Annotated in this window: 183 protein-coding genes and 5 pseudogenes; 104 read left to right on the plus strand and 84 right to left on the minus strand. The window is 71.2% G+C overall.

The genetic code is table 11. The annotated features are described in order from the left end of the window. The coding region (locus tag AB0E24_RS34450; protein ID WP_359383028.1) for an aminotransferase class I/II-fold pyridoxal phosphate-dependent enzyme at positions 1-330 on the plus strand (330 nt) is incomplete at its 5' end. A gap of 57 nt (positions 331-387) precedes the next feature. Here the strand turns inward: AB0E24_RS34450 and AB0E24_RS34455 are convergent. Both AB0E24_RS34455 and AB0E24_RS34460 read right to left on the minus strand, forming a co-directional pair. Next, the gene (locus AB0E24_RS34455) at positions 388-618 is read right to left on the minus strand and encodes a hypothetical protein (RefSeq protein WP_093699768.1); all 231 of its coding nucleotides are present in this window, start codon (positions 616-618) and stop codon (positions 388-390) included. A 128-nt stretch (positions 619-746) separates the two neighbouring features. Beyond that, on the minus strand, positions 747-1,508 hold the full coding sequence (locus AB0E24_RS34460; protein ID WP_359383032.1) for a hypothetical protein: 762 nt from the start codon (positions 1,506-1,508) through the stop codon (positions 747-749). A gap of 327 nt (positions 1,509-1,835) precedes the next feature. Between AB0E24_RS34460 and tatA the strand changes: the two genes are divergently transcribed. Continuing rightward, complete coding sequence (tatA, locus tag AB0E24_RS34465) at positions 1,836-2,129, plus strand: Sec-independent protein translocase subunit TatA (protein WP_359383338.1); 294 nt, start codon at positions 1,836-1,838, stop codon at positions 2,127-2,129. A gap of 145 nt (positions 2,130-2,274) precedes the next feature. Beyond that, complete coding sequence (locus tag AB0E24_RS34470) at positions 2,275-3,804, plus strand: LCP family protein (protein ID WP_359383035.1); 1,530 nt, start codon at positions 2,275-2,277, stop codon at positions 3,802-3,804. Between the two features lie 96 nt (positions 3,805-3,900). On the opposite strand, the gene AB0E24_RS34475 is transcribed toward AB0E24_RS34470, so the two are convergent. The 5 genes from AB0E24_RS34475 to AB0E24_RS34495 all read right to left on the minus strand — a co-directional run bounded on the left by AB0E24_RS34475 (position 3,901) and on the right by AB0E24_RS34495 (position 10,248). Next, positions 3,901-4,560 carry a lytic transglycosylase domain-containing protein gene (locus AB0E24_RS34475; RefSeq protein ID WP_359383037.1) on the minus strand — a complete coding sequence of 220 codons (660 nt, stop codon included), beginning with the start codon at positions 4,558-4,560 and terminating at the stop codon, positions 3,901-3,903. Positions 4,561-4,593: 33 nt separating this feature from the next. Next, entirely contained in the window at positions 4,594-7,239 is a 2,646-nt protein-coding gene (gene mgtA / locus AB0E24_RS34480; protein ID WP_435865356.1) for a magnesium-translocating P-type ATPase, read from the minus strand. Beyond that, positions 7,232-7,600: an ArsR/SmtB family transcription factor gene (locus tag AB0E24_RS34485; protein ID WP_069861474.1), complete on the minus strand. Its 369-nt coding sequence runs from the start codon at positions 7,598-7,600 to the stop codon at positions 7,232-7,234. Before AB0E24_RS34485 ends, mgtA begins: the two co-directional genes overlap by 8 nt. 184 nt (positions 7,601-7,784) lie before the next feature. Next, positions 7,785-9,317, minus strand: a complete 1,533-nt coding sequence (locus tag AB0E24_RS34490) for an alpha/beta hydrolase (RefSeq protein ID WP_359383044.1) — start codon at positions 9,315-9,317, stop codon at positions 7,785-7,787. 133 nt (positions 9,318-9,450) lie between these two features. Next, on the minus strand, positions 9,451-10,248 hold the full coding sequence (locus AB0E24_RS34495; RefSeq protein WP_174882321.1) for a MerR family transcriptional regulator: 798 nt from the start codon (positions 10,246-10,248) through the stop codon (positions 9,451-9,453). A 48-nt stretch (positions 10,249-10,296) separates the two neighbouring features. Here AB0E24_RS34495 and AB0E24_RS34500 point away from each other — a divergent pair. Further along, positions 10,297-10,437 (plus strand): annotated as a pseudogene (locus AB0E24_RS34500) ((2Fe-2S)-binding protein); the annotation flags it as partial. A gap of 93 nt (positions 10,438-10,530) precedes the next feature. Here the strand turns inward: AB0E24_RS34500 and AB0E24_RS34505 are convergent. Continuing rightward, positions 10,531-12,075 (minus strand): FMN-binding glutamate synthase family protein, encoded by a 1,545-nt coding sequence (locus AB0E24_RS34505; RefSeq protein ID WP_359383048.1) that lies wholly within the window; start codon positions 12,073-12,075, stop codon positions 10,531-10,533. A 242-nt stretch (positions 12,076-12,317) separates the two neighbouring features. Beyond that, on the minus strand, positions 12,318-13,160 hold the full coding sequence (locus tag AB0E24_RS34510) for a helix-turn-helix transcriptional regulator (protein WP_200764455.1): 843 nt from the start codon (positions 13,158-13,160) through the stop codon (positions 12,318-12,320). 278 nt (positions 13,161-13,438) lie between these two features. Between AB0E24_RS34510 and AB0E24_RS34515 the strand changes: the two genes are divergently transcribed. The 4 genes from AB0E24_RS34515 (at position 13,439) to AB0E24_RS34530 (ending at position 17,412) form a co-directional block, all read left to right on the plus strand. Beyond that, a complete protein-coding gene (locus tag AB0E24_RS34515; RefSeq protein WP_359383051.1) occupies positions 13,439-14,383 on the plus strand; it encodes an SDR family oxidoreductase in 945 nt (314 codons plus the stop codon). A 119-nt stretch (positions 14,384-14,502) separates the two neighbouring features. Further along, positions 14,503-15,537, plus strand: a complete 1,035-nt coding sequence (locus AB0E24_RS34520; protein WP_100807848.1) for an ABC transporter substrate-binding protein — start codon at positions 14,503-14,505, stop codon at positions 15,535-15,537. A 56-nt stretch (positions 15,538-15,593) separates the two neighbouring features. Continuing rightward, complete coding sequence (locus AB0E24_RS34525; RefSeq protein ID WP_069861484.1) at positions 15,594-16,559, plus strand: FecCD family ABC transporter permease; 966 nt, start codon at positions 15,594-15,596, stop codon at positions 16,557-16,559. Between the two features lie 4 nt (positions 16,560-16,563). After that, entirely contained in the window at positions 16,564-17,412 is an 849-nt protein-coding gene (locus AB0E24_RS34530) for an ABC transporter ATP-binding protein (protein WP_069861487.1), read from the plus strand. A gap of 9 nt (positions 17,413-17,421) precedes the next feature. On the opposite strand, the gene AB0E24_RS34535 is transcribed toward AB0E24_RS34530, so the two are convergent. After that, the gene (locus tag AB0E24_RS34535; RefSeq protein WP_283887370.1) at positions 17,422-18,558 is read right to left on the minus strand and encodes a PQQ-dependent sugar dehydrogenase; all 1,137 of its coding nucleotides are present in this window, start codon (positions 18,556-18,558) and stop codon (positions 17,422-17,424) included. Positions 18,559-18,955: 397 nt separating this feature from the next. On the opposite strand from AB0E24_RS34535, the pseudogene AB0E24_RS46070 reads away from it, so the two are divergent. Beyond that, a pseudogene (locus AB0E24_RS46070) lies at positions 18,956-19,126 on the plus strand (DUF1062 domain-containing protein); the annotation flags it as partial. A gap of 219 nt (positions 19,127-19,345) precedes the next feature. Here AB0E24_RS46070 and AB0E24_RS34540 read toward each other — a convergent pair. Next, on the minus strand, positions 19,346-20,296 hold the full coding sequence (locus AB0E24_RS34540; protein ID WP_359383058.1) for an alpha/beta fold hydrolase: 951 nt from the start codon (positions 20,294-20,296) through the stop codon (positions 19,346-19,348). A gap of 399 nt (positions 20,297-20,695) precedes the next feature. On the opposite strand from AB0E24_RS34540, the gene AB0E24_RS34545 reads away from it, so the two are divergent. From AB0E24_RS34545 to AB0E24_RS34580, 8 genes are all read left to right on the plus strand, one after another. Further along, positions 20,696-21,457: an IclR family transcriptional regulator gene (locus AB0E24_RS34545; protein ID WP_359383061.1), complete on the plus strand. Its 762-nt coding sequence runs from the start codon at positions 20,696-20,698 to the stop codon at positions 21,455-21,457. Positions 21,458-21,595: 138 nt separating this feature from the next. After that, on the plus strand, positions 21,596-21,814 hold the full coding sequence (locus AB0E24_RS34550) for an EF-hand domain-containing protein (protein ID WP_069861491.1): 219 nt from the start codon (positions 21,596-21,598) through the stop codon (positions 21,812-21,814). A 373-nt stretch (positions 21,815-22,187) separates the two neighbouring features. Continuing rightward, positions 22,188-24,065 (plus strand): propionyl-CoA synthetase, encoded by a 1,878-nt coding sequence (locus AB0E24_RS34555; RefSeq protein ID WP_359383065.1) that lies wholly within the window; start codon positions 22,188-22,190, stop codon positions 24,063-24,065. A 100-nt stretch (positions 24,066-24,165) separates the two neighbouring features. Continuing rightward, a complete protein-coding gene (locus tag AB0E24_RS34560) occupies positions 24,166-24,936 on the plus strand; it encodes a YqjF family protein (RefSeq protein WP_359383068.1) in 771 nt (256 codons plus the stop codon). Positions 24,937-25,083: 147 nt separating this feature from the next. Beyond that, complete coding sequence (locus AB0E24_RS34565; RefSeq protein ID WP_359383071.1) at positions 25,084-27,753, plus strand: FHA domain-containing protein; 2,670 nt, start codon at positions 25,084-25,086, stop codon at positions 27,751-27,753. 203 nt (positions 27,754-27,956) lie between these two features. Next, positions 27,957-30,293, plus strand: coding sequence for an MMPL family transporter (locus AB0E24_RS34570; protein ID WP_359383074.1), 2,337 nt, complete (start codon positions 27,957-27,959; stop codon positions 30,291-30,293). Positions 30,294-30,300: 7 nt separating this feature from the next. Then, a complete protein-coding gene (locus AB0E24_RS34575; protein ID WP_359383077.1) occupies positions 30,301-31,662 on the plus strand; it encodes a sensor histidine kinase in 1,362 nt (453 codons plus the stop codon). Continuing rightward, on the plus strand, positions 31,659-32,354 hold the full coding sequence (locus AB0E24_RS34580; protein ID WP_251770255.1) for a response regulator transcription factor: 696 nt from the start codon (positions 31,659-31,661) through the stop codon (positions 32,352-32,354). The genes AB0E24_RS34575 and AB0E24_RS34580 overlap by 4 nt, the downstream gene beginning before the upstream one ends. A 99-nt stretch (positions 32,355-32,453) precedes the next feature. On the opposite strand, the gene AB0E24_RS34585 is transcribed toward AB0E24_RS34580, so the two are convergent. The 4 genes from AB0E24_RS34585 to AB0E24_RS34600 form a co-directional block, all read right to left on the minus strand. After that, positions 32,454-33,677 carry an FAD-dependent monooxygenase gene (locus AB0E24_RS34585; RefSeq protein ID WP_359383081.1) on the minus strand — a complete coding sequence of 408 codons (1,224 nt, stop codon included), beginning with the start codon at positions 33,675-33,677 and terminating at the stop codon, positions 32,454-32,456. Then, entirely contained in the window at positions 33,674-35,068 is a 1,395-nt protein-coding gene (locus AB0E24_RS34590; RefSeq protein WP_359383084.1) for an MFS transporter, read from the minus strand. Before AB0E24_RS34590 ends, AB0E24_RS34585 begins: the two co-directional genes overlap by 4 nt. 176 nt (positions 35,069-35,244) lie before the next feature. Then, entirely contained in the window at positions 35,245-36,087 is an 843-nt protein-coding gene (locus tag AB0E24_RS34595) for an NAD(P)H-binding protein (RefSeq protein ID WP_359383087.1), read from the minus strand. After that, positions 36,087-36,494, minus strand: coding sequence for a nuclear transport factor 2 family protein (locus AB0E24_RS34600; RefSeq protein WP_359383090.1), 408 nt, complete (start codon positions 36,492-36,494; stop codon positions 36,087-36,089). Before AB0E24_RS34600 ends, AB0E24_RS34595 begins: the two co-directional genes overlap by 1 nt. A gap of 225 nt (positions 36,495-36,719) precedes the next feature. Between AB0E24_RS34600 and AB0E24_RS46170 the strand changes: the two are divergent. Both AB0E24_RS46170 and AB0E24_RS34605 read left to right on the plus strand, forming a co-directional pair. Beyond that, positions 36,720-36,863, plus strand: a pseudogene (locus tag AB0E24_RS46170) (helix-turn-helix domain-containing protein); the annotation flags it as partial. 3 nt (positions 36,864-36,866) lie between these two features. Next, entirely contained in the window at positions 36,867-37,484 is a 618-nt protein-coding gene (locus AB0E24_RS34605) for an MmyB family transcriptional regulator (RefSeq protein WP_459117470.1), read from the plus strand. 25 nt (positions 37,485-37,509) lie between these two features. On the opposite strand, the gene AB0E24_RS34610 is transcribed toward AB0E24_RS34605, so the two are convergent. Beyond that, positions 37,510-38,352 carry a helix-turn-helix transcriptional regulator gene (locus AB0E24_RS34610; RefSeq protein WP_232638072.1) on the minus strand — a complete coding sequence of 281 codons (843 nt, stop codon included), beginning with the start codon at positions 38,350-38,352 and terminating at the stop codon, positions 37,510-37,512. A gap of 125 nt (positions 38,353-38,477) precedes the next feature. On the opposite strand from AB0E24_RS34610, the gene AB0E24_RS34615 reads away from it, so the two are divergent. Further along, positions 38,478-39,218 (plus strand): SDR family oxidoreductase, encoded by a 741-nt coding sequence (locus AB0E24_RS34615; RefSeq protein WP_351384713.1) that lies wholly within the window; start codon positions 38,478-38,480, stop codon positions 39,216-39,218. Here the strand turns inward: AB0E24_RS34615 and AB0E24_RS34620 are convergent. Then, on the minus strand, positions 39,190-39,411 hold the full coding sequence (locus tag AB0E24_RS34620) for a hypothetical protein (protein ID WP_159398978.1): 222 nt from the start codon (positions 39,409-39,411) through the stop codon (positions 39,190-39,192). The two genes, AB0E24_RS34615 and AB0E24_RS34620, sit on opposite strands and share 29 nt — an antisense overlap. A gap of 152 nt (positions 39,412-39,563) precedes the next feature. On the opposite strand from AB0E24_RS34620, the gene AB0E24_RS34625 reads away from it, so the two are divergent. The 10 genes from AB0E24_RS34625 to AB0E24_RS34670 all read left to right on the plus strand — a co-directional run bounded on the left by AB0E24_RS34625 (position 39,564) and on the right by AB0E24_RS34670 (position 54,427). Further along, positions 39,564-40,190, plus strand: coding sequence for a cysteine hydrolase family protein (locus AB0E24_RS34625; protein ID WP_147965123.1), 627 nt, complete (start codon positions 39,564-39,566; stop codon positions 40,188-40,190). A 96-nt stretch (positions 40,191-40,286) separates the two neighbouring features. Continuing rightward, positions 40,287-41,093 carry an alpha/beta fold hydrolase gene (locus tag AB0E24_RS34630; protein WP_359383099.1) on the plus strand — a complete coding sequence of 269 codons (807 nt, stop codon included), beginning with the start codon at positions 40,287-40,289 and terminating at the stop codon, positions 41,091-41,093. Further along, positions 41,090-42,730: an FAD-dependent monooxygenase gene (locus tag AB0E24_RS34635; protein ID WP_359383102.1), complete on the plus strand. Its 1,641-nt coding sequence runs from the start codon at positions 41,090-41,092 to the stop codon at positions 42,728-42,730. Before AB0E24_RS34630 ends, AB0E24_RS34635 begins: the two co-directional genes overlap by 4 nt. Before the next feature lie 20 nt (positions 42,731-42,750). After that, a complete protein-coding gene (locus tag AB0E24_RS34640) occupies positions 42,751-44,853 on the plus strand; it encodes a hydantoinase/oxoprolinase family protein (RefSeq protein ID WP_359383105.1) in 2,103 nt (700 codons plus the stop codon). A gap of 11 nt (positions 44,854-44,864) precedes the next feature. Then, positions 44,865-47,189, plus strand: a complete 2,325-nt coding sequence (locus AB0E24_RS34645) for a hydantoinase B/oxoprolinase family protein (RefSeq protein WP_359383108.1) — start codon at positions 44,865-44,867, stop codon at positions 47,187-47,189. A gap of 82 nt (positions 47,190-47,271) precedes the next feature. Further along, on the plus strand, positions 47,272-47,916 hold the full coding sequence (locus AB0E24_RS34650) for a TetR/AcrR family transcriptional regulator (protein WP_079256861.1): 645 nt from the start codon (positions 47,272-47,274) through the stop codon (positions 47,914-47,916). Positions 47,917-48,113: 197 nt separating this feature from the next. Then, positions 48,114-48,929 carry an alpha/beta fold hydrolase gene (locus AB0E24_RS34655; RefSeq protein ID WP_359383111.1) on the plus strand — a complete coding sequence of 272 codons (816 nt, stop codon included), beginning with the start codon at positions 48,114-48,116 and terminating at the stop codon, positions 48,927-48,929. 7 nt (positions 48,930-48,936) lie between these two features. Further along, complete coding sequence (locus tag AB0E24_RS34660) at positions 48,937-49,806, plus strand: VOC family protein (RefSeq protein ID WP_174882300.1); 870 nt, start codon at positions 48,937-48,939, stop codon at positions 49,804-49,806. A gap of 241 nt (positions 49,807-50,047) precedes the next feature. Further along, positions 50,048-51,016 (plus strand): acetylxylan esterase, encoded by a 969-nt coding sequence (locus tag AB0E24_RS34665; protein ID WP_093700452.1) that lies wholly within the window; start codon positions 50,048-50,050, stop codon positions 51,014-51,016. Between the two features lie 288 nt (positions 51,017-51,304). Beyond that, on the plus strand, positions 51,305-54,427 hold the full coding sequence (locus AB0E24_RS34670) for a discoidin domain-containing protein (RefSeq protein WP_359383114.1): 3,123 nt from the start codon (positions 51,305-51,307) through the stop codon (positions 54,425-54,427). Positions 54,428-54,580: 153 nt separating this feature from the next. Here AB0E24_RS34670 and AB0E24_RS34675 read toward each other — a convergent pair whose 3' ends face one another. After that, entirely contained in the window at positions 54,581-55,501 is a 921-nt protein-coding gene (locus tag AB0E24_RS34675) for an SDR family oxidoreductase (RefSeq protein ID WP_079260355.1), read from the minus strand. A gap of 55 nt (positions 55,502-55,556) precedes the next feature. Here AB0E24_RS34675 and AB0E24_RS34680 point away from each other — a divergent pair, with 55 nt between their 5' ends. Continuing rightward, on the plus strand, positions 55,557-56,207 hold the full coding sequence (locus AB0E24_RS34680) for a TetR/AcrR family transcriptional regulator (RefSeq protein WP_197710449.1): 651 nt from the start codon (positions 55,557-55,559) through the stop codon (positions 56,205-56,207). Positions 56,208-56,219: 12 nt separating this feature from the next. Here the strand turns inward: AB0E24_RS34680 and AB0E24_RS34685 are convergent, their stop codons facing one another. Then, the gene (locus tag AB0E24_RS34685) at positions 56,220-56,807 is read right to left on the minus strand and encodes a TetR/AcrR family transcriptional regulator (protein WP_069861536.1); all 588 of its coding nucleotides are present in this window, start codon (positions 56,805-56,807) and stop codon (positions 56,220-56,222) included. Between the two features lie 96 nt (positions 56,808-56,903). Here AB0E24_RS34685 and AB0E24_RS34690 point away from each other — a divergent pair, with 96 nt between their 5' ends. Beyond that, positions 56,904-57,947 (plus strand): NAD(P)-dependent alcohol dehydrogenase, encoded by a 1,044-nt coding sequence (locus AB0E24_RS34690; protein WP_283887390.1) that lies wholly within the window; start codon positions 56,904-56,906, stop codon positions 57,945-57,947. A 180-nt stretch (positions 57,948-58,127) separates the two neighbouring features. On the opposite strand, the gene AB0E24_RS34695 is transcribed toward AB0E24_RS34690, so the two are convergent. The 4 genes from AB0E24_RS34695 to AB0E24_RS34710 form a co-directional block, all read right to left on the minus strand. Beyond that, positions 58,128-59,063, minus strand: coding sequence for an NADP-dependent oxidoreductase (locus AB0E24_RS34695; protein ID WP_232638064.1), 936 nt, complete (start codon positions 59,061-59,063; stop codon positions 58,128-58,130). Between the two features lie 310 nt (positions 59,064-59,373). Next, on the minus strand, positions 59,374-60,576 hold the full coding sequence (locus AB0E24_RS34700; RefSeq protein ID WP_359383122.1) for an acyl-CoA dehydrogenase family protein: 1,203 nt from the start codon (positions 60,574-60,576) through the stop codon (positions 59,374-59,376). Positions 60,577-60,638: 62 nt separating this feature from the next. Further along, on the minus strand, positions 60,639-61,133 hold the full coding sequence (locus tag AB0E24_RS34705) for a flavin reductase family protein (protein ID WP_079256854.1): 495 nt from the start codon (positions 61,131-61,133) through the stop codon (positions 60,639-60,641). Positions 61,134-61,382: 249 nt separating this feature from the next. Beyond that, on the minus strand, positions 61,383-62,729 hold the full coding sequence (locus tag AB0E24_RS34710; protein WP_359383126.1) for a PucR family transcriptional regulator: 1,347 nt from the start codon (positions 62,727-62,729) through the stop codon (positions 61,383-61,385). 287 nt (positions 62,730-63,016) lie between these two features. Between AB0E24_RS34710 and AB0E24_RS34715 the strand changes: the two genes are divergently transcribed. From AB0E24_RS34715 to AB0E24_RS34745, 7 genes are all read left to right on the plus strand, one after another. Beyond that, positions 63,017-63,805 carry a FadR/GntR family transcriptional regulator gene (locus AB0E24_RS34715; protein ID WP_359383128.1) on the plus strand — a complete coding sequence of 263 codons (789 nt, stop codon included), beginning with the start codon at positions 63,017-63,019 and terminating at the stop codon, positions 63,803-63,805. 234 nt (positions 63,806-64,039) lie between these two features. Continuing rightward, complete coding sequence (locus AB0E24_RS34720) at positions 64,040-65,347, plus strand: ABC transporter substrate-binding protein (RefSeq protein WP_069861551.1); 1,308 nt, start codon at positions 64,040-64,042, stop codon at positions 65,345-65,347. Beyond that, positions 65,347-66,306, plus strand: a complete 960-nt coding sequence (locus AB0E24_RS34725) for a carbohydrate ABC transporter permease (protein ID WP_069861553.1) — start codon at positions 65,347-65,349, stop codon at positions 66,304-66,306. Before AB0E24_RS34720 ends, AB0E24_RS34725 begins: the two co-directional genes overlap by 1 nt. Continuing rightward, the gene (locus AB0E24_RS34730) at positions 66,303-67,157 is read left to right on the plus strand and encodes a carbohydrate ABC transporter permease (RefSeq protein WP_359383135.1); all 855 of its coding nucleotides are present in this window, start codon (positions 66,303-66,305) and stop codon (positions 67,155-67,157) included. The genes AB0E24_RS34725 and AB0E24_RS34730 overlap by 4 nt, the downstream gene beginning before the upstream one ends. A 63-nt stretch (positions 67,158-67,220) precedes the next feature. Continuing rightward, positions 67,221-68,435, plus strand: a complete 1,215-nt coding sequence (gene manD, locus AB0E24_RS34735; RefSeq protein ID WP_359383137.1) for a D-mannonate dehydratase ManD — start codon at positions 67,221-67,223, stop codon at positions 68,433-68,435. 145 nt (positions 68,436-68,580) lie between these two features. After that, the gene (locus tag AB0E24_RS34740; RefSeq protein ID WP_174882292.1) at positions 68,581-69,366 is read left to right on the plus strand and encodes an ABC transporter permease; all 786 of its coding nucleotides are present in this window, start codon (positions 68,581-68,583) and stop codon (positions 69,364-69,366) included. A 91-nt stretch (positions 69,367-69,457) separates the two neighbouring features. Next, positions 69,458-69,832 (plus strand): BlaI/MecI/CopY family transcriptional regulator, encoded by a 375-nt coding sequence (locus AB0E24_RS34745; protein WP_093701766.1) that lies wholly within the window; start codon positions 69,458-69,460, stop codon positions 69,830-69,832. Between the two features lie 155 nt (positions 69,833-69,987). Here AB0E24_RS34745 and AB0E24_RS34750 read toward each other — a convergent pair whose 3' ends face one another. Further along, positions 69,988-71,439, minus strand: coding sequence for a sensor histidine kinase (locus tag AB0E24_RS34750; RefSeq protein WP_359383141.1), 1,452 nt, complete (start codon positions 71,437-71,439; stop codon positions 69,988-69,990). Beyond that, the gene (locus AB0E24_RS34755; RefSeq protein WP_093705390.1) at positions 71,440-72,117 is read right to left on the minus strand and encodes a response regulator transcription factor; all 678 of its coding nucleotides are present in this window, start codon (positions 72,115-72,117) and stop codon (positions 71,440-71,442) included. A gap of 243 nt (positions 72,118-72,360) precedes the next feature. On the opposite strand from AB0E24_RS34755, the gene AB0E24_RS34760 reads away from it, so the two are divergent. The 4 genes from AB0E24_RS34760 to AB0E24_RS34775 all read left to right on the plus strand — a co-directional run bounded on the left by AB0E24_RS34760 (position 72,361) and on the right by AB0E24_RS34775 (position 76,527). Beyond that, a complete protein-coding gene (locus AB0E24_RS34760) occupies positions 72,361-73,671 on the plus strand; it encodes an AbrB family protein (RefSeq protein ID WP_359383144.1) in 1,311 nt (436 codons plus the stop codon). Positions 73,672-73,759: 88 nt separating this feature from the next. After that, positions 73,760-74,428, plus strand: a complete 669-nt coding sequence (locus tag AB0E24_RS34765) for a DedA family protein (RefSeq protein WP_093705394.1) — start codon at positions 73,760-73,762, stop codon at positions 74,426-74,428. A 48-nt stretch (positions 74,429-74,476) separates the two neighbouring features. Further along, complete coding sequence (locus tag AB0E24_RS34770; RefSeq protein ID WP_102933970.1) at positions 74,477-75,139, plus strand: response regulator transcription factor; 663 nt, start codon at positions 74,477-74,479, stop codon at positions 75,137-75,139. Further along, on the plus strand, positions 75,136-76,527 hold the full coding sequence (locus tag AB0E24_RS34775; RefSeq protein WP_359383149.1) for a sensor histidine kinase: 1,392 nt from the start codon (positions 75,136-75,138) through the stop codon (positions 76,525-76,527). The genes AB0E24_RS34770 and AB0E24_RS34775 overlap by 4 nt, the downstream gene beginning before the upstream one ends. On the opposite strand, the gene AB0E24_RS34780 is transcribed toward AB0E24_RS34775, so the two are convergent. The 3 genes from AB0E24_RS34780 to AB0E24_RS34790 form a co-directional block, all read right to left on the minus strand. Continuing rightward, positions 76,508-77,398, minus strand: coding sequence for a COG4705 family protein (locus tag AB0E24_RS34780; protein WP_069861568.1), 891 nt, complete (start codon positions 77,396-77,398; stop codon positions 76,508-76,510). The two genes, AB0E24_RS34775 and AB0E24_RS34780, sit on opposite strands and share 20 nt — an antisense overlap. A 144-nt stretch (positions 77,399-77,542) precedes the next feature. After that, positions 77,543-78,382 (minus strand): COG4705 family protein, encoded by an 840-nt coding sequence (locus AB0E24_RS34785; RefSeq protein WP_232638054.1) that lies wholly within the window; start codon positions 78,380-78,382, stop codon positions 77,543-77,545. Positions 78,383-78,608: 226 nt separating this feature from the next. Next, a complete protein-coding gene (locus AB0E24_RS34790; protein WP_231981546.1) occupies positions 78,609-79,745 on the minus strand; it encodes an NHL repeat-containing protein in 1,137 nt (378 codons plus the stop codon). A gap of 283 nt (positions 79,746-80,028) precedes the next feature. Here AB0E24_RS34790 and AB0E24_RS34795 point away from each other — a divergent pair, with 283 nt between their 5' ends. The 3 genes from AB0E24_RS34795 to AB0E24_RS34805 are packed head-to-tail and all read left to right on the plus strand — an operon-like array spanning position 80,029 to position 82,583. After that, positions 80,029-81,405 carry an MBL fold metallo-hydrolase gene (locus AB0E24_RS34795; RefSeq protein WP_283887404.1) on the plus strand — a complete coding sequence of 459 codons (1,377 nt, stop codon included), beginning with the start codon at positions 80,029-80,031 and terminating at the stop codon, positions 81,403-81,405. A gap of 48 nt (positions 81,406-81,453) precedes the next feature. Further along, entirely contained in the window at positions 81,454-81,807 is a 354-nt protein-coding gene (locus AB0E24_RS34800; protein ID WP_359383155.1) for a rhodanese-like domain-containing protein, read from the plus strand. After that, on the plus strand, positions 81,804-82,583 hold the full coding sequence (locus AB0E24_RS34805; protein WP_359383157.1) for a sulfite exporter TauE/SafE family protein: 780 nt from the start codon (positions 81,804-81,806) through the stop codon (positions 82,581-82,583). The genes AB0E24_RS34800 and AB0E24_RS34805 overlap by 4 nt, the downstream gene beginning before the upstream one ends. A 30-nt stretch (positions 82,584-82,613) precedes the next feature. On the opposite strand, the gene AB0E24_RS34810 is transcribed toward AB0E24_RS34805, so the two are convergent. Further along, positions 82,614-82,895, minus strand: a complete 282-nt coding sequence (locus AB0E24_RS34810; protein ID WP_069861573.1) for a metal-sensitive transcriptional regulator — start codon at positions 82,893-82,895, stop codon at positions 82,614-82,616. A gap of 79 nt (positions 82,896-82,974) precedes the next feature. Between AB0E24_RS34810 and AB0E24_RS34815 the strand changes: the two genes are divergently transcribed. Beyond that, positions 82,975-83,550, plus strand: coding sequence for a rhodanese-like domain-containing protein (locus tag AB0E24_RS34815; RefSeq protein ID WP_069861574.1), 576 nt, complete (start codon positions 82,975-82,977; stop codon positions 83,548-83,550). 231 nt (positions 83,551-83,781) lie between these two features. Here AB0E24_RS34815 and AB0E24_RS34820 read toward each other — a convergent pair. The 9 genes and pseudogenes from AB0E24_RS34820 to AB0E24_RS34860 all read right to left on the minus strand — a co-directional run. Next, positions 83,782-84,009, minus strand: a pseudogene (locus tag AB0E24_RS34820) (HAD-IIIC family phosphatase); the annotation flags it as partial. Between the two features lie 132 nt (positions 84,010-84,141). Further along, entirely contained in the window at positions 84,142-84,432 is a 291-nt protein-coding gene (locus AB0E24_RS34825) for an acyl carrier protein (protein WP_069861576.1), read from the minus strand. Beyond that, positions 84,429-84,770 carry a 3-hydroxyacyl-CoA dehydrogenase NAD-binding domain-containing protein gene (locus AB0E24_RS34830; RefSeq protein ID WP_093703806.1) on the minus strand — a complete coding sequence of 114 codons (342 nt, stop codon included), beginning with the start codon at positions 84,768-84,770 and terminating at the stop codon, positions 84,429-84,431. Before AB0E24_RS34830 ends, AB0E24_RS34825 begins: the two co-directional genes overlap by 4 nt. 118 nt (positions 84,771-84,888) lie before the next feature. Next, on the minus strand, positions 84,889-85,998 hold the full coding sequence (locus AB0E24_RS34835; protein ID WP_099012984.1) for a Rieske 2Fe-2S domain-containing protein: 1,110 nt from the start codon (positions 85,996-85,998) through the stop codon (positions 84,889-84,891). A gap of 10 nt (positions 85,999-86,008) precedes the next feature. Beyond that, complete coding sequence (locus AB0E24_RS34840; protein WP_079256834.1) at positions 86,009-87,463, minus strand: cytochrome P450; 1,455 nt, start codon at positions 87,461-87,463, stop codon at positions 86,009-86,011. Continuing rightward, entirely contained in the window at positions 87,460-88,488 is a 1,029-nt protein-coding gene (locus AB0E24_RS34845) for a 3-oxoacyl-[acyl-carrier-protein] synthase III C-terminal domain-containing protein (protein WP_099012982.1), read from the minus strand. Before AB0E24_RS34845 ends, AB0E24_RS34840 begins: the two co-directional genes overlap by 4 nt. Before the next feature lie 17 nt (positions 88,489-88,505). Beyond that, positions 88,506-94,718, minus strand: coding sequence for an SDR family oxidoreductase (locus AB0E24_RS34850; RefSeq protein ID WP_359383166.1), 6,213 nt, complete (start codon positions 94,716-94,718; stop codon positions 88,506-88,508). Continuing rightward, the gene (locus tag AB0E24_RS34855; RefSeq protein ID WP_359383168.1) at positions 94,715-96,262 is read right to left on the minus strand and encodes an acyltransferase domain-containing protein; all 1,548 of its coding nucleotides are present in this window, start codon (positions 96,260-96,262) and stop codon (positions 94,715-94,717) included. The genes AB0E24_RS34850 and AB0E24_RS34855 overlap by 4 nt, the downstream gene beginning before the upstream one ends. Positions 96,263-96,917: 655 nt before the next feature. Further along, positions 96,918-98,207 carry an amidohydrolase family protein gene (locus AB0E24_RS34860; protein WP_359383171.1) on the minus strand — a complete coding sequence of 430 codons (1,290 nt, stop codon included), beginning with the start codon at positions 98,205-98,207 and terminating at the stop codon, positions 96,918-96,920. A 179-nt stretch (positions 98,208-98,386) separates the two neighbouring features. Between AB0E24_RS34860 and AB0E24_RS34865 the strand changes: the two genes are divergently transcribed. Next, positions 98,387-99,346, plus strand: a complete 960-nt coding sequence (locus AB0E24_RS34865; RefSeq protein ID WP_359383174.1) for an Lrp/AsnC family transcriptional regulator — start codon at positions 98,387-98,389, stop codon at positions 99,344-99,346. Positions 99,347-99,370: 24 nt separating this feature from the next. Here the strand turns inward: AB0E24_RS34865 and AB0E24_RS34870 are convergent, their stop codons facing one another. The 4 genes from AB0E24_RS34870 to AB0E24_RS34885 form a co-directional block, all read right to left on the minus strand. Continuing rightward, positions 99,371-100,267 carry a geranyl diphosphate 2-C-methyltransferase gene (locus AB0E24_RS34870; RefSeq protein WP_359383177.1) on the minus strand — a complete coding sequence of 299 codons (897 nt, stop codon included), beginning with the start codon at positions 100,265-100,267 and terminating at the stop codon, positions 99,371-99,373. Positions 100,268-100,284: 17 nt separating this feature from the next. Continuing rightward, positions 100,285-101,595, minus strand: coding sequence for a family 2 encapsulin nanocompartment cargo protein terpene cyclase (locus AB0E24_RS34875; protein WP_359383180.1), 1,311 nt, complete (start codon positions 101,593-101,595; stop codon positions 100,285-100,287). Positions 101,596-101,789: 194 nt separating this feature from the next. Beyond that, positions 101,790-102,638 carry an SDR family oxidoreductase gene (locus AB0E24_RS34880; protein ID WP_069861595.1) on the minus strand — a complete coding sequence of 283 codons (849 nt, stop codon included), beginning with the start codon at positions 102,636-102,638 and terminating at the stop codon, positions 101,790-101,792. A 193-nt stretch (positions 102,639-102,831) separates the two neighbouring features. Then, a complete protein-coding gene (locus tag AB0E24_RS34885; protein WP_359383184.1) occupies positions 102,832-103,713 on the minus strand; it encodes an SDR family oxidoreductase in 882 nt (293 codons plus the stop codon). Between the two features lie 85 nt (positions 103,714-103,798). Here AB0E24_RS34885 and AB0E24_RS34890 point away from each other — a divergent pair, with 85 nt between their 5' ends. Beyond that, positions 103,799-104,377, plus strand: a complete 579-nt coding sequence (locus AB0E24_RS34890) for a TetR/AcrR family transcriptional regulator (protein ID WP_069861599.1) — start codon at positions 103,799-103,801, stop codon at positions 104,375-104,377. A 20-nt stretch (positions 104,378-104,397) separates the two neighbouring features. On the opposite strand, the gene AB0E24_RS34895 is transcribed toward AB0E24_RS34890, so the two are convergent. Next, on the minus strand, positions 104,398-105,249 hold the full coding sequence (locus AB0E24_RS34895; RefSeq protein ID WP_359383188.1) for a LysR family transcriptional regulator: 852 nt from the start codon (positions 105,247-105,249) through the stop codon (positions 104,398-104,400). A 93-nt stretch (positions 105,250-105,342) separates the two neighbouring features. Here AB0E24_RS34895 and AB0E24_RS34900 point away from each other — a divergent pair, with 93 nt between their 5' ends. Continuing rightward, positions 105,343-106,080, plus strand: coding sequence for an SDR family oxidoreductase (locus AB0E24_RS34900; protein WP_359383341.1), 738 nt, complete (start codon positions 105,343-105,345; stop codon positions 106,078-106,080). Between the two features lie 28 nt (positions 106,081-106,108). Here AB0E24_RS34900 and AB0E24_RS34905 read toward each other — a convergent pair whose 3' ends face one another. The 3 genes from AB0E24_RS34905 to AB0E24_RS34915 form a co-directional block, all read right to left on the minus strand. Next, on the minus strand, positions 106,109-106,264 hold the full coding sequence (locus AB0E24_RS34905; protein WP_167459895.1) for a DUF6126 family protein: 156 nt from the start codon (positions 106,262-106,264) through the stop codon (positions 106,109-106,111). Positions 106,265-106,414: 150 nt separating this feature from the next. Next, entirely contained in the window at positions 106,415-106,753 is a 339-nt protein-coding gene (locus AB0E24_RS34910; RefSeq protein WP_069862136.1) for an ArsR/SmtB family transcription factor, read from the minus strand. A 5-nt stretch (positions 106,754-106,758) separates the two neighbouring features. Continuing rightward, on the minus strand, positions 106,759-106,953 hold the full coding sequence (locus tag AB0E24_RS34915) for a hypothetical protein (protein WP_069861607.1): 195 nt from the start codon (positions 106,951-106,953) through the stop codon (positions 106,759-106,761). Between the two features lie 239 nt (positions 106,954-107,192). On the opposite strand from AB0E24_RS34915, the gene AB0E24_RS34920 reads away from it, so the two are divergent. The 5 genes from AB0E24_RS34920 (at position 107,193) to AB0E24_RS34940 (ending at position 110,633) form a co-directional block, all read left to right on the plus strand. Further along, a complete protein-coding gene (locus AB0E24_RS34920) occupies positions 107,193-107,333 on the plus strand; it encodes a hypothetical protein (protein ID WP_435865357.1) in 141 nt (46 codons plus the stop codon). After that, positions 107,330-109,084, plus strand: a complete 1,755-nt coding sequence (locus tag AB0E24_RS34925; protein WP_359383194.1) for a SulP family inorganic anion transporter — start codon at positions 107,330-107,332, stop codon at positions 109,082-109,084. Before AB0E24_RS34920 ends, AB0E24_RS34925 begins: the two co-directional genes overlap by 4 nt. Positions 109,085-109,240: 156 nt before the next feature. Beyond that, the gene (locus AB0E24_RS34930; protein WP_102933954.1) at positions 109,241-109,636 is read left to right on the plus strand and encodes an STAS domain-containing protein; all 396 of its coding nucleotides are present in this window, start codon (positions 109,241-109,243) and stop codon (positions 109,634-109,636) included. A 49-nt stretch (positions 109,637-109,685) separates the two neighbouring features. Next, complete coding sequence (locus AB0E24_RS34935) at positions 109,686-110,036, plus strand: zinc ribbon domain-containing protein YjdM (protein ID WP_069861613.1); 351 nt, start codon at positions 109,686-109,688, stop codon at positions 110,034-110,036. Between the two features lie 246 nt (positions 110,037-110,282). Further along, positions 110,283-110,633, plus strand: coding sequence for an ArsR/SmtB family transcription factor (locus AB0E24_RS34940; RefSeq protein WP_359383199.1), 351 nt, complete (start codon positions 110,283-110,285; stop codon positions 110,631-110,633). Between the two features lie 208 nt (positions 110,634-110,841). Here the strand turns inward: AB0E24_RS34940 and AB0E24_RS34945 are convergent, their stop codons facing one another. Next, complete coding sequence (locus tag AB0E24_RS34945) at positions 110,842-111,279, minus strand: DUF6069 family protein (RefSeq protein WP_069861617.1); 438 nt, start codon at positions 111,277-111,279, stop codon at positions 110,842-110,844. A gap of 434 nt (positions 111,280-111,713) precedes the next feature. On the opposite strand from AB0E24_RS34945, the gene AB0E24_RS34950 reads away from it, so the two are divergent. Next, complete coding sequence (locus AB0E24_RS34950) at positions 111,714-115,127, plus strand: CARDB domain-containing protein (RefSeq protein WP_359383203.1); 3,414 nt, start codon at positions 111,714-111,716, stop codon at positions 115,125-115,127. A gap of 182 nt (positions 115,128-115,309) precedes the next feature. Further along, entirely contained in the window at positions 115,310-116,245 is a 936-nt protein-coding gene (locus AB0E24_RS34955; protein WP_093704245.1) for a LysR family transcriptional regulator, read from the plus strand. On the opposite strand, the gene AB0E24_RS34960 is transcribed toward AB0E24_RS34955, so the two are convergent. The 3 genes from AB0E24_RS34960 to AB0E24_RS34970 form a co-directional block, all read right to left on the minus strand. Further along, positions 116,194-116,937 carry an SDR family oxidoreductase gene (locus tag AB0E24_RS34960; protein ID WP_147967549.1) on the minus strand — a complete coding sequence of 248 codons (744 nt, stop codon included), beginning with the start codon at positions 116,935-116,937 and terminating at the stop codon, positions 116,194-116,196. The genes AB0E24_RS34955 and AB0E24_RS34960 overlap by 52 nt on opposite strands. Positions 116,938-116,976: 39 nt before the next feature. Then, on the minus strand, positions 116,977-117,753 hold the full coding sequence (locus AB0E24_RS34965) for an SDR family oxidoreductase (RefSeq protein ID WP_359383208.1): 777 nt from the start codon (positions 117,751-117,753) through the stop codon (positions 116,977-116,979). A gap of 173 nt (positions 117,754-117,926) precedes the next feature. Continuing rightward, entirely contained in the window at positions 117,927-118,103 is a 177-nt protein-coding gene (locus AB0E24_RS34970; RefSeq protein WP_174882271.1) for a hypothetical protein, read from the minus strand. A gap of 273 nt (positions 118,104-118,376) precedes the next feature. Here AB0E24_RS34970 and AB0E24_RS34975 point away from each other — a divergent pair, with 273 nt between their 5' ends. Continuing rightward, a complete protein-coding gene (locus AB0E24_RS34975; protein WP_359383212.1) occupies positions 118,377-118,736 on the plus strand; it encodes a hypothetical protein in 360 nt (119 codons plus the stop codon). Between the two features lie 23 nt (positions 118,737-118,759). Here AB0E24_RS34975 and AB0E24_RS34980 read toward each other — a convergent pair whose 3' ends face one another. Then, complete coding sequence (locus tag AB0E24_RS34980) at positions 118,760-119,812, minus strand: NADP-dependent oxidoreductase (RefSeq protein ID WP_435865358.1); 1,053 nt, start codon at positions 119,810-119,812, stop codon at positions 118,760-118,762. 69 nt (positions 119,813-119,881) lie between these two features. Here AB0E24_RS34980 and AB0E24_RS34985 point away from each other — a divergent pair, with 69 nt between their 5' ends. From AB0E24_RS34985 to AB0E24_RS34995, 3 genes are all read left to right on the plus strand, one after another. After that, on the plus strand, positions 119,882-121,018 hold the full coding sequence (locus tag AB0E24_RS34985) for a GlxA family transcriptional regulator (protein ID WP_435865359.1): 1,137 nt from the start codon (positions 119,882-119,884) through the stop codon (positions 121,016-121,018). A gap of 153 nt (positions 121,019-121,171) precedes the next feature. Beyond that, positions 121,172-121,552, plus strand: coding sequence for a hypothetical protein (locus AB0E24_RS34990; RefSeq protein ID WP_370685075.1), 381 nt, complete (start codon positions 121,172-121,174; stop codon positions 121,550-121,552). A gap of 310 nt (positions 121,553-121,862) precedes the next feature. Then, positions 121,863-122,057 carry a hypothetical protein gene (locus AB0E24_RS34995; protein WP_359383216.1) on the plus strand — a complete coding sequence of 65 codons (195 nt, stop codon included), beginning with the start codon at positions 121,863-121,865 and terminating at the stop codon, positions 122,055-122,057. Between the two features lie 11 nt (positions 122,058-122,068). Here AB0E24_RS34995 and AB0E24_RS35000 read toward each other — a convergent pair whose 3' ends face one another. Beyond that, complete coding sequence (locus AB0E24_RS35000) at positions 122,069-122,791, minus strand: response regulator (RefSeq protein WP_079256816.1); 723 nt, start codon at positions 122,789-122,791, stop codon at positions 122,069-122,071. Beyond that, complete coding sequence (locus tag AB0E24_RS35005; protein WP_359383220.1) at positions 122,788-123,948, minus strand: sensor histidine kinase; 1,161 nt, start codon at positions 123,946-123,948, stop codon at positions 122,788-122,790. Before AB0E24_RS35005 ends, AB0E24_RS35000 begins: the two co-directional genes overlap by 4 nt. 279 nt (positions 123,949-124,227) lie before the next feature. Between AB0E24_RS35005 and AB0E24_RS35010 the strand changes: the two genes are divergently transcribed. From AB0E24_RS35010 to AB0E24_RS35025, 4 genes are all read left to right on the plus strand, one after another. Beyond that, the gene (locus AB0E24_RS35010; RefSeq protein WP_359383223.1) at positions 124,228-126,054 is read left to right on the plus strand and encodes a DUF8832 domain-containing protein; all 1,827 of its coding nucleotides are present in this window, start codon (positions 124,228-124,230) and stop codon (positions 126,052-126,054) included. Beyond that, positions 126,051-126,497: a FixH family protein gene (locus AB0E24_RS35015; protein WP_232636900.1), complete on the plus strand. Its 447-nt coding sequence runs from the start codon at positions 126,051-126,053 to the stop codon at positions 126,495-126,497. The genes AB0E24_RS35010 and AB0E24_RS35015 overlap by 4 nt, the downstream gene beginning before the upstream one ends. A gap of 133 nt (positions 126,498-126,630) precedes the next feature. Next, positions 126,631-127,788 (plus strand): hypothetical protein, encoded by a 1,158-nt coding sequence (locus AB0E24_RS35020; protein WP_359383226.1) that lies wholly within the window; start codon positions 126,631-126,633, stop codon positions 127,786-127,788. 36 nt (positions 127,789-127,824) lie between these two features. Continuing rightward, on the plus strand, positions 127,825-128,397 hold the full coding sequence (locus AB0E24_RS35025; protein ID WP_217489149.1) for a hypothetical protein: 573 nt from the start codon (positions 127,825-127,827) through the stop codon (positions 128,395-128,397). A 99-nt stretch (positions 128,398-128,496) separates the two neighbouring features. Here the strand turns inward: AB0E24_RS35025 and AB0E24_RS35030 are convergent, their stop codons facing one another. Beyond that, positions 128,497-129,075, minus strand: a complete 579-nt coding sequence (locus AB0E24_RS35030; RefSeq protein ID WP_251770205.1) for a TetR/AcrR family transcriptional regulator — start codon at positions 129,073-129,075, stop codon at positions 128,497-128,499. A 79-nt stretch (positions 129,076-129,154) separates the two neighbouring features. Between AB0E24_RS35030 and AB0E24_RS35035 the strand changes: the two genes are divergently transcribed. After that, positions 129,155-129,928: an oxidoreductase gene (locus AB0E24_RS35035; protein WP_093703089.1), complete on the plus strand. Its 774-nt coding sequence runs from the start codon at positions 129,155-129,157 to the stop codon at positions 129,926-129,928. A 36-nt stretch (positions 129,929-129,964) separates the two neighbouring features. Further along, positions 129,965-130,333 carry a VOC family protein gene (locus tag AB0E24_RS35040; RefSeq protein WP_359383231.1) on the plus strand — a complete coding sequence of 123 codons (369 nt, stop codon included), beginning with the start codon at positions 129,965-129,967 and terminating at the stop codon, positions 130,331-130,333. A gap of 22 nt (positions 130,334-130,355) precedes the next feature. Here AB0E24_RS35040 and AB0E24_RS35045 read toward each other — a convergent pair whose 3' ends face one another. The 3 genes from AB0E24_RS35045 to AB0E24_RS35055 form a co-directional block, all read right to left on the minus strand. Next, positions 130,356-130,793 carry an SRPBCC family protein gene (locus AB0E24_RS35045; RefSeq protein ID WP_359383234.1) on the minus strand — a complete coding sequence of 146 codons (438 nt, stop codon included), beginning with the start codon at positions 130,791-130,793 and terminating at the stop codon, positions 130,356-130,358. A 341-nt stretch (positions 130,794-131,134) separates the two neighbouring features. After that, positions 131,135-131,596 (minus strand): DoxX family protein, encoded by a 462-nt coding sequence (locus AB0E24_RS35050; protein ID WP_359383237.1) that lies wholly within the window; start codon positions 131,594-131,596, stop codon positions 131,135-131,137. 129 nt (positions 131,597-131,725) lie between these two features. Next, complete coding sequence (locus AB0E24_RS35055; RefSeq protein ID WP_069861652.1) at positions 131,726-132,241, minus strand: EF-hand domain-containing protein; 516 nt, start codon at positions 132,239-132,241, stop codon at positions 131,726-131,728. A 278-nt stretch (positions 132,242-132,519) separates the two neighbouring features. Between AB0E24_RS35055 and AB0E24_RS35060 the strand changes: the two genes are divergently transcribed. The 6 genes from AB0E24_RS35060 (at position 132,520) to AB0E24_RS35085 (ending at position 140,590) form a co-directional block, all read left to right on the plus strand. Beyond that, positions 132,520-133,626 carry a LacI family DNA-binding transcriptional regulator gene (locus AB0E24_RS35060; protein WP_232564362.1) on the plus strand — a complete coding sequence of 369 codons (1,107 nt, stop codon included), beginning with the start codon at positions 132,520-132,522 and terminating at the stop codon, positions 133,624-133,626. Positions 133,627-133,853: 227 nt separating this feature from the next. Then, positions 133,854-135,452: an FAD-dependent oxidoreductase gene (locus tag AB0E24_RS35065; RefSeq protein ID WP_069861653.1), complete on the plus strand. Its 1,599-nt coding sequence runs from the start codon at positions 133,854-133,856 to the stop codon at positions 135,450-135,452. Positions 135,453-135,574: 122 nt separating this feature from the next. Beyond that, on the plus strand, positions 135,575-137,707 hold the full coding sequence (locus AB0E24_RS35070) for a hydantoinase/oxoprolinase family protein (protein ID WP_359383242.1): 2,133 nt from the start codon (positions 135,575-135,577) through the stop codon (positions 137,705-137,707). Next, positions 137,704-138,270 (plus strand): hypothetical protein, encoded by a 567-nt coding sequence (locus AB0E24_RS35075; RefSeq protein WP_359383245.1) that lies wholly within the window; start codon positions 137,704-137,706, stop codon positions 138,268-138,270. The genes AB0E24_RS35070 and AB0E24_RS35075 overlap by 4 nt, the downstream gene beginning before the upstream one ends. A 3-nt stretch (positions 138,271-138,273) precedes the next feature. Further along, entirely contained in the window at positions 138,274-139,560 is a 1,287-nt protein-coding gene (locus AB0E24_RS35080; RefSeq protein WP_093703095.1) for a TRAP transporter large permease, read from the plus strand. 25 nt (positions 139,561-139,585) lie between these two features. Next, the gene (locus AB0E24_RS35085) at positions 139,586-140,590 is read left to right on the plus strand and encodes a glycoside hydrolase family protein (RefSeq protein WP_069861656.1); all 1,005 of its coding nucleotides are present in this window, start codon (positions 139,586-139,588) and stop codon (positions 140,588-140,590) included. 41 nt (positions 140,591-140,631) lie between these two features. Here the strand turns inward: AB0E24_RS35085 and AB0E24_RS35090 are convergent, their stop codons facing one another. Then, positions 140,632-141,519 (minus strand): alpha/beta hydrolase, encoded by an 888-nt coding sequence (locus AB0E24_RS35090; RefSeq protein WP_359383250.1) that lies wholly within the window; start codon positions 141,517-141,519, stop codon positions 140,632-140,634. A gap of 239 nt (positions 141,520-141,758) precedes the next feature. Here AB0E24_RS35090 and AB0E24_RS35095 point away from each other — a divergent pair, with 239 nt between their 5' ends. From AB0E24_RS35095 to AB0E24_RS35125, 7 genes are all read left to right on the plus strand, one after another. Then, positions 141,759-143,054 (plus strand): HAD family hydrolase, encoded by a 1,296-nt coding sequence (locus AB0E24_RS35095; RefSeq protein ID WP_359383252.1) that lies wholly within the window; start codon positions 141,759-141,761, stop codon positions 143,052-143,054. Positions 143,055-143,264: 210 nt separating this feature from the next. After that, positions 143,265-144,548 carry a flavin-containing monooxygenase gene (locus AB0E24_RS35100; protein ID WP_079152861.1) on the plus strand — a complete coding sequence of 428 codons (1,284 nt, stop codon included), beginning with the start codon at positions 143,265-143,267 and terminating at the stop codon, positions 144,546-144,548. A 10-nt stretch (positions 144,549-144,558) separates the two neighbouring features. Next, a complete protein-coding gene (locus tag AB0E24_RS35105) occupies positions 144,559-145,029 on the plus strand; it encodes a RidA family protein (RefSeq protein WP_176743134.1) in 471 nt (156 codons plus the stop codon). Next, complete coding sequence (locus tag AB0E24_RS35110) at positions 145,026-145,700, plus strand: DUF1028 domain-containing protein (RefSeq protein WP_093703099.1); 675 nt, start codon at positions 145,026-145,028, stop codon at positions 145,698-145,700. The genes AB0E24_RS35105 and AB0E24_RS35110 overlap by 4 nt, the downstream gene beginning before the upstream one ends. Beyond that, positions 145,700-146,827: a M20 family metallopeptidase gene (locus tag AB0E24_RS35115; RefSeq protein WP_359383256.1), complete on the plus strand. Its 1,128-nt coding sequence runs from the start codon at positions 145,700-145,702 to the stop codon at positions 146,825-146,827. Before AB0E24_RS35110 ends, AB0E24_RS35115 begins: the two co-directional genes overlap by 1 nt. Before the next feature lie 149 nt (positions 146,828-146,976). Then, entirely contained in the window at positions 146,977-148,344 is a 1,368-nt protein-coding gene (locus AB0E24_RS35120) for an MFS transporter (RefSeq protein ID WP_079152862.1), read from the plus strand. Positions 148,345-148,390: 46 nt separating this feature from the next. Then, the gene (locus AB0E24_RS35125; RefSeq protein ID WP_069861669.1) at positions 148,391-149,317 is read left to right on the plus strand and encodes a LysR family transcriptional regulator; all 927 of its coding nucleotides are present in this window, start codon (positions 148,391-148,393) and stop codon (positions 149,315-149,317) included. A 25-nt stretch (positions 149,318-149,342) separates the two neighbouring features. On the opposite strand, the gene AB0E24_RS35130 is transcribed toward AB0E24_RS35125, so the two are convergent. The 3 genes from AB0E24_RS35130 to AB0E24_RS35145 all read right to left on the minus strand — a co-directional run bounded on the left by AB0E24_RS35130 (position 149,343) and on the right by AB0E24_RS35145 (position 151,567). Beyond that, positions 149,343-150,218, minus strand: coding sequence for a universal stress protein (locus AB0E24_RS35130; RefSeq protein ID WP_079256805.1), 876 nt, complete (start codon positions 150,216-150,218; stop codon positions 149,343-149,345). Between the two features lie 288 nt (positions 150,219-150,506). After that, positions 150,507-151,253 (minus strand): SDR family NAD(P)-dependent oxidoreductase, encoded by a 747-nt coding sequence (locus tag AB0E24_RS35140; RefSeq protein ID WP_359383261.1) that lies wholly within the window; start codon positions 151,251-151,253, stop codon positions 150,507-150,509. After that, on the minus strand, positions 151,250-151,567 hold the full coding sequence (locus AB0E24_RS35145) for a hypothetical protein (protein WP_079256803.1): 318 nt from the start codon (positions 151,565-151,567) through the stop codon (positions 151,250-151,252). Before AB0E24_RS35145 ends, AB0E24_RS35140 begins: the two co-directional genes overlap by 4 nt. A 70-nt stretch (positions 151,568-151,637) precedes the next feature. Between AB0E24_RS35145 and AB0E24_RS35150 the strand changes: the two genes are divergently transcribed. Beyond that, positions 151,638-152,483 carry a LysR family transcriptional regulator gene (locus AB0E24_RS35150; RefSeq protein WP_359383265.1) on the plus strand — a complete coding sequence of 282 codons (846 nt, stop codon included), beginning with the start codon at positions 151,638-151,640 and terminating at the stop codon, positions 152,481-152,483. Between the two features lie 17 nt (positions 152,484-152,500). On the opposite strand, the gene AB0E24_RS35155 is transcribed toward AB0E24_RS35150, so the two are convergent. Beyond that, the gene (locus tag AB0E24_RS35155; protein WP_359383268.1) at positions 152,501-153,472 is read right to left on the minus strand and encodes an AraC family transcriptional regulator; all 972 of its coding nucleotides are present in this window, start codon (positions 153,470-153,472) and stop codon (positions 152,501-152,503) included. Positions 153,473-153,572: 100 nt separating this feature from the next. Between AB0E24_RS35155 and AB0E24_RS35160 the strand changes: the two genes are divergently transcribed. Then, a complete protein-coding gene (locus AB0E24_RS35160; protein ID WP_359383270.1) occupies positions 153,573-154,502 on the plus strand; it encodes an MBL fold metallo-hydrolase in 930 nt (309 codons plus the stop codon). A 75-nt stretch (positions 154,503-154,577) separates the two neighbouring features. Here the strand turns inward: AB0E24_RS35160 and AB0E24_RS35165 are convergent, their stop codons facing one another. From AB0E24_RS35165 to AB0E24_RS35175, 3 genes are all read right to left on the minus strand, one after another. Continuing rightward, positions 154,578-156,197, minus strand: coding sequence for an alpha/beta hydrolase (locus AB0E24_RS35165; protein WP_359383273.1), 1,620 nt, complete (start codon positions 156,195-156,197; stop codon positions 154,578-154,580). 212 nt (positions 156,198-156,409) lie between these two features. After that, on the minus strand, positions 156,410-157,345 hold the full coding sequence (locus tag AB0E24_RS35170; RefSeq protein WP_102933934.1) for a M56 family metallopeptidase: 936 nt from the start codon (positions 157,343-157,345) through the stop codon (positions 156,410-156,412). A gap of 17 nt (positions 157,346-157,362) precedes the next feature. Next, on the minus strand, positions 157,363-157,740 hold the full coding sequence (locus AB0E24_RS35175) for a BlaI/MecI/CopY family transcriptional regulator (RefSeq protein ID WP_069861683.1): 378 nt from the start codon (positions 157,738-157,740) through the stop codon (positions 157,363-157,365). Positions 157,741-157,996: 256 nt separating this feature from the next. Between AB0E24_RS35175 and AB0E24_RS35180 the strand changes: the two genes are divergently transcribed. The 6 genes from AB0E24_RS35180 to AB0E24_RS35205 all read left to right on the plus strand — a co-directional run bounded on the left by AB0E24_RS35180 (position 157,997) and on the right by AB0E24_RS35205 (position 164,143). Next, positions 157,997-159,214 carry a glycosyltransferase family 4 protein gene (locus AB0E24_RS35180; protein ID WP_359383276.1) on the plus strand — a complete coding sequence of 406 codons (1,218 nt, stop codon included), beginning with the start codon at positions 157,997-157,999 and terminating at the stop codon, positions 159,212-159,214. A 190-nt stretch (positions 159,215-159,404) separates the two neighbouring features. Next, positions 159,405-160,241 carry an undecaprenyl-diphosphate phosphatase gene (locus tag AB0E24_RS35185; protein ID WP_283887445.1) on the plus strand — a complete coding sequence of 279 codons (837 nt, stop codon included), beginning with the start codon at positions 159,405-159,407 and terminating at the stop codon, positions 160,239-160,241. Continuing rightward, a complete protein-coding gene (locus tag AB0E24_RS35190; protein ID WP_359383279.1) occupies positions 160,238-161,719 on the plus strand; it encodes a glycosyltransferase family 39 protein in 1,482 nt (493 codons plus the stop codon). Before AB0E24_RS35185 ends, AB0E24_RS35190 begins: the two co-directional genes overlap by 4 nt. A 59-nt stretch (positions 161,720-161,778) precedes the next feature. Then, on the plus strand, positions 161,779-162,303 hold the full coding sequence (locus AB0E24_RS35195; RefSeq protein WP_269788046.1) for a Chromate resistance protein ChrB: 525 nt from the start codon (positions 161,779-161,781) through the stop codon (positions 162,301-162,303). 38 nt (positions 162,304-162,341) lie between these two features. Further along, positions 162,342-163,496, plus strand: coding sequence for an MFS transporter (locus AB0E24_RS35200; RefSeq protein ID WP_359383349.1), 1,155 nt, complete (start codon positions 162,342-162,344; stop codon positions 163,494-163,496). 17 nt (positions 163,497-163,513) lie between these two features. Then, positions 163,514-164,143 carry a DedA family protein gene (locus AB0E24_RS35205; RefSeq protein WP_359383281.1) on the plus strand — a complete coding sequence of 210 codons (630 nt, stop codon included), beginning with the start codon at positions 163,514-163,516 and terminating at the stop codon, positions 164,141-164,143. A gap of 103 nt (positions 164,144-164,246) precedes the next feature. On the opposite strand, the gene AB0E24_RS35210 is transcribed toward AB0E24_RS35205, so the two are convergent. Continuing rightward, complete coding sequence (locus AB0E24_RS35210) at positions 164,247-165,698, minus strand: amidase (protein ID WP_147967728.1); 1,452 nt, start codon at positions 165,696-165,698, stop codon at positions 164,247-164,249. Between the two features lie 146 nt (positions 165,699-165,844). On the opposite strand from AB0E24_RS35210, the gene AB0E24_RS35215 reads away from it, so the two are divergent. The 9 genes from AB0E24_RS35215 to AB0E24_RS35255 all read left to right on the plus strand — a co-directional run bounded on the left by AB0E24_RS35215 (position 165,845) and on the right by AB0E24_RS35255 (position 178,502). Then, on the plus strand, positions 165,845-166,501 hold the full coding sequence (locus AB0E24_RS35215; protein WP_283887450.1) for a TetR/AcrR family transcriptional regulator: 657 nt from the start codon (positions 165,845-165,847) through the stop codon (positions 166,499-166,501). Positions 166,502-166,654: 153 nt separating this feature from the next. Continuing rightward, positions 166,655-167,368: a GntR family transcriptional regulator gene (locus tag AB0E24_RS35220; RefSeq protein WP_359383284.1), complete on the plus strand. Its 714-nt coding sequence runs from the start codon at positions 166,655-166,657 to the stop codon at positions 167,366-167,368. 153 nt (positions 167,369-167,521) lie between these two features. Then, positions 167,522-167,650, plus strand: coding sequence for a hypothetical protein (locus AB0E24_RS35225; RefSeq protein ID WP_359383287.1), 129 nt, complete (start codon positions 167,522-167,524; stop codon positions 167,648-167,650). A gap of 10 nt (positions 167,651-167,660) precedes the next feature. Then, on the plus strand, positions 167,661-168,809 hold the full coding sequence (locus AB0E24_RS35230) for a pyridoxal phosphate-dependent aminotransferase (RefSeq protein ID WP_359383289.1): 1,149 nt from the start codon (positions 167,661-167,663) through the stop codon (positions 168,807-168,809). Positions 168,810-168,969: 160 nt separating this feature from the next. After that, the gene (locus AB0E24_RS35235) at positions 168,970-171,084 is read left to right on the plus strand and encodes a hydantoinase/oxoprolinase family protein (protein WP_231981553.1); all 2,115 of its coding nucleotides are present in this window, start codon (positions 168,970-168,972) and stop codon (positions 171,082-171,084) included. Then, positions 171,081-172,814: a hydantoinase B/oxoprolinase family protein gene (locus AB0E24_RS35240; protein ID WP_359383292.1), complete on the plus strand. Its 1,734-nt coding sequence runs from the start codon at positions 171,081-171,083 to the stop codon at positions 172,812-172,814. The genes AB0E24_RS35235 and AB0E24_RS35240 overlap by 4 nt, the downstream gene beginning before the upstream one ends. Before the next feature lie 149 nt (positions 172,815-172,963). Continuing rightward, a complete protein-coding gene (locus AB0E24_RS35245; protein WP_283887456.1) occupies positions 172,964-174,289 on the plus strand; it encodes an MFS transporter in 1,326 nt (441 codons plus the stop codon). After that, positions 174,286-174,855, plus strand: coding sequence for a cysteine hydrolase family protein (locus tag AB0E24_RS35250; protein WP_237287494.1), 570 nt, complete (start codon positions 174,286-174,288; stop codon positions 174,853-174,855). Before AB0E24_RS35245 ends, AB0E24_RS35250 begins: the two co-directional genes overlap by 4 nt. A gap of 113 nt (positions 174,856-174,968) precedes the next feature. Continuing rightward, complete coding sequence (locus AB0E24_RS35255; RefSeq protein ID WP_359383297.1) at positions 174,969-178,502, plus strand: indolepyruvate ferredoxin oxidoreductase family protein; 3,534 nt, start codon at positions 174,969-174,971, stop codon at positions 178,500-178,502. Between the two features lie 50 nt (positions 178,503-178,552). On the opposite strand, the gene AB0E24_RS35260 is transcribed toward AB0E24_RS35255, so the two are convergent. Beyond that, positions 178,553-179,074, minus strand: coding sequence for a PaaI family thioesterase (locus tag AB0E24_RS35260; protein ID WP_069861712.1), 522 nt, complete (start codon positions 179,072-179,074; stop codon positions 178,553-178,555). An 87-nt stretch (positions 179,075-179,161) separates the two neighbouring features. Here AB0E24_RS35260 and AB0E24_RS35265 point away from each other — a divergent pair, with 87 nt between their 5' ends. After that, positions 179,162-179,629, plus strand: coding sequence for a winged helix-turn-helix transcriptional regulator (locus AB0E24_RS35265; RefSeq protein ID WP_069861714.1), 468 nt, complete (start codon positions 179,162-179,164; stop codon positions 179,627-179,629). Positions 179,630-179,684: 55 nt separating this feature from the next. Here AB0E24_RS35265 and AB0E24_RS35270 read toward each other — a convergent pair whose 3' ends face one another. Beyond that, on the minus strand, positions 179,685-180,803 hold the full coding sequence (locus tag AB0E24_RS35270; RefSeq protein ID WP_359383302.1) for a YeiH family protein: 1,119 nt from the start codon (positions 180,801-180,803) through the stop codon (positions 179,685-179,687). Between the two features lie 118 nt (positions 180,804-180,921). Here AB0E24_RS35270 and AB0E24_RS35275 point away from each other — a divergent pair, with 118 nt between their 5' ends. Beyond that, positions 180,922-181,830 carry a LysR family transcriptional regulator gene (locus AB0E24_RS35275; protein ID WP_069861718.1) on the plus strand — a complete coding sequence of 303 codons (909 nt, stop codon included), beginning with the start codon at positions 180,922-180,924 and terminating at the stop codon, positions 181,828-181,830. Between the two features lie 86 nt (positions 181,831-181,916). Here the strand turns inward: AB0E24_RS35275 and AB0E24_RS35280 are convergent, their stop codons facing one another. From AB0E24_RS35280 to AB0E24_RS35300, 5 genes are all read right to left on the minus strand, one after another. Further along, positions 181,917-183,329, minus strand: coding sequence for a hypothetical protein (locus AB0E24_RS35280; protein WP_147968200.1), 1,413 nt, complete (start codon positions 183,327-183,329; stop codon positions 181,917-181,919). A 184-nt stretch (positions 183,330-183,513) separates the two neighbouring features. Continuing rightward, positions 183,514-184,089: a TetR/AcrR family transcriptional regulator gene (locus tag AB0E24_RS35285; protein WP_347234569.1), complete on the minus strand. Its 576-nt coding sequence runs from the start codon at positions 184,087-184,089 to the stop codon at positions 183,514-183,516. Positions 184,090-184,091: 2 nt separating this feature from the next. Beyond that, positions 184,092-185,072 (minus strand): oxidoreductase, encoded by a 981-nt coding sequence (locus AB0E24_RS35290; RefSeq protein WP_359383307.1) that lies wholly within the window; start codon positions 185,070-185,072, stop codon positions 184,092-184,094. 5 nt (positions 185,073-185,077) lie between these two features. Beyond that, on the minus strand, positions 185,078-185,884 hold the full coding sequence (locus tag AB0E24_RS35295; protein WP_359383310.1) for an SGNH/GDSL hydrolase family protein: 807 nt from the start codon (positions 185,882-185,884) through the stop codon (positions 185,078-185,080). Next, positions 185,874-186,440 (minus strand): PadR family transcriptional regulator, encoded by a 567-nt coding sequence (locus AB0E24_RS35300; RefSeq protein ID WP_079256783.1) that lies wholly within the window; start codon positions 186,438-186,440, stop codon positions 185,874-185,876. Before AB0E24_RS35300 ends, AB0E24_RS35295 begins: the two co-directional genes overlap by 11 nt. A gap of 96 nt (positions 186,441-186,536) precedes the next feature. On the opposite strand from AB0E24_RS35300, the gene AB0E24_RS35305 reads away from it, so the two are divergent. Beyond that, positions 186,537-187,001 carry a nuclear transport factor 2 family protein gene (locus AB0E24_RS35305; protein WP_069861728.1) on the plus strand — a complete coding sequence of 155 codons (465 nt, stop codon included), beginning with the start codon at positions 186,537-186,539 and terminating at the stop codon, positions 186,999-187,001. Here AB0E24_RS35305 and AB0E24_RS35310 read toward each other — a convergent pair. From AB0E24_RS35310 to AB0E24_RS35320, 3 genes are all read right to left on the minus strand, one after another. Beyond that, on the minus strand, positions 186,979-188,598 hold the full coding sequence (locus AB0E24_RS35310) for an amidohydrolase (RefSeq protein ID WP_359383314.1): 1,620 nt from the start codon (positions 188,596-188,598) through the stop codon (positions 186,979-186,981). The genes AB0E24_RS35305 and AB0E24_RS35310 overlap by 23 nt on opposite strands. Positions 188,599-188,824: 226 nt before the next feature. Beyond that, the gene (locus tag AB0E24_RS35315; RefSeq protein WP_069861732.1) at positions 188,825-189,802 is read right to left on the minus strand and encodes an alpha/beta hydrolase; all 978 of its coding nucleotides are present in this window, start codon (positions 189,800-189,802) and stop codon (positions 188,825-188,827) included. Between the two features lie 62 nt (positions 189,803-189,864). Then, complete coding sequence (locus tag AB0E24_RS35320) at positions 189,865-190,182, minus strand: putative quinol monooxygenase (RefSeq protein WP_069861734.1); 318 nt, start codon at positions 190,180-190,182, stop codon at positions 189,865-189,867. A gap of 145 nt (positions 190,183-190,327) precedes the next feature. On the opposite strand from AB0E24_RS35320, the gene AB0E24_RS35325 reads away from it, so the two are divergent. Together AB0E24_RS35325 and AB0E24_RS35330 are read left to right on the plus strand one after the other, a co-directional pair. Then, positions 190,328-191,236 carry an AraC family transcriptional regulator gene (locus AB0E24_RS35325; protein ID WP_359383317.1) on the plus strand — a complete coding sequence of 303 codons (909 nt, stop codon included), beginning with the start codon at positions 190,328-190,330 and terminating at the stop codon, positions 191,234-191,236. 201 nt (positions 191,237-191,437) lie between these two features. Beyond that, entirely contained in the window at positions 191,438-192,187 is a 750-nt protein-coding gene (locus tag AB0E24_RS35330) for an SDR family oxidoreductase (protein ID WP_359383319.1), read from the plus strand. Between the two features lie 138 nt (positions 192,188-192,325). Here the strand turns inward: AB0E24_RS35330 and AB0E24_RS35335 are convergent, their stop codons facing one another. Further along, positions 192,326-192,919, minus strand: a complete 594-nt coding sequence (locus tag AB0E24_RS35335; protein ID WP_359383322.1) for a CGNR zinc finger domain-containing protein — start codon at positions 192,917-192,919, stop codon at positions 192,326-192,328. An 86-nt stretch (positions 192,920-193,005) separates the two neighbouring features. Between AB0E24_RS35335 and AB0E24_RS35340 the strand changes: the two genes are divergently transcribed. Next, positions 193,006-193,809, plus strand: a complete 804-nt coding sequence (locus tag AB0E24_RS35340) for an MBL fold metallo-hydrolase (protein WP_359383324.1) — start codon at positions 193,006-193,008, stop codon at positions 193,807-193,809. Positions 193,810-193,911: 102 nt separating this feature from the next. On the opposite strand, the gene AB0E24_RS35345 is transcribed toward AB0E24_RS35340, so the two are convergent. The 6 genes and pseudogenes from AB0E24_RS35345 to AB0E24_RS35370 all read right to left on the minus strand — a co-directional run bounded on the left by AB0E24_RS35345 (position 193,912) and on the right by AB0E24_RS35370 (position 200,026). Beyond that, on the minus strand, positions 193,912-195,087 hold the full coding sequence (locus AB0E24_RS35345) for an RNA polymerase sigma factor (RefSeq protein WP_359383354.1): 1,176 nt from the start codon (positions 195,085-195,087) through the stop codon (positions 193,912-193,914). Then, complete coding sequence (locus tag AB0E24_RS35350; protein WP_069861746.1) at positions 195,084-195,503, minus strand: YciI family protein; 420 nt, start codon at positions 195,501-195,503, stop codon at positions 195,084-195,086. Before AB0E24_RS35350 ends, AB0E24_RS35345 begins: the two co-directional genes overlap by 4 nt. A 148-nt stretch (positions 195,504-195,651) precedes the next feature. After that, positions 195,652-196,240: pseudogene (locus tag AB0E24_RS35355) on the minus strand (NAD(P)-dependent oxidoreductase). 54 nt (positions 196,241-196,294) lie between these two features. Beyond that, positions 196,295-196,909, minus strand: coding sequence for a histidine phosphatase family protein (locus AB0E24_RS35360; protein WP_359383329.1), 615 nt, complete (start codon positions 196,907-196,909; stop codon positions 196,295-196,297). Next, positions 196,906-198,393 (minus strand): FGGY-family carbohydrate kinase, encoded by a 1,488-nt coding sequence (locus tag AB0E24_RS35365; protein WP_359383332.1) that lies wholly within the window; start codon positions 198,391-198,393, stop codon positions 196,906-196,908. The genes AB0E24_RS35360 and AB0E24_RS35365 overlap by 4 nt, the downstream gene beginning before the upstream one ends. Beyond that, on the minus strand, positions 198,386-200,026 hold the full coding sequence (locus AB0E24_RS35370) for an FGGY-family carbohydrate kinase (protein ID WP_359383335.1): 1,641 nt from the start codon (positions 200,024-200,026) through the stop codon (positions 198,386-198,388). Before AB0E24_RS35370 ends, AB0E24_RS35365 begins: the two co-directional genes overlap by 8 nt. 327 nt (positions 200,027-200,353) lie before the next feature. Here AB0E24_RS35370 and AB0E24_RS35375 point away from each other — a divergent pair, with 327 nt between their 5' ends. Beyond that, positions 200,354-201,130, plus strand: coding sequence for a DeoR/GlpR family DNA-binding transcription regulator (locus AB0E24_RS35375; protein ID WP_079256772.1), 777 nt, complete (start codon positions 200,354-200,356; stop codon positions 201,128-201,130). A 167-nt stretch (positions 201,131-201,297) separates the two neighbouring features. Here the strand turns inward: AB0E24_RS35375 and AB0E24_RS35380 are convergent, their stop codons facing one another. After that, positions 201,298-202,272: a glycoside hydrolase family 64 protein gene (locus AB0E24_RS35380; protein WP_069861754.1), complete on the minus strand. Its 975-nt coding sequence runs from the start codon at positions 202,270-202,272 to the stop codon at positions 201,298-201,300. Positions 202,273-202,580: the final 308 nt, after the last annotated feature.

Raw genomic sequence — 202,580 nt, forward strand, 5'->3', positions numbered from 1 at the left:
CAGCTGTGGTCCAACGCGCAGCTGATGCACCGGCTGCTGAACGAGCGTGGCATTCCCTTCATCTCGGACCAGACACACATCGTCTCCGTCCTGGTGCGGGACGAGGCCGTGTGCAAGCGGATGTCCACGCTGCTGCTCGACCAGCACGGAATCTACGTACAAGCGATCAACGCGCCGAGCGTGCGGATCGGGGAGGAGATCCTGCGGGTCGCCCCCGGAGCCGTACACACCGCCGACGACGTACACGGATTCGTCGACGCCCTGGACCAAGTCTGGAAGGAAACGGGCCACCCCCGGATGCCGGCGACCCAGGCCGCTCCAGCCCACTGATCTCGGTCACCGAACTCCTCGTTGTGATGCCGATGCGCGGCCGCAAGGCCGCGTCCATCAGGGGCTCGCCGCGTCGAAGCCGTACCGCAGCGGTTCGTGTTCCACACGGAGGTCCCGGCGGTAGATGTACAACGCCTCCGCGCGCACGCCGCCGAGCGAGGCATCCGCCTCGCAGGGGTAAGTGACCTGAATCGCCCGCGGTCGGCCGGTGACCCGGATGCGCAGTCCGTCTGCGGGGCCGTCATCGAGTACCGCGGTTTCCTGTCCCGTCGCGTCGCTGGTTTCCATTCAAGACAGTTTAGTGGTTGCGCAACTATGGAATTGTTGTGTTCTGGGTCACACGCGCCGTTCGGCGCTTCGGGTGGCGTCCGGGCCGATCGGCGTGGCACGGTGTTCGGCCTCCGGGGCGCCGGGTGTCACTCCTTGCCGGGGGCTTCCGGACCGGTGAAGTCGGGGCCGGCGAAGTCCGGGCTGCTGAATCCCAGCCGCGGCCGGCGGCCGTCCGATGTGTCGCCGGGGGAGGGGCCGGAGGCCGGTTCATGGCCCAGCTGTTCGCGGAGGAACGGCAGCATTCCCCGCTGGAGCAGGGCTCGCCGCCAGACATCCCTTGCCCGGGCCACTGCCGGTGCCTCTTGGGGGTTCGACCCCGCGGGCGGTGAGCCCTCCGGAGGGGAGGAGCGGTGGCGCGCCGCGATGGTCAGCACGCCGATCAGGCCCGCCAGCCCGGCCGCCGTGGCGCAGGCGGCCGCTATCCAGCCCGCGCTGACGAGGGTGTCGGCGAGTTCGCGCTGGGAGCCCGAGAGCCTCAGGCAGTAGCCGAGCAGGAGGAAGACGACGCTCGCCCCCGCGGTCACCAGCGGTACGAGGACGGTCACCGCGGCCAGCGGCCCGTGTTTCGCGCCGGGCGCCGATGGCGGCGTCGGCGTCCGAGGCGGGCCCGCTGCCGGGCCGCCGCTTTCGCGCAGCCGCCGGTAGGCGGCGTACTCATCGGCCGCCGCTGCCGTGATCTCGGCGCTCCGCTCGTGCGCGCGGTCGCGCAGCCGTCTGACGAGGTCCTGCGCGCCCCCGGTGCCTCCGGAGCCCAGAGCGGCCACGATCTCGGGGGTTTCCAGGGCCTTCCGCAGAGCCTGTTCGAAGTCCGGTCTGTCGTCGGGGTGCAGGGGAGGAGGGCTGGTCATGGATGCCTTCTGAGCGTGGTGTGGCGCCGTTGACGGGTCTGGTGCCCCCGGCCTCACCGAGGGGCGCCCGGGGCGCGGGGCTGGTGGCGTCAGGCGTTCGGCGACACATTGCCGCCCTTGGGCAGGGAAACTCCCACGTTCTCCTCCGGAGTTGAACCGCTGGGTCGAGCGAAAATCTACAGCAGTGTAGAAGTTGTCCGCGCGGTTCTCGCGCACGGATGACCCGAGTGGGGGTCGGGGGTGCGGTCGGGTTGTACAGTTGCGCAATGCCGCAAGCATCACAAGGGGCGGCGCCGGTGGCCGACGAAGAGGAACGAGGTGAGTGTGGTGCTTCGCAATGGACTGGAACCCTGGCACCTGCTGATCGTGGCGATTGTGTTCATCCTGCTCTTCGGGGCGAAGAGGCTGCCCGACACCGCTCGGTCCCTGGGCAAGTCCCTGCGCATCCTCAAGAGTGAGACCAAAGCCATGACGGAGGAGGACGGGCGGGCGGCCGAAGCCTCGTCGGGGTCCGCTGCCGCCGACGAGGCCGAGCGGCCCTCAAGTCGCGTTATTCAGACGGCCTCCGGCGAGACCTCCTCGGCGCGCGCGGTCCCAGAAGATCGCACCACGGGGCGATGAGTCCTGTGCGGTGCTCGTCGCCTCCTTCTCGCCTCCACCCTCGATTTCGTCGTACCTCCGCGTACCTCCGCCCGGGGCGTGGCCCGGCAGACAGGTCGGGGCCGGCTGTCCCCTGCGTAGGGCCGGACGCACGAGGGGTGTACGGATGACCAACAGCCGCAAGAACACGGCGTCCAGGCGCCGCGCCCCGGCGCGGCCGGCCGACCGGGGCCGGGACGCCTCCCGCGCCCGGCGGCGCAAACGGAGCCGTACGCGGATCGCGCTGACCATAGCGCTGTCGCTGCTGGTGCTCATGGCGGCGGGTACGGGCTGGCTGTACCTGAAGTTGAACGGCAACATCAGCACCTTCGACGCGGACGGCATCTCCGGGGACCGGCCGGACGACTCCTCCAAGGGCCAGAACATCCTCGTCATCGGCTCGGACGCGCGTACCGGAGGCAACAGCGAACTGGGCGGCGGCGACAAGGGCGACATCGGGCGCTCCGACACCGCGCTGCTGCTGCATGTGTACGCCGACCGCAAGCACGCCGTGGCCGTGTCCGTCCCCCGCGACACCCTCGTGGACATCCCGCCCTGCAAGCTGCCCGACGGGAGCTGGACCAAGACGCGGCACGACGTGATGTTCAACGCCGCGTACTCCGTCGGACAGACCGCCAAGGGCAATCCGGCCTGCACGCAGAACACCGTGGAGCACCTCACCGGCCTGCGCGTCCATCACACGATGGTGGTCGACTTCAAGGGCTTCGCGACCCTCACCGACGTGGTGGGCGGCGTCGAGGTGTGCGTGCCGCAGGACGTCTACCAGAAGGACCTCAACCCCAACCGAGCGGACCGCGGCGAGCGCATCTTCGCCAAGGGCGAGCAGAACGTCGCGGGACAGCGGGCCCTGGACTACGTCCGCATCCGGCACGGCATCGGCGACGGCTCCGACATAGGCCGCATCAAACGCCAGCAAGCCTTCATCGCCGGCCTCATCAAGAAGATCAAGAGCGACGGGCTCACCCCCACCAGGCTGCTGCCCCTCGCGAACGCCGCCACCAAGTCCATGACGGTCGACCCCGGCCTGGGATCCGCCAACAAGCTGGTCTCCTTCGCGATGTCGATGAAGGAGATAGACCTGCACAACACCAAGTTCATCACCATCCCCTGGCGGTACCAGGGGGAGCGGGTCGCCATCGTCGAGCCGGAGGCCGACGCCCTGTGGGCCGCCCTGAAGGCCGACCGCACCCTCGACGGCGAGGACGCCGGCGGCAAGAACGGCGACAAGAAGCCCGAGCCGGCACAGAGCGCCGGGCCGGTCTCCGGCGACGGCATCGCGGTGACCGTCCACAACGGCACCACCACCGGCGGCCTCGCTTCACGCGCCGCCAAGGCGCTGACCGACCACGGCTTCACGGTCACCGGCACCGGCAACGCCCCGAGCCAGGACCACTCCACGACCACGATCGGCTACGGACCCGGCCAGAAGGCCCGGGCCGAAACGGTTGCCCGGCTCTTCGCCGGGGCCGCGCTCGAACCGGTGTCCGCCGACGGCATCACCGTCACTCTCGGCGAGTCGTACGTGGACAGCCCCTCGGCCGCACCGTCGCCCGGACCGGCCACCGTCCCCTCCAAGGTGGCCGACGGCGCCCGCTCCGCCGACGACGACGCCTGCTCCAACCTCTCCTACGGATGACCCCGGAACGGGAACCCCGAGGAACCCCACCGAAGTTGTGGGGCCGCCCGGCACACCGGGCCGCACACACAGCGCGCCCGCTAGGGGGAAGCGGGATCAGCGTGCGACCGCTGACCCTGCCTTGTCCCAGTTGTTCCGCAGCCGGTCGAGGTAGGACTGAGCCTGGTTGCCGGGCGTCACCCCGCGGGCGAAGGCGAGCATGTTGCTCGCGCCGGTGTTGTAGCCGAGGGCCAGCAGCTCGTCCCTCGTGCACGCGCCGGACCGCCGCGCGGGGAGCTGGGCCGCGAGGTCGTGCAGATGCCAGGCGGCGGCCTCGATGGCGAGGCCGCGGTCGTCGGGCAGCTCTTCCCATCGGCGGTGCGCGAAGTCCCGGCCCCGTTTGGTGGCGTCGAACGCGGCCCGGTGCATGTTGGCGATGCCGAAGGCCGCTTCGGGCTTGTAGCGCTGCCAGGCCCGCTCCAGTTTCGGATCGTGCGGTTTGTAGGACTCGTTGTAGAGGATGGCCATCAGCAGCCGGGCGCTGACGCCGGCCTCGGCGGCGTACGCGCGCACCGGCCGCGCGTAGTCGGCGGGGTCGTACGAGGCACGGGGCCGCGCGGACGGCGCCGGAGCGGTGCGGGAGGCGCCGGGCTCGCTCGCGCCCGGGGAGGCGGAGGGCGCGTCGGACGACGACGGGGCCTCACGCGTCATGAACCACAGGGCCAGGGCGATGAGCGGCACGGCCGGCCACCACCGGCGCTTCGCCTGGTCAGCCATGGTTCGCTCCAGGCGCTGATCGGCCGGATTCCATCACGCCTCCCGTTCCGCGTGCCGTCGTTCGAGGCGCCGCATGGCCATCGCCAACGCGGCCGCGTACAGCGTCAGGACGGCGGCGAGCTGCGCGTAGTACGAGAGCGGCAGTGCCGTCATGCCGAGCGGTGGCCCGAGCGGGGACAGGGGCAGCAGGACGCCGAAGGCGGCGAGGACGGCGGCCGCCCGGCCCACCGGGCTCAGTCCGCCCCCGGCGCCGCGGCGGCCCGTGTGCAGCAGGACCATGACCAGCGCCTGGGTGAGCAGGTTCTCGGTGAACCAGCCGGAGTGGAAGACCGCCTCGTCGTCGCTGCCGGGGCCGTACATGGCGAGGGCGAGCAGGGCGAAAGTGGCCAGGTCGGCCAGGGCGTTGAGGGCGCCGAAGCCGGTGATGAAGCGCAGCAGGCCACGCGGGCGCAGCACGGCGGGACGGCGCAGCGCGGCCGGGTGGGGGCGGTCGTAGGCGAAGGCGAGCTGGGCGGCGTCGAAGCACAGGTTCTGCACCAGGACCTGGGCGGGCAGCATCGGCAGGAAGGGCAGCAGCACGCCCGCGGCGAGCATCGCGATGACGTTGCCGAGGTTGGAGGAGAGGGCGATGCGCAGGTACGCCGTGATGTTGCCGCTGGCGTGCCGTCCCGCCGTGACGGCGCGGCCGATGGCCGTGAGGTCCTTACCCCCGTTGTCCTGTTTCCGCTGTCCGGCGAGGACCACATCGGCGCCGTCCCGGGCCACGGCCACCGCGTCGCGCGGGCAGATGCCGATGTCGGCGGCGCGCAGGGCGGGCAGGTCGTTGGCGCCGTCGCCGAGGAAGCCGACCGTGTGCCCATCGGCGCGCAGGGCGGTGACGACGCGGGCCTTGTGGTCGGGCGAGCAGCGGGCGAAGACGGTGGTACGGCGTGCGGCGGCGGCCAGTTCGGCGTCGGTGAGCGAGTCGAGGCGGTCGGCGGTCAGGACACCGTCGACCGCGAGGCCGAGATCGTGGCAGGCGCGGGTGGCGGTTCCCGGGTGGTCGCCGGTGAGGATCTTCACGCTCACCCCGCGGTCGGCGAGGTCGCGCAGGGCGGTGGCCGCGGTGTCGGTGACCTCGTCCCGCAGCGTCACGAATCCCCGGAAGGCGAGACCGCGCTCATCGGCGTGGGTGTAGGCGCGGTGGTGTGCGGCGCGCTCGGCGGTGGCGACCGCCAGCAGGCGCAAACCGTCGGCGGCCCGGCGGTCGGCGAGCGAGTGCAGCCTCGCCCGCTCCTCTTCGCCGAGCGCACACCGTTCCAGGACGGCCTCGACGGCACCCTTGACGACGAGGGTGTGGGTGCCGAGGCGGCCCGGGGTGCTGACGACGGCGGTGGCCAGGCGGCGTACCGGATCGAACGGCAGCGCCGCCACCGGCTCGTGGGCCATGGCCTCCGTCTCGTCGACGGCATCGAGCAGCGCCTCGTCCAGCATGTCGGGCACGGGCAGGTCGGCGAGTTGCAGAGTCCACCAGGCGTTGACGGCGGCCCAGCGCAGCACCTCGGCGTCGTCCTGGCCGTCCGCGTCCAGGGCCCGGTGCACCACGGGCCGGTCCTCGGTGAGGGTGCCGGTCTTGTCCAGACACAGCACGTCCATGGCGCCCAGGTCGTGCAGCGCGGGCAGGCGTTTGACGATCACCCCGTGGGCGCGGGCGAGGAGCGCGGCGCCGCGGGCGAGACAGGTCGTGACGACGACCGGCAGCATCTCGGGAGTCAGCGCGACCGCCACCGCCACCGCGAACGGCAGGGTCTCCAGGCCGCGTCCGTCAACGGCGGCGTTGGCCATGAGGACCAGCGGCGGGGTCAGCAGCATGAAGCGGACCAGAATCCACGAGACGCCGTGCACCGAACGGTCGAAGGCGCTGGGGCCGCGCCGCCGGACCCCCGTGTGCGTGCTCGCGAACTCCGTACGCGCCCCGGTCGCCTCCACAACGGCCGTGCCACTGCCCGACGCCACGCTGCTGCCCTGGAAACACAGGTGCGGCTGCCCGAACACGCCCCGGCCGTACCGGGCGTCGGGCACGTCGACCGCGTACTTGTCGACGGGCTGCGACTCCCCGGTGAGCGCCGCCTGGTGCACCCGTAGGCCACTGGCGCGCAGCAGACGTACGTCCGCGGGCACCAGATCCCCGGGACCGAGACTGATCACATCGCCCGGCACCAGCTGGTCGACCGGGATCTCGCGCACCACCGGAGCGGCGTCCCGCGAGTCGGCCCGGCGCAGCACGCTCGCCGTGGTGGCGACCAGCTCGCGCAGATGGGCCATGGACCGGTCGGCCCGCAGCTCGCCGGATATACGCAGCCCGCAGCTGACCACCACGAGGAAGGTGATCACGGCCGCGGTCGCCCAGGACGCCACCGCCGCCGACACCAGACCGAGCACCAGCAGCACCGCGGTGAACGGATCGCGCAGGCCCAGCAGCAGCCGCCGGGGCCAGGGAGTGACGCGCTGAGTGGGCAGGACGTTTTCGCCGAAGCGGGCCAGACGGTCCTCCGCTACCCCCTCGGTCAGCCCGCGCGGCCCGCTGTCGAGGGCGCGCAGCACTTGCAGCGCGGTCGGCGCCGCACTCGCGCCGCTTCCCGGGGACGGTGCCGCGGCGGTCGAGGGGCCGCCCCCCGCGGCCACGGCCCGCTCAGGCACCGGTTTCGTGCACCAGACGCACCGGCGCCGTGGCCTCGTGCCGTGCGCGGTCGGCGAGCTGGCCGACCATGAGACGCACCACGGTGACGACGTCGGGGTCATCGACGAAGTACACCTGGCGGCGGCCTTCCCGCCGCGAGCGGACGAGTCCCGCCAGCTTGAGCTTGGTCAGATGCTGACTGATCGCGGGCAGCGCCCCGCCCACCCGGTCGGCGAGGTGCGTCACATCGCTTTCCCCCTGGGCGAGAGCCCACATGATGTGCAGCCGCGCCGCCGATGCCAGCAGTCCGAAGGCCGCCGCCGCCTCGGCGAGGACATCGGCGGAAGGATCTTCAAACTCGTGCACATCGCCCTTCGCCATCGCCGACCTCCGTCGCCCGGAACCACCCGTTCACAAGGCTCCCCAGTCTAGGCGCCGCGGTCTAGGCGCCGCGGTCTCCACCGCCGGGGCGGCCGCTTGGAAACCGCCGCCGGTGACCTTCGGCCGAACCGCGCCTCGCCGCCGCCGGGCAAGGCCCGCGGCGGCCGATCTTCGCGGCCGAGGTTCAGCCCGACGCCCGGCATGTGACGTCCTTCTCCGGCATCACTCCGTCGGCCAGCCATGCCGTGCCCACGTTCAGCGCACACGCGTTGCCGCCGTAGACGTAGACACCGTGACCGCTTCCGTCCGCGGTCACCAGACGTGAGCGATCGGTGAACTTCTTCCGGAACAGCTGTCCACCGAGCAGCGGCGTGACCGGGTCGTGCCGGTTCTGCATGATCAGGATGTTCCTCGGCCCATCATCGTTGATCTTGACCTGCGGCTCGGACGGCCCGTGCGGCCAGAACGCACACGGCAGGATGTTGGCCGCCCCCGCACCGAACAGCGGATACTTCTCGCGGTCCGCGGCGACGCTGTGCTGGTACGCCCGGACATCGCTGGGCCACTCCACGTCGTTGCAGGTCACCGTGAGGAAGACGGACCACGAGTTGGAGTACGAGGCCCCCTCGGCGGCCGCCGCCGGTGCGCCGGGGGTCTCTGCCATCAGCCTTTTGGCCCTTTTGACCGCGGTCTCGTCGGCGTCCTTGATCGCTTCCCAGAGCTGCGCCGTCCGGCCGTACGTCCGCTTGGCGTAGAGACCACCGAAGGTGGTGAACCGGAACTGACGGCCATCGATACCGAAGACCGGTTTCTCGTCGAGCCGTTCGGCAAGCGAGAAGTACGTCTCGCGCACTTCTTCCGGAGTCCGTCCGAGCCCGTACGCGGAATTCCGTGCCGCCGTCCACTTCGCGAAGTCGGGAAACGTCTCCTCCATGCCCAGCGCGTACCGACGGAGGCCGGCGCGGTCCAGGGCCGTGTCACCGAGGTTGCTGTCGATGAGCACCCGGTCGGTGGTGTCCGGGAACATCGACGCGTACGCGGCGCCCAGCGCCGACCCGTACGAAAGGCCGAAGTAGCTTGCCTTCTTCTCGCCGAGGGCGGCCCGGATCCGGTCCAGGTCCCGCGCCGTGTTGGCGGTCGTGATGTGGGCCATGCGGCCGTCGGTGTCGTTGGCCGCGCACTGCTCGGCGACGCCCTTGGCGATCTCGGCCTGCTCGACCACCGCCGCGTTGTCCACGGCGTACGGCGGGACATTGCCGATGTAGTCCTGGCCGACGGTGAACCCGCAGTCGATGGGCGCCGAGTGTCCGAAGCCGCGGGTGTCCATGCCGATCAGGTCATAGGTGTCGAGGACCTTTGACGGGATGCCCAGGTCGGCCAGCTCGGCCGGCATCGTCAGCGCGGACCCGCCCGGCCCGCCCGGGTTCAGCAGCAGCACACCGCGCCGCTTGTGCGGGTTCTCACTCGCCAGTCGCGACACCATGAGGTCGATCTGTGTGCCGTCCGGGTCGTCGTAGTCCAGCGGCACCGTCACGGTCCCGCACCGCACATTCAGGTCCGGCGCCTTGGCCGTGACGTCGTCCGGACAGGCACCCCACTCCACTTGACCTACGTCGTCCCGATCGGCGGCGGCGGGCGGGGCCGACGCCAGCGACCCGGCGAGGCCGATCGCGACTGTCAGGGCCAGACCACGGCCCACCCTGTGCCTACGATCCATGTACGTTCCTCCGAATGTGATCGGCGATGTGCTTCCTGGCGTCATCCAGGGCACCCCCTGCCCTTGGGGCCAGGTCAAGCCGGACGAGCGTAGAGATCACATTCGGTGTGGTCGTTCTGCCGGAACATCAGCCTCAGCGGTGCTCGGTGGCGTCTTCGAGGGGGCGTCCGACATCACGGATCGGCCTGCCCAGCGCCGACGCGGTGCCTGCCGCGGACCTGAACTCCTGGTTGAGTGCGTGGGCCCGGGCGAGGGCCTTGAGCTGGGCCCGGTTGAAGAGTTCGGCGAAGGCGGGGCCCATCACGGCCTCGGCGAACCGCTTGCCTCGTGGTGCGGCACTGCACGGGTCGCTCAGCCACGGGAATCGGTCCTGATGGGCGCGGATCGCCACGGCCAGACGCCCGGCCAGTTCGTCGATCGTCGCGTCGTCCGCGTCCTCGGGGAGGGCTTCGAAGTCGTCCTCGTAGTCGTCGCGTTCCGAGATCAGCTCGCGCAGATCATCGAGGGCGTCTTCGTCGAACACCTGCGAGAGGACGGTGACCAGGGCGTGGCCTCGCTCGCCCAGCTCATCGGCGACGGGACCGAACGGCGGTGGAGTGTCGAGCGGCGCCCGGTGCTCGAGGATGACGGCCAGCTCAGCGCGTATCCGTCGCAGGCGGTCGATGGTGTCCGCCAGTTCGGCGTCCAGGATACGGATGGCCTCGTCGGGTTTTGCCCCCGCTCGTCCCATCGCGCCGATCTGCGCGAGGGAAACACCGAGGTTGCTCATCCGCTTGATCTGAAGCAAGCGGACGAGATGAGCCGGCTTGTACTGCTTGTAGCCGTTCGAGGTGCGTGCGGGTTCGTCGAGCAGGCCGATCCGGTGGTAGTAACGCACCGTTTTGACGGTGGTATCGGCGAGATCGGCGAGTTGCCGCGTGCTCCACGCCATGACGTTCGGCCTTTCCGGTCTCTCGGTCTCGGTGCTGCCCCCGGTGGGGCGGTCGCGTTGGTCCACCGGGCCGCCGAGGAAGGCCGCGAGATCACGGACTCCGACCTCGACGGCATCCGCAATATCTGCCGCTGCGGCACGTACTTCCGGATCCGCGCGGCGATCGAGGCCGGAGCCGAGAAGATGTGAGGCACAACCTCCGCGAACACCGCATGCGTACGGGTGCTGCGAAGGCGGTGCCCAACAGGCGGGCTTCGTACGGCTCCGGCAACTCGTCGGGCGTCAGCCGGCCGGCTTCTGGACAGGGGCCGGCTTGGCGGTGAGCAGTGCGGTGATCTCCTGGGCGAGCTCCGGGCCGAGTTCGCCCCAGCCGTCCTTGTAGCCATAGACGCTGGCCAAGGTGCGGGCGTCGTAGTCGCCGTTCATGATCTCGATGTCGTTGGTGGTGATGAGCGCCGGATGGGCGACGCCGACGGCTCCCGAGACCTTCAGCAGCTCCTTACGCAGGGTGCGCAGATAGACAGCGGCCCGGGTGGCCTTCGAGGGTGCGTCGATACCGCGCCCCAGCCACGGGTCCTGGGTGGCGATGCCGGTGGGGCACTTGTCGGTGTGGCATTTCTGCGCCTGGATGCAGCCGATGGACAGCATCGCCTCGCGGGCGACGTTGATCATGTCGACGCCCAGGGCGAAGGCGGTGGCGGCGTTCTCGGGCAGGCCCAGCTTGCCCGAGCCGATGAAGGTGAGGTCGTCGGTCAGACCCCGCTCGGCGAATGTGCCGTAGACGCGGGAGAAGCCCATCCGGAACGGCAGCGACACCGAGTCGGTGAAGATCAGGGGAGCCGCCCCGGTGCCGCCCTCGCCCCCGTCGATGGTCACGAAGTCGACCCCGCGATCACCACGCGCCATCAGCGTGGCCAGCTCCTGCCAGAAGCTCATCTCCCCCACGGCGCTCTTGATCCCGACCGGCAGACCGGTCTCGGTGGCGAGCAGCTCCACGAAGTCGAGCATCGAGTCGACGTCGTGGAACGCGGTGTGCCGGGAGGGGGAGGCACAGTCCTTGCCGACCGGGATGGAGCGGATCTCCGCGATCTCGGGGGTCACCTTCGCGCCCGGCAGCATCCCGCCGAGCCCCGGTTTGGCGCCCTGCGAGAGCTTGATCTCTATGGCCTTGACCGGGGCGCCGGCGACCACGTCCTTGAGCTTGTCGAGGTTGAAGGCGCCGTCCTCGTCGCGGCAGCCGAAGTACGACGTCCCGATCTGGAGGACGAGGTCACCGCCGTTGCGGTGGTACGGCGAGAGGCCGCCCTCGCCCGTGTTCTGCATCGCGCCGGCCAGCGCCGCGCCCTTGTTGAGCGCCGTGACGGCCGCGCCGGACAGCGAGCCGAAGCTCATCGCCGAGATGTTCACGACGCTCGCCGGCCGGAACGCCTTGGCGCGCCCGCGCGGGCCGCCCAGCACCTTGGCCGAGGGCAGCGGGGCCTGCGGGTCGTGCAGATCGGGCAGCGTGCCGGCGAACGTGCGCTGCTTCACATACGCGTGCCCTTGCACATGCTCGACATCCACGTCGGTTCCGAACCCGAAGTAGTTGTTCTCTTCCTTCGCCGACGCATAGATCCAGGTGCGCTGGTCACGGCTGAACGGGCGCTCTTCCTCGTTGGAGGTCACGACGTACTGCCGCAGCTCCGGCCCGATCGTCTCCAGCAGGTACCGGGCGTGCCCGATCACGGGGAAGTTTCTGAGCAGCGCGTGCTTCTTCTGGACGAGATCGCGGGCAGCCACCAGCGCCAATGCTGTCGCCGCCGCCGCGCCGATGCTCCGAGCGCGCATGAACGTTCCTCTCCTCGACTGCTCGATACCCGACTCCATCGCTGTGCGGCGGACGTCGCGGGCGTTGGGCGGCGGACACGACCAGGCAGGCATCGGCCTCCGACGCCGAGACGCCACACGCGATGGTAGAGGTCGCGCGGGTGGGCGGACGGGGCAGGGTGTGTGAGTCCCGGTGACGGCCGACAACGCGGCGAGCGTGCGTGCCCCGCCCCGCGAGCCCAGATCACAACCCCGGACAGGCCCTAGCGCAACACCTGCGCTCCTATGACGGACAGCAACCGCAACTTCTCGTAGCTCTCACTGCCGGGAATGGCGGTGTAGACGATCAGGAGCTGCGACTGGTCCGGATCGAGCAGCGTCTGGCAGGTCAGCTCCAAAGCGCCGACCTCGGGGTGGACGAAATGTTTCACCTCGTTCGGCCGGATGCCGACCTCATGGTCGTTCCACACCCGACGGAACTCCTCGCTCTGAGCGAGCAGCAGCTCGGCGTAGTGGGCCGCGCGGGAACCCGGACCCCGCAGGGTGGCCACCCCGCGCAGGCCCGAGACGAACATGCGGGTGAGGAACGGATGGTCGTCGGGGGCGTAGAGCCGTCGCGCGGCGGGGTCGGTGAACCAGCGGTAGCCGAGGCTGCGGGACGGGCCGCTGTAGACGGTCAGATCGCCGGTGAGCGCGATGCCGAGCGGGGTCTGCCGCAGCGTCTCGCCAAGCTCGGTGACGATCTCCGCGGGTGTGTCGTGCAGGCGGTCGAGGATGCGCAGCAGGCCGGGACCGATGTGCTCGCTGTCCGCGCCCCGCGGGGGCGGGGTCTGTCCGGCGAGCCGGAACAGGTGGTCGCGCTCATCGAGGGAGAGGTGGAGTCCTTGCGCGATGGAGGCGATCATCTGCTCGGACGGCTGGGGTCCGCGCTCCCGCTCGAGCCGCGCGTAGTAGTCGGTCGACATATGGCACAGCGCGGCCACCTCCTCCCGCCGCAGCCCGCTCGTCCTGCGGCGTGGTCCGCGCGGGAGGCCGACGTCCTCGGGTTGCAGCGACTCCCTGCGGCGCCGGAGGAATTCCGCCAGTCCGGTCCGATCGATCACCATGCGGCCTCCGTCACCGTGGGTGCCTCCTCAGGCGCTCATTTCTACCGCCCGCGCGTCTCGACATCCACGGATCGTCAATCCCCCCTTCACCAGTTGCCGCCGCCACGGCGCCACCCGAACCTCGGTGACGTGCCCACGCGCGAAAGAAGCGGGGGCATGACTGATCCCACCGGGACCCGCCGGAGCCCGGACTTCCTGATCAGTGGATCGAGCGGCCCTGAACAGCGCCGCCGTCTTCCACGACGGTGGGGGCAACGACACAACCCAGGAGTGAGCACATGCCACGCAACCCCATCGACATCACCGTCCCCGACCTGTCCGGCAGGCTCGCCGTCGTCACCGGAGCGAGCGACGGCATCGGGCTCGGCCTCGCCACGAGGCTCGCCGCGGCCGGGGCCGAAGTGCTCCTGCCCGTTCGCAACCCGAGCAAGGGCGAGGCCGCGCTCACCACGATCCGCCGGACGGCCCCCCATGCGAACGTGTCGCTCCGGGAGCTCGACCTGTCCTCCCTCGCCTCCGTCGCGGCCCTCGGCAAGACCCTGCGGGAGGAGGGCCGGCCGATCCACATCCTCATCAACAACGCCGGTGTCATGACCCCGCCCGACCGACAGACGACCGCCGACGGGTTCGAGCTTCAATTCGGCACCAACCACCTCGGCCATTTCGCCCTGGTGGCCCATCTGCTGCCGCTGCTGCGGGCCGGCCACGCCCGTGTGACCTCACAGATCAGCGTCGCGGCGAATCAGGGCGCCATCAACTGGGACGACCTGAACTGGGAACGCTCCTACGACGGCATGAAAGCCTATAGCCAGTCGAAGATCGCGTTCGGGCTCTTCGGCCTCGAACTCGACCGGCGCGGTCGGGCGAATGGCTGGGGCATCACGAGCAACCTCTCCCATCCCGGGGTCGCCCCGACGAACCTGCTCGCCGCCCGCCCCGAGGTCGGACGCGACCGGGACACCCGGAGCGTGCGCATGATCCGGACCCTGTCCGCCCGCGGCATCCTCGTCGGGACGGTCCACACCGCGCAGCTTCCCGCCCTGTACGCCGCCACCGCGCCCGACGGCGAGCGTGGCGGGTTCTATGGGCCGCGCGGACTCGGGCATGTGGGCGGCCCTCCCGGAGCGCAGAAGCTCTACTCGCGCCTTCGCGGCACCGAGGAGGCCCAGCGCGTCTGGCAGGTCTCCGAAGCGCTCATGGAGGTTTCCTTCCCCGACAGCTGAGCCGCCGCTGCTCCCGCCGCCGTGGCCGGGAATTCCCTGGAACTCGGGACCCCTTCGGCCCGACTACCTGAAAGACACCTTTCAGCCCGAGGAATACCTTCCGCACGCAGGGAGCCCGCATGCCAATGAACCGGCCGGCCACCACCGCTCTGGCCGCAGCCCTCTGTCTGCTCACGGCGGCATGCGGCGGTTCCTCCGACGACGGCAGGGCGAGCACACGGGCGACCGGGGCCTCGAAGGCCGGATATCCGGTGACCCTGGACAACTGCGGCCGGAGCGAGACCTTCAAGAAGGACCCCGGCCGGGTCGTCGTCATGAACGGCGCCTCGGTCGCCGAGGTCTCCACCCTCCTCGCCCTCGGCCTCCAGGACAAGATCGTCGCCAATCAGCAGACCTACGGCATGTCCGAGGTCGCCGGCCGGGCCGCCGCCATCAAGGCCCTGCCCACCGGCGACGTCGAGCTCAACGAGGGCTACGACATCCCCCGCGAGGCCATGTTCGGTCTGCGTCCCGACCTCGTCCTGTCCGTCACCACATACGGCTTCGACCAGAAGAACGGGTTCGCCACCCGCGATCAGCTGAAGCAGGTGGGAGCCAACAGCTACGTATCCCCGCAGGGCTGCGACGACGACCCCTCCAAGATGACCGTCGCCGACAGCTACCGGCTGCTGCGCGATATGGGAAAGATCTTCAACGTCGGTGACAAGGCCGAGAAGCTGATCGCCGAATCGGAGAAGAACATCGCGGCGGTCTCCGAGAAGGTCAAGGGGAAGAAGCGCCCGAAGGTCATGGTGCTCTTCTCCAACATGTCCATGGGCAGCAACGACTTCAGCTCGGTCTTCAGCAACGGCATCGCCAACGACATCCTCGCCAAAGCCGGCGGCGCCAACGCCTTCGCGAACGCCTCCAAGACCCTCTTCGCCGATCTGAGCAAGGAGAAGGTGGCCGCCACCGATGTCGACGCCCTCGTCGTCATCAGCTACAACGACCCCAATCCGGCGGCGTACGCCAAGAAGCTGCTCAAGGAGTTCCCCCAGTGGTCAGCCGCCAAGAACAACAAGTACGTCGTCCTGTCGGACTCGATGTACCTCGGCCCGAGCAACGACCTGGCCGTGGAGAAGGTCGCCAAGCTGCTGCACCCCGAGGCGTTCTGACCCGGCTCAGGGCTCCGCTGGCGTTCACGCTCCTGCCCGTCGCGCTGGTCGTCACCATGATCGTGGGGATCAGTATCGGCGCGGTCAACGTGCCGCTCGGCGATGTGTGGAGGATCGTCCTCCACCACATCACCGGCGCGGGGTCGGCGCACTCCGACCCCGCGCTGGACCAGATCGTCTGGAACTTCCGCACCCCGCGGGTGGTCCTGGCGGCCGTGGTCGGCGCGGGCCTCGGAGTGTCCGGCGCCGTGCTGCAAACCGTGGTGTCCAACCCGCTGGCCGACCCCATCGTGCTGGGTTTCTCCTACGGCGCCACGCTCGGCGCGGTGCTGGTCATCACCCTGGGCGGCGGCGCCGCGCTGGCCGGGCTCGGGGTGTCGGCGGCCGCCTTCCTCGGCGCCATCGCCGCCGGTGTGCTGGTCTTCGCCCTCGGACAACGGCGGGGACGCCTGGCGCCGACCCGGCTGGTGCTGGCCGGAGTCGCCGTCGGCTATGTCTTCCTCTCGGCCACGAGCTATGTGCAACTCCAGGCGACACCGGCGGAGTTGCGGACGGTCATGTTCTGGATGCTGGGCAGCGTCACCGGCGCCCAGTGGAGCCAACTCCCCACCGTCACCGCGGTGGTGCTCGTCACCACCACGCTGCTCACCCTCTTCGGCCGGCGGCTCAACGCCCTGCTGGCCGGTGACGAGTCCGCCACCGCGCTCGGCGTCGACGTCAACCGGCTGCGGGCGGTACTCCTGGTGCTCACCGCACTGCTGACGGGAACCGTCATCGCCGTCGCCGGCAGCATCGGCTTCGTCGGCCTGATGATCCCGCATCTGGTGCGCCTGACCACCGGCGCCGACCACCGCCGGCTGCTCCCGCTGACCGCCCTGCTGGGCGCCGTCTACCTGGTCCTCGTCGACCTGCTCTCCCGCACCCTCAACCGCCCCAACGAAATCCCCCTGGGCATCCTCACCGCTCTGCTCGGAGCTCCCTTCTTCCTGTGGCTGCTGCGCCGCAACAAGGGCTTGGACTAGACGCATGAAACTCACCGTCGACCGGCTGCACGTCACGCTCGACCGCAACCCGATCCTCCGCGATGTCAGCCTTCAGGCCCGCAAGGGCGACATCGTCGGTCTCGTCGGCCCCAACGGCAGCGGCAAGTCCACCCTGCTGCGCACCGTCTACCGCTCACTGCGGCCGGCGGACGGTGTGGTCAGGGTGGGGGAGGACGACGTATGGGCCCTGTCCCCGCGCACCGCGGCCCGTCGCACCGCCGCCGTCCTCCAGGACGGCGGCGGCAACACCACCGGACTGACCGTCACCGAGATCGTCGCCCTCGGACGCGCCCCCCACCACGGTCTGCTGGGACGCGACGGAGCCGAGGACCACCGGGCCGTGGCCGACGCCGTCGACCGCTGCGGTGTACGAGCGCTCGCGGACCGGGACTACGCCTCCCTGTCCGGGGGAGAACGCCAACGCGTCCTGCTGGCCCGCGCATTGGCCCAGAGCCCCCAGCTCCTCGTGCTGGACGAACTCACCAACCACCTCGACATCCGCGCCCGCTTCGAACTGCTGGACCTCATCCGCACCACCGGCATCACCACGCTGGCGGTCCTGCACGACCTCGACCTGGCCGCGCGGCTCTGCGACCACCTGGTCGTCCTGCACGAGGGAACCGTGGTGGCGGCGGGACCGGTCCTGGACGTACTGATCCCGCGGATACTCGGTGACGTCTTCGGTGTCCGCGCACGCACGGAACGGCACGCCGACGGCGTCATCCGCATCACATACGCGGCCGATGCCCTCGCCGATGCCCCAGCCGACGGAGAGACTGCGGCGGACGGCCCCCCGGAGCACCGAGACGGCCGTCCGCCGGTTGGGAGATGAGAGCAGTCGTCAAGCCGGATCGATGCGGGAGACGGTGCCACCGATGGCGAGCGCGTACAGCTCGCCATCGCCGCCCTGCACGAATGAGATGACCTCGCCGCCGTTGACTCCGAGGTCGTTCGCGCCGGTCACCTTGCCGTTCTCGATCTGGAGCGAGCGGATGGTGCCGTCGCAGTAGTCGCTGAACACGTACTGGCCCTTGAGGTCCGGGATCGCGTCGCCTCGGTAGACATAGCCGCCGGTCACCGAGCAGCCCAGATTGGCGCGGTCGTACTCATGGATCGGCGGCACATGGTTCGCGGGTTCCGTGCCGCCGCGGAAGGGATGGGTGCCCTCCATCTGGGACCAGCCGTAGTTCTCGCCGCCCTTGCTGTTGGCCGGGGCCCAGTCGATCTCCTCCCAGTCGTTCTGGCCCACGTCACCGATCAGCAGGTCGCCGGTGTCCGCGTCGAAGGAGAACCGCCACGGGTTGCGCAGCCCGTACGCCCAGATCTCGTCCTTCGCGTTCGGGTCGTCCACGAACGGGTTGTCCGGCGGGATCGCGTACGGCTCGCCGCCGCTCGGGTCGATCCGCAGGAGCTTGCCGAGCAGTGTGTCGAGGTTCTGCCCGTTGCCGTGCGGATCGCCGCCCGAGCCCCCGTCGCCCAGGGCGATGTAGAGGTAGCCGTCGGGGCCGAACTTGATGTCGCCGCCGTTGTGGTTCGAATAGGGCTGCGACTGGGTGAGGACGGTGCGCCGGGTGTCCGGCTGGAGCTTGCCGTCCCGCACGGCGAACTCGTCCACGGTGCTGGTGCCTTCGAGGTCCGTGAACGAGATGTAGAAGTGCGCGAAGTCCTTGTCGAACGCGATGCCCAGCAGACCGCGTTCGCCGTCGGTGGTGGTCTCGTCGGAGATGTCGAGGACGGGGTCGCCGAGCCCCTGATCGTCCAAGGTCCTTACGGTGCCCGCGCGCTCGGCGATCCAGACCGTGCCTCCGGGGCCGGCGGCGCCGGCGGTCGGATTCTGAGCCTTGGCCACATTCTTGAGCGCGATCTTCGCTGCCTGCTGTGGTGCGGCGGGCTCGTCGGCGGACGCCGTGGTCAGGGCGAGCGAAGCGACGAGGCAGATGGTGCCGATGATGGCCGAGCTTCTGGTGCGAACTTTCACCGTGATCCTCCTGGAGGCGGTGAATCGGGAGGTCACCCGGCTGCTTGGGCAGGTTCAGGGGGGTGTCGCCCGCGCCAGCACGCAACCTGGGTGGGGGGATGGTGTGCTACTGGCTGTGGATGAGGATACTGGGACGGACGTGGCCTGGTATAGACCAGGACCCCATCCATCTGCCTCGGTTCTGCCTTCCGCCGCGCGGGAACCCGAGCCACCCGCCCGAAAATCGGTGGAGCCACACTCGCGTGTGCCGCTACCGTGCTCCCGCCCCCGGTCACTCTGCCAAGGACATGCCGTTGTACACCATGTGAGACCTCCTGAGCGCTGATCCATCGCGCGTCGCACATGTGCGCCGTGCTCTTTTCCGCTGCGGTCCTCTCACGGGAATCGGTGTAACTCTGTGTCCAAAACCTGGGCGGTCGTGCCCGCCTGTCTGTCCATCGTGCTCCGCCGTTGCGACGGATGCGCCTCCGGGCCCTTCCGGGCGAACGGCGAATTCCGCGTCAACGCGGACCACAAGCTCCTCAACACCCGGCTCTTCGCGCCGTGCACCCGGTGCGGGGGCACGGCCGACGAGCGGCCGGCCTGGCAGTCGCCGTACGGCCCGTCGCCGCACCGGGCACACCGCGGCCGGTGGGCGCCAGTGCCGGGGGTGGCCTGGTCCCGGTCCGCTGTGCGGCGTGGACACCTGTGCGGTCGGTGCGACTGAGCACCGAAGGCTTTCGAGCACGGCGTCCACGGCGCGTTCGACGGCCGGCCGACGCCCGGCCGGAGGGCCGATCTCGAAGCGTCAACTGACCGGCAGCGTAGCCGCCCAGTCAGTGAGGAGCTTCGCGTACCGCGGCGGGTCGAACTCGTGCATCATGTGCAGCGCGTCCGGCGCTGAGTGGTAGCCGACCTTCACCCCGGCCGACTCCATCAGCTTGACAGCGTGTGCGGCCTGCTCGTCGGACAGCGCTCCAAGCGGCTCTCCCGTGTCCGGGTCGATGGACCGGGTGTGATGGGTGACCAGCACGGGCGTCTTGACCTGCCTGAGCATCCGGTCGTGCGGACAGTTGAGGGCGACGGTCCCCTCGTGGAACGCCCGTGCCCACTCGGGGTCGTACTCCTTGAGGTTCTGCGGCGGCTCTTCCTGCCCCCCATAAAGCTGCGAGGCGAAGTTCCGGATCATCTTGGACGGGGACTTCTGGGCGGCCTCGATGTAGCCGGGCCAGTCGTTGACGCGCCATTGGTCGCCGAGGTAAGTGCTGTACAACTGGAACAGAGGCCCAGCGCCCTGCCGGATCGAGTGCCCGACGGCCGGGACCAGTTCGGAGGAGAACAACGGCGCATCCTCCAAGAGCGCGCCCCGGATCTGGCCGGGCATGGCGTACGCCGACAGCCATGCGGCCAGGACGCCGCCCGAGGAGTTGCCCGCGACGATGACCGGGCGCTTGACGACCAAGGCGATGAACCGGACCAGGTCGTTGCCGAAGTTGTCGAGGCTGTACCGCTTGGGCGTCCACGTGCTGCGCCCCTGGCCGCGCAGGTCGACGGCGTATACGTGGAAGTCCGGGGACAGGAGGCGCATCGCCTCCTCGTACCCCCACCACGACCCGGTCTGCTCGGGGACCAGGAGCAGCGCCGGCTTGTCCGGCGACCCGGCCTCGGCGTAGTTCATGGTCACCTCGCCGAGGTCGACCTGCTGCTCGGGGTACGCGTGCGGGACGAAGACGTCACGGGACGCGGGGTTGCTCGCCATTGCTCCTCTTTCGTTCATGCGGGTGGATTCCGCGGAATCCGTGGCCCAGCGCTGGGCCGGTGTCTCGTAGTAGGTGATCAGGTCGGGTCGGTCTGCTCGGCGATCACCGCACCGCCGGAAGGGTTCGATCGTCCGGGCGCTCGTGGTCTTCGCCCGTGTCCGCGGGTGCCAGACCTCGGCGCGCGGCTCGACCACGATCGACGCGATGCCGTGGTGGGCGAGCTCCGGGCGGCCAGGCCGGCCCGGCTCCCGCGACCATCACCGGTATGTGGACGTGCTCATGTTCGGATGTCACGGCGCTAGGATTCATCCCGTGACCGCCGCCGAGCACTGCCCGTTTCGATGAGCGGTACGGCGGATCACGCGCGGCGCTCGGGACGCCCCGCGCAGGGGGAGCCGATGCTCGAGCGTGCGTTCAAGGTCCTCGGCGCGTTCGCGCACGCGGGGGAGAGCCTGCCGCTCAAGACGCTCGCGTCCCGCGCCGGCCTCCCCAAGAGCACCACCTCGAGGATCGCCGCGCAGTTGGTCGCTGTGGGGGCTCTCGAGCGTCTGGAGAACGGTGAGTTCGTCGTGGGACTGTATATGCTGGAGATCGCGACGCTCGCTCCCCGCGGCCATGGCCTGCGCGCCGCCGCGCTGCCGTTCATGGAGGATCTGCACCGCGTGACGCGTCAGCACATCCTCCTCGCCGTTCGTGACAGCCATGAGGCGGTGCTCGTGGAGCGCCTGTCGGCTCACGAAGCGGTCACCGTGAAGTACCGCGTGGGTGGACGGCTTCCGCTGGACACCACGGGAATTGGCATCGCCCTGCTGGCCTACGCGACCGACCAGGTGCGCGAGGACGTGCTCGCCAAGGCCGCGTCCCCGGCCCGCGTACGCCAGTTGATCGCCATGACCCGGTCCGAGGGGGTGTGCGCGGCGGCCGTGCCCAACCCAGTGGACGACGGTCCGGCCACGATGTCGACGGTCGCCGCGCCCATACTCGGTCGCGGCGGCGCGGCGCTGGGTGCGATCTCGCTGGTCGCGCCGGACGAGGCGGGCACCCAGGCCGCCTCTCGAATCGCGCTGCGTACGGCAAGTCTGGCGATCTCGCGAGCGCTGGAGACCACAGCCGCATGTGGTACTCGTCGAGCAGTCCGCCAAGTGCCCGCCGGCGCCTGACCGTATGGCCGAGATGATCATCCAGGAGTCCGGACGGTCGGCCGGCCGGCAGGCCAGGCGGTTCGGGCGGCGCCCGGGTCGCTCCGGGCGGACGGATAGCCTGGGCCCGTCAGCGAAGATCGCAGAAGGGCGGAGCACATGGCGGACATCATGGAGACGGCGGCGCGGAAGGTCTTCGACCGCTACGACCTCGACGGGGACGGCCTGGTCACTGCGGACGAATACCGGAAAGTCGTGGCGGAGTTGGAGGGCTCGGAGATCACCCGGGCGCAGGCCCAGGAGCTCATCGACTCGCTCGACACCAACGGCGACCGCCAGATGTCCTTCGAGGAGTTCTGGGCGGCCATGAATGCCTGACACCGCCGGGTCCGGCAGGTGAACCTGCGGCCGGCGGTGCGGCCCCTTCCCGCCATCGCGCGGAGCGTGGCCGGAGCGGAGCCGTGGCCGCCCGGCAGCGGCGGAGGGTGGCCGAGCCGCCCGAACACACCGGTACGCGGAGACCCCGGGCCGTCATGCGCTCGGGGTCTCCCGCGTGTACGGGACAACGGACGGAGCCGCGCGGGCCGCGTGGACCGTGCGCGGCTGTCGACGGCCCCGCACACAAGGGCAGGTGGTCCGCGTGGAAGCCGAGTGCCGCGTCGGCGCGGGGGAGGGCGAAGGCTGGCCGCCGCCCGGTCCATGGGCCACACTGCTCACAACTCTCAAGGCCGGGCGACGTGAAAGGGCTCTGATGGGCGCGTACGACGAGACTCACCACCGTAGCCTCGAGGATGCCGAAGGGTTCTGGCTGGACGCCGCGTCGGCGATCGACTGGACCCGGCCGCCGACCCAGGCCCTGGACGACTCCCGCGCCCCGCTGATGCGGTGGTTCCCCGACGGTGAGCTCAACACCTCGTACAACGCGCTGGACCGCCATGTCGAGGCCGGTCGCGGCGACCGGACCGCCCTGATCCACGACTCCCCGGTGACCGGCACGGTCCGGCGGTTCAGCTACGCCGAACTCCGTGACGAGGTCGCGCGCTTCGCCGGAGGGCTGCGCTCGCTGGGTGTCGGCAAGGGCGACCGGGTGATCGTCTATATGCCGATGGTGCCCGAGGCCGTCATCGCCATGCTGGCCTGCGCCAGGCTCGGCGCCGTGCACTCGGTGGTCTTCGGCGGCTTCGCGCCCAGGGAACTGGCCGCCCGTGTCGATGACGCCGAGCCCGTCGCGATCGTCACCGCGTCCTGCGGGATCGAGCCGGCACGGGTGGTGGAGTACCGGCCCATCATCGAGGAGGCGCTCGCCCTCGCCACCCACCAGCCGGACAAGGTGGTCGTCCACCAGCGCGACACCGCGCGGGCGGAGCTCGGCGGACGCTACCTGGACTGGGCGGAGCTCATCGCCGGTGCGGAGCCCGTCGGCCCGGTGCCGGTGGCGGCCACCGATCCGCTGTATGTGCTCTACACCTCCGGGACCACCGGCAAGCCGAAGGGCGTCGTGCGCGACAACGGCGGCCATGCGGTCGCGCTGTCATGGTCGATGGCCGCGGTCTACGACATCGGGCCGGGCGACGTCTGGTGGACCGCCTCCGACGTCGGCTGGGTGGTCGGCCACTCCTACATCGTCTACGCACCGCTGCTGATCGGCGCGACCACCGTGCTGTACGAGGGCAAGCCCGTCGGCACCCCGGATGCCGGTGCGTTCTGGCGCGTCATCGGCGAACACGGTGTGAAGGCGCTGTTCACCGCTCCCACGGCACTGCGGGCGATCAAGCGGGTCGACCCGGAGGCCGCCGAGCTGAAGAAGTACGACCTGTCGTCGTTCCGCACCCTCTTCATGGCGGGGGAGCGGCTCGACCCCGAGACCTACCACTGGGCACACGGACACCTCGGCACCCCGGTGGTCGACCACTGGTGGCAGACCGAGACCGGCTGGCCGATCGCGGCGAACCTCCAGGGGCTGGAGCCGATGCCGGCCAAGCCCGGGTCGGCCACGGTTCCGGTCCCCGGCTGGGACGTGCGCATCCTCGACCCGGGCGGTGCCGAACTGCCCGCGGGGCAGGAGGGCGTGATCGCGATCCGGCTCCCGCTGCCTCCCGGCGCGCTTCCCACCCTGTGGGGCGATGACGAGCGGTTCGTCGAGGCATATCTGTCGCGGTACGACGGCTACTACCTGACCGGTGACTCCGGGTACCGCGACGCGGACGGCTATCTGTTCGTCATGGGCCGCACGGACGACGTGATCAACGTCGCCGGGCACCGACTGTCGACCGGTGCGATGGAAGCGGTGCTCGCGGCGCACCCGGCCGTCGCCGAGTGTGCGGTGATCGGGGTGCGTGACGAGCTCAAGGGCCAGCTGCCGCGGGGCTTCGTGGTGCTCAAGGCGGGCGTCGACATCGGCGCGGAAGACCTCCGCCAGGAGCTGGTCGCGGCGGTGCGCCGGGAGATCGGCCCGGTCGCCGCGTTCCGCTCCGTCTCGGTGGTGGACGCGCTGCCCAAGACCCGGTCGGGAAAGATCCTGCGCAAGACGATGCGCGGGATCGCCGACGGGCGCGACGAACCGGTACCGTCGACGATCGAGGACCCGGCGGTGCTGGACGTGCTGCGGCCCGTGCTGCGCCCCGAGTGAGCGATCGCCCCCGGGGTGCGTGAAGCTGGACGAGGCCCGGCGGCCGGAACCCCGGGTACCGGCCGCCGGGCCCGTGCGGGGCTGCTGCGACACTGCCCCCGTGACGCTCACCCCTCGTGCACCGGAAGCCATCACCCCGGACCCGCCGGGCGACACCCCCCGCCCCTTTCTCACCCAGTCCTGGCTCGATCTCGCGTTCCTCCACTGGGAGGCCGATCCGGACGAGGTGGCGGCGGTCCTTCCGGCCGGGACGGTTCCCGACACGCTGAAGGGGACCACCTATGTCGGGCTCGTCGCCTTCCGTATGCACCGGGTGGGCTGGTTCCGGCTGCCCGGCATCCCCTATCTGGGCACCTTTCCCGAGACCAATGTCCGTCTGTACTCGGTCGACGAACACGGCCGCCGCGGTGTGGTCTTCCGCTCGCTCGACGCCTCCCGGCTGATCCCGGTGGCGGTGGCCCGCGCGGCCTTCCGGCTGCCCTATCTGTGGTCCCGTATGAGCGTCGAGCGGGACGGCGACACCCTCACGTACACCAGCACCCGCCGCTGGCCGGGGCCCCGCGGGGCGCGCAGCCGGATCGCCATACGGGTAGGGGAACGGGTGGCGGAACCGAGCGAGCTGGAGAACTTCCTGACGGCCCGCTGGGGCATGCACAACGCGTTCTTCCAGCGGTCGGTGTACTTGCCGAACACCCACTCGCGCTGGCCGCTGTGGAGCGCCGAACTCCTGGGCTGTGACGAGGACTTGATACGGGCGGCGGGCCTGTCCGCGCCCGCCGGACCGCCGGTGAGCGTGCTGTACTCCCCGGGTGTGCCCGTGCGCTTCGGCCGCCAAGTACGGCCCGGCCCGATCCCCGGCTCCGTGCCATGACGCGCAACCTCCGCAGGTCCCGCGCCCTCTTCCCTGTCGACCATGACCGTACGCGCCGACGTGTCCCGGTCCTGGCCGCACACCGGCCGAGCCGTCGTCCGTCCTCGTGCGGACGGCCTCGGTGCACACGATCGACTTGGGGCGGATGTGCCGGAACTTGTACTGCATGCCAATGGACGCACCTGGGCCCTGGACCCGTCCCGGAGCTACACCATCGGGCGCGACCAGCAGGCCGACATCTCGTGCATCGACCGCCGGGTCTCCCGGCGGCACCTCGTGATCCGCCGCGACGGCGGGACATGGGTCATCGAAGATCTCGGCAGCGCCAATGGCACGTTCGCCGACGGGCGTCGTATCCAGCGGATGGAGATCGGCCACGGTTCGATCATCCGGCTGGGAAACGTCTCCACCGGTATGCGGCTGGACTTCACCGGCGTCCTCACCGGAGCCCCGGCGGCGGTGGGTGGCGATCAGGCGCGTGCCGACGTTCCGATACCCGCGGGGCCGCCCCGGGGCGAGACCCGTCCCAGGGCCCGGGGTGCCACGGGCGGGGGCACTCCGGAGGCGGCCGCCACACCCCCGGTGGTGCCCGGTCCCCGGGCGGGGGAGGCTCCGGGAGCCCCCACGGGGGCGGCGGCCCATGACGACGAGCTGTTCCGGCCCCTGCCCCACCACGCCGCGTCCGACTCCGCCCCGGCGGTTCCACGGACTCCCGGCGACGCGGGCGACGCCCCGGACCCCCACCGATGCGAAGGCCCCGCGGCCGGTCCCCGCGGAGCCGCCGCGGCCCTGTCCATCGATCGGGACCCCTCCGGCGTCCACCCGATCATCCTGGGACAACGGCTGCGTATCGGTCGCGCGCAGGACAACGAACTCGTGGTGGAGGGCCCGTATGTCTCCCGCCACCACGCGGAGTTCCGGCCCCTGCCCGGCGGCCGTTTCGAAATCGTCGACCTCGGAAGTCACAACGGCACCTATGTCAACGGGCAGCCCGTGGACCGCCGGATCATCGGCCCGTACGACATCGTCGGAGTCGGCCACTCCACCTTCCGGCTCGCCGGAGATCGGCTGGAGGAGTTCGTCGACACCGGCGAGGTCTTCTTCGCCGCCCGCAATCTGACGGTGACCGTCGGGCGCGGCAAGACCATCCTGGACGACGTCTCCCTCGGTGTCCCCGAGAAGTCGCTGGTCGCGGTGATCGGGCCGTCGGGCTCCGGGAAGTCCACCCTGCTGCGCGCGCTCACCGGCTACCGGCCCGCCGACCGTGGTCAGGTGCTCTACGACCACCGCGATCTCTACGCCCAGTTCGCCGAGTTGCGCCGCCGTATCGGTCTCGTCCCGCAGGATGACATCCTGCACAAGGAGCTGACCGTCGACACCGCCCTGAAATACGCCGCCAGGCTCCGCTTTCCCGGTGACACCAAGGCGGCCGAGCGCAAGGCCCGTATCGACGAGGTGCTCCAGGGGCTCAGACTCGACGTCCACCGGGACAAGAAGGTCGCCTCGCTCTCCGGCGGTCAGCGCAAGCGGGTCTCCGTTGCCCTGGAACTGCTGACCAAGCCCTCCCTGCTCTTCCTCGACGAGCCCACCTCCGGACTGGATCCGGGCCTGGACCGTGATGTGATGAAGCTGCTGCGGGAGCTCGCCGACGACGGCCGTACCGTGCTGGTGGTGACCCACTCGGTCGCCGAACTGTCCCTGTGCGACCGGGTGTTGGTCATGGCGCCCGGCGGCTCCGTGGCGTACTTCGGTCCCCCGGACGAGGCCCTGGAGTTCTTCGGCCACGACAGCTGGCCCGATGTCTTCTCCGCCTTCGAGAACCACCGCGACGACGACTGGGCCGGGCGCTGGCGGGCTTCCCCGCAGTACGCCCGGTGCGCCGCGGAGATCGACTCGGCCGTACCGCCGCCGCAGCCCGGCGCCCCCGCGGCGCAGCCGCCCGCACGGGCTCTGCGGCCCAAACCACAGGGCTGGCTCGGCCAGTTGTGGACGCTGATGCGCCGCTATGCGTCGGTCATCGCCTCCGACAAGGGCTTCATGGCGCTGATGCTGCTGCTCCCGGCCGTGCTGGGCGGAGTGAGCTGTCTGATTCCGGCGACCTTCGGACTCGCCCCGCCACCGCCCGGCAGCCGCTTCCGCTACAACCAGGAGTCCGGAACCATTCTGCTGGTGCTGGTCGTCGGCATGTGCTTCTCCGGCGCGGCCAACTCCGTACGTGAATTGATCAAGGAACGGGTGATCTACGAACGGGAGAGGGCCACGGGTCTGTCCCGATCCGCGTATCTGATGTCGAAGGTGATCGTCCTCGGTCTGATCACCGCGATGCAGGGTGTCGTCATCTGCGCGATCGGCTTCTCCGTCCGTCAACTGCCCGCACAGGGGCTGCTCATGCCCACGGCCGTCGAGGTCTGCGTGGTCGTCAGCGCGCTGGGCTTCACCGCCATGATGTTCGGCCTGGTCATCTCCGCGCTGGTGAGGACCCCGGAGAAGACCATGCCGCTGCTGGTGATGTTCGCCGTCGTCCAGGTCGTCTTCACCGGGGTCCTCTTCAAGCTGTTCGACTCCCCGGGCATCGAACAGATCGGCTGGCTGATGCCCGCCCGCTGGGCCGTCGCGGGCGCCGGGACCACACTCGACCTCGCGCACACCATGCCGCCCTGGAACCTCGACAAGCCGGACGATGTCGACCCGCTGTGGGCCCACACCGTCACCCAGTGGGGCATCGACCTCGGTGCGCTGCTGGCGATCGGGCTGGTCTGCGGCTTCGCGGTGGCCCGCCTGCTGCGCCGGCACGAACCCGAGGTGATGCGGGACTGAGCGCTCCGCCGGAAGCGCCCCGACCTCCCGCGATCAATACACCTAGTGCGTAGGCACCAGGACAGATGCGTGGCTGGTCCGGGTGCACCAGGGGAAGACGGCGGCGGGGGACGATGCCCGGCGGGGCGCCGGAAGGAAGGGTTGGAGGCGCGCGGAATCCCGCGCGATTCCCCTTGCCCGACGGTGTCTGGAGTGATCGACAGGTGGCGACTTTTCTTTACCGGATCGGACGGTGGGCCTTCCGGCGCCGCCGACTCGTGGGTGGTCTGTGGCTGGGCGTCCTGGTGGTGGCCATCGCCGCCGCCGGCCTGGCGCCGGAGGGCAAGGAAGAGGACCTCTCCATGCCCGGCACCGAGTCGCAGAAGGCGTTCGACCTGCTGGACGAGCGCTTTCCCCAGAGCAACGCCCAAGGCGCCGAGGCCCGCCTGGTGTTCCGGGCCCCGGACGGGCAGCGGGTGACGGCCAGGGAGAACAAGGCGGCCGTCGAGGACACGCTCGGCTCGCTGGACGGGGGCGATCAGGTCGCGTCGGCCACCGACCCCTATGAGGCCGGTGCCGTCAGCGAGGACGGCACCATCGCCTACTCCACGATCACCTACACCGTGGGCGCCGTCGACCTGACCGAGCAGACGAAGAGCGCCCTGGCGGATGCCGCGAGCCGGGCCCGGGACGCCGGGCTGACCGTGGAGATCGGCGGCTCGGCCCTGGATTCGGAAGAGGAACCTGGCGGTACGACGGAGATCATCGGCGTGGCGGTGGCCGCGGTGGTGCTGGTCCTCGCCCTCGGATCGCTGGCCGCGGCCGGATTGTCGCTGCTGACCGCCTTCGTGGGGGTGGCCATCGCCTTCGGTCTGGTCTCCGCGCTGGCCGTTCCGCTGGGCCTGACGTCCACCGTCGCCATCCTGGCGCTGATGCTGGGGCTCGCGGTCGGCATCGACTACGCGCTCTTCATCACCTCCCGCTTCCGCGATGAGCGCGCCCAGGGCCGCGAGCCGGAGGAGGCCGCCGGCCGGGCGGCGGGCACGGCCGGATCCGCCGTCGTCTTCGCCGGTGCGACCGTCTTCATCGCCCTGATCGGGCTGGGGGTCGTCGGCATCCCCGAACTCACCAAGATGGGCATGGGCGGCGCGGGCGCCGTGGCGCTTGCCGTACTCGTCGCACTGACCCTGGTCCCCGCGCTGTTCGGCTTCTTCGGCAATGGGGTATCCCCTGCTCGAGCGAAGCCGAGAGCTTGGGGAAGGATCCTGGCGCGTGCCGTGCGCAAGGCCGAGGGAGCGCCCCGAAGGGGCGCGGGGAACTGCGCCATCAGCCACGATGAGCCCGCAGGCGATCGACGACCCCTCGCGGCAGATCCAGCGAAGCGCATGGGCACCCGCTGGGCGCGGTTCGTGCTGCGCCGGCCGGCGGCCGTGCTGCTGGTCGCCGGACTCGGCCTCGGCGCCGTGGCCCTACCGGCGCTGAGCCTCGAACTCGGGCTGCCCGGAGACGAGTCCAAGTCGGTGGAGACCACCCAGCGCCGCGCCTACGACCTGCTGTCGGAAGGCTTCGGCCCCGGTTTCAACGGCCCGTTGACCGTGGTCGTGGACATGTCGGCGTCGTCGGGGTCCGGCGACAGCCGGGCCACCACCGACCTGGTCGCCAGGACCGTACGGGGAGTGGACGGGGTCGTGTCGGTCGGCGATCCGGTTCTCAGCCGGACCAAGGACACGGCCGTCCTCACCGCCGTCCCGCGGACCGCGCCGAACAGCGGCGAGACCAAGGACCTGGTGCACGCGATCCGTGGCGCGGTCTCCGGTGTCGAGGCCGACACGGGCGCCGGCATCCTGGTGACCGGCACCACCGCGATGAACATCGACATCTCCGAAGCCATGTCCGACGCCCTTATCCCCTATCTGACGGTGGTCATCGGCCTGGCGGTGCTGCTGCTGATGGTGGTCTTCCGCTCGCTCCTGGTCCCGGTCAAGGCCGCGCTCGGCTTCCTGCTCTCGGTGGGTGCCGCCTTCGGCGTCCTGGTCGCCGTCTTCCAGTGGGGCTGGGCGGCGGACCTGCTCGGCATCGAGCAGACCGGACCGGTCATGTCGCTGATGCCGATTCTCATCATCGGCATAGTGTTCGGCCTCGCCATGGACTACGAGGTCTTCCTCCTCACCCGGATGCGGGAGACCTACGTCCATGGCGTGTCCCCCGGCGAGGCCATCGTCAACGGTTTCCGGCACAGCGGACGTGTGGTGGCCGCGGCGGCGATCATCATGATCAGCGTGTTCGCCGGATTCATCGGGATGAGCAGCCCGACCATCCAGACGATGGGCGTCGGCCTGGCCGCCGCCGTCGCCTTCGACGCCTTCGTGGTCCGGATGGCGATCGTGCCCGCGGTCCTGGCACTGCTCGGCCACCGGGCCTGGTGGCTGCCCCCTATCCTGAACCGTGTGCTGCCGAACGTGGATATCGAGGGCGAGAAACTGAGCACGCGGGTCCCGGCCGCCGCGACCGTGCCGGACGCGGCACCGCCGCGGCTCCCCGTCGGCCGCCACCGGCAGTGAGCCGGCCATGACGCATACAGGTGGCGGCGGCCCGCGACCACGCGGCACATGGTGGCGCGAGGGAGCGATCACGGCGACGGCGTTCGTGCTCTGTCTGCTCGGCGGCGTGGTGCAGGAGGACGGCAGCACGCTGTCACCGCCGCCTGCCGCCGCCTACCTCATTGCCGTGGTGTCCTGTGCCGTGCTGCCGCTGCGGCACCGGGCACCCCTGGCCGCCATGGCGGTCACGACCGCGAGCGGCATGCTGGTGCCGCCCCTGGGCGTTCTGCTGAGCCCGCTCATCGTGGCCCCCGCCGTGATCACCGCCTACTCGCTCACCGTGCGCACCCGACGGCACGCGGCGAGCGCGGTGGCGCTCACCTCCGCGGCGCTGCTGGTCGCCGCCACCCCCCTGTTCGGGGCCCTCTCGTGGAAGGACGCGAGCAGGGTGGGGGCGGTGGCGGCGTTCCCGCTGGTGGCCGCCGTACTCGGGCATTCGGTGCAGAACCGGCGGGCCTATCTGGCGGCCGTGGAGGAGCGGGCCCAGCGGGCCGAGAAGAGCCGGGAGAGCGAGGCGCGCCGCAGAGTGGCCGAGGAACGGGTGCGCATAGCCCGGGAACTGCACGACCTCGTGGCCCATCAGATCACCCTGGCCAATGCGCAGGCCACGGTCGCCGCCCACCTCTTCGACGCCCGCCCGGAGCAGACCCGCAAGAGCCTGACAGAGCTCGTCGAGACCACCGGCCACGCGCTCGACGAGCTGCGGGCCACGGTCGGTCTGCTGCGTCAGTCCGGGGACACGGCCGGGCCCGCCGAACCGGCGCCCGGCCTCTCCCGGCTTCCCACGCTCCTCGAGTCCTTCCGCCGCGCGGGTCTGGAGGTGTCGGTGCACCACGAGGGCACGGCCAGGCCGCTGCCGCCGGGAGTGGACCTCACCGCGTACCGCATCGTCCAGGAGGCCCTGACCAACGTGACCAAACACGCCGGTACCGGCAGCGCCCGGGTGCGCCTCGCCTGGAGCCGCGATCGCGTGACCATCACCGTCGCCGACGACGGAGGGGGCGCCCGTACGGCGCCGACCGCATCCAGGGGACCGGGTGTGCCCACGGGACCGAGTACGTCCAAGGGACCGAGCGCGCCCACGGTGCAGGAACGCCCGCCCGGTTACGGTCTGATCGGGATGCGTGAACGTGCCACCGCGGTCGGCGGACACCTCTCCGCGGGCAGCCGCCCGGAGGGCGGCTTCCTCGTCTCCACCCAACTGCCCCTCCCGCCCGCCAAGGACACGACGCCGAGCACCGACGGAGCGACAACGCCCGAGGTGCGGCCGGCCGACGCGGCGACAGGCGGCGGACGGCCGGGCGACGGAGCGGCCGGGGGTGCGCCATGACGCTCCGGGTGCTGCTCGCCGACGACCAGGCACTGCTGCGCGGTGCCTTCCGGATGCTTCTCGACAGCGCCGACGACATCACCGTGGTCGGCGAGGCCGCCGACGGCAGGGAGGCGGTGGGACTCACCCGGGAGCTGCGCCCGGACGTGGTGATCATGGACATCCGGATGCCCGAGCTGGACGGTCTCGCCGCCACGTCGGAGATCTGTGCGGACCCGGAGCTGCGTGCCAGCCGCATCCTGATCCTCACCACCTACGAGACCGACGAGTACGTCGCCCAGGCGCTGCGCGCGGGGGCCGGTGGTTTCATCGGCAAGGGCATCGGGGCCGAGGAGCTGCTGGACGCCGTGCGTACGATCGCCGACGGCGACACCCTTCTGTCCCCCGCCGCGACCCGCTCCCTGGTCGCCCGTTTCCTGGCCACACCGGACCACGCCCCGCGGCACCACCCCGAACGGCTCGCCGTGCTCACCCCGCGCGAACGCGAGATGGTGGCCCTGGTCGCGACCGGCCTGTCCAACCAGGAGATCGCCGAGCGGATGTTCCTCAGCCCCTTCACCGTCCGCGCCCATGTGCAGCGCGCCATGACGAAGCTGGACGCCCGCGACCGGGCGCAACTCGTCGTCATCGCCTACCAGTCGGGCCTGGTCCACGCCGCCGTCCCCGACCCGGGCCCCGACCGCCCGGCGTAGTCCGGTACGGGCCCCTCCGGCGGCTCCACGCGGCCGGTCGCCAGGCGCGAAGAACCCCGCCCGGCGACCGGCCATGACGTCGAGGTCACGGCACCGGGGTCACGGCGTCGGGGCGAACTCGGGCAGCGCAAGGGCCGAGTGGGCCGGTCGTACCGGCGCGGCCGGCATGGTGACGAGGGCGCGCAGCATGGTGTTGCGCTGCTCCAGGGCCTGCTCCGTGGTCGGGAAGAGCCTGGCCGCGCCGTTGTCGACCAGTGCCTGATTCATGGCCACGAACTCACGGGTGTCGCGTTCATAGGCGGCGAAGGCCGCGGTGTGGTCCCGGTGCGTGGCCAGGGCGTTGGCGAGCATATAGGCACCGACCAGCGCGAGGCTCGAGCCCTGTCCGGTGAGGAACGAGGGTGCGTACGCGGCGTCGCCGACGAGCGCGACGCGGCTACTGGACCAGTGGGCCATACGGATCTGACCGGCCGTGTCGAAGAACAGGTCATCCGCGTCGCGCATGGCGTTGACCATGCCGGGGACCTCCCATCCCGCGTCCGCGAAGACCGTGGCGACCAGGTCGCGCTGGGCGTCGGGGTTCCGGAGGGCATCGAACGGCGGTCGCGGTCGGTGGAAGTTCAGGAAGGCGTGCAACTCGTCGTTGTCCCCGACGGCGTAGAGGGCCGCGGCCTTCCCCGGGGCGTTCCACAACATGAGCTCGCGGGAGAGCCCGAAGGTGTTCGGCATGGTGAAGATGGCGAAGCAGTAGCCGAGGTAGCGGTGGAACCGTTCCTCGGGGCCGAACAGCGACTCCCGGGTGGCCGAGTGCATACCGTCGGCGCCGATCACCAGGTCGAAGGTGCGCCGTCGCCCGCTGTGGAATGTCACATCGACGGCTGGTCCGGACTGGTCGAGGGTGTCGATGGAGTCGCCGAACAGGAACTCCACGTCGTCGCGGACTTTTCCGTAGAGGGCCGTGGCCAGATCGCCACGACGTACCTCCAGGTCCTGTCCCTCGACACTCCCGGCGACGATGTGCGGCCTGACCGAGGCCAGTTCACTGCCATCGGCGTTGAGGAAGGTGCAGCGACGCGAGTCGATATGCGCGTCCCGCAGCCGTGGCAGTATCCCCATCCGCCGGACCACCTCGATCGCGGTACCGCGGATGTCGATCGGGTAACCACCGTCGCGCAGTGTGCGCGCCTTCTCCACCACGGTGACCGCACATCCGGACCGGCTCAGCCAGTACGCGAGGGCGGGTCCGGAGATGCTGGCCCCGGAGATCAGAACCTTGCGCTTCGCGGTGGTACGCACGTCCATCGACAGACCGGTGGGCCTCATGCCTGGACTCCCTTCTTCGTCGTACGGACAACGAGCAGTGACAACGCGGCGACGAGGCCGGCCATGGCGAAACCCGTGACGAAGGCCGATTCGGTGGGCAGGCCCGTCGCCGAGTCGGCCCCGGCGTCGAGGATCGCGGCGGCGACCTGGGAGCCCACGGCGACGCCGATCACACGTGTCACCACGAGCAGGCTGGTGGCGATGCCGGTGTCCCTGGTCTCGACGGCGGTGGCGGTCCGGGTGAGCAGCGCCGTGCTACCGACGCCCGCACCGATGGCGATCAGCACCTTCGCGACGACGAGTTGCCACTCCGCGGTGTGCAGCGACACCAGGGCGATCACCGTGGCCACCGTGACGACGGCGCCCCCGATGAGCACGGCACGCAGACCGAAACGCCGCGCCGCGACCCCGCCGAGCGAATCGCTCACCGCCCCGGCGATGGCGCCGGGCAGCAGGAACAGCCCGATGTCGGTGGTGTTGAGCCCGAAGCCGTACCCATCGGCCGGTAGCGCGAACAGCTGCGGGAGCAGAAAGGCCACCATCCCGAAACTGGTGGTGATGACGAGGGTGAGCACGCACGAATGCCATATCGCGGGCTTCGCCAGCATGCGCAGATCGACCATCGGCGAGGCCGCCCGGCGCTCGACGGCGACCCATCCGGTCGCGAGGGCGGCCACGACCACCGCGATGGCACCGACCGCGAGTGGCGGCAGCCCGTCGCCCGTCACCTTCACGAGGCCCAGCATGAACGCGAGCAGCGTGCCGCTCAGCAGTGCCATGCCGGGCCAGTCGATCCTGTTGTCCGCTTGGACCGGCGGATCATGCGGCATCAGCCGGGTGATGACCAGCGTCATCGCGATGATGGCGATCGTCGGCAGCGCGAACATCCAATGCCAGGACAGCCCTTCGGCGATCGGCCCGGCAAACAGCGTTCCCACCATGCCGCCGCCCGTGAACAGCGCCATGACCACCCCGATGGCCAGTTGCGACTCTCCTGTCGGGAGGTGTTTGCGCACCAGGATGAAGGAGAGGGGCAGCGCGCCCACCATGACGCCCTGTAATACCTGACCGAGCAGCAACACCGGCAGGTTCGGCGCCAGGCCGGCCAGCAGACCACCGGCCGAGACTACGGCCATCAGCCGGACCAGTACCGACTTCCCGCCGTAGCGGTCGCCGAGTTTGCCCGCGACGGGTGCGACGACCGCGCCGGTGACGAGCAATGTGTTGCCGACCAACGCCCCTTCGGAAGGGCTGACCCCCAGCTCGCGCTGGAGCAGCGGGAGCGCGGGTTCCACCACAGACTGGAGGGTGCCGAGGGCGAGTGCCAAGATGCCGAGGGCACCGATCGACAGCCTCCCGATGCGGACCGGAGAAAGCACAGCTTCGGACATAGACGTCCTTTTCGTTGGGGGAATCGCGCGGGAATCACGCGCCTCCAACACTTCCTCCCGGTGCCCCCGCCGGGCATCGTCCCCCGCCGCCGTCTTCCCCTGGTGCGCCCGGACCAGCCACTGATGTGTCCTGGTGCCTGCGCACTACAGTCGGCGAGCCCACCGCCGTTCAGCCACTACCGCGTCCACTCGTCGGCGTGCTCGGAGACGAAATCGGCGAAGGCGCGCGGCGGTCGGCCGGTCAGTTCGAGCACCGCGGTGCTGACCTGGTCTTCGCGCCCCTCCTTGATGCCGCGCTCGACGGCGGCGAGGGCGGCGGCGAACTCGGCCGGCATCCCGGAGGCACGGTAGGCGGCGGCCTGCTCCTGCTCCGTCATACGCTCCACCCGAACCCGCCGGCCGGTCCGCGCGGTGATGATCCGCGCGGCCTGTGGATAGCTCATCCCATGCGGCCCGGTGACCAGGTAGTCGCTTCGGGCGTCCGCCCCCGGGTCGGCCAGGAGCGCGGCGGCACTGGCCGCGATGTCCCGTGCGTCGACCCACCCCACCTCGCCGTCACCGGCCGCGGTGCGGATCACACCGTGTCGGTGGATGTGCTCGGCCAGGGGGTGCGGGCGCAGGAAGTTTTGCATGAAGCCGGACGCGCGCAGTACGACACCTCCGGGCCGAGCCCGGACCCGGGCAGCCATCTCCACCGCGCTGGGCGCGTTCGGCAGCACGATGGCGGAGCCGAGCATCACCAGGCGCCGGACACCGGCCCGCCGCGCCTGCCGCAGGAACGGCTCGACCAGCGGCAGCGGGTCCACACTCTCCACCGGCGGAAGCAGGAAGACCCGGTCCATCCCGTCGAGCGCGGGTCCGAATGTGGTCGGGTCGCTCCAGTCGAAGCGGATCGCGTCGGGATCGGCCGCGGCCGGGTTCCGGCTGGCCGCCCGAGCCCGCACACCCGCGTCGCGGAGCTCTCGTACCAGCGTCTTCCCGGTCTTGCCGGTGCCTCCGGTCACGAGCACTCCGGACATCAGGCGTCCTTCCCCTCAACCGAGTCGAGCAGCCCGGCGAGAGTCCCGGCAGCGGCGGCCGTCGACAGCGGGCTCCAGTAATCCCGGAACAGGGTGATCAGCCCGTCGCGGACCGTGAGAACCACGATGTAGTCCAGGCGGTAGGGCTCGGCGGTGGCCACGGTGCGGCCGGTGGCCGTCCACTCGACCACGACGGTGTCCGTCCGATCCGTGGGCCGCACGGTGAGCGCGGCCACCTCCCGCATGTCCATCAGCTCCGGATAGTGAGCGAGATAGGCACGTACTTCCGCACGTCCACGGAGAACGTGAGGGGAATTCCCGGCCGCGAAAGGGAATTCCGCGATTCCATCAGGCGCCCACAGATCCGCCACGGCATTCATGTCCTTGGCCAGCATCAGATCGATCATGCGCCGAAAAGTTTCCTCAGGGGTCCTGGACACCATTTCTCCTCGTGGTCAGCAAACCGACCGGGCCACCATGCACAGCGGATTCACCGGCACGGAACGGACAGCTGATCCCCGGACCAGCAGTGCGAGGCTCGGCCGTCCCTCCTGTGACAGCATGAAACGGTGAGCAGCCAGGAACTCGCAGACTTTCTCCGCCGCCGCCGCGAGGCACTGCGACCAGAAGATGTGCCGGCCGAAGCAACGCTTCCATCGGCCCGGCGCGCCCGTCGCACACCCGGACTGCGCCGTGAAGAGGTAGCCGCCCTGGCACAGGTCTCGGTCAGCTACTACGAGCGGCTGGAACGGGCCCGGGCACCCCGGCCCTCACCGCAGGTGCTGTCCGCACTGGCGACGGCCCTCCAGCTCACCGAAGCGGAGCGTGACCATCTGGCCCGCCTGGCCGGACAAGTGCTGCCGGCGGAGAACGACGGCGCGCCGGAGCAGGTGCCCGAGGACGCTCAGCGGCTGCTCGACGGACTTGACGGCATCCCCGCCTACATCGTCAACGACCGGCAGGACATCGTCGCCTGGAACGCGGCGGCGGTGGCTCTGATGACGGACTTCTCCCGGCTCACACCTGACGAGCGCAACCTCACGCGCCTTTCGCTGAGATTCCGTGACACCCTCTGCACCGGCGCGCCCGGTTCGGAGTCCGATTTCGCTCGGCAGACAGCCGCTCAACTGCGTGCGGCCGGCGTTCGGCATCCCACGGACAACGTGCTCGCGGAGCTGATCAACGAATTCGCGGCCCAGGATCCGGTTTTCGCGAGCAGCTGGCGTCATCACGCTGTGCGCCCCGTGCCCCATGTGCGGAAAATCCTGCGCCACCCCGCGCTGGGCGAATTGGAAATCGACCGGCACACCCTCGGCCTGCCCGGCTCGGGTTTCTCCTTGGTGATGTACACGGCGGAGGCCGGCAGCCCCGGCGCCGCCGCGCTGAAGAGCCTCTGACCGCGGCACTGCGGAACGAGCGCCCTTACGGAGCGAAGTTCTGGGTGCCGAGAACGGCGAGCATCTCGAGTTTGGCGACCGAGTCGGTGCCGACGGCGGGGGTGAACCACAGCAGCCGTTGCCGCCCGTCCTCGCTGTACAGGTTCAGGCAGTTGACTTCGAGAAGACCGAGCTCGGGGTGGATCAGCCGCTTGCGGTCGCTCCGCCGGAATTCGACATCGTGCCGGGCCCACTCGTCGGCGAACTCCGGGCTGAGGGCGGAGAGTTCCGCGATCAGCGCGGTCGCCTCGGGGTCGTGGCCGCCGCGTCGGGCTGTGGCCGCGCGCAGGTCGGCGACGAAGGAATGGGTGTGGTGGTCATGGTCTTCGGGTGGATAGATGGCCCGTACCGCGGGGTCGGTGAACCAGCGGTAGAGGAAGCTCGCGGTCCAGCCGGTGGTGGCGGGTGGTGGGCCGAGGAGGGCGTTGGCCAGCCGGTTCTGGACCAGTGTGATGCGCAGGTCGGTGACGACCTGGGCCGGTGTGCTGTCCATGCGGTGCAGGAGGTCCAGCATGCCCGGGTGGACGTGGTCGGCCGGGCTGTCGGACGGGGGCAGCGGGCGGCCCGCCAGTGCGAAGAGGTGGTCGCGCTCGTCCCGGCTGAGGCGTAGTGCCCGGGCCAGGGCGGCCAGCATCTGTTCGGACGGCTGGGCGCCGCCCCCGCGCTCGAGCTCGATGTAGTAGTCGACCGAGGCCCCGGTCAGCTGGGCGACCTCCTCGCGGCGCAGACCCGGCACACGGCGGCGGGGGCCGGCCGGCAGGCCGACATCCGCGGGCCGGATCCGGTCCCGGCGCGACTTGAGGAAGGCACCCAGTTCGGAAAGGTTCACACCCCCAGTGTGATCCGCCCGTCCGCCGCGTGTCAGGGGATGTCAACCCCTGGCTCATCAGCCACTGGATGCCTCCCAGCTGCGGACTCATCGTGGATGGCGCACCGAGCAAAGGAGCAGAATCCATGAGTGGGAGCAACCCCCGCGTCGCCATCGTGACCGGCGGCTCGCGCGGAATCGGCCGTGAAGTGGTGGCCCGTCTGGCCGCGGACGGCCTGGCCGTGGTCGTCGGCTACGCCGGGAACAAGGACAAGGCCGAAGAGGCCGCCGACGCCGTGACGCAGGCGGGCGGCCGGGCCGTCGCCGTGCGGGCCGATGTGGCCGACGAGAACGCCGTGGCCGCCCTGTTCGAGACGGCCGAGCGGGAGTTCGGCGGCGTCGACGTGGTCGCGCATGTGGCCGGCAAGATGGTGCTCAAGCCACTCGTCGACTTCGACCTGGACGTGCTGGACGACATGCACCGCACCAACATCCGCGGCACCCTCGTCGTCGCCCAGCAGGCGGCACGCAGGCTGCGCCCCGGCGGTGCGCTGATCACGTTCTCCTCGTCCATCGTCGCGCAGGCCACGCCGACCTACGGCCCCTATGCGGCCAGCAAGGGCGCGGTCGATGCACTGACCATGATCCTGGCCCGCGAGCTGCGCGGCCGGGACATCACGGTCAACGCCGTGGCCCCCGGCCCCACCGTCACCGACCTGTTCCTGGAAGGCCGGGACCAGGCCACGATCGACCGGCTGAGCAACATCGCCCCGCTGGAGCGCCTGGGCACGCCCGCCGATATGGCGGCGGTGGTCTCGTTCCTGGCCGGTACGGCAGGCCGCTGGGTCAACGGCCAGATCATCCGGGCCAACGGGGGAGCCATCTGACGATCATCGTGATCACCGGGGCGTCGAGCGGCTTCGGCAGGCTCACCGCCGATGCGCTCGCCTCGGCGCTGACGGCGCGCCGCTCTACATCGCCCACCGACCGCCCAGTGAGCTCAGGGCTCGGCGGACCGGGGCTCTGGTCCGGCGCGGCGGTGAGCAGCGATCCGAGGGCGGACCAGGTCGGAGCGGTCACGGGTCTAGTCAGGGCAGGCTCGGTTTTGTAGAGTGAGCGTTCCATACAAGGCGGCGGGCCCGCCGACCGCGCCCGAAGTCGCCGGGGGATGGCGACACGGGCATGGGTTGTCAGGACCACAGATCCGGTCATTCGGGACCCAGGAGGTGCATATGAGCAGGTCCTCGATCGATGTGGGCCGCACAGCGGTGCTCGTCATCGACATGCAGAACGACTTCGTGGCGGAGGGCGCGCCGTTGGAATTCCCGGAAGGGCGGCGCGTGCTCCCGGCCATCCGGAAGACCCTCGACGCGGCACGCGCACGCGATATGGCCGTCGTCTACACCGCGCACGTCCACCGCCCCGGTGGGGCCGACATGGGGATCCATCGCGATCTGTATCCGCCGGTCGCGGCGGGGGAGGCGCTGGTCGACGGCGAGCGCGGTGCGCGGATCTGTCCCGAGCTCGCGCCACGGCCGGGTGAGCCCGTGATCAAAAAGCACCGCTACAACTCCTTCTACGCCACCGATCTGGAGATCGTCCTGCGCGGGCTTGGTGTCGAGACGGTGGTCCTCACCGGGATGACGACCGAGTGCTGTGTGCTCGGGACGGCTCGCGGGGCCCTGGAACGCGGATTTCGTTCGCTGGTGATCTCGGATGCCTGCGCCTCGTGTGACTATCCGGACCTGGGTTTCGGTGCCATGTCCGCCGATGAGATGCACCGGGCCGCGTTGCGGGTGATGGCCCTGACATCGTCGGAGCTTCTCGGCGTCGACGAGTTCCTGTCTCGGCTGCCGTGAACCGGCGGCGATCGCGCTCCCGCTGAGGGCGCTGGGGACTCGCGTCGTCGCAGACCACAAGTATTGTAATGTGCGATCCATACAGGAGGCGTCAGGGTGTCGGCCGTATCGGAGGATGTCGCTCAGCCGGGCACGAGCGCCGGGCGGGGCTCTGCCGTGGTCCTGCTCCACGGCGGCGGGCCGGGTGTCGACGCCGTGAGCAACTGGGCGGCGGTGCGTCCCAGGCTCTCGGCCGAATTCCGCTGCCTCGCCCCCGACTTGCTCGGCTTCGGCACGCGGATCACCGGTGGCGAGGCGGGCGCCGGCGGGCTGCACGGGCCGCGGGCCTGGGCGCGGGCCCGCGCGCGACAGGTCCTGGATCTGCTCGATCGCCACGGCCTGGAGCGTGTGCACCTCGTCGGCAACTCGGCCGCGGGCGGCGCCGCCGCGCTGGCCCTCATGGCCGAGGCTCCCGAACGGATCGGCCGCGCGGTTCTCATGGGTGGTGCGGGCACCGGACCGCTGCCCCGTGCCGTTCCCTTCTACGACCAACCGACGAGGGAGTCCATGCGTGCCACGCTGGGCCGACTGGTCGCGGACGAGAGCGCCCACCGCGAACTCCTCGACGACCTCACGGACCTCCGGCTGGAGCAAGCCCTACGCCCCGGCGCCGAAGCGGCCTTCCGGTCCATGTTCGTCGACGCTGCCGACGGGCCGCCCCCCGTCGACCCCGCGAGGGTCACCGCCCCGGTCCTCGCCCTGCACGGGGAGTGCGACCGGGTCGCCCCGGCCGATGTCTCGGCGCGCCTCGTCCAGGCTCTGCCCCGTGGGCGCCTCCAGGTCGTGCCGGGGGCCGGGCATTGGATCCACGTCGATCGACCGGATGAGTTCTGCACCCTGGTAGGGGAGTTCCTGAGCGCATGAAACAGCACACCAGCAGCCATGGCGACCGGGTCGGCGTCCTCATCGTCGGCGCCGGGCCCACGGGCCTGACCCTCGCCATCGACCTCGCCCGGCGCGGTGTGGCGTGCCATGTCGTGGAGGCGGCCGAAGAGCGAGCCGTCAATCCCCGGTGCAACACCACATCCGCCCGGTCGATGGAGATCTTCCGGCGGCTCGGGATCGCCGACGACATCCGGCGGGCCGGTCTGCCCGAGGACTATCCGACGTCCATCCAGTACCGGACGACCCTGCGGGGCGAGGAGATCTTCCGCATCGACCTGCCATCGGCCGATGATGTGCTGACCGGTGCCGGCAGAGACCGCTGGCCCACGCCGGAGCCGCAGCACAGGATCTCGCAGCTGTTCCTGGAGCCCATTCTGGAGCGGTATGCGAGCGGGCTCCCCGGGCTGACCATCGAGCGCGGTACCCGGCTGGTCGAACTGCGGCAGTACGCGGACCACGACGACCATGTCGAGGCGGTCGTGGAGTCCGACGGCACCACCCGGGTCCTCCACTGCCACTACGTGGTCGGCTGCGACGGGGCCCATAGCGCGGTCCGCCGTCAGCTGGGGATCCGCTACCAGGGCGTCGACGCGATCCAGAAGTTCGTCTCGACCTTCGTCCGCTCATCCGAGCTCGGGCGCCTCGCCGCACGCGACCGTGCCTGGACGTACTGGACCTACGGCCGACGACTCGCGTCCCTGATCGCCATCGACGGTGAGGAACTGTGGCTCAACCACGTCGCGTTCGACCCCGGCCATGACACCGACCGCGAGGATCCCGAACGGCTCCTGGAGGAGGCCGTGGGCGGGGCGGTCGAGCATGACGTCCTCGGCGTGGTGCGGTGGACCGGGCGTCAGCTGGTGGCCGAGCGGTACCAGGAGGGCCGGGTGTTCCTGGCCGGGGACGCCGCCCACATCTGGATCCCCGTCGGGGGGTTCGGCATGAACGCCGGGATCCAGGACGCGGCGACGCTCGGCTGGATGCTCGCGGCCGTCCACCACGGATGGGCGGCCCCGGAGCTGCTGACCGCGTATGAGCGGGAGCGCAAGCCGGTGGGGGAGCAGTTCGCCAGCGCCGTGGGCTCGGCCGCGCGCGCCTCCCTCGCGGACGTGTCGCCGGACATTCACCTGCCAGGTCCGGACGGCGAGCGGGCCCGCGCCGAACTCGCCGACCGGCTCGCGGTGACGGAGCCGCACCGGTACTCGCCCGACGGCTTCAGCTTCGGCTACCACTACGCCAGTTCGCCGCTGGTGGTCGGGGGCGAGGAGCAGGACGCCATCAGCATGGGCGGCTACCAGGAGCGGGCGCGGGCGGGTTTCCGGCTGCCGCATGTCTGGCTGGACGACGGCCGGTCCGTGTTCGACGTACTCGGGCCCGACTTCACCCTGCTGCGGACCGACAGCGGAGTCGATGTGGGGCCCTGGGGCGACGCGGCGCGTGAGCGCGGGATCCCCCTCACCGTGGTCGATCTGCCCGGGCGGTGGCCCGACCGCTATCCCACGGCGCTGCTGCTCGTGCGTCCGGACCAGCATGTGGCCTGGATGGGCGGTGCGGACGCCCGTCCCGAAGAGCTCCTGCACACAGTCACCGGGCGCCTCGCCGCCCATCAGCGGTAGAGAACACCAGGAGAAGGCACATGTCATACGCACTCGGCATCGACGTCGGCGGCACGTTCACCGACGCCGTCGCCTCGGACGGTGCCGGCCGGATCGTCTCGGCCAAGACGCCGACGACCCCGCCGCACCGCGAGATCGGCGTCATGCGCGCGATCGAGGATCTCGCGGGCGAGCTGGGCATCGGCGTCGGCGAGCTGCTGTCGCGGACCGACTACATCGCCCACGGCACGACCGCGTCGATCAACGCCCTCGTCCAGGGGGCGGTGGCCGACGTCGGGCTCATCGCCACCAAGGGCCATCGGGACTCGATCTACATCATGAACGCCGAGGGCCGCACGCTGGGCCGGTCGGCCCACGAGATCCAGGACACGCTCCGGCAGCGCAAGCCCGCGCCGCTGATCCCCAAGCACCGCGCGCTCGAGGTCACCGAGCGGATCGACCACGCGGGCAAGGTGCTGGTCCCCCTGGACGAGGACGAGGTCCGCGGCGTCGCGCAGTCCCTGGTGGACCAGGGCGTCGAGGCGATCGCGGTCTGTCTGCTGTGGTCGTTCAAGAACGGCGCCCATGAACAGCGCGTCCGCGAACTGATCCATGAGATCGCGCCGGACATGTACGTCACGCTCTCCTCGGAGGTCAGTCCGCGCATCCGCGAGTTCGCGCGGACCTCCACGACGATTATGAACGCCCAGGTCGGGCCCCGGTTGCGCCAGTATCTGACCCCGCTTCAAAAGCAGCTGGAGGAGGGTGGACTCAAGGGGCCGCTGCTGGTCATGCAGAGCGAGGGCGGCACCATCACGGCCGACCGGGCGCCGGAACACGCCATCACCACGGTGGGATCCGTCCTGTCCGGCGGTGTCATCGGCGGGATGCGCATGGCCGAGCAGCTCGGGCACCGCAACGTCATCACCACCGACGTCGGCGGCACGACCTTCCTGGCCGGACTGATCGTCGACGGGGAGCCGGTGATGGCGCCGGGCTCCATCGTGAACCAGTTCCCGATCAACGCGGCGACCATCCGTGTGCACACCATCGGCTCGGGCGGTGGGGCTCTCGCGTCCGTGGACGCCGGCGGCAATCTGCGGCTGGGTCCGCAGAGCGCCGAGGCCGTCCCCGGCCCCGCCTGCTACGGCAACGGCGGCACCCGGCCCACCAACACCGACGCCAACCTGGTCCTGGGCATCCTCAGCGAACGCGGGCTGCTCGGCGGCAGGAAGCCGCTGCGGCTGGACCTGGCGCGCGAGGCGATCCGCGAGCATGTGGCCGAACCGCTCGGGCTCACCGTCGAAGAAGCCGCCATCGCCATCCACGAGGTGCAGAACGCGCAGGCGGGAGACCTCCTGCGGCAGGCCGTCGTGCAGGCCGGCTACGACCCCCGGGACTTCGTCGCCTATGCCTTCGGCGGCGCCGGACCCGCCCACTGCGCCGGATACTGCCAGGACCTGGGGGTGGGCGAGGTCGTCGTGCCGCTCGGCCCCGTCGCCTCCGCCTTCTCGGCGTACGGGCTCGCGGCCTCGGACATCGTCCTGAGCGCCGAGCTGTCCGACCCTTCCTCCTTTCCGGTCGACCACACCGTGCTGGAGTCCCACTACGCGCGGCTGGACGCCGACCTCCAGCGCGCGCTCGACCGGCAGAAGGTGAAGTTCCATGACGTGACGCTCCAGCGCGAGATCGACCTGCGCTACTCGATGCAGGTCAACGAGCTCGCGACGGCCATCCCGGACACCGATTTCACCGAGCGCACCGGCGAGGAGATCCTCCAGCGCTTCGAGGAACAGTACGAGCGCATCAACGGACCCGGGGCCGGCTACCGCGAGGCCGGTGTGCAGGCGATCACCTACCGGGTGCGGGCCAAGGCCGGACTCGGTTTCCCCGTCGCGCTGCCGGACATCGCGCGGGCCGACGGCCCCGACCCGGCCGAGGCGTTCCTCGAGGAACGCTCCGTGTGCCTCGACTCACAGACCGGCTTCGTGCCCACCCCCGTCTACGACTACGCCCGGCTGCGCGCGGGCCACGAGATCGCCGGACCGGCGATCGTCGATGTGCCGACCACCGTGGTCGTGGTCCCCGCCGGGGTCACCGGCCGTGTCGACCGTCTCGGCAACCTCGTACTGAGCCACCAGTGAGGACGACTTCCATGACATCAAGGATCCCCGGGGCGGACGAGTTCACCAGCCGGCCCATTCCGCGCGAGGAGCTGCTGCGGCAGATCTCGCCCGCGCTGCCCCTGCACCGGATCGACGACGAACAGGCCGGCCAGGTCAACGCCCTGACCTACGAGGTCGTCCGGCACCGGCTGTGGGCCATCACTCAGGAGATGGGGGAGACGCTGCGGCGGATGTCGGGCTCGCACGTGGTCACCGAGTCCAACGACTTCAACTTCTCCATCTGCGACGAGCTCGGCGAGCAGGTCCAGGTCGGCGCCTACAACGTGGGCCTCATCGGCTCCATGGACCTGGCCATCGTCTGGACGCTGCGCAACCGCAGCGCCAACCCGGGCATCGCCGAAGGCGACATGTTCCTGTGCAACGACCCCTGGATCGGCGGCGGGCTGCACCAGAACGACGCCGCGATCCTGGCCCCGATCTTCCACGAGGGCAAGCTGTTCGGCTGGACCACCGCCATCGCCCACCAGGTGGACCTCGGCGGGCCGCGGCCGGGCTCCTTCAGCCCCTCGGCCCAGGACGTGTTCGGCGAGGCGCTCCCCACCCCGCCGATCAAGGTCGTCCGGGACGGGGTGCTCCAGCGCGACGTGGCCGACGCCTGGGTCCGCAGGTCGCGGCTTCCGCACCTGGTGGGGCTCGACCTGCGCGCCAAGATCGCCGCCAACAACAACGCGGCGGAGCAGATCCTCCGGCTCATCGCCAAGTACGGCGCGGACACCGTCAAGGCCGTGATGCGCCGGATGATGGACGACGCCGAGCGCCGGCTGCGGGCCAAGCTCACGGCCCTGCCCGACGGGACCTGGACCGCGGTGGGCTACCAGGAGCAGTCGGGCACCGGCGACCGCGGTCTGCACGCCATCAAGGTCGCGATGACCAAGGAGCGGGACCGGCTCGTCTTCGACTTCCGCGGGACCGACGGGCAGACCGGCATCATCAACTGCCCCTACCCCGGGCTGCGGGCCGGGATCGTCTTCACGATGCTGCCCCTGCTGGCCGGGGACATCCCCTGGGCGGCGGGCGGGCTCATGCGCTGCTTCGAGATCGTCACCGACGAGGACACCCTCACCAACGCGTCGTTCCCCGCGGCCGTGGGCAAGGGGCCCTTCGGCCCGGCGTGGGGAGCGGGCAACCTGGTCGCCGAGGTGCTCGCCAAGATGCTGGACGCCGAGCCCGACCACCGCAGGGATGTGCAGTCGATCTGCAACGGCACCACCGACCTGTGCGTGGTCTCCGGCGTCGATGTCCGCGGCGGTGGCGGCAAGGGCTTCGTCTCGCCCATCTTCGACGTCATGGCCGGCGGCTATGGAGCCCAGGTGTACCACGACGGCGTCGACACCGGCGGCCGGCTCATCATCCCCTCCGCACGGGCACCCGACGTGGAGATGACCGAGTACCTCTACCCGCTGGTCGCCCTGTGGCGTCGTGAGCAGACCGACTCCGGCGGACCGGGCCGGCAGCGCGGCGGGATGAGCGGCTCGGTCTGCTACGTCCAGCACCCGGACCAGACGGGCGCGATGTCACTGGTCGTCTCCGGAACCGGCAAGGTCGCCAACCAGAACGTCGGCCTGGCCGGGGGCTACCCGGGCAACTCCCAGCTCGACCTGGTGGTGCGCGGTATCGACGTGCCCCAACTCGCCCGGGCGACGGCCATCCCCGCCGACCTGGACGAACTCGGCGGCGACATCGAAGTGCTGCCCTGTGAGGGGGAGTCGCTCCTCGGCCCCGGCGACGCGCTCTACCTGCACTGGCAGGCGGGCGGAGGATACGGCGACCCCCTCCTCCGCCCGGCCGGGAACGTAGGCGACGACGTACGGCAGGCCCGCGTCTCGGTGGAGGCCGCACGCGAGGTCTACGGCGTCGTGCTGCGCGAGGACGGCGAGGTGGACGCCGCCGCGACCGACGAGACCCGCGGGAAACTCCGGCAACGGCGGGCGACCGGCTCCGGACTGTCCGACACCCGACCCACGCCGATCGGCGCGCCGGACCTGACCGGGGCCCGCCGGCTCGACGACAACCTCGCCGTCGTGGACTCGCCCGCGGGCGGAACCGTCGTATGCACCCACTGCGGCACGCGGATCGGGGCACTGGCGGACGGGGCGTTCATCGCGGAGCTGGCCCGCCGCGACGCGGCCCCGGCCGACGCGGGGCCCCACATCTGGCGCGATCCGTCGGTGTACGTCGACGCGGAGGTCGTCTTCCGCCAGCTGTTCTGCCCGGGTTGTCTGACCGCGGTCCACTCCCGCGTCGTCCCCGTCGACCATCCGCTGCCCGACGACGACTACCGGAACTGGACGTGAGGATCGCGGACCGCTCAGCGGCCACCGGGCGGCCGCGCCGCCCGGTGCCGTTCGCGCGCCGTGCCAGACCTATCATGGGCTGGTGGTAAAGGGATACAGGTCCGAATCGTCCGCTGTCGGCTCGAACAGTCGCGACGCCGTCCTGGACGCGGCGCGGACCCTCATCACGAGCAGAGGGTACGACGGCATGGCGATCTCGGACTTGTGCGCGCGGTCCGGGCTGCCACCCAGTTCGATCTACTACCACTTCGGGAACAAGCTCGGTGTCCTGGCGGCGCTGCTCGAACGCACCTTCGACGAGTTGCACGCCTTGTTCCCGAACCCGTCCTCGTTCGACGACCGTGAGCCGCTCGAACGCTTCGAGACCTGGATCACGGCGGCGTGCAACGCCCTTGACCAGCGGCCCGAATATCTGCGCATCCTGCTGGCCATCAGCGTCGGCCCGCACAAGGACACCGAGACGGTGCGGAACACCGTGCGTCGCATCCGCGACTACGCCCACGCGTCCTGGGTGGATGCCCTGACTCCGCTCTTCGCGCCGAACGGCGGCGAGGCGGACAAAGCCTTCGTCGACGAGCTGGCCGTGCTCGGACGGGCCCTGACCGACGGGCTGTCGGTGACCAACAGCTTCGACGGTATGTCATACAGCTCGCACATCACCCCCTTCGTCTCCCTGATCCGCGGCCTCGCGGAACAGCGCGGCCGCGGCGGAGAGTCCGGCTCCTGACGTCGGTGACCCGCGACCGGGCGGGCACGCGGCGGCGGCCGCGGTGCCCGGTGGCCGGCAAGGTCCCGGACCGCGTCTCCGGCCCCCGGTAGCGGGCGGATCGCCGAGTTGCCCGATCTTGATGACACTTCGCCACAGTGTATAGTGAGCGTTCCATACAGCATCGTGGGTGAGATGGATGAGAGGGGAGTGCCGGAGTGACGAGCACGTTGGATGTCGGGGACGCAGAGCTGGCCTACACCGAGTTCGGCGCGGGCAGTCCGGTCGTGTGGCTGCACGGCTCCGGGCCGGGCGCCACGGGCATGAGCAACTTCGGCGCGAACCTGGCAGCCTTCGAGGACTACCGCAACATCGTGGTGGACCTTCCGGGCTGGGGCGGCTCACCGCGGCCCGCGATGGACGAGCCGTTGATCTTTCACGCGGCCGAACGGGTCTGTCGCGCGCTGACGGCTCTCGGGATCGACCGAGCCCATCTGGTGGGCAACTCCTACGGTGGCGGTGTCGCGATGCGGATCGCCATGCGCCACCCCGATCGCGTGGACCGGCTCGTTCTCATGGCGCCCGGCGGAGTTCTCCCGCAGGACGCGGCACCCTGGCCGGTCGGACTTGAACACCTCTTCTCCTACATGGCGGCCGAGAACCCCTCGCGCGAGGCCATGGCCCGGTTCGTACGCCTCATGGTGTACGACGAGACCCTGGCGACCGAGGCCCTCATCGACGAGCGGTACGAGTCGAGCCTGAAGGCCCACCCCGAGCTGCCGATACCCCCGAACTTCGGCGATCTGACCCCCGACCTGGCCCTCATCGACGCCCCCACCCTGCTCGTGTGGGGGCGGGAGGACCAGACCGTCCCGCTGACCTGGGCGCCCACGATCCTCCAGGGCATCCCCAACGCGGAGCTGCGGGTTCTGCCCCGGTGCCGGCACTGGGTGCAGTACGAGCGTGCGCCCGAGTTCAACCACATCGTCCGTGAGTTCCTGCAAGGCGGAGCCGCCGCCGCGTCGAAGGGATGACACCGCCATGGGGATCCGCAAGCTGGGCTACATCGGCCTCAATGTCACCGACCCCGGCGCCTGGGCCGATCTGCTCGGGCGCACCCTGGGAGTCGGGATCACCACCGACAAGGCCGGTACGGACGAGGTGGCCCTGGCCGAACTCGACGCGTTCAAGTACCGCCTCGCGCTTCATCCCGCTACGGTGGACGGCCCACGAGAGGTGGGGTGGATCGTCGATTCACCGCGCGAACTCGACCGCGTCACCCGGCGCCTGACCGATGCCGGCTTCGCCGTTCAGGAGGGATCCGCGGACGAGACACGGCTGCGCGGCGCCACCCGGCTGCGCTGGTTCACCGACCCCGTCGGCTACCGCGTGGAGATGGCCGTCGGCGAGACCAAGGTCCGCACCGGCCCGGCCCGCCCGGCCGACACGCACCCCGGCGTCACCGGGCTCGGCCACTTCGTCCTCGCCGGCCCCAAGCTGGACGAACTCCGTGAGCTCTATGAGTCGGTGCTCGAATTCAAGCTGACCGACTACCGCGCCCCCGGCCTGTACTTCCTCCGCTGCAACACGACCCACCACAGCATCGCGCTCGCGCACGCGGAGACGCCGTCCATCCATCACATCGAGATCGAGCACGGCTCGATCGACGACGTCGGACGCGCCTACGACCGGGCCCAGGCCAATGGCGTGCCCATCTCGATCAGCCTGGGCCGGCACATGAACGACAGGGCGATCTCGTTCTACGTCAGGAACCCCAGCGGGTTCCACCTGGAGATCGGATGCGGTGGCATCGAGGTGGGCGAGGACTGGATCCCCCACGACTTCGGTGCGTCGGACGTCTGGGGACACCACCATGCCGATGCCAACCCCTTCGCCTCCCCGGCGTCCTGACCGGCGATCTCCGCCTGCCCGCTGCCGCGGTCGGGTGCGCCGCCAGGCACCAGCGGACTGTTCAACGAGAGCGGCCGGGCCGCGCCCCCTCCTTCGACGCGGGCGGCGGCGTCGTACATGATCTGTGGAGCGGGCGAACGCCCCGCCGGATCCATCGCGGTGGTCCGGGGCCGGACACGGTCCCGCCGGAACCGGGTACGCGCCGCATGACCATCCGTCCTCCTGGGGAAAGCAGTCCCGCATGGCACTCTTCGACCTTCCACGCGAACAGCTGCACCGCTACCGCGGCGCCTCCGCCGAACCGGACGACTTCGACGCGTTCTGGTCCGCCACGCTGACGGAGGCCCGGCAGTACGACCTCGACGCCCGCTTCGAGCCCGTCGACACGGGCCTCAGCACGGTGCGGGTGTACGACGCCACGTTCGCCGGCTTCGGCGGTCACCCGGTGAAGGGCTGGCTGACGCTGCCCGCGGAGGTCGCAGAGCCGGTGCCCCTCGTCGTGGAGTTCGTGGGGTACGGCGGCGGGCGGGGACTGCCCCATGAGCATCTGCTCTGGGCGTCCACCGGCAGGGCGCACTTCGTGATGGACACCCGCGGCCAGGGCAGCGGCTGGGGCGGCGGCGGAGGCACTCCGGACCCGGTGGGCGCCGCCCCCGCGTACCCGGGATTCATGACCCGTGGCATCGACGCGCCCGAGAACTACTACTACCGGCGGGTGTTCACGGACGCCGTGCGCGCGGTGGAGGCCGCCCGTACGCATCCCCTCACCGACGCCTCCCGTACGGCGGTCATCGGGGAGAGCCAGGGCGGAGGCATATCCATCGCGGTGGGAGGGCTGGTGCCCGACCTGCTGGCGGTCGCCCCGGACGTGCCGTTCCTGTGCGACTTCCCGCGCGCCGTCACCCTGACGGACTCGGCCCCGTACCGGGAGATCGGTCTGTTCCTCCGCACGCATCGCGGCCGCACCGGGGAGGCGCTGCGCACGCTCTCCTACTTCGACGGCGTCCACTTCGCCGCTCGCGGCCGGGCGCCCGCGCTCTTCTCCACCGCGCTCGAGGACCAGACATGTCCGCCCTCCACCGTGTTCGCGGCCTTCAACACCTGGGCCCACGAGGAGAAGTCCATCGAGGTGTACGACTTCAACGGCCATGAGGGCGGCGGGCCGTACCAGGCGGCGGCGAAGCTGAGGTGGCTCGGCTCCCGGATGTGACGAGGGCGGCGGCCCCGACCGCTGCCGGACCCCCGCTGCCCGCTGTACGACTCTCGACGCACGACCCCCGGCACACGACCCCGACGCACGACCCCCGGCACGGCCGGTGGGCGGTTCTGTCACCCACCGGCCGGCCGCGGCATGCCCGGAACACACCGGTCGTACGGACGGCACCCAGCGAAAACCGGTGAATGGGTGACGTCACACCCGTTGACGTGCGGACCGGGACCACCGAAGAATGTGCGGCGCCCCTCTGACAACGTTGTCCAGCCTCCGAGGTATCGCACCGTGTCGCACAGCTCCCTGCCCCTCGACCGCCGCCGCTTCCTGCACCTCGCCGGTCTCACGGGTGCGTTGGCCGCCCTGCCCCCGCTCACCGGAGCCGCGAGCGCCCACGCGGCGCCCGGCGGCACGGACACGCCGCCCGACGCCGTCGCGGCCACCTATCTGCGGGTGCTCCTGGACCACACCCGGTGGTCCGAGACGCAGTGGGACGAGGCCCGGGGCCACTACCTGGCCAAGGACTTCGGGTTCGCCGTGGTCCTCGGCAACGCGGTCCTGCTCACCCACGGCACCTACGACGCGGCGCGCGCGGGCACCGACCGGGAGACCCTCGAACGGCGCACGCTCGCCACCATCCGGCACTTCGCCGCGTCCAACCGGCTCACCGGCGGCGACGAGTGGGGCCGCACGCTCTTCTTCGACACCACCTTCCAGTCGTACTTCATCCTCGCCGCCCGGCTGCTGTGGAAGGACCTCGACACCGCGACGCGGCGGAACGTCGAGACCATCGTCCGCGAACAGGCCGCCTACACCGTGTCGTTGGGCAGCGGCGACGACCCCGCCTCGGGCGACTGGACGCCGAACGGCCTGAACGGCGGACACATCGGCGACACCAAGCTGGAGGAGATGGGCCTGTACGCGCAGACCCTCGCACCGGCGCTCGCCTGGGCCCACGACGACCGCCGCGCCGCCGACTGGGCCATGTGGTACGGCGTCTGGTCGCGCAACGAGGCGGGGCTGCCGCCCGCCGATCTCGCCAACCCCGCCCGCGTGGACGGCGTGGCCGTCTCCGAGAACACCGCCCGCAATCTGTACGACACCTTCATCGTCGAGAACCACGGCTCCTTCGGCCCGCACTACCAGGAGGAGCTGTGGCGCACCTCCGGCCGCAACGCCGCACACTTCCTGGCCGCCGGACGCCCCCTCCCGCAGGTCCTCGCACGGCAGCCGAACGCCCAGCCGCTGTGGCGCACACTGCTGGGCGTCATGAGTGACGCGGGCGAGCCGCTGATGCCGATGGTCAACGACCGCGAGCACCTCTACGGCAGGGACGTCATCCCGCTCGCCTTCCTCTCCCAGGTGATGCGGGACGAGGCCGCGGCGCGTGCGGAGCAGGAGCTGGCGGCACGGCTGGAGGCGTATCAGCAGTACCCGCCCGAGCACCGGTTGGCGAAGTTCTCGGGGGAGCCGAAGTACGAGCCGGAGGCACGCGCCGAGATCGCGATCAGCTACCTGCTGCACGTATGGGCGGCGGCGTCCGGGCGGCCCGTCGAGCCGCTGTCGCGCGAGGAGCTGTTCGCGCATGCCTCCGGTGTCACGGACTTCGGGACCGGCCCCGGACTGGTGTCGCACCAGTCGCGAACCGCGTGGGCCGGTGCCGTGACCAAGCCCGGGTTCGTGAAGTTCGCCTGGCAGCCGGGCCACGACGACTGGCTGTTCCGGCTCAGCGGCGCGACCCCGATGTTCCTGCCCGCCACCGCCGCGAAGGTCCAGGGCCGTACCGTGCGCCTGTACGAGTCCCCGCGCGACGGCTTCGACGGCAGCGCGACGCTCCTGCGCCTCGACGGCGGCTGGGCCGGGTTCGCGACGCTCCCCACGGGCGCCGTCGTCTACGCGAGCAGCGGCACCGCCGACGCGGAGGGCCACCTCGAGGTGCACAACCTGACGATGCCCGGCATGCCGGGGCTCGACGGCGGGCGCACCTACCGCTACGAGGAGGGCGAGGCGACCGTACGCGCCCGTGACACCGCCACCGGCACACCCGCCGGACGGGTCGACGACCTCGGCTTCACCCCCACGACGGTGCGCCACGTCCGCATGCTCGGCGTGCGGCCCGACCCGGCCTACGGGTACTCGCTGTACGCCTTGGAGGTGCGCGACGGCGCCCAGGGCGCGGACCTGGCGCGCGGCGGGTCCGCCACCGCCTCGTCGGCCGACGCCGGGAAGGGCGCGCCGCTCGCGGTCGACGGCGACGCGGCCACCCGCTGGGCGGTGTCGAAGGCCGACCGTCCGCGCGCCGACAGCTGGCTGGCCGTCGACCTCGGCGCGGAGCGCCGGATCGACCGGGTCACCCTGCGCTGGGAATCGGCGGCCGGCCGCGCCTACCGCATCCAGGGTTCCACGGACGGCCAGGACTGGCGGGACCTGGCGACCGGGCCGAGGCCGGCGGTGAGCAGCCGCGGCGGCTGGCTCGATGTCGAGGGACGCGCCGGGCTGGTGGTGCGTGACGGCCGGAACCCGATCGGCGTCTACGACGACACGATCGTCCTCGGCGACGGCCCGGCGGCACCCCTCCTCGTCGAGGGCTTCCGCGGCACCTCGGCCGGGAAGCTGCGCGCGATCGCCCGGGGGAGCGCACCCACGGCGGAGGCCACCGAGGTGCGTACGACGCTGACGGACGGGCATCTGACCCTGTTCAACCTCTCCGGCGAGTCGGTCACGACGCTGATCGCGATCCCGCGCACCGGCACGGACACGGTGGTCTTCGAGGGCACGCAGCGGCTGACCGCCGACGGCACGTCCTTCGAGGCCGCGCTGCCGGCCGCCACGGCGGTCGTGCTGCCGCCGCGCTTCACCCTCAGCCCTCTCACGAGCCGAAGTCTGCCGCCGGGCCTGCGGGTCCAGGTCGTCGACGGCGCGACCGTGCGCCTGTCCGGGGCCTCCTGCACCCTGCGCGTCCGGGCCCAGGGGCACAGCAAGGTCGCCGTCGTCGGAGCGGGCCGGACGGTCACCGTCGTCCTGGACGGCGCGGCCGCGCACCCGTACGACGACCTGGCCCTCGGGCGGACCGTCTTCCCCACGAGCCCGCTGCCGGAGGGCATGTCCGACCCCGCGGCGGCGGTGGACGGCGACGCCCATACGGCGTGGCGGCCGGGCACGCGCGGCCGCATGGTCGTGGACCTCGGCACGGCCCGCCCGGTCCGCCTGGTGGAGGCCGAGTGGACGGCGGGCGCGGTGCCGGGCGCGAAGGTCGGCTTCAGCATGGACGGCATCACCTACCGGGACGCCGGGGCACTCACCGGCCGGGGCCGGGTGCGCCGGCTGACCGCCTCCGGGACGGCCCGCTACGTCAGCCTCCAGGTCGACGGGGCGGCGGACGCGGGGGTGTCACGGCTGACGGTGCGCTGAGGGCTCCGGGCCCGCCGGGCCCCGCGGGGACGCTCGTCGCCCGTACCCCGCCCGAACCCGAGTCGGCCACAACAGCCCGTCCGGCACTTGAGGACGGGACCGCTGTGGCCGACTCGGGGGCATACCAAGGGGGCGAGTCCGCTCAGGGAGAGCTCACCGGTGGCCGCACCGCAGGGGGCGGAGCCGTGCGTGGAGTCCGGCTCCGCCCACGGCTCCCTTCGGGTAATGGCGGCGCAGGTTGGCGGCGAGGACGCGGTCGAGCGTGCGGTCGGACAGCATCCGGCCCAGGCGCATGATCAGGGCGGCATCCCGGCCCGCGGTGTAGCGGGTGCGCGGTCGGCGGGTCGTCACGGCCTTCGCGATGACCCGCGCGGCGGCGTCGGCGGTCAGACCCGATGAAGTGCCCGAGGCCATCAGCTTGTTGTTCGCCTGGACCAGGCCGCCGTAGCGCTCGTTCTGCTCCGGCGTCATCCGGGCGGCCAGGTGGTTCGCCGTCGCGATACCGCGGGTGGCCATCTCCGTACGGACGCCGCCCGGCTCGACCACGACCACCTGTACGCCCAGCGGCGCGACCTCCCGGCGGAGCGAGTCGCTGACCGCCTCCAGGGCGAACTTCGCACCGGCGTACGCGCCGTATGTGGCCATGGCGAACTTGCCGCCGACCGAGCTGATGTTGATCACGCGGCCCCTGCCGCGCAGCAGCGCGGGCAGCAGCGCCTGGGTGACGGCGATGTGGCCGAACAGATTGACCTCGAACACCCGCCGCCACTCCGCCATCGGCAGGGCCTCGACCGGGGCGTTCACCTGGACGCCGGCGTTGTTGACGAGCGCGTGCAGCGCGCGCGGATCGTCGGCGACGCGGGCGGCGAGCGCCTCCACCTGCTCGGACTTGGTGATGTCGAGGATGACCGGTTCGATGCCGGTCGATCGGATGGCGTCGGCGTCACGGTCGCGTCGCACACCGGCCAGGACATGGAATCCCTGGCGAGCCAGTTCGCGGGCGGCTGACGCGCCCATGCCCGTGGAGGCTCCGGTTACGACGATCAGCTTCCGGGTTTCAGATGACGTTGTCACCTTGGCTACGGTACCGGCTGAGATGACGCTGTCAACCGAATGTATGATGGCCGTCATGGTCACCCGTGCGGAGTCCGCCGCCGTCACCCGCCGCGCGCTGCTCGACGCGGCTGCCGAACTCCTGGACCTCGGCGGCCCCGAGGCGGTCACCTTGCGCGAGGTGGGCGCGCGTGCGGGCGTGACACGGGGGGCGCCGTACCGGCACTTCGCGGGCAAGGACAGCCTGCTGACCGCCGTCGTGACCGAGGGCTGGGAACGGATCGGCGACCAGGTGCACGCCCTGCGGACCGACCCGGCCCTGTCGGCCTCCGAGAAGCTGCGCGGCGCTCTCCGCGCCCTCATCGGCGTCGGCCAGGACCAGCCGCATCTGTACCAGATGTTGTTCAGGCGGCCCGGACACCGTCCTGAAGAGCTCGGCGAAGGACTCGATCGCGTCCGGCGCCAGCTCTGCGGACCCGCGGGCGACCCGGCCGCGGACCGCGTCCGCGCGGCCGGACGCTTCCAGGACGAGTTCCTGGCCATCGTCGCCGCCCTCGTGGGGGAGCGGAACACACGGCACTACGGCGCCCTGCTGCTGAGCGGCGCCCACGGCATCGCGGACATGGAGCTCAGCGGCCACCTCGGCACGGACAGGCTGCGCAGCACCACGGACGAGCTCGTCGACACCCTCGTCCGCATGGTCGGGGACGTCGGCGAAACGACCTAGCGGCCGCTGCCGTCAATCGGCTGTGACGGCGCGCCGGACGCATGCGCGGAGCAGGGTGCGGCGCCCTTCGTGTACGTCGGAGGGCTCCTGGTCGGTCGCCGCGTAGACGTTGCTGACCGGCGACCAGGCCATGGACATGGCGATGACCATGGCCATCACATCGAACGGGTCACCCTGGCGCACCCGCCCGGCGGCCTGGGCTTCGGCGATGGCTCGCAGCTTGTGATCGTCGTATTGGCCGTGGCCGTCCACGAGGTGACCGGCCGGTTGGCGCTCCAGGCGCGCCCAGGTGGCCAGCCTGATGAGGTCGGGGCGGCGAAGGTACTCGTCGTAGAGGCGTACGGCCCAGTCCGCGAGGTCGTCGGCGTCGATCGGGACGACGTTCGTGATGCGCTCCAGAGAGCCGAAGAAGATCGCGTCGAAGAGCTTTTCCTTGTTGCCGAAGTAGGCGTAGAGCTGGGCCTTGTTGGTGCGCGCGGCGGACACGATCCGCTCGATGCGCGCCCCGGCGATGCCGTGCTGGGCGAATTCCCGGGTCGCCACCTCGAGAATGCGCTGGTAGGTCGCGGCTCCGCGCGAGGTCAGGGGCTGGTCCGCCATGGCTGGACGATAACAGACAGAACAGTTGGTTTGCCAAACCGGGAGGACCGGGCTTACGGTCCAATAAACCGAACAGTCTGTTTAAGGAGCTGTGCTGTGCGGACAACGACCGGATGGCAGGTGGACGGGCCGACGGCAACGCTGCGGCGCACATCGCTGGAGCGCCGGGACCTGCGCCCCGACGATCTCGCGATCCAGATCGACTACTGCGGTGTCTGCCACACCGACCTGCATGCCCTCGGCCACCACGACGGGGGAGCGGGGCATCCCCTGGTGCCGGGGCATGAGTTCACGGGTGTGGTGACCGAGACGGGGCCCGAGGCCACCCGCTTCTCCGTCGGCGACCATGTCGCGGTCGGCAACATTGTCGATTCCTGCGGCGAATGCGCCATGTGTCGGGCCGGTCAGGAGAACTTCTGTCACACCTTCCCGACCCTGACCTACGGAGGCACCGACCGGCAGGACGGCTCGACCACGCTGGGCGGATACTCCCGTGAGTACGTCGTCCGCGACCGGTTCGCCTACCCGCTTCCTTCCGGGCTGGACCCGGCCGCCGCCGCCCCTCTGCTCTGCGCCGGTATCACCGTCTGGGAACCCCTGCACGCTCTGGGCGTGGGGCCCGGCAGCCGCGTCGGCGTGGCGGGGCTGGGCGGTCTGGGGCATCTCGCGGTCAAGATGGCCGTGGCGCTCGGCGCCATGACGTCGGTCATCAGCCGTTCGCCCGACAAGGCCGACGACGCACATCGTCTCGGCGCCCACGAGCTCATCGTGTCCACGGAACCGGAACAGATGGCCAGGGCCCGGGACAGGTTCGACGTCGTCATCGACACCATCTCCGCCCCGCACGACCTCGGCCCGTATCTGCGGCTGGTCGCCATGGACGGCACCCTCAGCCACCTCGGCCACCTCGGACCGGTCACCGTGGAGACCATGGACCTGCTCGTGGGGCGCAAGAAACTCAGCTCCGCGGGAAGCGGTGGCCGTCCCGCGACCGCCGCCATGCTGGACTTCTGTGCCGACCAGGGCATCACCGCCGAGATCGAACTCCTCCCCTCGGCGCGGGTGAACGAGGCCCTCGCCCGGCTCCGTCGCAACGACGTCCACTACCGTTTCGTGCTGGACATGTCCGACCTGGGCTGAGCGGGCCGGGCGGATGGCCTCGTCCGGCCAACGCCCGCCGCCCGCCCTGCCGTTCACGCCTCCGCGCACCGGATCCGCCACGGCCCGTCCCACGAGCCGTGGCGTCCCCCGTGCCCGCTGAACCTCTGGAGGGTGTCCGTCGGTGGGGGACCGAACGGCGGGGCTCCCGGCCGGGTGCGATCAGGGAGCGATCAGGACGGTCTTGCCGGGCAGCCGACCGGTGCCGGCGTCCTCATGCACCGCGCTCGACTCGACCAACGGGCGGCGGGCCGCGACATGGATCCGGAGCCGACCGTCATCGACCCTGGCGACCAGCTCGGTCAGCTGGGCGGCGTCGCCGCGGACGAACAGGCTCGCGGCGCGCACGGACCGGGCGGGCTCCTCGGGAACCGGGGTGGCCGTGCTGGCGGCGACCCCGCCGTCGGCGACATAGCGCGACAGCCGCGCGGCCTCGTCCGGGGCGATGCGCACCAGGTTCAGCAGGACCTGGAACGGACCACCCACGGCGGCCGGACCCTCGGCGAGATCGAGGTGGCCGACGACCCGGGCCGCGCCGTAGCCCTTCAGGCGCTCGGCGTGCCGCGGACCGGCCGCCGCGGTGACCTGCGCCCCCGCGTCGACGGCGAGCTGGACCGCGAGGCCACCCACCGCGCCCCCTGCCCCGTTGACCAGGACGGTCTGTCCGGGCTTCAGCTCGGCGAGCTCGAACAGCGTCTGCCAGGCCGACAGGCCCACCAGGGGCAGCGCCGCGGCGTCGACCAGCTCGATCGTCCGGGGCGCCGCGACCAGGGCCTCGGCCGGGGCGAGCACATACTCGGCGGCCGCGCCGGTGGCGTCGAGGGGCAGCATCGCCACGACCCGGTCACCGACCTCCAGGCCCGACACCTCCGCGCCGAGTTCGGCGACGGTGCCCGCCAGATCGATCCCGGGCACATGCGGGAGGGCGACCGGGATCATCTCGGTCAGGGCACCGGCGCGGATGTGGTCGTCGACCGGGTTGAACGAGGTGGCCGCCACCCGCACCAGCACCTGCCCGGCGCCGGGGACCGGACGCTCGACGTCCTCGTAGCGCAGGACCTCGGTACTGCCGAAGCCGTGGTAACGCACTGCCTTCATGGCACTTTCCTCCAGTGTGTGGTGACTGTGTGTCGATACCGATGCCATGCCGATGAGGCGATCGGTCGGTCATGCGCGGCGAGCCGATGCGCGGAAGGGCTCGCCACCGTGTTGCGAAACCGCGGCGCGCAGTGGCGCTCGAGGCGCGAACCGGCCGAAGGCGGCCTTCAGTTCATCCGCGCCGGCGGTGAGCGAAAGAGGGACGAAACGATCGGCCGTCGGGTGGGCGACCGCGACACCGGGTGCCCTTGCCCCGGTGGTCGGTGAGGGCGTCGACGTGGGCTCGGACGAGAGCGTCGACGGCCTCGTCCTACACCATCACGGACACCGTGCCCCGGATGCCGAACAGCGACTTCCCGTAGATCTCGGCGGCCACTTCGGGGTTCAGGACGGCGTGCCGGCTGCCGGTCTCGATGTCGCGCCAGACGCGCTGCAACGGGTTGGACTCGCCGAAGCTCGAAGCCCCCTGGGCCGAGCACACGATACGGACCGCCTCACGCGCGTGGACCGCGGCCATTCCCGCGTCCATCCGCATCCGCGCCCGCGCGTCGTAATCGGGAAGCACCCCGAGCCGCGCCGCCTCGTCGAGGTCGGCGGCCGCCCGGTAGGCGTGCAGCCGGGCGGAGTCGGCGAGCGACGCCGCCTTCGCGGCGGCGAGTTGGACGGTGGGCGCCTCGGCCTGGGAGGTGTAGCTCGTGAGGGTCAGCGCTCGCCGCGGGGCCCTCTCCACCAGGAGATCGACGGCGGCCGTGGCCAGCCCGAGCTGGGGCCCGGTCAACACCAGCGCGGCGGCCGGCACGAACGGTGCCCGGTAGAGCGCCTCGTCGGTGAAGGGCGTGGCGTAGCGGCCCTCGACGGCGTCGGGGACGGAGTGGAAGCGGTGTGCGGGGACGAAGAGGTCCTCGCCGACCAGCGTGTTCGACGCGGTTCCGCGCATGCCCGCCGTGAACCAGGTGTCCTCGATGGTCAGCTCCGACATCGGCGCGAGCACGATGCCGACGGCGTCCGACGTGCCCTCGGCGTCCGGCCGGGTGACCCCGAGGACCGCCCAGTCGGCATGGGCGCACCCGGAGGCGGGGGCCCAGCGCCCGCTCACCCGGTACCCGCCCTCGACCACGCGCGCCGTACCCGAGGGGGTGACCACGCCGGCGACTCGGGCGTGGGGGGTGCGGGCCCAGACGTCGTCCTGGGCCCGGGCGGGGAAGAGCCCGACGAACCACGCGTTGGCGTTGAGCAGGGAGGTCACCCAGGCGGTGGAGCCGCAGGCACGCCCGACCTCGCGGCCGACCTCCAACAGGGTGCGGTAGTCGGTCTGAAGGCCGCCGTAACGGGCCGGACGCATCAGGGAGAGCAGCCCGGCCTCGGCCAGGGCGCCGATGTTCTCGGCGGGCACCCCGCGCTCGCGGTCGGTCCGATCGGCGTTGCCGGCCAGCAGTGGTCGCAGCGTGGCGGCGCGCTCGACGAGGTCGGACCGGAGGGCGCGCGCGGCGTCGGTGGTGCGAGGAACGTCCATGATGGTGCTCATCGTCGTCACTTCGGTGTCCGGGGTCATGGGGGTACGGGCAGGGGTACGGGTCAACTCGCGACCGCGAGAGGGGAGTGCGTGCCGAAGACCCGGCGCGCGTAGACCAGCGGGGCCGTGGGGGTCGACTCGGCCTCCTCGACGCACACCACGAGCAGGACGTGGTCACCGCCGTCCACATGGCGTTCGACGCGTCCCACCGCCCAGCCGGCGGACTCGGGCAGATGGGGCAGTCCGGCACGGACGGTCCACGTGACGCCGTCGAACTTCGAGCCCGGCCCCCGGTGTCGACGGGCGAACGCCGCCGCCGGCTCCCGCTGGTGGGCGCCGAGGATGTTCACCCCCACCCGGTCGCCAGGCCGGAGGTGGGGCAGCAGCCCCGAGGCACGGTCCAGGGCGAAGCTCACCAGCGGAGGGTCGAGCGAGAGCGAGGCGAAGCTGGACACGGTGCTGCCGTGCGGGCGGCCGTCGGCGGTCGTCGCCGTCACCACGGTGACCGGGGAGCACACCCCGCTCATCAGCTCGACGAAGGTCTCTCGGTCGATCATCGTATGCCTCCCGTGGTACGCGAATCCGGTCGTCGGGACGCGTGGCCTCGTGCGGCACCGCGTCCGACGTCACGAAGTAAACTCCGGCTTCCGGAGCGGCCGCTTGGTCTGCCGGTTCAGAATCCCGGCCTCCCCTTGGTCTGCCGGTCCGGGCGGCGACCGGTACCTCGGGCGGACCCCGGTACTTCGGGCTCACCGCGGGCACCTCGGCTCACCGCGTACCTCGGGCTCACCGCCGGTGCGTCGGGCTCACCGCTCGACGTCGCGGGGCAGGAGGACCGCGTCCCCCAGTTCCTCGGCGAGTGCCAGGGCGGTGTGGAGGGCGAAGCGGCGGCCGTCGAGGTCGTGTCCCAGCACCTCCTGGGCCCGCTTCACGCGGTAGCTCACCGTCCCCCTGGCCACGTGCAGGCGTCGGGCGACATCCACGAGGCCGCGCTCGGCGTCGATGTAGTGGTACAGCGTGGTCCGCAGCGCCTCCATCGGCGCGTTGCGGGCGGCGAGCCCGCCGAGTTCACGTCGTACGAAGTCACCGGCCGCGTCGAGATCGGTGGCCAGCAGCGCGATGGTGGCGATATCGGCGTAGGCGGTGGCGTGCCTCGGAACCCGTCCGGCCTCGCGCCGCAGCCGCTCGACCCGCTCCCCGCGCTCGGCCTCGCGGTGGGAGCGGCGGAAGCCCGCCACGCCGTCGCCCGGTGTCCCGAAGGCCGCCTGTGTCTTGTGCCGGGACAGTGCTTCCGTGACGGCTTCCCAGGAACCGGTCCCGCGCGTGCCGTCCGGAGGCACGGTGCCCCACGCCCACAACCGCCCCGAGGCCACGGGTATGGCCAGCGTCGTGGTGGCGCCCCGGGCCCGGAGCACCTCGTTCGCCGTCGCCTGGAGCGTGGAGCCGCCGTCCGGCGAGTCCGACCACACCACCACCGCCTCATGGGTCCGCCGCAGGTTGTAGCCGAGGGTGCGCGACGCCTCGCCGGCGTCCGTTGTCGCGGGGTCACTCAGCAGGGACCGCACGATGTCGGCCCGCGCCGCGGCCGCGCTGGTGCTCCACACCTCATGCTCCACGAGATAGGCGCGGATCATCGTGTCGGAGAGCTCATCGACGTAGGAGAACAGCTCGCGGGAGATCGCCGTGACCTCGTCGACCGCCACCTCGGGGTCGACCAGCTCGGTGCAGGCCCGCAGGAACGCCTCGGTCGTCGCCGCGTGCCCGACCCGGACGCCGTGCAACACCCGCTCGAGCGGTACGGCCCGGTGTACGAACTCGCGGATGCCCTCCAGGATCGCCTCATCGGTGGGCAGGGCGGCCGCCGGGCCTTCCAACAGGGTGAACAGGGCCCGCAGGGTGGTCGCTTCATTGCCTCGGCGGAGCATCTCGACCGCGGCCGGGCCACCGCCGAGGGCCGGCACCTCGCCGACGATCCGCCGCACGACCACCGCGTTCAATTCGATCGCCCAGCGCACGGGGCCGGCACCGACGCGTGCGACGGCGTCCTCGACGATCGCCCGCGGGCTTGCCGCCCGGTCCATGTCGACCTCACCCCGGGGGCCGAGCCGCGTGATCCAGGCCCGCCGCGGCCGCCGCCGACCGGTCTCGGTCACACCGCCCTCCCTCGGGCCGCAACGTCACAACAGGGTCACCCACGTCGACCACCCGCGGCGCCGGTGCCGAGCGCGAGCCTTCCCCGATACGAGGTAGGCTCGGCCGCGGATCGTCATCGAGTCCGGTCGCGGTGGTCCGTACCCACATGTGACGCCATATTCGCCCCAATCCAAGGGATTGATCAACTGCGGGCTGCCGAAGCCTTCCTCAGGCGAAGCCGAAGAACCGCCCCGGCCCGCCCCACCGGCGGCGACTCGACTCCTGGGCGACGCTGTACCCTCCTGGTATGCCGTCTGCCCCGTCCTCGCAGTCGCGCCCGGTCGTCACCAGTGCCCGGAGCGGGCTTCTCACCGAGCGCATCGCGCGTCAACTGGAGCACGACATCAGGTCCGGAGCGATCGCCGTCGGCGCCAAGCTGCCCTCGGAGCGCGAACTCGCCGCGACATTCGGCTCCAGCCGGAACGTGGTGCGGGAGGCTCTTCAGCGGCTGGAGGCGCAGCGGCTGATCGAGGTGGCTCCGGGCCGCGGTTCCTTCGTACGGGACCAGTCGTCCGGGCAGGCCCGCGGGTACGACGCCCTCTACCGGACGGGTCGGCCCACGGTGCGCCAGCTCATCGAGGCGCGGCTGCCGCTGGAGGTGGAGACGATCCGGCTGGCGACCCTGCGGGCGGGCGAGGACGACATCGCGGCGATGCGCGCGGCGCAGGACAGACTGGAGTCGGCGACCGACGTGGTCACCAAGGCGCGTGCGGATGTCGCCTTCCACGACGCGATCGCCGTCGCCAGCGGCAACCCGGTCCTGCGGATCATGCTGTCGTCGATCAGCGGCATGATGTTCGAGATGATGCTCCGCTCCAACTCCGACCCCTCCATCGAGGAGCCGGGGGTGCCGCACCATCCGGAGATCTTCGACGCGATCGTCGCGCGCGACGAGGAGCTGGCCTGCGCGCATATGCGGGAGCACCTCCTGCTCGGCACGCGCACCTACGGCGCCGATCTCGACCTCCAGGTGGATGTCATGGCACGGCGCCACATCGAGCTGCTGCTGACCGAATCCGACCACCCGGCCGGATAGGGATCCGAAAACCGGCGGCGGAAACCGCCCCCTTACGTCCGCACACCCTCGCCGCACGGGCGTGATGTTCGGTATGCCCGCATTCGGGGCGTGGCGAGTCGCTCCGCTTGCCGACCGGCCCAGGGGCTGGTCAGTGACCCCTTGGCCTGTTAACGTCCCTCACGGTCGAACTGGTCCTACCGGTTGGACCGATGTGTAACGGGACGCATCACCAGCAGAGAGACGAGGACGAGGATGTCCACGAGCAGCCAGTTCCTCAGCCGCCGTGGCTTCGGCAGACTGGCCGCCGGAGCCACGGCGGCCATCGGCGCCGGAGCGCTCGGCGCCTGTTCGCGCGGGGGCGGCACACCGTCGGCGAACACACCGCTGCGGATCATGGCGATCAATCACGTCTGGTCGCAGGCCGTCCGCCGCCGGATGAAGGAGTTCGAGGAGCGCGTCGGACGCCGGGTCTCCATGACCCTGCTCACCGCCGACCAGCTCGCCAGCAGCTACAACGTGAAGCTCAACGCATCCGGCACCGATGTGGACGTGATGATGGTCCGGGCCCTCCAGGAGCAGCCGGTCTTCGCGCACAACGGCTGGCTCGCCGACCTCACCGACCGGGTCCACGGCGATGCCCGGTTCGACTGGCAGGACTTCCAGAAGGCCCCCCGGGGCGCCTCGGAGACCAAGGGCAGGGTGCTGAGCGTCCCGGTGGTCACCGAACGCCCCGCGCTGTACTACCGCAAGGATCTGGCCGACCCTCCCCGCACGCTCGACCAGCTGATGGACGCCTCCATACGGCTCACCGACCGGGGCAAGGGCTTCTTCGGGTACGTGGGCCGCGGGCAGCGCAGCGGCGCCGTCTCCCAGTGGTCGAGCTATCTCTATTCGTACGGCGGCGACTTCGTGGTGGACGGCAGGTCCGGCATCGGCAGCCGCGCCGCGACCGCCGCGTACGAGTACTACGGCGGGCTGCTGCACAGGGCGGGCCCGCCCGGTGCCACCAATATGAGCCTGGAACAGGCCATGCCGATCTTCGCCCAGGGCAAGGCCGCGTTCTACATCGACGCCGACGCGATCTACAGCAGCTTCCTGGACCCCGGTGTCTCCTCGGTGCGCAAGACCGTCGGCTTCGCGCCGTTCCCCGCGGGGCCCGCGGGCGCCCGCCCGCACAACATCCCGTCCTGGAGCCTCGGTATCAACACCTTCTCCCGACTGCGCGATGACGCATGGGAGTTCATCCGCTGGGCCGCGGGCCCGGACATGGCCGCCGAACTCCAGGCCGCGGGAATACCGTGTGCCCGGCAGTCCGTGTGGTCCGATCCCAAGACGCTCGCGTCCTTCCCGCCCGACCTCGCCGAGGCGATGCGCGTCAACGCCGAGCGCGGCATCGGACACGACCGCCCCCAGGTGCTCCAGGTCGGACGGGCCCGCGACATCGTCGGGCGCCCGCTGGTGGCCGGGATCCTCGGCAAGCCGGTGAAGCCGGTGATCCGTGACGCCGACGCCGAGTTCGCCGATTTCCTCGTCCGCGACAACCGCCACAAGGAGTCCTGATGTCCACCACCGAGGTCCGTGCGACGGCGACGGCCCGGGACTCCGCCCATCCGCCCCGCGGCCGGGCCCCGCGCACCGTCGAACAGGCCAACCGCCGGCTGAAGTGGGCGATGCTCACCCCGGCCCTCGCCTTCGTCGGACTGATGATCGTCTTCCCGCTGGCCTTCACCGTCGACCTGAGCCTCACCGACGCCTTCGGCGCGGTGAATGCCCAGAAACACCACGTGGGACTGCGGAACTTCGTGGACGCGCTCGACGACGCCCGCCGGTTCTGGCCCGCGGTGAAGCGGACCGTGATCTTCACCATCGGCGCCGTGGCGCTGGAAATGGTGCTGGGTCTCGCGCTCGCCATGCTGATGCGCAAACCGTTCCGTGGCATGCGCTGGGTACGGACGGTCCTGATCATCCCGCTGCTCACGACACCCGTCGCGATCGGCATCCTGTGGCTGCTCATCCTCGACCCCACCAACGGCATCGCCAACCATCTCCTGGCCTCGATGGGGCTTCCCCGGATGGAATTCCTCGGCTCCGTGAGCCAGTCGCTTCCGACCCTGATGCTCATCGATGTGTGGCAGTGGACACCGATGATGACGCTGCTCCTGCTGGCCGGGCTCACCACCCTGCCCGAGGAGCCCGAAGAGGCCGCGCTCGTGGACGGGGCCAACGCCTGGCAGCGGTTCCGCCATGTCGTCCTGCCCATGCTCGGCCCGACGATCGGCACCGCCCTCGTCCTGCGCGCCGTGGACGCGCTCAAGACCTTCGACATCCTCTACGCCACCAAGGGCCCGGGCGGCGGCTCCGACTTCGAGGCCGAGACCCTCAACGTGTACGCCTACGGGCTCACCTTCGACTACCAGGAGTACGGCCTGGCCGCGGCCGTGCTGGTGCTCTTCACGCTCTTCATCGTCGGCGTCGTCGTAACTCTGCGCCGCCGTTCCGGAAGGAAGGACGCCGTATGACCGCCTCCCACGTCACCACCGCGCCCCGCGGGCGCACCGGCCGCCGCCGTGGTCTGGCCTGGCTGCGCGGCGCCGCCATCACCGTGGTGACACTGATCTTCGTGCTGCCGGTCGTGTGGATGTTCGCGGCGGCCTTCAAGACGAACGTCCAGGTGACCGACCCCCGGGTCGGACTGTGGTTCTCGCCCACGCTGGAGAACTTCCGCAACATCGTGGAGGCCGGCCAGATCCTGCGCTCGATGGGGAACTCGCTGCTGGTCGGAGTGGTCTCCACGGTGCTCTCCGCCGTCATCGCCGTACCGGCGGCCTGGGCGGTGGGCCGGTTCCGGATGCACCGCACCGGCTCCCTCATCCTGGTCGCCCGTATCGTGCCCGCGATCTCCCTGCTCGTCCCCTGGTACTACCTCTTCGCGCAGCTCGGGCTGGTCGGCTCGTACACCGTCCTGATCCTCAGCCAGATGTTCGTATCGGTGCCGCTGATCACCTGGATCATGATCAGCTTCTTCGCGGGCCTCCCCGTCGAACTGGAGGAGGCCGGCCGGACCGACGGGCTCTCCGCGTTCGGCGCCTTCTGGCGGATCACCCTGCCCCTGGCGGCCCCCGGGACGGCGACGGCCTCGCTGCTGGCGTTCGTGTTCAGTTGGAACAACTTCATGTTCGCGCTGGTCTTCGCCGACGACCGTACCCAGACCGTGCCGGTGGCGCTGTTCAACTTCATCTCCTACGCGAGCACCGACTGGGGCGGCCTGATGGCTGCCGCCACCCTCATCACGGTGCCGGTCGTGGTGGCCGCGGTCGTCGGCCAGAAGTACCTCGTGGCCGGTCTGACCTCGGGAGCCTCCAAGGGCTGACCGGCCCTTCCGCCCCTCACCCCGACGCAGCCGGGACCGCACCGGCTCGGAAAGAGCAGACATATGAAGATCGTCGACGCGAAGGTCGTCGTCACCAGTCCCGGACGCAACTTCGTCACGTTGAAGGTGACGACCGACGAGGGCCTCACCGGCCTGGGGGACGCCACGCTCAACGGGCGCGAACTCGCCGTGGTGAGCTACCTGGAGGACCATGTCGTACCGCTGCTCATAGGGCTGGACGCGCACCGGATCGAGGACACCTGGCAGTCGCTGTACCGGGGGGCCTACTGGCGCCGCGGCCCGGTCACGATGGCCGCGATCGCCGCCGTCGACGTGGCGCTGTGGGACATCAAGGCGAAGGCGGCCGGGCTGCCGCTGTACCAGCTTCTCGGCGGGGCGAGCCGTGACCGTATCCGCACCTACGGCCATGCGGAGGGCCGGGACCTCCCCGAGCTCCTCGACTCGGTGCGCGCCCGGCTGAGCCAGGGCTTCCCGGCGATCCGGATCCAGACCGGCATTCCCGGCCTCACCTCGGTGTACGGCGTGCACACCACGGACACCGACGACAAGCCCGTACCGCACCAGGGGGCGAAGCCCCTCGTCGAGGACTGGGACACGGAGGCGTACCTGCGCCACATTCCGCGGGTCTTCGAGGCGGTACGGGCCGAGTTCGGGCCGGAACTGGCGCTGCTCCACGACGCTCACCACCGGCTGACACCGGTCCAGGCCGCGCGTCTGGGCCAGGAGCTGGAACCGTACCGCCCGTTCTGGCTGGAGGACTGCACGCCCGCGGAGAACCAGGAGGCGCTGCGACTGGTGCGGCGGCACACCACCGTTCCGCTCGCCATCGGCGAGGTCTTCAACACCGTCCACGACTACCAGACCCTCGTCACCGAGCAGCTGATCGACTATGTGCGCTCCGCCGTCACCCACTTCGGCGGTGTCACTCCGCTGCGCAAGCTCTTCGACTTCGCGGCCCAGTACCAGATCAAGAGCGGCATCCACGGGCCGGAGGACATCTCGCCCGTCGGCATGGCCGCGGCCGTCCATCTCGATCTGGCGGTCCACAACTTCGGCATCCAGGAGTACTCGGGGCACAACGCCCTGACACGGGAGGTCTTCCGGCACGCCTACACCTTCACCGACGGCCATCTGCACCCGGGCGAGGCGGCCGGTATCGGGGTGGAACTGGATGAGGACCTGGCCGCGGCCCACCCCTACCGGCAGGCGTATCTGCCGGTGAACCGGCTCCACGACGGTACGGTCCACGACTGGTGACCGGCCGCGGATGACGGGGCGCCGTCAGGCCCGCCCGACGCGCCGTGGAGTGTGGGGCGGGCAGCGGCCCGGCAGGACCCTCGACGCGTCGGCGGAACGCGGGACGGGCTGTCGCGCGTCGCTATCGGCGTTTACGGTGAGGCACGTGACGCTGAGCGCGAGATCCCTGCTGCCGGTCAACCTCACCCTCGGCGTGCTGTTGACCGTGCTGCTGGCCGTGGCCGCGGGGGTCGCCTACTGGTCCGGTCTGTCCCCCAGCCCCTCCGCCAACCGCCCGCGGGAGATCGTGGTCGCGGGCGTGCGCGCGGCAGCGCAGCTCGCCGCCGTGTCCCTGGTCATCACCTGGGCGGTCACCAATGTGGCGGGTCTGGCGGCGTTCCTGGTCGTGATGTTCGGCGTCGCCGTGCGCACGGCGGGCCGACGGCTGACCACCAACCGCACCTGGTGGCTGACCGCCGCGCCGATCGCCGCCGGTGTCGTTCCCACGGTGGCCGCGCTGCTGCTGACCGGACTGGTTCCCGCGAAGGGCCTTGCGCTCATCCCCATCAGCGGCATCCTCATCGGCGGCGCCCTGACGGTGACGGTGCTCGCGGGCCGACGCGCCCTCGACGAACTGGAACTTCGCCGCGGCGAGGTCGAGGCGGCGATGGCCCTGGGCTTCCTCGACCGGGACGCGCGCATGGAGATCGCACGGCCGGTCGCCTCCGACGCGCTGCTGCCGGGGCTGGACCAGACGCGCACCGTCGGGCTGGTGACGCTCCCCGGGGCATTCGTGGGCATGCTGCTGGGCGGGGCGAGTCCGCTCATGGCCGGTGCCGTTCAGCTGTTCGTCCTGATCGCCTTGATGGCGGTCCAGGCCATCGCGGTCGCCGTGACCGTCGAACTCATCGCCCGGCACCGTCTGTTCCGCCCCGGACGGCGGGCGGCCTGACATCCGCGAGGGGTGTGAGTCCGCGACGGTCCTCCGCGGGCCGGTGGTCGCACTACGCGGCCGTGGACGACCGTCTGCGAAAATGAACGCCATGACGGAGCAGCATGGCGACCGCCGCCCGGCCGGGGAACTGGAGGCCAGCGTCCTGGCGGCGCTGTGGGCTGCCGACCGGCCCCTCACTCCCGGAGAGGTCCGGAAAATCCTCGCCACGGGCTTGGCACGTACGACGGTGACGACCATCCTGACCCGGCTCCATGAGAAGGGGATGGTCGGCCGCACCCGCCAGGGACGCGGATACGCCTACACCCCCGTCGCCGACACATCCGGCCTGCGTGCCCGCCGCATGCACGCCGAGCTCGAACGCGGCGAGGACCACGGCAGCATCCTGGCCCGGTTCATCTCCGACCTCAGCCCCGAGGACGAACGGACACTCCGCGCGTTGCTGGACGGCGACCAGGAGACCTGACAGCGCTCGGCTTCCTGTGACTGAGCTCAGCCGCCGCACTCGCCGACTTCTCCCGGAAACCCCGGCCGGGCACACATCGGTGGCCCGGTGGTCGGCGCCGCTGCCGGACATGGGCCGTCGCCGGCGCGCACCGAGCCGCGACAGGGCTTGGCGGATCAGCCGGGCGGGGACGCGGCCGGCAGGCGGACCACCAGGCGTGCCCCGCCGAGGCCGCCGTCGTCCGGCGCGGGGTCCTGGTCGGCGTGGACGGTGCCGCCGTGCGCCGTGACGACCTTGCTGACGATGGCCAGGCCGAGGCCCGAACCGCCGGCCTCGCGGGACCGCGCCTCGTCGAGCCGGGTGAAGCGCTCGAAGACCCGCGGCCGGTCCGCGGCCGGGATGCCCGATCCGTCGTCGCTGACGGTGAGTTCGACAGTGCCTTCGCGTTCGCCCAGGGCCACCCGTATCCGCTGGTGGGCGTGGCGGCGGGCGTTGTCCAGCAGGTTGCGCACGACGGAGCGCAGCGCCTCGGCGTCACCCCGCACACGCCCGCCCGAAACCCGCCGGGCGTCGATGTCCACCTGGGTCAGGGAGCGCTGTGCGCGGACCTCGGCCAGTACCACCTCGTCCAGGTCGATGACGTGTGTGACCTGTGACCGTGACCGGGCGGGGTCCTCGCTGCGGGCCAGTGTCAGCAGCCCCTCGACCAGGTCGTGCAGCCGGACGGTGTCCTCCAGCAGGGCGGCGGCCATGTGCGGGTCCCGGTCGGGGTCGGGATAGCGGGACATGACCTCGAGCTGGGCCCGCAGGGCCGCCAGCGGACTGCGCAGTTCGTGTGCGGCGTCGGCGACGAAGCGGCGCTGTGCGGCGGAGGCGTCGTCCAGGCGGGCGAGCATGTCGTTGAGGGTGATGCCGAGCGCGTGGATCTCGTCCTGGCGGGCGGGCAGGTCCAGGCGGCGGTGGAGATCGGTCGCGGTGATGTCGGCGGCCTGGCGGCGCAGGGTTTCCACCGGGCGCAGGGTGCGGCCGGCGGTGAGCCAGATCGTCCACGCCACCAGTGCGGTCAGCGCGGGCACTCCGGTGGCCAGGCCGGTGGTCAGGCTGGACAGGGTGTGCTCGGCCTGGGTCAGGGATACGCCCACGACGATGGTGGCCGGCCGGCCGTCGATACGGATCGGCCTGGCCAGTACGCGGAAGTCGCCCCCGTCGGCGATGCCGAGGCCACGGAGGGTGGTGGGGTGCCCCTCGAGTACCCGCGAAGGGAGGGGGTTCGGGAAGCCGCTGGGGCTGCCGGGGCGCGTGTCGTAGTCGGAGCTGGCCCGCACCTTCCCATGGGCGTCGAGCACCTCCACGACATCGGCGTCCCCGCCGGTGGAGGGGATGAGGGAACCCAGCCGGTCCTGACGGACGAGGGAGGTGACATCGGACAGCCGCTGGCGGCCGGTGCTGTCCCGGTCGCGCCACATGGAGTGCTGGAGACCGACCAGCAGGCCGAGACCGGCGGCGACCATCGCGATGACGACGGCCACCGTGGCCCATAGGGTGACCCGGGCCCGCAGACTCAGCTTCCGGGTCAGCCTCCGCGGCCAGTCGAATGCCGGACGCCGGAGGGGGAGGCGTCGGGACATTCAGCCGCCCTTCACATCCAGCCGGTAGCCGATGCCGCGCACGGTCTCGATGGCGGACCGGCCGAAGGGGGTGTCGATCTTGCGCCGTAGGTAGCCGACGTACACCTCGACGATGTTGGGGTCGCCCTCGAACCAGGCGTCCCAGACCTGGGCGAGCAGCTCCTTCTTGCTCACCACCGTGTCGGGGTGGCGCAGCATGAACTCCAGCAGTCCGAACTCGCGCGGTGTCAGCTCCAGGCGCTCCTCGCCCCGGCCGCAGCGGTGGGCGTCCGGGTCCAGCCAGAGATCGCCCGCACGGAGCACCGGCGACCGCTGCGGGGCGCTGCGGCGCAGCAGCGCGCGGATCCGGGCCAGCAGCACCACGAACGAGAACGGCTTCGTCAGATAGTCGTCCGCGCCGAGATCGAGGGCGTCCGCCTCGTCGTACTCCCCGTCCTTGGCCGTGAGCACCAGCACGGGGGTGGTGATGCCCGCGGCGCGCAGGGTCCGGCACACGTCATAGCCGTTGCGGCCCGGCAGCATCAGATCGAGGACAATCACCGCGTAGCCGTTGTGCCTGATCAGGCCGAGGGCCTTCGCGCCGTCCCCGGCGATGTCCACGCCGAACCCCTCGGCGCGCAGTCCGCGGTCCACGGCGGCGGCGATGTTCGGCTCGTCCTCGACGACCAGCACGCGCATGTGACATCACCCCATCACATCACCTCATAACGGTACCGCCGGGTCGGCCGGACGACTGATCCGAGGCGGGGCGGGAGGACGGACCGCGGGTCGGCCGCGCTCTCTCAGCGGGCTCTCAGGACCCCCTCAGCGCTCACTCAGCGCTCTCAGCGGGCTCACAGGCCGTACCCGGCACAGTGGAGAGTGCGTGTTTCGCACAGGCGTCATCCGACCGACCCGCACCGCCGACGAAAGGCCCCAATCGTGGCACTGACCTCCGCGCCGCGATGCACGGACGAACGTCCCAGCCCCAGTCCCAGTCCGAGCCCCATCGCCACCGCCAGTGCCGCGCCGAAGCCCGCCCCGGGCAGTGCCGAGCCCCGCGTCTCCCGCCCGGCTCCCGCCGGACTCTGGGCGCTGATCATCGCCGGGGGGTACGCCGCGGGACTCGGGGCGGACGCCTTCGGCGTTCCCGCCCCCTATCTGCTGGCCTCACTGCTGGTCGGCGCCGTCCTGGCGCTGTGCGGAGTGGTCCGTGACCGGCTTCCGGCACCGGCCCACCGGACCTCGCAGGCACTGGTCGGCGCCCTCATGGGCAGCTATCTCACCCCGTCGGCCCTCATCTCCGCCGCGCCCGTCGCGCTGCCGCTGACGGTGGTCACCGTGGCCACCATCGCACTGAGTCTCGGGGTCGCCTGGCTGCTGGCCCGTGGTGGCCGCATCGACCGGCCGAGCGCCGTCCTCGGCATGGTGCCCGGTGGTTCGGCCGCGATCGTCACCTGCGCCGATGAGCTGAAGGCCGATGTGCGGCTGGTCGCCTTCACCCAGTATCTGCGGGTCGCTCTCGTCGCCACCACCGCCCCGCTGGCGGCCCACTGGATGACCTCCGCGTCCTCGGCCGCGGGCGGTCACCCGGCCGCGGGCGGCGGAGCCGGACCGGGCCTCTTGCATGTGGTCGCCGGGTCGGACCAGCTCACCGGCCTGTGCACACTCGCCTTCATCGCCGTCGCGGGCTCCTTCGCCGGTCGGCGGCTGCGGGTGCCCACGCCACTGCTGATCGGCCCGATGCTGGTCGCCCTGGCCGCCACGCTCAGCGGCGCCGTGCCGGGCTTCGCACCCGTCGGCGTGGTCCAGAACGCCGTCTTCGTCCTCGTCGGCCTCGATGTGGGCGTGCGGTTCACCCGCCGGACGCTCGGCAGCGTGCGGCGCCTGCTGCCCTCGATCCTGGTCTGCATGGCGGTCGTCTGCCCCGGTTGCGCCGGGCTGGCATGGATCTTCGCCGGGGCGACGGGCACACCGTTCACCGACGCCTACCTCGCCACGACCCCCGGGGGAATCAACGCGGTCCTCGCCACCGCGGTCTCCTCCCACGCGGACGTCGCGCTGGTCTCGACCGTGCAGAGCCTGCGGCTCCTGGTGGTCATCCTGGTCACGCCGATGATCGTCCGTCTGCTGGTGTCGCGGTGGTCGAAGCCGGTCGGCGCCTCGGGCACCACCGTGGTGCGGGGACAGGCGCTTCGGCATCGACCGGCGGTGCGCCCGGAACGATGCCCACCCCGTGAGCGTCTACAGTAATGTAGACCGTCTACATGCCTGTAGTCGGACGCGGGGCCGTGTCGCCGGTCGTCCGTGGCGAACGTCCGTAGCGAAAGGACCCCTGCCGATGACCACACCCGTGTCGCTGTCATCGCAACTCGCCGTGAATGTGCTCGACGCACGGTCGCTGCTGGCCGCCTTCGGCGCGCTGGGCGTGGGCGTGGTGATGTTCGCCGAGACGGGGCTGCTGATCGGCTTCTTCCTGCCGGGCGACTCCCTGCTGTTCACCGCGGGCCTGCTCTGCACGGGCAGCGGCGCCCACGGCGTACGGCTGTCGCTGGGCCCGCTGCTGGCCGCCGCGGCGGTGGGCGCGCTGGCCGGCTCACAGTGCGGCTATCTGATCGGCCGCCGGGCGGGCGGCGCACTGCTGGCCCGCGGCCGCTCCGCGCGGCTGCACGAGGGGGCGCGACGCGCGGAGGACCTGCTGGGGCGGTACGGGCATGCGAAGGCGATCGTCCTGGCGAGGTTCGTTCCGGTGGTCCGGACCGTGCTGAACCCGCTGGCGGGGGCCCTGCGCGTACCGATGCGGGTCTTCACCGTATGGCAGGTGATCGGCGGGCTCGTGTGGAGCGTCGGACTGACGCTCGCGGGATATGCCCTGGGCTCCTCGGTCCCGAATGTGGACCGCTATCTGCTGCCCCTGGTCGCGCTGATCGTAGCGGTGTCGCTGCTGCCGCTCGGCGCGGAGCTGTACCGGAGTCGCAGGCGCGCCAAAGCGGGGGAGGCCGGCGGCTGAGCCCGTCCTTCAGCGGAGCCCCCACTGCCGAGAGACCGCCGGAGGACCATGCGCCGCAAGATCCTGATCGTCGAGGATGATCACGCCCTGCGTGATGTGCTCCGCCGCGGACTGTACGACGAGGACTTCGACCCCGTGCCGGCCACCGACGGCGCCACCGCCCTGCGCCTGGTCGGCCCGGACATCGCCGCCGTCGTCCTGGACATCGGTCTGCCCGACGCGGACGGACGGGACGTATGCCAGGCCATGCGCGCGGGCGGGTTCCACGCCCCGGTCGTCTTCCTGACCGCACGGCACCACCTCACCGACCGGCTGTCCGGCTTCTCGGCCGGGGGCGACGACTACCTGCCGAAACCCTTCCATCTCGCCGAGCTCGCCGCCCGGCTGCGGGCGGCGCTCAAGCGGGCCGCGCCCCCGGCCGCCGCCACCGCCGGGGATCTGGTCCTGGACGCGGTCCGGCACAGCGCGAGCGTGCACGGTACCCGGGTCGCCCTGTCCCCGACCGAGTTCCGGTTGCTCGCCACGCTGCTCGCCGCGGACGGGGACCTGGTGCGCCGCCGCGATCTGGTCAGGGCGGGCTGGCCCGAAGGCGGACAGGTCAGCGACAACACCCTGGACCAGTATCTGACCAGGCTGCGCCGCAAACTGCGCGAGGCGGGCAGCGGCCTGACCATCGCCACCGCGCGCGGGATCGGGCACCGTCTGTCATGAGATCGATCCGGCACCGGGCGGTGCTCCGCGCTCTGGCTCCCCGTACCTTGCGCGGGCGGCTCTCACTCGTGGCGCTGACCACCGCCGCGTTGCTGATCACGGCGCTGACGGTGGTGTTCAACACCGTGGTGGAACGGCATCTGCGGCACCAGGCGGACGACGAGCTGCGGGCGCGGGCGACCGCCGTCGCCGCGACCGTCGACACCAGCGGTCCGCGCGTACGCGTCCTGGAGACCGCCAACGATCAGGTGCTGGACACCAACGTGTGGATCTACGCCGGGAAGCGCCTGCTGGAAAAGCCGCCCTCCGCGACGGAGGGCGGCCCCCTCACCCGGACCGCCGGCCGGCTCGCCGTGCGGGGGGTGCCCGACTGCACGGCGGTCCACGCCGAGGGACATCGGTCCGTCCGCCTGTGCGCCCGGCCCCTGCGCGGCGAGCATGCCACCGCCACCGTGGTCACGGCCCTCGACCTCACTCCGTACCAGAGTTCGGCCGACACCCTGCTCATGGGATCGCTGGTCCTGGACACGGCCATGCTCGCCTGCGCATACGCGCTGACCCGGCTCGCGGTCGGCCGGGCACTGCGCCCCGTACGGACGATGACCGACCAGGCCGCCCAGTGGCGTGCGGTGGCCTCCGACGAACGCTTCGGCACCATGGGACGCCCAGCCGAACTGGTCCGGCTGGGCACCTCGCTGGACGCGATGCTGGACCGGATGCGGGCCGTGCTGCGTCATGAGAAACAGCTGACCGGTGAGCTGTCCCACGAGTTGCGCACCCCCCTCACCCGGATCATCGCCGAACTCGACTGGTGGCGGTCCAGGCCCCGCTCGGCCGCCGAGACCCGTGCCACACACGAGGTGATAGAGGAGGCCGCCCAGTCCATGCGAACCATCTGTGACACGCTCCTGCTCGACGCCCGCGACAACGCGGCGGACGCCTCAACGGCCCCTGGGACGGCCGATGTCGTACCCGTCCTGCGCCGCATGGCCCAGTGTCCGGACGCGCCTTCCCAGGCGAAAGCCGTGGTGGCGGTCGGGAGCGGGCGACTGGAGGCAGGGGTGACACCCGCCCTACTCGAACGCATCGTCAGCCCGCTGCTCGCCAACGCCGTCCGCCACGCCCGTTCCACCGTCACCCTGTCCGGGCGGCGCGTACCCGGCGCCGTGGCGATCGACATCACCGACGACGGCCCGGGCGTACCCGAGGCGTTCGTCGGCGAACTCTTCCAACCGGGGCGGCGCGCCGACTCCGGCGACGGTCACCACGGAGCGGGCCTCGGGCTGCCGCTCGCACGCCGTCTGGCCCGCTCCGCGGGCGGCGAGGTGACGTACGACCCCGGGCACGGGCCCGGGGCTCGCTTCACCGTCACCCTGCCCGCTGGGTGACCGGCTCCCGCTCCGCGCTCCCCGAGCCGGTGGCCCGGCGCTCCCGCACCTGGGCGTAGGCCATCAGCCCGAACAGGATGACCAGCAGGACCGCCGACGAGCCCGCCGTACCCAGGTCGAGGCCACCCTTGGCGACCGGCTTGGTGAGAAAGTCGCCCGCGGTCGCGCCGAGCGGCCGGGTGAGGACGAAAGCGATCCAGAACAGCAGCACGTTCGGCACCGCGGGGGCCCTCATCATCGCGACGAGGACCGCCAGCACCCCGATGACCAGGAGCGCGCCGCCCGCGTAGCCCAGACCGGAGCTGTCGGACAGGAAGTCGCCCATCGAGGTGCCGAGCGTGTTCGAGACGAGGATCGCCGACCAGAACAGCGCCTCGCCCCGGAACGTGACGATGTCGCGGATCTGGAACGTCATCCCGCTCACCTTCCACATCAGGAAGATCGCCAGCAGGATGGAGATCAGGATCGCCGCGCCGACCGGGTAGCCCAGGCCGAGCCCCTGCGGGCCCCAGCCGAGTGATGTGGCGCCGTCCGAGAGGAACTTCGCGCTGGCGTCGCGGTTCATGAAGTCGGACATGGTCGTGCCGGCCATGCTGGTCGACAGGATCACGGTCCAGTAGAAGAAGGGGTTGTAACGGCTGGACCTGAGCTGGACGACGAGGGTCACCACGAAGATCAGGAACAGCGCGATCGTGGTGAGGAAGTAGCCGAGCTTCAAGGTCTGCGCGAAGAGGTCTCCGGCCGTCTCACCCAGGGTCGTCGCGGCGATCTTCATGACCCAGAAGGCCAGGGTGACCTCGGGCAGTTTCTTCATCACCGATGTGCTCGCGCTCGCGGCGTCGAGGTCGGTGAGGACTTCTCGCTTCCCCAATGTCACATGCTCCCGTCTGCTCGGGGGTACGGCGCTCGCGCCGAAGGGGCTGAGCGCTCCGCGGAGTGGGCCGGCCGCGGACGGCACGGCGGTGTACGACCCTGTCGGCCGAAGCCTGAACGCATCCTGAACGCCTGCCGGGGCTCAGGCCGTGTGCCGGGCGGCTCGCTCCGGTTCGATGACGTCCTTGCGCGACACCGACAGGAACACGACCAGGCCGAGAATGACCGCCAGGAACAGCGCGCTGGTCACAACCGTGCCCAGGCCGAGGCCGCCATCGCCGGTCGGCTGCGAGAGGTAGTCGCCGAGGGAGGCGCCGAGCGGACGGGTCAGGATGTAGGCGATCCAGAAGCTCCACACCGCGTCGAGGCCCAGGGCGAAGTGGGCGACGGCGACCGCGGCGATGGCCAGGGCGAACAGCACGGCGGACAGCCAGTACCCGAGGTTCATCCGCTCGGAGACCAGGTCGCCGGCCGCGGTTCCCAAGGCGAAGGTGAACAGCACCGCCAGCCAGTAGAAGGATTCACGGCTGGTGCTGTCGACGCTGTGGATGGACAGCGTCCGCTCCCGCCGGTACCAGGCGATGAACACGAGCGCCAGGACGATCGCGAACACCGTCGTGCTCGTCTCCAGCGGCACGCCCATGTTGTCGGTGAGGTTGTCGCTGATCAGCGTGCCGACGACGCTGATCAGGGCGACGGCCGGCCAGTACACCCCCGCGCGGTAGCCGCTGGTGCGGAACTGCGCCACCAGGACCACGGCCAGCACCGCGCTCATCAGCGTCGACACACCCGTCAGGCCGAGCCCGGCCTTCTCGTTCAGCAGGTCGGCCGCGGTCTCGCCGACCGTCGTGCATAGCACCTTGATGACCCAGAAGTAGACGGTGACTTCGGGCACCTTGTTCCAGCGGAGTCGGTGACGCGACCGAGCGGTGGGGCCGTCGGCCGCCTGGGTCGGGAGGGGCTCAGATGTCTCGTAGGTCATGGACCGTGACCCTGGCACCGGATACCTGAACACATCCTGACCACCGCGAGGGCATCCCGCCGTCCGGGACGGCCCACCGTGCGCCCGGAAAGACCGGGGCCCCGGTGCCCCAGATGTTCCTGGGGCACCGGGGCCGCGGGCCTTCTCACGAGGCGCCGGGGCCGCGCGACCAGCGGTTTCGTGTGCCTGGGCTCGCGCGGGGCCTGATCGGTCCGGCGCGAGCGGTTCAGGGCCGGCTGAGCAGGTTCAGGGTGTTGGTCGCGTCGTCGACGAAGTAGACCCGGTCCGGGTCCTCCGCGATGGCGAGCCCGAACAGCGCGCCCGCCCCCGGCGGGCTGCCGCTGGTGTCGAGCGTGCGCACGGCCACCTGGACGCCACGCGGGGTGGTCTCCACGATGTTGCCGTCGCCGCCGTTGACGGTGAGGATGTCGCCCTTCGGGGTGATCGCCATCCCGAGCGGGCCGTTGAGGTGCTGGTCGGTGCTGACCACCTTGCCGATGCCGGCGCTGGTGCGCCGGGTCGGCGCGTCCGGGATCGCGGTGATGCGGTTGTCGACGGTGTCCGCCACATAGAGCGTCCCGTCCCGCAGGCCGACACCCGTCGGCCCGATCACGAGGGCCGCCGGGTCGGTCTTCTGGGCGAAGCCCGAACCGATCACGGTCGTGGCGACCCGGGTCGGCGGCCGGTCGTCGTGGGTGCGCAGGGTGATCCGCAGCACGGTGCCGCGCCGCACGATGTCGCCGCCGCCGGCGACCGTGCCGTTGAGTACGTTGGTGACGAACAGATCGGTTTTGTCGCCGCTGCTCTTCGCGGTCATGTCCCAGGGACCGTTGATCCCCTGGCCGCTGAAGGTCTCCCGGACCTTTCCATGGCTGTCCAGCACGAGCAGGCACCCGGCCTGCGCCGTGGCGGATGTGCCGTCGGCCGTGGGCAGACTGCCCACCACCACCCAGCCGCCCGGCAGGATGGACAGCGCGGTGGTCAGCCCCACGCCTCCCGGGCACGGCCCTGGCAGATTCTGCGGGTCGATCTGGGCGAACAGCGTGGTCGTGCCCCGGGGACTGATCTGCACCAGAGTGGTCCCGGTGCCCTGCTGGTTCGCGGCATTGTTGAAATTGCTGACCAGCACATTGCCACGCCGCAGGTCACCGACACTCTTCTTGACCAGGGCGGTGCCGTACGGGTTCAGGTCGCCGTTGGCCGGAACCGTCGACGCGATGGTCGAGACGGTGTGCAGCGGCCCGAGGAACGGTTTCCCGTCCCCATCGGCGGGTACGGCGGACGCCGTCTGACCCGCCGTCATGATCGCTGTCACCGCGGCCACAGCCGCCACCGCGAGACGCGAAGCGGAAACAAGCCTCATCAGGGTGATACCTCCTCAGCGCCGTACGGCCGTCGTGCGGCCCCGCGGCGGTCACAGAGAGTTGCCACCCATCACATAATCCGACTCCATCGCGCGGCGCACGTCAGGCGGAGCCGGATGGGGCGGATGGGGTTTTCGGCGGGCGCGGGGTACCCGCGGCGGATGGAGCGCCGCCCGGCGGCGGGGTGCTTCCCCCTTCGGAATACCCCCCGGGGTACTCCTGCTAGGGTGAGTGTCAGATACCCCCGGGGGTACTAGCTCGCTCGAGAGGAGAGTCGTAGTCGTGTTCTTCGTCGACACCCTGGAAATCGAGGGTCTGGGCAACCGCAGCTATCTGGCCGGTGGCCCCGGCGCCGCGCTGGTGGTGGATCCGCCCCGTGATATCGAGCAGGTCATCGCCGCGGCGGCGCGGCGCGGGGTGCGTATCGCCCTCGTGGGCGAGACCCATCTGCACAACGACTACGTCACCGGCGGTCTGGAGCTGGCCCGGGTGACCGGGGCCCGCTACCTGGTGCCCACCGGGGCATCGGTCGCCTTCGCCCGCACTCCGGTCGCCGACGGCGACACCTTCCCGGTGGACGAGCACCTGGTGCTGCGGGCGATCGCCACCCCCGGTCACACCCCGCACCACACCTCCTATGTGCTGGAGGCGGACGGCCGGGCCGTGGCGGCGTTCACCGGCGGGTCGCTGCTGATCGGCGCCGTGGGCCGGCCGGATCTGGTCGAGCCGCGGCTGACCGAGCGGCTGGCCCGCGCCCAGCACGCTTCGGCCCACCGTCTGGCCGAGGAGCTGGATGACGAGGTCCCGGTGCTGCCCACCCACGGGTTCGGCAGTTTCTGCTCCTCCTCCCAGGCGGAGGGGAACGTCACCACGATCGGTCAGGAGCGCGGCACCAACCACGCGCTGACCCGGGACGTGGACACCTTCGTCGCCGAGATGCTCGCGGGGCTCGACGATGTGCCCGCCTACTACGCGCACATGGGCCCGGCCAATGCCGCCGGCCCCGCGCCGGTCGACCTCACCCCGCCCGTGCCCGCGGACGCCAGGGAGATCGCCGACCGGCTGGCCGCGGGGGAGTGGGTGGTGGACCTGCGCGGCCGGGTCGCCTTCGCCCAGGGGCATGTGGCCGGATCGTTCAACTTCGAGGGCGAGGGTCAGCTCGCCACCTATCTGGCCTGGCTGATCCCATGGGGCAAGCCGGTCACCCTGCTGGCCGGGACGCCCGGGGAGATCACCTCCGCGCAGCGGGAGCTGGCCCGGGTCGGCATCGACCGCCCGGCCGCCGCCGCCACCGGCGACCCGGCCGGCTGGGTCCGCACGGGCGAGGAGCTCGTCTCCTTCCCACGAGCTCGCTTCGCCGACCTCGCCGAGGTGCGCGAGCGCGGCGAGCGGGTGGTGGTGCTGGACGTGCGGCGCGCTGCCGAGCGTGCGGAAGGGTATGTGAACGGATCGGTCCACATTCCGATCCACCAACTCCCCGGCCGTATCGGCGAGGTGCCCGACGGGGTGGTGTGGGTGCACTGCGCCGGTGGGATGCGCGCGGCGATCGCCGCCTCCCTGCTCGATGCCGCCGGACGCGATGTGGTCGCCGTCGACGACGGCTTCACCGCCGCCACCGCGGCGGGCCTCACCCTCACCTGGCCCGACCACGCCGGCTGAACGACATCCCCCCTGCCCCGCACCATCCGCACGGAGTGATCAAACCCGATGTTCCCGCTTCTTCGCCGTGGCCCCGCCCGGCTCACCGCACGGCAGGTCCACCGGCGGACCGGCGACGCGCGGGCGGTTCCGCTGGATGTCCGCGAGCCGCCGCGGCGGCTGACCGGGCACGCGCCCGGTGCGCCGCACCCGCCGCTGAGCGTTCTACGGGCGGGGGCGGGTCCTCCCCGGGCCGCGCAGGGTAGGCCGGTGGTCACGGTCCGCCGCTCCGGGAGCCGCTCCCGTACGGCCACCGGCTTCATCGTCGCCCGCGGTGCGGCGGCCACCGATGTCGTGGGCGGTACGACCGCCCGGACCCGCGAGGGTCTGCCGGTCACCGTCGGCAGCGGCGGCATAGCGTGAGCGCGCTGGTCCTGGCCCTGGCCGCCGGTGCCGTGGTCGGGCTCGCGCTCGGCGCGCTCGGCGGGGGCGGCGGCGTCCTGGCGGTGCCCGCGCTGATCTACCTCCTCGGCTTCACCCCGGCCGCCGCCACCACCGCGAGCCTGATCATCGTCACCGCCACCTCGATCACCGCCCTGTACGCCCATGCCCGTACCGGCGCCGTGCGCTGGCGGGCCGGCGCCCTCTTCGCCGCGGCCGGGTTGCTGCCCGCCGCCGCGGCCGGCGCCGCGGCCGCCCGGCTGCCCCAGCCGGTGCTGACCGCCGCGTTCGCCGCCGTCGCCGCCCTCGCCGCCGTACGCATGCTGCGCCCCGGCGCGGCGGACAGCGGCCCGGCGGACAGCGGCCCGGCGGTCGGCGACCGGGCGGTGGCGGTACGGCCGGTGAAGGTCGCGGGCACCGGTGCGGGGCTGGGGGCGCTGACCGGACTGCTCGGCGTCGGCGGGGGCTTCCTCACCGTCCCCGCCCTGGTCACGGTGGCCGCGTTCGAGATGCGGGCGGCCGTCGGCACCAGCCTGCTGGTCATCGCGGCGAACTCGCTCGCCTCGCTGGCCACCCGCGGCGCCACCACGGCAGGCATCGACTGGGCGCTGATCGCCCCCTTCACCGGGGCCGCGATCCTCGGCGCCTGGGACGGCAAGCGGCTGGCCGCCAGGGTCGGCGGCACCCGGCTGAAGCGCACGTTCGCGATCCTGCTGCTGGCCGTCGCCGCCTTCATGCTGGTCGACGCCGTGGCCTGAGCCGAGCGGCGCGTACGCGGCCCCGGCCGCTCAGGCCAGCGACAGGAACAGCTTCTCCAGCCGGGCGCGCATCTGCTCCCGGTCCTCCGAGGCGGCCATGTCCGCATCGGTCAGGCAGTGCTGAAGACCGGTGGCGATGATCGCGAAACCCGCCTTGTCCAGGGCCCGTGAGGCGGCCGCAAGCTGGGTCACCACGTCCTCGCAGTCCCGCCCCTCCTCGATCATCTTGATCACACCGGCGATCTGGCCCTGCGCCCTGCGCAGCCGGTTGACCACGGTCTTCAGTTCCTCGGCAGCCATCGCCAATTCCACAGCCCGCACTCCTTCACAGATACCCCCTTGGGTATCTTACCGTTGTGAGCAACCCCTGAAGAGCAAAGGAAAGTCCCCCGTGACACCCACCGCCTCTCTCACCTCCCTCACCGCCGCCCAGGTCCACGCCCGACTCGCCGAGTTGACCGTCATCGACGTCCGTACCCCCGGCGAGTACGCCTCCGGCCATCTGCCCGGTGCCCACAACATCCCCCTGGACCACCTCGATTCGGCCCTGCCCGCCCTGGAGGCCGCCGCCGGTCGGGGCGACCTCCTCCTCGTGTGCGCCTCCGGCACCCGCTCCACCCAGGCCCGCGAGCGCCTGGCCCGGCACGGCATCACCGCCGCCGACCTCACCGGCGGCACCAACGGCTGGATACAACTCGGCCACGACGTGCTGCGCCCCGCCGGTGCCCGCGCCGTCTGGGCGATGGAGCGCCAGGTACGCCTCGCCGCCGGATCCCTCGTCCTGGCCGGTCTGCTCACCGGCCGACGCCGGCCCGCCGCCCGCTGGCTGGCCGCGGGCGTCGCCGGCGGCCTGGTGTTCTCCGCCCTCACCGATACCTGCGGCATGGCCAAGGTCCTCGCCAAGCTGCCCCACAACCGGCCGCGGGCCGCCGACCTCGACGCCACCCTCGCCGCCCTGAGCGGCTGACACCGATGGCCCGCGCGGAGCTGCCCGGTGGGGAAGCGATGCGGGCCATGGCCGAAGTTTGCATGCTCCCGATGGCCGATGGCATCACTCTGGTCCGCCGGAGGTGACCGCCACCGGGGTCGGGCCGGCCCGACCGGCCCGACCCCGGTGTGTCGCGCTCGATCCAGGAGGCCCGTGAGGGCCGGTGCCCGGTCGGCGATGAGATCCGGCGCGATGAGCCGGGCCGTCGTGCGGGTAGCGGCGCACTTCCGGCAGATGGTGGGCGACCTCGGCCCGTTCGGCCGGTTGGTCGTCGATGAAGGCGATGGTGCCGGGGGCGGAGTTCAGCCGCTCGGCGATCCGGCGTACCGCGTCCGGCTTGCGCCCCCAGCCGATCTCCGGCAGGACGAAGTAGTCGGCGACGCCGAGCGCCTCCAACCGCGCCCGGGCGAGGCCGTGGTCGTTGGGCGGCGAACTCGCCGTTGTCCGCGCTGCTCCACCCAGGTCATGCCGTGGCGCGCCGGGACCTGGGCGGCGAGCCGGCGGGTGGCGCCGAGCTTCCGCGCCAGATCTCGGGCAGTCGGCCCGCCCGGTCCCGCCGCGGCGACGGGTTCACGCGCCGGAGCCGCCGGGGGTGGGCTGCCGGAGCCGTTCGACCAGCGCGGCCATCCGCCGCACGGTGCGGAAGTTCTCCACCCGCAGGTCGGCGCCGCGGATGGCGATGCCGTACGACTTCTCCAGATGCACCACCAGCTCCATGGCGAAGAGCGAGGACAGCCCACCGGAGCCGAAGACATCCGCGTCGGTCGCCCAGGTCGTCCCCGTACGCTTCGTCAGGTACCCCAGCATTTCCGTCTGGACGGCGTTGGAATCCGGCACCGGCTGGTCGGATGACGTGGTCATGCCTGTTCTCCCTCGTACTCGTAGAAGCCGCGCCCGCTCCTGCGGCCCAGGTGGCCGGCGCGCACCAGCTCCAGCGGCAAGCCGCAGGGGCGGCACCCTTCGGCGGTGACGAGAGCGCCGGGAACGGCCTCGTCCGGCAGCGCGCCCATCAGCCGCGCCATCCGTACCTGGTGGTCGATCTTGGCCGGGGCCTCGTCCAGCCGCCGCCGGTCCGGGTCGATCGGCGACACCGCGATCCCGTGCCCGACCGCCGGCGCGGCGATGCCCGAGCCCATCACCCCCGCTCCGAGCACCGCCAATCGTCGCCCGGCGCCGGGCGTACCGTTCTCCGCTGCCATGCCGCCTCTCTTCGGGTCCCGGCCCGGCCGGCCGGGCCGGGCCACGTCGAACACGGTGCTCGCCGGAGACGGCGGCCCGGGAGCTGAGCGAGCGCTCCCGGGCCGCCGTCGCCGGTGGTCACTCCTCCGAGCGGCTCGCGCCGGCCCGGGGAGGCCGCGGTGGCATGAGATCGCCCGTGGGCTCCGTGTAGAACTGCTGCGCCCACTGCCGGTACCGGCCGATCGGACCGTCGCCCTTGGCCAGCTTCGGGTGCTCGACATGCTCCTGGTAGTGCCACATCAGCAGGTCCGCGCCGGTGTCGACGCTCGCCACCCGCTGGAGGACGGCGCTGAGCAGCCGGGCGACGGGCACGGCCGCCGCGCGCCCCACCGTCCCGGGCACGCCGGGGATGCCGTTCAGCTCCAGCTTCGTACCGAACCGGAGCTGGATGCGCCCCGGGCCGGTGGGGGTCGCGTGGAGCATCACATGGAGGGTGCCCGCGCCCTTGGGCAGGACCGTGCGCGCCGCGATGGTGGCCAGTCCGATCACCGTGAGCGTGTAGGACTGGCGGAACCCGCGCATCATGGTGCCGCGGGCGGTCGCGGTGACGGTGCTGGTCGGTTCCCCGGTCACCGGAGTGCCCTCGATGTCGAGACCCTTGAGGCCGTGCAACGCCGGCAGATGACCCCAGTCGAAGGCGTTCTCGATGACGTCCTGCGGATGACCGGCGATGTCGAAGGTGTCGTGGCTGAACGGTTGCCGGTCGTCCATGGGGAAGGCCGGGACCTCCCACTGCGGGGGCAGGCCGAGGGCGTGCCACCACACATAGATCGAGCCGTTGGCCTCGCACACCGGGTACTGCGCCAGCGACGCCTTCGGCGGTGGTTTGTCGTACCCCGTGCGCACACAGGTGCCGCCCGGGTCGAACGCGAACCGGTGGAAGGGGCAGACGAGGTCCTCGCCCTCGACCGATCCGCCGACCCCGAGATGCGCCCCCAGGTGCGGGCACCGGGGCCGGACGGCCCGCAGCACGCCCCTGGTCGTCCGGTAGAGCACGACCTCCGTGCCCGCGAGCGGACGGGTGGTGACGGATCCGGGCCGCACCTCGTCGCCGAAGGCCAGGCAGAACCAGCCGTTCGGGTAGGGGAGGGAGGGAGTGCGCAGGCTGTCGGCCGGGGCCGCACCGGGCAGGCGGACCCTCCGGGCGTTGAGAAGCTGCTTCACCAGGGGCTTCAGGTGAGGCTTCACGGCATCACTCCTAGTGCTTCACCGGGCAGGCGCCGGCGCCCGGCGGTGTGGATGGCTGGGACGGTGTGGACCGCGGCGTGGCCGTGTGCAGTTCGGCGTCGTCGGTGCCGCTCGGCCGCCGCTCGCTGAGCCGCAGGCGCAGCCCGCGCGAGCTCAGGCTGGTCTCCACCTTGGGCTTGAACGGCTGGTCGCCGACGGGGGTCAGCTCCCAGCGGGCGACGATCGCGGTGAGGGCCAGAACGGCCTCGGTGAGGGCGAACTGGTCCCCGATGCACTTGCGCGCGCCGGCGCCGAACGGGATGTAGGTGGCCCGGTCGGGTTGAGCGCCGAGCCAGCGGTCCGGGTCGAACCGGTCGGGGTCGGGGTAGAGGTCGGGCCTGCGGTGCAGGAGGTACGGGCTGAGCACGATGGTGCTGCCGCCCTTGAGCCGCACCCCGCCGAGCTCGGTGTCCTGCCGGACCGCGCGGGTCATCATCCAGGCGGGCGGATACAGCCGCAGCGTCTCGGTCACCACCCGGGCGGCCAGGTCGAGCGAGGGCAGATGGGCGGCATCGACCTTCCCACCGGCCAGGACCTGATGGGTCTCGGCCCGGAGCCGGTGCTGGACGTCCGGGTTGGTGGCGAGCAGATGCAGCGCCCAGGCCAGGGTGATGGCCGTGGTCTCCATCCCGCCGAGGAAGAACGTGAGGGCCTCGTCCGCGAGTTCGGTGTCGCTCAGTTGCTTCCGGCCGTCCTCGCTCTCCTCGTCGACCGCCGCGACCAGCGTGGACAGCAGGTCGGCATGGTCGGTCGGATCGGCACGCCGCTCGGCGATGATCTCCGCGATGGTGGCCGCCAGCCGGTTACGGGCGTGGTCGTACCGCCGCTTCTGCGGAGTCGGCACCCGGCGCAGCAGGGCCGGTGTCATCATCCGGCGGAAGAACGCGCTCACGATGGTGGCGGTGTCGGCCAGGGCCCGCCGCATGGTCTCGGCCGGCAGCGAGCCGCTGAACATCGTCTCCATGGTGGCCCGCGTCGTCAGCGTCATCATTTCCTGGGTGATGTCCAGGACGTCGCCGTCGCGCCAGGAGTCCGCCTTCAGCTCGGCCGCCCGGGCGAACACCGCCCCGTACCCGGGGAGCCGGGTGGGGTGGAACGACGGCTGGCACAGCCGCCGCTGCCGCCGGTGCAGGGGGTACGGGCAGGTGGACAGGCCGTCGCCGATGACCTCGCGGATCCGGTCGTAGATCGGGCCGCCCTTGTCGAAGACACGGTCGTTCAGGAACACCTGCCGGGTCAGGTCCGGATGGCAGATCAGCATGGCGGTGGTCGGGCCCAGCCGGACGCGGACCATCTCGCGGTACTCGGACAGGGACATGATGAACGCCAGCGGATCGCGGAGCAGGGGCAGCGCATGGCCCAGCAGCGGCAGGGCCCGCGGAGCCAGCGGAACCGACGCGGCGGTCGCCGTATTCGTGTCCGTCATGGACAACCTCCTTCTGTTTGTGCGCGACCGGCCGGTGCCGCGGCGACGGGATCGCGGGTGACCTCGAGCAGCGCGGTGGTCCAGCGGAAGCCGACCCCGAAACTCAGGACGAGGACGCGTTCCCCGGCCCGCAGCGTGCCGGAGCGGAACGTCCGGTCGAGGGCGAGCAGGACGTCGGACGGGCCGGCGTGGCCGATGTGCCGGCCGTAGGTCCAGCTGGTGTCGTCGGCACGGAGGCCGAGCGGTGAGCCGGTGAGCAGCATGTCGAGCACGACCGAACCGATCGCGATGGGCACCACATGCGCGATGTCCGCCGGTTTCACGGCGGCCTCGTCGAGGACGGTCTCGATACAGCGGTGGGTGGCCCGTTGCAGTACGTCGATATAGGGCATGAACCCGGTCTCCTCGACGGGGAACCGCCGGGCGGCACCGGTGTAGCCCTCCCTGGCCCGGGTCTGCGCCTCCAGCTGTGGCTCCGTGACATGGGCGGTCGCCACCAGGCGGGCGAAGCCCGTCCCCCGGGTGAGGACGGCGGCGGCGCCGGCGTCACCGGCCACATAACCCATCTCCCGGGAATAGCCCCACCGTTCGTCCGGGAACCGGACACCGGTCGTGACCAGCGTGGCCTTCGCGTCCGGCCGGGCCGTGAGGTGTTCGGCCGCGGCGACGAGCGCGGCGGCCCCGCCGTCACTGGCGGCACCGACCTCGACCCCGGCGGTGTCCTTTCCGCCGAGCACCCGCATCAGATAGGCCGTGGGCGTGTAGTGGTCCCCGTCCTGGAAACCGGCGTGCACGAGCAGACTCAGATCGGAGCTGGCGACATCCGCGTGGCGCAGCGCCTTGAGACCGGCCCGGGCCGCCATCTGCGTCGCGGTGTTGTCCTTCGAGACGGCGGCCGAGGTGAATCCGTTGAGCGCCAGGATGGAGGGCTGCCCGGCACCCGGTCCGCCCCGCGGCTCGTGCTCGGGCCTGATGGGGGGTACCCACGCTCCGGTCCCGGCGATCGTGATGTCCTGCCACAACACTGCTGTCTCCTCGGCTGTCACGAAAGGGGCGACTGGGGAACGCGGGCATGCGGCCGGACCAGTTCTCCGCTGTGGTCCAAGGGGTGTGCGGTGACCCCGGTGATGCGGGCCAGCACCCGGCCGTCACCGGTCACGGCGGTCAGGTCCCCGGTGGCGAAGTCGCAGTGCAGCCGGATGGCCGGGTGCTCCGCGCTGAGCCGGCAGTCGTCGCCCGGCCCGCCGAGCTCGACCTCGTCGAGACCGGCCATCGGGCCGACCAGCGGCGGGTGGTCACCGCGCGGCGGCAGCAGCAACAGGTGCACCATCGCGTCCAGCAGGATCGCCGGTACGGTCATCCCGGCCAGGGCCGGAGCCCAGGCGGCGTGGTCCAGACCGAACCTGGCGCTGTTCCCGTCCGGCCCGCGGGCGTAGTCGCTGGTGCCGGCGAACGGGCCGGTGAGCGAGATCGGCGGGTCGGGGGAGTAGACCGGCATCGTGAAATCGGGTTCGGGGACGTGGGACGAACAGTCGGGCGGCCCGGTGAGCACGGGATAGCGATCCGCCAGCACGACCGTCGTTTCGCACAGCAGGTCGTTGAAGCGCAGCACCTTGCCGTTCTTGCCGATCCGGTGCGCCGTCATTCTGACGGCCACCTCGGCGCCGCCGGGCCTCCGGCTCATCACCCGGGCCTCCACCGCGACGGTGCGCAGCGGTCCGGCGAGCCTGACCGTGATCGACGTCCGGCAGACCAGACCGCGGAACCCGGTGACCACCAGGTCGGGGCAGAGGGCCGCGGCCGCGGCGGCCGCGGCTTCGAGGGTGAAGGTGCCGGCCAGTGTGTACTCACCGTTGACGCGGTGGTGGCGCATCCACCGCCCGTCCCGTTCGGCCAGGGTGGCCGGATCCCAGGTCTTGGTGAAGACGGCCCAGTTCTTGCCGCGGTGCAGGACGCCGTCGAGCAGCGGACTGGTCAGCGAGGGATCCGGCGGGGCGGGCGGCGGCGCGTCCGGGGCGGGGATGCGCAATTCGTCGGAGGAACCGTAGGTGCCGATGCCACGCCGGCCCAGCAGGACGCGTTCCTCCTCCCGGATGAAGAACGCCACCCCACCGGCCGGTGGCCGGGTCACGGCGGAGAGGAACTGCGCGCATCCTTGCGCGGTGCTGATGTAGGCGTCCATCTGGTTGCGTTTGAGGGTCTCCCGCATGGTGACGCTGCTGGCGACGCCGACCTCCCGCCAGCCGCTCCAGAGGATCGCCAACTCCTGGTGGCCGTCCGGTCCGTGCCGCTGGGCCCAGGCGCTCGCGTACGCGAGGTACTCGTTGACGGCGCAGTAGTCGATGTCACCGGGCGCGGGGGCGAGCGTCGCCAGGGTGCTGAAGTTGCACCAGATCCGGGGCGGCCGCCCGGCCAGGGCCCGTTTGAGGTTGCGGTAACCGGTCGCCTTGGTGGCCCGGACCGCCCGGAAATCGGTCAGGGTCTTGGCGTGCAGCGCACGCGACCGCAGATCGAGAACGGTGTTGATGAGCAGGTCGATCTGTCCGTGCCGATCGACGATCTCACCGAGGACGGCGGCGGTGCGCTCGGCGTCGAGGACATCGCACACCCGGTGGTGGACACGGTCCTGGCCGCACAGCTCCGTCAGCCGTCGCACGGTACGGCGTACCTCCAGGCGCCCCTGGGCCCGCTCGTAGGCGGCGCGCAGCTCACCCACCGACGCGCCGGGGCGGCTGCGGTGCTCGGAGGCGATGAACTCGGCCTGCGGCGGCAGCTCGTCGTCGGTTTCCGGCAGTGGGGTGCGGCCGATGACGTACACATGCGGCCGGTCGCTGGTGCGGGCGATGGCGTGGAGGAGCTCGGGGGTGATGCCCCGGGCGCCGCCGAAGGCGACCACGACCGCGCCGGGCGGCAGCGAGGGGGTCCCCGCCGGGGGCGGCTCCGCATGGTCGTCGACGACGGCCAGGGTGAACCAGTCGCCCCCGCGGCAGGCCAGCGTGTGGGTCGGCACCTGGGCGGTCTCCGCCCGCGCCAGCTGGTCCAGAGCGGTCGCGGCGTCCGGTGCGTCGCTGAGCAGGGTCACTCCGCCGCACTGCGGGACCTCGGCCCGTACGGACCGGACGAGGCCGGTGAACAGCCCGCTCAGCGGGGGCGGCAGATCGTCCGGCACCGCGCCGAGCAGCAGCGCGCCGAGCGAGCCGCCGGCGCGCAGCGCGGGCAGCGCCGCCTGGAGCGTGGTGAACATGAGGTCCTGGAGGTGTTCGAGACGGGTGGCCTCGGCGTCGGTGCCCCCGTCGTCCTCGTCGTCCTGGCCGTGCAGCCGGGACAGGACCCGGATATGGCGCGGGATGAACGGCAGGTCGGCCAGGGCGCCGGGCGCCTCCTCGGGCGCGACGTGGGTGGCGAGGCCCGGCCGCGGTGACCAGACGGCGATGTCCGGGCCGGTGGCGGCCGCGGCGAGATCCGGGGCGTCGGTGATGACGATGGTGCCCGGCGGGATCGACCCCGTGGCCGAGCCGTTCCGCGGCGGGGCCGTCGGAACGAATCGGAAGGTCTGTCGGCGGCCGGTGTCCTCGGCGTCTTCCGGCCCGGACCGCTCCGGCTCGGTGCGCGCGGCCCGCTCCGGCTCGGTGCGCGCCGCCCCCTCCGGCCCGGTGTGTACGGCCCGCGCCACCTCGTCCCGGGCCGGGCCGTGGTGCCGCGGGCCGGCCGGCGGGGTGAACCGGATCAGTGGCGATCCGGCGGCGGCGGGTGTCACGACGGTGTCCGCTCCGGTGGAGAGGGCCTTGAGAACCGTCAGCAGGGCGTCCAGCGACAGGTAGGTGTGTCCGGTGTCGGCCAGCACGGGAAGGGCGTGCGCGAGCGTGGCCGCGGACCCGGGATCGGTGGCGTCGACCACGGTGGAGAGCGAGCCCAGGACGGGCAGGCCGTGCTCCAGCGCGGTGGAGAGCCGGGTGACCGCCAGGACGGCGGCGCCTTCCGCGATGGACCGGCCCTCCGGCACCAGATCGTCGAGGTGGCGGTCCCAGCCGCTGATGGGCCGCTGGCACACCGCGCCGACCAGGGCGAGGTCGCAGGCGCGGTGCCGGAGTTGGCGCAGGGCCACGTCGAGTGCGGTGTGCGCGGAGTCCCGGTGGGCGTAGACGCTGGTGCCCATGCCCTGGAAGTCGTAGTAGTTGGCGGCCCGGCCCGACAGGATGCAGGAGACCGCCCCGGTGAAGTCGTCCTCGTTCAGGTCGCCGGGGATCACCCCCTTGGCCTCGGCCATCCCCTTGGCGAGGTATTCCTTGAGCGTCCGCGCCTGCGCCGGGTCGGGCAGGATGTCGAACGTGGTGGCGCACTCTCCGGCGTGCACCCGCAGCGCGGCCCGGGTGTTGTGCGTGGTCGGCAGGGTCGCCCCCACCACCACCGCCGTGGTGGGCCGCAGGCTGACGCCCGGCTCGCCGAGCTGGTCGAGCAGCGGGCCGAGGGCCTGGAGCATCATCAGGTGGGCGGGGTCCATATGCCGCATCGTCAGCGGCGGGATGCGCACCTCACGTGGGGACGGCAGCGGATACGGCATGCCGAAGTCGGCCTCCGGGAGCGGGCCGTCACCCCTCAGCCAGGCCGGAACCTGGGCGGTGTCCAGACCGGGCAGATGGGTGTTCCAGCCCACGACGACCAGTTGCTCCGTGTCCGCAGGAGCGTCCGCGCCGCGCCGCCGCGCGGGGGCGGCCGACGGCACGCGGTCGGACAGGACCACATGCGCGTCCGCTCCTCCGAGGCCGAACGACGACACCCCGACCACGCGCGGCCGTGTGTCATCCGTCGGCCAGGGCGCGTCCCTGACGGGTACGGTCAGCCGCGCGCCGTCCTCCAGAAGCGGGTGCGGATCGGTGACCACGGGCTGACCTGGGACCGCCCCGCGGTCCAGAGCGACCAGCGCGTGCGCGACCGAGACCAGGCCGGCCAGCACACCGGTGTGCCCGAAGACCTGCTTGTTCGAGGTCAGCAGGCACGCCCGCTTCCGCGGCCCCAGCCGGGAGAGCAGCGAGCGCAGTTCGATCTCGTCGCCCACCGGTGTGCCGGTGCCGTGTGCCACCACCCAGTCCACGTCGTCGGCCTCGACGCCCGCGTCGGCCCAGGCACGGGCGATCGCCAGCTCCTGTCCGCGGGTGGCCGGAGCGTGGATGCCCTTTCCGCGGCCGTCGGCGGCCAGACCGGTGCCCCGGATGACCCCGAGCACCCGGTCGCCGTCCGCCACGGCCCGTGCGTACGACTTCAGGGTGAGCATGATGGAGCCCTCACCGATGAGGGTTCCATCGGCCGCCTTGTCGAACGGGCGTACCCTGCCGCTCATCGAGATGCCCTGGGCCCGGCAGAAGAGGGTGAACCCGATCGGTTCGATCACCGAGGTGCCACCGGCCAGCGCCACATCGCAGGAGCCCTCGCGCAGCGCCTTCACCGCCGCGTCCAGGGCGAACAGTCCGCTGGCGCAGGCCGCGTCGAGGGTCAGGTGCTGCGAGTCGTCGGGGACCAGCCCGCGCAGCGCGTCGCGGGAGACGGATGCGGGCAGATAAGCCTGCGGGGCCCCGCCGTCGCCGCCGTAGTGCGCGCTGATCGCGTGGTCGGCCAGCTCGGCCAGCCAGTCACCGTCCTGATCGGCGGGGATCGCCTCGCGCACCATGCGCCGGTACTCGTCCCCCAGCACGACACCCTGGGGGCCGAGCCCCGTCTGGTCGTGGATACCGGTGGTCGCGGCGAGCCACCGGTCCGTCGGGCGCCGGCCCACCCCTGCCAGGGCCTGGACGGCGCAGTGCCGCAGCCAGCGAGTGGTGCGCGGCCACCCGGGGTGGCCGACGTTCCCGTCCGGTTCGGCGATCGAGGCGGGGTCGGGGACGAAGCCGTGGACGTACGCGGCCTCGCGAACGTAGAAGGCGTCGGTGTCCTCCCGGGTCGGCGCCCAGAAGTGCTTCAGATCGAAGGCGGACGGCTCGCTGGAGAGCAGGGCGCCCTCCCGCAGCCGGTCCCAGAACTCCGCCGTATTGTTCGCGCCGGGCAGGGCCAGCCCGAGGCCGACCACCGCGACGGCCCCGGGGTCCGCCTCCGCCGCGTGGTCCGGTGCCGGGGCCGGGAGCGGTGTCAACACCGGGGCCGGTGTCAACACCGGGGCCGGTGTCGGCGCGGGGGCCGGTGGCGGTGCGGGGGCCTCCGGTGTTCGCTCCGGCGCCGGAGCCGGTGTCTGTACTGGTGTCGGCGCGGCGGTCTCCGGTGTTCGCTCCGGTGCCGGGGCGGCCACCGGAGCCTGTGCCGGTGCGGGCATCCGCGGTGCCGGGGCCGCCACCTGCTCCGGTGCGGGCGCGGGCGCCGGGTCGGCAGCCGCCGGTTGTTCGGGGGTGGGGTGGCTTGGTCCGGCCGGTGTCGTCACCGCCGCCGCGGGCACCGGTTGGCGCCTGGCGGGCTTGCTCACCTGGTCCGCCAGCCTGCTGTGCAGCCGCAGGCCCTGCATCCCGCCGATGCTGATGCCGCCGTCCGCGACGATGGTCTGCCCGGTGATGAAGCCGGTGTCCTCGTGCAGGAGGTGGACGATCAACCTGGCCGCCTCCGGCGTCGAGAGGGTACGCCGCATCAGCTCGCTGGCCTCGGCCGGGCCACCGGGCGTCGCCGCCGGGGCGTCGAGGTTGACGACGATCTCGCTGGCGACGGAGCCCAGCAGCACGGTATTGACCCGGATGCCCTGGCCGACCAGCTCGAGTGCCAGATAGCGGACCAGCGACTCCAGGGCCGCCTTGGTGACACCGCCGGGGCCGTAACCCGGAACCGGCTGATGCGCCCCGACGCTGGACAGACAGAGGATGCTCGCGCCGTCTCTTCCCGCCATCAGCTCGGCCGCCCGGCGCGAACAGTGGTAGGCCGCCATCACATTGGTGGACCACGCCCGCTGCCAGTAGGTGTCATCGATGTCGAACAGAGGCAGAAAGGCCCCGCCCGCGGCGTTGTTGATCAGAATGTCCAGGCCGCCGTGCCGCTCCTGGACCAGGTCGAACATCCGGTCGATCTCACTGGTCTTGGCCACTGAGGCGCGGATGAACTCGCAGCTGTGACCGGCCTGCTCAAGCTCCGCCCGCAGCAGCTTCGCCTGTTCGACCGAGTGGAAGTAGTTGACGATCACGTGGGCCCCGCTCCCCGCCAAGCGGCGAACGATGTCCGCGCCGAGGCTCTTCGCGGCCCCTGTCACAAGTGCGACCCGACCCCGCAGATGCTCGGTGGAGGTCATCGACCGGCAGCCTCCGCCCGGGCCCGTACGACGGTCTCCGCGATCCGGCGCAGCGTGCCGGCGGTCAGCAGAGAGGAATCCGACCGCAGATCGGGCAGGTCGAACCGGTCGGACACCCGCCCGAGGAGGGCGACCTGCTTGAGCGACTCCACACCCAGGTCGGCCTCCAGGCCGTCGTCCTCACCGAGCAGATCCGGCGGGTAGCCCAGGAAGTCGCCGTAGAGCGTCCGCAACTCCGTCAGCACCGTGTCGTAGTCCAGCCCGGCAGGCGACGGCGAGGCGACCGGGGCGACGGCGGCCGGGGCGACGGTCGGGGCGACGGCGGCCGGGGCGGCGACGACGGCCGGAGGGGCCGGGGCGACCGCGACCGGGGCGACCGTGACCGGTGCGGCCGGGGGGGCCGGAGCCGCGGGGGCCGGGGCGGAGACGGGGGCCACGTAGGACACCGGGGCCGCGGGCGCGGGCACGGCAGTCCGGGTCAGCAGATCGGCGACGGGGAGTGTCGCGACCGCTCCGGCCGACGCGGGCTCACTCACCCGTACGACGGGACCATCTCCGTTGCGCGACGGTGCCGCCAGGCGCGAGCGGAACGTACCCACGTCGGTGGAGTCGGCGACCAGCGCCCGGACGGCTTCGACCGGGTCGCTCTCGCTGAGCGGGACGACACACTGCACACCGGGGATCGACGCCTCGACGAACTTGGTGACGACGGGCCACTCCCCGCACTCGACAAAGGCGTCGGCGCCCGCCGCATGCAGCTCACGGATGGTGTGCAGCATCCGGACCCGGGAGGTGAGCGCCCCGGCGACCAGGTCGACCGGGTCGTCGTCGCCGACATCCCGCCCCATCCATGGGGAGCGCACCCGCCAGCGCCCGGCACCGTACGGAACCCGTGGCGCGGTTTCCCGCAGGGCCCGTGCGGCCTGCGCCATCGCCGGAGTATGCGTCGGATGCGGGACGTCGAGCTGGAGACTCGGCCAGCCGAGCGCGTCGGCCACCCGCTCCACATGCTCGATCAATGCCTCGGGGCCGCTGATGACGCTCTGCCGAGGGGCGTTCTCGCAGGCCAGCACCAGGTGCGGATGGTTGATCAGCTCGGCGAGCGACTCCGCCCGGCGGCCGTCCACTCCGACCGCGAGCATCTTTCCGCCCCAGCCCTGCTGGGTCAGTACCTGGGACCGCGCCACGGCCAGACGCGCGGCGTCCTCCACGGACAGATGCCCCGCGGCGGCCAGGGCCCACAGCTCACCTATGCTCTGCCCGACGATCGCGACGGGTTTGACGCCCTCGGCGATCAGCATATGGTGCGTCGCGATGCTGACCGCGAAGATTTCCAGATATTGCACCTCGGGGCCGCGCCGGTCGCTGGTCTCATTCTGTTCGACAAGCCGGGTACTGATGTTGGGCAGTCCCATTTCCCGGGCTGCCTTGTCGATGCGGGACAGCGTTTCACGTACGGTCTCGTAACGGTTGTGCAGATCGCACAGGATGCCTCCGCGCGGGGCAGCCACCGTACCGGGCATGACAAAGACAGAATCCACCACGTGCATCACCCTCATCTCCGTCCCGACTGCCGGCGATGTTGCATTGGCTCAGCCGGGGCACTGAAACGCCACGACGGCGCGATGAAATCGACGACATACGTCCGCTTGCTTCGCTATATCGGAGCGGCGAGTCCAGCGAAATTCGACCCTGGCCACCCATTATTGGTGGCCATTCCCGCAAATGCGTGACCCTGAAGAGGATTTTCCTTGCTGAACGGGTTCGCTAGTTAAGGTAACTGCGCCTCTTTCAGGGGGTCAACGATCTTAGGGTCCCAGTTTCGGCCTAAACCGATTCTGTTCAGGACTAGTGAAGTACGTGATGCCGGGCGGCGATTGCGCCCTTGTCGCTCGGTGAGGTCTCGTGTTAGCCGCCCCAGACCAATTGTGCCATCAACATCCGCTATGTCCCTTTCATTTCAAGACGATTGAGATGTTTAAACAGGATGTGTCCGGGATTTCGGCCACTTTTCAGTGAACCAATGTGGCTGAGACCGAGTGTTTGTGTGCGCCAATCAGTTCTTCAGCTGTTAGTGATCCAGCCGGATTTCTTCATTTGTGCAGGTCAATGGCTCGGGTGTGCGGAGTGTGGCGGGCCGGAACGGGTGTGGGACGGGCCTTTCCGCCGGTCACGGCCGTGACCGGCGAACGCGGTCCGCTATGCGGCGCTGATATTCGCCTCGCCCAGGCGGCGCGCGGTCCGGGCCGCGTCCCGCAGGAGGTCGGAGCTGTCGGCGACGGCGCGCCCGGCACGGATATGGTCATGGCCGGCGACCATGACGGTGTCGATGTGCGAGCGGTCCATCTGGAGGACGACGGTGCTGTAGGGGTCGTGGACCGGCGTCACATCGGGCCGGTCGGCGCGCAGGACGAGGATGTCGGCCTGTTTGCCGGGGGTGAGGGAGCCGGTGCGATCGGCCAGGGCCAGGCTGCGGGCGCCGTCGAGAGTGGCCATGCGCAGGATGTCGCGGACCGTGACCCCGGTGCGGGAGTCATCGGCGTGCTGTGCGTGGCGGCCTGCCTGATAGGCGGCGCGCATCTGGGTGAACATGTCGCCGGCGACGGTGACTTCGACATCGACGCTGAGGCTGACCGGCAGGTTCGGCCGGGCGAGTGCCGGGGCGACCATGGGGTAGCCATGCCCCATGATCATCTCGATGGCGGGGGAGATGGAGATGCTGCCGCCGTTGTCGGCGATGACGGCCAGTTCCTCGGCGTCGAGCCCATTGCCGTGGATGAAGGTGGTGCCGGGCCGCAGGGCGTCGATGTCGCGCAGATGGGCCGCGGACAGGCGGGAGGAGAAGTGCCGGGCGACAGGCACCTCGAGCTCCCTGGCCAGGGCGGCGTTGGCGCGCTCGTCCGCGTCGCTGCCGCCTTCGGTGACCAGGGCCATGGTGACCAGGGCGCCGGTGTCGGCGAGCAACTCGGCGCGGACGCGACGGGTGTCGTCGGGCAGGACGGTGCCGTGCGCGAGGATGTCGGGGAAGCTCTTGCCGTAGGCGAACACGGCGCGCATCCCCGACTCCTGTAGGGCGGCGACCAGGGCGTCCGTATGCGCGGGGGAGTCCTGGATATTGGAGATGTCCTGGATGGTGGTGATGCCGGACGCGAGGGCGGCGCGGGCGCTGAGCAGATTGCCGGTGTACAGGTCCCGCGGCGTCATGGCGGGGCCGAAGTCGCCGAGGATGTTTTCCATGTACCGCTCGAAGGTGTGGCCGGGGGCGATGCCGCGCAGGACGCCCTGCCACATATGGCGGTGGGTGTCGACGAAGCCGGGCAGGATGATGCGGTCGGTGGCATCGACGATCTCCGCCCCCGCGGGGGCCTGGAGGCCGGTGCCGACCTCCAGGATGCGGTCACCTTCGACGATGAGATCGCCGTGTTCGACATCGCCCAGTGCGGGATCCATGGTGAGCAAGTGGGCGTTGCGGAAGACGCGGGTGGTCACGGTCGCTCCTCGATGGTTGTGCGGGGGTGTTCGGAAGGCCATGGCTCCGGGCGGCCGCGGGCCGGCCCCCGGACCGACGCCTCCCGACCAGTCTGGGGAGCCCATGCGCCCAAGACCCATGCGGTGGCGTGACGGTGGGACGATGAACGTCGGGAACAGCTGATGCGAGGCTTTGTTCCATGAGCGACGATATCGATCGGAAAATCATCCACGCCCTCCAGATCGATGGGAGAGCCTCGTTCCGGGCGATCGCCGCGATCCTCGGCATCTCACCGCAGACGGTCAACCGCCGGTACGCCGACCTGCGCACCACCGCGTCCCTGCGCGTACTGGGCCGCACCTACCCCCATGCCGTCGGCGAGGAGGAATGGTTCCTGCGTGTGCGCTGCGCCTTCGGGGCCACCGAGGAGGTGGCACATGCGCTGGCCCGCCATGAGGAGACCGTATGGGCGCATGTCACCTCCGGAGGGACAGAGATCGTCTGCACCACCCGCAACGCGGAGGGCGGCGAACCACTGCTCCTCCGCAACCTCCCCAAAACCCCTCGGGTGACCAGCCTCACCGCCCACTGCCTGCTGCACACCTACTTCGGCGGCCCGCAGAGCCCGCTCGACAAGGTCGGCCCTCTCACTCCGCAACAGATCGCCGAGTTCACCCTGCCCGGCCACACCGCGGATTCACCCCGGCTCACCCCCGTCGACCACGCCCTCCTCCATGTCCTGCACACCGACGGACGCGCCAGTACAAAGGAATTGGCGCACGCCGCCGGCTGCTCACCCTCCACCGCCCAACGGCGCGTGGCGGAGCTCAGACGCCGCGGAGTCCTCTACTTCGACCTGGACTACGACCCCCAGGTCTTCCACCGCCCCCGCGCCGCCATGCTCTGGCTCTCCGTCGCCCCCGCCGCCCTCGACGAGGCCGGAACCACCCTCGCCGGACACCAGCAGGTCTCCTTCGCGGCCTCCACCACCGGCCCCACCAACCTGTACGCGGCCGTCAACTGCGCGGACAGCCGCGAACTGCACACCTACCTCACCGGTCCGATCGCCGCCCTGCCCGGCGTCGCCCAGGTGGAAAGCGCTCCGGTCACCCGCACGCTCAAACGCGCCGGAAGGTGCCTCAGGCCCGGGAGCCCATGAGCGCTTCCACCGGAACGCATGTGGTCAGACGCGGTCGGCCGCGATCAGCAGGTACTGGAAGGACCCGTCCTTGTAGGAGTTGATGAACGCTTCCTCGATGCCGGTGACCAGCGGGGACGTGGCTCGCAGCCCCCAATAGGGCAGGGTCGCGGCGGTGAGGTCGATGACGGCCTGGGGTACGAGGCGGTTGTCGGCCATGGCGCGCAGATACTCCCGGCGGGAGTGGATGTTGCACTCGAAGTGCGCGTTGATCTGGGAGACCCACTTCGAGGGCTGGCCGTAACGGGGGTTCCAGCAGCCGGTGATGGTCACATAGCGGCCGCCGGGCGCGAGGATACGGGCGTGCTCGGCGAAGAGGTCGTGCAGGTCGACGTACATGCTCGATTCGTTGTTCCACGAGGCCGCGATCTGCCCGGTCTCGAAGGGCGTACCGAGCATGTCGCAGACGTGGGCGTGCACGTGGTCCTCGATGCCGAGTTCGTGGGCGCGCCGGTTGGCGAAGCTCGCCTGCTTGGCCGATAACGTGACGCCCTCCACCTCGCATCCGAAGCGCTGATGGGCCATGACCATCGAGCCCCCGCGGCCACATCCGGCGTCCACGAGCGTGTTGTCGCGCTCGATGGGGCCGAGGTGGTCCAGGAGGAGTTCGGCCTGTGCCGATTCCAGGCGGTGGAGTTCGGCGATCAGCTTCTTCTCGTACGTGCTGTCGTCGGCGTCGCCGAGGGCGGTGCGGTCGATGTCGCCGATGCCGTAGTGGTGGTGGTAAAGGCCGTCGACATCGCCGAGCCGCAGGTTCACGGGCCTGGCCTCGCGGTCCCAGTAGCGGGCGATGTCCTCCTGATAGGGCGTCCCCGGGGTGGGGATGAACACGGAGGCGCTGGTGGAGACGGCGGCATCGGTGGTGAGTTCGGTGCTGGTCACGGATAAGTCCATTTCTCTTACCAGAAGTCGGGCAGGCTGTAGCGATAGGTGTTGGTCCGATGCCAGTAGTGGTTGCCGTCGACCCACACGGCCACGCCCCGCAGAAAGCGCCCCACGCTTGGGACGGGGCAGGCGGCGGCCAGGGCCGCGGCTTCGGCTTCGAAGTCGTGCATGAGCTCGTTGTGGACGTCGATGGCCTTCATATAGGCATCGCGGTCGGCGATGCCCTCACGTTCGGCGATCACCACGGGTAGGTTCAGATGCCGCCCGGGGGAGTCGAGTTCCTTGGTGTACGAGTACAGGTCGTTCACGATGGTGGTGGCGTTTCCCGCGAGCGCGATGACGCGCTGCATGGCGGGCCCGGCGTGCAGATCCGCCGGGAGTTCGTAGCCGCCGACGGTGTCCGTGATGGTGGGGCAGGGGCGGAAGTTGTTGAACTGCCGCATCGCCAGGTACTCCCACACCTCGGGGACGTGGTCCGTCTGGGCCCAGGCGGCCTCGGCGAGGTACCCCAGGTGCAGACGCGCCATGTCGTGCCGGAACCGGTCCGCCTGGGAGGGGCTGGCCGCCCCGTGGAAGTACTCCATGGCGGAGCGGTACGCGCGCCGGGGCGCGTCCGAATGGAGCGACTCCGCCCAGCGCGGCTGGTACTCCTTCGTCGTGTGCAAGGGGTCGAGGGCGGTGTGCGCCAGTAGCAGGCGTCCGCCGAGGCCGATGGGCGATCCTCCGTGGTCCTCGCAGTAGCAGTCGTCCACCGCGTTCTCGGCGACCATCAGGCGGGTGGCGAGCATCAGATGGTCGACGGTGGGGGCGTCCGGATGACAGGCGACCATATAGCGGCCCACCGAGAAGCCGTCGAACTGGTCCTCCCAGTCCTCCGGATACAGCTCGACCTCGTCCAGCGCCCAGGACTTGATCCTTCGGCCCACCTCCGCCACCCGCACCGGGTCGGGCTCCGGCACCGGATGGTGGTAGAGGCCCGGGACCGGGCTGCCTTCCGCCGGTGCCGCCGGTGCCGCCGGTGCCTCCACGGGCGCCGACGCGCCCTCGCGCCCGGCCGGTCGCAGGCTCACCGTGCCCAGGCCACTGGGCCCGCGCAGGATCCGATCCAGGGCGCCGCCCGCCGCTCGCGCCTCGGCGGCGGGGGCGGGGGCGTCGGCGGGAGCCGGTGTGGGCAAGGGCGGCACCCGCGCCACAAGAGGCCGGCCGCCGGTGGCGGCTCTGATGTCGCGGGCGCGGGCGGCGGCCTCGGCGAGGACATACGCCCCGGAGTGGGAAGCGGCCGCAGAGGGGCTCGACTGCGGAGGGGAAGGCTCGGGCGCGGGCATCCATGGCTCCTCGGTGGGGCCGGTGGCCGGCGTATATGCGCGGGTCACCGGCAAAGAGGAAAGGAGGGGGCAAACATCCGGGAATCCGCCCAGACCCGGGAACAGTAGCGGCCGATGCACCCACTCGGCCTCGGGGAGCCGCCCGTATTAACTCGATAAGATGATCGTGCCCCGCATGGGGTTTGCCCGGATGCTCAGCGGAAGTCGTCGGCGTGGCCGAGGGCCCACTGGGCGTAGGTGTGCGCCGGTGTGCCGGTGATCTTTTCGACGATGGCGGAGGTCGGGGCCGGTGCGGCGGTGCCGGCGGCCCACTGACCCACGATCGCCTCGGCCAAGGCCGGATGCATCGTTCTGCCGACTTCCGCGCGAGCCTGCTCGTCCGAGATGTGTTCGATCCGGATGTGCCGGTCGATGGCCTCGCCGATGTGCTCGATCTGGCGTCGCAGGGTCAGGGACTCGGCCCCGTAGATGGTGTAAGCCTGGTGGGAGTGGCCCGGTTCGGTCAGTGCGGTCACCGCGAGCGCCGCGATGTCCTTCTCGTGTACGGGTGCCGACTGCGCCAGCGGGTAGGGAAGGCGGACGACGCTGTCGGTGCGGATGGATTCGGCCCACCAGGTGCGGGTGTTGATGGCGAACGTCCCCGGCCTGATGAACGTCCAGTCCATGCCGGACCGTTGGATGGCCTGCTCGATCGTGCGGTTCTGACGGGGGACCGGGTGGTCGGCGTCGGGGTTCAGGACCGACACCGACGAGAGCAGAACCACCTGCCGGATCCCCGCGGCTTCGGCCGCCGCGGTGACCTTCTCGATGTCGTAGGGGTTCTGGGGATCGAGCATTCCGTAGAGGAACGCCTTGTCGGCACCGTCGAGCGCCGCGGGCAGCGTCTCGGGACGCTCCAGGTCGGCGGCGACCGTTTCCACCCCGGGCGTCGAGCCCGCGGCCGGGGTTCTGCTGACCGCCCTGACCCGCTCACCGGCGGCCAGCAGGCCATCGGCCACATGACGACCCACGTTGCCGCGGGCGCCGAATACAACCGTCACCATGACGGGACCTCCTGTTGGTTGTGGACTGTCGTCCGTGGATGTGAATCGATGGATGTGAATCGATGGATGTGAATCGATCGCCGCTCGGCCGGCGGCGCGGCGCCGGGACGGTCGGCCGCGATCGACGCGGGTGAGGATTCCGCTGCCGCCTCGGGCGCCCGAGGCGGGCCTGCCCGATCGTCCCGGTCCCCGGTCAGGGCTGGATGTTCTCCAGGTCCTCCAGAAGGCGCGGATGCTTGGGCTCCCAGCCGAGCGCCTGCCGGGTGTGGGCGCCGGAGGACGGCTGGTCGGCGGCGAAGATCGGGCCGAGCGGACCGTAGGTCTCCGCCGGCACCGACTCGACCGGCAGGCCCAGCCGTCGGCCGATGACCGCGGCGATGTCACGTACCTGGTCCCCCTCGTCGGCCACGGCGTGCCAGGAGCTACCGGCCGGTGCCCGCTCCAGGGCGAGCCGGAAGAGGACCGCGGCGTCGAGCGCGTGCACGGCCGGCCAGCGCTGTGCGCCGTCGCCCGGGTAGCCGGACACTCCACTCCGGCGTGCGATGTCGGTCAGCAGGCCGGCGAATCCGCCGGTGCCCTGGTTGTGCACCGTGCGCGGCAGGCGTACGGCCGTGCTCCGGACCCCGCGCGAGGCCAGCCCCAGGGCCGCCGTGACCGCGAGGCCGCGACCGCCGACCGGTCCGTCGGTGGGCGGCGGGTCGGCCTCGGTGGAGGCGCGGCCCGGCACCCAGGGCGTGCCCGAGACGGTGACGAAGGGGCGGTCGCTGCCGATGAGTTCCTCACCGATGGCGGCGATGGCGGCGCTTTCCTCGGCGACCGCCTTGGCGACGGCCTCGGCGCTGCTGAAGTCGTTGGCGAACGCGAGGTGGATCACTCCGTCGGCCTGGGCGGCGCCGGCGCGAAGGATATCCGGATCGGCGAGGGCTCCCCGGAGCGGCTCGGCGCCGGCCGCCTCGGCGACCTGCGCGGATGCCTCGGAGCGGGCGAGCGAGAGGACGGTGTGTCCGTGGCCGAGGAGTTCGGCGACGACGGCGGAACCGATCAGGCCGGTGCCACCGGTGACAAAGACGTGCATGGAAATCTCCCACGAGTGATGGGACTCTTGTCCCATCACATTAGCAGGGTGATGGGACAAGAGTCCCATCACGTATGATGGGCGCATGGGTCGGTGGGAACCAGGGGCGCGCGAACGCCTCGTCGTGGCTGCTGTCGACCTGTTCACCGAGCAGGGGTACGACGCCACCACGGTCGCGCAGATCGCCGAGCGCGCCGGGGTCACCAAAAGCACCTTCTTCCGGCACTTCCCCGATAAGCGCGAGCTGCTGGTGGCCGGACAGGAGACGCTCAGCCGACTGCTGGCGGAGGGGATCGCGGAGGCGCCCGCCGACGCCAGCCCGCTGGAGGCGGTCGCCGCCGGTCTCGAGCGCGCATCGAGCGCGATGGGCGCCGTGAATCGGGAGCTCGCTCCCCGGCTGAAGGCGGCCATCGCCGCCAGCGCCGAGCTCCAGGAGCGGGACGCCCTCAAGAGCGTCAGCCTCGCCGCCGCGATGACCGCCGCCCTGATCGCCCGCGGCGTGCCCGATTCGACCGCGGCTCTCGCGGGCGAGCTGGGCGTCCTCGCCTTCAAACGGGGGTACGCGGAATGGTCCGAGGGCGACAGCGACGGCAAGGACGAGCTGGCCGGCTACGCCCTGGTGGCCCTGGACGAGCTGCGTGCGGCGAGCGCGTCGCTGGGCTGACGGACAGCCTCACCCGCCGTTCATGGAACCACGGCCACACGTGTCGCCACCCGGATCAGGTCGGCCACCGCGCGAAGTCGGCTCTGCGGGGGCCAGGCGAGCACCGTGGTCACGGGCGGAGCGTCCAGGACCGGCACGGCGGCGAGGTCCCGGCGCAGGCCGATGGCGGCGGACTCGGGGATGATCACGGTCGTCCGGCCGAGCGCGATCAGCTGGAAGAGCTGGGTCAGATTCCGTACCTCCGCCCCTGGTCCCTCCGGATAGTCGCCATCGGGACCGGGCCAGCGAGCCATCGGGAGTTCCGGCAGTTCGGTGACCTCGGCGGCCCGAAGCCGTGAGCGGCCGGCAAGTGGGTGGGAGGTGGGCAGGATCGCCACCTGCCGCTCGGTATACAGAATTTCGGTGTCGAGCCCGGCCGTCGAATCGAATGGCAAGTGCAGCAGAGCCACATCGGCCTGCCCGTTCTTCAGCAACTTCTGGTGCTGATGTGCCTCGCAGAGCAGGAGATCGACGGTGGCCGCGCCGGGTTCCGCGCGGTGGGCGTCGAGGAGTTTGGCCAGCAACTCGTCGGCGGTGCCGGATTTGGCGGCGAGGACCAGGTGGGGACGCCTTTGCGCGGCCTCCTGGGTACGCCGCTCGGCCGTGGCCACCGCGCTGAGGATCGCGCGCCCCTCGGACAGCAGCACGGCTCCGGCCTCGGTGAGCGTCACCTTGCGGCTGGTGCGCTCCAGCAGCGTGACCCCGAGTTGTCGTTCGAGCCGGGCGAGGGCGCGGGACAGGGGCGGCTGGGCTATCTCCAGCCGCTGGGCGGCCCTGCCGAAGTGCAGTTCCTCGGCGACGGCGACGAAGTACCGCAGCTCGCGTATCTCCATATGTGCACCGTAACTCCCGCGGACGGTCGATCGATGTCGCCCGGGTATCGCTGCGCTACCGAGATGGTGTTGGTGCCCGGTCGCGGCGCGACCATGCTGGCTGCCATGAGTGAGAAGACGATCGCGCTGGTCACGGGCGCGAACAAGGGAATCGGGTACGAGATCGCGGCCGGGCTGGGCGCATTGGGCTGGAGCGTCGGTGTCGGCGCCCGGGACGAGGGGCGCAGGGTGGAGGCCGTGGCGAAACTGCGCGCGGCGGGTGCCGACGCGTTCGGCGTGCCCTTGGACGTGACCGACGACGGGAGCGTGACCGCCGCCGCGCGGCTGATCGAGGAGCGGGCGGGACGCCTCGATGTGCTGGTCAACAACGCCGGTGCCGCGGGCGGCTGGCCGGAGGCGCCCACGACCATCGACCTGGAGATCGTGCGGCGGCTGGTGGAGACCAACGTCATCGGCGTCATCCGGGTCACCAACGCGATGCTGCCGCTGCTGCGCCACTCGGCCCACCCGCGGATCGTCAACCAGTCCAGCCATGTCGGCTCTCTGACCCTCCAGACCGCGCCCGATGCCGACCTCGGAGGGATCAGCGGGGCTTACGCGCCGACGAAGACCTATCTCAACGCGGTCACCATCCAGTACGCCAAGGAGCTGAGCGACACCAACATCCTGATCAACAACGCCTGCCCCGGCTATGTGGCCACCGACCTCAATGGGTTCAGCGGTACGCAGACGCCCGAGCAGGGCGCGGCGATCGCGATCCGGTTGGCCACGCTGCCCGACGACGGCCCCACCGGGCAGCTGTTCGACGACAAGGGAGTCGTGCCCTGGTGATGGTCCGACGCGTTCCCAAGGGTGCCCGCTACTTATTGGCGTGGTCGCCCACGTAGAACAAGAGGATCACGAACCCCGCGATGATGTGGGTGGCGAAGACGTAGATGAAGACGCGCAGCTTGATGCCGCGCTCCTTCCAGCTCTCGTCGTCCGGCCCCGTACCGGCCTTCTCTGTCTCGCTCACCGTGTCATCTCCCTGCTGTGTGCGTGGGCCGCGAAGGAATCCGGGACGTTACGAGGACGGCCTCGCCGCCGCGCTCGACGGCCGGCCCGGTGCTGACATCGCCGTCGCCGCACTGCCGCCGCCACGGTGGCCGGAACCCGACGGTGCCGGTCACCGTGTCGTCTCCGCCGCCCGCAGTTCGGCCAGCAGGTCCTGCCGGTCGGCGAGCAACACGGCCAGGATCCGCCGCGCGGCGGCGAGCAACTCCGCGACATCGCCGCCCGCCAGCGCGTAGACCACCGTCGACCCGGTGCGCGTCGCGGTCACGATCCCGGAGCGGCGCAACACCGCCAGCTGCTGGGACAGGTTCGACGGCTCGACCTCGATCGCCGCCAGCAGGTCCCGCACTGGCTTCGGTCCGTCCTGGAGCAGCTCCAGCACCCGGATGCGTACCGGGTGCCCCAGCATCCGGAAGAACTCGGCCTTCGCCTCATAGAGGGGAACGGGCATCTGGATCACCCCTCTTCCGTTTCCATCTGGTCTTCCTCGACATCCACTCCGAGCCCGCGCGCCACCCGCACCGCGTCGTCCAGCTCGTCCTCGGCCACGGCCACGGAATAGGCGTCCTCGGACTCCAACGCCTCCTCCAGAGCCGCTCGCGCCTGACGCACCCGCTCCAGCAGAGCCTCGGCGAACACGGGCCTGCCCATCCGGATCTCCTCCCTGGTGGCCGCTCCATGGTAACTAGTGAATTGAAGAACTTTTCAAGCCTAGTGGTTCCACGGTCCCACGCCCGTCGTAACGGGGCGCTGACAGATGTATGGATTGCAAAATTTCGCAAGTCCATACATGCTGAAGTGGCTGCGCCCGCTCCACCGGTAGCCGCGGGCGCAGCGCAGTCGTGTCCGCCCCCCATGGGCGGAGTGTGGATAGGGGAAGCCGAGGGGTCGTGTCCGTTCCGCTGTACCAGGCCGAGGCCGAGTTCTTCGCCGACCTGATGAGGGCCGCGCGCCGGATCCTGACCGACACGCTCGCGGGGCGGGGCGCGCTGCCGGCGGAGCTGCGGAAAGCCGAGGTAGCCGCGCGATGACCTCGGCGATCAGCCGGGCCGCGGCCCGGCTCACCGCGCTCCTGCCCACCCGCGCCGATCTGGCGGACCTGCGGCACGATCCCCGGCGGGACCTGCTCGCCGGGCTGACCGTGGCGATCGTGGCCCTGCCGCTCGCGCTCGGCTTCGGCGTCTCCTCCGGTCTGGGGGCGGAGGCGGGCCTGGCCACCGCGGTGGTCGCCGGTGCGCTCGCCGCCGTGTTCGGCGGGTCCAACCTCCAGGTGTCCGGGCCCACCGGGGCCATGACCGTGGTGCTGGTGCCGATCGTCGGCGAGCACGGGTCGGCCGGGGTGCTGACCGTCGGGCTGATGGCGGGCGTGATGCTGGTGGCGCTCGCGGCGCTGCGGGCCGGCAAGTACATGAGTTACGTGCCCGCGCCGGTGGTGGAGGGCTTCACCCTCGGTATCGCCTGTGTGATCGGATTGCAGCAGGTCCCGAACGCGCTCGGGGTGCCGGCGCCCGAGGGGGACCGCGTGCTGGTGGTGACCTGGCGGGCCGTCGAGGAGTTCGTTGGGCATCCGAACTGGACGGCGGCCGGATTCGCGGTGTCGGTGGCCGTGGTCATGCTGCTCGGCGCCCGCTGGCGGCCGACCGTCCCGTTCTCCATCCTGGCCGTCATCGCGGCCACGGCCGTCGCCCAGGTGGCGGGCCTGGACGCGGCGCGGCCGATCGGCGATCTTCCGTCCGGGCTGCCAGCGCCCTCGTTCGGCTTCCTGGACGCCGGTTCGCTCGGCACGCTGCTCGCTCCGGCCGTGGCGGTGGCGGCGCTGGCGGCCCTGGAGTCGCTGCTGTCGGCCTCGGTGGCGGACGGCATGACGGTGGGGCAGAAGCACGACCCCGATCGCGAGCTGTTCGGCCAGGGGCTGGCCAACATCGCCGCCCCGCTGTTCGGCGGCGTGCCCGCCACCGGCGCGATCGCCAGGACCGCGGTCAACGTCCGCACGGGCGCCGGGTCCCGGCTGGCCGCGCTGACCCATGCCGCGATCCTCGCGGTGACCGTTTTCGCGGCGGCGCCCCTGGTGTCGAAGATCCCGCTCGCCGCCCTCGCGGGTGTGTTGCTGGCCACCGCGGTCCGCATGATCGAGGTCGGCTCGCTGCGGGCGATGGCCAAGGCCACCCGGTCGGATGCGCTGATCCTCGTCCTGACCGCGGCCGCGACCCTCGCGCTCGACCTGGTGTACGCGGTGATCATCGGCCTGGTCGTGGCGGGTGCTCTCGCCCTGCGCGCGGTGGCCAAACAGGTCCGCTTCGACCAGGTGCCGCTCGACCGGGGCGATCACAGCGCCGAGGAGCACGCGCTGCTGGCCGAGCACATCGTGGCCTACCGGATCGACGGGCCGCTGTTCTTCGCCGCCGCGCACCGTTTCCTGCTGGAGCTGACCGAGGTGGCCGACGTACGGGTCGTCATCCTGCGCATGTCGCGGGTGTCGACCATGGACGCCACCGGTGCCCTCGTTCTCAAGGACGCGGTGGAGAAGCTGCGACGGCGCGGCATCCTCGTCCTGGCCTCCGGGATCCGCACCGGCCAGCGGCAGGTCCTGGACTCCGTCGGCGCGCTGGAACCGCTGCGGCACGACGGCCGGGACTACGCCACCACCCCGGAGGCGATCCGGGCCGCTCGCGATCACCTGGAGTGGGCGGGAGTCCTGCCCGCGGATGCCGCCGGGCAGAAGCAGAAGGGGGTCCCGAACCCCGCGACACCCCCCGAAATCCGTGCGGAGGCCGCGCGATGAGCCTTCGCCCCGCGTCCCCGCGCATGGCCGAGGTCTCCGGTGCGCAGGCGCCCCGAAGGGGCGCGGGGCGGTGTCGATGTGCGGCCGACGGCAAGAGCATCCGGATCACCCGCCCCCGCTGAATCCGACGGGTCGCACCGCAAGGAGGTTCACCCCATGACCATCGAGTGGCACTACACCGTCGAGCGGGATCACGGCATCCTCTCCGTCGCCGGATACCTGGGCCCGGACGCGGTCCACCGCTTCGCCGGCGCGGTCGGGTGGGTCGCCGCCCGCGGCACCGGACCGGTCATCCTCGACCTGACCGGGCTGCGCAGCTGGTCCGCCGAGGGCCGGCTGGCCATCATCGAGGCGGCCCACCACCTCGCCGGGGCGGGGCGCGGCCTGGAAGTGGCCGCCGTCCCCGCCGACGGCTCGCTGGTCCCGTCCGGCGACGGCCCGGACATCCCCGTCCACCGCGACCTGGCCGCCGCCCTCGCCGCGCACGCCCGGCGCCCATCGGCCCCCGAGGAGGGGCAGCGGGTGCGGCGCACGGACGGCCGGCCCGGCTGACCCCCGCCCCACCCCCGTATCGGCCCACCGACTGAAAGACCCTGGTGCCATGAGTGACAACCTTCCCGCCTGCCCCGAATGCTCCGGTGCGTACACCTACGAGATGGGGGTGCTCCTGATCTGCCCCGAGTGCGGGCACGAATGGTCGCCGTCCGAGGAATCGGAGGGCGGCACGGGGAACAAGGTGATCAGGGACGCGGTCGGCAATGAGCTCGCGGACGGTGACACCGTCACGGTGGTCAAGACGCTGAAGGTCAAGGGCAGCCCGACCGGGATCAAGGCGGGCACCAAGGTGCGCAACATCCGTCTCGTCGACGGCGTGGACGGCCACGACATCGACTGCAAGGTCGACGGGTTCGGCGCCATGCAGCTCAAATCCAGCGTGGTCAAGAAGGCTTGACCCGGCACCGCGCCATGCCGACCGCCCGGAACGACGTCCCGGGCGGTTTCGGGTGCGTATGGCCCCGGCGTGCTCCGGTCCGGTTCATCACCGCCTGGTTCGGCGGCTCGGTTTCCGCCCGCGGGTTTCGGCACGGCCGGTGTCGCAGGCGAGGATGGGCCGTATGTTCTTGACGAGTGGGTGGATGGGACGCGCCGAGCTCCGGTCGGCGGGGCCGTGCTGTGGTGTCGGGGAGGGGACGGCACGATGAGTACGCCGCTGTACCAGCTGAAGGCCGAGTTCTTCAAAACGCTCGGCCATCCGGCCCGTATCCGGGTCCTGGAGCTGCTGAGCGACCGCGAGCACGCGGTCGGGGAGATGCTGCCCGAGGTGGGCATCGAACCCGCGCATCTGTCCCAGCAGCTGGCCGTGTTGCGGCGGGCGAATCTGGTCAGGACCCGCAAGGAGGGTTCGACCGTGTACTACTCACTGACCAGCCCGCAGGTCGCGGAGCTTCTGCGGGTCGCGCGGACGATCCTGTCCGGAGTGCTCGCCGGCCAGGCCGAGCTGCTGGCCGACCTGAAGGCCGCGCAGGGTGGGAGGAAGCCGCGGTCGTAGCGAGGGACCGTGAACTCGCGGTCGTCCACCGGGAGTTGCCCGCCGGAGCCGGGCAGGGATCGTGGCGGCGTTCAGGACTGTCCGGATCCGGCGCGGCATCGGGACGGGGAAGCGCGCTTCTCTTGCGCCGGGTGCCCGACCCTGGACTCGTGCGCGCGGCGATGCGGCATGAGTCCAGAGTCGTCGGGCGGTCACGGGCGCGAGACGGTCAGGCGTCCGTCGACGTGGTGTCGGTGTCGGTGTCGATGCGCGGCAGGATGACGAGCAGTACGGCCGCCGCCGCGATCAGGTGCAGTACTTCGAGGGCCACGACGGTCAGCGCCTGGTCGGCGCCCACCAGCGGCCCGACGAGTAACAGCACGATGGCGACGGTCACGATCGTGGCGAAGGTACGCGCCGGCCGGGCGGTACGCCGGGCGATGAGCAGCGCGACGGTGCCGCCGACCAGGCTCACCAGCAAGGCCGCGAGGCCCGCCTGGACCGCGGTGACGGTGCTCTGGTCGCCGGACATGGTGACTTCGAAGTCGGCTCCGGCGGCGTCGAAGATCAGGTAGACCACGAGGACGGCGACCGCCGCGGCCAGGGCCGCGGGTATGACGAGGCGCGCGATGGCGGCGGTGGGGCGGGTGGATGCGGTGGAGGTCATGGAACTTCTTCCGTGGCAGGGAGAACAGTGGGAGGTGGGCCCGCGGATCGCATGGCGCGAAGGGCGGGGCCGCTGAATGGTCAGGTCATTCTGCTCGTTGATCGTTTCGAAGGGCGTGCTTCCGGCCACCGGCACATCCGGCTACGGCCCGCCGGGACAAGGGGCGTATGCGTCCCCGGCGGTCTGTGCGCGATCGCCGTCCCGCTGTCCCGCCCCCTGCCGTGGACAACGACCACCACCTGGGCGGAGCGAGCAGACGGCCCATCAAGTACTGCGCCGTACAAGGCCGTTGACAAAGTCGATGAGCGGTAGAAATCTGTCAAAGCATCGCTGCAAAAGATAGACGAAATCACTCAACTCTTGTACTGCGGCTGGCTCGGATCCACCGCGGCACCGTCTGGGCCCGCTGAACACCGTCATATCGAGAGGGCCTCATGAGAAGAAGACAGCACGGTCGGCGGTTATTCGCCGGGCTTGTGACGGCGGGTCTGCTCACGGTCGGGCCGCTGCCCATGACAGCCCACGCCGCGGCGGGAGCCCATGCCGCGGAGGGAGCGAATCTCGCGCTGGGCAGGCCGGTGACGGCCAGCGGGGCACACGGCTCCTACCCGGCGAGCAATGTCACCGACGGCAGCCAGGCTTCCTACTGGGAGGGTCCCCCGGGCTCGTTCCCGCAGTGGGTGCAGGTCGACCTCGGGACCAGGACGGACATCGACGAGGTGGTACTGAAGCTCCCCGCGTCATGGGAGTCCCGCACCGAGGCCGTGAGGGTCCAGGCCAGCGCCGACGGCCAGGACTTCACCACCGTGGTCGCGGAGGCGCGCAAGGACTTCTCGCCATCGTCCGGCAACGCCGTGGCGCTCGACGTCACGGCCGAGGCGCGGTACGTGCGCGTACAGGTGACCGCCAACACCGGCTGGAACGCCGCCCAGCTCTCCGAGGTGGAGGTGCGCGGGGAGGCCGGCGAGGAGCCTCCGGGGAACCCGCCCGCGGGCACCAACCTGGCCCTGCGCAAGCCGATCGAGGCGTCGTCGACCACCCAGAACTACATCGCGAGCAATGCCAACGACGGCAGCACCTCCACCTACTGGGAGGCGGGCGGCCAGTCCTCGACGCTGACCGCGAAGCTGGGCTCCGACGCCGATCTGACCGGTGTTGTCGTCAAGCTGAACCCCGATCCCGTCTGGAGCGCCCGGTCGCAGAGCATCCAGGTGCTGGGACGGCCGGTCGGAGGGTCCGGGTTCACCTCGCTGAAGGACCGGGCCGACTACGCCTTCAGCCCGTCGCAGAACAAGAACACGGTGACCATCCCGGTCACGGGCCGGTACGCGGACGTACGCCTCCAGTTCTTCGGCAACACCGGCGCCGGCGGCGGACAGGTCGCCGAGTTCGAGGTCGTCGGCACGGCCGCACCCGCCCCCGACCTGACCGTCACCGAACTCACCTGGTCGCCCGAGTCGCCCTCCGAGGCGGACGCGGTCACCGTCGAGGCGACGGTCCGCAACGCCGGGACGGCCGCCGCGCCCGCGACCACGGTGAACGTCAGCCTCGAGGGCACGGTCGCCGGCAGTGGCGCCGTCGGCGTGCTCGCACCGGACGCGTCGGTGAAGGTGCCGGTCAAGGTGGGTAAGCGGCCCATGGGCAGCTACACCGTCTCCGCCGTCGTCGACCCGGCCGACACGGTCGCCGAGCTCGACAACACCAACAACAGCCGCAACGCCGCCTCGAAGCTGGTCGTCGGCCAGGCCCCCGGACCGGACCTGGAGGTCACCGGCATCACCACCAACCCCTCCAGCCCGGCGGTCGGCGCCAAGGTCACCTTCACCGTCGCGGTGCACAACAGGGGCACGAGCACGGTGCCCGCCGGATCGGTCACCCGGCTCACCGTCGGCGGGACCACGCTGAACGGCACGACGGGATCCATCCCGGCCGGTGGCACGGCCGCCGTGGCCATCAACGGAGACTGGACCGCCACCAGCGGGGGAGCGACGCTCACCGCGACGGCCGACGCCACCGGCACCGTCGCCGAGACCAACGAGGACAACAACACCTTCGCCCGCTCCCTCGTCGTCGGACGCGGCGCGGCGGTGCCGTACACCGAGTACGAGGCGGAGGACGGCCGGTACGACGGCACCCTGCTGAAGACGGACGCCAAGCGCACCTTCGGGCACACCAACTTCGCCACCGAGTCCTCCGGGCGCGAGTCGGTCCGGCTCGACACCACCGGTCAGTACGTGGAGTTCACCTCCACCACGCCGTCCAACTCGATCGTCGTCCGCAACTCGATCCCGGACGCGGCGGCCGGCGGCGGCAGGGAGGCGACCATCAGCCTCTACGCGGACGGCACGTTCGTCCGCAAACTGACCCTGTCCTCCAAGCACAGCTGGCTCTACGGCACGACCGACGACCCGGAGGGCCTGACCAACCGGCCCGGCGGGGACGCCCGGCGGCTGTTCGACGAGTCCCACGCCCTGCTCACCGACACCTACCCGGTGGGTACGGAGTTCCGGCTCCAGCGGGACAGCGGTGACGACGCGGCCTTCTACATCATCGACATGATCGATCTGGAGCAGGTCGCGGCACCGGCGGCCAAGCCCGCCGAATGCGTCTCCATCACCGACTACGGGGCGGTGCCCAACGACGGCATCGACGACGCGGACGCCATCCAGCGCGCCGTCACGGCGGACCAGGAGGGCGCGATCCCCTGTGTGTGGATCCCCGCGGGCCAGTGGCGCCAGGAGAAGAAGATCCTGACCGACGATCCACAGAACCAGGGCCAGTACAACCAGATGGGCATCCGGGACGTCACCGTCCGCGGTGCCGGAATGTGGCACTCCCAGCTCTACTCGCTCATCCCGCCCCAGGAAGCGGGTGGCATCAACCACCCCCACGAGGGCAACTTCGGCTTCGACATCGACGACAACACCAAGATCTCCGACATCGCCATCTTCGGCTCCGGCACCATCCGCGGCGGCGACGGCGGCGCCGAGGGCGGGGTCGGGCTCAACGGCCGCTTCGGCAAGAACACCAAGATCACCAACGTGTGGCTCGAGCACGCCAACGTCGGCGCCTGGGTCGGCCGCGACTACTCCAACATCCCCGCGCTGTGGGGGCCCGGTGACGGCCTCGAGTTCAGCGGCGTACGGATCCGCAACACCTACGCCGACGGCGTCAACTTCACCAACGGCACCCGCAACTCCACCGTGTACAACTCCTCCTTCCGCAACACCGGCGACGACTCACTCGCGGTCTGGGCGAACAAGTACGTGAAGGACACCTCGACGGACATCGGCCACGACAACCACTTCCGGAACAACACCATCCAACTGCCCTGGCGGGCCAACGGCATCGCGGTCTACGGCGGCTACGGCAACACGATCGAGAACAACCTGATCTCCGACACCATGAACTACCCGGGGATCATGCTGGCCACCGACCACGACCCGCTGCCCTTCTCGGGCGAGACGCTCATCGCCAACAACGGCCTGTACCGCACGGGCGGCGCGTTCTGGGGCGAGGCGCAGGAGTTCGGCGCGATCACCCTGTTCGCCCAGGGGCAGAACATCCCCGGGGTCACGATCCGCGACACCGACATCCATGACTCCACCTACGACGGCATCCAGTTCAAGACGGGCGGCGGCGCGATGCCCGGCGTCCAGATCGAGAACGTCACCATCGACAAGTCCAACAACGGGTCCGGGATCCTCGCGATGAGCGGGGCGCGCGGCGACGCCACGCTGACCAACGTGACGATCACCAACTCGGCCGAGGGCGATGTGGTGAAGGAGCCCGGCTCACAGTTCGTGATCAACGGCTCCGCGAACCGGTCCTCCGCACCACGCGACTGACCGCCGTCACCGTCACCCGAGGACGCCCGCCACGGCGCACACGCGCCGTGGCGGGCGTCCGCCCGCTGCTGGGAGGCCCGCCGGTGGCCACGGGAATGTCCGTCGGCGGCACCGGGTTGCCTACGGTTGCGACGATGACAACCGGTGGGCCGCGGTCCACCGCGGGAAGGGAACGGGAGCCGATGAGCCTTCGGCAGTTCGAGTACGCCCTGGCCGTGGCCGAGGCGGGCTCGGTGACCGCGGCGGCGGAGCTGCTGCATGTCGCCCAGCCGTCGGTGTCCCAGCAGATCCGCGGCCTGGAGCGGGAGCTCGGCGTGGAACTGTTCGCCCGCACGCCGACCGGGCTGGTGCCCACCGTGGTCGGCCGCGCCTTCCTGCGGGAGGCGGAGGTCGTGGTGAGCGCCGCGCGGCGGGCGAGGGCGACGGCGCGGGCCGGTGCCGATCAGCTGGTGGGCGAGCTGGTGGTCGCGGTGCAGATGGGCTTCGGCACCCGCCAGCTGCCGGGGGCGCTGGGCGCGCTGCGCCGCCGCTTCCCGCGGCTGGAGGTCACCGTCTTCGAGGAGCCGAGCTCCGCCGAGCTGGAGCGGCTGGGGCGCCGGGGCGTGCTGGACCTCGCCCTGATGGCGGCGTGTGAACAGACCCCCGACGACGCCCACCACCTGGGCGACGAGGAATTCGTCGTGGTGCTGGGCGCCGGGCACCCGCGGCTCGCCGCGGACCGGGTCGAGCTGCGCGAGCTGGAGGGGGAGCCATGGGTGAGGTTCGACCGCGACAGCGCGCTCGACGGAGTGCTGCTGGAGGTGTTGCGGAACAACGATCTGGCTCCGACCACGGCCGCCCGGGTGTCCCAGACGGCCACGGCCGTGCGCTGGGCCGCCCACGGGCTGGGGGTGACGCTCGTCCCGGCCTCAGCGGTGCCCCACGGCCATGAGCACCTCGTCCGCCCGGTCTTCCCGGCCGTGTCCCAGCCCGTCATCGCCGTGCTCCGGCACGCCGCGGGCCCCGCGGAGACGGCCCTGCTCGAACTCCTGCGCAAGGAGACCTGGTCCGAGCCGGTAGGACCAGCTCAGAGCTGGGTGGCGCCTCCGTCCACGGCGAACTCGGCACCGGCGGTGTAAGTGGCGTCGAAGGCGAGGAACGCGGCCGCCCTGGCCACCTCGTCGGGGGTGCCGAAACGCCGCATGGGATTGTCCGCGACCCGCTGCGCCTTGAACCGCTCGGCGTCCTCCTCGGTCATCGTGGCGTCCAGAATGCCCGTGTCGATGGGACCGGGGCTGACCGCGTTGACACGGATTCCGCGCGGAAGCAGTTCGCGAGAGAGGCTGCGGGCCATCGAGCGCAGCGCCGCTTTACCGGCCGCGTAGACACTGGTGTCCACCATGCCGATGACGTTCGCGACCGAGGTGGTGAGGACGACACCGGCGCCCGTGGCCAGCAGCGGGGCGAGCTTGCGCACGGTGAAGTAGGCGCCCTTGACGTTGATCGCGAACAGCTCGTCGTACATCTCCTCGGTCGTCGACTCGAAGGGTGTGAGGGTCGCGATACCGGCGTTGACGAACAGGGCGTCGATCGTGCCGAGTTCGCCCTTCACCCGGTCGGCCAGAGCGTCCAGGTCGGGCAGTGAGGCCACATCGCCCCGGACGGCCACCGCGTTCTCGCCGAGCCGCGCCCGCGCGGCGTCCAGCGTGGTCCGAGAACGACCGGTGATCACCACCCGGGCTCCGCCGTCCACCAGCAGCTTGGCCATGGCGAACCCCATGCCACTGCCGCCACCCGTGATCACCGCATTCTTGTCGGTGTATTTATCCATGCCAGATTCCTTTGTTTCTTCTCTCACGACTCGGCGGGGTCAGCCCCTGGGGAATTCGCCGCCGTCCACGAAGAGATTGCTCCCGGTCAGCCAGCCCGCCCGGTCGGACACGAGGAACAGCACCGCCTGGGCGATATCGTCCGGCCGGCCATCGCGCCCCAGCGGGGGAGCGTCGTCGACATTGGTCAGGGCCGGCCCGGCGGCCAGGCGCGCCCACTGCTCCCGCGTCGCCTCGCCGCCGGGGGTGGCGACCCTGCCGGGACTCACGGTGTTGACCCGGATTCCGGACGGGGCCAGCTCCAGGGCCAGTCCCCGGCTGTAGTTCTCCAGCGCCGCCTTCGCCGTCGTGTAGTGCAGGAACTGCCCTACCGGGGTGCGGACCGCGGCCGAGGAGATGTGCACGATCGCCCCCGAACGCCGTTCCCGCATCTCCGGTACCAGCAGCGAGTCCAGCCGCACCGACGCCAGGTAGTTCAGGTCCAGCGCGTTCTGCCACTCCTCGTCGGGGATGTCCAGAGCGCTCTTGTGCGGTCCCGCCCCGCCCGCGTTGTGGACCAGGATGTCCACCCCGCCGAGCACCTCCCGCGCGGCCGTGGCGAGCGCCTCGGCCCCGGCCCGGGTGCGCACATCGGCCGCCACGAAGGTGGCCCCCTCCGGCGCCGTGCTCGTCGCCGACCTGGCGGTCGTGAGCACCTCGGCGCCCGCGTCCAGGAGCCCGCGCACGACGGCCGCTCCGATGCCGCGCGAACCACCCGTGACCAGGGCCCGCTTTCCCGCGAATTCTCGCGTTCCCGATCCATTCTCGCTCGTGGCCATGCCACCGGTCCTCTCGATCGCGTATTCGTCCGCTCGACGGAAAAGGGGTCGATATGCGCAGAGCGCGATTCTCCGGGGAATTCGCGGTGAGCACCTCGTCGAGCTGTTTCACGGTAGATCGGGAAAAGAACGAGAGGCAAAGACCAAATGTCAGCAGACGCTATAGGCAACTCCTATGGCCCCGACCGGACTCCAAAAGCCCCGGTCGGAGGTCGACGACGGGCGCTGAGCAGGAACATCTGACCGGAGACCGTGGGGTCGTACGCCGTGCGGTCCCGGTCCAGATCCACCAGCCGGGCCAGGTGGTCGGCGTTCGTTCCCGCCGCGCCGGCCCCATCCTGGTCGCGCACGCCCGCAACCCCTTCCGCGGACCACGCGAACTCCTGGTGGCCATGGGCGACGTGGTGCGGTTCGCATGACGGACCGGGACACCGCCCAGGACCGGAACCGGAGCGCGGCGGCCCACCGGGTCGAGGGATTCCGGCTCTCGTTCCAGCAGCAGCGCATCTGGCGGGCGTACCACCCATACCGCACTCGCGGACATCGGCGGGGAAGGCGGCGAAAACATCGAATGGACGGCGCGGGACCTGCGGACACTTCCCGACGCGGACATCCCCGGGCAGGTGGACACCGCGGTGCGGGCCGAGCGGCTGCGACCGGCCGGCATCGAGGACACCGCCCCCCTGCGCGCATGCCTGCTCAGGCTCGCTGATCAGCGCTACGCACTGCTGACGACGACCTCGAGCCTGTCCGCCGACAGCCGGACCATGCGCCGCCTGGTGACCGAGCTCGCCCTCGCCTACGACGGGCGCCACTCCTCGTCGGACAACACCTCGCCGGACCGGCGGGGGCTGCTGATGGTGTCGTACAACTCCATCGACAACGCGCCGCCCCATCCGGTCCGCCCCGAATTCCTGGTGGGCCGGAACACGGATCAGCCGAAGCCGCGGTGGGACACGCGTTTCCCCCTGGAGGCGGGCTGAGGCGCGGCCCGCCCACACCCGGCTCAGCGCACGGTGATGACCAGCTTGCCCGTGGTGCGGCCCGTCTCGCCCTGGACGTGGGCCCGGGCGCCTTCGGCGAGGGGGAAGGTGCCGGAGACATGGGGGCGGAGCTTGCCCCGCTCGACGAGGTCGGCGATGGCGCGCATCCCGGCCCGGTCATGCTCGACGATCAGGGTGACGGCACGGACCTGTGCCTTCTCCGCCGCGGCCGGGGTGTCCTGGGCGCCCGGCAGCAGGGAGACCAGGACGCCGCCGGGGCGGAGCACGCTCACCGAACGGGTGGCGTTCTCCCCGCCGAGGGTGTCGAGGACGACGTCATAGCGCTCCTCGGTGTCGGTGAAGTCCTCGGTGCGGTGGTCGATGCGGGCATCCGCGCCGAGCTCGCGCAGGAAGTCGTGCTTGGGGGCGCTCGCGGTCCCGGTGACGTGTGCGCCGCGCTCCTTGGCGATCTGTACGGCGAGATGGCCGACACCCCCGGCCGCGGCGTGGATCAGCACCCGCTGTCCGGCCCGGAGGTCCGCGGTTTCGACGAGGGCCTGCCAGGCGGTGAGCGCGGCCAGCGGCAGGGCGGCCGCCTGGACGTGGTCGATCCCGGCGGGCTTGGCGGCGAAGGCGCGGGTGGGACCGGTCACGTACTCGGCGTGGGACCCGGCCCCGTGCGGGTAGGGCAGCATGCCGAACACCTCGTCACCGGGCTGGAAGAGGGTGACGCCGAAGCCGGTCTCCAGCACGGTGCCGGAGACGTCCCAGCCGAGGGTCATCGGCGGGGGCGGCAGGAAGATGGACATGGCGCGGTGCTTGAAGTCCGTGGGGTTGAGCCCGGCCGCGTGCACGGCGACGAGGATCTCCCCGGGGCCGGGCGCGGGCCGCGGAAGCTCGGTCAGCCGCAGAACCTCGGGGCCGCCGAGGGCCGTCTGGTGCAGGGCCAGCATCACGGGGGCGGCGTCCGGGGCGCCTTCCGGGGCGGCGGGGTTCGAGGCGGCGGGGTTTGGGGAGCCGGCGGCGGCCGCCGGGTCCGGAGAGTCGAGGTTCTCGGAGGTGTCCGTCGAAGTCATGCCTCGATCCTGGCCGTACGGACCGGTCCGGGCGATGGCAAGAAGGTCAGCCTCCGATACATTCTGGCCATGACCGTCGACCCTGCCGCCCGCCGCGTTCCCGGTGTCCGCGCCACCTCCACCGCCCGCCCCGCGTCAGCTGCACCCACCCTGGCCCGCGACCTCGCCGACCGCGTGGCCGAACTGGACCGCCGGATGAGCCCGGCCCCGCGGCCCGGCGCCCACAAGGCCGTCGTCCTCGCCCTCGACGGTGTCTACCCCTTCGAACTCGGCATCCCGCACCGGGTCCTGGGCTCCGCGGACGGTCGCTACGAGGTGCTGTCCGCGAGCGTGGACGGGCGGCCCGTACGGACCGACTCGGACCTGACCGTCACCCCCGGGCACGGCCCCGAGGTGCTGGCCGAGGCGGACACCGTGGTCATCCCGCCGTACGCGATCACCCGTGCCTCGGCCGCCGCCCCGGACCCCCAGGCCCTCGCCGCCCTGTCCCGGGTCCGCCCCGGCGCCCGACTGGTGTCCATCTGCACCGGTGCCTTCCTCCTCGCCGCCGCCGGTCTCCTGGACGGGCGCCGGGCCACCACCCACTGGGCCCTCACCGGCCACTTCCGGGAGCTGTTCCCCCGGGTCGAACTCGACGCCGATGTGCTCTTCGTCGACCACGGCGACGTACTGACCTCCGCGGGAGCGGCGAGCGGTGTCGACGTCTGCCTGCACCTGGTGCGCCAGGACCACGGCAGCGAGGTGGCCAACCAGGTCGCCCGCTGCTGTGTCGTACCGCCGTACCGGGACGGCGGGCAGGCGCAGTACATCGAGCGGCCGCTGCCCCCGGCGAGCGAAACCGGTACCGGGCCGACCCGCGACTGGGCGCTGCGACGGCTGGAACTGCCGCTGTCGCTGGACGAGTTGGCCGCGCACGCGGCCATGAGCACCCGTACCTTCGCCCGGCGCTTCCGGGAGGAGACCGGTCTGAGCCCCGGCCGCTGGCTGACCCAGCAGCGGCTGCGGCGGGCGCGGCACCTGCTGGAATCCAGCGACCTGCCGGTGGAACGGGTCGCCCACGAGGTCGGCTTCGCCACCGCCACCTCACTCCGCCGCCATCTGGCGGCGGAGGCCGGTGTGGCCCCGTCGGCGTACCGGCGCACCTTCCGCGCCTCGGGCCCGGTCGACGGTCCCCGGTCAGTGCCGGATTCAGGCCGGTCCGGCTGACAATAGAACTGGCGCCCTCTCATTTCAGGGCACTGTACGCCCCGATGCGGAATCAATAACGCCCCGGGAACGTCGGTGTGAAACGAGTGTGAAGGAGGTTTCGGTTGGCCTGACCCGGCAAGGGGGAGCTCCATGAGTTACCCCCATGGCCGCATAGCGGATAACGGTCAGTACAACAACAATGCACATCACCCATACCCCGGCAACTCCGTCGATCACTCCGATGTCGATCGGCGTCGGGCACGTAATGGAAGGGGTATGGGTGCAAACAGGACAGCGCTGGTCATTCACAGCCTCGCAGACATCGCTGCCATTTTTCTGGGTTTGTGGATCCTGCTGTACATGCTCGACGCGAATCAGGCGAATGTCTTCGTCGACTTTGTGCACGGTGTGGCGGACTGGCTCGCCGGCTGGTCGCAGGACATCTTCACGATGGACACGGAGGGCGTTCGCGTCTTCCTCAACTACGCCCTGCCCGCGGTGATCTACCTGGCCATCGGCCATGGCGCGGCAGCCTGGATCCGACGGCTCTGACTCCTCACCCTTCCGGGTGGACGGCGGCCGGTACCCCTTCATGCCGAGGGGTACCGGCCGCTGTCGGCATCTGTGGGTGGTGGGCGAACGCGAGGAGGGCGCGGGCGGGCACTGTGTGCCCGCCCGCGCCACGCGCCCTGCCGTTCCTGAACCGGGGGGGACCGGTGATCGACCAGGGAGGGCGCGCGCCGATGACCAATCGGCATTACGTACAGCGCCGCGCGGCAAATCCGTGTTACTCCTCGCCGTTTTGGCTCGGCATACGCCCACACACTCCACTCGATCCTGGCCGGGTAACACGATCCGGGTCGTGGACGCTGAGGGTGGTGATGCCGTCATCACCGTGGTGGAGTGGCGGCTGTGCGCAGCCGTGGCCGAGGAGGTGGAATACCGGCTGGGTGCGTTTTACTTGCCTGCCCGGGATTCCTTGTCCATCGGTCGGCCAAGTGGCGCTTCGATCGCGGCACTCGGCTATCACTTCGGTGATCTTTCAACCGGTACATGATGTCGGGCGGTTCAGGTGGCGCGGCGGCGACCGCTTCCCTTGCGCCGAGCCGGTTTCTCCGCACCGGGCGGCGGCGCCGGAAGCGGTGTCACGAGCTGGTGGGAAGCCACATAGATGACGACCTGGGTGCGGTCGCGCAGGCCCAGCTTCGCGAGGATCCGGGAGACATGTGTCTTGACCGTCTCATCGCCTATGCCGAGGCTCCGTGCGATCTCCGTGTTGCTGTGTGCCTGGGCCATGAGCATCAGGACCTCGTACTCGCGGGCCGTCAGCCTGTCGAGCGCGGTGGAGGACGCGGGCGGGGCGATGCTGCCGGCGAAGCGGGAGATGAGACGGCGGGTGACCGAGGGATCGATGATGGCATCACCTCTGGCCGCGATGCGGATGGCCGCGATGGTCTCCTCGGGAGGGACGCTCTTCAGAAGGAATCCGCTGACTCCCATGTGCAGGGCGCTGTAGACGTAGCTGTCCTCGTCATACGTGGTGAGCACGATGACCTTCGTGGTGTTGCCCGGTCTGTTCAGGATGCGTTCGGCCGCGCGGAGACCGTCCAGGCGCGGCATGCGGATGTCCAGAATGGCCACGTCGGGCCTCAGCCTGGCGGTTTCCTCGACAGCTGCCTGGCCGTCGGCCACTTCCGCCACACAGCACAGGTCGTCCTGGGTGCTCAGGACCGCGTTCAGTCCGGAGCGGAACATGGCGTGGTCGTCGGCCAGGAGGATACGCAGACTCATGTGCCGTCCATGGAGAAGGTGACGGATGTCTTCCAGTCGGCTCCGCCGTTGATCGGTCCGTACGAGGCGAAGCCGTTGAACATGCGGGCTCGGCTGCTGATGCCCTCGATGCCCCGGTGCGGAGAGTCGTCCACCAGACGTTTCGAGGAGGCTGTCGGGTTGATCGCGGTGACCGTGATGCGCGAAGTCCCGTAGCGCAGGGTGATGTCCACGTGGCCGTCGCCGTGGCGAAGAGCGTTGGTCAGCATCTCCTGCACCACACGATAGACGGCGATGTCCAAGGATCCTTCCAGCTCCTGGCGGGCGCCCTGAACGCTCACGTTCGTCTTGAGCCCGGCGGCGGACATGGCGTGAACCAGTTCGCCGAGGTCGCCCAACCCCGGTTGCCGTGCGCCCTCCGCGGGGCTGTCGTGCAGGAAGTCCAGCAGCCGGCGCAGGTCGAGGAGGGCCGCGCGGCTGGAGGTCTCCACCGCCGTGAGCGCCGCCGAGACCGGAGACCCCTCCTTGGCGGACAGCCCGAGACGGGCGGCCCCGGCATGCACACCGATGGCACTCACATGGTGGGCTATGACGTCGTGGAGGTCCCGGGCGATGGCGCTGCGGTCCTCGGCGATGGCATCCGCGAGGTTCTGCCGGGCGATCTCCCGCTCCCGGACGGCCCGCTGTTCCAGTTCGGCGATATGAGCGCCGCGAGCGGTGGTGTACCGGCCGACCAGCCATGCGAGCAGGGCCTGCTTCACCGCGCCCAGCAGAATGGAGCGCCACTCGGTGAGATCGGTCGTTCCGCCGAGTGTTTTGGCCCCGATGGACCCCGCGGCCAGGTACAGGAGAGCCAGAACGGCCCGCCGGCCGTTCAGCCAGGCCCCGGCCCGGTAGGCCGCTATGAGCAGTCCGGCGTCGTTCGCGTCCGGCAGCGCGCCGCCGCCGGGCAGGAGCAGCGCACTGGCCACGGCCAGGGCCGCCTGGGCGAGCGCCACGACTCCCGAGAGACGGGCCGAACTCGCCAGCGCCGCGTCCACCAGGACGATCCCCACCAGCAGGCACCAGAAGGACAAGGGGGGATACACATGCCAACCCTCGTAGTAGAAGGTGAGCGTATCCGCGAGCAGGCAGAACCCCGCCACCATGACGGACTGCCGGGTCAGGGACCCACTCACGTCCCGAATCTGAACGGACACGGCCCCTCTCTCAGGGCGTCTGTACGCCCGCACGCGGGCATGCCGGAAGTGGCAGTGCGCAAGGTGAACGCCGCCTCGTACGCGGCCGGTTGAACCGCCTCGAACGCGGCCGGTCGAACCAGGCGTGCACATATAGTGCACGATCCCCACGGGAAAACATTCCTGCCTCCGGGGGAGGCGTTGTCCCCCGCACGGGGGAGATGGCGTACCACGGTTGCGTGACGACACGCGCGGGGCGCGGTTTCTACTGTCTGCCGCGTGAATGACAACGCACCCCCCACATCCGTCGGCAGCGGATCCACCGGCCGGATTCACCCCGGCACCTCATGCGCGGCGCGCGTGGTCCGCGTGGTGGCGGCCGTGCTCTGTGCGCTGGGCCTTTCCGCCGTCGCGGCATCCCCCGCGCGGGCGGATCCCACGGCCGGGGGCGACCTCCAGGTGGCACAGACGCTCGGCGACCGCGACCTGACCTTCATGCTGCGGCGCGTCACCGGGCTGCCCGGCCCCCTGCACGTGGATGTGCTCACCCATCGGGGCACCGCCGCGGGGACCCTGCGCCTGGGCGCCGTTCCCACAGGTGTGTCGGCGGACCGGGCGGAGGGTTCCTCGGCCGGGACCACCACCAGCAGGGCCTCGGTCAGGCTCGGCGGCACACCGGGGTCCTACGGTGCCGCCCTGGACATCGATCGAGCCGGTCCCTGGGAGCTCGTCGTCGATGACGGATCCCGCACGTCGCGGATCCCTTTTGTGGTGCCCGGCCAGGCCACGTCTCCGCCGGAACTCGCCGTGTTCGGCGGCTTCGTCACCGCCGGGGTGCTCATCCTGGTGACCCTGTTCGTCGCCGTCAGGGTCCGGCGCGGCGCCTGGGTGCTGCTGCCGGCGGGAGGTGTCGTGGCCGCGCTCGCGGTAGCCGTCACCGCCGCACTGCTGTCCGCCTCCCTGCCTCCGCCGCCCCAGCCGGGCGGGCAGGTGGACGCCACGAACGACAACGTCACCGATCCCTACGCGGTCGTCCGGCCGGTGACGAACGACTACTCCCGGCCGCCCGTGTCGCTGGAGCTGGGTTCGTACCCGGCCACGGCGGGGGAACGGGGCACACTCCGGCTGAGCGTGACCGACGGCGCCACCGGCCTGCCCGCGGACGACCTCGTCGTCCACGACGGCGCCCTGATGCACCTGCTGGTCATCGGGCCGACCGGCGAGCTCTGGCACCTGCACCCCATACGCACCGCGCCCGCCACCTACGAGGTCCGGTTGCGGCTGCCCGCCGCCGGCCACTACGCCGTGTCCGCGGAGTTCGCCCGCCTCGGCGGCGGGGTCCAGCAGGTGCGTTCGGCCACCGGCCTGACCGTGGCCGACGGCCCCGAGCACAACGGCCCCGCGCGCGGCGGCTCTTCCCGTAACGGCTCCGCGCGTGGCGGCGCCCCGGCCCTGCCCGCCGAACTCACCCCGCAGGGGCCGGGCACGCGGACCATCGAGGGTGTGCCGGTGCGCCTGTCGGCGCCCTCGCCCACGGCGGGAGAGGCGAGCACCCTGACCGCGCGCATCGGTGACACACCGACGCTCCAGCCCTGGCTCGGCATGGTCGGCCACATGATCGTGGTCGGGCCGCTCGACAAGGCGGACGCGACCAGCCCGACCCGGATGGGACAGGCCGCCCAGGGCGCGCCCGTCTGGGCTCATGCGCACTCCATGGGTGGCGATATGAGCGGCCACTCCGCACACGACATGCGAGCCGCTCCGGCCCACGACGCGGACGCCATAGGACACGGAGACGCGGGTGGCATGGAACACGGAGACGCCGACGCCATGGGACACGGAGACGCCGACGCCATGGAAGACGGACACGAGACGGGTAAGGGAGACGGACACGGGGCGGGTACGGGTTCGATGAGCGGGCTGATGCCCCTCAACGGCGACAGTCCCGCGGACGAGACCGTGGCCGCCTACGGGCCGGACGCCTCCTTCGTGTACACCTTCTCCCGTCCCGGCTACTACCGTGTGTGGATTCAGGCCGAGCGCGACAGCGCCGTCCTGACCGTCCCTTACCTCCTGCGTGTGTCCCCGGCGGGAGGAGCGAGGTGAACGCGCTCGGCAAGACCCGCGGCACCCCCGCGGCCCGGTTCCTGTACGGAGCCGCCGCGGCCCTGCTGACGGTGTCCCTCACACTGGTGGCCGTCGGGTTCCTCCCGTCCTGGACGGATGAGGCCGTCTCGCTGACCGGCGGCAATGCCACCGGCGAAGTGACACTGACCGTGGCCAGGCCCCGCACCGGCACCACGGACATCGACATCCGTCTGACCTCGCGCCGGGGAGAAGGGGGTGGACATCCGTCCACCGTCACGCTTCAGGCCGTGATGCCCACCCATGGACACGCGACGCCCGCGGCACACGCACAGGTTCACGGCCCGGGGAGCTACTCCACCTCCGTCCACCTGATGATGCCGGGGCGATGGACCTTCCACGTCAGCGTCGACCACGGCACACGGAGCGACCAGTTCGACTTCCCCCTGGCGATCTCCGGCTGAACGACCGGCCGCACAAGGCCGATAACCGACCGGCCGCACAAGGCCGACAACCGACCGGCCGTACAACGCCGGTGACCAACCGGCCGCACAGCGCCGGTAACCGCTCTCGCACGGTCATGAGAAAGGCATTCCCGTGGACACAGCACTACCCCTCACCGGTGTCGGCAGCGCACCCCGGCCGTCCCCCGCTGTCCGCGTCTCCCGCGACAGCCGGACCGGCCCCATCGCCGCCAACACCGTCCTCGCCGGGACCATGACGTCCCTGTTCGGCCTGAGCTGGGACATCCAGTGGCATGTCGACGTCGGCCCGGACACGTTCTTCACGCTCTCCCACCTCATGCTGTACTCCGGCAGCGCCCTCGCCGGTATCGCCAGCCTGACCATGGTCCTGATCGCGACCGCCGCCCAGCGCGCCGGCCGGTCCGTGGACCAATTTCCCGGTGGCAAACCCGTACGCGTCTTCGGCGGGGTCTTCCGGGCCCCGCTGGGCTATCTGATCGCGGGTACGGGAGCCGCACTGTTCCTTCTCTTCGGGCTTCTGGACCTGTGGTGGCACTCGCTGTACGGCTTCGACGCCGTGCTGGACTCGCCACCCCATATCGGGCTGTTCCTGTCGATCTCCTTCACCATGGTGGGGAGCGTCATCGTCTTCGCCTCGGCGCGCGACACCCGTTGGGGCCGAGCGGGGGTGATCCTCAGCATCCCCGTGCTCATCACCTTCAGCCCCATCACGACGAAGGCGTTCGACGCCCTCCCGCTGCCGGTCGAACCCGATCTCGTCGGGAACATCGTGTTCTCCACCCTCCTGCTGATCATGGGAACGCTCACCATCGGCCGGTGGAGCACCGCACTGACGACCGCCGCGACCCTCGGCGCCCTACAGATCCTCCTATGGTGGTTCTCCCCGTGGGCGGCCCATGTCTACGCCGACGCGAGCGGTCTGCCGCTGCGCGACAACCTTGGCCACAACCCGCCCGAACTGCCCTCCGAGATCCCGGTGTTCATGCTCCTCGCCGCGGCGGCCATCACCGCACTGCTGAGGCTGAGCAGGAAGCGGGGCTGGTCGGGCCGTATCGCACCACAGATCATGGGCGCCGGAGGCGGAGCCGTGATCGGCCTCTCCCTTCCCGTCCAGAGCGCCCTGTTCGGCGAAACCGGCCCGACCGCGGCCGAACTGCTGACGATGACGGCCGTGGGCCTGGTGACCGGCGCCCTCGCGGGCTATCTCGCCGCCCGGCTCGCCGTTCTGCTGCGCGAGCACTCCACCGCACCAGCCACGAAGGGCCGATGACCCATGCGCTCCTCACGTTCACCGCTACTCCCCGCCGTGGCCTCCGCGTCCCGGTGGGTGCGGGACCACGCACGCCGGCTGGTGCTCGCGGTGGCCGCCGCGTTCGCGCTGGTGGCGGTGTCGACCGCGCCGGCCGCGGCGTACGCCCCGGTGGGCGTCGTCCATACCGAGCGGGTACAGGCGGGGCCCTACACGGTGACGGTCGGGTTCTCCGAGTGGCCCCTGCGGGCCATGCAGTCACTCGACTTCACCTTCGTACCCGACGGCGGTATCGCGGGGAAGGACGGCACGCTCACTCTCGACGGGCCCGGTCTGGACGCCGACGACCGGGAGACCCCGCTGGTCAGGCATCCCCGTAAGCGGGATGTCTGGGGCCTGGACGTCCAGGCCCTGCCGGAATCCGGCACATGGAGCTTCACGTTCGACATCGACGGTCACGCCGGTCATGGGCGCGGCACCCTGCGGGGTGTCAGTGTGCTCGACCAGCCGGGCCCGCCGCTGTCCATCAGCTGGGCCGTCTGCGCGCTCCCGCCCGCCGGGATGCTGGCCTACCTCGCCGTGGGCTGGCGGCGCAACAAGCCCTCCGAGAAGGTGGCCACACTCATCTGATCAGCTCCCGCCGTCCCGACGGTGCGCGAAGCCCGCTGGCGGGGAGGAATTCCCGGCTCGGCGGGCTTTCGCGAGCGGGGAGGGGACTGCCGCGTCGGCTCAGCCCGCGTGGTCCGCGCCGAACCGCAGACCGTCGACGAGGATCGCCGTGATGCGCACGGCTTCGTCCTGCCAGCCCTCCGTGGTGTGCATTCCGCAGATGCCTCCCAGCGCGCGCAGCACTGTGCGCCCGCTGACGTCGCCACGGATGGTGCCGACCGCCGCGCCCGCCTTGAGCAACTGGTCGAGAGCCTCCGCCATCTGCGTACGGGAGTCGTCGAAGACGGGTGAATCCGTCGCCATGATGCTCTCCAGCGCGACGGCCATTCCCTTGCCCACGGCCGCGTGCTCCACGAGCAGCAGCAGGAAGTGGCGCAGGGCCTCCTCCGGGGCGCTACGGGCGAGGAGTTCCGCGGGTGCGGCGCACAGTTCGTCGACCTCCTGGCGGTAGACCTCCTCGACGAGGGCTTCGCGGGTCTCGAAGTGGCGGTAGAGCGTCCCGACCGCCACTCCGGCCCGCCGGGCGATCTCTTCCACATGGGCGTCGGCCTCGCCGGTGAGGAACGCCTCCCGTGCCGCGGCCAGGAGCGCTTCGCGGTTGCGCCGCGCATCGGCGCGCAGCGGACGTGACGACGGCAACAGTCCTCCATAAGGTGAATCGGACTCCGCTTGTGTATGGTTTCCGGAGTCGGGTTCATCTTACTGGAGGAGCACTTCCATGACGGTTCCGGAAGAGGGGCTCAGCGGCCTTCGGGTGCTGGTCACCGGTGGCAGCCGCGGTCTGGGCGAGGCGACCGTCCGTCGATTCGCCGCCGCGGGCGCGACGGTGCTGACCGCCTCGCGTGGCACGCCTCCGGGGGATCTGCCCGCCACCTTCATCCCCGCGGACCTCGCGACGGACCAAGGAGTGGCGGAGCTCGGCAGACGGGTCCTCGACAGCGTGGGCGGGGTGGATGTCCTGGTCGACAACGCGGGCGCGGCGAGCGCCCCGGCGTCGACCCTCGAGCGGTCCGACGACTCATGGCGTGCGGACCTGGAGATGAACCTGCTCAGTGCCGTCCGGCTGGACCGGATTCTGGTGCCGGGGATGGTCGAGCGGGGTTCCGGCGTGGTCGTGCACGTCTCGTCGATCGCCAGCCGCCTGCCGCAGCGCACCGAAGTGTCCTACGCGGCGGCGAAGGCGGCACTCAACGCGTACAGCCGTGAGCTGGCGACCGAGGTGGGCGAGCACGGGGTGCGGGTGGTGTGCGTCCTGCCGGGGTTCGTGGCCACCGAGGGCGCGGTCGAGCACCTCCGGCACCTCGCCGATCGGCAGGGCGTCGGCATGGACGAGGTCACACGGCAGATCGTGGATCACCTGAAGGTGCCGATGGGGCGGCCCGGCGATCCCGAGGATGTGGCGGAGATGATCGCCTTCCTCGCGTCCGGCCGTGCGAAGTGGCTCACGGGAGCCGAGTTCCGGGTCGACGGCGGCATCATCCCGGTGGTCTGACATCAAGCCCGAGCGGGGGAGTACGGAGAAACGAGCATGAACATCGACCTTGGCGCAGTGATCATCGACGCTGCCGAGCCGGACCCCGAGAGCGCGTTCTGGCACCGGCTGCTGGGCGGATCGATCGCGAAGACCGCGACCCACCACTTCCTCCGGATCGACGGGTTCCCGGTCCTCGTGATCCAGCGGGCCGAGGGGCATGTCCCCCCGAAGTGGCCGGACGGCGACTCGCAGCAGATGCACATCGATCTGACGACGGACGACCTGGCGGCGGCGGACAGACTGGCGCTCGACGCGGGCGCACGTCGGCTGAACCCCACGGACGACGTGGACCCCGCGGCGCAAAGCGGCGGCCGGGTCTACGCCAGCCCCGCCGGACACCCCTTCTGCCTGCGCTCGGCCTGAGCCGCGTCGGCCTGTCCGCGCATCAGTGCCTACTGCCCTCCGCGTGCCTGGCGAGGCCATCGGCCATGCCTTGCATGAAGCGTGTCAGGTACCAACGCCAAAAGGGGCCGGACAGCGGCAACTTGGGGGCGAAGCGTGCGGACCAGACGATGTCGGTGCCGCCGCCATGTGACCGTGTCAGTTCGACGGCGCCTCGGTAGAACCGGAACGGCCCGTTCACATTCTCGTACGCGAACTGCTTGTCGGTGATCAGCTCGACGATTCGCTCATGCGAGACGGCCCTGCCGGTACGGAAGATTCTGATGTCCCCGGCCCGCTGCGGATCGCCCGGATCGCCGACTTCGACCTCCGCGGCGTCGATCCGCGACCACAGGGGCCACGACCCCGGCCGGAGCAGGATCGAGAAAACGGCGTCGGGGTCGGCGTGTGAATGCGCCGTCACGGTGTAGGTGTATGCCACCGCTTGACCGTAGGGCCGCGTTGACGTGCGAGGACATGCGTCGGATTGCGACATGGCGATCAGTTCTTGCGGTGGCCCGGTGGCCCGGTGGCCCGGTGGACGGGTGGGCCGGTGGGCCGGTGGGCCGGGCGTGGTCGAGGTTGCGGCGCGCTACACTCGACCTTGTCGTGCTCGCCCGAACTTCGGGCAGCCGGTCACGCGTTGGTAGTCCAAGGCAAGACGCCCCGCTTCCTGCGGGGAGATGCAGGTGCAAGCCCTGCCCAGCGCTCAGAGGGCGAGCCCACTCCGCATGCGGAGTGGGCTCGCGCCATTTCGCGGCACGGTTCAGGGCCGCCGCGGCCCTATCGAGCACGGTGTGAGAGCTGCCCGAGGAGTGTGGCCGTGGCTCGGCGGCGACCGTAGGCGATCCCGCCGAGGATCACGGCGATGATGAGCGGGGTGTACCAGTAGGTGGTGTCCAGGTAGGCCCATGTGAAGATCTCGGCGCCCACCATGAGCCCGGTCAGGGCCAGGGCGGTGAGACCGGCCAGGCGTGGGATCAGCAGACCGATGCCGCCGGCCACTTCCAGGGCGCCGACCAGGTACATAAACCAGTCGCCGTAGCCGATCTGGTCGAATGACTCGGCGGCGGCCGACATCCCCGCCAGCTTCGGGAGGCCGCTGCCGACGGCGAAGAGCAGGGCGAGGGCGATCTGGCCGGTCCACAGCGCGATATCGGCCCGACGGGAGACGGCCGACGACGGGGCGGGGCCGGTGGCGGTGTGGGCGGTGTCGGCGGTGGTGTTGGCGGAGTCAGTGGTCATGACGGTTCCTCGTGGCTCGGTGGGCAGTGCGACGGCAAGCGCGGTCATCTGTATGACCGCGGCCGCGGGCAAAGCTCATCGGTCCTCGCCATGGCCACTTGGCCGACTCCCGTTTCGGGCCGCCGTGCCCTAGACCAGGAGGTCGCCCGGGATGCCCGCCTTGTCCGGGGCGTAGTAGTCCTTGATCCCGGCCACCCAGGTCGCCACCTGGATCCGGTCGTCCGAGGGGCCGAAGGCTTCGAAGAGGGCGTCGATGTTCGCGCGTTGGAAGCCGATCGCCCGCATCAGCGCGACGAACCTGGGGCGTTCGATGAGCCCGTCGCCGTCCGGGTCGCCGAGCGCGGCGAGCGCCTCGGCGAACACGCCGATCGTGGTGTCGAAGCGCTCGGGCGAGAGCACGCAGGCCACGTACTCCTCGTAGCTGACCTTGCCGTCGTCGTTGGTGTCCAGTTCGGTGACCAGGGTCGTCCAGTACTGGCGGAACGCCGCGCGCATCGCGTCCTTCGCCGCTTCGTCCGAGTCGGGCGCGGCCTCGACCACATTGCCCGCCATGAGGTCGAAGTCATCGGCCTCGAGGATGCCGTTGCCATTGGCGTCGAACAGGGAGAAGACGTGTGCGACTCGCTTGGTGGCCTCAGTGCGCATGGTTGCTGTCACCCTTCGTCGGTCCATCACGGCTGCCTCGCTCACTATTCGGCCGATGGCGTCCCCATGTGATTGGCATCTCTCCTTATTCACCCGAAAGGTGGAAGTGTGCTGAATCCTGTGTGATTCCCGCGCCAGGGGCCGGTGCCGGATGCGGTGCCGCCCGACGGAAAGTTGGCGCACAGGTCTTGACCCGTTCCGTACGGCACCCGCAGAGTGCTCGGTAATGCGCATAGGTAATGCGCATTACCAAAGCGACGGCGAGAAGGAATCAGAACGTGGAGCAGTCGAGGAAGCGGGCGAAGCCGGGGCGGAATCCGGGCTCGGGCAGCCGTACGTCACGGCCGCGGCAGGCCGAGGTGGCCCAGCTCGCCGGAGTCTCGCAGGCCACGGTCTCGCTGGTGCTGTCGGCCCGTTCGGACGGCAAGGCGGCGACGATCTCCGAGGAGACCCGGCAGCGCGTCCTCGACGCCGCCCGCAGCCTCGGGTACGCACACGACCCGGCAGCGCGGCGGCTGGCCGCCGCCCGCAACAACCTCCTCGGCGTCTTCAGCTTCACCGCGACGTTCCCGACCGATGTGCAGCACTCGTACTACCCGTTCCTCGTCGGAGTGGAGCAGGAGGCGGCCGCCCGCGGCTATGACCTGGTGCTCTTCACCGGGTCGAGCAGCGGCGGGGCGGGCGCGGCCGGGCCGGACGCGTTGAGCCGGGTGCGTCTGGCCGACGGCTGTCTCTTCCTCGGCCGCCATGCGCCGGTCGCCGAGCTCAAGCGGCTGGTGGCCGACGGTTTCCCGGTGGTCCACCTGGGCCGCCGGGAGGAGTTGGAGGGGCTGGCCTGGGTCGGCGCCGACTACGTCAGCGCCAGCCGCGCCGTCGTGGAGCACCTGGCGGCGCTGGGGCACCGGCGCATCGTCCTGGTGCGCGAGGCCGACGACGCCCCGGCGTCCGCCGACCGCCAGCGCGGCTTTCTGGAAGGGCTGGCGGCCGTCGGTGGCGAGGCGGGCCCGGAGGCGGTGCTGCGCTGTGCCGACCCGGCGAGCGCGGTGACGGCGGAGCGGGTGCGCGCGCTGGTCGCGGACGGGGTGACGGCGTTCGTCGCGGAGGAGACGGACACCGGCGCGGCCTGGCGTGCACTGGACGCCGCCGTCCGGGAGGCGGGGCTCAGCTGCCCCGAGGACGTCTCGCTCGGTCTGCTCGGCAGCCCGCCGCCGGACCTGGCCGCGGCACCCGTGCCCACCGGGTTCGATGTGCCCCGGCATCAGCTCGGCGCGGCAGCCGTCCGGCTCCTCGCCGCCCTCGTGGCCGGTGAGGAGGCCCAAGAGCCGCTGGTGGCCTGCGAGTTCCGTACCGGCGCGACGGCGGGTCCACCCGGCCGACGGCCATGAAGCCCCGGACGGACGAGCACCACAGCTCTCGCATCCGACGACGAACACCACGCCCGCACGCGACAACGAACACCACGCTCGCGCAGGACAACGAACACCACGCTCGCGCAGGACAACGAACACCACGCTCGCGCACACGGCGACGAACCCCACAGCTCGCACGTGACGACGAACCGCTCGCACACGGCGATGAACACCACAGCTCGCACACGACCCCAAGGAGCACAGTGATAGCGGAACCGGACATCCTGATCGTCGGTGGCGGCCTCGGCGGAGTCGCCGCCGCGCTCGGCGCCTGCCGGGCGGGCCGACGTGTCGTGATGACCGAGGAGACGGACTGGATCGGTGGTCAGCTCACCGCGCAGGCGGTGCCGCCGGACGAGCACCCCTGGGTTGAGCAGTTCGGCACGACGGCGTCGTACCGGGCGCTGCGCGAGGGAATCCGGGCCTACTACCGGCTGTGGTACCCGCTGCGCGCCGAGGCGCTGGGGCTCGCCGACCTGAACCCGGGAGCCGGCCGGGTCAGCAAGCTGTGCCACGAGCCGCGGGTGGCGCTCGCCGTGCTGGAGGGCATGATCGCCCCGTACCGGGCCGCGGGTCTGCTGACCGTCCTGACCGAACACCGGGCCGTGTCCGCCGAGACGGATGGCGATGTGATCCGCGCGGTGACCGTGCGCGACCTGCGCGGTGGTGGGCTGACCACGTTCACCGCCCGATATGTCCTCGACGCCACCGAGACCGGTGAGCTGCTCGAACTCGCCGGGGTGGAGCACGCCAACGGGGCCGAGGCGCGGGACGAGTTCGACGAGCCGCATGCCCCGGCCGAGGCGCGGCCGGACAACCAGCAGGGCATCACCGTGTGCTTCGCGCTCTCGCACCACGAGGGCGAGGACCACACCGTGGAGCGGCCCGAGGACTACGACTTCTGGCGTTCCTACCGGCCCGACTTCTGGCCGGGTCCGCTGCTCGGCTTCGAGGCGCCCGACCCGCGCACCCTGGAGCCCGTGCCCCGTACCTTCGTACCCAACCCGGATCTCGACCCGCTGGCGGTCAGCGCCGACCAGAGCGCCGACGCCGGGGACAAGGAGCTGTGGGGGTTCCGCCGGATCCTCGCCCGTGGGCTGCACCGGCCGGGCGCCTTCGGCTCGGACATCACCCTCGTCAACTGGCCGCTGAACGACTACTGGCTCAAGCCGTACATCGGCCAGGAGGCCGAAGCCCTGCGCGAGGCACGCCAGTTGTCGCTGTCGGTGCTGTACTGGCTCCAGACGGAGGCGCCGCGTGTGGATGGCGGCACCGGCTTCCCGGGGCTGCGCATCCGCCCGGATGTCACCGGCACCGCGGACGGTCTGGCCAAGGCGGCCTATGTGCGCGAAGCGCGGCGTATCAAGGCGGTGACCACCGTCGTCGAGCAGGACGTCGCGATCGATGTGGTCGGCGCCTACGGCACGACCCGGTACCGCGATTCGGTCGGGGTGGGCGGTTACCGCATCGACCTGCACCCCTCCACCGGTGGCGACACCTACATCGACATCGGCTCCGTGCCGTTCGAGATCCCGCTCGGCGCGCTGGTGCCGCGCCGGATGCGGAACCTGCTGCCCGCGGGAAAGAACATCGGCACCACCCACATCACCAACGGCTGCTACCGGCTGCACCCCGTCGAGTGGAACATCGGCGAGGTCGCGGGCGCGCTCGCCGCGCACTGCCTGGACGCGGGCGTGGAGCCCCACCAGGTGCAGGCCGAGGACAAGCGGTTCGAGGAGTTCGGCCGCCTCCTGGACCGGGCGGGGGTGCAGCGCCGCTGGCCCGACGTCCGCGGCTACTGACCCCGTCCGACGGCTCTTCCCGCCCCCGTTCCCCCAGCCCTGTCCGCCCCCTCTCTCTTCCCTCTCTTCCGGTCCCCGTCTTCGTCAACCCAAGCACGTCAACACACAAGGAGGTGCCCGCCATGACTCCAGACCGCCGCATCCGCGTCGGCATCGACGTGGGTGGCACGTTCACCGATGCCGTGGCGGTCGACGCCGCCACGCTCACGCTGGTGGGCCAGGTGAAGGTGCCCACCAGCCACCACCACGAGGACGGCGTCGCCCACGGCATCGTCCAGGCGCTGGAACAGCTCCTGGCGAAGGTCGACCGGACGGCGGGCGACGTGGTGTTCCTGGCGCACGGCACGACTCAGGCCACCAACGCCCTGCTGGAGGGCGATGTGGCCACGGTCGGGCTGATCGGGATCGGCAGCGGGCCCGGCGCGGTGATCACACGGCGGCTCGCCGCCTTCGGTAAGCTGGAACTCACCCCCGGCAAACGGCTTCCGCTGGCGTACGCGCATGTGGCCGACCCGACCGAGGAGGCCGAGGTGCGCGCGGCCGTGGAGCGGGTGCGCGCCGAGGGGGCCGAGGTCCTCGTCGCCACGGAGCCGTTCGGCGTGGACCGGCCCGATGGCGAGCGGGCCGTGCTCGACGTGGCGCGGCCCACGGGGCTGCCGATGGCCGCCGCCCATGAGATCACCTCGATGTACGGACTGCACAAGCGGACCCGGACGGCGGTGGTGAACGCCGCCATCCTGCCGCGGATGCTGGCGACGGCCGATCTGGTGGACTCGTCCATCGCCAAGGCCGGGGTGACCGCGCCGCTGATGGTGATGCGCTGCGACGGCGGGGTGATGTCGCTGGACGAGATGCGCCGGCGGCCGCTGCTGACGATCCTGTCGGGCCCGGCGGCGGGCGTCGCCGGGGCGCTGATGCAGGAGCGGATCAGCGAGGGGGTGTTCCTGGAGACGGGTGGCACCTCGACCGATATCAGCGTGGTGCGGCGGGGAAAGGTGGCGGTGCGCCACGCCACGATCCTCGGCAAGACCTCCTATCTGAGCGCCCTCGACGTCCGCACGGTCGGGATCGGCGGCGGTTCCATGGTGCGGGTCTCCGACGGGCGGGTGGTCGGCGTCGGTCCGCGCAGTGCGCATATCGCGGGGCTGCCCTACGCCTGTTTCGCCACGCTCGACGAGTTGCGGGACGCCCGGGTGGCCACGGTCCGGCCGATGGCCGGTGACCCGGACGACTACCTGGTCCTCGACGCGGCGGGCGGCCGGTTCGCGGTGACGATGACCTGCGCGGCGAACGCGCTCGGGCGGGTCGGCGAGGAGGACTTCGCGCGCAGCGACCAGGAGGTCGCGCGGGCCGCCCTCGCCCCGCTGGCCGCCACGCTCGGCACGGATGTGGCCGGTGCGGCGCGGGCGGTGCTCGACGCCGGAACGGAGCAGGTCAGGGCGGTGGTGGACGCGATGATCCGCGACTACCGACTGGACCGGGACACGGCACTCCTGGTGGGCGGTGGCGGTGGTGCGGCCGCGGTGACCCCGCATCTGGCCGCCTCCGCCGGGATCGAGGGGCGCATCGCCCGGCACAGCGAGGTGATCAGCCCCGTGGGAGTGGCGCTGGCGCTGGTGCGCGAGCAGGTCGAGCGCATCGTGCCCGGCGCCACCCAGGAGCAGATCCTCGCGGTACGCGCCGAGGCCGAGCGGGCCGTCGTCGCGCAGGGCGCCGCCGCCGACGGTGTCGAGGTGGAGGTGACCGTCGATCCGCAGACCAACACCGTACGGGCGGTCGCGACGGGCGCCACCGAACTGCGCACCCAGGACCGGGCACACCGCGCCGACGCCGATGAGCGGCTGCGCGCCGCCGCCACCAGCCTCAAAACACCCGAGACACATGTGCGGACACTGGCCGGCACGGACGCCTACACGGTGTACGGCACCGAGGTGCGGCGCCGGTTGCGGGCGGCCCGTCACCCGGTTCGGGTGGTCGACGCGGACGGTGTGGTGCGGCTCGGCGCGGCGGACGCGCGGGTGGCGACCATGACGGTGGAGAGCTCGGGCGAGGCGCTCGCCGCGCTGGTCCGCGATGCCACCTCCTACGGTGACGGCGGCGTACGGGCCCCGGCCGTGCGGCTCCTGGTGGGCGGCCGGATCGCGGACCTCTCCGGTGTTCTGGAGCCCGCGGCGCTGCTGGCCCTGGCCCGCACCGAACTGCGTCCGCGCGGCGCAGGGGAGCCGGTCGTCGCCGTTGTGGAGTCACGGACATGAGCGTCGCGGACATGAGCTGTGACCCGGATGTGGACCTCGCGGTACGCCTGCTCGGGGGGACACCCACGCACGAGGGCCGCGATCCCGCGCTGCTGCGCCAATGGGCCCTGGCGGCAACGGAGTTCGGCCGCCGGATGACCCCGCGGGCCGAGGCCGTACGGATCGTGGAGCGGGACGGTGGGCTGGACGCCGGGCTGCTGGCCAGGTACCGCTCCCGGCCGCCGGTGGTCGAGGTGTACACCGACACCGTCGAGCGGGCCGAGCGGCTGGTCGCCGAGCGCGGCTGGCGCCACTGGTTCCCGGAAGGGTCGGTGCGCGCCGCCGCCCTCGCCCATGAGCGGGCACACGTCTGGCTCCACCACGCCGAGGTGCGCGCCGAGTTCAAACGGACGCTGGGCCATACGGCGCTGCGGTTCGGGCGGCGCCGACTGTACGCGTATGTCGCGGGCGCGGACGAGGTCGCCGCGCACGCCTACGCCCATGCCGCGTGCGGCCTGGGCCGCAGCCCTCTGCTGCTCACGGAGGCGCTGGCCGCCGCCGTGTCCTGCGAAAGCGAGAACTGATCGATGGGTGTCGTCATTCTGCTCGTCATGGCGGCGGGAGTCGTCGCCATGCTCAGCCGCAAGCTGCCCACGGCGTTCGCCCTGGTGCTGCTCGCCGTGGTGATCGCGTTCCTGGCGGGTGCGCCGCTCTCCGGCAAGGACAGCGTGCTCGACACGGTGCTCCAGGAGGGGGCGCCCGCGCTCGCCGCCACGATGATCGCGATCCTGCTGGGCTCATGGCTCGGCAAGCTGCTGGAGGAGACCGGTATCGCGGGCACCCTGGTCCGTAAGATCGTCGAATTCGGCGGCGACCGGCCGGTGTTCGTGGCGTTCGGTGTGCTCGCCGTGTCCGCGCTGGTCGGCACCGTGACCGGATCGGCGCCCGCGGCGATGCTCGCCGGTCTGATCGGTATCCCCGCGATGATCGCGGTCGGCATCCCCAAGGTGACCGCGGCGGGCACGATCCTCATGGGGATCGCCGTGGGCGTGCCGTTCGAACTGCCGGTGTGGCAGTTCTTCTCCACCGCCCTGGACCTGCCCATCGACACGGTGCGCGGCTTCATGGTGAAGCTGTTCCCGTTCGCCCTGGTGGCGGCCGTCGCCTACGTCCTGGTGGAGTCGCGGCGCCGGGGCGTGGAGCACACCTGGTCCCTGAAGTCGGTGCGGGAGCGGCCTTCGCGCGACGACCGCCGCCGGCTGCCCGGCGACGCCCCGTGGTACGCGCTGCTGACCCCGGCGGTGCCGCTCGCGCTCGCCCTGGGCCTGGACGTGGCCATCATCCCGGCGCTGCTGGGCGGAGTGGCGTACGCGCTGGTGACGACGACCCGGCCGCGGGAGATGAACCGCCGTCTGCTGCGCACCCTGTACGGCGGATTCGAGGTGGCCGCGCCGCCGATCACCCTGTTCGTGGCGATCGGCATCCTGCTCGCCGCGGTCAAGCTGCCCGGCGCGATCGACGCGCTGGAGCCGCTGGTCAAGGCGGTCAGCCCGCAGAACGCCGTGCTGTTCGTCCTCGTCTTCACCCTGCTGGTGCCGCTGTGCCTGTTCCGGGGCCCGCTGAACGTCTTCGGCCTCGGCGCGGGGATAGCGGGCGTCCTCATCGCCACCGGCATCTACCCGGCCGTCGCCGTCCTCGGCATGACCGCCTCGTACAACCAGGTCTTCGGGGTGGCCGACCCGACCAGTACCCAGACGGTGTGGAGCGCCCAGTACGCGGGCGTCTCCCCGCACCAGGTGATGGTGCGCACCCTGCCCTACGTATGGGCCGTGGCCTTCGGCGGCCTGTGCGTCACCGCCTCCACCCACCTCTGACCGCAACCGACTTCAGGAGCCGATCATGCATGAGCCGCAGTCCGGCCCGGACCGCCGAATGTTCCTGCGCGCCACCGCCCTCTCCGGCGCGGCGCTCACCTTCGGCGGGCTGGCGACGTCGTCCGCGTCGGCCGCGCCGGGCGGATTTCCCGACTACGCCTACGTCCGCACACTGCTCACCCCGTCGAAGCTGAAGTACAACCCGACGGGCGAGATCATCTTCCCCACGATCCGCGGGGTGTACGACAAGCTCTCCTCGCCGCTGGGCCGCTACTACCTGTACTACGCGCCGCATGACGCGCCGGGCGGCATCTGCCTGGCCTACGGGAACTCCCTGGAGGGCCCGTTCACCGAATACCCGTCGAACCCGATCGTCGCCAACAAGTGGGACCCGCACTACTCGGTCAGCCATGTCTCCTCGCCGCATGTGCTGTGGAAGGCGGACGTCAAGGAGTTCTGGCTGTACTTCCACGGCGAGAACACCACGACCCGGCTCGCCCGCTCGAAGGACGGCATCCACTTCACCTACGACAAGGTGGTCCTGAGCACGTCCATGATGCCCGCGGGCACCACCGAGACGTCCTACGCCCGGGTGTTCCAGTACGACCTGCCCGCCCGTGGCGCCCACTATGTGATGCTGTTCATGATCAACAACACCACCGACCACCGGGACATCGGCTGGGGCTGGTCCGCGGACGGCCGCAACTGGACCTTCGCCCAGACACCCCTGGTGCGCCACTCCGACGTGGGCGCGGTCAACGTCGGGGGCCCGCATCTGCTGACGCGCAACGGCTCCGCGTTCGTCGTCTACAACAAGGACAAGTCGAGCGGCGGTGACCTCATGATCACCGAGGTGGGCAAGGACTTCTCGCTCCGCAAGCACCTCGGCGTCTTCTACGACTCCCACTCATCGGCACCCGAGAACGGCCGGGCCGCGGCCCCCTCCTTCGGCACGGACAAGGGTGTGCCGTACATGATCTACGAGGCAGGCGAACGCCTCGCCGGTTCCATCGCGATGGCCCGGGGCTGACACCCGGGGGAGCGGGCCCGGTGACCACCGGGCCCGCACCCTCACCTCACGGCCTTGATGGCCGATTCGATGACCTTGGCGACCGGCTCCGGGTCGGAGATGAGGGTGAGATGGGAGCCGCCACGGAAGGTGGTGACCTTCGAACCCGCGCGCCGGGCCATCCTCCGCTCCGACTCGGGGGTGATGATCCGATCCCCGCTGCTGATGAAGTACCAGGAGGGAATGGTCTTCCACGCCGCGTACTTGGAGCGGGTGTTGAACGCGGCGGTGGACGCGGCGCGTTGCGCGGCCCACAGGTCCGTGGCCTGCTGCACCGGCACGCTGCCGGCGAACTTCTTCAGGAAGACATTCTTCTTGAGGTAGAGATTGCGGGCTCCGCTCGGGGCGTTCGCGTACGGCACCGCGTCGTACAGCGTGCCGGGCGACGCGTTCAGCGCGGACGCGGAACCGCTCAGCGCCCCGGTGGTCTCCCCGACGGCGGGGGCGGCGGCGTCCACGTAGACGAGTGCCTTGACGTTGTTGCTCCGGGCGGCCGCATTGGTGATCACTGAGCCGCCGTAGGAGTGGCCCACCAGGACGACGGGCCCGGGGACGCTGCGCAGGAAGTCGGCCACCGTGCGCGAGTCGGTGGTCAGGTTCTCCAGCGGGTTGGCGATGGCGCGGACGGCGTACCCCTTGCGCCGGAGAATCTCGATCTCGCCGTTCCAGCTCGATGTATCGGCCCAGGCGCCATGGACCATGACCACGGTGGGCTTGGCGCTCTTCGCCGCCGAGGGCCCGGTGAGCCGTGCGCTGGGTGTTCCGGCCATGGAGCGGGCGTCCGGGGGCCCGGTTCCGCAACTGGTCATCAGGGCGGCGCTCGCGACAGCGGCTGCCGATGCGCACAGACGGATCCGTATCAGGCGTCGTCGTGATCTGAACACGCGCATGAGCGGAAGCTCTCCTTAGGTCACATCGGCCCCTGCCGCGACATTAAGAGGTCGAGGGTGCGGAGCGCTCCTCGTGAGGGGCTCAATGGGTGATGCGCCGGACCCGTCCGCTCCGCTTGGGCGCCGAGCGACCGGACGGTGTACCCGGGTGATCATTGCGCGTACGGTGCAAGGCGTTCCACTGTCCGTCAGATGAACATGTCGTTCTCACCGTCCTCGTTACGAAGGAGAGCCACCGCATGCGCACTGCTCCCCTGGGTGCCGCCCTCGGGCTGGCATCGGTCGCCGCACTGATGTCCTTGATTCCGGCGAGCACCACCTATGCGGCGGAGACCACCGCCGAACGGGCGTACTGCCCGCGACTCTCATCCTCGCTCGCGTGGTACGGCGACAACAGGGAGCGGCTTCAGCGGGTGATCGACGAGCGGGGAACCTGCGGTAACTCACAGGCGCGCCATGGCGAGCGGCCGGTCGCCGCCTTCGACTGGGACAACACCGTCTCCAAGAACGACATCACCGACCTCGCCATCGCCTGGGCTCTCAAACACGACAAGATCCTGCGACCGGCACACTGGTCCGACACCAGCCCCTGGCTGACCGAGGAAGCCGACCGGACCCTGACCGAGGCATGCGGCACCGAGGTGCCCGTCGGCGCGCCACTGCCGACGTCCACCGACACCGCCTGCACGGACGAGATCTTCTCCATCCGCAGCGAGGCCACCCTGATGAACGGCCACAAGGCATTCGCGGGGGAGTGGAACAGCCGCCGGACCCTTCCCCAATACGCCTGGGTGCCCCAGCTGTTCGCGGGTCACACCGAGGCCGAGGTCACCTCCTACGCACGGAAGTCCCGGGCCGAGGCGCTGGCCGCGCCCGTCGGCGCCACCCAGCGGGTCGGCAGCCACACCCTGCACGCCTACGCCCGCTACAACCCGCAGATCAAGGATCTGATCCGGGTCCTGAAGAAGGCGGGCTTCGAGGTGTGGGTGGACTCCGCCGGCAGCACTCCGGTCACCAACGCCTGGGCGGGCGGTGTCGGCGTCGACCGCGAGCACGTCCTCGCCATCCGCAACCTGCTCGACCGCCACGGGCGGATCACCTACACCCAGGAGGGGTGCGGCGGCGAACCCGCCAGTAAGGGCACGGTCATGCCCTATATCGAGGGCAAGCGCTGCTGGCTCAACGAGAAGGCGTTCGGCATCACCGGCCCCGCCGCCTGGAAACGGCAGGCTCCCCAGAACCGCCCGGTGATCGCCGGGGGCGACGCCGACACCGATGTGACGATGGTCGGCGACGCCACCGGAGCGGGCCTGGTCCTCAACCGGAACAAGAACGAGATCATGTGCCGGGCCTACGACAACGCGGACGGCACCTGGCTGATCAACCCCATGTTCATCGAGCCGCTGCCCCGCAAGGAAGCCACCTACCCCTGCTCCACCACCGGCTACACCAACCCCGACGGCACGCCGGGCCCGGTGCGACGGCAGGACGGCAGCGTCATCCCGGACCAGGAGGACGCGGTCCACGGAGGCTGAGCGCAAGGGTTTTCGCAGGCTGAAGGCCGTTTCCGCAGAGATGCGGAGGCGGCCTTCGCCATGTCGTGCGGGCCTCTGAATCTATAAATCAGATCGCCTACAGCGGAAACATCTGTTGGACAGAACTACGGCCATGTCCAAGGATCCGTCGTGCGGTAGCACGGTCAACGCGACACCGGGATGGACTACCGCCTGAGTGGAGGCTGAAAGTTGAGTGAAGAGACTGACGTAGTCGTCGTCGGGGCGGGCCAGGCGGGTGTGGCCATGAGCGAGCACCTGGGGGCTCATGGCGTGCCGCATATCGTCCTGGAGCGGCACCGTATCGCCGAGCGGTGGCGTTCGGAGCGGTGGGACTCCCTGGTGGCGAACGGGCCCGCGTGGCACGACCGGTTCCCGGGGCTGGAGTTCTCCGATGTCGACCCCGATGCCTTCGCCTCGAAGGAGCAGGTCGCGGACTACTTCGTCGCGTACGCCGAGAAGATAGGCGCCCCGATCCGGTGCGGTGTCGAGGTGACCTCGGTGCGCAGGCACGCCGGGCGGCCCGGCTTCCGGGTCGAGACGTCGGAGGGCGCCATCGACGCGCGCTTCGTCGTCGCCGCGACCGGGCCGTTCCAGCGGCCCGTGATCCCGCCCATCGTCCCGGACGGTGCCGTCCCGGTGCAGATCCACTCCAGTGGGTACCGCAACCCGGAGCAGCTCCCCGAGGGCGCGGTGCTCGTGGTCGGGGGCGGGTCCTCGGGGGTGCAGATCGCCGATGAGCTGCGCCGGTCCGGGCGCCGGGTCTTCCTCTCCGTCGGTCCGCACGACCGTCCGGCCCGTGAGTACCGCGGACGGGACTTCTGCTGGTGGCTCGGGGTGCTCGGGCGGTGGGACGCGGAGACGCCGCCCCGAGGCGCCGAGCATGTGACCATCGCGGTCAGCGGCGCTCGCGGCGGCCACACCGTGGACTTCCGTGCCCTGGCCGCCGAGGGGATCGAGCTCGTCGGGCTGACCTCGTCCTACGACGACGGTGTGCTGCGGTTCGCGCCGGATCTGGCCACCAACATCGCGCTCGGTGACGCCAAGTATCTCGAGCTCCTCCGGGCGGCCGATGAGTACGTCGAGCGCAATGGGCTCGACCTGCCCGAGGAGCCACAGGCCCATGTCCTCGGGCCGGACCCGGAGTGTGTGACCGACCCCCGGCTGGAGCTGGACCTGGCCGGGGCCGGTGTCACCTCGATCGTCTGGGCGACCGGCTTCGCCACCGACTACGGCTGGCTCGAGGTCGACGCGTTCGACGAGAACGGCCGGCCGGACCAGCGACGCGGTGTGTCGTCCGAGCCCGGCGTGTACTTCCTGGGCCTGCCCTGGCAGTCCCGCCGCGGCTCGAGCTTCATCTGGGGCGTCTGGCACGACGCCCGGTACGTCGCCGACCACATCACGACCCAGCGGGCCTATCTCGCGTACGGCACCACCGACCGGCCAGGCACCGCCCCGGCGGGCCGGAAGAACTGAGGAGCGGACGATGACCTCCATGAACGAGGGCCGCCAGGTGAAGGCCCCGATCGTCGCCGGCGGGCACACCCGGATCCGGCCGTTCAACACCCGCGAGACCTATCCCGAGCAGAACCTCGACAACGACCTCTGCCAGGCCGTGGTCGCGGGCAACACCGTGTATGTCCGGGGCCAGATCGGCCAGGACCTCGACACCAGTGAGTCGGTGGGCGTCGGCGACGCCGAGGCGCAGGCGGAGCAGGCCATGGCGAACATCAAGATGCTGCTCGAAGAGGCGGGCAGCCGGATGGAGCACCTGGTCAAGCTCACCATCTATCTGATCGACCCGCGGTATCGCGAGGCGGTGTACCGCACCGTGGGCCGCTGGACCAAGGGGGTCCACCCGATCTCCACCGGCCTGGTGGTGTCGGCGCTGGCCCGCCCGGAGTGGCTGTGCGAGATCGACGCCGTCGCCGTGATTCCCGAGGAGGCGCGGGCATGACGTTCTCCCTGGTGGTCCGCGATGGCGACCGGTTCGGCATCGTGGCCAGCTCATCGAGTCCGGCGGTCGCCGCCCGGGTCGCCCATCTGCGGCCCGGGGTCGGCGCGGCGGCCTCGCAGAACATCACCGACCCCACGCTCGGCACCAGCCTGCTGGCGGGGCTGGCGGACCACGGCGACGCGGAACGCGCCCTGGCCGGTGTCACCGGCGCGGCGCGCAACGCGAAGTCCATCGCGTACCGCCAGCTGACCGTGGTGGGCCGCTCCGGGCCCGGGTTCGCCTTCAGCGGACCGCACACCCTGGGCAGGCACGCCTCGGCCACCGCCGAGGGCGCGGTGGCGGCCGGCAACATGCTGTGCGGCGAGCACATCCCCGGCGTCCTCCTCGACGCGTACGCCGCCGCCACCGGGGAGCTGGAGGAGCGGCTGGTCACCGCCCTGAAGGCCGCCGTCGAGGCCGGTGGCGAGGAGGGGCCGGTGCACTCCGCGGGGCTCGCGGTCGTCGCGGACGTGGACTGGCGGGTGACCGATCTGCGCGTGGACTGGGCCGACGACCCCGTCGACCGGCTCGCCGAACTCCTCGCCGTCTGGCTGCCGCAGCGGGACGACTATGTGCGCCGTGGACTCGACCCCGCCTCCGCCCCCTCCTACGGCGTACCGGGCGATCTGTGATGAGGGCGCTGAAAGACGCCGCCCGGCAGGAGGTCGACCGGCACGCCGAGGAGCTGATCGGCCTGTCCGAGCGGCTGCACGCCGACCCGGAGACCGCCTGGGAGGAGCACCGGGCGGCGGCCGCCGTACCCGAGCTGCTGGACCGCGCCGGATTCGATGTCACCTCGTCCTACCTGGGCCTGGACACCGCCTTCCACGCCCGGTTCGGCGGCGGGCCGGTCCGGCTCGCGCTGTGCGCCGAGTACGACGCACTGCCCGGCCTCGGCCATGCGTGCGGGCACAATCTCATCGCGGCGAGCTCGGTCGGCGCCGCGCTCGGCCTGGCCGCCGTCGCCGACGACGCCGGTCTCACCGTCGAGGTCTACGGCACCCCGGCGGAGGAGGGCGGCGGTGGCAAGATCGAGATGCTCGACCGGGGCGCCTTCGCCGGGGTGGACCTCGCGATGATGGCGCACCCGGCGCCGGTCGACGTCGCCGAGGCCCGCCCGTTCGCGGTCAGCCACTCGAAGATCTCCTACACGGGGAAGTCCGCGCACGCCGCGGCCTACCCCGAGGCCGGGGTCAACGCCGCCGACGCCTTCACCGTGGCCCAGGTCGCGATCGGGCTGCTCCGCCAGCAGCTGCCGGCCTCCGCCCGGGTGCACGGTGTGGTGACCCACGCCGGGGACGCGCCGAACGCCATCCCGGAGCGGGCCACCGGCCGCTGGTACGTCAGGGCGGAGACCCTCGCCGAACTGGCCGAGCTGGAACCGCGGGTCATACGGGCCTTCGAGGCGGGTGCCCTCGCCACCGGGTGCGAGCTGGAGATCGAGCCGGAGAGCAAACCGTACGCGGAGTTCCGCACCGACGAGACCGCTCTCGACCACTACCGTGCGAACGCCCTCGACCTGGGACGGGAGTTCGCCCCGCCCGGGCAGGCCGCCCGGATGAACCGCGCCTCCACCGATATGGGCAATGTCTCGCAGGTCGTGCCCGCCATCCACCCCTACATCGGCATCGGCTCGCTGCCCGCCACCAACCACCAGCACGAGTTCGCCGCGTTCTGCGTGGGCGGGAAGGCCCAGCGGGCCCTGCTCGACGCGGCGACGGCGCTGGCCTGGACCGGTGTGGACCGGAGCTCGACCTGATGCGCGAGCGCCGGTTACCGACCGAGGCGGAACCCCGTGTGCTCATCCAGCCCCCCTCCCCAATCGGCCGGCCCGCGCGCTGAGGGCACGGCGACCGGCGGCACCCGCTCAGCTCCGGTTTCTTCCACCCATTCCCCAAGGAGGCGCGCATGCCCACTCCTCACACCGACGTCACCACGGCCGAGGTCGAGGTGGCCACCGACGTCGCCGCACTGCGCAGAAGCGTTGTCGCGGGAGCCGTCGGCGTGTTCGTGCACTGGTTCGACTGGGCTGCCTACGCCTATCTCGCCAGTACCGTCGCGACCGTGTTCTTCCCGGACGAGAACGGCACCACCGGACTGCTCGCCGTGTTCGGCGTGTTCGCCGTGTCCTTCGGCATCCGGCCGATCGGTGCCATGGTGTTCGGGCCGCTCGGTGACCGGATCGGTCGCAAGCGCACACTGTCGCTGGTCATCTTCATGATGTCCGGAGCGACCCTCACGATAGGTCTGCTCCCCGGCTACGCCGCGATCGGGGTCGCCGCCCCGGTGCTCCTGGTGGTCCTGCGCCTGGTCCAGGGATTCGCGGCGGGCGGCGAGTTCGGCAGCGCGGCGAGCTTCCTCGCCGAGACCGCCACCCGGCGCCGCCGCGGATTCGGGGTGAGCTGGCTCGAGGTCGGCTCGCTGCTGGGCTTCCTCGCCGGTTCGTTCGTCTATCTGCTGCTGTCGACGGGGCTCGACGAGAGCCAGCTGACCGCCTGGGGCTGGCGCGTCCCCTTCCTCATCTCCGCGCCGCTCGGCGTCATCGGCTTCATCATCCGCAACAAGATCGAGGACACCCCCGAGTACCGGGCGCTCGAAGCCAACGACACCGTGGCCCGCACCCCCGTACGGGAGCTGTTCCGCCACCACAAGCCGCAGCTGCTCCAGGCGGCGGGCCTGATGGCGGCCATGCATGTGCCCTTCTACGCGGTGCTGACATACCTGGTCACCTACGAGACCGACCACCTGGGGCACTCGGCGGGCAGCGCCGCCCTGCTGTCCACGGTGATCTCGCTGCTGGGGCTGGTGCTGGTCCCGGTGTTCGGGCTGCTGTCCGACCGGGTGGGACGCAAACCGGTCTTCGTCGGGGCCACCGCGGCCCTCCTGGTCCTCTCCACCCCCGCGTTCCTCCTGATGCGCAGCGGGCTCGCCGGAACCTGGATCGCCGGTCTGCTGCTCGGCGCGATCCTCGCCGCGATCCTCGGCACCTACGCGGTGTGGTCGGCGGAGATCTTCCCCACCCGCACGCGCCAGAGCGGCCTGTCCATCGCCTACAACATCACCGCCGCCCTGTTCGCCGGCACGGTGCCGTATCTGATGACCGTGCTCATCTCCGCGACCGGCTCCACCCTGGTGCCCGGCCCCTATCTGATGGTGTTCGCCGCCGGCGGGCTCATCGCCGCGCTGTCCCTGAAGGAGACCGCCGGTTCCGCCCTGCTGCGCCCCGAGGACGTCCCCGACGCGCCCTCCGAGCGCCATGAGGCGCCGGCCGCATAGGGTCGGCGTCGATACGGACACGGATCACCAGGCGCGAGGGTCACGCATGACGTCACCGGTGGGTTTCACCCTCCTCCAGCTCCGCTACTTCCTCGTCGCCGCCGAGCGCGGGTCGATGACGGAGGCGTCGGGGGAGCTCCATATCGCGCAGTCCGCCGTGTCCGCGGCCATCCACAACCTGGAGCGCGACCTGGGGGCGCAGCTGTTCATCCGCCGCAGGGGCCGGGGACTGACCCTGACCCCCGCGGGGGAGAGGCTTCAGCAGCACGCGCGGGAGCTGCTGGCCCGCGCCCGTGAGGTCGAGCGGGAGGCCCGGGGAGACGGTGAGACCATCTCCGGGCCGGTGGCCGTCGGCTGCTTCGTGACGCTGGCCCCGTACTATCTGCCGCCCCTGTTCAGCGAATGCACCCGCCACTACCCGGGCATCGAGATCGACGTGGTGGAGGCGGAGACGGATCAGCTCGTCCAGGCGCTGGGCGCGGGGCGCATCGACTTCGCCCTCACCTACGACATCGGTCTGCCCGCCGAACCGGATCTGCGCAGCGAGACGATCGCGCGGGCCCCGGCCTATGTCATCGTCCCGGCCGATCACCCGCTGGCCCGGCAGGGCGGCGTGGAGCTGGCCGAACTCTCCGCGGAACCGCTCGTCCTGCTCGACCTGCCGCACAGCCGCGACTACTTCCGCTCGCTGGTGGCCGCCACCGGCACCGCGCCCGATGTCCGCTACCGCACCCGGAGCTATGAGACCGTACGGTCGCTGGTGGCCCGAGGGCTCGGATACTCCGTGCTGAACCAGCGCCCCGCGACCAGCCAGACCTACGGCGGCGGCGAGATCGCGGAACTGGAGCTGCGGGACGAGAGCCCCGCGCTCGAAGTCAAGATCGCCTCGGTGAAGGGCATGACCCAGACCGCCCGCGCGCGGGCGGTGATGGAGCTGCTGCGGGAGATCGCCGCCCGCCCCACCAGGGCCTGAGCCGCCGGGTCCGCCGCGGCCGTGGTCAGGCGCGCGGGACGGTGATGACCGGACAGCGCGCGTGCAGCACCACGCCCTGGCTGACGGAGCCCAGCAGCATGCCGGTGAAACCGCCGTGCCCGTGTGTGCCCACGATCAGGCCGAGGGCATGTTCGGACGCCTCGGCCAGGGCCTGCACCGGGTGGCCCGGTACGACCTCTTGGCGCAGTTCCACCTCCGGATGGTCGGCGGTACGCCCGGCGACGGTCTCCGACAGCAGCCGGCGGCACTCCTGGACGGCCTCGTCCTCGTCCACCAGTCCGAGCCGCGGAGGCTGCCACACATAGAGCGCCCGCAGGGCCGAGCCGTGCACCGCGGCCTCGTCGAAGGCGAAGTCGACGGCGGCCGCGGAGTGGCGGCTGCCGTCGACCCCGACCACGAAATACGGCTCCCGCCGGGGAGCGTGTTCCGACTCCGGTACGACCACCACCGGGCAGGGCGCGTGGGCGATGAGCGGCAAGGTGACGGCGGAGGAGGCGAAGAGCTCCTGAAGAGCGTTCAGACGCCACGAACCGAGCACCACTTCCGTGGCGTTCCGCGCCTGCTCACGCAGTACCCAGGCCGGATGCCCCTCGGCCAGCAGCCCCGACACCCGCAGCCGGGGATGCCGGGACTCGACGGAGGCCACCGCCTCCTTCAGCACACGATCCCCCGTCGCGTGCAGCGCGTCGTTCCACTCCTCCCAGGACGGCCGCCCGCCCGTCGGCCGGTACCCGGGGGTCGGCACGTTCTGCGCGAGGGCCACCAGCAGCGGCAGACGGCGCCGGTCCGCCTCGTCGGCGGCCCAGTCGAGTGCCGCGCGTCTGCCCGGATCGGGGTCGAGACCGACCACGATCGGTTCCTGTCCGGGTGCCTGCGCCATCGCCGACCTCCTGTGGCGGAGCGTCCTCCGACGGGATGCTGTCCATGCCGCCGACGGGATGTGTCCATGCTGCGCGCCTCCGCGCCACCCTGCGAATCGGAGCTCACGGGGCCGTGGCGCCGTGGCCGGCTTTCTGCTCGGCTCCATCGGGCTTCATGTGCTCGGCCGGGCCACCCGCCCGGTCGTGCCGGTGCGGCAGGGAAGTGGCCGGGCACACGGGCCGACCGGGGGAGATGCGCTGGTGGGGCCCAGGACCCGCCCGAATGGAGCATGTCGAGAGGGGCACACTCATGCCCGCCGCCCGCCGTCGACCGACATCGCGATCCCGGTGACGTAGGACGCGGCGTCCGAGCAGAGCCAGACCGCCGCCGCGGCGACCTCCTCCGGAGTGGCCAGCCGGCCGAGCGGCGTGATCGCCTCCTGCCGCGCGGTCATATCGGTGCCGGCCGCCACCTTCTCGAACCCGGCGGTGCGGGTCGGTCCGGGACAGACGGCGTTGACCCGGATGTTCTCCGGCGCGTGGTCGACCGCCGCGGCCTTGGTGAGGCCGACGACGCCGTGCTTGGCGGCCACGTAGGCGGGGGCGTGCGGGATCGCGTACAGACCGCCGTTGGAGGCGATGTTGACGATCGCGCCGCCGCCTTTGAGCAAGGGCAGCTCGTACTTCATGCTCAGGAAGGTCCCGGCCAGGTTGACGTGGAGCACGCGCTCGAACTCGTCCAGGGGCATCCGGTCGAGCCGCCGGTGGTGCGAGGCCATACCGGCGTTGTTCACGGCGAAGTCGAGACCGGCGTACGTCGTGGCGGTGCGCTCGACGGCCGCGCGCACGGAGTGTTCATCGGCGATGTCGACGGTGACGGCCAGCGCTTCCCCGCCGTCCTTCCTGATCATCTCGGCGGTCTCGGCCGCCGTGCCCCCGTCGATGTCGAGCACGGCGACCGCGGCGCCGCTCCGGGCCAACCGGAGCGCCGTGGCGCGGCCGATCCCACTCCCGGCGCCGGTGACCAGTCCCACCTTTCCGGAGACGTCGCTCATACCAGCGGCTCGTGGTTCGCGTAGGCGACCTTGTACGGGTACCGCGACTGCCAGCGGTCGATGACCTCGTGCACGCCGGGCGCGGTGAACGCCTTCGCCATCGTGTCGGTGTCGGCCAGGGCGATCTGCACGATCGCGGTCGCGATCAGCGCCGGAATGGCCTCCTCGCCGGGGACGGGGATATGGCGGCGGGCCACGACCGACCGTACGAAGCCGGAGTCGAGCATGACCCGTTCGATATCCGCGAGGTATTGGTCGAGCTCGGTGGCGGGCAGGGGCTGATCGAAGGAGACGATCATCGTGTGGTTGATCATGCGGCAATTCTTGATGGCCGGAGCCACCGGCGTCCAAGACCGGTTCGACATTCGGCGATAACCTGGAGGAATGATCGAACTGGAGACCCGGGAGCTCGAGTACTTCATCGCGGTCGCCGATGAGCTGCACTTCAGCCGGGCCGCCGTCCGGCTCTCGATCGCCCAGCCGGCGCTGTCGAAGGCGATCCGGCGGATCGAGACCCGGCTCGGCGTACCGCTCTTCGTCCGCTCCAGCAGGCATGTCGAGCTCACCCCGGCCGGGGAGGCGCTGCGGGAACACGGGCGGCATGCGCTCAACGCGGTCAGCGCCGCCGTCCGGAACGCCCGGCGCGCCGCCGACACCCAGGTCCATCTGCGGCTCGTGCTCAAGCCCGGCGGCGACGCCGGGCTGCTCTCCGGGATCCTGGCCGAGTACGCCCACCAGCCCGACGCCCGCCGGGTGGACATCCTGTTCAGCGGCCCCGCCGACCGCACCGACTTCCTGCGCGACGGCCGGGCCGACGTCGGTCTGCTCTTCGCACCGTTCGACGATCTCGACGGCCTGGCCCACGAGACGCTGCACAGCGAGGAGCGCGTGGCCATCCTCCCGTCCGGGCACCGGCTGGCCGGGCGCGCCTCGGTGCGCATGTCCGACCTGGCCGGTGAGACGCTGCCGCGCTGGAAGGGGGTCCCCGGGGGCGATGGCACCGGTCCCGAGGTCGCCGATGTGGTCCAGCTGCTCCATATGATCACGGTGAGCCGGATGATCGGAGTACTGCCCCGCTCGCTGGTCGAACCGGTCCCGGCCGGTCTGGTCTGCGTCCCGGTGACCGACGCCCCGCCCAGCCGCCTCGTGCTCGCCTGGAACGAGGAGGACCGCCGGCCGCTGGTCGCGTCCTTCGTGGCCGCGGCGCTCGGACCCCGAGGAGGGTCATAGCCGCGGCAGGCGCCTGCTCACCGGTCGGCAGTGGCTACGGACGCCGGTTGAGGGCTCGCGGCGGCGGATCGCCCCGCGGCCTGCGCTCGATACCGCCCCGGTGTGGTGCCGAACTCCCGCTCGAAGGCATGTGAGAGCGCGTACGGGCTGCCGTAGCCGACCCGGCCGGCGATGGTGGCCAGGGTGTCCGGGGTGTCCCGCAGCAGAGTGGCCGCAAGGATCAGGCGCCACCAGGTGAGGTACGTCATCGGAGGGCGGCCGACCAGGGTGGTGAACCGGCGCGCCAGGGTGGGGCGGGAGACGCCCGCCGCTGCCGCCAGGCGGTCGTTGCTCCACGGCGCGGCCGGGTCGGAGTGCATCGCCCGCAGGGCGGCGGCCGTCACCGGATCGCCCAGTGCGCCGGGCCAGGCTCCGCTGGTGGCCTCGGTCATCCAGGAACGGATCATATAGACGAGGAGGAGGTCGAGCAGGCTCGGCAGCGCGACGCAGGAGCCGGGGAGCCGCTCGTCCAGCTCACCGGCGAGCAGGTCGATCGCGGCACGCAGCTCCGGGTGGCCGCCGACTCGATGGGGAAGGTGGACGACCTCGGGCAGCTCCGCCATGAGCGGGTGCATACGGCTGCAATCGAGCCAGTACTTGCCACAGAGCATCTCCAGCTCATCGCGATCGGGCCGGGCGCGCGGCCCTGTTCCCGTCCCCATCAGCCATCGCTCGAACGGCACCGCCTTCTCCTTCGCGACCGCCGCGTCGACCGGGGAATCGGCGATCACATGGCCCGTGCCATGGGGCAGCAGCACCGCGTCACCCACGCCGAGGGATACCGCTGCGCCGCCGTCGGCCAGCAGCCAGCAGCCGCCCTTCAGAACGACGTAGAAGCCCGCGCCGTCGTACGGCTCCAGCCGCGCGCACCAGCTCCCGCCGGTCCGCACCCGGTGGGACGAGGGGTGCCCGAGGTGCACGGCGGAGATCGCGTCGCTCACCACATCCATCCGCCCAACCTATCTCCCGTATGAAGCGTGAGACGGATTCGTATTCTCTTGAGCTGGACGCGCATTGAGAGGCTCGTTCGGCCTTCCTAACGTCGAGCGCATGACGAACGAGAACGAGAGCGTGCGGAGCATGGTGCTGGGGGATGTCGAGGTCATCCGGGTCGTGGAGTGGCGCAGACCGTTCGCGCCCACCTCCGGCATGCTCCCGGAGGCCACCGCCGAGGTGTGGAAGGACAACGAGGACTGGCTGGCACCGGACCACTGGGAGCCGGAGAGCGACCGGGCGGTGCTCGCGCTTCAGACATGGGTGCTGCGCAGCGGTGGGCGGACCGTCCTGGTGGACACCGGAGCGGGCAATGGACGCGAGCGTCCCGGCATGCCGCCGTTCCACCAGGGGCAGGGCGACTTCCTCGGCCTCCTGGCGCGGGCCGGTGTGCGCCCGGGGGATGTCGACGTCGTCGTCAACACCCACCTCCACGTCGACCACGTCGGCTGGAACACCGTTGACGCGGACGGGGAGTGGGTGCCGACGTTCCCCAACGCCCAATACCTCGTTCCGGCCGCCGACGACTTCCATTACGGTCCGGACAACGCGTACGGGAACGGTCTGGAGGAGGTCGACCGCCTGATCTACGAGGACAGTGTCGCGCCCGTCCACCGGGCCGGACAGGCCGTGTTGTGGGACGGCCACCACCGTATCGACGAACACCTCACCCTGGAGTCCGCGCCCGGCCACACCCCCGGCTCGTCCGTGCTGCGGCTCGTATCCGGGAGCGACCGGGCGGTCTTCGTCGGAGATCTGGTGCACAGCCCGGTGCAGATCCTCCAGCCCTCCTGCAACAGCGACGCCTGCCTGGCCCCGGACCAAGCCCGCGCCAGCCGCCGCCGGATCCTCGGGCGGGCTGCCGATGAACGGGAGTTGCTGATCCCCGCGCACTTCGGTGGCGCGGGTGTGGTGGAAGTCCGGCGGGAGGGTGGCGGGTTCGCCCTCGGCCCATGGGCGACGGCAGGGCCGAAGACGTCCGGGTGATCCCGCGGCGCCGGCCGGATGGGGCGGAACCCGTCGCGGGTCCCGCCCCACCTTCCGCGCGTCACCTGCCGTCGGTCAGAAGCGGTCCGGGGAGCGCTGCGGGAGCGGCGCCCCGGGGAGTACGTCCCGCTTCCGGTTCTCCCGGGCGTCGCCGTTCGAACCGGCCGTCGCCTCGCAGGTCACGTCCTTCGCCGGCAGCTTGCCGGTGGTCAGGTAGTCCTCCACCCCGCCGTCGGCGCACGCGTTGCCGCTCGGGTAGACGCCGTGGCCCTCGCCGCCGAGGACCGTCAGCATCTTCGAGCCCTTCAGATCGGCGTGCAGGGCCTGACCGCTCGGCAGCGGGGTCTGGGAATCCCATTCGTTCTGCACGACCAGCGAGCCGACCTCGTTGTTCACGACGGTGGCCGGTTCGGCGGACCTGTCCCAGAACGCGCAGGGCTTGATGCTGGACGCGAAGTCGCCGAAGAGCGGGTAGCGGCCCTTGTCCTCGATGGCGTCCCGCCGGTAGCTCTCGGGGTCGCGGGACCAGGCGGCCGAGTTGTCGTTGCACACCACGGTCCAGAAGCCGGCGGTGCCGTTGTCGGACGGGACGTCGGCGTCGGCGGCCGGGCGCGCCGTTCCGGCCGGAGCCGGGAGCCTCTTCGCGGAGGCGGGCTCGCCGGCCGCGGCCTTCTTCAGCTCCACGACCAGTTCGGTGCCCTCCTTCACACTGAAGACCGCGCCCCGCATCATGCCCCGGATGTCATCGCCGGTGTACTTCTCCCCGTCCATCTCGATGGGCTTCTCGTCCGCCCGCTGGACCAGGTCCCAGAACGTCCGGTCGACCTTCTTCGGGGTGTCACCGAGGCCGTACCGCTCCGAACGCGCGGCGGCCCACTCGGTCCACCGGTCGAACGCCGGCTCGGCACCCTCCGCCCACCACTGGATCATCCCCCGCCAGGCGCGCGCCGGCTCGACCGCGCTGTCCAGCACGAACCGGTCGGCCCGGCCCGGGAACATCTGGGTGTAGACGGCGCCGAGGTAGGTCCCGTACGAGTAGCCGAAGTACGAGACCTTCTTCTCGCCGAGCACCGCCCGGAGCAGGTCCATGTCGCGCGCCGTATTGCGCGTGGTGATGTGCTTCAGCGTGGCGCCCGACTTCTCACGGCACTTGCGCGCGACATCGCGCGCCCAGGCCACGTCCTTGTCGAACGTCGCTTCCTTGTACGGCCGCAGCCAGTTCTCCTCCTCCGGCTCCAGACCGCAGGTGACGGGGGTGCTCCGGCCCACGCCACGCGGGTCGAAGCCGATGAGGTCGTACTTCTGCCGCGCGGACTCGGGCAGCGACTCCTTCATCAGCATCGGCATGTCGAGCCCCGGCCCGCCGGGGCCGCCGGGATTGGCGAGCAGAACACCGTGGCGCTGGTCCGGTGCGGTGCTCTTGATCCGGGATATGGCCATGTCGATCCGCTTGCCGCCGGGAACCCGGTAGTCCAGCGGCACCTTGATCGTCGCGCACTGGTACTCCGCCGGCAGGTCGGCCTCGCACCGCTGCCACTTCGGCTTCTGTTCGACGTACTGGTCCAGGGCGCTCCCGGTGGCGGCTGCCGGAGCGGCGCCGACCTCGGCGGCGTCGGCCGTGGAGGTGGCGAGCGCGGGAGCCAGCGTTGCCGTGACACTGACAGCCAACAGGGGCGCCAGACCTCGTCTACGCACGAAATCGTTCCTTCCGCTTGCGGATTGGGACAGGAACGATCATTCAGCTGGTGTGCGTCGGACGACATCGGTCGCACGGCCTCAACTCCCCTCCGTCTACGGGGTGATGGGACGGCCGTGCGTGGTCCCTTGGTCGTACGGCGAGGGGTACCGGGGTACGGGGAGGCGGCCGGGGTACGGGGACGCGCCCGGCCCGCGGTCGTCCGGGCCTGTCAGGCGCCGACGGCCTCCAGCAGGAGGTGGAGGTCGTGGGCGGCTTCGGCGGTGGAAAGAGCCGTGGCCGCGAGGACGACGACGGTCGCGGCGGCGAGGACGGGATGGCGGCCGAAGGGCGGCGCCAGGAGGGCCGCGACCCGGCGGGGCACGGGGCCGGCGGCGCTGAGCGGGCCGCGGCGGCCGAAGATGGCCAGGCCGACGCCGGCGGCGCGGGCGGGGGTGTGGTGGTGGGCGGCGAGGGCGGCCTTGGCCACGGTGTGGGCGACCTGGGTGCGGTCGCCGGTGGCGGTGGCCGCGTTCTCATCGGCCCACCGTTCGATGGTGTACGACACGGCCGTGGCGAGGGGGCGCAGCAGCGGATTGGCGGCGGCGCCGAGCTGGGCCAGGGCGACGAAGGCGTAGTGGTGTGCGCTCAGGTGGGCGCGCTCATGGGCGAGCAGGATATGGCGCTCGGTCTCGTCCAGGGTGTGCAGCATGCCGGTGGAGACGACGACACGGCCGGGCAGACCGGGGATCGCGAAGGCGTCCGGGGCCTCGTCCTCGACCACGACCAGGCCGTCTTCGGTGGGCATGCACTCCGCTTCCAGGACGGCGGCGGCCAGGGTACGGGCACGCCGCCAGAGCATCCGGGCGGCCATGAGGACGGCGGCGCCGAGCAGCAGTCCGGCGATCATGGCGACGGACAGTTCGGCGGGGTCGTCGTGCTGAGCGTCGTGGGCCGACCAGTGGCCGAGGGTGGCCAGCTCGGGGAAGCGGATCAGCCCGGTGACGGCCAGCAGCCCCAGGGAGATGGTGGTCGCCGTGCCCAGTACGAGGGCCGAGACGGTGAGCAGCCACGTCGCCAGGCGGGGTTCGCACCGCTCCGACAGGGGGCGTGCGCCGAGGGGCGCGAGCAGGGACAGCAGCAGGGGGATGTAGACGGCGATGCGCATCCGGACGGCCTCTTCCGCTACTGGTCGGGTTCGAGCAGTTGGCGCAGCAGGTCCGCGTCGGCGGTGGACAGGCCGTCGGCGAAGCGGGCCAGGACGTCCTGGCGGTCGGAACGCTCTTCCAGGACGGAACGCATACGGCGGGCGGCGAAGCCGGGGTCGTCGGTCACGGGGGCGTAGGCGTAGGCCCGGCCGCGCGGAGTGCGGGTGAGCAGCTGCTTGGTGTGCATACGGGTGAGGATCGTCACCACGCTGTTGTAGGTCAGCCCGCCGCCGATGCGTTCGGTGACCTCGCGGGGGGTCAGCGCGCCGTCGGCCCGCTGTAGCAGATCGAGGATCTCGGCCTCGCGCGCGCCGTTGGGCCGCTTGGAGCCGCGTCCTGGCGAATGGGCGCCCATGGGTTTTGGCGTTCCTCCCTCTTATCTTTTACAGTCGTGTAGGACTCCTACACCGGTGTAAAAGTCGCTGTCCGTCAAGTGTGCCATGTGCTTGTACCAGGGCAGAACTCTGCCCTGCGCCGCGCACGGCCGGAAAGGACCCTGCGGTGCCTCTCGATCTCCATGCGCTGGATGCCGCCCGACCGCCGACAGCGTTCGGCGCGGTGGGCGGCTCCCTCGCCGATGGCATACGCGCTCGGCCCTCGGGGAGCGCCAAGTGAAGATCACCTTCCTGATTCACAATGTGTACGGGATCGGCGGCACGATCCGCACCACGCTCAATCTCGCCGCCGAGCTCGCCGACCGGCACGAGGTGACGGTCGTATCGATGCTCCGCCACCGCTCCTACCCGCGATTCGCCGTCGATCCACGGGTGACGGTGGTGCCCCTGGTCGACCTGCGCGCGGACGCCGCGGACGCCTCCGACCCGCTGCTGCGCCAGCCGGCCGAGGTCTTCCCCACCGCCGAGAAGCGGTACAAACAGTACAGCCGCCTCACCGACCGGCGGGCGAGGGAGTACCTGCGGAGCTGTGACGCGGACGTGATCATCGGCACCCGGCCGGGCGTCAATGTGTACCTGGCCCGCTTCGCCCCGCCCCGGGCGCTGCGCATCGCCCAGGAACACCTCACCCACGACACGCACACCAAGAAGCTGCGCGCCCAGCTCGCCGGCCACTACCGCGACCTGGACGCGGTGGTCACCACGACCGAAGCCGACGCGGCCGTCTACCGGAGGAGGATGCGGCTGCCGGGCGTACGGATCCTGGCCATACCCAACAGCGTGCCCGACCCGGGTCCGCTGCCCACCGACGGCGGCGCCCGCGTCATCGCCGCGGCCGGACGGCTGGTGCGCGCCAAGCGGTTCGACCTGCTCATCGAGGCGTTCACCGACATCGCCGCCAAGCATCCGGACTGGTCGCTGCGCATCTATGGCGCGGGCGCCGACAAGGACCGGCTCCAGCGGCTGATCGAGGAGCAGGGCCTGGGGGACCGGGCGGCGCTGATGGGCGCGGTGTCCCCGATCGAGGACGAGTTCGCGAAGGCGTCGATCGTCGCCTCCGCCTCCGACGCGGAGTCCTTCGGCATGACGCTGGTCGAGGCGATGCGCTGTGGCAAACCGGTGGTCGCCACCGACTGCCCGCTCGGCCCCGCCGAGATCATCAACGACGGTGTCGACGGCCGCCTGGTCCCCATGGGCGACCGGCAGGCGCTGGCCGTCGCGCTGTGCGACCTGATCGCCGACGAGCCCGCCCGCCACCGCTTGGGCGAGGCCGCCCGCGCCGCGGCCGGCCGCTTCGATCCGGCCCCCGTCGCCCACGCCTACGAGGAGCTGTTCGGCGACCTCGCCGCCACCCGCTCCGCCCGCGCCTGGCAGCGCCGCAAGGCCCGCTGGCGCGGTCGCGCGGGCCGGGCCCTGCGCCACCTGCGCCGCTGAGCCCCTGCCACCACCCGCGGCCGCAACGCTGCCCCATCCCCCGCGGTCGTAACACTGTCCCATCCCGCGCGGCCGCAATGCTGTCCCATCCCTCCGCGGCCGCAACGCTCTCCGACCCCCGCGGCCGTACCGCGCCGTGCCGTTCCTCCGCGGACACGGCTCGTCCCAGCCCTCACAGAAACGGATCCAGATGAGTGCCATCAGCATCGGCCAGGCGGCCATCCTCGGCATCGTCGAAGGCATCACGGAGTTCCTGCCCGTCTCCTCCACCGGTCATCTGAAGATCACCGAAGGGCTGATGGGCATCCCGGTCGACGACACCTCCGTGGTCGGCTTCACCGCCGTCATCCAGGTCGGCGCGATCGCCGCGGTGCTCGTGTACTTCTTCAAGGACATCGTGCGGATCGTCTCCGCCTGGGGCCGCGGACTCGCCGACCGTGAGCAGCGGCACCACCACGACTACAAGTTCGCCTGGTGGGTCATCTACGCCACCATCCCCATCGTGATCGTGGGCCTGGCCGCGAAGCCGTTCATCGAGGGTCCGCTCGCGTCCCTGTGGGTGGTCGCCGGCTCCCTCGTCGCCGGGTCGGCCGTGATGTGGGTGGCCGACCAGATGGGCCGCCACAAACGCGGCGAGGACGACACCAGCTTCAAGGACGCCATGCTGGTGGGCTGTTCGCAGATTCTCGCGCTGCTCTTCCCCGGCTTCTCCCGCTCCGGCGCCACCATGTCCACCGCGCTCATCCTGGACCTGGACCGGGTGGCCGCCACCCGTCTGTCCTTCTTCCTCGGCATCCCGGCGCTGACCGGCGCGGGCCTGTACGAACTGAAGGACGCCGTCGGCGCCGGGGTCGGCAGCGCCCCGCTCGTGGTGGGCACCGCCGTCTCCTTCGTGGTCGCCTACGCCTCGATCGCCTGGCTGCTGAAGTTCGTCGCCAAGCACTCCTTCAACGCGTTCGTCGTCTACCGCGTCGCCATCGGGCTGCTGCTGCTCGGTCTGCTGGGCACCGGGGTGCTCTCCGCGTGACCGTGGTGAGCGCGGTCCCGCGGCCGCCACGCCGGATCCCGCGGCCGCCACGCCGGATCCCGTGGCCGGCGCCGGTCGCCATCGCCTATGCGGTGGCCCAACTCGCCCTCGTGGTCCCGCACCTGGGGCTGGGCTGGGACGAAACGGTGTACGTCTCCCAGGTCGATCCGGGCCGTCCGGCGGCGTACTTCAGCGCCCCGCGCTCGCGCGGCATCAGCCTGCTGTCCGCCCCCGTGCTCGCCGTCACCCACTCCACCACCGTGCTCCGGGTCGTCCTGGCGCTGTTGTCCGCCGCCGCCCTGTACGCGGCCTACCGCGTCTGGCAGCCGCTGCTCGGCCGTGCGCGTACCGCTCTGGCCGCGCTGCTGTTCGCCAGCTTGTGGACCACCGTGCTCTACGGGCCGCAGGCCATGCCCAATCTGTGGGTGGCCCTGTCCGCGGTGGCGGCCGTCGGCTGGTTCCTGCGCGCCGTACACCTCCATGAGCGGCGGCGGGCCCTGCTCGGCCTCGGCGCCATGGTCGCGGCCGCCACCTGCTTCCGCTTCTCCGACGGCGTCTGGCTCGCCCTGCCCCTGCTCACGGCGTGCGCGATCGTCCCGGCCTGGCGGCGCCCGGCGCCCGCGCTCGCCGTGGCCGGAGGGTTCGCCATGGGCGGCGCCGAGTGGATCGCGGAGGCGTATGTGCGCTGGGGCGGGGTCGGCGCCCGGCTGCACCTGTCCAGCGCCACCGAGGGCGGCATGGGCGCGCGCTGGGCGGGCGGCATGGCCTGGCGCAGCCTCAACGGCCCTCTGCTGTGCCGCCCCTGCCACGTTCCGCTCACCCACCCCGAACTCACCCTGTGGTGGCTGGCCCTGCCCGCCCTCGCCCTCAGCGCCTGCGCCGTGGCCCCGCGCGCCCGGCACGGGGCGGCCACCGTGCTCCCCGCCGCCTGCGCCGCCGCGCTGAGCATCCCCTACCTGCTGCTCATCGACTACTCCGCGCCACGCTTCCTGCTGCCCGCCTACGCCCTGCTCGCCCTCCCGCTCGCCGCCCTGGCCGCACACGGCGCACAGGCCATCCGGCCGCCCCGCGTCCGCGCCCTGGCCATCGGGCTGACGGCCGTACTGCTCGCCCTGCACCTGTCCGCGCAGTACGAGGTCCTCGACCGCAACGCGGCCGAGGCACGTGTCACCGCCGACCGCTACCGCACCGCCGCCCATGACCTGCGCGGCCTCGGCCTCACCCCGCCCTGCCTGGTCAGCGGCAGACACGCCCCGCCCATCGGCTACGACAACGGCTGCGCCTCGGCCAACGTGGGCGGCAACAACCGCGACACCACCGCGCACACCCTGCTGCGCCGGGCCGCCCGCGAACCCACCGCCGCCCTCGCCAGGACCCGCTCCGGCCCTCCCCACTACGCCCGCACCTGGATCCCCCACCCCCTGCCGGGCACCGGACTCACCGCCTATATACGGCCACCACTACAACCGCCGGTGTAACACTTGCTACATTCGATAGTGTGCCGAACACAGAACCTGGAATCCGCTGGCTCATCCTCATGATCAAACTGCCCGCCGAGCCCTCCCGGCATCGGGTGGCGGTCTGGCGCGAGCTGCGCAAGACCGGCGCGCTCTCGCTCGGCCAGGGCGTGTGGGCCGTACCCGAGGTGCCGGCCTTCGCCCATGGCATCGCCCAGGCGATCACGCTGACCGAGCAGGCCGGTGGCCGGACCGTGACCCTGAACGCCGCCGGACGCGGCCCCGAGGACGCCGCCCGCCTCCGGGACCTGTTCACCGCCGCCCGCTCGGCCGACTGGACGGAGTTCCTGGCCGACTGCGGCAAGTTCGAGGAGGAACTGGCCAAGGAGATCCGCACCGCCAAGTTCACCCTGGCCGAACTGGAAGAGGAGGAGCAGTCGCTGGAGCGGCTGCGGCGCTGGCACCGCGACCTCACCGCCCGCGACGTCTTCGGCGCGCCGGAGGCGGCCGAGGCCGGCAAGCGGCTGAAGGAGTGCACCGCCGCGTGCGAGGAGTACGCGGTCCGCGTCTTCGCGGCCCTGCACCAGATTCCGGAGCAGCCGTGAGGACCTCGAAGAGCGTACCGAGCGCACCGGCCCGGCATATGGCGCCGCTGTACGCGGCCGGGTTCACCACCGCCTTCGGCGCGCATGGCATCGCCGCCAACCTCGGCGGCTTCTCGAACGACGCGGTCACCTCCCTGCTGGTGCTGGGCGGGCTGCTCGCCCTGTACGACGGCGCCGAGGTACTCCTCAAACCGCTCTTCGGCACCCTCGCCGACAAGATCGGCGCCCGGCCCGTGCTGCTGGGCGGGCTGATCGCCTTCGCCGCCGCCTCCGCGCTGTACGTCGCGGCGGACAGCCCAGGCTGGCTGTGGGCGGCCCGACTCGGCCAGGGCGCCGCCGCCTCCGCCTTCTCCCCGTCGGCCTCCGCGCTGGTCGCCCGGCTCAACCCGACCGCCAAGCACGGCCGGGCCTTCGGCAGTTACGGCTTCCACAAGTCGATCGGCTACACGCTCGGCCCGCTGCTCGGCGGCGTCCTGGTGTGGGCCGGGGGCCTGCGGCTGCTGTTCATGGTCCTGGCGGCGCTGGGCGCGGCGGTCGCCGTATGGGCGGCCCTCGCCGTCCCCGCCGTACCGCCGCTGCCCAAGGCCCGGCAGACGGTGCTCGACCTGGCCCGGCGGGTGGCCGACCCCGCCTTCCTCACCCCGACCGCCGCCCTGGCCGCGGCGACGGCCGCGCTCTCGGTCGGGGTGGGCTTCCTGCCCGTGTCCGGGCGGGCCGCGGGGCTGGGCACGGTCACCACCGGCGCCGCCGTATCGGTGCTCGCCGCCTGTGCCGCGCTCGTCCAGCCCCGGGCCGGGCGCGCCCTGGACGACGGACGTCTCACCGCACGCTCCGGCCTGGCCGCCGGGCTGCTGATCACCGCGGTCGGCCTGGTCTGCGCCATGCTGCCCGGACTCACCGGCGTACTCTTGGCAGCGGCCCTGATCGGCGCCGGTACCGGCCTGATCACTCCGCTCGGCTTCGCCGCCCTGGCCACCGCCACCCCGCCCGAACGGCTCGGCCAGACCATGGGAGCCGCCGAGCTCGGACGCGAGCTCGGCGACGCGGGCGGCCCACTGCTCGTGGCCGCCATCGCCGCGTCGACCACCCTCACCCATGGCTACGCGGCGCTCGCGGTCCTCCTCGCGGCGGGTGCGGCGGTCCCGCTCGCCCACCGCCGCACCGCGGCTGCCGCGCCCGAGCCCGAGACGTGACCGGAGGAAGAACCCCGATGGCTGTGCCCCCGCTTCCCGGCGTCCTGGCCGACGTCGCCCCACTGCTGGACCACTGGGGCTATCTGGCCGTCGCCGCCCTGGTATTCGTCGAGGACTTCGGCGTCCCCGTCCCGGGCGAAACCGTCATGATCGCCGCCGCCGTCTACGCGGGTACGGGCCAGTTGAACATCGTCGTGGTGGCCGTCATCGCCTTTCTCGCCGCCGTCACGGGCGACAACCTCGGCTACGCCATCGGCCGCTTCGGCGGCCACCGGCTCGTGGACCGCTACGGCCGCTATGTCCTGCTCACCGAAGCCCGCATCGCCCGGGCCGAGGCGTTCTTCGCCCGCCACGGCGGCAAGATCGTCAGTGTCTCCCGGTTCATCGAGGGCATGCGCCAGGCCAACGGCATCATCGCCGGACTCGCCGATATGTCCTGGCGCCGCTTCCTCGCCTTCAACGCCCTCGGCGCCGCCCTGTGGGTCGGGGCCTGGGTCAGCCTCGGCGACCTCGCCGGCCAGCACCTGAGCACCCTCTACCCGGTCGTCCAGAGCTTCGGGCTGTATCTGCTCGCCGCCACGGTCGTGCTCATCACCGCACTCGTCGCCCGCCACATGCTCGGCCGCCGTAGCGCCGACCGTCAGTGAGGACACCGCGCGAGTGAGGACACCGGGCGAGTGAGGACACCGGGCGAGTGAGGACACCGCGCGCCCGTCGCCGCCTCGCGCAGGCGCGCGCCGCGGGCGATCCTCAGCGGCCCGTGGAGTTCCCCGCCCACACCGTGGGGGTCCGGCCCGACCACGGGCTCGCCTTTTCGAGCTGTCCGGCGAGGCGGAAGAGACGGCCTTCCAGCCCGTAACCGGCGGCGAACTGCATACCGACCGGGAGCCCCGTCCCGGCGTCGGCCGTCACCGGTACGGACATGGCGGGCGTGCCCGCCACATTGAACGCCGCGGTGAACGGCGAGCGGTCGAAGATACGGCGAAGCCAGCCCAGGCCGTCCAGCGCCTCCGCGCCCTCGGCGTAGGTGCCCAAGGGCACGGGGAGCTCCGGCATGGTCGGGGTGAGCAGCATGTCGTGGGCGTCGAAGTACCGTGCCAGGCTTCGCGCGATCCGGTTCCGGATCGAGAGAGCGGTGACGAACTGGACGCCACTGACCCGCCGCCCGTAGTGGTAGCTGGCGAGGATCACCGGTTCGAGGGTGGAGGAGTCGACGGGCCGGTCGAAGGCGGCGGCCAGCTCGTCGACCGAGGCCGCGAGATTCGCCGTCCACAGACGGGTGTTGGCCAGGACGAACTCCTCCCAGTCGGCCCCGAGGTCGACCTCGACCTCCGTCACCCGGTGGCCCAGGGATTCGAGCAGACGCACCGTACGGGAGAGGGCGTCCGCCACCGGTGCGGTGGTGCGGCGTCCGCCCCATGCCTGGGCGAGCACACCGATCCGCAGCGCTCCCGGGTGGCGGGTGACCTCCTCCGCGTACGGCCGGGACGGCTCCTGGGCGAAGTAGGGGTCGCCCGGTTCCGGGCCGCGGATCTGGTCGAGCAGCGCGGCACTGTCCCGTACGGTGCGGCTGACGCTGCCCTGTACGGCCAGGCCGTTGAAGATCTCGTCGAGGTCGGGGCCCATGGAGACGCGGCCACGGGTGGGCTTCAACCCGAACAGGCCGTTGTAGGCGGCGGGTATGCGGATCGAACCGGCGGCGTCGGTGGCATGCGCGATCGGCACCACCCCGGCGGCGACGGCCGCGCCCGATCCCCCGCTGGACCCGCCCGCGCTCCGCTCCAGGTCCCATGGATTGCGGGTGGCGCCGTAGAGCACGGGTTCCGTCGTGACGCTGTAGGCCATCTCCGGTGTCGCGGTACGCCCGAACGTCACGAGGCCCGCGCGGCGGAAGCGCCGCATCAGGGCGGAGTCGGCGCCGGCGACGTTACCGGCCGCGAGCCGGCTGCCCAGCTCCATGCGCCGCCCGGCCATGGCGACTCCGAGGTCCTTGATCAGGAACGGGACCCCGGCCAGCGGAGCGCTGCCGGGGCTGGGCTCGTCGTCGGCCGGCCATGTCTCCACGACGGCGTTGATCCGCGGATTGACCGCCTGGGCGGCCTCGCGTGCGGCCGCTTCCAGCTCGGCGGGGGTCACCTCGCCCTTGGCCACCAGCTCCGCGAGCCCCACCGCGTCGAAGTTCACATACTCCGTGACTCTCACTGTCACTCCCACCTGGAAAGAACGATACCGCTGGGTGCTGAACGATACCCAACGGTATCGTATGGAACGGGCTGGTACCGTAGCAGGAGGTGAGGGGCTCCCGGGCCCCGCCAACGGACCAACGGACCGGACGTCACGGAGCAGTCATGACATCGACCGCCAGCAGGCCGGGCAGGGTGGCGAAACTGCCGCCCCGTGAGCGCATCCTCGACGCGGCGGAAGAGCTCTTCCAGAGCGAGGGGATCCGGCGGGTGGGCGTCCAGGCGATCGCCGAGCGGGCCGAGACCACCAAGATGGCGATCTACCGGCACTTCGAAACCAAGGACGCGCTGGTCGCCGAGTGGCTCCGGATCGTCGCCGCCGACTACCAGGCGGCCTTCGACCGGGTCGAGGCCGAATACCCCGGCCGGCCCAGGGAGCAGATCCTCGGCGTGGCCCGCTTCATCGCCGAGGGACTCCCGGCCATCTCGCACCGGGGCTGCCCGTTCATCAACTCCATCGCCGAACTGCCCGACCGCTCCCATCCCGCACGGCAGGTGATCGAGCGCCACAAGGCCCGCCAGACCCGCAGAATGGTCGCCATGTGCGCCGAGGCCGGGCTGCCCGACCCCGAGCAGGCCACGGCCGAGATCACCTTCGTACTCGAAGGCGCGCAGGTCAGCGCGCAGAACGGAAGCATCGATCAGGCGGGGGACCGGCTGATGCGAATCGTCGAGGGGATCGTGGACCGGCATCGCACGCCCCTCGGCGCGGCCCCGACGGCCGGCCAGGCGAAGCCGGGAGCCCGGGGGCTCCGAGGTTAGGAAACGTTGACTCGCGGTGGACGTCGGCGGGCGCCACCGGAGCCGTCCACCCCGGTGCTTCGGCGCCGAGGGCGATGGTGTGGGCCGATCCGGGCTGCGGACTGAGATCTCCGTATCAAGGACGTGAGATCGCAACTGCGTTAGGGTGAGGGCGTGAAGTATCTGCCGGCCATCCTGGGCGAAGACCACCCCAGCCTCAGCGCCACCGAGCGCGCATATGCCACCATCAAGCGCCAGATCATCCAACTCGAGCTGGGGCCCGGCATCCACGTCACCAAGTCGACCCTCGCGCACCGGGCCGGCGCCGGCACGATGCCCGTCCGGGAGGCGCTGACCCGGCTGCAAAGGGACGGTCTGGTGCAGGCGCTGCCCCGCTCGGGCTACCGCATCCTGCCGGTCACCCTCAAGGGGACCCGTGACCTGTGTGCTTTCCGCCGGCTGCTGGAGGTGGAGGCGGCGGGTCTCGCGGCGGAGATCGGCTGCCCGGAGCGCGATCTCGTCCGGATGGAGGAGCTCCTATCGGTCACGTACCAGACGGGCGACCCGGCCAGTCTCGATGCCTTCCTTCGCGCCAACCTCGAATTCGACGCGATCATCGCCAACCGCTGCGGCAATGACATGCTGGCCCAGACGGTCATCCGGGTCTTCGACGAGCTGGAGCGAGTCCTGCGGATCACGCTGAAGTCCCTGCCCTTCTCGGAGCCGGCCGTGCACCAGCGGCGGGAGATCCTCGAGGCCATCCGGGACCGTGACCCGGCCGCGGCCCGTGTGGCCATGAGCGCCAGAACGCAGGCCGCGCAGGAGCAGATCATCGATCAGCTCGTGTCCCATGCGTCGCTCGCCGAGGTCAGTATCAGCGTCACCTGATTCCGGAGGGCCGGATTCATCTCGCGTCCCCCGAGGGGTTGACGGACGTTCCCGGGGATGGTGGGCTGGGAACTGAGATCTTAGATGTGTATATAGGGATCTCAGAGGGGGTGGAAGCTCACTCACACCCGCTGCCACATCGAGATGATCACCATGAACGCCACAGCGCTCTTCCTGGTTCCGATGGCGCGGGCCGCCTCCCTGGAAGCCACCCATGGCCGCGGGATGGCGATCGCCGATGCACTGCTGACCGAACTCGGCGGGGGCAACCAAGATCCGTGAAGGGAACCTGATGAAGCTGGAACGTCTGCCGGCTCTTGAACTCGCCGACCGGGTCCGGATGGCACCGCCGAGCCAGGAAGCCATGATCCCCTTCCGCGGTGTGCCGACGCTGCCCATGCCGGAGCATGTCGTGGAGGCGGCGCGGACCGCCGCGGGCGAGGTGTTCCCCCGGCGCGGCCGCGGTTCCGCACCACTCCGTCAGGCGATCGCCTCGCACCTGGCGGCCGCGTACGGGCTCACCGTGGACCCGGAGGGCGAACTGCTGATCACTCATGGCGCCCAGCACGGGATGAGCGTGGCGCTGAGGGCTCTGCTGTCACCGGGCGACGAAGTGGTGGTGCCCGCTCCGAGCTATTTCTTCGACGGCATGATCCGTCTCGCGGGGGCCCGGCCGGTGTACGTACCGTCCGACGAGAGCCGTGGTTGGGACCACGTCCCGGCGGCCGTCGAGGCCGCGATCACCCCGGCCACCCGGGCGCTGCTGCTCTGCAACCCCAACAACCCGACCGGCTATATGCCCGGCCGGGAACGGCTGAGCGGGCTGCTGGACATCGCCGCGCGCCACGGTCTGACCGTCTTCTCCGACGAGTCCTACGAGCGATATGTATGGGACGGGCCCGGCTATGTGCCGCAGATGCTGCTGCGCGATCGCCATCCGGATCTGGTCACGGTCACCAGCCTCAGCAAGAACTACGCCTTCACCAGCTGGCGGATCGGCTATGTGCACGCCCCCGCCCATCTGCTGGAGCCGATACACCACGCCTTCGAATGGGACGCCATCAACGTCGGCGACGTGGCCCAGGCAGCCGCGCACGCCGTCATGACCGGCCCGCAGGACTGGATCGAACAAGAGTTCGCGACCATGCGGGCCCGCCGTGACATTCTTCGCGCCGGGCTGGAGCGTGCCGGTCTCGCTTCGGTACGGCCCGACGCCGGTGTTTTCGTCTTCGTGGACTGCGCCCCTCTCGGATTCCGCGGGCGCCGGCTGGAGCGGCTGCTGCTGGATCACGGTGTGACGGCCATCGCGGGCGACGCCTTCGCCGGGCCGGATACGCACGTCCGCATGGTGTACGGCGGGTCCGCCGCCGACCTCGAGGAAGCGGGGCGGCGGCTCGCGGGGCTGACCCGGCGCGGGGCCCGCCCGGCACTCGTGGAGTAGCGGAACAGAAGGCGACGTGCGCGGTGCGGTGGAGTGTCGTGTGAGCAACAAAGATCTTAGATGGCCATTGATGAGATCTCAGTTCTGCCCTAGGGTCATCGCAACTGCCGGAGGGGCGGCGCGATGCAGCCCTCCAGGGCCACCTTTCAAGGAGCCGAACGTGTCAGGACCTGCCAAGACCGATCCCGACGGAAGCTGGCGCGTCGCCGCCGACATCGGTGGGACGTTCACCGATGTCATCGCCCTGGGCCCCGGAGGCCGGGTCGTCCCCGTGAAGGTCCTCTCCACACCGCCGGACTTCGGCAGCGGCGTCCTCGGCGGAACCCGGGCCGCGCTGTCCATGGCGAACGTGCTCCCGAGCCAGGTCGGGGCGATGCTGCACGCCACCACGGTGGCCACCAACGCCATCCTGGAGATGCGCGGCGCACGTACCGCCCTGGTGACCACGCGGGGATTCCGGGATGTGCTGGAACTCGGACGGCTGCGCCGCCCCCTGCTGTACGACCTCTCCTGGCAGCGGCCGACCCCGCTCGTTCCCCGGCGTCACCGCTACGAGATCGACCAGCGCATCACCGCCGACGGCCACCTGGAACCCCCGGCGGACTCCGCCGAACTCGCGCGGGTAGCGGGCGAGATCCGGGCCGCGGACATCGAGGCGGTGGCGGTGTGTCTGATCAACTCCTATGCCCGCCCCGAGGAGGAGCGCCGGGTCGCCGCCGAACTGCGGGCCCTGCTGCCCGGCACCTATGTGACCGCCTCCGTCGACATCACCCCTCAGATGCAGGAGTACGAGCGCACCAGCACCGCGGTCGTCAACAGCTATGTGGGGCCCCAGGTCCATGACTATGTCACCGCGCTCGGCGAGGGCCTGCGGGAAGCGGGCGTCTCCGCGCCCTTGATGATCATGCAGTCCAGCGGTGGACTCCTCGACGCGCCCTCGGTGGTGGGGCGCCCGGTGCAGATCATCGAGTCAGGGCCCGCCGCCGGTGTCATCGCCGTGCGGAAACTCTCCCAGCTCATGGGCCTCGACTCCGTGGTCGCCTTCGACATGGGCGGCACCACGGCCAAGGCATCCCTCATCGAGAACGGCGAGCCGTTCGTCGCGGGCGACTACGAGGTCGGCGGGGGCATGAACATCACCCGCGGCCTGGGCAAGGGGGCGGGATACGCGCTGCGCGTGCCCTCCATCGACATCGCCGAAGTGGGCGCGGGCGGGGGCAGCGTCATCTCCACCGACGTCGCCGGATCCCTGCGGGTCGGACCGGAGAGCGCCGGCTCCCGGCCCGGTCCCGCCTGCTACGGCAACGGAGGGACCAGCCCCACTCTCACCGACGCCAACGTGGTCCTGGGCTACCTCAGCTCGCAGGCCCTGGCCGGCGGGCGGGTGGCCATCGAGCCGGAGCTCGCCCGGCGGGCCATCGCCCCGGTGGCCGAGGACCTCGGAGTCGACCTCCCGGCGGCCGCGCGCGGAGCCTACGAAGTCGCCGTGTCCAGCATGACCAAGGCCGTCAAGGCCGTCACCAGCGAACGCGGCCGCGATCCACGGGAGGCCGTCATGGTGGCCTTCGGCGGCGCCGGGCCGCTCTACGGCGCGGCCATCGCCCGTGAGCTCGGCATCGAGACCGTCATCGTCCCCGTGCACACCGGGCTGTTCAGCAGTCTGGGTCTCCTCGTCGCCGACACCGAACGGCAGGCGGTGATGCCCTACCGGGCGGACCTCGACGCGCTCGACCTGCTCGGCGCCGAGTTCGACCGTATGGCCAAGGACGTCACCGAGGCCCTGCGGGAGGCCGACCCCTCGGCCCATACCGAGGTGCTGCGGGTCCTCGACATGCGCTACCGCGGTCAGCGATTCGAGCTGTCCGTCACCGTGCCCGACGGGAAGCTGGACTCCGGCCTGATGGCCTCCGCGCGGCAGCGCTTCCACGCCGAGCACCACCGCACCTACGGCCGCGCCGGCACCGACGAACTGGTGGAGATCGTCAACCTCCGCGTCCGCGGACGGGTGCGCAATCCCACCGGCGTCGAGCGGATCCTGAGCCTTCCGCCGTCGGCGCCCGGCCCCGAGACGACTCGGGCGTGCCGATTCGACCGGACCGAGCCGACGCCGGTGATCGCCCGCTCCGCGCTGTCGCCGGAACCCCGGCAAGGCCCCCTGGTCATCGAGGACATGGACGCCACCACCCTCGTACCCCCGGCGGCCACCGCCCACCGCGACCGCTTCAACAACATCGTCATCAGCTGGACCACCACAGCCCCGGAGACCACCTCATGAGCCCGCGCCCGATCAGCGACGCCGCCACGTTCGAGGTCCACCGCAACGCGGTCACCGGGCTCGCGGACGAAATGGCGATCACCATTCTGCGCACCGCGCACTCCCAGATCGTGGCCTCCAGCATGGACTTCTCGGCCGCGCTGTGCGACGCCTCCGGACGGGTGATCGCACAGGCCAACACCTGTCCGGTGCACCTCGGCTCCATTCCCGAGGCCATGCACGCGGTGCTGGAGAGCTTCGGCGACTCCGTCCGCCCGGGGGATGTCTACCTCCTCAACGATCCCGACCTGGGCGGTATGCACCTGCCCGACATCTTCGCCATCGCCCCGGTGTTCACCTCCGGGCAGGAGCTGATCGGCTACTCCGTCACCGTCGTCAACCACGTCGATGTCGGAGGGTGGGCCGCGGGATCCATGGCGGTGCAGTCCACCAGCATCTTCGCGGAAGGCGTGCAGATACCGCCCTCCCGGCTGTGCGACGCGGGCACGCTCAACGAGACGTTCCTCGCCCTCATCCTGCGCAACGTACGCGAGCCCGAGCTGCTGCGTGGCGACCTGGAAGCACAGCTCGCCGCGTGCCACGCGGGCGGTGAAGGGCTGAAGGAACTGGCCGAACGCCACGGCATCGACGGGCTGGCCGCGCTCAACGAGGAACTCCTCGACTACTCCGAGACACTGCTGCGGGCCGCGCTCGCCGAGGCCCCCGACGGTGCCTACGCGTTCGAGGACTTCATCGACGACGACGGCATGGGCTCGCCGCCCATCCCCTTCCGCGTCACCGTCACCATCACCGGGGACCGCCTGCACCTGGACTTCACCGGGTCCTCCCCCCAAGTCGCCTCGGCGCTCAACGCCACCGAGTCCTTCACCCGGTCCGCCTCCTACGCGGCCATCCAGGGCGCCCTGGGATCCGATATCCCGGCCAACAGCGGCTTCTACCGGCCCCTCACGTTCACGATCCCCGAGGCATCCATCCTCAACGGCCGAAGGCCCTCGGCCCGCGGCGCCCGGGGCCTGGTCGCCTACCGCATCATCGACACCGTCCTCGGCGCGCTGGCTCCCGTCTTCCCCGACCGGGTCCCGGCCGCGGGCGACGGCGGCCCCGACTCCGTGGCCATCGGCATCACCGGGGAGGACGGCACCACCAACGTCCTGTGGGACATCCTGTGCGGGGCCTGGGGAGCCCGCCCGGACCGCGACGGTGTGGACGGCGTCAGCCCGCTCGGCGCCAACCTGGCCAACGTACCGGTGGAGGAGCTCGAGCAGTCCGGCCATGTGCGCATCGACGGCTACGGCTATCTGCCCGACACCGGCGGCCCGGGCCGATGGCGCGGCGGTCTGTCGACCTTCCGCGATATGACGGTTCTCGCCGCCACGGTCTCGGTGCAGATCCGCTCCGACCGGCGCACACATCTGCCCTACGGCCTCCGGGGAGGAGCCCGGGGCACGGCGTCGTCCAACATCCTCGACCCCGGCACCCCCCAGGAGCGGGAACTCCCCGCCAAGGTCGTCCGCGACCTCGTCTCCGGTGACCGCCATCGGCACATCACCGCGGGCGGAGGCGGCCACGGGGACCCCTTCACCCGCGACCCCGACCGTGTCCTCCAGGACGTGCTCGACGGAAAGGTCTCCGCATCCGGGGCGAGCCGCGACTACGGAGTCGTCATCACCCCGGACGGCGCGATCGACCCGGCGGCGACACGGCGACGGCGCGCCGCCGGGCGCCGCTAGCACCGCCGCATCCCCATCTCAGCCCGTTCCCATCCCCGTCCCCATCCCCGTCCCCGTCTCCACCCCCCACCTCACCACCCGCGGACCCCGCTCACCGAGAGGATCCCGTCATGGCCGAGGTCACCGCCCTGACAAAGACAGACGATGACATGCGTCGTGTATGGCGCAAAGTAGGTATCCGCATCATTCCGCTCATCGGCCTCGCCTACGTGATGAGCTATATCGACCGTGCCAATCTCGGCTATGTGGCACAGTCGCTCGGCAAGAGCCTCGGCATCACCGCCGGACAGATGGGCCTGGCCTCCGGTCTGTTCTTCATCGGTTACATTCTCGTGGAAATCCCCAGCAATATGATGCTGCGCCGGTTCGGAGCGCGGAAATGGATCACCCGTATCCTTGTCTCCTGGGGCATTGTCACCATGGGAACCGCGGCCGTGCAGAGCGTCGGCCAGCTGTATGTGATGAGAATCCTGCTGGGTTTCGCGGAGGCGGGGCTGGCCGCCGGAATCCTGCTGTACCTGACCTTCTGGTTTCCCCGGAGACAGCGGGCCTGGGCCATGTCGGTCTTCTTCATCATGATTCCGCTGTCCGGCATCGTAGGATCGCCTCTCGCCGCGGCCATGCTGTCCTGGGGGCAACAGCTCACCGGGTACGCCGGGTGGCGGTCGCTGTTCCTCGTCGAGGGCCTCTTCACCGTCGTGTCCGGAATTCTCATCTACAGCCTTCTGCCGGACCGGCCCGCCGGCGCCACATGGCTGACACCCCAGGAGAAGGACGCCATCCAGCGTCAACTCGCCCTGGAAACCGCCCATCAGAACGCACATGGCGCGCTCACCGGGGTGCGTCAGGCGCTTTCCAGCGGACGAGTGTGGATGCTCGCCCTCGCCTTCTTCGCCATCGTCTTCGGGCTGTACCCCATCGCCTTCTTCCTGCCGACGATGATCACCACCCTTGCCGGGAGCGCCTCCGCGGTCTCGGATGTCAGCAGTGTGCTGCTCGCCGGTATCCCGTCGGCGATCGCCATCGTCGCCATGCTCGCCTGGGCCAGGGTGGCGGCCCGCCGGTCCGTGGTGTTCTCCACGGCGATCCCCATGGCCTTCGGGGTCGTCGGTCTGCTGCTGGCCACCTTCACCCACCACGACGTTCTGTTCATCGCGGCGTTCTGCGTCAGCGTCTCCGGCGTCTACACCGCCATGGCGCAGTTCTGGCGACTGCCGCCGCTGTGTCTGACCGGTGCCGCCGCTGCCTCCGGCATCGCGCTGATCAACTCGGTGAGCAATGTCAGCGGATTCGTCGGCCCCTATATGACCGGCGCCATCGCGGACGCCACCGGCGATTTCACCTACGCCCTCCTGGTCATCGCCCTCATACTCGCCGCCGGATTGGTGATCCTGCTGACGGCCGGGCGAAAGGCGGAACAGGCGACCGCCCAGGAACCACTGCCCCAGGCCCATGAAACGGAGAAGATCGGGTGACCGGCCGTACCGATACCGCACTGATCGTCGGTGATATGCAGACAGGCATTCTGGCGAACCATCCGTTCAGCCGGGCGCCCGTGCCCGTCATGGAGTCATTGGTACATGCCGCTCGCGCGCACGGCATCCTCGTTGTCCTCGTCCGTACCGAACTGCGGGTTTCGGGAGTCGATGTCTCGGCGAACAACAGCCTGTTCACGGCTTTTCACCAAGCCGGCACACTGTTCCATGAGGGATCCGGGGAGACGGACATCATTCCGCGATTGGCACCGCGAGCGGAGGATGTCGTCATCACCAAGCGCCGCACCAGCGCGTTCGCCGGAACGGAACTCGACCTGGTGCTGCGCGCCCAGCGAATTGAGACCATCGCGCTGACAGGAGTGGCGACCGGCGCCATGGTCGCGGGAACGCTCTACGACGCCCTGGACCGCGACTACCGGGTCACCGTGGTGAGCGACGGCTGCGCGGATGCCGAACCGGACGTCCATGACTTCTTCATGGAGCGGATCTTCCCCGCACGAGGCGCACGGGTCATGACCGCGGAGTCCTGGCTCGCGGAGATGTGAATCGCCCGGTGCCGCGCGATTCCCCGTCCATGCGTATCCCTTTGCGGCCCCTGTCGTCATGTGCACTGGCCCCGGCCCATTCCCCGAGGCCCTTGAGAGTTAGGTGATATTCGATGTCCGCATCGGTTGTCCACGCGGCGACGGATGGTGATTTCACGCTCGACGACCGTTATCTGAGGGAGCGGGGGACGGTCTATCTCACCGGTGTCCAGGCCCTGGTGCGAGTCCTCTTCGACCGGATCAGGCATGACCGGCGACTGGGACGGGAGACCGCGGCCTTCGTCTCCGGGTACGAGGGCTCACCCCTGGCCGGCTTCGACCTGGAACTCGCACGACGCTCCGCGCTCCTGACCGAGCACGCCATCTCCCATCAGCCGGGTCTGAACGAGGAACTGGCGGCCACATCGGTGATGGGCAGCCAACTGGCCGGTGCGGCGACCAGCATGGGGCCGGACGGTGTGGTCGGGCTCTGGTACGGCAAGTCCCCGGGGCTGGACCGCGCGGCCGACGCCTTCCGGCACGCCAACCTCGTGGGCGTCCCGGGCGGGAGCGGTGCGCTCGCGCTCGTCGGCGACGATCCGGTGGCCAAGTCCTCGACGGTGCCGTGCGCGTCCGAACGCGCCCTGGCGGACCTGGCGTTGCCGATCTTCTACCCGGCGGATGCGCAGGACATCCTGGACCATGGACTTCACGCCGTGGAACTGTCACGGGCCAGTGGTGTCTGGGCCGCGATGAAGGTGGTCACCAACGTGGCGGACGCGGCCGGCACCGCGACGGTCGACCCCGGCTGGCGGCCCCCGACCCTGACGCCGCGGGGCGGCGCCACACCGTACGGCCACCGCCCGAGCGCCCAGCTGCTGGGCACCAGCCTCGCCGCGCTGGAACGAAGCCTGCACACCGTACGGCTGCCGCTCGCCACGGAGTACATCCGCGCCAGCGGTGTCAACCGCTCGATCAGCGCCACCTCCGCCGACCGGATCGGCATCGTGGCCGCGGGGAAGCCGTACCTCGATCTCCGCCAGGCGCTGCGCGACCTGGGACTCGGCGAGGAGGACCTCGCGCGCCACGGGATCCGCGTGCTCAAGCTCGGTGCGATCCACCCCGTGGAGCCCACCATCGTCAAGGAGTTCGCCGGCGGACTCACCGAGATCGTCGTGGTGGAGGAGAAGCGGTCCTTCATCGAGGCGGCCATCAAGGACATCCTCTACGCGGTGCCCGGCGCGCCCGCCGTGCACGGCAAGACCGGCCCGGACGGTACGACGCTCTTCAGCGAGATCGGGGAACTGGGTCCCGAGGCGATCGCGGCCGGGCTCGCCCGCCGGCTGACCGCACACGGCGACATCGGCTCCGTCACCGCCTGGCGGACCAGGCGCCGCAGGGAACGCGTCTCCCTGCCCCTGCTGACCCGGACGCCGTACTTCTGCTCCGGCTGTCCGCACAACTCATCCACGAAGGTTCCCGAGGGCTCGCTGGTGGGAGCCGGTATCGGCTGCCACACCATGGCCGTGTTCATGGAGCCCGCGCAGGTGGGGAACGTGGTCGGGCTGACCCAGATGGGCGGTGAGGGCGCCCAGTGGATCGGGATGGCCCCGTTCGTCCGCGACAAGCACTTCGTGCAGAACATCGGCGACGGCACGTTCACCCACTCCGGCAGCCTCGCGGTACGGGCGGCCGTCGCCGCGGGGGTCAACATCACCTTCAAGCTCCTGTACAACTCGGCCGTCGCGATGACCGGCGGCCAGGAAGCGGTCGGGGCCCTCCCCGTCGACCGGCTGGCCGCACTGCTGCTCCTGGAGGGGGTGGCGAAGGTGGTCATCACCAGCGACGCCCCCGAGCGGCTGCGGAGGACCAGGCTGCCCAAGGGCGTCGAGGTCCGCCATCGCGACCGGCTCCTGCGCACTCAGGAGGAACTGGCCGCCATACCCGGGGTCACCGTGCTCATCCACGATCAGGAGTGCGCGGCCGAGAAGCGGCGGAAGCGGCGCCGCGGCAAGGTGGCCACGCCCGATGTGAAGGTGGTGATCAATGAGCGGGTCTGCGAGGGGTGCGGGGACTGCGGTACGAAGTCCAACTGCCTGTCCGTCCACCCGGTGACCACGGAGTTCGGCCGTAAGACGGAGATCAACCAGTCCTCGTGCAACCTGGACTACTCCTGCCTCGACGGTGACTGCCCGTCCTTCCTGACCGTCGTCCCCGGCCGGTCCGAGCGCCGCCGGGGCGTGCCCGACCTGCCCGACCTGGCCGCCGAAGCGCTGCCGGAGCCCCGACGGCGGGCCGTCTCCGACGATGTCACGGTGCGCATCACGGGAGTGGGCGGCACCGGCGTGGTCACCGTCGCCCAGGTCCTCGCCACCGCCGCGGTGATCGATGGCAGGCAGGTGCGCACGCTCGACCAGACGGGGCTGGCGCAGAAGGGCGGCGCCGTGGTGTCGGACGTCAAGATCACGACGGAGGTGGTGGAGCAGGCGGCGAAGCTGGCCACCGCCGAATGCGATCTCTACGTGGCCTGTGACGCGCTGGTGGGTGCCGATGCGCAGTACCTGGCGGCGGCGGACCCCGGCCGGACGACCGCCGTGGTCTGCACGACCGAGATCCCCACCGGCCGGATGATCATCGATCCCACGGTCACCTTCCCCGAGGAGAGCCGTATCCGCTCGGCCATCGACGCGGTCAGCGCGCACGCCCTGTACCTGGACGCCCGCGCGCTGGCGGAGGCGCTGTTCGAGGACGATCAGTACGCCAACATCCTCCAGCTCGGCGCGGCGTTCCAGACCGGAGCGCTTCCGCTGACCGCGGAGGCCGTTGAACGCGCCATCACGCTGAACGGCACGGCTGTGCGACGCAACCTTCAGGCATTCCGGCGGGGCCGTCAGCTGGTCGAGGACCCCGAGGCATTCAAAGCCGCCGCCATGCCCGGCCCGTCGGCCGCGGTCACGGCCACAGCCAGGCGAGTTCACCCGTCCACCGCGCGGGTGCGGGCCACGGTCGGCGCCGAGCCCGGCTCCGAACTGGCACGTCTGCTGGACATCCGGGTGCCGGACCTCATCGCGTACCAGGGCGAGCGATACGCGGGGGAGTACGCCGAGTTCGTCGAGCGTGTCCGCCGCCACGAGTCGGCCTCCAGCGCGGTGACCGAGGCGGTGGCCCGCAACCTCTACAAGCTCATGGCCTACAAGGACGAGTACGAGGTCGCCAGACTCTCCCTTGACGCGACGCTGACCCAGGACATCGAGGCCCGGTTCGGTGGTGGCGCGCGGTACTCCTACCGACTGCACCCGCCGGTGCTGAGAGCGCTCGGCATGGCACGGAAGATCAGCCTGGGCCCCTGGTTCCGCCCGGTGCTCCGGACCCTCCGGGCGATGCGCAAGGTCCGGGGAACACCCCTGGACGTCTTCGGCTACGCACACGTCCGTCGCGTCGAGCGCGCGCTGATCCAGGAGTACCGCGAAACCGTCCTGGGAGCCCTGGCCGCCGCGAGGCCCGCCGCTGATCTCGACGCCGTGGTGGAGCTGGCGGAACTCCCCGACATGGTGCGCGGCTACGAGCGGATCAAGCTGGACAACGTCGACGCCTACCACCGGCGGCGGTCCGAACTCCTGGAGCAGCTGCGGCCCGCACCAGTCCAAGAGACGCCGACGTGTCGCTGAGCCACCGCAGGATCGGGCCGAGCCCCCAGATGTCCGAGCTGGAAGGGGGGCTACGTGTGCTGTCCCTCCCGCGCCGGGTCGCGGGAGGGCAGCGGGAAGATCATGCAGCTGCTGGTGGCGTGTGCGAGCAGACGATCCGCCTCGTCGAACAGCTCGGCCTGGGCGAGCGCGGTGCGGCGGCCACTGCTGAGGACGGTGCCCACGGCGCGGATCTCGCCGGTGTCCACGGTGACCGGCCGCAGGAACTTCACCGTCAGGTCCAGGGAGGTGTAGCCGACACCGGCCGGCAGTGTGGAGTGCACGGCGCATCCGGACGCCGAGTCCAGCAGGGTGGCGTAGACACCGCCGTGCACGCTGCCCAGGGGGTTGTAGTGCTCTTCGCCGGGGCTCAGGGAGAACACCACGCGCCCGTGCTCGGCCTCGGTGAGGGTGAAGCCCAGCGTGGCGCTGATCGGTGCCGGGGGAATGGCGCCGGAGGTGATGCTCCGTAGCGTCTCCAGGCCGGTGAGCGTGCCGATGGCCGCCGCCGATACGGCCGGGTCCTCCCACTCGTACGTTCGCGAGCGTCCCATGCTGTTGACCTCCCCGGCTGGTTTCTTGATCGACGCTAGCCCGCGGGCGTCTGGCTGTCAATCTCGCAGTCAGCCTATGATGGCCGTGTGAACTGGCTGAACATCAGCACCGAGAACTGCCCGATCCAGCGGACGCTCGACATCGTGGGCGAGAAGTGGACACTCCTCCTGCTGCGCGACGCGGTCAACGGCGTCCGGCGTTTCGAGGATTTCCACCGCCATATCGGGCTTTCGGAGTCGGTCCTCACCGACCGGCTCCGGAAGCTGGTGACAGCGGGGATCCTGAAGGTCACCCCCTACCAGGAGCCCGGGAGCCGGGCCCGGAACGAGTACCGCCTCACATCCAAGGGCTGGGATCTGTGGCCGGTGCTGATGGCCCTGCGGCAATGGGGTGATCAGCACGCCGCCGACCCCGAGGGCCCGGTCCTGGACGTTCGGCACGCGGAGTGCGGTGCACCGGTGCGCGCCGTCGTCACCTGCGGCGATGAGCGTGTTCCGCTCGGCCCCGCCGAGGTGACGGTCCTGCCCGGCCCCTCGGCGCGGCCTCGGCCCTGAGCCCGCTCGCCGAGTCGCCGAGCCACCGACCCTGGCGGTCGCACCCCGACATGGGTCAACCGGCCAGGAATTGGAGCACGAGGCTGGTGGCCGAGACCACCACCCACAGACCGCCACCGAGGATGAGCGGCCGGGGGCCGGTGCGGCGCAGTGCGGTGAGGTCGGTGGACAGGCCCGTCGCCGAGAGCGCCACGGTGATGAGGAAGACCGAGAGCTCGCCGAGTCCATGGTGGGCGGCGGACGGGATGAGGTCCACGCTGTTCGCCGTGGTCATCAGCAGGAAGCCGATCAGAAACCCGGGTACCAGCCTGACCACCCGAAGCCGGGGCCTGGCGGTGGCTTTCGACGCGGCACGGTCACGGCGGCCCACCAGCCAGGCCAGTCCCAGGCAGATCGGGATGATCATGAGGCTGCGGGTGAGTTTCACGACGACCGCGTAGTTCGCCGCGGTCGGACCGTACGCGGTGGCGGCGGCGACCACCGAGGACGTGTCGTTGACCGCCGTCCCCGCGAACAGGCCGAAGCTGTGCCCGCTCATCCCCAGCAGATGGCCGACCAGCGGGAAGGTGAGCACGGCGGCGATGTTGAACAAGAAGATGGTGGAGACCGCGTAGGCCACCTCGACCCCGGCCGCGCCGATGACCGGGGCGGTCGCCGCGATCGCCGACGCGCCGCAGACGCCCGTGCCCACGCCGATCAGCGTGCGCAGGTCCCGGGCTATGCCGAGCCACCGGCCGATGCCGTACGCGGCGATCAGACAGACCGCCAACGAGCCGATCATCACCGGAATCGAGTCCGCGCCCACCTGGACCAGCTGGCCCAGCGACAGCTGCGAGCCCAGGACGACGACCGACACCGGCAGCACCCGCTTGCTCGCGAAACCGATGCCCGGAAGCAGCCGTGCTCCTGGCCTCACCACGGCGGCCAGCAGCACACCGAGGACGATCCCGGTCACCGGGCCGCCGATGAGCGGGAACTCCTTCCCCACCGCCGTGCCCGCCACCGCGAGAGCCAGGGCGAGGGCCAGACCGGGTAGGAGAGCGGCGGCCCCCCGGCCCATGGGCGGTCGGGGCGGCTCGGCGTGACGCACGGCGGGCCGGGACGCCCGCGCCGATGCGGCCTCCGGTCGTACGGGGGCCTCCAGCGGGACCTGACAGTCCGGATCTTCGCTCATGGTCCGACTCTGCTGCTCTCCCGACCTGGGCTGTAGCCCCGAGATCGCGAGGAGGTCATAGCCAACGGGAATGACTGCCGACCGGGCCCGGCCCATACCCTGGGGCCATGAGGAAGCTATGAGCCGGTTGCCGGATCTGGAGTCGCTGCGGCTGCTCGTCCTCGTCGGTGACGTGGGGAGCCTGAGCGGCGCGGCGGCGCGGCTCGGACTGGCGCAGCCGTCGGCGAGCAAGCGGCTGTCCATGCTGGAGCGCAGGCTGGGCCTGGTGCTGGTGGACCGGACCCGGCGGGGATCGGAGCTCACCGACGCGGGCCGGGCCGTGGCGGGCTGGGCCCAGGGGGTCCTGCGGGAGCTGGAGGGGCTGCTGACCGGCGCGGAGGCGCTGCGTACGAAGCGGGACGCCGAGCTGCGGGTGGCGGCCAGCATGACCGTGGCCGAGCATCTGGTGCCGGGCTGGATCGGCGAGCTGCGCCGCACTCGGCCGGAGCTGTATGTCGGTCTCCAGGTGACCAACAGCGAACAGGTCCCGGAACTGCTGCGCGGCGGCGCGGCGGACCTCGGGTTCGTCGAGTCGCCGCAGGCCCCGGCGGGGCTGTCGGCCCGGCAGGTGGCCACCGACCGGCTGCTCGTGGTGGTCGCCCCGGGGCACCCCTGGACGCGCCGCCGCCGTCCGCTGGGCGTCGCCGAACTCGCGGCCGCGCCGCTGGTGGTGCGCGAACGCGGGTCGGGCACCCGCGAGACCCTGGACCAGGCGCTGCGCAAGGCCGGTGTGGGCGAACCGCTGTGTCTGCTGGAGCTGGGGTCGGCGACCGCCGTACGCAATGCCGTGATCGCCGGAACCGGTCCGGCGGTGATCAGCGAACTCGCGGTACGGGCCGACCTCGCCGACGGCCGCCTGGTGTCGGTGGAGGTCGAGGGCATCGAACTGCGCCGTGTGCTGCGCGCCGTCTGGGCTTCGGGCCGCGTCCCCGCCGGCCCCGCGGCGGAACTTCTGGCCGTGACCAGACGCCGCGGAAAGAAGGCGTGAGGCGCCACGGGGGCCGATGCGATTTCGGTGCGGGCGTTGCGGGAGCCGGCGCGGTAGCGGCGCCGGCCCCGCACACCGTGGCATCGTCAGGGAGCGATGCCCACACCGTCGATCCGGCTCCAGGCCCTCTCCTGGGCGGCTGTCATGGCCGGCCAGGACAGCCCTCCCGGCCGCGGCCGGACACGAGAGGCGTAGGGCTTGGGGCTGAAACCGGCGTCGTAGAAGCACCCGGTGCCGTAGACGTGGTCGTACGTGGCGCAGGAGGACGCGATGGACCGCGGGGTCGGCCGCTTTCCGGTGCGCACCCAGGAGTCCAGCGCGGCGATGGAGTCGGCGTACTCGGAATCGCTCAGCTCGCTGTGTTCGCTTTCCTTGGTGAAGGTCTGCACGAGGTTCTCCCCACGGTGCGCGCCATCGACGGTCGCCCGGTAGGCCGACTCGTGCTCGACGAACGCCGTGGGGTCGTCGATGGCGTGCATGGTCAGCACCGGGATGGCGATCTGCCCGGTGAGGTCGCTGTCGTAGGAGAGATCGCGCCGAGCGGCCGGGTCGGCGGAGAAGCGCTCGACACCCGCGTTCAGCGCCTTGTCGTCGTGTGAACCGGAGTACCACACGCCCTTGTTGCTGAAGGGATTACGGTCGCGGAGCCGGTTGTGCACGATGTCGCGGAAGGTGAACACCGAGAAGCGCAGATGCGACTCCAGCGTCCGCTCCGGGAGGCGGGTGACGGCGAGGATGTCGTCGAGGTTGCGCTGCTGCCGCTCGGTGCGTTCCTCGGGGGCGGAGGCGTAGCCGGTGCACTCCTGGAGGCGGGCGCGCAGCCCGGCCGTCGTCAGGGTCGAGGTGGGACGCAACCCCTGCCACAGCGGGTACTGGGGCTCATCGGGGCGAGGCAGGTTCTGGCAGTAGTACTGGTAGACCACCCGCAGATCGACGCGGTAGTCATAGCCCCGGGAGCCGCCGCCCAGGACACCGCTGGTGAGGAGGGCCCCGTCGTAGGGACCGTTCTTCTTCCCGTACGTCTCCACGACCTTGGCGGCCACGTTCCCGCCCCAGGACTGGCCGTGTACGTAGGTCCGCTCGGGCTTGCCGAACTCGTCCACGAACAGCCGGCGCAGATTCTCCGTGTCGGCGGCCGCCATGCGCGTTCCATAGCCACCTCGCCGGTAGGACGAGCCCGCCCAGGCATAGCCCTCGGACACCATCACCGACCAGCGGTCCAGATCGCCGACGCTCCGCTCGGGATCGGAGCCATCGCCCAGGTCGGGGCCGCCGTGGGAGTGCACGACCAGCGACCCGTTCCACTTCTTGGGAACGGCGATCGCGTAGTAGGCCCCGTTGCCGTCCTGGCCGGTGTAACACGTGGCCTTGTCGCCAATGCTCGCCGGGCATGAGACCGGTGCGGGGCGCGACTCGGCCGCCTGGGCCGGGCCGGTTTGGACCAGTGTCCCCGCGACGACGCCCGCGATGCCGGCGGTCAACGCGACCGTACGCCGCATGCGCGCCAACGGCCGTGGAAGAGAAGGCGCGTTCCGTCTTGAGCTGTGCAAAGCGATGCTCCTGACCTCAGTGGCGCTCCCTTGCGCCAGGCGTTGCGATGCTAGGGAGGCCCGACCCGCAACACCATTGAGCAGGGAGTTCCGTTCATAAAGAACACCGCACGCGGCAGTGGGCGTGGTGACCCTATGGACGAGTGACGACGCGTACGGAGACGCGCAGTCGCCGGCGGTACTCGTCGAGCGACGCCGACTCGTACTTGGCTCCGGCCGAGGCGTCGAAGAGGTGCTGGGCGACGTCGGTGGCGGACAGCCCGGCCGCCTCCCACGCGTTGGCGCGCCCGCTCTGTGCCAGCAGCGCGGCGACATCGGTGACCAGGTCGTGTTCGAGCCGGCTCATCGGGGCCGCGGCGAAGGCTTGCGCGGCCCGCAGCGTCTCGGCGTAGGTCTCCCGGTCGACGATCTCGACGGTGACGGCGTGGAAGGCTTCGAACGCTCCGGCGAGACGCTCCTCGACGGTGTGGTCCGCCCGCCCGAGCGCCTGCCAGGTCGCCCCGCGCAGGTCGTCGAGCATCTGGGCCACGACCGCCCGGAAGAGGGCGTTCTTGGTCTTGAAGTGCAGATAGAGACCCTGCCGGGAGATGTCCGCGGCGCGGGCCACATCGTCCATCGAGGTCTTGCGGGGCCCGAAGCGAAGGAAGACGCCGACGGCCGCGCGCACGATGCCGTCCCGCCGCCCGGCAGGCTGTGGAGTGTCAGGCATGGTCAGCCAGTCTGACCGGTCCGCGCGGCCAAGGGAAACCCGACCCCGGTCAGCCGGGTGCTCTCCGCCCACAGACGGGCGGCGACCGCGGTGTCCTGTGCCCGCCGGATGATCCTCGCGGGGCCCGGACGGCCCTTGGTCTCGAAGAGACGCCGCGGACCCCAGTAGCTTCCGCCGGGCGCGCCCGGATCGGTGGCGGCGCGCATCGTGGTGAGAGCGCCCTTGTCCGGGCGCATGCCGATCCACCGGCTCACCCGCTGGAGGAACGCGGGGGAGTGGCGGGTCAGTTCGGTGCTGGTCCAGCCGGGATGCGACGCCGTCACGGTCAGGTCGAGGGCGGCGGCACGCAGCCGTCGGTCGAGTTCGAGGACGAACAACATGTTCGCGAGTTTGCTCTGCCCGTACGCGGCTCCCGTCGAGTACGGGCGGGTGCGCCAGTTGAGGTCCTCGAAGTCGATGCGGCCCTGCGTCTGCGCCAGGCTCGTCACGGTCGTCACCCGGGCGCCGGGGGTGCGCAGCAGCAGGGGGAGCAGGTGGCCGGTGAGCGCGAAGTGTCCGAGGTGGTTGGTGCCGAACTGCGACTCGAAGCCCTGCTTCGTGCGCGCCAACGGCGTCCACATCACGGCGGCGTTGTTGACCAGCGCGTCCAGGCGCTCCTGACCCGCGAGGACTTCGTGCGCGAACGCCCGCACGGAGTCGAGGTCGGCGAGGTCGAGTGAGCCCGCCCGTACGGTTCCGCGGGGGCCGCGGGCCCGGATCCGATCGACCGCCGCGGCAGCCCTGGCCGCGTCGCGGCAGGCGATCAGGACGTCCGCGCCCTTGTCGGCGAACATCGACGCGGTCTGGAAACCCAGGCCCGTGTTGCCACCGGTGATGATCACTGACCGGCCACGCTGATCAGGAACGTCATGAAGAGTCCACGAGGACAGCCCAACCACCTCCACGCTCGTAGTGAGGTAGACGAGATTGACAACTTCAGTCATGAATGTCAACTACGAGTGTGGTGTATCTCGGCACGCACCGGGGCCAGATGCGGGCGCTTGGCGGTGTGGCCGTCGCCGGAGGAGCGGCCGCGCAGCCGCCGGGCGAGCCAGGGGCCGAGGAAGGCGGCGGTCCATCGCACCTCGTCGGCGGCGGCGCGCCATCCGGTGGGCGCGGGGGTCGTCGGCGGGGGCAGTGGGTGGGTCCAGGTGTCGTCGGCGCCGGGGAGGCTGAGGGCGTGTGCGAGTGCGGTGGCGATGCGCTGGTGGCCGAGCGGGCTGGCGTGCAGGCGGTCGAGGCTCCACAGGCGGGGATCGGCGACCACTGGGTGGTGACCGGTCTCGGCGACGGTGACGCCATGGCGCCGGGCGGCCTCGCGGATGCGCTGGTTCAGGGCGGTGACGCGCGGGGTGAGGGGGCGTGCGAGAGGGGTCATACGGGCGGGGTCGGGGAAGGTGAGCGTGGCCACGTGGGCGCCCTGGGCGGTGAGCGCGGCGAACATCGTCTCCAGCTGGTGGGCGACGTGGTCGGCGTCGAAGCGGGGGCGGAGCAGGTCGTTGACGCCGGCGACGACGGTGGCCAGGTCGGGGCGGAGGGCCAGGGCGGGCGCGAGCTGTTCGCTGTGGACCTGCGTGGCGAGGCGGCCCCGTACGGCGAGGTTGGCGTAGGAGAGGCCGGGGTTGCCGTGGGCGAGCTGTTCGGCGAGGCGGTCGGCGAAGCCGCGCAGCCCGGTGGCGTCGTCGCCGTCGCCCAGGCCCTCGGTCTGGCTGTCGCCCAGCGCGACATAGCGGCTGTAGGCCGTGTCAGTGGGCATGGGTGTGCTGCCTCTGTCGCAGGACGGTGATGGTGTGCTCGCACCAGTCGCGGTTGCCCCGTTCGAGGGCGAGGCCGCGCAGACAGGTCAGATACGGGCCGATGCGGTCGCCGTGGCGGAGGAACTCCTCCTCCGTACGGTCACCGCGCATTTTGCGCAGCAGCTTGCCGAAGAGGTGGATCTTGGCCTCGGCGAAGGCGACACGCTCGGTGAGCTGGGCGATCAGGGTCTCCTTGTCGACGTGGTCGGCGGCCTGGACCTTGACGAGCAGGTCGTCGCGGATGAAGGAGGGCTTCGCGAACGCTGCCGTGAACTCCTCCAGCTCCGCCAGCCCGGCATCGGTCACATGGAACAGGCGCTTGGTGGGGCGGGTCTCCTGGACCACCGCCCGGCCCGCGATCAGCCCGTCCCGCTCCAGCCGGGTCAGCTCGGCGTAGAGCTGCTGCGGCTGGGCGTGCCAGAAGTTCGCCACGCCGATGTCGAACGCCTTGGTCAGCTGGTATCCGCTGAGCTCCCCTTCGAGCAGCGCCGCCAGTACGGCGTGCCGTAGGGCCATGGGATCGCCTCCTTCACCCCTCTGTCGCCGGACACCCGGCCATGGTAGTCATGAAAATGACTAATCGCATCCATGATGATAGAAGTTGGGGACGCCATGACCACCGCCGACCGCTTCCGTGCCGCCGTCGACAACCGGGACCTCACGGCCCTGGACGACCTGTTCACCGAGGACATCCGCTTCTACAGCCCCGTCAAGTTCACCCCCTTCGAAGGCAAGCCGATGGTGCTGGGCCTCTTCGGGGTCCTGCTGCGCACGTTCAAGGACTTCCGCTACGTCGGCGACTACACCGGCACCGCGCAGACCAGCACCGACGGCACGGCCGCCGAGTCGGCGGTGCTGCTCTTCCGCGCCGGGGTGGGCGACAAGGAGATCCACGGCATCGATCTGCTGCACTTCGACGACGACGGCCGGATCAAGGAGTTCACCGTCATGGTCCGCCCCCAGTCCGCCGTCCACGCCCTCGGCGAAGCGGTGCTCGCCGGTCTGGTCGCGGACGGCCTCGCCCCGGCGCCCGCCCCCTCCGACACCGCCCCGGTCACCCCGCCCCGGCGGGGGTGACCAGCCGGCCGCCGACGAATGTGTGGGTCGGGTCGAGGTCGCGGAGGGTTTCGGCGGGGCAGTGGGCGGGGTTCCGGGGCCAGACGGTCAGGTCGGCGAGGCGGCCCGGGGCAAGGGCGCCGCGCAGGGTCTCCTCGCCGCACAGACGGGCGGCCTGGGTGGTGTGCAGGGTGAGGGCCTCGTCGTAGCTGATGGCGTGCTCGGGGCCCTTGACCCCGATGACGGTCTGCCGTGTGGTCATGCCCCACACGGAGCGCATGGCGCCGAACTGGCCCACGGGGAAGTCGGATCCCGCGCTGACCTGGGCGCCCAGGTCGATCCAGCCCCGCGCGGGGAAGAGGCGCGCGACGCGTTCCGGACCCCAGAAGCCCTCTTCCACCTCGGCGGTGTCGTGCAGCAGCGGCTGCTGGATGGTGACCGGGATGCCCAGGGCGACGGCGCGGGCACGCTGTTCGGGGCCGGCCAGGCCGCCGTGCTCCATGACGAGCGCCCCGGCGGGCAGGCCGGGGTTGCGCCGGAGGACGCGTTCGTAGACGTCCAGGAGGGTGCGGACCGCGCGGTCGCCGTAGGCGTGGGTGCCGACCCGCCAGCCGCGGCGGACCACGGCCTCGACGGCCTCGACCAGCGCGTCCGGCTCCCAGATCAGCATCCCGGAGTAGGAGTGGTCGCAGGCGTACGGCTCCTCGGTGGCCCCGGCCTCCAAGCCGCCGTCGAGGCCGAACTTCACGCCCCACACCCGCAGCCATGGATCGGATTCGTAGCGCCACTCCTCCATGGCGTCGAGCAGATCCTCCACCTGAGCCGCGCTGGTCATGCCGAGGGCCGAGATCAGGGCCCGCACCCGGGTGCTCAGCGCTCCCGCGGCGCGGGCGGCCAGGAGCACCCGGTAGTCCTCGGGGGCGACCGCGCAGTCCCGTACCGTGCCGATGCCGGAGGCGGCGTACTGGCCGCCGGCCAGGCGCAGTCCGTCGATGCGCCGGGCCTGGTCAGGGGCCGGGACCAGGCGCTCCACCAGGCCCAGGGCGTTGTCGATCAGCCGGCCGTTGAGCCTGCCGTCGGGGCCGCGGCCGATGGTGCCGCCCGGTGGTACGGGGGTGTCCTCGGTGATGCCCGCCAGACGGAGCGCGTAGGTGTTGACGACGTCGTTGTGGCCGCCGCGCTTGACCAGGACCGGGTGCCGGTCGGTGGCCCGGTCGAGTTCGGTCGCGGTGGGCATGCGGCGCTCGGCCAGATTGAGCTCCTGCCAGTTGGTGGTGGTGCGGATCCACTCGCCCTCCGGGGTGGCCCTGGCCCGCTGCCGGATCAGGTCCAGGAATTCGGGGATGGTGCGGGCCCGATGGACGGGGACGTCATGCGCGCCGTACGCGGCGAAGATCAAGTGGGTGTGGGTGTCGTCGAACGCGGGCAGCACGGTGGCGTCCGGCAGGTCATGGACGGTGGTGCGCGACGTCACCCAGTCGTCAAGGCCGTTCGGGTCGGGGGACAGCCCCGCGATGCGGTCGCCCCGCACCGCCACTGCCCGCTGTGGGGGCCGGCCCGGCACCAAGGTGTGCACTGCGGCGGCCCGGATCAGCAGATCGGCTCCACGATCGGTCATATGCCGTCTCCCATCGCCATCTCGACGTTGTCGTCCGTAACGGGTCAGGGGCCGCGGGCGGACCGCTTGTTCATCCGCGGCGCCTGACACAGAACGTTGTACGGCCCGTCGGCCGATCCATGTACCTCGGCGGCCCGTGGCGCGGGAAACACGTCATGCTCGTGCCTGGAACGCCGATCATGCGCCAGGCGAACGAGGCGAACCGCCGTGGTGAGCCGCCGTGGCCTTATGCGGGGGAGTCCGCGGACAGGAGCCGGGCCAGCCAGTCGGTGCGGGTCCGGCGGGCCGTGGCCGAGATGCGAGCTTGTGGGAAACCGGCGTCGAAGCCGTGGAAGCCACCCGCCCAGACATGGAGTTCGGCCTGGCCGCCGGCCGCCCAGATACGGGTGGCGTAGTCGGTGTCCTCGTCGCGGAAGACCTCGGCGGAGCCGGTGTCGATGTAGGTGGCCGGCAGGCCCGAGAGGTCGTCGGCCAGCGCGGGGGAGACATACGCGGGCACCGCGTCATCGGTGAGGTCGCCGAGGACACAGGACCAGCCGAACGCGTTCATCTCACCGGTCCAGACGCCGGGCACACCGGAGTACTGACGGCTGGAGGTGGTGGTGTTGCGGTGGTCGAGCATGGGGCAGATCAGCATCTGCGCGGCGATGGCCGGGGTGCCGCGGTCGCGGGCCAGCAAGGTGACACCGGCCGCCAGACCACCGCCCGCGCTGATACCGGCGACGATGATCCGGTTCGGATCGATGCCCAGGTCTTCCGCGTGCTCGGCGACCCAGAGCAGTCCCTGGTAGCAGTCCTCGACGAGGGCGGTGCCGGTGAACTCCGGCGCGAGCCGGTGGTCCACGGAGACCACGACCGCGCCGAACTCGTCGAGCCACTCCAGCGGGATGTCGATCTGCGAGAAGCGGTCGCCCATGACCATCCCGCCGCCGTGTATCCAGTAGACGCACGGTGCGGCGGTGGTGCGGCCGGTGGTGGCGGCGTTCGCGGGGCTGAGGACCGACAGGGGAATCGGGGCACCGTCCTTGGCGGGCACGGTGAGTTCGCGCCGGTCGGCCTGCCGGTGTGCGAGGAGGTCCTCGACGGGGGTCGAGGGCAGCTGGCGTAGTTGGGCGAGGATTTCCGGGCTGAGCTGGGACATCAAGGGCGTGTCGGCCAGAAGTTCGCGCAGTTCGGGGTCGAGGGCGGGGCGGGTCGTGGTCATGGTCGTCGCCTTTCGTGGGTGGGGTGGGGCGGGGTCGGCGGGCCGGGGTTCGGGCCGGGGCCTCAGAACGCGGCCTTGCCGCGGACCGGTACGTAGTCGGTGTAATCGGACTCCTTGGCCAGCAGTCCGCCGATCCGCGCCACGATGGCCTGGGCGGCCGCACCGGCGAAGACCCGGTGGTGGTCCTCCTCGCTGGTCCAGCCCTCGGTGACATGGACGACGTCGGGGTCGGACGCGGACCGGGAGACGAGGTAGACGACGCAGTGTTCGCTCGCGCCGGGGCTGCCCTCGTCCAGGCCGGTCAGCAGCAGGTCGATCAGTTCGTCGCCCATTCCGGGCCTGGCGGTCAGGGTGGCGTTGAAGCCATAGGCGGGGATCATCGAAATCCTCTTCTCGGTGGGGGAGTGCGATGACTCCATTCAACCGAGCTGACCTGCGGAAACGTTAGAACGATGCTCGCTTTGACTTGCACGATCCTCGCAGGTGCGGGAGACGTGGCGCGCGCAATGGTGCTGCAATGGACGCATGTACCTCGAAGAGCTCCGCACTCTGCTGGCCCGGCACGCCCGCCCCGACTGGACCACCGCCATCGACGGCGTGCTCATCTCGAAGGTCGACCGGCCGGACCCGCCGGAGCCCTCCATGACCGGCACGGTGCTCGCGGTCATCGCCCAGGGCTCCAAACGGCTCGCGCTGGGCGACCGGGTCTACGAGTACGGCCCAGGGCAGTACCTGGTCGCATCCGTCGACCTGCCCGTCACGGGGCAGTTCACCCAGGCCGACCCCGAGCGGCCGGCCCTCGGCCTCGGCCTCATGCTGGAGCCGTCCGCCGTCGCCGAACTGCTGCTGGAGGCCGGTCCCGGAGACACCCCGCGCACCGGCGGAGGCGCTCCGTCGGGGATCGCCGTCAGCGACGCATCCCCCGCGCTGCTCGACGCGGTGATCCGGCTGCTGCGCCTGCTCGACGAACCCCATGACCGGGCCGTACTGGCGCCGATGGTCAAACGCGAGATCCTGTGGCGCCTGATGAGCGGAGAGCAGGGGGCGACGGTCCGGCAACTCGGTCTGGCCGACAGCAGTCTGAGCCATGTCTCCCGGGCCGTCCGCTGGATCCGCGAGCACTACGCGCAGCCGTTCCGGGTCGAGGACGTGGCCCGTAGGTGCGGCATGAGCGTGTCCGCCTTCTACCGCAACTTCCAGGCGGTGACCGCGATGAGCCCCATCCAGTTCCAGAAGCAGATCCGGTTGCAGGAGGCCCGGCTGCTGCTGGCCACCCATCCGAACGATGTCACCGGGGTCGGCCAGCGCGTCGGCTACGACAACCCGTCGCAGTTCAGCCGGGAGTACCGCCGCCAGTTCGGCGCGCCCCCGAGCCGGGACGCGGCCCGGCTGCGGGGGGACACCGTACCCGCTCCCGTGGGCGTCCTGCCCTGAGCCGAGCCGGACCGAGCTGAACTGAGCCGAGCCGAGCCGAGCTGAGTGGAGCCGAGCCAGTGGGAGGATCGTGCAAGGGGAAGCGAGGATCGTTCTATCGTTTCCGCAGGTCGGAGCGGTGCAATGGGATCACGAGTTCTTCCGTGGGGCAGGAAAGTGCCTGTCCTTCCGCGGATCCCACCACATCGCGAGGGCCACACCATGAAGACAGTCCTGATCACCGGTACCTCCTCCGGGTACGGGCGGGAGACCGCCCTCCACTTCCACTCGCAGGGGTGGAACGTCATCGCCACGATGCGGACGCCGCGGCCGGGTGACTTTCCCGAGTCGGACCGGTTCCGCGTTGTCGCGCTCGATGTGACCGAGCCCGAGAGCATCGCCGCCGCGTTCGAGACGGCGGGGCCCATCGACGCCCTCGTCAACAACGCGGGCATCCCGTCGATGGGTGTGTTCGAGGGCACCCCCATGGCCCGGGTGCGGGAGGTTTTCGAGACCAACACCTTCGGCGTGATGGCGATGACCCAGGCGGTGCTGCCCCAGTTCCGCGAGCGTGGCTCCGGCGTGGTGGTCAATGTGACCTCCAGCGTGGTGCTGGGACATATGCCGCTCACGGCCGTCTACAAGGCGAGCAAAATGGCCATCGAGGGGTTCACCTCATCCCTCGCGCTGGAGCTCGCGCCCTTCGGCGTACGGGCGAAGACGGTCCAGCCGGGCGCCTGTCTGACGACGAACTTCGCCGCCAGGGCGACGAACGGTGCCTCGCTGGAGGAGCTGGCCCCCGAGCCCTATGCGGAGTTCACGAAGAAGGCCATGGGCAGCGCCATGAGCGGGGACGTGTTCACCAAGGAGAGCGACGTCGCCGAGACGGTGTGGCGGGCCGTGTATGACACGACCGGCCGGCTGCGATTCCCTGCCGGTCCCGACGCGGTCGCGCTCGACCAGGCGAAGTGAGCGGCCGACGGGCGAGCTGACGCCGCGCGTCCGGCAGACAAAGATGACGCCGTACTGATCGATCTCTTGAGCCGGCCCCGCGCCTACGCACGGGGCCGGCTCGCCGTTTGTGCCATTCGGCGGGGGCCGGCCGCGGCGTCATGCGGAGTTGGTGCGGCGGGCGTAGGCGCGGGCGGCGCGGGCGCGGTCGCCGCAGCGGGTGGAGCACCAGTGGCGGCGGCCGTGGCGGAGCAGGTAGCGGTTGCACGGGGTGGAGCCGCAGGCGGTGAGGCGGTCCGCGGCGGGGCCGGTGAGCAGATCGGCGGCGTCCGCGGCGAGGGCGGCCAGGGCGTGGTCCACGATCGCGGTGGTCGGGTGGGGTGCGGTGCGGTAGGGGCCGGTCTTGTCGTCCCATCGCAGCAGCGGTGCGGTGGGGACGCGGGTCATCGCGTCGTTGATGGCCGTGATGGCGGCGGGGAGGGCGGGGAGCCCTTCGGCGCGGGACGCGAACAGCGACCTGATCTGTTCCCGCAGGGAGCGCAGCTGCGCCGCGCACATCTCCCGCATACCGGCGTCGACCGGGGCGAGGCCGCGCTCCGTCAGCCAGCGGTTCGTCTGCGCGGGAGTGCCCAGGAGATCGATGGTGTGCCCGCCGGGCAGCGCGATCGCGCTGTTGGCGAGGGCCAGGGAGCGGTGCTCCTCCTCGCCCTGCGCGGGCGGCGGGCCGGGCGGTTCGATCGCGGGCTCCATCATGCCCCTCATGGTATGGCTTGCGCGTATCCGTGAGAAGCGACTACGGTCGTCTCACGGTTCAGCCTTATCCATCCGTGAGGTGGCTCATGTCTTCTTCCTCCGCGACGACCAGCCGGTTCCCGGTCCGGGTCTTCGGCGGCCCGACCGCCCTCTTCGACTACGGCGGCCTGCGGTTCCTGACCGATCCCACCTTCGACGGCCCCGGCGACTACGGCCGGCCCGGCCGCCCGGGCCTGACCAAGACCGCACCCTCCACCATCACCCCGGACGGCCTCGGCCACATCGACGTCGTACTGCTCTCGCACGACGAGCACCCCGACAACCTCGACACCTCCGGCCGGGCCCTGCTCGCCGACGTCCCCCTCACCCTGACCACGCCCGGTGGCGGCGAACGCCTGAGTGAGAGCCTGGGGAAGAAGGTCAGGGGCCTGGCCGACTGGGAGTCCATCGCACTGGACCGCCCCGGCGGCGGCACGATCACCGTGACCGGTGTCCCCGCGCTCCACGGCCCCGGCCCCCGCGAGGCGGTCGAGCCGGTCACCGGCCAGGTCGTCGGCTTCGTCCTGACCGGAGATGGCCTCCCCACCGTCTACGTCAGCGGTGACAACGCCTCACTCGACGCGGTCCGGGAGACCGCCGACCGCTTCGCACCGGTCCACACCGCCATCCTCTTCGCCGGCGCTCCCCGCTTCCCCAACCTCTTCGACAACCAGCTGATCGTGCTGAGCAGCGCCCAGGCGGCCGAGGCCGCCCATATCCTCGACGCCGACCGGGTGGTTCCCGTCCACTACGACAGCTGGGCCCACTTCACCGAGGGCCGCGATGACCTGGCGGCCGCCTTCACCGCCGCCGGTCTGGCCGACCGCCTGGACTGGGGCCGGGAGCACTGACGAACCGTCGTCATGGCAGAAGCGGACTCGCGGTCGGCGTCGCGCTGCCGAACGGCCCGATCTCCTTGCCCGGCCGATGTTTCAGGGGCCGGGCGTGGCCCGTCAGCCACGCAGGCGGGTGTTGAGGCGGGCGGCCTGGCGGGTCAGGTGGTCCCGTTCGGCGAGGTTGGGTGCCTTCCGGGCCGCCTCGGCGTACAGCCGTGCCGCCGTCGGCAGGTCGCCGTCGCGCTCATGGAGGTACGCCGCCACCGCGGCGTGGCGGGGCAAGGGGTGTCCCCTGCCCGAGGAGGTCGGGGAAGAGTCGTCCAGCGCCGCGAGCGCCGCCAGTCCGGCGCGCGGGCCGTCGGCCTCGCCGACGGCCACCGCGCGGTTGAGCCGCACGACCGGGCTGTCGGTCAGGCGGATGAGCTCGTCGTACCACTCGACGATCTGTACCCAGTCGGTCTCCTCGGCGGTGGGCGCGTCGGCGTGGAGCGCCGCGATGGCGGCCTGGGCCTGGAACTCGCCCAGCCGGTCGCGGGCGAGGGCCGCCTGGAGGATCTCGACGCCCTCGGCGATCGACCCGGTGTCCCACCGGCCGCGGTCCTGCTCGGCGAGCGGCACCAGGCTGCCGTCGGGCGCGGTCCGGGTGGCGCGCCGGGCGTGGTGGAGCAGCATGAGGGCGAGCAACCCGGCCACCTCGGGGTGGTCGATCACGGCCGCGAGCTGCCGGGTGAGCCGGATGGCCTCGGCAGCGAGGTCCACATCGCCGGAGTAGCCCTCGTTGAAGACCAGGTAGAGGACGCGCAGCACGGTGGCCACGTCGCCGGGCCGATCGAACCGCACACCGGAGACGGTGCGCTTGGCCCGGCTGATGCGCTGCGCCATGGTCGCCTCGGGCACCAGGTACGCCTGGGCGATCTGGCGGGTGGTGAGCCCGCCGACGGCGCGCAGCGTGAGCGCGACCGCGGACGACGGCGTCAGCGACGGGTGGGCGCACAGGAAGTAGAGCTGGAGCGTGTCGTCCACCGCGGCCGCGGGCCCGGGCGGCGGCTCCTCGTCGACCAGGTCCTCACGCCGGCGGCGGGCGGCGTCCGCCCGGGTCGCGTCGAGGAACCGGCGCCAGGCCACGGTGATCAGCCAGCCCTTGGGGTCCCGCGGGGGGTCGGCCGGCCAGACCCGGACCGCCTCGACCAGCGCGTCCTGCACGGCGTCCTCGGCCGCCGCGAAGTCTGCTCCGCGGCGGACGAGGATTCCGAGCACCTTCGGCGTGAGGCTCCTCAGCAGGGCCTCGTTCATGAATGAGGGCACTCGCCGATGGTGGGCGGCGCGGCCAGGAACGGGCGCAGCTCGAGCCACTCGTGGATCGGCTTCCCGCCCGCCCCGGGGGCCGCCGACAGCTCCCCGGCCAGTTCGACGGCGCGCTCGTAGCTGTCGACGTCGATCACCATCCAGCCCGCGATCAGGTCCTTGGTCTCGGCGAACGGGCCGTCGGTGACCGGCGGGCGCCCCTCACCGTCGTACCGGACCCACGTCCCCTCGGGGGCGAGCGCCTGACCGTCGATGAACTCGCCGGTCTTCTCGAGCCGGGCCGCGAAGTCGTTCATGTACCGCATATGCGCCGTGACCTCTTCCGGCGCCCACTGGTCCATCGGCACGTCGTTGACCGCTGCCGGAGCGCCGCGGTAGTGCTTGAGCAGCAAGTACTTGGCCATGGTGGTTCTCCTCGGTGCTGGTGCGACCCATTGTGGTCGCATTCACCACGGGGACGGAGCCGCTCACGGGTTCTCGACATCGCCGCCGGAATTTTTTTTGGGCACCGTGGTCGTGGACGCCCCGGCGGCCTCTGAAAGGTGGCGGGGCTCAGCGGGCGGCCTCGGGGTTGGCGCAGTGGGCGAGCGGTTCGCCGCGCAGATAGCGGGCCACCTCCGCGGCCACGATCCGGGCGGCCTTGTGCGCGACCTCGCGGCTGGCGCCGGCGATGTGGGGGGGGTCAGAACGATGCCGGGTGTGGACAGCAGCCGGGAGCCGGCCGGGACGGGTTCGGCGGGGTAGACATCGAACCCCGCCCCGCCCAGATGCCCGCTCTCCAGGGCGTCGCACACCGCGTCATAGTCGACGAGCGCGCCCCGGGCGCAGTGTTGGCGTTGACCGGTCCACCGCGGCTGACGCAGAACAGTTCGAGGTCCGGACAGGCCCGGAGGACGCGTTCGGTGAGCGGGGCCATCTGCGTCACACAGATCCGGCTCCCGCGCAGTGCCTCGATGATCTCCTCCTCGCCGCCGGACGCCTCGTCGACCTCGGCGACCTTGCCGAACGGTGTGTGCGGCCAGGGCAGCCGCAGCTCACGGATCTCGAGTTCGCCGTCGCCGGGAACGGCGTTCCGCAGCTCCTGGGTGAGCAGTCGGGGCAGCACGAAATGGTCGCCTGCGGCGAGGACGGTGGTGGGCACGGTGGGACTCCGGGGAAAGGGGGAGCAGCGGAAAGGGGACCAGTGGAAAGGGGGTCAGCCGGGGACCACCGCCGCGGCGTTGAGCCGCAGCAGCGACGCCCGGTCGCCAAGAAGGCGCAGCTCGGTCAGCGCGCCGTTCTCCAGCCGGGGAAACACCTGGCGGTAGTGGGCGAGCGGGATGCCGAGCAGTTCGCACAGGACGAGACGGACGAGAGTGGAGTGGGCGACGACCAGGACCCGGCCATCGGGCGATTCCCGCTGGATGTCGGTCAGGCAGGCGATCGCGCGGGCGGCGGCCGCCGCCGGGTGCTCACCGCCGGGCAGATGGTGGGCGACCGGATCGGCCAGGAACGCGTCCAGCTCCGCCGGGAAGCGCTCCCTCATCTCCGCCCGGGTCAGCCCCTCGCCGCGCCCGAAGTCCAGCTCGTACAGCCGCTCATCGACGCGCGGGGTGAGGCCGAGCGCCGCGGCGGCGGGCCCGGCGGTGAGCCGGGCGCGGGACAGCGGTGAGCTGAGCACCGCGTCCAGCCGCCGGCCCGCGGCCCAGGCACCGAGCGCGGCGGCCTGCTCGTGCCCGAGTTCGGTCAGCGGCACATCGGTGCGGCCCGCGTAGCGGTTCTCCGCATGCCACACGGTCTCCCCGTGCCGTACGAGGACGAAGTCGGTCACCGGTCGGCCTTTCTGTGGGCGTGGGCCGCCACTCGCGGCTCCAGCCAGCCGCGGTGGACCAGTTCGTCGACGAAGCCGAGGTAGCCGGGAAGCAGCCGTTCGGTACGGGAGGAATCGGGGCGCAGCTCGATTCCGGTTCGCACCATGGCGGCGGCGGCCTGCTCCAGCGTGACGCCCGAGGCGGTGGCGGCGAGCACCGCCATGCCGACGGCGCTCCCGCCCTGCGCGGGCAGGGTCACGCTCCGGCCGAGGAGATCGGCGCGCAACTGCGACCAGTAGCGGTTACGGGCGCCGCCGCCCGTCAGGCTCAGCGGGCCGCCGACGGGCGCGCCGATGTGGTCCAGGTGGTCGAGGCAGAGCCGCTCCACACAGGCCACACCGAGCAGACAGGCGTGGAACTCCTCGGCCGCGCCGGTCGGTTCGCCCAGGACGAAGGGGCGCGCGTCGGGCGCGCGGAACGGGAAGCGCTCACCGCGTTCGCCGACGAGCGGGTAGACGACCGCGGTGGAGCCGGTCGCGGCGGCCCGCTCGGTGAGGGCGTCGAGGTCGGCGCCGGGAAAGCGGCGCGTCAGCACCCCGGCGCCGCTGCTGGAGGCACCCCCGGGCAGCCAGCTGCCGCCGGGCCCGCGGTGGCAGTAGACCACTCCGGCGGGGTCGTGCACCGAGTGGAGGGCGGCGCCCTTGAGGACCAGGGTGGTGCCCAGCACCGAGTTCCAGGCGCCGGGGCTGAGCGCGCCCGCCCCGATCTGTGCCGCGCAGCCGTCGGTCATCCCCGCGACCACGGGGGTGCCGACGGGGATCCCCGTGACGGCGGCGGCCCGTGCGCAGACCGCGCCGATCACCGTGCCGGGGTGTACGACCTCGGGCAGCAGGCCGTCGGGGATGCCGAGGGCGGCCAGTTCCTCGGCGGGCCAGCGGTCGGCGAGCAGGTCGTAGCCCGTTTTCAGGGCGTGGCTGGCGTCGCTCGCGGTCTGCCGCCCGGTGAGCCGCCAGGTGATCAGATCGGCCTGGTGCAGCAGCCGGGCCCCGGGTGGCACATCGGTGTGCTGGAGCAGCCACAGGAGTTTGGGCAGCGCCCAGGACGGCTGCATGGTCCGATAGCCGAGCTTCTCCCAGACCGCCGCGCCGACGGTGTTGACACGGTCGGCGTGGTCGGCGGCGCGCCCGTCGTCGTACATCAGGGCCGGGGTGAGGGGGGTGCCGGACGGGTCGGCGAGGAGGACGGTCCCGGAGGTGGCGTCCACCGCCATGTCCCGTACGCGCCGGTTGTCGATACCGCTCAGGGCCTCGCGGCAGGCATCACCGGCGGCGGACCACCACCGCTCCGGGTCCTGCTCGTGCCGTACGCCGTCGCGGTGGCTGGTCAGGGGGCGGGAGGCGGCGGCGAGCAGCGTCCCGGTGCCGTCCACGGCGACCGCGCGCACGCTTTGCGTGCCGAGGTCCAGGCCGAGGTGGACGGCGTCGGGGGAGAGGGCGTCAGACATGCGAGGTTTCCGGACGGGGGTCGGTGTCGTGGGGGTACGTCGGGGCGGCGGACCCGGGCGAGGCCGCGTCGGCCGGTCGCGCGGTGGCAGGGGCGGACGGTCGCCGGGCGGTGTCGGACGAGGGGGAGTTTGCCGGTGACCGGTCCGGCTCCCGGGACGGCGACCAGCCCAGGGGGCGGGCCGCGTCCCGCCAGGCCAGATGTGCCGCGGACAGCTGGTCGTAGAGCGCGGCGCGCTTCGGGTCCGGCGCCCAGCTCGCGCCCCTGCGCACATACCGGGCGGTGGCCGCTGGCAGGTCCTTCTCGGCGCCGGTGAGCACCAGACCGGTGAGGAAGGCGCCTTTCGCGCCCAGTTCGGTATCGGTGCTACGCGCGGTCGGCACGCCGGTGGCGTCGGCGATCAACTGGCACCAGCGGTCGCTCCCGGCGCCGCCGCCGCACAGCAGCAGCTCGCGCACCTCGGTTCCGGAGGCCCGCAGACAGTCGCGTACGACGAGGGACAGCCCCTCGAAGACCGCACGGGCCAGGTCGGCGGGTGTGTGATCGAGCGACAGACCCCAGAAGGTGCCGCGGGCCCGCGGGTCGAGGAACGGCGCGCGTTCCCCGGCGGGGGACAGATACGGAAGGAAACCCAGCCCGGCGGCGCCGGGCTGGGAGGCGAAGGCCAGGTCGCCGAGGGCGGCCGGGCTCCCGACGGCGAGCGTCCGGCACGCCCAGTCCAGCACCTCGGTGCCCGAGAGGGTGGGAAGGGCGCGCAGAAGGCGGTCGCGGCCGCCGAAGGCGATGTTGATACCGCACGGCTCGCCGGAGGTGTCCACGCTCTCGCGCACGACCTCGGTGCACAGGGTGGTACCGAGGATGGCGCACGCCTGCCCGGGGTCCACGACGCCGGTGCCGCGGGCGGTGGCGGCGATGTCGTAGGGGGCCATCACCACGGGAAGGCCGGCGGGAAGGCCCAGTTCGCCCGCCGCGCGGTGGGTGATCTCGGCGATGCACTCGTCGTGTCCGAGGACGCGCGGCAGCAGCCCGCGGGCCCAGGTGAGGCCGAACAGGTCCACGATCGCCGGGTCGTACTCACCCGTGGCGTGGTCCAGGAAGGGGGCCGAGGCGTCGGAGGCGTCGATCGCCGTGACGCCGGTGAGCCTCAGGAACAGCCAGCCCGCCGCGGTCAGTGCGGTGCGTGAGCGCTCCAGGCGCGCCGGGTCGTGTTCGGCGAGCCAGGTGAGCACCGCGTTCGGCATGCCCGCGCAGGTGAGGGAGCCGTTGCGGCGGTACGCCTCCTCCAGGACGCCATCGGTCTGCCAGCGCGCCAGCAGATCACCGGCACGGCCGTCGGACCAGAGGATCGCCGGACCGGTGGGCAGGCCGTCGCCGTCGACCAGCCAGCAGCCGTCCCCCTGGGCCGTGAACGCGACCAGCCACACCGCGTCCCGCTCGGGACCCAGCTGGGCCAGGGCGCCGCGCACGGTGGCGACGACCCCGTTCCACACGGTGTCCATGTCCTGCTCGGCCCATCCGGGACGCGGCCGCAGCACCTCCGTAGCGATGCGGGAGACCGCCACTTCCCTTCCTTCGGCGTCGAACACGACGGACTTGATGACCGACGTGCCGACGTCGACAGTGAGAACCGACATGACCGAGATACCTGCCCCTTCACCACGGCCGTAGCGGCGGCGGCACGGTGAGTCGCTGCCGCTGTGAGGCGCCGACGCCATCGACGGGAACGTTCCGCGCGGACCAACCCAGAGAATCGCCGCGCGGAAGCCACGTCAATCGGGGCACGGGATTATCCCGCGACCGGATCACCGCGGTGTGCGATGTCGAAGGCCACGGGCCCCGCATCAGCGGGAGGCGGCGCCCCGGCCACGTGTTACCTTCGCGTGAGTTTCACATCAGTTCATCGCACACCGGGCCGCCGCACCACCGCGCCGGGGCGGGGAGGAGGAAAGGGGCCGCCGGCCATGACCCGTACCGATGGGCAGGACGAGCGGCGAGGTCGGCTGCGCGAACTGGTCACCACCAAGGGCTTCGTCCGCACCTCGGACCTGGCGGCCGAGTTCGGCGTCAGTGTGATGACCGTCCACCGCGATCTGGACGCCCTCCAGGCGCAGGGCTGGCTGCGCAAGGTGCGGGGCGGTGCGAGCTGTCTGCCGTCCACGCAGTTCCACGGCAGTGTCGGCGAACGCATGACGACGATGGCACAGACCAAACAGCGGCTGGCCCGGGCGGCGGCCGAGGAGCTGGCGCCCGGCCAGATCGTCGTGATCGACGACTCCACCACCTGTCTGGGCCTGACCCGGCATCTGCCCCGGCACACACCGATCACCGTGATCACCAACTCGCTGCCCGCCATCACCGCTCTGGCCGGGGAGCCCGGAGTGGCGCTGGTGGCGCTCGGCGGCACCTACTTCCCGGCGTACGACGCGTTCATGGGACCGCATACCGCGCACAGCACGGCCGCCTTCCGCGCCGATGCGCTGTTCATGTCCACGACCGCTGTCACCGCGGGCCGCTGCTATCACATGTCACCCGAGACCGTGCAGGTCAAGCAGGCGATGATGGCCGCCGCCGCACGCCGTGTACTCCTCGTCGACCACACGAAGTTCGTCAACCAGGGGCTGTACGCGCTGGCTCCGCTCACCGACTTCGATCTGATCCTGGTGGACGACGCGGCGCCGGCCGGGGAAGTGCGCAGGCTGCGGGAGCTCGGCGGCAATGTGCGCATCGTCCCTGGATGACGTCATGTGAACATCACGCGGACTTCACCCGAGTGCGGGGCCGACCCGGGGCCCTGACCACGCCTGTGACCTGGTGAGACACGCCTCATCCCACCCGATGGCCGAAAACGCGGCACCCGCCGGGCGACTGCCTGGCGGGCACCGGGTGGTGGGGACGGATCAGCGGGTCACCAACCTACGGCGACCGCGAGGTACTGCGGATCGCCGTGCGAGACGAAGGACGACTGCCCCGCGAAGTCGTCGTACGGGAAGCCGTAGGAGAGCTTGTCGATGGAGTGGTCGTGCCAGAACTTGGCGTAGTAGTTTGCCGGTGCGTCCTGGTAGTACTTGCTCGGATCCGACCACTGGTCCTCGGGCAGTTGGGCCACGTGCCGGTTCAGCGCGGAGCACTTGCCCGCCTCGTTGGCCAGCACACCGGCGCAGCCGAAGATGTCGGACGTGGGCGCGTCGATGCCGACCGTCTTGGCGTAACCGCTCATGTAGTCCGCGTACTTGCCGCCTTCCCGGAAGTCGGGCACGCTGCCCGGCGCGAGGATCCGGTACGGCTTCTCGACCTCGGTCAGCGATGCGAACTCATCCGGCACCGCGTCGGCGAACTTCTTCCAGGTGGCGTCCCGGTCCTCCTGGAACGTCTCGTAGTCCTCGCCGACCTGCGCGTCGAAGCCGTCGTGGGCGTGCAGTCGCATCGCCAGCTTCAGCCCGAAGGCGTCGACCCGGGTGGTGTTGCCGTTGAAGACGTCGTCGCCGACGGTGAACTCGATGAAGTCGGCGTACTTGCTGTCGGGCGAGCCGAGGTGGAAGTACATCCGGCCCGCGGAGTTCGCCGGCATGTCGAGCGTGGACTGCTCGGCGATCGAGTGCGTTTCGTTGTTGAAGGTCCAGTAGACCTGGTCGTCCGGGTACTTTCCGTTCGTCCGGTTGAGGACCTGGACGGTGAGGACATTCTTCGCGGGCGGGATGGAACTCGTGTCGCCCCAGAAGGAGTCCGGCGGCTGACCTTCCGCCCGGCCGCTGACATGGTCGGCGGCGGTCGCCGGCGCGGTGCCGGTGAGCGAGCAGAACGTGGCGAATGCCAGCGTGGCGGCGGCGATGAGGCGGGTGGCGCCTCGACGCCGGAGTAGCGGCCGTGCGGTGGGGGGCATGGCTCTCTCCTGATGTGGGGGGTGGGGCCGGGCAAGCGGCCACCGCCGGGCGGCGACCGTTGGCCGGCCTTGCCGAGCGCTCCCGCGCGGGCCGCTGGGCTGCGGGCGGGTGAGAGCGCTCTCTCGAAGAGTTGTCGCGTTTCATGTCCTTGTCAAGAAGTCTGTCTTCAAGAGATGAAGGTGCGCTGGCCAACCGCCCGAACACATAGGGCCGATGGGCATGGCGCCGGAACCGCGAGGGGCCCCGGCCGAGCGCAAGGTGTACGTCGTGATCGCGGCGCTCGCCTTCCTCGGCTGGACCACCATCG

The organism is Streptomyces malaysiensis subsp. malaysiensis (assembly GCF_040653035.1).
GTDB classification, from domain to species: domain Bacteria; phylum Actinomycetota; class Actinomycetes; order Streptomycetales; family Streptomycetaceae; genus Streptomyces; species Streptomyces malaysiensis.

Bases quoted from the DNA above. Each gene is read 5' to 3' on its own strand.
- AB0E24_RS34830 (WP_093703806.1), bottom strand. From the start codon at position 84,770: ATGGCAGCGGAGAACGGTACGCCCGGCGCCGGGCGACGATTGGCGGTG.
- AB0E24_RS35330 (WP_359383319.1), top strand. From the start codon at position 191,438: ATGAAGACAGTCCTGATCACCGGTACCTCCTCCGGGTACGGGCGGGAG.
- AB0E24_RS35245 (WP_283887456.1), top strand. From the start codon at position 172,964: ATGCGTCGTGTATGGCGCAAAGTAGGTATCCGCATCATTCCGCTCATC.
- AB0E24_RS35155 (WP_359383268.1), bottom strand. From the start codon at position 153,472: ATGGATGTGGTGAGCGACGCGATCTCCGCCGTGCACCTCGGGCACCCC.
- AB0E24_RS34520 (WP_100807848.1), top strand. From the start codon at position 14,503: ATGCCAATGAACCGGCCGGCCACCACCGCTCTGGCCGCAGCCCTCTGT.
- AB0E24_RS34755 (WP_093705390.1), bottom strand. From the start codon at position 72,117: ATGCGCGTGCTGGTCGTCGAGGACGAGCCGAACATCGCCGCCGCCGTG.
- AB0E24_RS35145 (WP_079256803.1), bottom strand. From the start codon at position 151,567: ATGATCAACCACACGATGATCGTCTCCTTCGATCAGCCCCTGCCCGCC.
- AB0E24_RS34765 (WP_093705394.1), top strand. From the start codon at position 73,760: ATGACCACACCCGTGTCGCTGTCATCGCAACTCGCCGTGAATGTGCTC.
- AB0E24_RS34635 (WP_359383102.1), top strand. From the start codon at position 41,090: ATGAAACAGCACACCAGCAGCCATGGCGACCGGGTCGGCGTCCTCATC.
- AB0E24_RS34685 (WP_069861536.1), bottom strand. From the start codon at position 56,807: ATGGCGGACCAGCCCCTGACCTCGCGCGGAGCCGCGACCTACCAGCGC.
- AB0E24_RS34510 (WP_200764455.1), bottom strand. From the start codon at position 13,160: ATGGTGATCGATCGGACCGGACTGGCGGAATTCCTCCGGCGCCGCAGG.
- manD (WP_359383137.1), top strand. From the start codon at position 67,221: ATGAAGATCGTCGACGCGAAGGTCGTCGTCACCAGTCCCGGACGCAAC.
- AB0E24_RS35380 (WP_069861754.1), bottom strand. From the start codon at position 202,272: ATGCCCCCCACCGCACGGCCGCTACTCCGGCGTCGAGGCGCCACCCGC.
- AB0E24_RS34925 (WP_359383194.1), top strand. From the start codon at position 107,330: ATGACCTCGGCGATCAGCCGGGCCGCGGCCCGGCTCACCGCGCTCCTG.
- AB0E24_RS35070 (WP_359383242.1), top strand. From the start codon at position 135,575: ATGACTCCAGACCGCCGCATCCGCGTCGGCATCGACGTGGGTGGCACG.
- AB0E24_RS34770 (WP_102933970.1), top strand. From the start codon at position 74,477: ATGCGCCGCAAGATCCTGATCGTCGAGGATGATCACGCCCTGCGTGAT.
- AB0E24_RS35170 (WP_102933934.1), bottom strand. From the start codon at position 157,345: ATGCGCATCGCCGTCTACATCCCCCTGCTGCTGTCCCTGCTCGCGCCC.
- AB0E24_RS35365 (WP_359383332.1), bottom strand. From the start codon at position 198,393: ATGTCTGACGCCCTCTCCCCCGACGCCGTCCACCTCGGCCTGGACCTC.
- AB0E24_RS34825 (WP_069861576.1), bottom strand. From the start codon at position 84,432: ATGACCACGTCATCCGACCAGCCGGTGCCGGATTCCAACGCCGTCCAG.
- AB0E24_RS35240 (WP_359383292.1), top strand. From the start codon at position 171,081: ATGAGCCCGCGCCCGATCAGCGACGCCGCCACGTTCGAGGTCCACCGC.
- AB0E24_RS34595 (WP_359383087.1), bottom strand. From the start codon at position 36,087: ATGTCCGGAGTGCTCGTGACCGGAGGCACCGGCAAGACCGGGAAGACG.
- AB0E24_RS34470 (WP_359383035.1), top strand. From the start codon at position 2,275: ATGACCAACAGCCGCAAGAACACGGCGTCCAGGCGCCGCGCCCCGGCG.
- AB0E24_RS35105 (WP_176743134.1), top strand. From the start codon at position 144,559: ATGACCTCCATGAACGAGGGCCGCCAGGTGAAGGCCCCGATCGTCGCC.
- AB0E24_RS35080 (WP_093703095.1), top strand. From the start codon at position 138,274: ATGGGTGTCGTCATTCTGCTCGTCATGGCGGCGGGAGTCGTCGCCATG.
- AB0E24_RS34965 (WP_359383208.1), bottom strand. From the start codon at position 117,753: ATGGCCACGAGCGAGAATGGATCGGGAACGCGAGAATTCGCGGGAAAG.
- AB0E24_RS34980 (WP_435865358.1), bottom strand. From the start codon at position 119,812: ATGACTTCGACGGACACCTCCGAGAACCTCGACTCTCCGGACCCGGCG.
- AB0E24_RS34590 (WP_359383084.1), bottom strand. From the start codon at position 35,068: ATGTCCGAAGCTGTGCTTTCTCCGGTCCGCATCGGGAGGCTGTCGATC.
- AB0E24_RS35290 (WP_359383307.1), bottom strand. From the start codon at position 185,072: ATGACTGAAGTTGTCAATCTCGTCTACCTCACTACGAGCGTGGAGGTG.
- AB0E24_RS34515 (WP_359383051.1), top strand. From the start codon at position 13,439: ATGCCACGCAACCCCATCGACATCACCGTCCCCGACCTGTCCGGCAGG.
- AB0E24_RS35195 (WP_269788046.1), top strand. From the start codon at position 161,779: ATGATCAAACTGCCCGCCGAGCCCTCCCGGCATCGGGTGGCGGTCTGG.
- AB0E24_RS34475 (WP_359383037.1), bottom strand. From the start codon at position 4,560: ATGGCTGACCAGGCGAAGCGCCGGTGGTGGCCGGCCGTGCCGCTCATC.
- AB0E24_RS34775 (WP_359383149.1), top strand. From the start codon at position 75,136: ATGAGATCGATCCGGCACCGGGCGGTGCTCCGCGCTCTGGCTCCCCGT.
- AB0E24_RS34600 (WP_359383090.1), bottom strand. From the start codon at position 36,494: ATGATCGATCTGATGCTGGCCAAGGACATGAATGCCGTGGCGGATCTG.
- AB0E24_RS35375 (WP_079256772.1), top strand. From the start codon at position 200,354: ATGACCCGTACCGATGGGCAGGACGAGCGGCGAGGTCGGCTGCGCGAA.
- AB0E24_RS35340 (WP_359383324.1), top strand. From the start codon at position 193,006: ATGTCTTCTTCCTCCGCGACGACCAGCCGGTTCCCGGTCCGGGTCTTC.
- AB0E24_RS34495 (WP_174882321.1), bottom strand. From the start codon at position 10,248: ATGGCGTGGAGCACGCGGCAACTCGCCGATCTCGCCGATACCACCGTC.
- AB0E24_RS35095 (WP_359383252.1), top strand. From the start codon at position 141,759: ATGCGCACTGCTCCCCTGGGTGCCGCCCTCGGGCTGGCATCGGTCGCC.
- AB0E24_RS35125 (WP_069861669.1), top strand. From the start codon at position 148,391: ATGACGTCACCGGTGGGTTTCACCCTCCTCCAGCTCCGCTACTTCCTC.
- AB0E24_RS34720 (WP_069861551.1), top strand. From the start codon at position 64,040: ATGTCCACGAGCAGCCAGTTCCTCAGCCGCCGTGGCTTCGGCAGACTG.
- AB0E24_RS35090 (WP_359383250.1), bottom strand. From the start codon at position 141,519: ATGCGCGTGTTCAGATCACGACGACGCCTGATACGGATCCGTCTGTGC.
- AB0E24_RS34530 (WP_069861487.1), top strand. From the start codon at position 16,564: ATGAAACTCACCGTCGACCGGCTGCACGTCACGCTCGACCGCAACCCG.
- AB0E24_RS35255 (WP_359383297.1), top strand. From the start codon at position 174,969: ATGTCCGCATCGGTTGTCCACGCGGCGACGGATGGTGATTTCACGCTC.
- AB0E24_RS35040 (WP_359383231.1), top strand. From the start codon at position 129,965: ATGAACATCGACCTTGGCGCAGTGATCATCGACGCTGCCGAGCCGGAC.
- AB0E24_RS34745 (WP_093701766.1), top strand. From the start codon at position 69,458: ATGACGGAGCAGCATGGCGACCGCCGCCCGGCCGGGGAACTGGAGGCC.
- AB0E24_RS34705 (WP_079256854.1), bottom strand. From the start codon at position 61,133: ATGATCGACCGAGAGACCTTCGTCGAGCTGATGAGCGGGGTGTGCTCC.
- AB0E24_RS34725 (WP_069861553.1), top strand. From the start codon at position 65,347: ATGTCCACCACCGAGGTCCGTGCGACGGCGACGGCCCGGGACTCCGCC.
- AB0E24_RS35270 (WP_359383302.1), bottom strand. From the start codon at position 180,803: ATGAGCGAAGATCCGGACTGTCAGGTCCCGCTGGAGGCCCCCGTACGA.
- AB0E24_RS35295 (WP_359383310.1), bottom strand. From the start codon at position 185,884: ATGCCCACTGACACGGCCTACAGCCGCTATGTCGCGCTGGGCGACAGC.
- AB0E24_RS34695 (WP_232638064.1), bottom strand. From the start codon at position 59,063: ATGAAGGCAGTGCGTTACCACGGCTTCGGCAGTACCGAGGTCCTGCGC.
- AB0E24_RS35285 (WP_347234569.1), bottom strand. From the start codon at position 184,089: ATGCCTGACACTCCACAGCCTGCCGGGCGGCGGGACGGCATCGTGCGC.
- AB0E24_RS34730 (WP_359383135.1), top strand. From the start codon at position 66,303: ATGACCGCCTCCCACGTCACCACCGCGCCCCGCGGGCGCACCGGCCGC.
- AB0E24_RS35315 (WP_069861732.1), bottom strand. From the start codon at position 189,802: ATGACCACGACCCGCCCCGCCCTCGACCCCGAACTGCGCGAACTTCTG.
- AB0E24_RS34700 (WP_359383122.1), bottom strand. From the start codon at position 60,576: ATGGACGTTCCTCGCACCACCGACGCCGCGCGCGCCCTCCGGTCCGAC.
- AB0E24_RS35260 (WP_069861712.1), bottom strand. From the start codon at position 179,074: ATGGGACGCTCGCGAACGTACGAGTGGGAGGACCCGGCCGTATCGGCG.
- AB0E24_RS35130 (WP_079256805.1), bottom strand. From the start codon at position 150,218: ATGGCGCAGGCACCCGGACAGGAACCGATCGTGGTCGGTCTCGACCCC.
- AB0E24_RS35115 (WP_359383256.1), top strand. From the start codon at position 145,700: ATGAGGGCGCTGAAAGACGCCGCCCGGCAGGAGGTCGACCGGCACGCC.
- AB0E24_RS34660 (WP_174882300.1), top strand. From the start codon at position 48,937: ATGGGGATCCGCAAGCTGGGCTACATCGGCCTCAATGTCACCGACCCC.
- AB0E24_RS35000 (WP_079256816.1), bottom strand. From the start codon at position 122,791: ATGAGTCTGCGTATCCTCCTGGCCGACGACCACGCCATGTTCCGCTCC.
- AB0E24_RS34665 (WP_093700452.1), top strand. From the start codon at position 50,048: ATGGCACTCTTCGACCTTCCACGCGAACAGCTGCACCGCTACCGCGGC.
- AB0E24_RS34865 (WP_359383174.1), top strand. From the start codon at position 98,387: ATGAGCGACGATATCGATCGGAAAATCATCCACGCCCTCCAGATCGAT.
- AB0E24_RS34895 (WP_359383188.1), bottom strand. From the start codon at position 105,249: ATGGAGATACGCGAGCTGCGGTACTTCGTCGCCGTCGCCGAGGAACTG.
- AB0E24_RS34915 (WP_069861607.1), bottom strand. From the start codon at position 106,953: ATGGGCAGGCCCGTGTTCGCCGAGGCTCTGCTGGAGCGGGTGCGTCAG.
- AB0E24_RS34575 (WP_359383077.1), top strand. From the start codon at position 30,301: ATGACGCATACAGGTGGCGGCGGCCCGCGACCACGCGGCACATGGTGG.
- AB0E24_RS35150 (WP_359383265.1), top strand. From the start codon at position 151,638: ATGATCGAACTGGAGACCCGGGAGCTCGAGTACTTCATCGCGGTCGCC.
- AB0E24_RS35075 (WP_359383245.1), top strand. From the start codon at position 137,704: ATGAGCGTCGCGGACATGAGCTGTGACCCGGATGTGGACCTCGCGGTA.
- AB0E24_RS34540 (WP_359383058.1), bottom strand. From the start codon at position 20,296: ATGGCGAGCAACCCCGCGTCCCGTGACGTCTTCGTCCCGCACGCGTAC.
- AB0E24_RS34525 (WP_069861484.1), top strand. From the start codon at position 15,594: ATGATCGTGGGGATCAGTATCGGCGCGGTCAACGTGCCGCTCGGCGAT.
- AB0E24_RS34880 (WP_069861595.1), bottom strand. From the start codon at position 102,638: ATGGTGACGGTTGTATTCGGCGCCCGCGGCAACGTGGGTCGTCATGTG.
- AB0E24_RS35325 (WP_359383317.1), top strand. From the start codon at position 190,328: ATGTACCTCGAAGAGCTCCGCACTCTGCTGGCCCGGCACGCCCGCCCC.
- AB0E24_RS35350 (WP_069861746.1), bottom strand. From the start codon at position 195,503: ATGGCCAAGTACTTGCTGCTCAAGCACTACCGCGGCGCTCCGGCAGCG.
- AB0E24_RS35310 (WP_359383314.1), bottom strand. From the start codon at position 188,598: ATGACCGATCGTGGAGCCGATCTGCTGATCCGGGCCGCCGCAGTGCAC.
- AB0E24_RS34955 (WP_093704245.1), top strand. From the start codon at position 115,310: ATGAGCCTTCGGCAGTTCGAGTACGCCCTGGCCGTGGCCGAGGCGGGC.
- AB0E24_RS34945 (WP_069861617.1), bottom strand. From the start codon at position 111,279: ATGACCTCCACCGCATCCACCCGCCCCACCGCCGCCATCGCGCGCCTC.
- AB0E24_RS34455 (WP_093699768.1), bottom strand. From the start codon at position 618: ATGGAAACCAGCGACGCGACGGGACAGGAAACCGCGGTACTCGATGAC.
- AB0E24_RS34585 (WP_359383081.1), bottom strand. From the start codon at position 33,677: ATGAGGCCCACCGGTCTGTCGATGGACGTGCGTACCACCGCGAAGCGC.
- AB0E24_RS34615 (WP_351384713.1), top strand. From the start codon at position 38,478: ATGAGTGGGAGCAACCCCCGCGTCGCCATCGTGACCGGCGGCTCGCGC.
- AB0E24_RS35205 (WP_359383281.1), top strand. From the start codon at position 163,514: ATGGCTGTGCCCCCGCTTCCCGGCGTCCTGGCCGACGTCGCCCCACTG.
- AB0E24_RS34900 (WP_359383341.1), top strand. From the start codon at position 105,343: ATGCTGGCTGCCATGAGTGAGAAGACGATCGCGCTGGTCACGGGCGCG.
- AB0E24_RS34640 (WP_359383105.1), top strand. From the start codon at position 42,751: ATGTCATACGCACTCGGCATCGACGTCGGCGGCACGTTCACCGACGCC.
- AB0E24_RS34840 (WP_079256834.1), bottom strand. From the start codon at position 87,463: ATGACGGACACGAATACGGCGACCGCCGCGTCGGTTCCGCTGGCTCCG.
- AB0E24_RS34800 (WP_359383155.1), top strand. From the start codon at position 81,454: ATGTTCCCGCTTCTTCGCCGTGGCCCCGCCCGGCTCACCGCACGGCAG.
- AB0E24_RS35050 (WP_359383237.1), bottom strand. From the start codon at position 131,596: ATGACCACTGACTCCGCCAACACCACCGCCGACACCGCCCACACCGCC.
- AB0E24_RS35140 (WP_359383261.1), bottom strand. From the start codon at position 151,253: ATGAGCGACGTCTCCGGAAAGGTGGGACTGGTCACCGGCGCCGGGAGT.
- AB0E24_RS34750 (WP_359383141.1), bottom strand. From the start codon at position 71,439: ATGTCCCGACGCCTCCCCCTCCGGCGTCCGGCATTCGACTGGCCGCGG.
- AB0E24_RS34785 (WP_232638054.1), bottom strand. From the start codon at position 78,382: ATGACCTACGAGACATCTGAGCCCCTCCCGACCCAGGCGGCCGACGGC.
- AB0E24_RS35300 (WP_079256783.1), bottom strand. From the start codon at position 186,440: ATGGCCCTACGGCACGCCGTACTGGCGGCGCTGCTCGAAGGGGAGCTC.
- AB0E24_RS35370 (WP_359383335.1), bottom strand. From the start codon at position 200,026: ATGTCGGTTCTCACTGTCGACGTCGGCACGTCGGTCATCAAGTCCGTC.
- AB0E24_RS34910 (WP_069862136.1), bottom strand. From the start codon at position 106,753: ATGCCCGTTCCCCTCTATGAGGCGAAGGCCGAGTTCTTCCGGATGCTG.
- AB0E24_RS35305 (WP_069861728.1), top strand. From the start codon at position 186,537: ATGACCACCGCCGACCGCTTCCGTGCCGCCGTCGACAACCGGGACCTC.
- AB0E24_RS34715 (WP_359383128.1), top strand. From the start codon at position 63,017: ATGCCGTCTGCCCCGTCCTCGCAGTCGCGCCCGGTCGTCACCAGTGCC.
- AB0E24_RS34680 (WP_197710449.1), top strand. From the start codon at position 55,557: ATGGTCACCCGTGCGGAGTCCGCCGCCGTCACCCGCCGCGCGCTGCTC.
- AB0E24_RS35345 (WP_359383354.1), bottom strand. From the start codon at position 195,087: ATGAACGAGGCCCTGCTGAGGAGCCTCACGCCGAAGGTGCTCGGAATC.
- AB0E24_RS34885 (WP_359383184.1), bottom strand. From the start codon at position 103,713: ATGCACGTCTTTGTCACCGGTGGCACCGGCCTGATCGGTTCCGCCGTC.
- AB0E24_RS35335 (WP_359383322.1), bottom strand. From the start codon at position 192,919: ATGATGGAGCCCGCGATCGAACCGCCCGGCCCGCCGCCCGCGCAGGGC.
- AB0E24_RS34625 (WP_147965123.1), top strand. From the start codon at position 39,564: ATGAGCAGGTCCTCGATCGATGTGGGCCGCACAGCGGTGCTCGTCATC.
- AB0E24_RS35160 (WP_359383270.1), top strand. From the start codon at position 153,573: ATGACGAACGAGAACGAGAGCGTGCGGAGCATGGTGCTGGGGGATGTC.
- AB0E24_RS34875 (WP_359383180.1), bottom strand. From the start codon at position 101,595: ATGCCCGCGCCCGAGCCTTCCCCTCCGCAGTCGAGCCCCTCTGCGGCC.
- AB0E24_RS34950 (WP_359383203.1), top strand. From the start codon at position 111,714: ATGAGAAGAAGACAGCACGGTCGGCGGTTATTCGCCGGGCTTGTGACG.
- AB0E24_RS35055 (WP_069861652.1), bottom strand. From the start codon at position 132,241: ATGCGCACTGAGGCCACCAAGCGAGTCGCACACGTCTTCTCCCTGTTC.
- AB0E24_RS34935 (WP_069861613.1), top strand. From the start codon at position 109,686: ATGAGTGACAACCTTCCCGCCTGCCCCGAATGCTCCGGTGCGTACACC.
- AB0E24_RS35200 (WP_359383349.1), top strand. From the start codon at position 162,342: ATGGCGCCGCTGTACGCGGCCGGGTTCACCACCGCCTTCGGCGCGCAT.
- AB0E24_RS34580 (WP_251770255.1), top strand. From the start codon at position 31,659: ATGACGCTCCGGGTGCTGCTCGCCGACGACCAGGCACTGCTGCGCGGT.
- AB0E24_RS34645 (WP_359383108.1), top strand. From the start codon at position 44,865: ATGACATCAAGGATCCCCGGGGCGGACGAGTTCACCAGCCGGCCCATT.
- AB0E24_RS34850 (WP_359383166.1), bottom strand. From the start codon at position 94,718: ATGACCTCCACCGAGCATCTGCGGGGTCGGGTCGCACTTGTGACAGGG.
- AB0E24_RS34460 (WP_359383032.1), bottom strand. From the start codon at position 1,508: ATGACCAGCCCTCCTCCCCTGCACCCCGACGACAGACCGGACTTCGAA.
- AB0E24_RS35185 (WP_283887445.1), top strand. From the start codon at position 159,405: ATGAGTGCCATCAGCATCGGCCAGGCGGCCATCCTCGGCATCGTCGAA.
- AB0E24_RS34485 (WP_069861474.1), bottom strand. From the start codon at position 7,600: ATGGCGAAGGGCGATGTGCACGAGTTTGAAGATCCTTCCGCCGATGTC.
- AB0E24_RS34985 (WP_435865359.1), top strand. From the start codon at position 119,882: ATGACCGTCGACCCTGCCGCCCGCCGCGTTCCCGGTGTCCGCGCCACC.
- AB0E24_RS35120 (WP_079152862.1), top strand. From the start codon at position 146,977: ATGCCCACTCCTCACACCGACGTCACCACGGCCGAGGTCGAGGTGGCC.
- AB0E24_RS34545 (WP_359383061.1), top strand. From the start codon at position 20,696: ATGCTCGAGCGTGCGTTCAAGGTCCTCGGCGCGTTCGCGCACGCGGGG.
- AB0E24_RS34890 (WP_069861599.1), top strand. From the start codon at position 103,799: ATGGGTCGGTGGGAACCAGGGGCGCGCGAACGCCTCGTCGTGGCTGCT.
- AB0E24_RS34550 (WP_069861491.1), top strand. From the start codon at position 21,596: ATGGCGGACATCATGGAGACGGCGGCGCGGAAGGTCTTCGACCGCTAC.
- AB0E24_RS34505 (WP_359383048.1), bottom strand. From the start codon at position 12,075: ATGCGCGCTCGGAGCATCGGCGCGGCGGCGGCGACAGCATTGGCGCTG.
- AB0E24_RS35085 (WP_069861656.1), top strand. From the start codon at position 139,586: ATGCATGAGCCGCAGTCCGGCCCGGACCGCCGAATGTTCCTGCGCGCC.
- AB0E24_RS35175 (WP_069861683.1), bottom strand. From the start codon at position 157,740: ATGGGCGCCCATTCGCCAGGACGCGGCTCCAAGCGGCCCAACGGCGCG.
- AB0E24_RS35225 (WP_359383287.1), top strand. From the start codon at position 167,522: ATGAACGCCACAGCGCTCTTCCTGGTTCCGATGGCGCGGGCCGCCTCC.
- AB0E24_RS35275 (WP_069861718.1), top strand. From the start codon at position 180,922: ATGAGCCGGTTGCCGGATCTGGAGTCGCTGCGGCTGCTCGTCCTCGTC.
- AB0E24_RS34555 (WP_359383065.1), top strand. From the start codon at position 22,188: ATGGGCGCGTACGACGAGACTCACCACCGTAGCCTCGAGGATGCCGAA.
- AB0E24_RS35280 (WP_147968200.1), bottom strand. From the start codon at position 183,329: ATGCGGCGTACGGTCGCGTTGACCGCCGGCATCGCGGGCGTCGTCGCG.
- AB0E24_RS34490 (WP_359383044.1), bottom strand. From the start codon at position 9,317: ATGGATCGTAGGCACAGGGTGGGCCGTGGTCTGGCCCTGACAGTCGCG.
- AB0E24_RS34940 (WP_359383199.1), top strand. From the start codon at position 110,283: ATGAGTACGCCGCTGTACCAGCTGAAGGCCGAGTTCTTCAAAACGCTC.
- AB0E24_RS35320 (WP_069861734.1), bottom strand. From the start codon at position 190,182: ATGATCCCCGCCTATGGCTTCAACGCCACCCTGACCGCCAGGCCCGGA.
- AB0E24_RS35110 (WP_093703099.1), top strand. From the start codon at position 145,026: ATGACGTTCTCCCTGGTGGTCCGCGATGGCGACCGGTTCGGCATCGTG.
- AB0E24_RS34790 (WP_231981546.1), bottom strand. From the start codon at position 79,745: ATGAGGCTTGTTTCCGCTTCGCGTCTCGCGGTGGCGGCTGTGGCCGCG.
- AB0E24_RS34930 (WP_102933954.1), top strand. From the start codon at position 109,241: ATGACCATCGAGTGGCACTACACCGTCGAGCGGGATCACGGCATCCTC.
- AB0E24_RS35215 (WP_283887450.1), top strand. From the start codon at position 165,845: ATGACATCGACCGCCAGCAGGCCGGGCAGGGTGGCGAAACTGCCGCCC.
- AB0E24_RS35230 (WP_359383289.1), top strand. From the start codon at position 167,661: ATGAAGCTGGAACGTCTGCCGGCTCTTGAACTCGCCGACCGGGTCCGG.
- AB0E24_RS35035 (WP_093703089.1), top strand. From the start codon at position 129,155: ATGACGGTTCCGGAAGAGGGGCTCAGCGGCCTTCGGGTGCTGGTCACC.
- AB0E24_RS34960 (WP_147967549.1), bottom strand. From the start codon at position 116,937: ATGGATAAATACACCGACAAGAATGCGGTGATCACGGGTGGCGGCAGT.